This window comes from Photobacterium kagoshimensis (genome assembly GCF_050337045.1).
Classification (GTDB): domain Bacteria; phylum Pseudomonadota; class Gammaproteobacteria; order Enterobacterales; family Vibrionaceae; genus Photobacterium; species Photobacterium kagoshimensis.
In genome coordinates, this window is the sequence record NZ_JAKJSO010000015.1 from 115,344 (window position 1) to 346,029 (window position 230,686).

A 230,686-nucleotide genomic window follows, 5' to 3' on the forward strand; every position below is an offset into this window, starting at 1 on the left:
CCTGCTAATAACTTCGCGATAGCTTTCCGAACTGGTTCTGAGCGTATATCTGATGGTGGGCGACGATTGGTATGGCCATGTTCATTACATATAGCTTCAGCCAAAGATCTATCTTCAAATGTTAATGGATGATTGGGGTTTTGTCGAATCGATTTAATTTGTTGAATGTAGATATTGTCTTTATGATTGTGGCTAATAAATACTGTAGTCATATTATCTATCCTTATATAATTTGTTTAATTACATTATTGATCATTACAAAAATAACAATTATTTATTCGGACATATTTCACGAAGTGCGGAAATATCCACAGATATAATGCAATATGCTTTCTTTTTTCGCCGCTGTTTTTTGCAGGTGGATACATTGGTAAGTTGGCTCTTGCAGGCACAGACAGTGAATTAGCCAGACTCAAGAGGGCGATGTAAATTTGGTTGTCATGGTAACTGCATTTTAATGGTGCGTGATGAACTGCGCCTAGAGTCTGAGCTGGTGGGCTATTACGCAACCTTGTGGCCAGTGGTCGAACGCTTGATTGAATCTGGGACCTCCTTTCATGCATGCATGATGCGACTTGTGCTGGTTTATCGGTTGTTAGGCATCATGAGAAATATGCAAATTAGAATTTAAAGCTGTGTGGTTTCTCGCATGCGACTATTTTTTTAATTTCAATATTTCACTTTGGTTATAAAATCAGACTCCGATTAAGTTTAGGGGTAAGTAACATGGGGGACAAAAAGTGGAAGGTCGTTTTTGGTGCAGATGGTAGTGTTAGTGATGATGAGGTTTATAGCCAGAGAGTTACTATTTTCAATAGTAAAAGTGAGGTCATTGGCATATTTAAGGGAAGTAGCACTCCTAATCCATTTAAGCCGAGTAATACATCAATATCAGGTGAGGATGCATATCCGCATATTAGTAATGGTAAATATGCATTAAGCCATGGAACTCATAAAGGTAAACCAGCACTAGTAGTAAATAATAATGGTTTTGTACCAACGAAAAGTAAGAATCCAAACTTTCCAGATTATGGAAAGAGAGCAAATTTTATTCATGTACATTGGGGGTATAAGCCAACATGGAAAGGTTCAGCTGGGTGTCCAACAATTCACCCTGGTCAATGGAAAGAATTTTTATCCAATGTTCCAAGTGGTGTAGGCGAGCTTGTTATCCCCTAATTCTATTTATGAGTTTTAGTACAATTTCTGCGGATGTTAATCCAATAATAAGTGAATATGAACAGTTGTCTTTGGAGTATGATAAGCAATACTTGGCGGGTAACTCAGTAAAAGCTATGTCCATAGCATTAGAACAATTAAATATGGATCCAAGCGATTCAGTTGCATTTATGCGGCTAGCTTTATCTGTTAAAGAATCATGTGATCAAGTTCATCCATACTTTAACCAATTTGGTTCGAGTGATGAGTTTAAATCAGTAACATCTCTTGCGAAGCTAGTTATAAAGAAAGAGTGCAAAATATCTTTAAAGTAGATGTTTAATAAGATTATCAAAACGACCTATACGCTCGGGATTTAAATGTCGAGCGGTTTACGTGTTTCTAGTGGTTGACGCCTGTTTTCCATAATAACTAAGAGTGACGGCTCCGTTTCCCTTCCGCCCAGTAAAAAAGGCCGCGCAATTGCGAAGCCTTGTGCTTAATGATGAGCCATTTAATAAATGGCTGGAACAGAACTATTTAACTGACTTAACCGCTTCCATTAGGATCGTATTGAACTCATTTGGTTTCTCTAACATCGGGAAGTGGCCTAAGCCTTCAATGTAATAGATGCTGTAGTCTTTGATATGTTTCTTATTTTATTCCGAGTTGGTAGGCCATAAACGAGCATTCACGAGTACTACTGGCACATTAACACTCTCATACACTTGGCTCGCTTTACCACTCACATATTGGCCTAGGTAATGGCGACCATGGTGTATTCTTTTCGGTTGAAAGACGAGTTCCCATGCCCAGCTAAATCCATGGTGAGCACTTGGTACTGCGGTGAAAAGTAACCTAACTGGTTCTGCCAAAGCCGACTGTCTAAGATCCAGCCGTGAATGAAGATAAGCGCAGTTTCTCCGCCGCCACAGGTACTATAAGCGATCAGTTCACCATCGCTGGACGTCGCAACACCGTACTTAGGCGGAGTGTTGCTCGCTAAAACACCCACGCTGTTTAATGACATGAAAACCAAAAATGTCATCATCAAAATTAAACGTTTCATTGTTTCTCTCTATTTACTTTTGAGAGGTACAGGAAATATCCCTCTTAATCAATATAGTCACGATAAACTATGAAGCCTTAGACAGGTCAAGGTCAGCTTTGAGGAAATTTACCGTTCATTTTGTTGATATGGCGTTGAATTTAAAAATCGCGGTCAGAACAGCAGTATAAAGTGATTTGCACGAACCGTGGGGCGAGCGCTGTTACCTCTAATTACCGGCAGATGGGTGTAGTGGCATAGTTGATTTGGCCACTACAGGATGAACCCTTATTGGACCAAACATAGGGGACTCCACCAAGCAATGAAACAGGTATCGACCCTGAAAGCTACCTGCGAGGTTATAGAAGGTGGAAACGAGAAGCTAATGACATACTTCGATGACACAATGTTAGCGCATTTGTGTCCAGATGGGGTTCAGCGATAACCTTCTGACTCGTTCTTGCCCCGAAATCGCTTAGACCAAATACGCTATAAAATTTCGTAGCGTACGTTTTCCCTACCAAAACTAATCCGATTTAGAGGGGCATATAATCACCTCATATACTCGAACGCATTGTGAAATAATATGTGACGAAACTTTTGCGCTAGCTCTGCGCTGACTAAAACGCTGCTCATAATTAATATCAATCAAATTTAATCATTTTATTTCAGTACTTTAGATGGTAAGTTTTCGCCTTTATTTGGTTTTATAGGCTTATCTTGTGCGGTGTTTTTCTATTTTCCCTATAATTGCAGCGCTTGCTGGTAGTCCAAGTTTAGCTGCAGATCCATTATCAGAATTTAAAAATGAATTACAACAACCGAAGCTTAGCGCTGAGCAGCGACTTACGCTGGCTGAGTCTATCACCAAGCATACCGCTTGGAGTGCAGGGGCATTGGCGCAATTCTATTATACGGGGGAGGGACTAGAGTCGCCGAATAAAGATCGTGCGTTGGCAATGTTTGAATTGAGCGCACAATTAGGCGATGCGTATTCAGCTTACAGTGCATTTTTAGGTCATATCCAAGGTTGGTCAAGTCAATCAGACCCAAGCAAAGCGTCACCATATTTATGGCAAGCCGCAAAAGCCGATATTAGACAATCTCGAATGTATTTAGCGGAAGGTTATCGAACGGGTAACTATGGGTTGCCTCAAGATTTAAAAGCTGCGATGCAATGGGCTTATACGACTGAAGTGCCGCCGCAAATGCATTTGGATATGTGTCTTCAAGAGGATCCTTTATATCTAAGCCAGCATTGTGTTAATGAATGGGTTAAACCAGCTGCATTGCAAGGAGATGCGATAGCAAGTTACCGCATGGGATTACAGTTTCAGCATGGCATTAGTATGTTGACTCCAGATCTAAATGAGGCTAACACTTGGTTTGAAAAGGCGGGTAACTACGGACCTGCGTTATTCGCTCGCGGTGATCTTTTATTTGCTCAACAAGGAAACTCTTTTTTCACTAAAGACGATAGCGAGCAGATGAAATCATTGTTGTTCACTGCCGCTCAAGCGGGTGAGCTTGGCGCGTTTACAGAACTCGCGTATGTGATGATTGATGGTGGTGAATCTGACTCTGCGTTGATGTTACTAAGTCAAGCCGACATTGTTGGATCGTGTGATGCTGCATGTAAGTATCAATTATCAGTGCTGCTTGAAAACAGTGAGCCTGAAAACGCTGAAGCATATTTACAAAGTGCGATGAGTGAAGGTGATGCCAACGCTTTGCTTGAGACTGCACTTAAACAAGCCCCTGATTTACCTGAAACTCGCGCTAAAATTTACCAAGCAGCAATTAAAGGCAATGTAACTGCAATGCTATGGTTGATGGATAGAGCAAATGAGTCGGGCGATAAAGAGCAAGCGATTATTTGGCGTCAAGAAGCGGCAGCTTTTCAAGACAGATATAGTCAGTTTGAGTTGGCCTTGCACGCGCGTAAAGAGCATTGGTATGAAGCTTCTAGCTATTGGAGGAGCAGAAACGAGTTTTCTAATCGCTTTAAAGATGACGTTAATGTCTTAGCTGATAGTGGGCGTCCTGAAGTACGCGAGGATGCCATTCAATATACAAAACAATTTAGTGGTGATCTGAAAAAGCGTTATCAAGAGTTGAACGCTCAGCATGATGAGCCAAATTATTATTTAGAACATAACCGCTTACTTAATCAACTTAAGCGTGTTCGCTTTCGTGACTACTCATTATCACCATGGCGAATTGTCGCTGAAGCCCCGGATGTACCGCAAATAGAGGCTTATAACCGTACTGATAAAGTGCCAAGGAGATATAAAGATGGGCGTTTAGCCGTGGATGGAGCTTGGAATCCGCCAGAGAAACTCCCATTTAAATTATTGGCTAATAATCAAAGTGTGCAACAAAGCCATTGTGGATACTTATTTAATCGTGCGACAGGGGATCATCTTTTAATCCACCGCTTGAAAGGCGGATGTCGTCCTGAACCAAGTATTTTGGCTCGACTTGAGCAAGAAGGGGCGAAAAAGCTAGTTCATAATGACGCGGCTTCAGCTGCTTTATTTGATGATGGAAGTGTTGTCACTTGGGGCGGTGCTATGGCTGGTGGCAGTCCTATTCTTGCAGCATCTAATTTTGAAGATTCAGCCTATCAAAGCTTTGATGATGAAATCAAAGTTTACCGTCGTTTACAAGCGAATATTGTCGATATCGCGCCCGTGCAAAGCCATTTCCTCGCTTTAGATAGCTCAGGGAATATTTTGCTTTGGGGACCAATGGCTTATCATTTTGGTAGTGAAATTAAAGGTGAGTATCAAGCACTGGCAGCGAGCCCGGATAGTGACCGTTTTTGTGCGTTGAGTCGTAATGGTGATGTCGATTGCTGGGATTTAGGTGGCGGCGCTTCACCACGAGTTATTGCTCATAACAAGGCGCGTGTGATGAAAGTTGAAGGTACTTTTGACACTTTTGCAATGCTTGATGAAAATGGACAATTGACATTACAGTCTATCGTTATGAATCAAGGCATCAATGATTTATTACCGACGATTGATAAAAGTAAGCGCTGGAAAAAGTTAGAACAAGTAGTTGTTTACGGTAGGCTACGAACTCTTCTGATTGATAGGGATGATAAACTCTATTACATCAAGCCAAATCATCAAAAGTTAGAATTAAAATCGGTACATAATACTGGCGAAGAAACGCTATTTATTACTTCAAATGAAACAATGGCATATTTGAACTAGGCTGTTTGTTTTAATAGTAAAAGCCTCTTTATCTGCATAAGGTAAAGAGGCTTTTTTATTTCGCTATCTAGCTATGGCAACGACCTAACCTTATCTAAAAACAACGCATTGTTAACGCCCCAAGTTGTCTAAAAAGGTTCTGTGACGAAATTCTGCATTTAATCTTGCGATAAAATAAACGCCATTCATGATTGGCGTGTGATGAGTTTAATAAGTCAGACCTTACCGCTATTGCTGGGCAGAAGGTTTAAGATACTTTTTCTTACTTAAGAACACTGCATCGACTTCAGGTGTAGTGTGTTCATAAATAATCTTGGATCTGCAATATTATTGAGCATTGATTGAGTGGGTAAGCAATCATCATCGACGTAGTCGACATAATCCGCCGATGAATCAAAAATCAAAATATCCAACGCCAAACGATCCAATCCGTATAGGCCACGGTGGATCATATCCGCTGAAAACACCAATAAGTCGCCCGCTGCTAACGCAATTGGCTTACCGCCAGAGATGCTATCGCTGCTTACTTTGCCATTCACTTCTTGGCGAACATTGTACTCTTCTTCATTGTCCCATCGCTTGTGCGTACCGGGTATGATCTCCATGCCGAGCTCATCAAATAAGGGCACGCGAAGATGCAACACTTGTGTTTCGAGTATGACTTTCATCTGGTCTTCAATGTCATAGTCGTATTGACAGTCACGGTGCCAGAAGTCTTTTTGTTGCGGATTCACTGGGTTGAAGAACAGCTGCGTGTTCATAAATGCTGGATTTTCTGGAATCACCGCATCGACCACGTCCATGATTTTTGGGGAGCTGATGAAGTTAAAAAGTATCTTTCTATCATCGCTGGGCAAATATTCGCTTCCCGTAATTAAAGACGAGTTAAACGCTTCTTCCTGATAGAATTCTTCGTTGTCTGCTTTCCATAATTCATGGAATTTCAATACCACTTCTCTAAGCGATGCAATTTGAGCTTCATCGAAATAATTTCGGATAACAAAGTAACCATGTTCGTCGTAACTGTTACTTAATTGTTGGCTGTTTTCTAACACTGACTACCTTCACACTCTTTGTGCCGTTTACTGATTACGGCGTTCTTTGGTGCATGATGCCAGACTGGCGCCATTCAACCAAGTAACTAATGAGGGGATAGCTAGCGATGGTGAGAGTAGACCCTGTCGGTATTATTGATTTACAAAATAGGGTCAAAACAGCTAAAGAAAAGCACCGAGAAGCTATACAATACTCGCGTTGCGAGGTCGCAGCATGGGGTACTCATTCATAGAAAAACTCAAAGTAGTCACATATGTCTAAAGATTTTGATTTCACCATAGAATACACCCTCGACAAGCCCTTTTTTGCCGAGTGTTATGATCAAACTAGCCGTCCTGCTGAATTTCCCCAAGCCTATTTAAAAGGCATGCTTTTTCTGATTTTTGGGGTGGTTTTAGTTAAATTTGAGCTACTACCCACTGGCTACGTTGGTTGGTTCTTTATTGTTTTGAGTATTATTGAGGCGCTTAGTGTTTATTTTAAGAGAACCTGGTGGCTATGGCGACAAACATTCAGCATGAGCTTTGGCAGCAAAGTGGTATTTCACGTTGACGCTAACGGTGTGAATTATAAAAGCGGTAAAAACACCCGTAACATCGCTTGGAGTGACATCAATCAACTTCAACAAACTGATTTAGGTTTTATCCTTCATATGGGTAAACAGCGCCAATATGTTAGTAAGTCTTGCTTAAGTGATGAAGTGATCGCGTTCATGGTAGAGCAGCACGCAGTATCCAAAAAGAACTAACATCAATGCGCTATAGCAACCCTGCGTGATCTGCTTTAGAGTCTGAGGGGTATTGTTTGCGATTCATTTCTCTTCATTTCTGCCATTCGAGGTCACCATGTTTACTCAGCGTCCTATTAAACAAGCCAAGACGATAGATAACGTCTACGGCAGCGCTTATTATCACCTCGAAGCGAAAGATCGCACCATTGGTGAGTTACGAAAAAAGCTAGAGGCAAAAACCGATAATCAAGAATGGGTCGACACGGTGTTAAATGACTTGATAGACCGAGGTTATCTTAAATCGGATAAAAAGTTTGCGGTACATTTTGCTGAAATGGCGTTTAATTCAGAAAAGGGCCGTCAGTATATTTTAACCAAGCTGAAAGAGAAGGGGATTGAGAACTCGGCCGCGAATGAAGCGATTGATTACCTTGTGAACCGCGACAACATTTGTGAACTCACCTTATTGAACAACCGCCTTTCAGCTATGCGTTTGGAGGGGCTATCGAGTGATAAACTCTATTCGACACTGCTTAAACATGGTTTTCGATCTTCTGATGTACGTGAAGCTATTCAATCTCACCCTGTCGCATCAACACTGGCTTCTAAGCAGCAAATCAAAGCAGATAAAGCTGATATCGTGAAAGAGATCGAGCGGTTAGCCCGTAAGTTAAAAGGTAAGTCTGTTATTAAGCGTGAGCTACAGCAAAAGCTGATCGATGTGTCTCAGTTTGATGAACAAATTGAGAAACTAGAGATGGATGGTTCGATTGATTTCTATCAAAACTGCCAGCTGCGGTTAGAGAAAAAACGCTTTGATTTGACGAATTCAAAAGAGAAAAGCAAAGCCTACGCGTATTTGTATTCTCATGGCTTTAGCTCGGATGAAATCAAAGAAACACTAGCAAGCTAGTTTCCAAACAACGGTAAGCACTTTAGCTGATTTAATTAAGCTTGGTCACCACAACTCAAAGGGCTAACTGCGATAAGCTGTGGTGACCTGCGTTTTAGTCTTTTGACGCGTTATTTCTGGTTAGCTTTGGTTTATTTAGAATTTGGTTTATTTAGGAAGAGCCGCTTGCTCAGCACGTTGTTTTTCAAGTTGTGGACGACGATGAATCGCCCAGTAAGTTAGCCCCACAAAGAAGCCACCACCAATAATATTGCCGATAGTGACAGGGATCAGATTGTTTAACACCATATTCGCTACGTTAAGGTCGGCAAACTCCGCAGCCGTATGGCCAGTCTGAAGCCAAAACTCAGGTGACGCGAAAGACTGGATCACTATGCCCATAGGGATCATAAACATGTTGGCAATGCTGTGCTCAAAGCCGCAGGCAACAAACATGGCAACAGGCAGTATCATGACCATCACTTTGTCGGTTGCGCTATGGCACGAGAAGGTCATCCACACCGCTAAACACACCATCAAATTACACAAAATACCCAGCACGACCGCCTGAATAAAGGTGTGATGGATTTTGTGTTGCGCCACTTGCATCGCATGAATACCCCATTCACCGCTATTACCAAGGTGCTGTTTGGCAAGCCAAATCAAAGTCACAAAGAATAAAGCACCTAGCATGTTGCCAAAGTACACGGTGACCCAATTGCGGAATAACTGTCGATTGGTGATTCGATTACTAGCACGGGCAACGGTAGTTAACACGGTCGAGGTGAATAGCTCACCACCACAGATCACCACCAAAATTAAGCCAAGGCTAAACGCGATAGCCCCAACGAATTTAGCCATTCCCCATGCCATGTCGCCAGAACCTGTGGTGACTGTGATATAGAAAACAAACGCGATAGAGATAAACACGCCTGCGGTGATCGCGAGTACAAAAGATTGTAATGGGTTTTTGGTGGCTTTATAGATACCGACTTCTTCAGCCTTAATCGTCATGTCGGTGGGCATGAGGGCATCAAATGGGTTTTGTTCGTTACTCATTATTTTATTCTCCCCTGGTAGGGTTATTGTGTAAGCCTAAATATCACGTAAAAGGCACCGTGCAATATTGGCTTTAGCTGTTATTGGATATTGGATACACACACTAGGTATCAATAACCGTGCCAGATGAAAATATAGTGTTAAGTGATTGTTTTAAATGAAATGCAGATGTTGTTGCTAAGTAGGGGTTGACAGAAATGACGATGACACTTGGCTGTCAAAAGCAGGTGTCGACACAGCTTACTCTGTCAATCTCTGTCTATTCAATTAGCGATAAATCGCACAGAGCAGACAGAGTAAGCTAATAGTAAAGTGAAGAAAATCAGCGGTCAAAATTAGGCATTATTGAGCCAATCTAACCAAGCTTCCATGCCTTCACCCGTTGTCGCGGAAAGCTTGAGTACTTGAATGTATGGATTCACTTTGCGTGCATTTTCAATGCAGGCTTCAACATCAAAGGCGACGTAGGGCAGTAAGTCGATTTTGTTGATGATCATCAGCTGCGAAGCGGCAAACATATTCGGGTATTTAAGTGGTTTATCTTCCCCTTCGGTCACCGATAGAATCGCCACTTTGTACTTCTCGCCTAAATCAAAGCTGGCAGGGCAAACCAAGTTCCCCACGTTTTCAATAAACAAGAGGCCGTCATGTTCAAGGCCTAGCTGGTGGCAGGCATCGTGAACCATTTTAGCGTCTAAGTGGCAGCCTTTACCTGTATTGACTTGAATGGCATCTACACCCGTTTCACGAATACGATCAGCATCGTTGGTGGTTTGTTGATCGCCTTCAATCACAGCGCAGGCTCTATCGCTTTGTTGAATCCGCTTTAAGGTTTCAGTTAGCAGGGTCGTTTTGCCTGAACCTGGGCTTGAAACCAAATTCAGCACTAACTGATTAGCCTGGTCGAAGTGTTCGCGGTTATGGCTAGCAAGGTGATTATTTTTACTAAGCACATCCATTTCAATTTCAATCAATTTGCGCTGGCTAACCCCTGCGACATGGGTTTCGGCTTCACCTTTGCCGTAATGTAAATCGCCATGAGCGGATTGTTCTGGTGTCAGTTCATGCGCATGATCGTGATGCTCTTCATGCGAATGGGTTTCTGGATGGCTATGTGAATGGCCATGTGAGTGCTCGTGCGGATGAGCATGATCGTGGCTGTGCGTGTGTTGCTGTTGTGATTGATGGTGCGATTGGTGCTGTGATGATGGGTCAGGGTAATGATAATGATGGTGGTGAACATCGCCCTGATGATGATAGTGGTGATGTACAATAACAGGTTGTGGATTTTCTTGGTGAGCCGCTACGTGTGAGTGGCTATGTGGGTGCTCGTGGTGATGTCCGTGATGATGATCGTGGGGGTGGTCATGATGATGGTCAGCATTGACGTGTTCAATCTGGCTATCACCACATCCGCAAACATTGCACATATTATTCAACCTCTATTTCTTTAATTCGCATTTCATCGCCTTGCAGTACTTTTAGTTTGTAACCTTGGCAGATCGGGCAGCTTTCCCCACGTTGGGCGAGAGAAACGGCTTTATCGCAATCATAGCAATGGGCTTCACCCGCTTTCGGTACTATTTCGAGTGCCGCATCTTGAGCGATGGTTTCTTTTGCTGCGAGATCGAAGCAGAACTTAATGGTGTCCGGTTCGACGCATGACAATACCCCGATTTCTAACCATACCTTGGTGACTTTGTTAAAGCCTTGCTGAGTAGCTTGCTCTACGACGAGATCAACGGTGTCCATACTCAGAGACATTTCATGCATGGCGACTCCTAAACTTGCTAAAAATGATCGGCGGGGGAGTAAATATTCAAAGAGCGAAAATTAAATCATTAATTTTTAAAAAGTTTTGTGATGCGAATCAAATATAAACCAGTAGGCGTATCGGGAGGCTTTTTATTTGTATGATGAAGTGATGATCGTCATCGTCATTAGTGTCGATATTCGTTTTTATTCATCAGAAATAGCATGATTCAAACGAGCGAAATCTTGGGTTTTGAGTTTTAAGTCTATTAAATTCAGTGGTTTACTCTGTTTGCTTTGGCGATTGTTAATCTTGGTATGAAAGTTGTAATAGAGGGGGTTCGAACTGCAATTTAACTAAGGTTAGTTATGAATCGCTTTGTAATTGCAGATCCTCAGTTATGTATCGGGTGTGGGACATGCATGGCAGCATGCTCTACAGCCCACAAAGCGGAAGGTCTGCAAGCTCACCCAAGATTGACTGTAATGAGACATAAGCAGGCCACTGCGCCTGTGCTATGCCGTCATTGTGAAGATGCACCATGCGCGCAAGTATGTCCTGTCAATGCCATTACCCAAGAACAGGGTAGTGTTGTTGTGAATGAAAGCCTCTGTGTAGGCTGTACGCTTTGTGCCATTGCATGCCCATTTGGTGCCATTGCCATCGATGGAAGTCGCCCTGTTGATATGGCGAATTCCTACGACACCTATATTCCCTCCACCGTCCATTCCAGTAACCCTTCAACTTCTAGCCCGCAATGTTTTGGTAAAGACATTTTAGCGTGGGAGCCAGGTGTGAAGAGTATTGCTGTGAAGTGCGACTTATGTCAGTCCACCACGGGCTCGCCTGCCTGTATCGAGGTTTGCCCCACCAAGGCGCTGTTCTTGGTTGAAGAGCAAGGCATGGCAGACGCAAGTCAAAATAAGCGCAATGAGGCGGCTCTTGATGTTTCAACTATAGCTTTGGAGCGACAGGAATCATGATAGAACTCGACTTATTAATGCTTTCGATTTTGCTTTATCTCGCAGGTGCAGGGCTTTCGTTGATTTTTCATAACGATGAACGACGTGCCGCGCATGTTTCTGGCGTGCTATGTGCGTTAGGCGGTATTGCGGGCATTGCAGCGGCGATACCTGTGCTATTGAGCGGGGATGCCATCACACATCAACTTTATAGTCCTTTTACCTTTGCTGATTGCGTGATCCGCTTGGATGCACTGTCTGCTTTTATGGTGTTAGTGATATCGCTATTAGTGGTGGCGTGTGCCGTCTATTCACTGTCTTACATGCGTGAATACGAAGGGAAAGGTGTGTGGGCAATGGGCTTCTTTATGAATGTCTTTATTGCTTCCATGGTGGCCTTGGTTGTTTCTGACAATGCGTTTTACTTCATTGTCTTTTTCGAAATGATGTCGCTGGCTTCTTACTTCTTGGTGATTTCAGAACAAGATGAAAAAGCGGTGAAAGCTGGGCTGCAATATTTTTTGATAGCGCATGCTGGTTCTGTGTTGATCATGATCGCCTTCTTCATTTTGTATCGCCAATCAGGCAGCTTGAACTTCGCGGATTTCAAAACCGCTGACTTGTCACAATGGCAAGCGTCGGCGGTGTTCTTGCTGGCCTTCTTTGGCTTTGGTGCCAAAGCAGGGATGATCACCTTACACGGTTGGTTGCCACAAGCTCACCCCGCAGCGCCTTCTCATGCATCGGCATTAATGTCGGGTGTGATGGTCAAAATTGGTGTGTTCGGCATCATTAAAGTCGGTATCGATTTTCTTGGGGCTGATACAGCATGGTGGGGCTATGTGGTATTGGCCTTTGGCGGTGTGTCGTCGGTGTTAGGCGTTATGTATGCCTTGGCAGAGCACGATATCAAACGCTTGTTGGCTTACCACACGGTGGAAAATGTCGGCATTATTTTAATGGGCGTTGGCATTGGCATGATAGGTATTGCTAACGATCAACCTGTGCTGGCAACCCTAGGTTTACTTGGTGGCTTATACCACTTACTCAATCATGCGGTGTTTAAAGGGCTGCTGTTCTTAGGCGCGGGCTCAATGATTTACCGTGTTCACACCAAAGACATGGAAAAAATGGGTGGCCTTGCCAAGTTAATGCCGTATACCGCGTTAGCGTTTTTGATCGGGACTATGGCGATTTCAGCCTTACCGCCGCTTAACGGTTTTGTCAGTGAATGGTTCATTTACCAATCGCTACTGACGATGAGTAAAGAAGGCACCTTCGCGATGTCGATTGCAGGGCCTATTGCCGTAGTCATGCTTGCCATTACGGGTGCGCTTGCCTGCATGTGTTTCGTGAAAGTGTATGGCATTTGTTTTTGCGGTGCCGCACGAAGCGAACAAGCCACTAAAGCGACCGAAGTCCCTAAACCTATGGTGTTTGGCACCCTGTCGTTAGCCGTGCTTTGTATTGTACTGGGTGTAGGTTCGCCTTGGATCGCACCAACGATATCAAGTGTTGCAAGTAGTTTGGTCAATAGCGATGCCATTACGGTGACGCAAGGTGCGGCACTTATTCCAGATAACGGCGCACAAGCGATTCTATCAACACCTGTGATTGCCTTGACGTTACTTGGGTTGTTGCTGGTTCCTACGCTTATTCTTGCTATTTTCAAAGGACCGAAACTTACACGTCGACACAATAATGATCCTTGGGCGTGTGGTTATGGTTATGAAGATCGCATGACAGTGTCAGCAGGCGGTTTTACTCAGCCACTGCGTGCCATGTTTGTTCCGCTATACGCCATTCGAAACTGGTTAAATCCAGCGCCGCTGTTCGCTTTGATCCTTGAGAAGACCAAAGCAGGAGCGACATACATCGAACCTTTCTTTGATAACAGAGTGATATTGCCTGTTGCACGTTTTGTTCTGCGTGTCGGTAAGCGTCTGCAATGGCTGCAATACGGTGATTTTAGAACCTATTGCTTATACATGGTTATTGCATTGCTGGTGCTGTTATTCATCCCCGTAGATTTAGGAGTTAACTGATGCAAGGGCTTGAGATGCCAAGTCCTGAGCTGATTGCGTTAGCTATCGTTCAGGCATTAATCATGCTGGGGCTCGCCCCCCTTGTGACAGGCTTTTCGCGTGTTCTTCGCGCCAAAATGCACTCACGTCAGGGGCCGGGTGTGCTGCAAGACTACCGAGATATCTTTAAGTTGCTTCGTCGCCAAGAAGTAGCGCCAACACCGTCGGGGGTGATTTTCAAAATCATGCCATCGGTACTGATCATCACTATGTTGTTGATTGGTATGGCGCTGCCAACGGTGACTAATTACTCGCCATTTCCAATTGCAGGGGATGTGATCACCGACATCTATTTGTTTGCAATCTTCCGCTTCTTTTTTGCGTTAGCGGGGTTGGATTCAGGCAGCATGTTCTCAGGGATCGGTTCTAGCCGTGAACTGACACTGGGTGTGCTGGTAGAGCCGATTTTGATGCTGTCCATTTTTACGATGGCATTGGTAGTGGGCACGTCTGACCTTGGTTACATCAGTAATCATATGGCAACCGAGACATGGGTAGCCCCTGGCGCAACAGTATTAGCGGGGATTGCTTGTGCATTCGTGATCTTTATCGAAATGGGTAAGTTGCCGTTTGACTGTGCAGAAGCCGAGCAAGAGCTGCAAGAAGGGCCAATCACTGAGTATGCGGGTTCTGGTTTAGCCATGGTTAAGCTTGGTCTTGGCCTAAAACAATTGGTGGTTGCTCAGCTGTTCCTCGCGATTTTCATTCCGTTTGGTAAAGCCACGTCACTGACATTTCCTGCATTAGCCTCGGCAACGGGGATCTTAATGCTGAAATTGTTCGTTGTATTTTTGGTGGCAGGCGTGATTGAAAACAGCGTGGCACGAACTCGATTCTTGAAAACGCATCACCTGACTTGGGTGGGATTTGGTATCGCGGTATTAGCGTTCATCTTTTTCCTCACAGGCTTATAGGGAGCATAGAGAAAAGTTATGGATATTATTGCTCTATTAACGATTTTCGTTCCCTTTTTAGGGGCGGTCATCACAGTCTTAGTGCCTCGGCAGGCGGCGAAGTGGGTGTGTCAGCTATTCGCTGCACTTGCCTCGCTCGGTACGCTGATATTAGCCGCGGCCTTTTTTAACAGTGGCGAAACCAGCGTTACCTATCAACTGGTCATGTTTTCCCAAACGGAAATATTTGGCTTAACCATAGATAAAGTCAGCACCTTAATCGCAGTGGCGGTGGTAGTGCTGGGGCTGTTGGTTAGCATTTATTCGCTAGGCTACATGACCGAAGGTAACCGTGAACATCCCCATGAAGGTTTGCCACGTTACTACGCCTTTCTGCTGATATTCATTGGTGCGATGGCGGGGTTAGTGCTGTCGTCAACCATTCTGGGTCAGTTGCTGTTCTTTGAAATCACCGGGGCCTGTTCTTGGTCGTTGATTGGTTACTACCAAAAACCGACGTCGCTTAAAGCGGCACTTAAAGCTTTACTAGTGACTCACGTTGCTTCGATTGGCTTGTTTGTCGCGGCTGCGTTTGTGTTCAAAGAAACGGGGACTTTCTCGTTATCCGCTTTGGCTTCGCTATCGCCAGAAACCAAAACCATCGTGTTCTTAGGCATCTTGATGGCGGCATGGGGTAAATCAGCTCAGTTACCGCTGCATGTTTGGTTACCCGATGCGATGAATGCGCCAACGCCTGTCAGTGCTTATCTACATGCGGCTTCCATGGTGAAAGTGGGCGTGTATATCTTTGCGCGCGCGATTATGTCGGGGGGAGACATTCCTGAAGTGATCGGAGTGATAGGTGTGACAGGGGCGATGATCACCTTGATCTACGGTTTCATCATGTACTTACCACAAACCGATATGAAGCGTCTGCTGGCGTACTCTACGATCACGCAGTTGGCTTATATCTTCCTTGCGTTGTCGTTATCTGTCTTCGGTTCCGACCTCGCTTTCGAAGGTGGGGTGACGTACATCTTTAACCATGCTTTTGCGAAGAGCTTGTTCTTCTTGGTAGCTGGGGCGCTGAGTTACACCTGTGGTACGCGTATGTTGCCAGCACTGCGTGGCATCGTGAAGAAATCGCCACTATTAGCCGTGGGTTTCTGCGTTGCTGCCTTGGCCATCACGGGCGTACCGCCATTCAATGGTTTCTTCAGTAAATTCCCACTCTTTGCTGCGGGTTTCAACCTATCTAGCGAGCATAGCTGGTTAATGCCTGTGATGATTCTGGCCTTGGTTGAATCTGTCGCGAGCTTTGGTTGGATCTTGTACTGGTTTGGTAAAACTGTTGTTGGTGAGCCCTCTGAGGCTGTTGCCACTGCAAAACCTCTTCCTCGCTCCATGAGTGCCGTACTGATCATTCTGATCATTATGTCTTTCTGTTCGAGCTTTATTGCATCTAATTGGCTGAGTTAAGGAATGACGATGAATGGAGAAATTGTAATTAATAATCTAGCCGGGCTGTTGATCATTACCTCCTTGATGGTAATTGGCGTCAACAAGCCGCGGGTAGTGGCAATGCTGTATTCGCTACAGTCATTTGTTTTGGTGCTGACCTTTATTGCTATCGCCAATACCGTGGATGCGCCGCAGCTTTATCATTGGTCGATCACTGCCTTTATTACCAAGGTGATCGCACTGCCTGCGCTGCTGTATTACGCCTTTAGCAAAATGTATGACGCTGAAGCCAATAAGCCCGTTATCCACTTTGCGTGGTTGGTGATTATTGGTGGGGTGATCACTTTGCTGAGCTTCTTGGCGGTGGAATCTGTGCAGCTTCCTTTGGTTGCCCACCTGAAACCGGCATTAGCGGTATCGTTAGGGCACTTCTTCTTAGGCTTGCTGTGTATTGTCAGTCAGCGAAACATTCTTAAGCAGTTGTTTGGTTACTGCTTGATGGAAAACGGTTCGTCGCTGACCTTGGCATTGCTTGCTAATAAGGCCCCAGGGTTGGTGGAGATTGGCGTCACTATTGATGCGGTGTTTGCAGTGATCTTCATGATTATTTTGGTTAGGCAGATTTACACCAAGTTACATACCTTGGATGCCCAGCAGCTTACTACGTTAAAGGGGTAATATTCATGTCTTCAACACTTTTACTCCCGTTGCTTCTGGCTGTGCCGTTTGTGGCTGGGATTGTCTCTTTTCTCTCTTATTGGGGAGGCAAGGGGCTAAGACAACTCGCCATTGGGGCGCATGTTATTAGCATGCTGGCTGTGCTGGCGATTTCGTGGACCCTTGCAGCAGATGTGTTTACCGATGGTCCTATTTTTGCGGCTCATCAATGGCTGTACTTAGACAGTTTATCGGCGTTGTTTACTGCTTTACTGGCTTTAGTGGGGTTATTAACGGGCTTTTACTCGATTGGCTATATCGGCCATGAGTTTAAAGAAGGGGAATTATCGGCGAAAAAAGTCGCGCTTTACTACGGCTTATTCAACTTCTTCCTTGCCACTATGCTGGTGGCTGTCACCGCGAATAACGTGATCATGATGTGGGTGGCGATTGAAGCAACCACCATCAGTTCGGTGTTCTTAGTCGGTTTATACGGTCAACGTTCATCGCTGGAAGCGGCGTGGAAATACATCATCATCTGTAGTGTCGGGGTAGCATTCGGGCTGTTTGGCTCGATCATGGCGTACTCCAATGCAGCCGCTGTGTTTAGTGACCCATCGACGGCGATTTTCTGGACTGAAATTCATCAACACGCCAACTTGCTGGATCCGACCTTGGTCCATATCTCATTCATCTTCATTTTGATTGGGTTTGGGACGAAAACGGGTTTGTTTCCTATGCATGCATGGTTACCCGATGCACACTCCGAAGCCCCAAGCCCTGTCAGTGCCTTGCTGTCAGCGGGTCTACTTAACTGCGCGTTATTGGTTATCTTGCGTTACTACATAGTGACAGTGAAAGCGATTGGTCCGCAATTCCCACAAATGTTGTTGATGGTGTTTGGCTTTATGTCAGTGGCTGTCGCTGCGTTCTTCATCATTACCCAGCGCGATATTAAACGCTTATTGGCTTATTCGAGTGTCGAGAACATGGGGTTGATCACCTTGGCAATAGCGCTTGGTCCTTTAGGGATTTTAGCGGGGCTATTGCATGTGATTAACCACAGCTTGGGTAAAACCCTAATGTTCTGCGGTTCGGGCAATATCTTGTTGAAATACGGCACCCGTGACATGGACACAGTAAAAGGGGTACTTCGCGTTGCCCCTATTACTGGGGTGTTATTGGGTATGGGCGCATTGGCGTTGGGTGGTGTACCACCGTTTAACTTATTCATCAGTGAATTCATGGTGGTCACCGCAGGTATCGGTAGCAACTACACGATCATGACTGTGGTGCTCTTGTTCTTGCTAACCGTGGTGTTAGCTGGACTTGCGCGCATGGTGGCAGGTTGTGTACTGGGACCAAAACCTGAACAGGTTGAAAAAGGCGAGCTGGGCGTGATGACCTTGGCGCCAATGATAGTGCTGATTGTGATGATGCTGGTAATGGGAACCCATATACCTAAGCCTATTCTGCACGGTTTAGATCGCGCGGCCTTGGTGGTACTTGATAGCAAAGAAGAAACCATGATCGATGCTTTAAACCTACCTTGGCAAATGCAGCAATCTGTTTCTGTCGATACAACCCCATCTTCTGTTGCCCTACATAAAGAGAGATAAGCGAGTGGATACTTTAGAACTCAATACTAAACAAAATAACAATAAGCAGGGCTACGGCTATATTGCAGGGGTCCGTCAGTTCTTTCCTAGTGCCATTATTGACGAAGAATGGCAAACCCATAATCAGGTCACGATTACGGTAAAAGCGACTGCCTTGATTGATGTGATGAAATGGTTGTACTACGACCAAGGTGGTTGGCTGACGGTTTCATTCGGTAATGACGAACGCTCGCTTAACGGCCACTTTGCCGTTTACCACGCAATGTCGATGGAAGGCGAAGTCAAAAGCTGGGTAACAGTGAAGGTATTAGTTGATGCGGTGAGCCAAGAGTTTCCATCAATTACCCCTGTTATCCCTGCGGCGGTGTGGGGCGAACGTGAAGTGCGTGACATGTATGGTTTGCGTCCAGTCGGTCTGCCTGATGAGCGCCGCTTAGTTTTACCCGATGATTGGCCTGACGACCTTCACCCTTTGAGAAAAGATGCGATGGATTATCGTCAACGTCCGATGCCGACCACAGAAACAGAAACCTATAAGTTCGATAATCAACTAGGTGATGATAAAAACCGCATCGTACCTGTTGGCCCGTTACACATTACGTCTGATGAACCTGGGCATTTTCGGTTGTTTGTTGACGGCGAAGACATTGTCGATGCGGATTACCGCATGTTCTATGTTCACCGTGGCATGGAAAAGCTGGCCGAAACCCGTATGGGCTATAACGAAGTCGCATTCCTGACTGACCGCGTCTGCGGTATTTGTGGTTTCACCCACAGCGTGGGTTACAGCAATTCGGTTGAAAACGCCATGGATATCCCAGTACCCGCGCGGGCCAAGATGATCCGTACTGTGTTACTGGAAGTAGAACGCCTTCATAGCCACATGTTGAACATTGGGCTATCCAGCCACTTTGTCGGCTTTGATACGGGCTTTATGCAGTTCTTCCGAGTGCGTGAAAAAACCATGGAAATGGCAGAGCTCTTAACGGGCGCCCGCAAAACCTACGGCTTGAACCTGATTGGTGGCGTTCGTCGCGATATTTTGCAAACACACCGTGCTAAAGGGATTGCACTGGTTCGCCAGGTACGCCAAGAGTTTAAAGGTTTGGTCGATATGCTGCTTAGCACGCCAAACATTGAACAACGTATCGTAGGGGTTGGGATCTTATCTAAAGATATCGCCCGTGATTACAGCCCAGTAGGGCCATTGATCCGCGGTAGTGGTTTTAAGCGTGATGCACGTATTGTGCACCAGCAATCACTTGAAGCTTATGGTGATGTACCGTTCGAGCTGCAAGCCTTTGATGGTGGTGATGTGCAATCTAGGGTGATGGTGCGGATAAAAGAAGTATTCGATTCACTCAATATTATCGAATACGGCCTTGATACTTTACCGAGTGGGGCTCTGTTGACGGAAGGCTTCACTTACACCCCGAACAAGTTTGCTCTTGGTTTCACAGAAGCGCCACGTGGTGAAAACGTTCACTGGAGTATGACGGGGGATAACCAAAAACTGTTCCGCTGGCGTTGTCGTGCAGCAACGTATGCCAACTGGCCAACCTTGCGCTATATGTTACGCGGTAACACTGTATCTGATGCGCCACTTATCATAGGTAGCTTGGATCCATGTTATTCGTGTACCGACCGTGTGACGTTGGTGGATACCAAGAAACGCAAGTCGACCACAGTGTCTTACAAAGAAATCGAACGTTATGGCATTGAGCGGAAAAACTCGCCACTCAAGTAGGAGGCTAACAGATGTTTAAATTAATAAAAACCATCATTAAAGCCGGCGAAAGTACCACTAAGTATCCTTTTGCACCGCTTGAAGTGAGTGATGATTTTCGTGGTAAACCCGAATATAACCCAGACCAATGTATTGCTTGTGCGGCTTGTACACGCGCTTGTCCTGCGAATGCCTTGATCATGGAAACTGATGCCGAGCAAGGTACGCGCCGTTGGCAGTTATCCATTGCTCGCTGCATTTTTTGTGGTCGTTGTGAAGAAGTGTGCCCAACCCAAGCCATCAAGTTATCCAAAGAATTTGAGTTGGCTGTGAGTAATAAAAAAGATCTGTATCAAGAAGCAAACTTTTCTCTTACTCAATGTCGTGAGTGCGGTATCGGTTTTGCGCCGCGAAAAGCGGTTGAATATGCATTGGATTTATTAAAGCAGGGCGGTATGAGCGAAGAGCAGTTTGAAGTGCGTCGTCAGCAGCTTGAAACCTGTCCTGATTGTCGTCGTAAACAAAACATGCTGGACGGTGGCAATATTTTGCTTGGTAAAAATGTTCTCCATGCCAAGCAACTAAATAAGGAAGTGTCAGATGAAAGGAATTAAGAAAATTGTCGGCACTGCCCATACAGCGGCTCAGCCGCTTGAGCAAGATCCTCATGCCGCGAAATTAAAAAGTACCTTGCTGAATGATATTAAGCGCTCGGCGTATGTATATCGGGTTGACTGCGGAGGCTGTAACGCCTGCGAAATTGAAATCTTTGCTGCAACTACGCCTGTATTTGATACCGAGCGCTTTGGTATCAAGGTGGTCGCTTCACCGCGTCATGCCGATATTTTATTGTTTACGGGGGCTGTGACGCGCCCGATGCGTATGCCTGCACTGCGGGCTTATGAAGCGGCACCCGATCCCAAAATTGTGGTGTCTTACGGCGCGTGTGGCTGTGATGGCGGGATTTTCCATGACCTTTATGGTGTGTGGGGCGGGACGGACAAGATCATTCCCGTTGATGTTTATATTCCGGGCTGTCCTCCCACGCCTGCAGCAACCATCTATGGATTCGCAATGGCGCTTGGTTTGCTTGATCAAAAACTCAAAGCTGAAGTGCATTTTGAAGATCCAACAGAGCGGGTCACCTTGAAACACACGGGCATTCCGCTTGAGCTCAAAGTGCTGATTGAACGCGAAGCACGTCGTTTAGCGGGCTATCGTCATGGTCAGCAGATTGCTGATGAATTTATGACGTTATTAATCACCTGTACGCCTGATGATGTTGATCGCAAGGTCAATCAATTCATGGCTGAAAAAGACGATCCGCGTTTGCATGAAATTATCGAAAACTTGTACCGCGTATCGCTTGCACACATGAGCGGGCAATCAATCGGTGAATCAGCAAGCGATGAACCAGCAAGTGATGCCAGTACTAAACAGAATGCGAAACAGTCTGAATCGACTGAACTTGTAACGGATTAGAGGCCAGTATGTCAGAAGAAGTGAAAGAGGCCGAACAAGCGTTAAAAGCGGGCAATGTCATGTTTTATGCGCTGAGCCGTAAGTTTGTTGATGAGCAATACGATGTACCCGAAGAAGCCAAGCAAGTGCTGTACTACAGCCTTGCCATTGGTCACCACTTGGGGGTGGTTGATTGCCTAAAAACCGTCTTGCAATGCACCAGAGACGAATACAAAGCTTGGATAGGAAAGTTACCCCAAGACAGTGAAGCCTACCGAAAGATGGCGGGATTTTTCACCTTTGGCGAAATTACGATTTATCCCGATCACCTTCACATGTTAGCGGGCGCTTTTTCAAGTATTCCGGTCGAAGAGCAAGATGAAAAGCAACAAGCCTTAACAGCAGGATTGATTGAAGTTCTGACCGAGATTTACCACGAGCCCACAATGTATTTAATGGTGAGAAGTCGCTAATGAGCAAAAATATCGTATTAACCGTTGGCAACAGCATGATGGGTGATGACGGCGCTGGCACGCTATTAGCTGAAATGATGCAGGAAAATCCTGTGGCCGATTGGGTTGTGATTGATGGTGGCAGCGCCCCTGAAAACTATGTTCACCAGATCAGAGAATTGTCCCCCGCGCGTGTGTTGATCATCGATGCGGCTGAGATTGGCGAGAAAGCAGGGGAGATCAGGATTATCGAACCTGATCAGATAGCTGAAATGTTCATTATGTCGACCCATTGTTTGCCGCTCAATTTCTTGATTGAAGAGCTGGAAACCTTTGTACCTGAAGTCACCTTTGTTGGCATTCAGCCAGCCATAGTTGCGTTCTCGTTCCCCATGACAGACATGGTGCGTGATGCTGTGACAACCGTGTATCAGTCCTTACCGACCTGGCAAGGTAACGGTGGTTTTGCGGTGGTATAAATATCCGCTATTTGTGTTCGTCATTTCTGATGACGAAGTGTCGATGTCGACATCGACACTTTTCTACTTGAAGTATTTGGAGGCTGTTGTTATTCCAACCCTATTGATAAATCAATACGTTACGGTGTTTTAAAGTGTGAATTAAAAATTGGTACACCTTATGCATTATACGGATTGGTGTCATGGATATTTTCGACAGCTTATTGGAAGTAAGAAAAAGAAAGAGGATAGTGTCATGAACAGGTTTGTTTTCGCAGACCCCAATCGTTGTATAGGATGCCGTACCTGTGAAGTGGCATGCGTACTTTCTCATTCGGAAGAGAATTCTGTTACATCGATTGATCCTGCACGATTTCATCCGCGCTTAAAGTTGATTAAAAACGCGAAAGTAACGACACCCGTATTATGTCGTCAATGTGAAGACGCACCTTGCGCGCAAGTGTGTCCAAACAACGCCATCGTGTCGGAAGATAATCAAATCAAAGTTATTCAGTCACGTTGTATTGGCTGTAAAACTTGCGTGATTGCATGCCCTTACGGTGCGATGAACGTGGTTAGCGACATGGTAGATAACGGCGCAGAATCCGCTCTTTTCAAAATGAAAGTGCCAAAGGCGCAGGCCCTAAAATGTGATTTATGTAGTGGGAGCAGTACAGGTCCCGCGTGTGTTCAGGTATGCCCGACTAACGCCCTACAGTTAATCGAAGCTGAAGACATAGAAGAAATAACGAAGAAAAAACGCGAAGCCGCTGCAGAGTCAATTGCCGCAGTTGCTGCTTTGTAAATGTTATGACAAGTGAGAGTGTTATGGAAAAAACAATAGTTGTCTGTCCCTACTGTGGCACAGGCTGTAAGCTCAACTTATTGACAGAGAATGGCAAAGTAGTTGGAGCAGAAGCGGCAAACGGTCGTACCAACGAAGGTGAACTTTGCCTTAAAGGCTATTACGGTTGGGATTTCTTAAACGATACCAATTTGCTAACGCCACGCCTTAAAAATCCAATGATACGTCGTCATAAAGATGCAGATCTTGAGGCGGTGTCATGGGATGAAGCGATTTCTTTTGCCAGTGAAAAATTGTTGAGCATCAAGAAGGAATTTGGTCCAGACGCGATCATGACAACAGGTTCTGCCCGTGGGCCGGGTAATGAAGCAAACTATGTAATGCAAAAATTTGCCCGTGCAGTGATTGGGACTAACAACGTAGACCACTGCGCCCGGGTTTGACACGCTCCATCAGTCTCCGGTCTGGAGGCGACAGTAGGTAATGGCGCAATGAGCAACGCGATTACTGAAATTCAAGATACAAAATGCTTATTGGTGTTTGGCTACAACGCAGCAGATTCTCATCCTGTGGTGGCGAAACATATTCTTAAAGCCAAAGCTAACGGCGCGAAAGTGATTGTTTGTGACCCACGAATGGTTGAAACAGCACGTATTGCCGATCAGTGGTTACCACTGAAAAATGGTTCCAACATGGCCTTAGTGAATGCGTTTGCGAACGTATTGATTGAAGAAGGCTTATACAAGCGTGATTACGTTGAACAGTACACCGAAGGTTTTGAGGCATACCGTCAACAAGTCGCGAAATACACCCCAGAATATGTTGAATCTATTACTGGGCTAAAAGCACAAGACATTCGTCTAGCGATGCGCACTTACGCGAAATCGTCAGAATCTATGATCCTTTGGGGCATGGGTGTGACCCAATTTGGTCAAGCCGTTGATGTGGTTAAAGGTTTAGCCAGTCTTGCATTAATGACAGGTAACTTTGGTCGTCGTGGTGTGGGGGTTGGCCCTGTACGTGGTCAAAACAACGTACAAGGTACTTGTGATATCGGCATGCTACCTAACCGATTCCCAGGCTACCAAGATGTTGAAGACGAGAATATCCGTTCTAAATTCGAACATGCTTGGGGCGTTAAATTGCCAGCTAAACCGGGCTATCGTTTGACGGATTTGAACCACAAAGTGGCAGATGGTGAATGTAAAGCCTTCTACATTTTTGGTGAAGACCCAGCGCAAACCGAAGCAGATTTAGCGGCCTTACGTAAAACATTACGCGCAATGGACTTGGTGATTGTTCAAGATATCTTCATGACCCAAACCGCAGAAATGGCCGATGTTATCTTCCCTGCGACCAGTTGGGGTGAACATGAAGGTGTATACAGTAGTGCTGACCGTGGTTTCCAACGTTTCTACAAAGCAGTGAATCCACCAGAAAACGTCAAAGTTGACTGGGAGATCTTTAGCTTGATGTCTACGGCGATGGGCTACCCAATGTCGTACAGCAATACGCAAGAGATCTGGGATGAAATGCGTTCACTTTGCCCTACATTTGCAGGGGCAACGTACGAAAAAATGGCGGGCCTGAAGAGTGTTCAATGGCCTTGCCCAACGGAAGACCACCCGGGTACTTCGTTCTTGTTTGAAGGCAACGTCTTTAAAACGCCAAGTGGTAAAGGTCAGTTGTTTGCAACGGAATGGCGTTCACCACTAGAAACGCCGGATAGTGATTACCCATTTGTTCTATCGACTGTACGTGAAGTGGGCCACTATTCATGCCGCTCTATGACAGGTAACTGTAAAGCGCTGCAAACTTTAGCAGATGAACCTGGTTATGTTCAGCTTCACCCTGACGATGCCAAATCGCTAAACATTGCTGATCAACAACTGGTATGGGTGTCTTCTCGTCGAGGTAAAGTTATCAGTCGCGCGGCGGTAAACGAACGTGTTAATCGTGGTGTGGTTTACATGACTTACCAATGGTGGATTGGCGCTTGTAATGAGTTAACCATCGAGCATGTTGACCCAATTTCTAGCACCCCTGAATATAAATACTGTGCTGTTAACATTGAGAAAATTGTTGATCAAAGTTGGGCAGAAAATCATGTTCAGGTTGAATACAGTGCACTGAAATTGAAACTAAAAAATGCTGCGTTAGCGACAAATTAATGCAGCGATACCCAAGGGAGTATATTTAACACCATGACTCACTTGGGTAGAGCACGATAAATCAATGTGGCAATCGTGACGGTTGCCACATTGATACAAGTACGAGCAAGTGGCGTACTACTAAAGAGTTATCAAGTTGAGCTGTATCAATGTGCAACTGGATTGCTAGTGTAACCTCTTGATAATGTTGTTTGTATTGGATTATGGATAGTATGCAGAGGACAAAGAGTGCACCTTTAATCGAGAGTATCTCTGCCAAGTGGGATGATGATTTTCAAGAGTTAGCGCAAGTACTGTTAACCGCTACAGATATTCCGTCTTTTATACTGTGTTTGAATAGTATTGAATTCCATTTTGTGCCGATTAATAGAATTAACCTGATCCTTCATGAAAATGATGACGATCGTAGTTCGCTAGTTTATGTTTCACCTAAAGACAAAAGTGAACCCAAACTGGTTGAACTGAGTCATTGTCTACCAGAACATGACGATGGCAATAAAGAGATTGTAAATTACTTAAGCGATGGTGAATTTTTTAGTTCATACCCCAGCTTAGTAAAGAACGAGATATATAAGAATTTAAGAATGTACTGTCAGTTTCCGCTGACGACATTAACCAAGCATTATGGTGGGGTAGAGTTTCTCATTCATAATGAAATAACGTTTGACGATAATGCCTTGGAAAAATTAAAGCAATTATCATCGATTATTGCTTTTGCATTAGAAGCCGTTGTTGAAAGAGCTGCATTTTTTTCTATAGAGGAAGATAAATCTGGTAATCTTGACGGGAATAAAATATTAGTAGATATAACTAATGCTGTTATCAGTCAGGTTGAGATAAAAGATCTAACAAGGACACTGTTCAAACATTTAAAGAAGTACTTTAATGTTGAGTGTTTTAGTTTGATGTCATCTGAAAATACAACAGAGCGATTTTGTTGTTATGACGCGGATAAGGTCGAGTCAACTAATATTAAATGTATTGTACAGCATACCCAGTTTGAAGATACACCCGCTTCTTGTGTGCTAGAAACAATGCAGCCGTTTATTTTTAACAAAGACGATATACCAGATTTAAGTTTATCGTATAAAGAGTGCGGTAAGTTAATACCCCAAACCTTGCAATCGGCTTGTATTTTGCCATTGATTTTTCGCAATAAAGTGATGGGGGCGATGAAATTAGTTCATCGCGATAAAGACTATTTTCAAAGCTGTAACTTGGCACTGTTTCAACAAATTGCAGCGCGTTCGGCAATGGCTCTGGCTAACTTTCAAACGAGCCAAGAAGTGATGTCATTAGCCAGTGTTGGTGATGTTATTAAGTTGAACGATGAAGAGCCAAAGCACGAAGTGTTTAATGACATTATCAGTCAAAGTGGTATCATGAACGACGTGCTACAGAAAGTGCTTATGGTGGCAGACAGCGATTGTACTGTACTGATTCTAGGCGAGACAGGTACAGGTAAGGAGCTGATTGCTAAAGCTATTCACGATTTGAGCCACCGTAGTAACAAAGACATGGTGAAAATGAACTGTTCGGCCGTGCCATCGGGTTTGTTTGAAAGTGATTTGTTTGGCCACGAAAAAGGGGCATTCACTGGGGCTTTATCAAACCGAATTGGTCGATTTGAACGCGCAAACAAAGGCTCTTTATTTCTTGATGAAGTCGGTGATATGCCGATTGAACTTCAGCCTAAATTGTTGCGGGTATTGCAAGAAAAAGAAGTGGAAAGAATAGGGCGACACCAGTTAATCCCCGTCGATGTGAGGCTTATTGCCGCGACGAACTGTGATTTGCTGGAAATGGTACAGAATAAAGAATTTAGAAGTGATTTGTACTATCGGTTGAATGTATTTCCGATTGTATTACCACCGTTAAGAGAAAGGCGAGAAGACATTCCGCTGTTAGCCAAACATTTCACCCGTGTTATTGCTAAACAGATGAAGCGGAATATAACCAGTATTCCTGCAGAAACGGTGCGTTTGCTCTCCTTATTACCTTGGCCTGGAAATATAAGAGAGTTAAGGAATGTCATAGAACGCGCGGTCGTAATAACACGAGGTAATGTTTTAAATTTACCTGCCGAAGAACTCAAAGCGTTATTACCAAAAGGCGAGCGTGTTTCAGAATCACAAGACAATACTGTTGAAAATGACGTTTTTTTTGAAAATAGAGATGTATCTGAAAGGGAAGACTTATCGACAGTTAAAAACATAGAGCGTGAACATATTATTCAAGTTCTTAAAGAAACAAATGGAATTGTGGCTGGGCCTAAAGGGGCTGCTGTTCGGCTGGGACTTAAACGTACCACCTTATTATCAAGGATGCAGCGTTTAGGTATTTCATCAAAATCTTTTACTAATAATGGGTAATTAATTTCAGCAAAACCATGCTGGAGTTAATTACTACCTACAATATAGATAAGCCAGGATGGTTTATAATGCACGATGTAATCCAGTGTGAAGAGCATGCCTGCGTGTATGACTCTCACAAGGTCTCTCGATACCGTAAAAATGTTTTCGATAAAGATGAATTCGATAATTTAGCTGCTGAGTCAGCGGTTGCTCTGGTTTATAACGGTATTTCACATACTGTACTAATGTGCTCTGCTACCGAGTTAGAAAACTTGGCAATAGGTTTTTCTTTATCGGAAGGCATTATCCAACATTACCGTGATATTCATGATATTGACGTGGTTCATACCGCCAAAGGTATCGAGCTACATATTGAATTGTGCAACCGTTGTTTTGAACAGTTAAAACATGCCAGACGAACCATGGCGGGGCGTACGGGCTGTGGTATTTGTGGTACTGAACAGTTGGATCAAGTCGTACGTCCATTAGTGCCGCTTGGCAATCAACTCACCATGGATATCGCCAGCTTTGACTGCGCGCTGCAAGAACTTAAACAGCATCAAGCGTTGAATAGGATCACTGGGGCGACTCATGCTGCGGCGTATATTTCTTCACAAGGCGAGATCTTAGCAATCCAAGAAGACATAGGTCGCCATATTGCGCTTGATAAGCTGATTGGTCACATCATTAAAAACAAATTAACAGGTGGCGCTATTTTGGTCACCAGCCGTGCCAGTTTTGAAATGGTGCAAAAAGCGGTGGTGGCTGGGGTTGAAATCTTATTTGCGATTTCAGCTGCAACCATGATGGCCGTGGATCTCGCGCAGCAATCCAACTTGACCTTAGTAGGCTTTTGCCGACCGGGCCGTGCCGATGTCTATACCCATCCTGAGCGCGTGACTTGCCATCAATAGCATTTTGGCTAACGAGTTCTGTTTATATTTTTACCTGTATTTATGAGTGAGTACTAAAGATGAGAAAAACACACTTGGGCTGCATCTCAGCAGCGTTATTGATCGCGTCACCATTGGCATCAGCTCACGTTGGCGTTCATGGTTTACATAATTCTTTCATGGAAGGTTTTGTTCATCCCTTCTTTGGCCTTGATCACTTAGTGATGTTACTGGCCATGGGGTTTGTTGCTCGCCAAGCCAACAGTGTGAAAAAAGGGTTTGTGTTGATGGCATCTGTGCTTGGCTTTATGTTCGCAGGTGTATTGTTAGGTGAGTTGAGTGGTGCGATTACAGGGATGGAAACCTTGATTTTAGGTTCGGTGTTTGTAGTTGCAGCCACTATGTGGAAAATGCGTAACAAAGAAACAAGCGTCGCCAATACAGTCTTACTTAGCCTTTCGGTAACTTTAGTTCTGTTCCACGGTTGGGCGCACGGTGCTGAACTGGGTGGTGCGGTGTTAATGGAGTTTGCACCGGGCATGCTATTGGCATCAACCATTATTGTTTCTTTGGGTTATCAACTTGCGCGCTTTATTCCTTCTCGCTTCATGGCGCCAGTAGTTGCCGCAAGCGGCGCGTGTATCGCCTTACTTGGTTAAAGCCAGCTCAAGCAAAAGATAAAAGAGAGATAAACCAAGCGACAAACATAAGCCCTCGAATATTGAGGGCTTTTTAGTGTAATTATTAGATGTTATCCACTTTTTTCGATGCGGTGTGGGCGTGAACGACATAGTGCCATAATGATGCCAAAGGTGATCCCTTGGGTGATCATTGCTGTCCCGCCATAGCTAAAGAAGGGTAGCGGACTACCCATAACTGGAAGTAAGCCGCTGACCATACCTGTATTGATGAAGGTATAGAGAAAGAAGCTTAATGCCAATGAACCGCATAACAGACGATTGTAGAGTTGCTCTGATTGGCATGAGATCCATAAGATACGCAGCGTAATAAACAAGTACAGCGCCAGTAAAAATACACTGCCAATGAATCCCCATTCTTCGGCATATGTAGAGAAAATAAAGTCGGTTTGGCTCTCAGGAATAAAGCCTAAAGGGCCCTGATTCGCATTGGTCCATCCTTTACCTCTCATCCCTCCTGAGCCAATGGCAATAAGAGACTGGATGATTTGATAACCAGCCCCCCAAGGATCACTCTCAGGGTTTAGAAATTGTAAGACCCGTTTTTTCTGATAAACCTCCATGATGAAAAACCACATCAGAGGTATGAGCGTGGCAACGATAGCAACAATGCTGCCGATGATTTTCCAACTTATTCCCGCAAAATAGAGAACAAAGAACATATAGATAAGGGCAAATAGCGCACCATCCAGATCGGGTTGAATGAAGATCAACATGGTTGGAATAGCGGCCAGTAAAAGTGCGTAGAGGATTTTCCTTAAATCTAATGCTTGTCCACTAGTATGAATTAACCAAGCGATGACCATGGGGATAGCGATCTTGACCAACTCTGAAGGCTGAAACCGAATAAAGCCAAGTTTTAGCCAGCGTTGTGAGCCATTGGTGCTATCACCCACTAAAGCAACGGCGAGTAATAAAATGACAGTTAGCAAATATAAGTGTGGTGAAAACCGCAGGTATACCTGTGGCGGTACAGTTGCCATAACAAAGATGCAAAACAGGGCGATCATGCACCGGATAAGATGGTTAGTGATGACTGTTTCACTAAAGCCACTTGCGCTCCATACTGTCATGGAACTCAGTAGCATAAGCATTAACACTGCAAGTAAGAGCGGCAGATCAAGTTGGGGAATAGGATATTTTTTCACATACAATACTCAAATTGTATTCTGGTTTACTGTAAACCTAATACATGGAAAGAACGTTTTTTCGCGGGCGGTTATTTATCAGTCGAACAGTTAATTACTCATTACAGCTAATCAATAATCGGTCAGTAAGGGGCAACAAGTGCTGCCCCTCGTTATCGATTTACTACTTTGTCTTAAGCATCCTTCTGAATGGGCTTCAATCGGCAGATTGCTTGACGTGCACGCCAAGTAATGAAAGACAAAATAGCCAAACATAGCGTAATAACAGGTGCTGCCATTAGCGCCATGGTTGCTAGGCGGCTGATAGGTTCAGGCAGGGATGGCAAAAGGAAACCAATGCCACAGAGCAAGCCCACCCACATAGTGGCACTTAGCCATGAAAAGTAATGAAAGCGGGGCATTTCTTGTGCTCTCATGCCCATAGCCATAGGGAGTACACAGCGAACCCCTGGAATAAAGCGAGCAGAAAATAACGCAATGAGACCATGACGAGTCAGCAAGGTGTCAACGGTGCGCATGCTGGCGTCTGGAATTTTATCTAACCATGATTGCACTATTGGCAATCGGTTAAGCCATCGGCCTTGTGAGTAAGCGAGCCAACTACCGACAGATGCCGCGATGATCAATAAGGGAAAAGCGATAACAGGATTCAATACCCCAACGGCCGCCAAGGTACCTGTTAGTACGACGATACTGTCGCAAGGCAAAGGGGCGGCAGGTAAAAAACTACTTTCTAACCCAATAAAAAGCGTGACAAGAATATAAACTAAGATCGCACTGCCCGGAGCGAGCAGCACACTGAAGTCCTGGTGCCAAATTGCAACCAGTACTTCTTGGGTAGCTTCAAACATAGATGCTCCAATATACCAACAAAAATTAAGAATGTTATAAGGGGTATAGTGAAACGATCAGCGAGAATGAATGAAACGAAACTGCAGGTTACTGTCATGCCAGCCCGCAATACGGTGATTATAGAAGGAAAGATAGCCTCGCGGGATCCTGCGAACCGAACCCGAAAGCTGAATTAATGAGGCAATAGTCAGAATTGCTAAAGGCCACTGCAGAGGATCTTTACTCGGTGGCTGACTGGGTTGCGAAGAAAGTCGCAAGTTAGCACTGCGCAGTATTAACGTATCGTTAGATGCATCAGGAGCCTGATTTGGGCTTGTAATGGAATATGGGCTTTGAGAAAAACTGAGTTCAATAGCACGTTCAGCATGGCTAAATAGCAATACTGTCAGGAGCGTTATGAAAATGGGGAACTTCTCTAGTAGCTTATGCAATCTCAGAGCCTACGCAATCTAGTCGCCTATTAAAAAATCGTCCTATATGTACTCGCAACCAGTGCAAAAAGCAATATTTCTTATCGCTAATTGAATGGCTAATTAAAGCTGGAAAAAAAGAAGGGCTACCCAGTGGTAGCCCTTTGTTTACGGGGAACTTAGAGCGAGCTCATATTATTGAGCGGGTGTTGGCTCTGGTGTTGGATCTACTGGCTCAACAGGATCTACTGGGTCGATAGGGTCAACCGCAGGTTTACGCAGTTGTAGCTGCCAGTAACCTTGGAAACCACGCGCGTATTCAGTTTCATTCGTGAGTACGACTGTGTCGCCTAAGTGGTAGGCCGGCATATCATCTGCAGGGAACGGATAGATGAACTTATCACTTTCCCAAGTACCATCAGCACTATTAACGGCGGTACCATGACCAAAGATAGCGATTAACTCTCCTGGAACATTCGGGTTAGCAACCGTGAATTGTGTGCCATCAATCGCCTTATGAGTCGAGTATTCGCCTGACATCTGTTTACCCGATTTATCAAAGGTATGAGAAGCAATTTGCTCGACTGTTGAACCATCGACTTCCGCTGTGACTATTTCAGCCACTTCGAAGTGCCTTGTATCTTCACCTTCAATCGCGTTACGTCGACCTGCGGCAAAAGTGACATGCCCATCTGATTTAACGGATGCGACTCCGTAGTTATCATCGCGATATGGAATGTCATCGTGGTTGAATAGGTGCAGTTTTGGCAGCTCAGCAATGTTATCCCATAGGTAGTATCCTTGAGCATTCTTATTGTAAGCATCGCTCACCAAACAGCCAGCACCTGAGTTTTTCAGTTGATCACGAACAGCGAGACTGATTGCTTGCTTGATATTACAGTAGAAAGGACTATCACCCGGGTAGGTCAATTCCTGCTCGGTCACTTCTAATGTTGCAAGGTTGATTATAGTCAGCAAAGGTGATGTCAGATATTCGTCAGACGATGGTCTTTTTAATACCGCAATTTCATCAGCACTTGATGGAAGCTGCAAAATCTCACCATAGACTTTGTACTGCTCAGCCCATGTACTTGTTTCGAAATCAAAGAGGTTGACTGTGACTTCATTCGGGTAGCTTGAACTTAAGTGTAAGAAGTTACCTGCTTCTGTGAAATAGAAAGCATCACTGGATAGGTTAACTTTATTATCACGGAAGAAGCTCATATCAACTGGTGTTAGCTCGCCTGTCGCTAAATGGTAGCGATAGCCTTTATGCTCGCGTTTGACACCACTTAGATGATCATTGGCTGTGAGCAGGAAGGTGTAACCATATTGCGTTGCTTGCATTTGGTTACGTAGCATCTTGAAGTCTTCTGTTGGCAATGCAACTTCTTGAGGATCACTTTCACCTGCGGATGTTATTTCAGTAACGAAAAGCGGGCCATTTTTGCTGTCTTCAGCTTGCCAGAAACGATATAGCGTATTGTCATCTTTGATTGCTTGAATAAGCTCTTGATCTTCAGGGATATTGGCATTGCGTGCCATTTTATGCCACTGATAAACATCAGCGTTATCAGCAACATTAACGCTCAGCTCAACGGCCTGTGGGCTGCTGCCTACTGATACATCAACACCAAGTTCAGCAAAGATTTTTTGCAGTTCAACAGGTACTTTTTGTAGTTTTAACTTAGTATCACCAGCACGTACCGCACGCATTAGATCTTTGTCTTCATCGTTGTCAGCAATCTGGATACCAGATTCATCTCTGGCCGCTTCTCTAAAGCCGTTCCATTCGAAGTCCAAGCCACCTTGCTCTGCAACAAACTCATAAACCTTGCCGTTTGAACGTGTGAATTTGAAGTGATATGGATAGCTACCACCTTCAGCAAGCATCATGGTGCCACTGAGTGTTTCTAGGTCGAATGGCGGTTCAGAGCTGATTATTTTTGCCGCAATGACTTTAACATTTTCAGATAAAACTTTGTCTTTGTGATTTGCAGTGACAACAACATCGCCTTCAATAATGCCTGTTGCGACCCCATTTTCATCGATAGCTAAGATTTCAGGGTTACTACTGGTCCACGTGGTATCTTCTGAAATAACTGACACGCTGCCGTCATTGTATTCACCGTTTAGAGTCAGTTGAAGTGTTTCAGCTTTCGCGACACTGTTGTTTGGTAGGTTTAAACTGATTGTCATCAATTTAGCTACAACATCGAACTCTTGTGATGCAGTAAGTTCACCTAGTGTTGCTGTAACAGTAGCACTACCGATGCCCTTGCTCAGAAACTGACCATTACCTAGTGATTCAAGAATTTCAGGGTTACTCGATGTCCATTCAGCGTCAGCACTGAAATCCACAATATAGTTATTATGGTGAACACCTTGTGCAATAACAGTAAATTGGTCTTCTAAGTATTGCTCGCGATGATTAAATCCAAGCTGAAGTGAGGTTAACACTGCTTTATCGGCAGTAAATTTAACCGTCGCAGTTGCACCTTGGTAGGTAGAGGTTAGGGTAATATCACCCGTTTTTAAAACTTGAAGTTTATCACCATCTATTGAAACAGCATCGGCTGGAGTAGCAGACCAAGAGGCAAGTGATGTAACTTCTGTTGTTGTACTGTCGGTCCATAATGCTGAAACAACAGGCTGAAGCTGATCGCCAACAGTGACTCGGCTATTGATGCCTGTTAATACAATATTTTCAAGTGAGGCATCTTCAGAAACAATTATTTCGCTAACCGCTTCGACACCTAAGTGTTCAGCATAAACAATAATTTTACCAGCTTGTTTAATTCGCCATTTATGACCGTCAATTACAATCGCGCCAGCAGGGGCAACCGTGATATTTGATTTACGTGTAATATCAAGTGAAATACCATTAGATAAAATACCGTAAATTGATGGTGATACTAAGTCGCCAATACTTGCGCGTTGTGGTAAACCTGAAATAATAATGTTATTGAGTATTGGGGTAGTATCTGGAACTACAATATTGTCAAATTCAGTTTTCCAACTATAAATATCATCGAAACGGTGAGCTTCATTTTCTAGGAACCACTTATCGTTAAAAAGTGAGTCCCAAGCTGCTGTATAAGCACGGTTATTCAGTTTGAACCATTCTTTCCACGATACATTATCCATGACTGCACGTAGCCAAATAGTACTGTTTTTAAATCCAGCCATAGATGCAGAATAATCAATGATCGCTTTTAAACCGACGCCATAGCGCATGATTTGAGGTTCTAGCGCATTACGATCGAGTTTCTGGTAGTTAGCCCATTCACTGTCGGTGACAAAGTTGTTTTTGTCGACATCGGCAAGAACATACTCAACGGTTGAAAAGTTGCTGATTAATGTAGAATTACTTTGTTTTTTAAAGGCTTCTTCTAAGCTTTTACCATCGTACTGGTAAAGAATAATATCGTCACGAAGGGCACGATAAGTGATAGGTTGGTTTTTGATTTTTTCAAACAAACTATTATCAATACCTGCATTGATAATATACTTACCATCGGCATTCGTTTTACCTGACGCAAGTAACTGTGTGCCAGCATAAACTGAAACGGTGGCATCCGCGATAGGACCATCGTATACGTTACCCACGAAAGTTAATGATTTCTTATCAACTTTTGGATCTGGGTTTACATTTGAATTATCGTCGCCACCACCACACGCAGTGAGCATTACAATGAGTGGAACACTCATCCAACAGGGCTTGTACATTTATTCTCCTTAATAAAATACGATGCATAGTGAATGCACATATCAAAATATGCTGTGTGAAACTTTAAAATACGTTCAATAAAAAATGGATTAAGAATCTAATCTAATTCGGGGAGGGAAGATAAATATAGAAGTGATAAATTACAATACTGGGTGAATATAAGAATCACCGTATTTTCCTCTTGTTTATATTGTTATCTGTTACATTTCTATCAGTCTTTATAATGTAACCACTTATTCAATTCGGATTTTAATGGCTTAAAATTCATGCGCTTATATTGTCTATTTTGTTTTTAAATGATAATCACCAAGCATTACCTTTAATTAAAGTGAGAGGTGTTAATTACTTATGTTTGTGAAATAAATCCAAACTAGCTGTATTTAAATTCTAATTAAGTATATTTGAAACGTTTTTTGTTTTTTAAGTGCATTTCAATTTAATGACGAAATATATCGTCATTATTTCTTATATCGTGCGACTTACCTCACTATTGCAAAGCCAAAGCCAAAGCCAAAGCCAAAGCCAAAGCCAAAGCCAAAGCCAAAGCCAAAGCCAAAGCCAAAGCCAAAGCCGTAAAATTCCACATTTAAACCCACATAACTCAAGGAATCTTCGTATAAATAAGGTGTAGGTAAAAGAAAGTACAGGTGTTACATGTTTTTGTGCCAACAAACACTTGGCTGAAATCATTTCTTACAATATTAAGGCAGTTAACCTTGCTTTAACATTTTTGTGTGCGGGGTCTATAAAACAGCATCTTGCGGTGTTACTAAATGTAAATTTATGAAAAATAATGTGATTGGGTAGGCGTTGTGTATTTAGGTGGTATGAAAAGTGTGCAATTCATGGGAAAATGCTTCTGTCAAACGGGTGGCATGTTGAAAGGACGCTTTCTAATTTATTTGCACTAATGAGGTGTGTATGAAACTTGGTATTATTTTCCTTATTTCTATCGTCGCTGGTATTTTTTCTGGCGAGCACTATCACTCTTTTGTTGCTGGTTTCGCCGTTGCGGCTATTGCTGTCGGTAGTGGTTACTGGCTAGCGTTTCGAAGTTCAACACGTTATCCGCAACTCGCGTTACTTATGCTGCTGTTAGGCCTTGTAGCTAAAATGGTTGTGACTGTAGTAGGGGTGATGTGGAGTTTAGAAGCGAATTTGATTAATTCACCAATCGTATTCTCATTGTCTTATCTATTCTTCTCTATTGTTGTTACATACGGTTATTCGAAACTACGCGAATACCAAATGCAAAAACGCAGTGTGCAAGAGAAACAAAAACTGCAAACGCAACCAGCGTAATGCGGGTGTAATCTTCTTAAAAAAACGGGCTATCATGAGATAGCCCGTTTTTTATTACCACAGAAAAAGATTAGTGGTGAGAGAAGTTGTCACCTTTTGCTAAGCGATCGTACAAAATCACGTTAACCGCAGCGGCTAAGTTCATGCAGCCTTTAGTTGGTACGTAGATAGTTTCACGACAAAAGCTTGTGATCTCTTTTTTCAAGCTGCCATCTTCAGGGCCAAAGATGTAAAAAGCACGTTCAGGGTGCTTGTAGCTTGGCAATGGTTTTGCATCATCAGACAGTTCTACTGCGACAGGAACGCAGCCTAAAGGCAATACTGCTTTAAGATCTTCAACACCGATCAGTGGAATATCGCGGTGTACATTTTTGGTGTCTGTACAGAACTGTTTGGCAAGGTCATATCGTGTACCCGTATAAAAAACAGAATTCACGCCGTAACAGCCTGCGGCACGCATCACTGAACCAACATTTTCAGGGGTTTTAGGGTTAAAAAGCCCTACACAAGAGTAACCTTTGCTCATAACACTCATCTTCAAAATTAAATGAAGCCGAATTATACGGATTTTTGTGCTAAAAATCAGGAGATTTATATCTTCTTGAATCTGTTACCTAATAACGTCTCTTTTACCTCCTACCTTCTATAAATATCAAGGCGATAAGTTGTTGAATCGAAACTTATGGCCTATCGTATTATTATGATAATTATGCGTTTTTTAAGCTTTTGTTGTGCTTACGGGCATGATTGATGGGAGGTTTTTATGCAGAGGAAGTTATCGTTAACCGTCGGTATTGCGATGATGAGTGCGCAACTTGTTCATGCGGAAGTAGTAGAAACGACCCACTTAGTTGGTTTTGGTGAAGCAAAATATCCGAATGGCTTTACCCATTTCGATTATGTTAACCCTCAAGCGCCCAAGGGGGGGAATATCACATATTCACGCGTAGGCACCTTTGATAGCTTTAATCGTTTTGGTACGCGTGGTGTTTCTGCTGCAGGAGCTGAGGCGATTTATGACACCTTATTTCTGCCTTCAGAAGATGAAATAGAAAGCTATTATCCGCTGATTGCCAGCAAAGCTCGCTATGAGGATGATTTTTCATGGATGGAGATCGACCTGAACCCTAACGCTGTATTTCACGATGGCCACCCCATAACGGCGGAAGATGTTGCCTTTACCTTCATGAAGTTCACTGCCGAGGGGGTGCCGCAATATCGAATCTATTATAAAGATGTGAAATCGGTAGAGGCAAAATCAACGCATACAGTACGAATAGAAATGGCGAAGCCTAATCGAGAGATATTGCTTTCTTTAGTGCAGGGGATGGCTGTATTGCCTAAGCACTATTGGGAAGGGAAAGATTTGGGTGAACCGCTTAATGAACCTCCTTTGGGGAGCAGTATTTATAAAGTTTCTGACTATAAGGCTGGGCAAAGTGTTACCTACGCCAGAGTGAAAGACTATTGGGCGGCCGATTTACCTGTCAATATTGGTCGTCATAATTTCGATACCATTCGTTATGACTATTACCGTGATGAGACGGTAACGCTTGAAGCGTTTAAGGCGGGAGAATACGATTTTCGCCAAGAGAACGTCGCAAAGTTTTGGGCAACGCTTTATCAGGGTAAAAATTTTGATAATGGTTTAATAAAGAAAGAAGAAATCGCCCACGAAATCCCACAGTCTATGCAGGCTTTTGTTTTTAATACCGAGCGAAACATCTTTTCAGATGTTCGAGTTCGTGAAGCATTGAACTATGCCCTTGATTTTTCATGGATGAACAAGACGCTTTTTTATGATCAATACACACGTACCCGCAGCTATTTCCAAAATACAGCTTATGAAGCGCAGGGGCTTCCATCGGCAGCGGAAAAACAGCTGCTTGAACCCATTAAAGATCAGATACCCGCCCGTGTTTTTACTCAAGCATATCAACCGCCGGTCTCCGATGGTTCTGGGCGAATTCGCGCTAACTTAAGAAAAGCCCTTAAGCTATTGAAAGAGGCAGGGTGGGAGCTAAACAATAAGGTGATGACGCATGTTAAAACCGGTGAAAGCCTCGATTTTGAACTTCTAATTTATAGCCCAACTACAGAGCGTATCGCGATTCCTGTTCAGAAAAATTTGAAGTTGATTGGCGTGAACATGAAGATCCGCACCATCGATACCACTCAGTATGTGAAACGCCTTCGTGACCGAGATTTTGATATGGTTTCACATGGCTATGGGGCTAATCGTTACCCAAGCCGTAACTTGTTGATTGCATGGAACAGTCACTATATCGACAGTTCTTACAATACCGCGGGAGTCAAAGACCCTGCGGTTGATTATCTGACTCAAAAGATTGCAGAGAACCAAGATGATCCTAAATTACTGTTAGATTACGGCCGCGCCTTAGACCGTGTATTGCAGTGGAATTTCTATGTCATCCCGCAGTGGCACTTAAGCAAATTCCGTATCGCCACTTGGGATAAATTCGCGCGTCCTGCTATTCGCCCGAAATACACCCTAGGGGAAGATACCTGGTGGATTGATGCTAATAAAGTGAAAAAGTTACCGAAGAAACGCCAATAGGGCTGTATCTGTAATGGCTACAAAGTGGCTGCAGGACTACGCACTGAAGCAAAAATAATCATAAGGAGTGTTGGTCACCGATGTGAGCAACAAGATGATATGGCAGCATATATTCTTCGACGATTGTTATTAGTTATCCCAACGTTGTGGGCAATCATCACCATCAATTTCTTTGTTATTCAGATTGCCCCTGGTGGCCCCGTTGAGCAAGCGGTTGCACAATTGGAGGGACATTCATCTGGTATTATGGAGCGTTTTTCTGGTGGTGGTCAGGAAGTGTCGCTCGATGACAGTAACGGGGAGCAAGGAACGGGTTACCGAGGATCTCGAGGGTTAGACCCAGAAGTGATTGAAGCCATCAAAAAGCAATTTGGTTTTGATAAGCCAATGCACGAACGCTATTTTGATATGCTGAAAAACTACGCCACCTTTAACTTTGGCGATAGCTTGTTTAAAGGAGGCAATGTTATCGATCTTATTATCGATAGGTTACCTGTTTCTATTTCGCTGGGACTGTGGAGTACCATTATCATTTATATGGTCTCCATTCCTTTGGGGATCGCTAAAGCTATTCATCATGGTTCACGCTTTGATATTTGGAGTAGTGCTGTTGTTATTGTCGGCTATGCTATTCCTGGCTTTTTGTTTGCAATCTTGCTGATTATTTTCTTTGCTAGTGGCAATTATTTCAGCTGGTTTCCATTACGCGGCTTAGTGTCGCCAGACTGGGAGCAACTGACTTGGTATCAGCAAATTGGTGATTACTTCTGGCATTTGGCGTTGCCAACCTTGGCGATGGTGATAGGCGGTTTCGCCACATTGACCATGCTGACGAAAAATTCCTTCCTTGATGAAATTAATAAGCAGTATGTGGTGACAGCGCGAGCAAAAGGGCTGGACGAAAATAACATTCTCTATCGCCATGTGTTTCGTAACGCAATGCTGATCATTATCGCGGGTTTTCCAAGCGCCTTTATTAGTATGTTTTTTACTGGATCTATGTTGATAGAGGTGATGTTTTCGCTGGAAGGTATCGGTTTGCTTGGTTTTGAATCGACTATCCAGCGTGATTACCCTGTGGTTTTTAGCTCGCTTTATATCATGACTCTACTCGGGCTATTACTGAATATTCTTTCTGATATCACCTATACCTTGGTGGATCCCCGCATTGATTTCGAGGCGCGCTAATGGCAATGAATCCATTAACTCAGCAGCGCTGGCTGCGTTTTAAAGCTCATCGACGGGGGTATTTCTCGTTATGGCTTTTCTCGGTGTTATTCATTATGAGTTTATTTGCTGAGCTTATTGCGAACGACAAACCTTTGCTGATTAGTTTTGATTCACAATGGTATTTCCCCGTTGTTGAGCAATACGCAGAAACTGAGTTCGGCGGTGAGTTTGCCACAGAGGCGGATTATACCGATCCCTTTGTTGTCGATCTGATAGAGCAGCAAGGCTATATGGTCTGGCCGCTCATTCACTTTAGCTACGACACCATCAATTACAACTTAGCAGGACCCGCACCATCGCCACCTGATGCGGTCAATTGGCTTGGTACCGATGATAAAGGGCGAGATGTGCTTGCTCGTATTATTTATGGCTTTCGTATCTCGGTTTTGTTTGGTTTTGCATTAACGATCATCTCCACCATAGTCGGTGTTGTTGTTGGGGCATGTCAGGGTTATTACGGTGGCTGGTTAGATTTAATGGGGCAACGCTTTATTGAAGTATGGTCTGGTATGCCCACGCTGTTCTTACTGATTATTCTTTCCAGCTTTGTAGAACCAAATTTTTGGTGGTTACTCGGTATTATGGTGTTGTTTAGTTGGATGGGGCTGGTTGGCGTCGTGCGAGCGGAGTTTTTACGGTGTCGTAACTTCGATTATGTTCGTGCGGCACAAGCGCTGGGAGTGGGTGATAGCCGGATTATTTTACGGCACATGCTGCCAAATGCCATGGTGGCCTCACTGACCATGATGCCTTTTATATTAAGTGGCTCAGTAACCACCTTAACCTCGCTCGACTTTCTCGGTTTTGGTCTTCCAGCAGGTTCGCCTTCACTCGGCGAGCTACTTGCGCAAGGCAAGACCAACTTGCAAGCGCCTTGGCTAGGGCTTTCTGCTTTTGCGGTCTTGTCTGTCATGCTAAGCCTACTTGTATTTATCGGTGAGGCAGTACGTGATGCCTTCGACCCTCATCAGCAAGGATAATCGGTTATGTCAGAGCCATTACTTACAATAAACAACTTATCGGTCGGGTTTGCTAGAGGGCAAGACGTAAATCAAGTGACGCAAGATGTTAGCGTGAGTATTAAGCGTGGTGAAACCTTGGCGCTGGTGGGTGAGAGTGGGTCGGGAAAATCAGTAACCGCGAACGCTATTTTACGCTTATTACCTCAAGCAACAGCGCGCTACTTAAGCGGCACCATTGATTATGACGGCATAGATATGCTGAGCTGTAGCGAGCGTAAAATGCGAGGGTTACGGGGTAACCGAATAGGGATGATTTTCCAAGAACCTATGATGTCACTTAATCCCTTACATCGAATAGGTCGCCAGTTGTGCGAAACATTAGCCATTCATCGAGGTATACGCCCTAAGCAAGCTGAACAGCATGCCCTGATTTGGCTAAACAAGGTGGGTATTCGCAACCCTGAAAGGCGCTTAAATGCTTATCCTCACGAGTTATCAGGTGGCGAGCGTCAACGCGTAATGATAGCAATGGCATTGGTCAATGAGCCCGAATTACTGATTGCCGATGAACCCACTACGGCGTTAGATGTATCAGTACAAGCTCAAATCCTTGATTTACTAAAAAGTTTGCAGCAAGAGATGGGCATGGCAATGCTATTTATTACCCATGATTTGAGTATCGTTCGTAAAATTGCCGATAGGGTTGCAGTGATGCAGCTTGGCCGCTTGGTCGAGACAGATGATAAACAGGTAATATTCACCAGCCCAAGCCATCCTTATACGAAGAAGTTAATTGATTCTGATCCGAAAGGTTCACCCGTTCCCGTTGATATGCAGTCTGAGCCTTTATTCAAAGTTGACGATCTTCGGGTATGGTTTCCGATTAAAGGGGGGATTCTTAAACGAACCATTGCGCACATAAAAGCAGTTACAGATGTGAGCTTTATTTTACGAAAAGGGCACAGTGTTGGCTTAGTAGGGGAAAGTGGCAGCGGTAAATCAACAACAGGGATGGCGGTATTAAAGCTGCTTGAAAGTGAAGGTGTTATTCAATTTGATGGGCATGATATCTCCGCGCTAGATCGCAAGAAAATGTTGCCATTTCGTCATAAAATGCAGGTAGTATTCCAAGACCCTTTTTCTGCGTTAAATCCGCGAATGTCTGTTGCTCAAATTATCGGAGAGGGGCTAAAGGTTCATGCACAGCTGTCGCCTGATGAAGAAGATGCCGCGATCTGTAAAGTAATGGAAGAAGTTGAGCTTGATGTCTCGACTCGTCACCGCTTCCCCAATGAATTTTCTGGCGGTCAGCGCCAGCGGATTGCGATTGCGCGCGCATTAGTATTAAAGCCAGAGTTTATTTTATTGGATGAGCCGACATCATCCCTCGATAGAACAGTGCAGTCGCAAGTATTAGATTTACTTAAAGCGCTACAACAAAAGTATGGTTTGAGTTATTTATTCATTAGTCACGATTTAAATGTAGTGAAATCGCTGTGTCATTACACTCTGGTGCTACGTCAAGGTGAGGTGGTTGAGCACGGGGAAACGGCAGAACTATTTACCGATCCAAAGCACGAATATACTCAGCAGTTAGTCAGCTTATCTGCGGTGGATAAAATTGCATGATTATTCTTATTTTAGCTGTATCGTTTAAATGCTAAAGGTGATATACCTTAAGTATTCAAGGTTTTACAGGGATAGAGTTAAATGGATAAGATCAAAACGGTTGCGATTGTTGGTGGCACACATGGTAACGAGTATTCGGGTGTTTACCTGCAGCGTTATTGGAATAAGCAGCCAGAGGCTATTTCGCGCAGTTCGTTTTCAACGGAAACGGTATTTGCGAACGTGAAAGCCCATGAACAAAATAAACGTTATGTCGATTTTGATTTAAACCGCCAGTTTAGCCATGAAGATTTGAATAATTATGACTTGCGTGGCTATGAACAATGTCTTGCGAAGTCGCTGAATCAACAGCTTGGACCAAAAGGGAATGCAAGAACTGATTTTATAATCGATTTACACAACACCACCAGTAACATGGGTCCTTCGTTGATTTTATTACAGGCTGATTTATTTAATCGCCAGATGGGCGCTTATGTTAAGCAGCGAATGCCTGAAGCCGTCGTGGTCTTTGAAGATCATGCGACAGTTGAAGAACACTTCTTCTTAAGTTCAATTAGCCCACAAGGGGTGATTGTTGAAATAGGGCCGCAGCCTCAGTCCGTTATCCGTCAAGATGTGCTTGATTGGATGGCAAATATGACCAAGCATATCCTCGATTTTATTGAGCTGCATAACCAAGACGAATTGCCTGCGTTACCTGACACTTACGAAGCATTCAAATATACCGAAACCCTATCGCTACCGCTCGATGATGCGGGGGAACGTGCTGGTATGGTTCACCACTCGGTACAAGACGGTGACTTTAAACCATTAAAAGATGGCGACCCAATATTTACCTTATTTGATGGGACAGAAATTTTCTGGGAAGGGGATTACATTGCCTATCCGCATTTCATCAATGAAGCCGCTTACTATGATAATAATCTGGCTATGTCATTAGCTACAAAAATCATCGTAAATGTAGATTAGTATTCAGCAGTGACTTAGTTAATGCATATTCGCGAGCATTTCCGTGATTGACCTCGCATCTTAGGCGTAGTTACGTATATAATTGCCAGCTACGAATATTACTCGAATGCTGACACCATGAACCGTAAAAAGAAAGTGAACCAGATCCTTAAAAAAAGGATGAAACAAGCTAACTCTAAGCTTCATAAAAGCAACAAGCCTCGCTATATCTCAAAGGCTGACCGTGCAAAAATGGAGCAAGAAGAAGCTCTGGCTGCACAAAACGAAGCGCAAACTGACGCAGTTGTGACTGAAGAAGTAGATTCTGAGTCTAAAGCCGACGCAGAATAACTGTCAATTCGATATTTTAGTGTCACTTAACGAGCCGCTCGTTGAGTGACACTGATTTATTGAGCGTTTAAGTACGACAAGGAAATAACAAGCAACGCAGTGTGGTGGCATTTTTAATTTTTGTCAGGGAATACCTGATGGAATGAGATTAAAAATGCCAACATATCGATTCGCGATATAAATATAAAACGTGTTTTAGTGGGGAAGAAAATGATTTCAAAGTGGGCAATACGATTTAATCAGATGGCTGAACTGGTTGCCTCTTGGAGTAAAGACCCTTCTACGCAAGTAGGAGCGGTTATCACCAAGCACAACCGCATTGTATCTGTTGGCTTCAACGGTTACCCGCACGGTATTTCGGATAGTGCCGAGACAGACGATCGTGATATGAAGTACTTGAAAACGCTACATGCAGAAGAGAATGCCATTCTTTTTGCTAAGCGTGATCTGGATGATTGTGAAATTTGGGTAACCCACTTTCCTTGTCCGAACTGTGCCGCAAAGATTATTCAAACGGGCATTACTGCTGTTCATTGCCCTGAGCAAAGTGCAGACTTTTTATCTCGCTGGGGTGAAAAGATCAAAGTTAGCCAAGATATGTTTGAACAAGCGAATGTCAACGTGGACTGGTTACCAATCGATGAGCTGCAAGAAGCGCCTTAATCTTATTTAGGACGAACCAAGATTCAAATAAAAAGAGAGTCGCCTGAGCAACTCTCTTTTTTTTATGTTTTTAGTTTTCAACTATCAATCAAGCAGAATGATGATTGAGTTTATTAGCTGTAGTTGTGCTCTGTTCCCATCTGGAACACAGAGGTAACAGCAAGATCATTATTGAGTAAGGTGATGTTAGCTTTATACCCTTTAGCAACTTTGCCGTAGTGATCGTCGATACCTAATGCTTTCGCAGGGTAAAGGCTCGCCAGTCGCAGCGCTTCTTCTTTTGATACGCCAACATACTTGATAAGGTTATTCACACCTTCAATCATAGTGATAGCAGCACCTGCTATGGTACCGTCAGCGTAGTGACATTTTCCATCAGTAACATAGGCTTTTGTGCCAGCCATATCGTACTCAGTCATATCGGTACCTGCTGGGTTAACCGCATCTGTCACCATAAATAGCTTTTCGCCTAACTGCTGGTGAGCAATACGTACCGATGCGTACGAAGAGTGAATACCATCAACAATGATGCCAGCGTGTGGTTTTTGATCGAAGATATAGCCGACTGTTCCAGGTTCTCGCGAACCTAATGGCGTCATCGCATTATATAAATGCGTCGCCATGGTAAGGCCACTTTTCTCTGCACATTCGTCATAAGTAGAGTTGGTATGCCCCAATGATACTGTGATGCCTGCCGAAGTTAGAATATCGATAACTTGCTGTGAGGTATTTTCAGGCGCAAGTGTGATAACACTGATGTGCGCTGCGTTATCGGCGAGGTAATGTGCTGTAGCCTCATCAAGTTTACGAATACAGTCTTCTTGGTGAGCCCCTTTTTTAGCTTTACTAATAAACGGCCCTTCAAGATGTAAACCTAAGACACCTTCTGCTGCTGGGTTAGCAATGCCTGCAACCATATCCACAACGGCTTTCATTGGCGCTTCAGGGCTAGTAATAAAGGTTGGTAAGTACTGAGTCGTACCATGGCGTAGATTGGTTGCATTCATGGTATCAAGTGTCGCTTTGCGAATATCGGTATTAAGTAAAACGCCACCACAACCATTTATTTGAATATCAATGAATCCCGCAGTTGCTAGTGCGCCTTTACCATCAATCACAACATCGGGAAGCGTGGCTTGATCTAATGGCAATACATCAATGATTTCATCACCCTGAAGGATGATAGCTTGATTTGTAATGATGTTGTTTCCATCGAAAACATCGACACTGGTGATAGCACGTAGAGGCATGGCATATTCCTTATCGACCAATACAGTCAAACGAAAGGCTGATTGGTAACTCAATCTAAATTATAGAAGCTTTGGGATCTGCTCAGTGCTTATGAGTGAAAATGCACATTGAGAAAACCACTTAATTCACAATAAAAAATAAGATACTAGGAAGACAAGGGAAGGTCAATGCTTGAGCGTGATTTTGCTGTTAATCATACGTATAGGCAATTTGATCTTGGTTATAGGGTTATTATCTGAAAACAGGGGAGGAATGAATTTTAATTATGATTTTGGTAAATAGGCACCGTCTGGCAATAAGTATTAAGAGTGATTTTTACTCATTTAATGGTATGCTTTCACATCGTATCTTTATTTGTATTTGAATTTTTATGACCGAATATTTAGCCAATTCGATTGCAGCTTGCAGTGCTGGAGCAATATCAAACACTTTTATTGTAGTAATAATCTTATCTGCATTTTTTTCTGTTGTTTTATCTCTGATAGGTAAAGCTCGGATATTTACATCTAATACACCTAACTTACTTACATCATTGGGGATATTAGGGACATTTGCAGGCATCGTTGTTGGTCTTATGGCGTTTAACCCACATGATATTGATGGCAGTATCGGAGCGCTCCTTTCCGGGCTTAAAACTGCATTTTTAACCAGTCTTGTTGGTATGCTGTGTTCGATTGTTTATAAAGCATTTTCGCCTATATTTGAAAGGTATGATGAGGAAGTATCAGGGGAAGTAGGCCCGGAGCAAATCCTAGCAGTTATGACTCACCAACTAGATGCTTCCCGGGAGTTACTGAAAGCGATAAAAGGCAGTGAAGATGCCTCCCTGACCTCTCAAATTCGTAATATGCGCACAGATATTGCTGATGGAAACCGCGCAATTGCAAACCATTTTGAAAAACAGCAACAGCAGAGTGAACAGTTTCAGAACACATTGTGGCAGAAGATGGAAGAGTTCGGTCAGCTGCTTTCTAAGTCTGCAACAGAGCAGGTGATCAACGCGCTGAAAGACGTGATTAAAGACTTCAATAACAACCTTACGGAGCAGTTTGGTCAGAACTTCAAGCGTCTGGATGAGTCGGTGAAAAAACTGGTGGACTGGCAGGAAAACTACCGAACTCAGCTCGAAGATATGACGGAAAAATATCGTCTTGGTGTGGAAGCGATTGCTACCGCAAAAACATCCGTTTCAGAGATTGCTGAGAAGGCAGAAAGTATTCCTGAAAGTATGGAAAAGCTGCAACAGGTAATGGCTTTGGGCCACCGCCAGGTTACTGAACTTGAACAGCGTCTGGAAGCATTTAAAGAACTCCGCGATCAGGCGGTCAGTGCCATGCCGGAAATTAAAACTCAGCTTGATAAAGTTATGGGTGATATTAGCTTGTCAGTGAATGGAGCATCAGAGCATTACACCCAGATGCTTGCTGAATCCCAAAAGGTTATATCAGGCTTTACTGAAAATGCCGAAACCAGCATCAAAGCCATGAAAACAAGCCTTGAGGATGGTGCGACACAGATTTCATCTGAGCTTATAAAAAGTGCCAACGATATGGGCGGCAAACTGTCAGAGGCTTCTCAGTCGTTTGAGAGTAACGCAGGACTGGCTTCTTCCAATATGAGACAGATGAACAACGAACTAACTACCGCTGCAGAACAGATTCAGAGAGAACTCAAAGACGGTATGAGTGATCTGAATAACGTTATGCGTGCTACGGTAACAGGGATTAAGGAAGATTCAGCGGAAACCTCAAAAGTGCTCAGAGATGCGAATCACGAGTTAGTTAAAGATACACGTCATGTGCAAGCTGAAGTAAAAGAAGCCTTTGACCAAATGCGTCGTAACTTAGAGCAGAACTTGAGTGAAGTCTTTAGGTTGCAGACAGAGCAAACTAAAGCTTCTTTGGAAGGGTTGAGTGGGCAAATTGATAATGCGGTAAAAGCGACTGGTGATGCAGTAAACCAAAAAGTTGACATGTTGGACCAAGAGATGCAGCAGGAGATTGTTCGTACGGTTCAGCAAATGGGTAAAGCGCTTACTCAGGTAACTCAGCAATTTACTAGTGATTATCAGGTGTTGACCCAAGAGATGGGTAACGTTGTACGTTCTGGTCGGGTGATGTAATCAATGAAAAAGATTTTTGGTAGTTCATCATCTGCTGCCGGGCAGCAGAGCGGTGAACAATGGATGTCAGTTTCTGATCTGATGGCAGGGCTGATGATGGTGTTTATGTTTATCTCTATCTCCTTGATGCGCGACGCCATGCTAGAGCGCGATAAAATCAAAGAAGTAGCCGTAACATATCAGGAAAAACAGCAGGCTCTTTACCTGGCTTTGGTCGAGGAGTTCAATAAAGACCTCAAGTCATGGGGCGCAGAAATTGATAAGGAAACCCTGAGTTTTAACTTCACAGCGCCTGAAGTGCTGTTTGCTAACGGTGAAGCCAGACTAACGGAGAAGTTTAAGCATATTTTGGATGACTTCTTTCCCCGTTATCTTGGCGTGCTAAACGGTTTCAAAGACAGCATCGAATCCGTTCGTCTCGAAGGCCATACATCAAGCATGTGGAATGCCAACTCTACTGATAGCGAAGCCTATTTTAACAATATGGCATTGTCTCAAAATCGAACCCGTAGAGTGCTCCATTATGTGATGGCACAGAAAATGACTCGTACAAATTATTACGATTGGGTAAAAGCTCATGTGGCAGCGGTTGGTTACGCCTCTTCAAAACTGGTTTACAGAGAGAATGGAAAGGAAGATCAGCAACGTTCCCGACGTGTCTCGTTTCGTGTTGTGACTAACGCAGAAACCCAGATTCGAACCATTTTGGAGCGCTGATGAAGATCAATGTAGATTTTTCAGCGCTGTTTGGTGCGGTGATGAAAATGGGGGTAACAAGTTTTCGCGAGTTTGAGCCTACAGCGCTTTCTGATGAACGCGAACCCATTGACATTAAACTAGGTGATGGTATTGAAGTCTCACCGGATGAAATTGACTTTGACAATGGCTTCCTCAGCTACGAGGGCCGCCAGATCCTGCTGTATATCAAGGATCATGGTGGCCGTATTGGTGCGGCATTAGCAAACCCGGAGAAAAGTGGAAATAAGTATCACGTTGCGGACTGCACTAAGCTGAAGTCCATGCGAACCGAAGGGCGATTCGAGCGTTACGTCGTAACTAATCGTGCCGATGGCCGTTTTCCCATTGCAGGGAAAGATTACCAGTTGCAAGAGCTCATGGAAGGAGAAGCTGAGCTTAAAGTCTGCAAATTCTGCCTCAGTGAATTGAACTATAAAGGCTATGCTAGTGGGCGAAATCGTCAGGGTATTTTTGCTTCATTCAGCATGGCAGAGTTTTTTAAAACTTACAGTTCATTCTTCCGTAGTACACCGTCGAGGCATGCAGATACAGCGTCCTCAGATTACACCCCTGATTGGCTGAGTATAACTACCCGTTACCGTAAATCTAAAAATTACCAGTGTGAGCAATGCCATGTTGATCTAAGTAGTCAACCAGTACTATTACATACTCATCATATTAATGGTGTTAAGTCGGATAACAGTGAAGACAACTTAAAAGCCCTTTGCTTTGATTGTCACAGTAAGCAAAATTATCACGATCATTTAGTCCCTAAACATGATGAAAGAAAGAGAATCAATACTCTAAGAAGAAAACAAGGCATTCTCAATCGAGCTGTTACTTGGAGCGAAATCATCGCACTTGCCGATCCTGGTGTTGAAGGTGTGCTCCAGAGTTGTAAAACTTTCGGCCAGGATTTACCTATAGTTCATTGTGAATTGGAAGAAGGTTTTACATTAGAGTTAGCTTGGCCATCTCAAAAGTTTGGTATTGCTATTTCCGATAGTGACATAGAAAACGCAGTAAGAATAGGTTGGCGAGTGGTAAGACCGCAACAATTCTTGGAACAAGGTCGTGAAGGTTATTATTGCTAAAGATTGATTTTAAGCCAATGAGCTAATGAATAAGGTTTAATGTGATACAGTTGGTGCGGGTTGCCTAATAACTTGGTATCATATTAAATCTTTTTTGTTTCTGAGGTTGTGCAATTGACATACGACTTACATCAGCTGGTGGACAGGATTACCAGTATCAACCGCGCATGGAAAGTCGCTCAGCAAGACCCAAATACAGCAATTAATAGTGTTATTGCCAAGCGACTTCAATTTCAAAAGGCCAATTGGCAACTCGAGTTGTTGCGCAGTTTTCCCGATAAAGTTTGGCTAAAACCGGACTTAGATTGCGAGTCTAATGAACTCGTATATAGCGTCCGCTTTGGTGACAATATCGTCATCACATCCGATGGCGACGAAAAATGGAACGCAGAGCACTTACCCGCACGCTTAGCTAAAGAACTGCTTACCGAACAAGAGCTCCTTCACGCCATTCAACCCAAATTTTAGTCTCTAACATAAAGTAGAACCTTAAATGTCTTTTGTTGATATCCCTTTTTACGTATTGATAGCGTTGGTTTTTGGCCTTTCAATGTATTGGCTTAAGTTAAAGTCCTCCCAATACACTAATGAACTGATGAGTTTTTACCAAGCTTGTGAGCAACTCGCCAGTATGTTCGGCAGCAATATCGATGCGCTTCAACCTAAGTCCAAACAAATAGCGAATACGGTTTGTGTATTGGAATCAAAAAAAACAGGGCAGTTTCTTGTTCACAAGCATGGTCGGTTATTACTGAGTAAACCGATTGAACAAATGTTACCAGTACCGAGTTTGTCGGATTTAAAGGCTATACCAGCGATATTAACAACGCTTGGTATATTGGGAACATTCACCGGCATTAGTATAGGTCTTTATCAATTAGGCAGTGGCTGGGAAGATGCCTCCCAACTTGCAAATCAGGCAAAAGAACTTTTGGCTGGTATGAAAACCGCTTTCTTTACGTCTATCGCTGGTATGGGGACGAGTGGTGTCTTTATGGTTTGCTTTAGCATTGCTCAGGCAAAGCAGGCTGCTCGAAAGGCCGAATGTTTAGCGGTACTACAAAGCAAAGTACAGTTAAGCTCTTCGAACGAATTATTGCATGGTCTATTGGATCATGCCACTAGCAACCAATCTGAACAGCAAGATTTGTCTGAACTTGTTCATGCACTAAAAGTAAATGCAGACAAGCCTAGCGCATTGACGGCAACAGAGTTTCAAAGTATTTCTGAGGCATTATTTACTCGTTTAGAAGGCAAGGTCGCTCAAGTCGAGTTGTCTTTATCTCAGCAGATTTCACAGAACAAAGTTGATGAAGGTAAACTCGCATCGTTAATTGGTGAACAAATAAACGTGGTACTTAGAACTGAGGTAGCAGCTCCAATTACCTCAGAGCTTTCGACAATAGCAGGTGATGTTAATCAGTCAAATAATGCACTTGGCACAGTGGTCGAACTATTGGGCGAAATGCATGACAGTGAGAAAATACAACAGCAGACCTTAACAATTGAAGAGATAAAATCTGCTCTTCAAGATTCAGTAACAGCCCCTATCATTCATCAATCCAATCAGGCATACAGCGCTTTGAATAGTATTTCAGAGTCGACTAAGTCTAGTGAAGAAACGTTGGCGAAAGTACTTGCCGAAGTGGATATCAGCAATCAAACCAATACAGAAATTAACCAAAGCGTTCAAACTGTATCGGAAGGCATAGAGAAACTAGCAAAAGCAAGATCTAATGAGTTTATACACTTAATTGAAGTCATGGGTGAAAAGGTCGTTACGCCAATCACTCAAGAGCTGGCAGAAACCAATAAAGTGGTAGCAGGTTTTGCTGAGGTCAGCGACAAGTTAAACCAAAGTGTAGTCAAAACAGTTGTTGAAATGGCGAATGCGACTAAAGCTATTGAAAGCTTTGAACAAGAGACATTAACGAAGTTAAATCTATTTGCTGGTTCAATGGATAAGTCGCTAAATGAATTTGCAATTAATAGTACTCGAGCGCTGAACTCAATTACAGGTGAAGTGCAAAACATCGTTAAGCTAGGTAACGAGTCGATTAAAGAGCAAACGACAGCGTTTGCCACTATGGTCTCAGAATCACGTACCATTTTTGAAAAACAAGCAGAAGCAATGTCGACAGTCGGAAAAGAATCGGCTCTGTTAATGAGTACGGCCAAAACTGAGCTAGAAAATGGTTTAGGCGATATTGATCGCAAAGTTTCTAACATGTCCCAAACGGTACAAACAGAACTAAAAACGTTCAGAGATGAATATCAAGAGAACCTTTCTGATTATTTCGACAGACAGAATACCGCTTTAGATAATTCTCTGGAAAATCAGAAATCAGGCTTAACCGAAGTGGTGGATAAGTTTAAACACGTCTTTGCTGATGAATACAAGAAACGTAGTGAACTGATTACTGAATTGAATACTCAATACAAGCAACTAGTTGACTCAGCAGAAAGAATTCAAACCATGGCTAAAGCTATAGGTCTAGATAGAGCGACTTCTTTAAGTGAGTTACAGCTTGTCGAACAGACTCTTGGTCGTCAAGTTCATTCTCTAAACAAGTCCTTTAGCAAAGCAGCTGCCGAGTTTACTTTGGTTGCAGAAAAAATGCGTCCAGAAATGGACGATTACTTCCAGCGAGCAAACAAGTCTGTATCTGAATATTTTGCAAGCTTTGATGCAACGTCTTCTCGCATCTATAACCGCTTAGATCGTGCAGCTGAGCTTTTTATTACAGCAAAAGAAGAAGCGGACAAAGCCATTTCAGATGCAGCCAAAATATCAGATACAACGAAAGTTAAATCTGAGGTGAGCTAATGGACTCGACCACTAATGTCCAACCAGCTCAAGATGAGCTCGATCAAACAGGTACTTGGCTATCAATCAGTGACATGATGGCAGGGATATTGATGGTGTTCATCTTGCTACTCATAACAACCTTGGCACAGCTTCTTGATTATGAAGAACAGTCAAAGAATAACCGCGTTATCATCATCGAAGGTTTACAAGAAGGTCTTTATAAAGCGGACATTCATTCAGTCATTGATCCAGTAACTGGCAGCCTTTCATTAACGGAAAGTCTTGAGTTTGATGCCGGGAAATATCAGTTAAAACCTCAAGGGAAAAAATTCTTAGAAAAACTGATCCCGATATATAGCCAAGTTATTTTCCAGTCTCAGGAAATATCAGATGAAGTGCTTTATCTAGTCATTGAAGGTCATGCAGATAAGAATGAAGCACCAAAGCGTGGCTTATCTCTTAGTGTTCGCCGTGCAGAAGCAGTAATTAATCAGCTAGATACAATGATATTCCATTACAAAGGCCAGTTTATGCGTAAGGTTCTTCCTGCTGGCCGTGGCAATTTAGATGCAGATCCTGAATTAACCGCTAAGCAGAACCGAAAAGTAATTTTCAGATTTGAATTCCAAAGCCATGACTTAACGGAACTTATCAGAAAAGAAAAGCAGAGTAAGCCGTAATGAGTGAATCACGAGCGTGGTTCCCTGCGCCAGCATTGCCGGAAAAACTTGCGATAGCCAGTGTTGTACCGCCAATAGGAGGTATAGAGCAAAGTGGAGGGGATAGTTTTACATTTAGCGATAAATCCTTAGTTGAGCTTATAGAAAGGCTGCGTGAAAAAGGAGCGCTGCGAGATATCGAGTGGTTGATCATTTTTAGCCGTGATGAAGAATTTGCCCAGCTGAGTGTTGCTGAACGTTCAGGCGCTATCAAATTGATTTGGTCTTATATCCTAAAAGACAGCAAATTAGTGAATATGTTGCTCTCTAAAATGATGCAAGGGTTAGAGAGAGGCTATCAATCCGTTGCTGAGCCAATAACCTCCGCAATGCCATCGAATGTGTCAGTATTAAAGTTAAATATAGATAAACAGCGGTTCGCATGGGTAAGGGCTCTGAATCAGCAAGATTTGTTAACTTGTGCTCGAATAGGTCTGGCGAAGCACTGCACTATTCGAAATTATGTAGAGCAACTTGGTTATACCAAGGAGTCCAGCTACATCATCGATATCTATAAGTTAGCGGCGCAGGTGTTACCCAACGCTCCTTCGGTTAAAGACTTAAGCTGGTGGTTAAAATGTCAAGCGGAGCTTACGCATGAAGAAACCGTTGCTCAGTTAGAGGTGTTATTACCTAGAGTCAGTTATGTTGAAGCCGGAACTCGATTTGATTGCTGGTTGCAGAAGCGATGCTTACCCGAAGGAAAAGATACCTATTGGTATGCTCTGAGCTCGGAAGCACAACTGAAACTGAAAAGCTTTTATAACGTTATAGATTTTAAATCAGTTAAATACTTATTTGAAAAGTTAAGTGAAACCTCTGTAGATCCAAATCTGATAGAAACTCATGCGCGTAATCTACTAATGAGAACTAACTTTTGGGCTGACTACAGCGATGCCTTTAAAAGGGTACGCTTCTTATTAACTCATCGCTCTGAGCGCCTGCTAGAGCGTGAATGTAACCTTTCGCAATTTCGTGTAACGGTTATGCCTTACGACACTGTTAATGAACAAAGTGAAATCTGCATTTTCGATACGGGAAGTTATTTCTTAATTGAACGCTTCAGAGGAACTGATTTTGATTTGGGTATATTTGAGAAAACACCAGCATTGGAAGCGGTCCTATTTGGTCAGGAGTTACTTGATGGCCATGATATTGCGAGGTTAACGCCTAACTGGATTCATGACCACAAAGATTATTGGCAGAAGCGGCTAGTGAAGTTTTTGCAGCGTTTTGGCATCGTTCATAACAAAGGTATTCGGGCATGGTCATCACCTATACAGACAAAAGAGCAAGATCAAGTTAATACAATGCTAGAGCGACGCTATAGCCGAGTTTTAGATAAAAGTAAGTATTTTAAAATAGGTAGAAATTGCTAATGGGAACAATATTCCAAGACCCTATGACGCTGATTTTCAGCATCATTATTTTGATTATCGCAGTGCTTGCCGCAGTCAATCTTTTTAATGCAACAAGCAAACTGTTCAAGCAATTAACTTCGGTGAATGTGGCCTTAAAAAGTTTAACTCATCGTGCTGAATATGATGAAGATGGTGAACTAGTCGAGTTAGATTGGCAGCCAAACGCATCAACGATAGCTTATCAAAATTATGAGCAAATGAATGCGGCAATAGCAGCAACAGACTGTTTAAAAGCATCATGGGAAGAATATCAGCGTAGTATGCAATTCCCGGGTGTGGATTACACATTAAGCAAAGGGCAGGCACCGGCATTGCGTAATACGATGCAGGTCAAGTCGCTATTTAATAGCAGCAATATTGTCGAATCTAAATTGAACGTCCGCATGTATACATCAACCCCAAATATCCTCACAGGGCTTGGTTTGTTGTTTACATTCGTCGGCTTAATGATAGGGATCAGTGAAGCGGCGGTTGGCTTGAGCTCCAGTGATATAGATGCAGCAAAGCAATCTCTAAACCCACTCTTGAGCGGTGCAAGTATTGCTTTTACAACGTCAGTTGTTGGTTTGTTACTTTCCATGATTTTCTCTGTATTTGAAAAGGCACAGTTCTACAAGTTAGAAAAAGCGGTTAAGGAATTTAGCGATTTTTTAGCGACACACATCGACTTTGTTGATGCAGATAAACTTGCTGCAATGCAGTTACAAGCAACCCAGTTACAAACTCAAGCACTAGCTGATTTTCAGGTTGATCAGCAACGTATTACAGACGAAACGATAACACGTGTATCGAAAGAGTTCAGAGAGACACTCTTGGAGTCAGCGGGTTCCGAATTGAAAATGTTAGGTGAGCTCATTGGTAAAATGAATGATCGTTTAGAAGGGAACATCACTCGCTTTACTGATAGCCAAGAACGCATGCAGTCGGTTACTGAAAAATTAACGCATACAATTGAAGACTCATTCGGAAAAGTAACAAATCAATTGGTTGATACAGTTAATGGAATGGGTGAACGTGAAGATGAGCGTGTACAAGCGGTAATCGATAATTTCCGCCATGTAATGAAAGATATAGAACAATCGCACCTTGCTATTAGTGAGCAAGTTCAGCTTGCTTCACAACAAGCAACAACAGCCACATTCGAGCAAGTTGAGCGCATGACCGCAGAAGTTTTACCTGCAATGATCAACGATATTTCTTCGAGTATGACCTCTTCCGTAGAAGGCTTTGTAACCCGAATTCAAACTACAGAAGAAAGCATGAGCAGCCTACTCAGCCAGTTCCCAACGACAGTTGAAATGCTAAAGAAAATGACACAAGAAGTTGCAGGTAATATAGAAGTGATGGGGCGTTTACAATCGTTAAATAACGGCTCAATCGAACAGCTAAGTGACATGGTCGCTAAGCTCAATCGTTCTAGTGATAGCTTGGTTAATGCAAATGACAAAGCTTCTGAAACAGCACAAGTCTATTCAATTGTTTTAGATTCAGTAAATGAAGCAGCCAATAAGAACATTGAAAATACTCAATGCGTTAATAAAGCGATGGAATCGCTCAAGCAAACAATGGCTTCTCAAACAGAGCACAGTGCTGAAATGAAACGAAGCTTGCAGCATGTATTTGATGGACTACGTAGTGGCTTAGAAGATTATACCCAGCAATCAAATAATTACATGCAATCGTTGGATCAATATTCAGCAGAGATCACTTCAAACCTTGTGGAAGCAACAAAAGAGCTACGTACTACAGTACAAGACATTGCTGCTGTTAATATTAAAGAGGTTGCGTAGTGTTCTTGGTTAAATCGAAATCGGAAGAGTCAAATTATATGATGTCGGTTGCCGATATCATGTCTGGCTTAATGTTTATTTTCATTATTACCTTAGCTATTTTTGTTGTCGACTTTTTGGTTGCCTCGCGTGATCATGAAGAAAAGATGAGCCAGTTGACGCAAGTATTAGATAAGCTAGATGAAAATAACGTCATGCGCGGTCAAATGCTGACCGATATGCAGGCAGCAATGGCCAAAAAAAGTGTCGAAGTTGAAATTGATCAAGAGCATGGTGTATTGCGTTTAAATGAAAATGCAATTCGATTTGATACTGGTTCGGCTAGCCTGAATCGTACCCAAATGGAGAGGCTAGCAGTGGTTGCTGAGGTGCTAGCAAGCATTCTACCTTGTTATGGTCTTAACCAGCCTGAAAATGGGATGTGTCTCCCCGAGACTCAAGGGAAAATAGATTCGGTTTTCATTGAAGGGCATACAGATAATGTACCTATTGGTGGGCGGTTAGCCAAAATTTTCAGAGATAATTGGGAGCTCTCGGCACATCGTGCCATGTTTACCTATCGTGCAGTAACAGAACAGCAATCTATGTTGGCTGCAATGCTCAATAATAGTGCGCAGCCAGTAATAAGTGTTAGTGGGTACGGTGAAGGCCGCCCAGTACCTGGCCATGCTCATACTAAGCCAACTAACGATCCAACTAATCGTCGAATAGATTTTCGTTTCATCATGACGCCCCCTTCAGTAACAGAAACCCAAGCAGCGTTAGAAGGGAACTTATAATGATGAAAATGAATGATTGCGCAAGACCTACAGTGGTAGAAACTAGCCTGATGGCGACTTGGCGAGATAAAATTACCGCAGAGTTATTTTCACCGGCCAACTCACCTTCTGAAGAGGTGTTATTTACGTTAGAGGACTATCTTGACCGAAAAATTAGAATCGGTGAGCTAAATACATTATCGGTTTCTCGTACGCAACAGCAGTATTTACCTTGGGTACTTTTTCCGGATGAGCCTAAAAAAAGAAAAGGCTTACTCGCTAATTATGACGCATGGAATCAGATTTTTAAATTATTTAAGAATCGACCAGACGCTATTGCAGCCCAAACGTTAGTTGAGCAGCTACAAAAAAAATCAAAAGCTGTAACGTATGACCCTTTTAGCCAAATATTGGCTGATACAGAGAGTCTAGTTGCGCCAGTTGATAATCGTCGGTGGAAAAAATTAGATAAAGATATGCTCAGTTTTCAGAGTGAAATCGGAGCTAAGGGCGCATGGGCTCGAAATCTATTGATAAATAGGGCACATTCACTATTAAATTGTTTTAATGCTTTTATAGATAGCTCTAAAGAAAATGTAAACTCCAGCTTAGAACAAACGTCTGTTGATCTAAGAAATAAATTCTGGCGCAATTATTTCGTGAAAGGTCATGTTCAGCATGTATGGTTAGTCGCGTCATGCAACAACTTTACAGATGTTAGTTCCGATAATTTTATATTGCGAAAACAAGAAAATAAAACACAACCGTCTATGGTTTTTCGTATAGGAAACTATTTAATATTAGAACGTTCAAATTGTAATGGGATGGTCATTTATGATATGCCAAAAGATTATTCACAAATTGAAAGTCATATTCATTCAATGTTTACCGAAAAACCACAGAAACATAAGTTTAGCAGTGCTGGCTATTGGCAATATCGAATAGCTAGTTTATTAAAAACATCTGTCAATTATATGCCCCGTTGGAAAGATTACATTTAGAGCTAATGAATGAGTCACATTGGCAGTATAAGCTAAAATATTATCAATCAAATAAAAGGTTTTAGCTTATACTTAATAATAACTTGTTAATTATATAGCTCAATAGTATCTTCAATTTCAGATAATCGGCTAAAACTTTTATTGTTACAGGTTATTTTTTGTTTCTTATTTTCTATATCAATCTCTATGCTGATCTCTCGAGTATCTTCTCCTAGTTCAGCACTATTGTATTCTGTGAAAGTTAAACTTGACACTTTATTATGAGATTTTAAAAATAAAGTATTCTCATTAACTAATGATCTGTGGTAACTACCTTTTTCAAATGTTGAGTGTTCAAACTCACTTAGTGAAATGTTATCGTCGAAATTAAATTTTTCAAGTGTTAGTGCACTGTCTTCTAAGCATAGTAAAACTTCAACATCGGCAGGTATGCTGGACTGACAGTAAAAAACCTCAGTTTCACATTTAGCTGATGTGCCAAGTGATAAAGACATTAAAGCGGTAGTGATTAAAGTAAGAGTGATTTTACGATGCATGTTTTTTATAAGCCTCTGCAAGTTTTGTATCGTACTTATTTTTCTTATATTCAGAGCCATTATAGCCCTTGGCAAACTGCGCCCAGTTTTTTTCGGTTAGGTGTTTTTTCAATCCACAGCTTACTATGAACGCCAAGAAAGCATCGAGTTGTTTTTTCTCTGACTTATATATACAGATACAAAGTCTTCTACAGTGTTAAATATCGTTAATCTGGTTTGATATGTTACTTTATCTACGCGGTGAATTATATTTCCATGATACTTTATTTTACTGAATACAATGAGAAGGATCGAGCTAATTTAGTTTAAATGGCAATTTATGAATAGTTAATTATCTGAGATAATACTTTATTGGTTAAAGGGAAAGTATATCTAAAGCTAGTAAGATGCTTATTTGGGATATATAAGAAATAACAATGAAATGATGCTTAATAAAAAGGGTAGTGTAGTGAGTATTAACTGGGAACATCGTGCTGGCATTTTATGGGAATATTTGATTAAAAATGCTAAAGAAAGTAAGAAAATGACTTACGGAGAGGCGGCAAAAATCATCAAAACGAATCCGTTATCTGTACGTTATTGTCTAGATCATATCCTTCATTATTGTAAAAATAACCAATTGCCACCATTAACTGCCCTGGTGGTGAGTCAAGGGACAAAAGTGCCTGGTAGTGGATTTTTAGTTTGGGACATCGAGCAACTTGATGAGGCATATCGTCAGATTGTAAAGTTCGATTGGAAAGGGCATGGAAATCCGTTTTCTGAGTTAGGTGAAGAGTTAACGACAGATGATTTAGCGATCAAATTGCTCGAACAACCAGATAAAGCAGAACAGATATACCAGCAAGTTAAATCACGAGGAATGGCTCAGATCATTTTCCGTAAAGCTTTACTTGAAGCATACGAATGTAAGTGCGCTATTTGCGATCTTGGGTATGAAGAAGCATTGGAAGCCGCTCATATTATTCCTTGGTCGCGAGCTTTACCAGCGGAAAAAATAGCGCCAACTAATGGCGTATTACTTTGTTCCAATCACCATAAATTATTTGATGCTGGTTGGCTAACGATCGATGATGAATATCAAATTCATTACGCTGGTGAATTGGAGGTTCTAGATTTTTATTCTAAGTCTGATAAATCTGCCACGGTTGCTCATCATGGGCGTAAAATTCGTCTTCCACAAGACGCTAAATTGCATCCTCAATTTGAATAAATTAGCTGGTCGGTTAATGACATACTCAGAAGGCGATTTTTACTCTAATACAGAGAAATCGGCATAAACTACTCGCCGACTGTAGTTGGTTAAGATATGCCTTAATAGAACGCTATTTATCAGCATCTGGACAGTAATTACATATCTACAATATAATATTGGTGCAAGATTGCATCTTTTACTGATTCTGTATCATGTTGTCGAGTTTACTCCTAATAGCTGATATAAGAAAAGTAACTATCTATAAGCTCAAAAAGTCGTCACAAGCTACTGATAAGTTAGATTTAGGTCATGAATTTAAATTCTCGCGTCAGCTCAGTCATTCGTTTCAATTGATAAGGTAATTATGCAAAAGTCCAACTTCGAATTTTTGAAAGGAACCAATGATTTTCTCTACGCGATGGCGCGTTCAGCAGAAAAGAATTTTCCCGACGAGCCTAACACCACCATGCTTAAGCTTCGTCAGTATGCCGAGGCGACCTCAAAGCATCTTGTTAAAATATTAGATATTCAATACAGCGGCGGGCAGGTAGAGCTACTTAGAGAACTGGCGAAAGTCTCGTTTGTAGACGATAACATCATGCGCGTGTTTAACCGGCTACGCAAAATCGGTAACAAAGCGGCGCATGAATACCACAATGACTTCGATGATGCTGAAATGTGTTTACGTTTGGCTTTTCAGTTATCTATTTGGTATTACCGCTTTGTCACGAAAGATTATGACTTTGCGGTACCTAAGTTTGTTTTGCCAACCTCTCAAGATAGCATTTTTGAGCAAGAATTACTCGATCTGCAACAAGAGCTCATCGCAGTACGTGCTGGCAGTTCTACCACGCAAGAAGAGATGGAAACACAACAAGCGAAAATTATTGAGCTGAGTGGTTACATTTCTGTGCTACAAAGCCAGCAAACCGAAACCGAACAGCAATCTCAGGCGCGAATTGCGGCACTAGAAGCTAAACTGGCCGAAAAAGATGCTGAACTGGCTAAGAAAACCGAGTTTGAACGTAAGGCGTACAAAAAGCAGGTGACCAAAGAAGCTGCATCTCGCTCGCTGGATCTCAGTGAAGAAGAGAGCCGCTATCTTATCGACTGCCAACTGCGCAAAGCCGGTTGGGATGCCGACAGTAAGAACCTTACCTTTGCTAATGGCACACGCCCACAAGCGGGTAAGAACATTGCGATTGCTGAATGGCCAACGGGAAAAGATGAAACAGGAAAAGCAGGTTATGCTGACTACGTGCTGTTTGTTGGTTTAAAGCCAATGGGCGTTATCGAAGCCAAAAAAGCCAATAAAGATGTGTGCGGTAAACTGACCGAAGCTTATCGTTACAGCAAGTATTTTGACGTTAGCTTCTTACAACGTGAGTTACAGCAAGCAGCAAATGGTGAAGACGAGCAAGCGTTGGTAGCTGAAGAGTTTGGCACCTATTCCGTTAGTTGGTTTGATTCCAATGGCGTAGAAAAATACAAAGTCCCATTCTGCTTTTCTGCCAATGGCCGTGAGTACCGTGCATCTGCCAAAACCAAAAGTGGCATCTGGTATCGTGATGTTCGCCACCCAACTAACATGGCTAAAGCCTTGCCTGAATGGCACCGCCCAGAAGAGCTACAAGCAAAGTTTGAACAAAACCAACAAAAGCAAAATACCTGGTTTGAAGATAACTCAGACATGAGCGACTTAGGCTTGCGTTACTACCAAGAAGAAGCTGTCCAAGCGACAGAAAAAGCCATTGTTAACGGCCAGCAAGATATTCTATTGGCCATGGCAACTGGAACAGGTAAAACCCGTACCGCGATTGCGCTAATGTTCCGTCTTATTCAGTCAAAACGCTTTGAGCGTGTACTGTTCTTAGTCGACCGAACCTCATTAGGTAAACAAGCTCTCGACGCGTTTGAAGACACAGTGATCAAAGGGGACAGCTTTAACTCAATCTTTAATGTGAAAGGGCTAACCGATCGCTTCCCAGAAGACAGCACCAAGATCCACGTTGCCACGGTTCAATCGCTGGTTAAAAGGACCTTGTTTAACGATGAGGTGATGCCAGTAGGGCGTTACGACTGCATCATTATTGATGAAGCGCACCGCGGCTATATTCTGGATAAAGAACAAACCGAAGGCGAAGAGAAATTCCGCAACTTGCAAGATTTTGTCTCTTCTTATCGTCGTATTATTGATCACTTCGATGCAGTAAAAGTAGCACTAACCGCCACACCTGCTAAACATACTCACGAGATTTTTGGCTCACCAGTTTATCGCTATAGTTACCGAAAAGCGGTAATAGACGGTTACTTGAATGACCAAGAGCCGCCAACAAAAATTGTTACCAAGCTCAGCCAAGAGGGCGTTTACTTGTCTCAAGGCGCAGAAGTGATGCGCATGAGCAACCAAGGTGAACTCATCAACGATACCCTTGAAGATGAGCAAGGCTTTGAAGTGGCCGACTTTAACCGCGCTTTGATCGCTACAAACTTTAACAAGGTTGTTAGTGAGGAGTTGGTAAAGCACCTAGACCCAACAGGCCCACAAAAAACCTTGGTCTTTTGTGTTAACAATAGCCATGCTGATACTGTAGTTGAAGAGTTGCGCGAAGCGTTTAAGGTTAAGTACCCACAACTGGAACACGATGCCATCATTAAAATCACTGGCGATTCAGATAAAGACTCGAAGAAAGTGCAGTCGTTGATCACCCGTTTTGATAAAGAACGTTTACCCAACATAGTAGTAACGGTCGATCTGCTTACTACGGGTATCGACATCCCGAGTATTTGTAACCTCGTATTTATGCGAAAAGTGCGTAGCCGTATTCTTTATGAACAAATGAAAGGCCGCGCTACCCGTTTATGTCCCGAAGTGGGGAAAGGCTCATTTCGTATTTTCGATGCTGTTGACCTCTATTCTACATTGGAAGCGGTCGATACCATGCGCCCTGTCGTGGTTAGGCCAAAAGTCGAGTTGCAAACCTTAGTCAACGAAATTACAGACTCAGAAACCTATAAAATCAAAGAAGCAGATGGGCGCAGTTTTGCCGAACACAGCCATGAGCAGCTGGTGGCGAAAATGCAAAAAATTGCGAGCTTTTCCCACTTTAGCCGTGATAAGTCCCAAGATATCGACAGCCAGATCAAACGTTTAGACGAGCTGTGCGATCAAAACGCAGGCTGTAATTTTGCAACGCTTGCCAAAAAGCTCAAAGAAAAAGGGCCAAAATGGTCGGCTGAGATCTTCAATACACTGCCTAACCTAGTTGGCCGCCTAGAGCAGTTAAAAACCGAAGTAAACAACCTGCGAGATATGCCCATATTCACCGATATTCACGATGAAGTCGTTGAAGTAAGCAAAGTGTATGGCGAGCACGACAACCCAGAAGACTTCTTAGACGCCTTCGATAGGTTAGTGCAAAGCGCATCGAACCAGCAAGATGCTCTTAGCATCGTAGTTAATCGCCCAAGAGACTTAACGCGTAAAGGGCTTATTGAACTGCAAGAATGGTTTGATACGCAAAACTACAACGATGCCTCGCTACGTAGTGCATGGAAAGCCACCAAAAACCAAGACATAGCCGCTCGCTTAATAGGCCATATCCGCCGTGCTTCAATGGGTGATGCTTTAATGCCCTTTGAACAGCGTGTAGAGCTAGCATTAGATAAAATCAAAGCCAGTAACGACTGGAGTGAAGAGCAGCAAAATTGGCTAGATAGGATTGCCTCATCCATTAAGGATAAGGTAGTGCTAGATGACGACACTTTTAAAACCGGCAACTACAAACGCCGAGGTGGCAAACGCAAGCTTATGAAAGTCTTTAATGATGAATTAGACGGCATACTGACTCAATTCAATCAATTTATGTGGGATGAATCTGCGTAACTACGTACAATGCCCCACAATCAATTATAGGCCTGCCCTTTTTGGGGGCTTGGGGCGATCACGCTCAAGTTCCTTACTTTAAGGAACGACCCAAACGAAAGAGAATAAGCATGAATAATAACGACTTAGTCGGCAAACTGTGGAAACTTTGTGACAACTTGCGCGATGGCGGTGTGTCGTACCAAAACTACGTGAATGAGTTGGCGTCACTACTTTTCCTTAAAATGTGTGAAGAAACAGAACAAGAAGAAGAGTTATTGCCAGAAGGCTTTCGTTGGGCGGATCTAAAATCTAAAGTCGGTCAAGATCAGCACCAGTTCTACCGCAACATGCTAGTACAACTGGGTGTAGATGAGCATGCGATTGTGCGTGCGATATTCCAGAATGTAAACACCACTATTACTCAGCCAGCTCAGCTTACCGACCTTGTAGACAACATGGATAAGCTAGAGTGGTTTGACGGCGAAACGGGTAAAAGCCGTGACGATTTTGGCGACATGTACGAAGGCTTGTTACAAAAGAACGCCAACGAGACCAAGTCTGGCGCGGGTCAGTATTTTACGCCACGTTCACTTATAAGCACCATCGTTAAGCTGATGCAGCCACAGCCTCGTGAGATCATTCAAGATCCGGCTGCAGGTACTGCAGGTTTCTTAATTGAAGCGGATAAGTATATCAAAGCCCAAACAAGTGATTTAGAGTGGAAAATCGTAGACGGCGAAAAAGTCCGTATGGATGAAGACGACCAAGATTTTCAAATGCAAAAAGCTTTTGTTGGCCTAGAACTGGTTCCAGAAACACGCCGTTTGGCTTTGATGAACTGCCTACTACACGACATTGAAGGTGATGAAAACGAAGGTGCGATCCGTTTAGGCAACACTTTGGGAAGCGCAGGCGAAAACTTGCCGAAAGCCAATGTGATTTTAACTAACCCTCCGTTTGGTAGTGCATCGAGCAGCAACATTACTCGAACGTTCGTTCACCCAACGGGTAACAAACAGCTTTGTTTCATGCAGCATATCTACGATGCGCTAGAGCCGGGCGGCCGCGCGGCGGTGGTGATCCCAGATAACGTTTTGTTTGAAGGCGGCCGAGGCACAGACATCCGCCGTGACCTAATGGACAAATGTAACCTACACACCATCTTACGTTTACCAACAGGCATCTTCTACGCGCAGGGCGTAAAAACCAACGTGCTGTTCTTCCAAAAAGGCACACCAGATAACCCAACCCAAGACATTGGCTGCACCAAGGAAACATGGGTGTACGATATGCGTACCAATATGAAAACCTTTGGTAAGCGCACGCCTCTCACCGAAAAACACTTCGACAACTTTGTAACCGCATATGGCGATGATGCCAACGGCCAATCAGCACGCAGCGAAGGCGTATGGCAGCAACTGGGTGAAGTTGAGCACGAGTTAGAAAACACCACTGACAATGCGCGTTGGCGTAAGTTCAACCGTGAATACATTCGCAACCAAAAAGGCGATAGCCTAGATATCTCTTGGCTCAAAGATCTCGAAGCCACCAGTGCAGAAAATCTGCCAGAGCCGGAAGTGCTGGCCGGAGAAGCCATGGCAGAGCTGACCGAAGCCATGTCCGAAATCTACCAACTGATGCAGGCACTGGGTGCCAATGATGAAGCTGAGGCGCAGAAGCAGTTACTTGAACAAGCGTTTGGTTTAGAAGAAAAGCCGGAGGCAGAGTGATGTGTAAAAGGAAAACGAGAACTGTAGAGGGGTCATACAAACATGACTTATCTATTCCACATAGTTGGGAATTCGCCGAGCTAAAAAAAGTTATTGAAATAGTAGGAGGTAGTCAGCCACCTAAAAGCGAATTTTTGTCAGAGCCAGCAGAAGATAGTGTTCGCCTTATACAGATTAGAGACTATAAATCTGATAAGAATATCGTTTATATCCCGAAAGAAAAAGCCAAGCGCTTTGTTACCAAAGATGAAGTAATGATTGGTCGATATGGTCCCCCAATCTTTCAGATTTTACGAGGGCTAGAGGGGGCGTATAATGTTGCCTTAATGAAAGCGAAACCAAAAGGTGGCGTTTTTTTAAACGAATATCTCTACTGGTACTTGTCAAATCAGAACTTATATCATTATGTGGAGTCCGCATCAGATAGAACCGCGGGGCAGTCTGGAGTAAATAAAAAGCACTTAGAACTATATCCAGTAGGTATTCCTCCACTAGCCGAACAAACCCGCATCGTAGAAAAACTCGACGAAGTACTGGGGCAGGTGGATACCATCAAAGCCCGCCTGGATGGTATTCCCGCGATCCTAAAACGCTTCCGCCAATCGGTTCTCACTTCTGCGGTGTCGGGGAAGTTAACGGAAGAGTGGCGTTCCAAAAACATAACAGATGCACTTACTGATTTGGAACATCAATATCAACGTGAAAAGTTGTATCTAGAGCGAAAAGAAAAGAGTGAACTTACCAAGATCTATAAAGAGAAAGCTAAACTGCGCGTGGGTTTAGGTCATACTCTTGATGGAATAGAACCACCTAAAGGTTGGGTGGTAGTGCCATTTTTTGAAGCTTGTTTGCTAAACCGTGGTTTTGACCTACCAACGGCCAAGCGTATCGAAGGTGACCATCCAATTCTTTCTGCAGGTGGACTGATAGGCTTCCATAATGAGTTTAAGGTTGAAGGTCCTGTGATAACGGTTGGACGCTCTGGCTCAGTAGGGCAAGTTTTTATGACAGAGGATGATGCATGGCCTCTGAATACTGCTTTGTATGCAAAAGATATTGGCTTCAGTGTTCCTAGGTATATTTACTTGTGGCTAAAGTCAAGTGATTTAGGTCGTTTCGCTTCAAGTACGGCAGTTCCTACACTTAACCGAAACGAATTTATTCTAGAACCGACAATTCTACCATCCAAAGAGGAGCAAAAAGAAATCGTCCGTCTAGTCGACCAATACTTTACATTCGCTGACACCATTGAAGCGCAAGTGAAAAAAGCGCAGGCGAGGGTAGATAACCTAACCCAAAGTATCTTGGCTAAAGCCTTCCGCGGTGAGCTTGTTCCTCAAGATCCAAACGATGAGCCAGCCGATAAACTACTAGCGCGTATCGCCAAAGCGCGTGAAGAGGCAGAAGTGTTAGCCAAAGCGGTGAAGAAAGCCGAAGCCGCTAATAAAAGGGCGGCTAAAATAGCTGTAAACTCTTAATTTATAAAAATGAAAGCACGCGACAAAGCGTGCTTTTTTGTGGGAAAAAGATGACAGAACAACAGGTTTGGGACGACTTCATAGCACGTTGGCCGAGAGACAAGTTAGTAGAGCTGACACTAGAGCAATATGTATCAACCAACGATAACGATACGTTTACCTACTGGCTTGAGACAAGAACAAGCTCTTTGGGGTCTATCCGTGGTAATACGTCCGCTAAGTTTGGAATATATAAACGTGGTAGCGAAGCCAAAGAGCAAAGTGGTATACAGCACAATGAGGTGTATTCCTTTCGTACTCGTTATGGTGCTGATGAGCAAAGCGTTTTTAATTATGTTAAGCAAACCATTATTGCTATCGCTAATGCCGCTCATATTGGTGATTTAGAGTCTATAGAAAAGTTAGATTTCTCTTCACTGGTCAAATGGAAAATTGCTTTTCTATATCAAAATAGCCAATCACCTTCTCTTATCAATACCTTTTCGGAAAAAATGCTCAAGGTGTTGACGGGAGATAATGCTCAAGCATCTTACTCAACTATGTATCGCCAGCTGATTGAGCAAAAGGGTGAAATAGAGCTATTAGAATATGGTAAGCAGTGCTGGACGAAAGCAGAAGCGAAAATGAAGCAGAAAGAAAACCAACAGATCTTGGATAAGTTTCTACATATCCAGGCATTTTCTGCTGGGCTTGAGTCGTGGTCTGAAGAAATCGTGGATGCATTTTGTAACTTGATGACTGAGGCAAATAAACAAAAGCTTGATGTGTTCATCACTAATATGAGCAGTGGAGGTATGATTCGAATCGGCCGTAAAGAAAATAATGGCCAAAAGGCAACCTCTGTATTTGCTACTTTCGAACCGACTAACATAAAGATCAAATTTGAGCAGCGCTACCTGCATATGGAAAATTATTTTTGCGGTGAGCTAGATATTTCTTTAGTCCGAGGGATTGTTGAGTCAAAAGAAATGAGCGATTTCTCAAGTAAATATCCAATCACACGTAAACCGTATTGGCCGAATGCTTATTCCAACCTAGCAGACGATGAAACTATTGCTGAGGATCCTCTTGTGTCATATACAAATAACACTTCGCAAGACCAACCGCGTGCACCACTCAATCAGATTTTATATGGCCCACCGGGAACGGGTAAAACTTACCGCACAATGGAAGCTGCGGTAAGTGCGGCTTCACCTGAGTTTCGTTGGACTGAGCGCAGCGAGCTAAAAGCCGAGTATGAACGACTGGTTGCGGATAAACGCATCCGCTTTGTTACTTTCCATCAAAGCTATGGTTATGAAGCGTTTGTTGAAGGGCTTACCGCTGAAAGCGATGGCGAAGGGAACATTAGTTATGTAGTTAAGGATGGTGTCTTTAAGTCCATCAGTGATGCTGCATCAGCTAAACAAGTTTCTAAAAATAAGCTGATAAAAAATGACGCCCGCATTTGGCAGCTATCTATAGAAAGTAGTGGTTTTAGTGAGGTCAAAGAGCACTGTTTAACCTCTGATTTTGCGGCAATTGGTTGGGGGCATGTTGGTGATATGACCTCATCGCAACGCACGTTGGAGGATGATGAAGCCCTTGCAGCTGAAAGCAATCCGAATCAATCTACAATTCGGTCGTTTTGCAATCACATGTCTATAGGAGATATCGTATTTTGTGTCAGCGGGCAATGGACAATAGAAGCAATTGGTGTGGTTACTGGAGATTATAAGTATCAGTCACAAGGAGTAATGTACCGAACTGACTATAAGCATACTCGTCCAATAAAGTGGTTAGCGAAAGGGCTGGCGCTGAACGTCTATGATCTAAACTGCAATACACGTCTGCCAATTAAAACTTGTAGCGAGTTAACCAGATTTACACTGGCTGAACTATTGATTTTCTTGGATGAGAGCGGTATTAGATTAGACGGTGATGAACAAGAAAATGAAAACTGTGTGTTGGTAATTGATGAGATTAATCGTGGTAATATCTCAAAAATTTTTGGTGAGCTGATCACATTGATCGAGCCATCAAAGCGGAAAGGAGCGCAAGAGGCATTGGAGGTATCCCTTCCGTTTTCTGGCAAGCCCTTTTCTGTTCCAAATAACCTGCACATCATTGGCACCATGAACACCGCAGACCGTTCGCTGACAATGATGGATACCGCACTGCGCCGTCGCTTTGATTTTACAGAGATGATGCCAATCCCTGAGCTTTTGAGAGGGAAGGATGTTTGTGGCATTAATCTGAGCGAGCTGCTTGAGACAATGAACCAACGTATCACCGTTCTTCTGGACCGTGAGCATACTCTCGGCCATGCGTTCTTCTTTCCTGCTTACAATGCGGCAAAAGCGGGCGATCAGAAGAAAGCGTTTGAAGAGCTGCAATCAGCATTTAAGAATAAGATCATTCCACTGCTTCAGGAATACTTCTTTGAAGACTGGAACAAGATCCGTTTGGTTCTTGGTGATAATCAAAAAGATGAGTCACTGTGTTTTGTGGAAGAGACTCAGCAGAACTATTCAGCTCTGTTTGGCGGAAATCATGGCCTAGATATCTATGAAGACAGCGTAGCGCAGTTCTCACTGGCCAGTTTTGAGGGGAGTGACACGGTTTGGGATAAGCCTGAAGCTTATAGCACTATTTACAGTCCCGCGGGTAAGCTAAGTCAAACATCAGCACAGATAGACGCGGAACAGTAATGCGTAACTCCACCATTAACCTGTTCGAATACGACTGCATAAGCTGTGATGAGGCGGCAAAAACTCACGCGTGGGTGGTTCATATTCCCAAGGCTTGCTTTGAGTATCTTAAACGCCTGTGTTTAGGGGAAGGGGAAGAGCGCTTGCTGCTTTCCCTGCGCCGCTGTGATGGAATGGAAGTACTGCAGGTACAAAATTACGCAGGCGTCATTGTGACGCCTGACGGTACTCAAATTGAAGTTTTGCCCAAAGTCGGTAGGGCAGCGGATGATAGAGATCAAGGTATTGTGTGCGCAAGGAACTCGTTACTGACAATGCTCAGAGCTTTGCGTGGTTATCAGCATATTCAAACGAGTACCGCGTCTATTAAAAGCGAGAAAATGCCATTGTTAGAGGTGTTTATCAGCCAGTTTCTGGGCTCGGTAAACACGCTGGTTAAGCGAGGCCTGCGCAGTGACTATTTTTCCCGGCAAGATAATCTGACTTATGCGAAAGGCAAGCTGCTGGTGGCAAAGCAGATTAGGCATAATTTGGTCAACAAACACAAGTTCTTTTGTGAATACGATGAATTTGTAAAAGATAGGCCCGCCAACCGTTTAGTACATGCAGCGCTTGCCAAGGTGAGTAAATACACCCGAAGTGCGGCTAATCAGAAGTTATTAGCTGAACTGGAATTTGTATTTGCAGATATTCCCAAAAGCCGAGACTCAAAACGGGATTTCAATAAGCTCAAGCTTGATAGAGGGATGGAGCACTACAAAACGCCTTTGAAATGGTGTGAACTGATTTTATCTGGCTTATCACCACAGTCGATGTCTGGTAAACACAGTGCGGTTTCGCTGTTATTCCCGATGGAACGGCTATTTGAAGATTACGTGGCCCATGTCCTAACCAAACAGTTAGCCCAAACACATCGGCATTTGCAGGTCACGGCTCAGGCGAAGGGCAAGCATTTAGCGGTCTACCAAGGGAAGGGGCATTTTGCGCTTCGTCCAGATTTGCTGATCAAACACGGTGAGCAGAACCTCTGCGTGCTAGATACCAAATGGAAGATGCTGGATAGCGAGGTGTATAATCAAAACATCGCTCAAGGCGACGTGTATCAGATGTTCGCTTATGCCAAAAAGTATCTAAACAGTGGTGTCGGTAAAGACGTGATTTTGATATATCCACAACAAGCGAATTTCATGACACCATTAGAATCTTGTTTTGATTTAGATGACGGCCATCGTTTGTGGGTTGTCCCCTTTGTTATTGCTTCAAACAATGACAGTCGCCTGTTGCTTCCTGATGAGTGCAAGCCTTGGCTGCATGAATAGACTATATGCAATAGCCCTTATAATGAACAGCCCACTCGATTGGTGGGCTGGGTCCGCTAAAATAGGCGCTGTTGCCCTTTGCTAGTTTGGCTATGAGTATCTGTAAATTGGTAGCGATTGAACTCTTCTAAATACTCATCAAACTCGAAGTCATCTTCTTTGATAGCAGCCGTGAAGTCACTTATCCAATTACCGCAGGTGGTTTGATACGAGTGAGTATGATTTTCTCGTAACATTCCTTTTGGACTGCTAGCGAGATCAGTTAATACATTTAACGCAGCATAACCATTCTGTCCTAGCTCATCAAAATAGCACTCTGTTAAACGCTGCGTTTCTTTTTGAAAGGCCTGCCATACTTTCATTTTGCCTGTATCATCAGCCATTGGTTTCTTTTGCTTAAATACTTTGCAAGTGAGAGCCAGCATTTTGTCTTTGGGGACATAATATTTTTTGATTTGCTTCAGCTGGCCGATGAACTGCGTTTGTAGCTTGGCTATATCGTCAAAATTCTCGATAAATTTAGATCGTATCTCTGTAGCGCCGTGATTATGTGTAAAGCTGATCTCAACACTTTTGGAACCAAAAATAACGCCATTCATACAGATGTGGCGGCAAAAACCAATTTCGTAGCTGAGCTTTTTTGTTTTGTTATAGCTATTGGTTACGCGTAAAAATGGTGTCCAACTATCTTGGTTAAAACACTCAAAGTTAGAAGAGTCATGGACAAGATCGATGTGGCAATATGAACGTGTTTTAGGCATTACAATGTTAAACACTTTCATATCGCTGAATTGAATACCTGAAAACACCCGCTCAAAAATAGGCTTTGCTTGATCAACGGCTTCTTTGTTGGTGATCAGATTATAACCATTCGTAACTATGGTAAAAATTTTGCCGCTTTCAGTATCGATCACAGCTTTAAAATCGTTGATTTGTTGATATTTGTTTTTCTCACTCTCAATTTTTAGTCCGATTCCTCTAAATTCCACAGGGAAGTAAGCCGGCCGTATATCGACGGTTTTCAGTTTTTTGGTCATTGACGAAAAGCAATTTCTTTGGTGAATGAGTTACTAGTATATCCGTATGTGGTATTATGTCGAATCAATTATTTTGTTAGCCTGAAAATCAACAATAGACACAATTGGTCCATCCCTGTTACTTAATTAGTTTTTCTTAGGAGGGGAGGATTATCACTGTGTCAGCTGGTTTTGATAGGGCTACGAGCATTCTGATATCTACTGAATAATACGAGAGTAAATCAAAGCATGAGCTCACCTGTTGCGATAAAAAAAATATCTATTTCTAGTTGGTTAGAGCAGTTTTTGCAATCACGATCAGAGCGCCGCCAGCAAGCTGTTCCTCTCTATCAATACCACATTACTAATGAAGAGTACTGTTCGCTAAAACAGCTGCTGATCGATAGCTGTCAATTTGGCATTAATGCTGCGTTTACTCGTGAGTGGTGTGGGGTATTCACATTATATTGTTCTGAGTGGTTTCGTCGTGAATATAGTCGTGAATGGAGTTGGCAGCCAATTTTTGACAAGCTTTCATTTGAACTTACACCGCAACAAATTAGCGATGTGGTAAGCCGTGGCTTACAAAGCTATTGGGGCCGACCGTTATCAAAGTACAGCTCAGAAAGAAATGATTACTTAGGATCTGTATTTCGTGAAGGCGGTTTGCCTTCCAATTTGTTGTCTAGTGACACTAATAACTACCAAATAGCTTTTTATTCTATTTTCGAAAACTATCAGGATGCAAAAGAGCTTGGGAGTGGCGCAATAGCGCAGTTGATTAAGCACAAGATTCTTCGACTGCCTGAAACGTTGCAGGGGCAAGAATCAATCGATCTGATTGCCAGTATGGTCGATCAGCTTGATAAATTAGTTTATCAATTTGGTTTAGATAGCCAACCCAATCCCGCGCAATACCTAGATTCTCAATTCCCTCGTTGGCGAGAGACTTTCCCTTTGCCCCTGGAAGATTCTACAGGTTTGGCATTTTTGAGCCAATTGCTGACTTGTGCATCAGATGAAGTACGTAAGGTAGCCAAAGTTAGAAAACAGCTGAGCTGCAAACACTACTTATCTTTTTCTAATCAGGCTGTGTCTACACGTATATCGCTACCTCATCGCTGTCAATTTGAATTACCCAAGCAGCAATTGAGTAGTAGCCGCCTAGAGTTGGCCGTTTTTGAAGGTGAAAACCAAGTTGCGTCTTTAGGTACTGGCTATGCGCAATTTGAAGGGGAGCAAACGCACGTAAGAATGCGTAACCACAAGGTGTTAGTACGTCGCGAAAATCCAGATAGTGAACTGTATATTGTTGCTATGCAGGCTGGCCGTAAGTTGGCTGAAATTCGCCTAGCTGCAAGTGCGGTAGATGTTGGGGATACACCGCTAACCTTGGTAAGTGAAGGTGAACAATGGCGTGTAGTTGGGCAGGCGTCGATAAGTGTAAAACAGCAACGCGTGGGAGTGTTATTACCAACTTCAGCGAAAATCAATGTTATTAATGGTGATATATTTGAAACGAAATTATGTTTTTCCAATTTGGCATTAAAAGAGCTGGAAGGGCGTTGCGAAGTCATTTTAAACGGTGAAGAGCGGTATGTTATATCCACAGGCTCGGAAAGCTTTCTAGGTGCAAACCTAATTCTTGGTGGGGAGCAGCTTCTTTGGAAGTCTTCTCCTGCGTTGGTTTTTAAAGGCGTTCCTAAAGTATGTCGCGATCATGGTTGTGATATGAACAACTTAGCGGGTTTACAGACTTACCTAGGGAATACTGAGGCTAGTTTAATCAGCCAGTCTGAAGTAAATGGCAGGCAGCTTTTGAGTGTAAGAAACTCTGAAGGCTTGGTTTTGCTGAGAAAGCGAGTGGGTATTTTACCTAACGATTTTGATATCGTGATACAAAGTGGTAAGACGCCGAATGAAGGTGTTGTTAAGGTGATTACTGCTTCGCCTTGTGTTTGCCGCGTTATTTCTAAAAACGTAACAGTAGATGCAATTAATAAGGAGCCTGGTGCTACTGTAATTCAAATTTCTGCTATTTCGGCACCTCCTGCGACGGTTTCTCTTCAAGTTCGCGCAAGTGTGCTTTCAGAGCCGATTGATATTGAGGTTCCTTTTCCTTCCCGTGGTGCAATTGCTTATAACGCTAAAGGTAGGATACTCGCAAGTGAATTGACTATCGATAGCCTACTTGGCAGTCGACTGCATTTGTTTTCTCCACGCGGAATACCTGCGGAGTTTCAAATTGAAGCAATTGCCCCTCATCAGCGTGGTCGTTCATCTAAATTACCTTATTTTCGCTGGCACTACCGGGTCACGGATAAGCCAGTAGAAGTCAGCTTATATGGTTTGAAAGACGCATTGCTAGAGCTACTTTCACTCACTGAACAATTGGACGGTGAAGTTGAACTTGTTGTGACTGGCCCAGGAAAGTCGTTGCGCTTTTCTGTCAGCCATTATTCTACAACGCTTGAACATAACAGAGTGGATAATACGGTGTTTGTCCGTTCACAAGCCTTGTTGTCGTCTGAGAAAGTAAAACCTGTGCTTATGTCACTTTCTGCGCCAGAGCAAAAGCCAATGCCGCTGATAAGCAGAGAAAGTGAAGGGGTGGTAACGGGCGAATATGAGTTGCCATCATTTATTTCAGAACTTGGCCGTGGGCCATGGCTTATCGTGCCAGATAAGTTGTCTGACGTTGCGTTTCGTGCAAAATTCATTGCAGCTATAGAGGGGGATTGCAATGTCGATGAAGTTAATACTTTGCAAAAGGCATCTATGGTTTATCACCCGAGGTTCCAACCAGATGTGATCGCTGATGTACTCAAGCAAATGCGTGCAAGTTGGGCACACACAAGCTGGCAATACATGAAAGAAACTTATGGAAACTATTCACATTTACCTCTTTCAACCTTTGAAGTATGGCGTCATTTAGTTCGCGATAATCGCGCTTTGGCTGTTGCCGTTTTCAAGTTTGAGTGTGATGACAAATTTATCTCTCATCTTGAAAGTGAGTTACCTGTATTTTGGGAGTTTATCTCTATTGATGATTGGTTCCATGCTGCTAGTTTAATGAGAAAGGCGTTATCAGCCGCGGGTTTGCCGGATCAAGTGGTTGAGCAAGTGAGCGCTACGCAAATAGACAAATTAGCCCTCGCAATTCCGGCTTTGAGTGAAACTGTTGCTGGATATTTAAAATCGGGCATAAAACCACAGGCTTTCCCTGCACCAATGATGAGTGTTATGGCCCAAGGTTGGTACCAAGATTTACTACGTCAACACAGTGAAGACAATAGCTGGCCAACTGAGTACGGTAATGAAATTAAGCTCTGGTGTCTTAATTTAAAGCTGTCGCCAGTTGACCTAACTGTTAACGCAGGCTTTCAAACGGGTGTGGTTTATTTGCCGCTATTTACGGCTGCAATGGCTTCGAATCGTATTCCAAGTGATATATCTGACCTTATACCAACGGATGCAATCTTCCATTTTCGCAAATTAAGAGATTTTGACCGCGAATGGTTTGAGCCATTATATCGTTGTTTTATCGCCTATTTTGCCAATAATGCTTGAGTAAGGACTTTTCAATGACACGCTATTTTTCTGAATTAGTCGAGCAATCTATTTCTCGAGCGCAAGAATCAACACTGAGTGTGTTAGGGATAACTAACCCCGCCTTGCGTACACATCTTAGTCAGCAAATGTCAGCAAATTGCGGTGAAGGTGAAGCTTTTCTTGCTCCGCCTTTATTTGAACATACGTTTGGTTGGGAGTTTGCAGATCCCACGTTCGAAGAGCTAAAAGGTTCACTATTATCTGAGGCAGTAGTAAATGCTCTGGATGATGAGTCGAATGGTCGCTATCGGTTTGAAGCGCGATTCAATCCGTTTAAACACCAACTGGAAGCATGGAATACGCTATTAGCAGATGAAGCGCAATCTGCGATTGTTACTTCGGGGACGGGGTCAGGTAAGACGGAATGTTTTATGGTGCCTGTTCTGGAAGACCTTTATCGTGAGTATCGGCAAAAAAGATCACCGTTAGTAGGCGTAAGAGCTTTATTCCTTTATCCGCTAAATGCGTTGATTAATTCTCAGCAAGAACGTCTTGATGCCTGGACGCAGCATTTTGATGAGGGTATTCGTTACTGTTTGTACAATGGCAACACAGAGAATAGTGAGAAGAAAGTACGTAAAGCCCAGATGGAACGGCCAAATGAGGTAATGTCACGAGAGCTGATGCGTAAAGCGCCAGCTCCAATTTTAGTGACCAATGGCACCATGCTTGAGTATATGTTGGTTAGGCAGGTGGATGCACCAATCATTGAGCGGTCACGGCAAGAAAAGTCACTACGCTGGATTGTGTTAGATGAAGCGCATACTTATGTTGGCTCTCAGGCCGCTGAGTTATCACTTCAGCTTAGACGCGTTTTGCAAGCATTTGGCGTGGAAGCGAAGAATGTACGGTTTGTTGCTACATCGGCAACCATTGCTGGAGCTGATGCAAACGAGCAGCTCAAACATTATTTAGCCGATTTGGCGGGTGTATCAACAGATCAAGTTAAAGTGATTGATGGCCGTCGTGTGATCCCTGACGTGGATTTTATTGATGGCGATGAGTCTTCACTAGAACAGTTGGAACTGATTGAACCTAAGGGTGAAGCAGATAAAAAAGGTAAGAAGAAAGCTGATCCTGAAGTATCAGCGGCGCGTTTCCATGCTATCCAATCTTCAACACTTGCTCATGCTATACGTGATGTGGTTGTGAATAGTAAAAAACCGTTAACGCTTCTTGAAATAAATCATCAGGTCAGCGTTCAGTTAAATCAGCGTTTACTGCCTCAAAGTGAGATGCTGCGATGGTTAGATTTACTTACAGGTACTAAACCGAACGTCTCTAAGGAGGCGTTTCTTAAAGTTCGAGCTCACTTTTTCCAGCGAATGACTAACGGTTTGTGGAGTTGTATCGATAAAAATTGCGCTTGTAAGAAAAACACAATACTAGAGGGTGGGTGGCCATTTGGCTATGTCTATACTGTGCAACGGCAAAAGTGTGATTGCGGTGCCCCCATTCTTGAATTGAGCTTTTGTACTGAGTGTAATGAACCGCACCTGATGGGGCGAGACAAAAAAGGTATGCTAGCACAATGGAATGGTAGTGCCGGGGATGAGTTTTCTTTGCAACATGAGTCGTTTGATGACGACGAACCTGCGGTACAAGACTTAGATGCAAGTTCAAGTCTACCCGAGATATTTGCATCAAAGCTCGATAAAGAGAGCTTCTATGCACAAACTAAAATTGGTGAAGATTGCAGAATTGCGACGCTAGAAAACAATGGCTACGAGTTAACCCATGATATCACCAGTGAACAAGTGTGTTGTGATTGTGGTTTCTCTGGTTTTAATGGCAGCTCTCCATTTAGGCGGGCGATGCTTGGCGCGCCTTTCTATATCGCTAATGTTGTACCTACTCTATTGGAGTATTGTCCTGATATTAGTGAGTCAGATAGTGCGTTGGGACCGCTATCTTTACCTGCTAGAGGACGTAGGCTGATCACTTTTACTGATAGCCGCCAGGGTACGGCACGTTTATCAGTTCGGATGCAACAAGAGGCTGAGCGTTCAATGCTCCGTGGCGCGGTTGTTGAAGTTTTACGTGAGAGGCAATTTGCTCAACCTGAAAACATTAATCAGCCCGTTGAAGGGGTTGATGCAGCTGCTTTGCTGGAGCAAGCAAAGATTCTCCGTGGAATGGGGATGAATGGTCCTGCGGAAGAGTTAGAAGCCAAAGCAAAGGAGCTAGAGTCAGGCACTTCGTCGCCTAAACTGGCAACGCTTACGTGGCAAAGCATGGTGTCTGAGCTTGCCAGTAAAAGTGATTTTAAGGGAGCAATGCTTCAATACAATCAGTACATGTCGCCAGAAGTATTTAAAAGTACGGATGGTAGTCTCAAACTTGCAGATTTGTTGTTGTTCCGAGAGTTTGCTCGACGACCTAAAAGACAAAACAGCTCGGAAACACAAGGCTTGATAAGTATTGATTATCTTGGTCTGAAAAACATAAAGCGTAGCCCGAAACGTTGGGAAGAGTTTGGTTTAACGTTACAAGACTGGCTTGATTTTATTAGAGTGTCGTTAGACTTCTATGTGAGAGAAAATAGCTTTTTGCGCATTGAAGAAGATGGATGGCGTAAATGGGTAGGTAGCCGCTTTTCTTCTAAAGATCTGATCCCTCCCAGCTCGGAAGAAAATGATGAAATGCGCATCAAAAAGTGGCCACAGATTCGAGGGGTAGTTCTTAATCGTTTAGCGAAACTGCTAGTGCTTGGCTCCGGAGTGGATGTAGAAACCAATTATGGAAAAGACATTGTTAATGACTGGCTGAGGTTAGCTTGGTTAGACTTGACCGATAATGCAAAAATTCTAAAATCCGACAACAAAAAATTCGCGTTAAATCGTGAAAGTATTGTGTTTTCACTGTCAGAAAAAGCTTACGTCTGTCCAGTAACTAACAAGTTATTGTCATGCGCATTTAAAGGGTTTACCCCTTATTTACCTCGGAAAATTGATGATGTCGACGCCTATCGATGTGAAGAGGTCGCGCTTCCTCATATCTGGGAGTTTGAAGCCGATCAGTTAGATTATCAAAAAGCCTTGACTAAGATCCGCACGCAAGTAAAAGAAGACCATAAAGTAACGAGATTACGTGAAAGAAACCTGTGGACGGATATCAATGACAGAGCTGTCGAAGGTGGTTTGTATTACCGTACAGCTGAACACTCAGCACAGCAAAGTGCCGAACGGCTAAATGATTACGAAGATCTGTTTAAGAAAGGCAAGATCAACGTTCTTAATTGTTCTACCACAATGGAAATGGGTGTAGATATCGGCGGTATTACCGCTGTTGTTATGAACAATGTGCCACCACACCCTGCTAATTACTTACAGCGGGCTGGTCGTGCTGGTCGTAGCAAAGAATCTCGTGCGATTTCCTATACCTTGTGTAAGGGTAATCCGCATGATCAGCAGGTTTTTGCCAACCCCAAGTGGCCATTTGTGACGCAAATTCCAGCGCCATATGTCGCATTTAATTCGGATCGACTTGTCCAACGGCATGTAAATTCGTTGCTTCTATCCCTGTTTTTGAAGCACTCAATTGGCACGACCACGACTGAGAAAACGTCGCTAAATTTAGAGTGGTTCTACCTGCCACAAGGCGATTCAGTGTGTGACCATTTTCTTGCATGGTTAAGCTGTGATAGCCATGAGTGGGATAGTGATGTGTCGTCATTAGTTAGAGGGACGGTACTGGCGAATAGTCAACCGAACCTACTGCGTCAGCAAGCTTGTACCTCGATTGCTCAGCTTAAAGATAAATGGTTTAAGGAATATCACTATTTAGAGAGAGAGTTAAAAACGGCTGGTGTAGATACTCCCTATGCGTACAGACTTGGCATCGAGAAAATTCGCTTAGGTAAAGAGTATTTATTACGGGAGTTAGCATCTAAGGCGTTTTTACCGGGCTATGGTTTCCCAACAGATGTGGTGAACTTTGACAATAACAATGTTGAAGATTTTATGAGGGAAAAAGAACGTAAACGTACCAAAAAAGAAGAACGTGAAGATAACGTTTCTCGTTTCCGAGGCTTACCAAGCCGTAACTTGGCGGTCGCGATACGAGAATATGCACCAGGAGCAGAAATTGTACTCGATGGTCGCGTTTTCCGTTCCGGTGGTGTTGCCCTTCATTGGCATAACGTATCAGATACAGGAGCAACCGAAGCCCAGAAATTTGACTTAGCGTGGCGATGCGACTGCTGTGGTCAAACCGGCTATGAGACTGAAGTTTCCGCTGCCTCTTTAGATATGAACTGTACGAATCCTAACTGCGGCGCTCCAATCAAGAAGCGTCATATTAGGCAAGTGCTTCAGCCTACAGGTTTTGCTACCGATTTCTATTATTCACCAACTAATGATATTTCAATGCAGAAGTTTATACCGGTAGAGTCTGCTTGGGTTTCCGCTGGTAAAGCAAATCCGATTCCGTTGCCAAATAGTAATATGGGGTACATGCTATCCACAACGGAAGGGACGGTTTTCAATCATACTTCTGGTGCAAACGGTACGGGTTATGCGTTGTGTTTGTGCTGCGGTCGCGCTGAATCTTTGACCCGAAATGGTGATTATCCTAAGGAACTGAACCCAAATGATCCTCACAGGCCATTAAAAGCGGCGAAAAAAGACAAAACCGGTGAAGGGAAAGTCGCGTGTGATGGTTCGGGTACTTTGATGAAAGACATCCACCTTGGTTGCCATGCTAAGACTGATGTATTTGAACTTGTGCTTAAACACCCAATTAGCAATGAATATATTCCCGATAGTACGGATGGAAGAGTTATCGCGACGACGCTTTCTGTTGCATTACGATCAGCGTTGGCCGAAGCATTGGGGATATCAACTTCAGAATTAGGCTATGCAGTGCGACCAGCAATCGTAGAAAATGGTATCCCAGCAATGGCCATTCAAATTTACGATTCGATTTCTGGTGGTGCGGGCTTTGCTAGCTCGGCTAATCGCCACATACAAAGCTTGCTCACCAAAATGTGTACTAACCTTCAATGCGACAAATGTGATAGTGGTTGTAGTGAATGTTTACTGGAATCGGATACCCGCCATGATGTTGATCTCATAGATAGTGCTATTGCATCTACTTGGTTAGGCAAAGCGTTTTTAATGTTTAATCAGTTACCGAAAGAACTGGCGGCTTTTGTTGGTGGTGAGTATCAACCAACATCAATAGCGTTGACGTTACGTAATGAGATAAATCATGGCGCAAGCAGTATTATTCTTTGGCTAAGTGATAACGTAGCAGAATGGGATCTTACTCACCCGAACTTCAAACGTGCGATCATTACTTATCTGTCATCGGATAACTTGAATGTTACTTTAGTCGTGCCACAAAAAGATTTGGAACACGATGTTCAGGAAGAGCTTTGGTTGCTGCAGAAGATGGGCGTAATATTAGCTATAGGCCAGTGCAGTAAATCTCAGGTTGCGGTTCAAGTTATTAAAGCTGATAAGGTTGTTACAGTGGCTACATCTGAGAGCCTAAATATGTGCCCTGGTGTAAATTGGCATTGTGCAAACGGGATTGTTGTTTTGTCTCAAGTAGAGCCTAAACAGGTAACGTCATGTTTCGATATTACCTTTGACTATCAAAATAATAGTATTAATGATTCGATAGAGGTAGATCGCCAACTAAACGGGAAGCTAACCAACTTTGGTGATGCATTTTGGATGACGTTATTTAAACGAGATCAAGCTTTGTTGAAATTACTTAGCAATAATGAATTAATATCGATTAGCTACAGCGACCGTTATATTCAAAGCCCCTCATCATTACTTTTGATTGGCCAACTTATTAGCGCCCTTTGCAAAGTAAAAAAAGAGGTTTCTTCTATTACGATAGAGACGCTTTATCATGAAAAAGATCGTTCAGGGAGAATGCTTCATCATGATTGGCAGAATAAGGATGATTTTTCTAATGCTTACGAAGTGTGGCTTGAGCATAAAACATCGATTAAGCCAAAATTTGTGTGCCATAGTAAAAGAAGCGATATAGCACATAGGCGTTTAATAACGTTATTGTTTGCATCTGGTAGGGTTGTCCAGCTTAAGCTAGATCAAGGTGTTGGTTATTGGCTGCTTAGTGACCCGTACACTATATATTCAACTGTAAAATATGATTTTAACTCGGATCTACAGAACCAACTTGGTTTGTTGTCGAGTTTGGAGCGAGATTTATCAGTTAAAAATAGTGAAAGTTGGTCTACAGATATTACTTATCAGGAAAGGTAATACGTATATGCACTCATTGTTTTGAGTGCATATAAATAGCGAATGTAACTTGAGGTCGATTTATGAGGCTTGATTTAGATACTAGTGAGTTGCACTCATCAAATGGTGAATTATTAGCTGAGTTTGATGGCTATGTGCATAATAATTGGGATGCATTATCTTGGACAAAAAGTGAATTTGTTAGGTTTTGTGGCGTGTGCCAAAAAGAAGTGCTGAATATTACCAGTTTTAGTGAGCCCCAAATTAAAGCTTTATTGCAATTAAAGCCTGATGTTTGCATTTATTTTGATGAGAATAAGCTGTGTGAATCTATCGAAGTAGTTGGTGACTTTGAAGAAAACGTTGAGAAGTGTCATTCCTGCAATAATGACAATGCTCCCGTTATTGTCGCAGCTCGCGATCTTGAGGCGATGACGCGAGCGGAGCAAATGGGCTATAAGCTGGCAATTGTTGCTGTTGATATACTGACTGCACCGTCAAGGACTGTAAGGTTAAGTAAAAATATGTGTGGGGGATATGAAGTATCTTCTGTATTTGAAGAAAATAGTTCTGAAGTTGATACTATTACTCCTCATATTGATAGCGTTGCTGAATGTATGCTGGTTAAGTTGGCTGGGTCGTCATTATCTGAGGTTAATAAAACAACCAATAGTCAGCTTTTAATTAACAGTTACCATCCATTTTTAGCATATATCATCCCTCCTGAAATAAAGGATGGAACACGTGTTTATTTAACTGATATTATAGACAATATAGCGGATGAACGTTGGCCTGAAAATTATCAACCTCGTTTGAATTCAGGGTACGCAATGTATGTTGGAAATACTCTTCTTCTCGAAAATCCACATCCTATTGAATTAGACTGAATAAGTAAGGAATTATATTGGTAACTACTATGGCATTAAAAGCATCAACGGAAATGTTATTCTTTATTGGAGATATTCACGGCCAGAATGACAAATTGGATAGCCTTCTTATTGAAGCTGACTTTTTGTATGAAGATAGGGCGTTGAGTAGTTATGCTCACAGTCAAATTGTTTTTCTTGGTGATTTGATTGATAACAAGCTAGGGAATGGCGCTGAGCATATTGCCACGTTACAAAAGGTAAAGGCGTTAGTTGATGCTGGTGATGCATTCTGTGTAATGGGAAATCATGAGTTTAATGCGATTGGTTGGATGCTACAAAAAGCGAATGGTGAGTATTGTCGGAGCCACACTAAAGCTGGCAATGTAAAGCAGCATCAGTTGTTTTTAGATCAGGTTGTAGAAAATAGCGAAGAACATCACTATTGGGTTAATTGGTTTAAATCTTTACCTCTTCTACTTGATTTCGAAACGGTAAGGTGTATTCATGCTTGTTGGGATCAAGATTCCGTAGATAAACTAAAACCGTACCTGAATGCTGATAATTCATTGAAAGATGAATATTGGTATGATGCTTTTGATTCTTCACACGAGCTTTATCAGCTGTGTGAAACCTTATTAAAAGGCCCTGAAATTGAGCTACCTGAGGGCTATTCGTTTAATGATAAGAATGGTGTTGAACGTCGTCACCTCCGTGTGGGTTGGTGGAAATCTTATGCTGAAACTTATCAGCAAATCGGTATTGTTCAACCTAGCGAGCGCAAGCATATCCCTGACTTACCGTTGCCATCTGAGTTGCAAGGTAAAAACATTGAAGTTCCAGTAGTGGTTGGTCATTATACGTTACCACCCCCACCGAATACGTTACCAAAACCGCTAAGCGAAAGTGTTATATGTGTCGACTATAACGCAGCTAGCAAAGATGGTAAGTTAGTCGGTTATTTTATGTCGCTAGACGATGACGAAGATGAGCTTTCAACAAGGGTCTCAGAAGAAAATTTTGTGTTTTGCGATGCGCCTGATATTAGTAGTCATATAGATTTTGGCACTTTTGAAATAATGGCGTCCTATATTGATAGCTTGGCTCATTTGAATAATGAGCCTTCAGAAGTAACTGAAAAATTGGCTATTCATGTCCAGAATACCTTGCTTGTTGATTGGGATCCGTTATACGTGGGTAGTTGTGAGGAATTAGCCGATGAATATGATGCATATGTGAATGATGCAATTACATTAATTCAAGCAGAAAAGCCTAAAGAGTTAGCCGCATATTTATTTATTGCTGAAACGATCATTATTGGTAAAGATGCCAGTAACCATGTCCGTACCAAATGCCAGCGTATTGCCCATGAGCTAGTTTGTGAGTGGAAAAGCTTGAATAATGTAGTCGGTGGAAAGTGAGTCATTATCAAGCCCGAAAAGAACAAGCGCGCTTGTTACGTTTAACGTGTCAAGAAGAGAGCTTAGTTAATTATGGTACACATGATGCGAAAGAGGCGGTTAAGCTGTGTCTAGAGCGTGATTTTCCACGGAAAGAGGTGTATCACAAAGGGCATGATCTTATTGTATGTCACCCGATAAATGAGCTTCTGACGCTACGTGTGTATCATGATGGTGAGATAGCTGTTCCTGATCGTGGCACGTTTCCTAATTATCAGCAATGGCTAACTTGGTACAAAGGAAATAGCGGGAATCTGGCGAATAATGAGCGATAACTTTATTTTAAATTTATAGCCCTTTTACTAACAGGGCTATTTTATTACTCATAAATAAGATTAGCCGCGACTTATCGCTCTCCCACAGGGATCATAATGTGGACGTAAGGGGTATCTTTCCACATCACATAAGGGCCACCGTTATGTGGGTCAACGGGGAGCGAATCCAGTAAGCTTTGATCGGGGGTGATGATCATTAGGTGCGGGCCTTCTTTAACCCACTGGTTTTCTTCAGTTTCACCTTCTGCATAAGGGTCGATGTTACTTGCCCCTTGATCGCCTGCCAGCATATAAGAAATACCGATAGTCTTAGCTTGGAAAGGTTTTTTGTTTATCCATGCATCAGCCCATTCCATCCAAGCTTCGTCCATACACATAGGTGCTTTGCCTTCGAGCTGTGGAGGCGTTGGGAAGCAGGTGTAGCGACTATCACCTTTTTGCAGAACATTTTTTTCCCAGTCCAGCACTGTGACTTTCTCTTTCAACGTCGGTGGCGCGGCACTGAGTGCATCTTCTAGCATTTCTTTTGGACTACTATCAGCGGCGTAGAGATTACAAGATAGCCCTGCCAACAGCGTACTGGTAAGTAAGATATTTAGTTTTGTATTCATAATTCATCTTCGGATTTTATCCGCCTTGAAAAGAACGCACTTAATTATAGGTGACGCTGTCACTCCTGCATGGCGAAGCGCTAACTATCTCTAGAATTGCCGTTAACATGACTGCATGGAAGTAGAATAGTGCTTATTAAAGAGTGTGTTACCTCTTACATCTAGTTGCTTGGGAAATTAATTGATGCAACACGAATAGTTAAATGTACCTTCATTAACAAATGCATTATGGTGTCGCTGAATATTGTTGGAGATTGTAATGAAGCCGCAAACTGTCTTGGCCAGTGTCGCATTAGTGATCGCGCTGGGCTCCTTAGAAAAAAGTATTGTGACAACGCCTCTACCTATTATTGGTAAAGAGCTAGGTGCTGGCCAAGCACTGACTTGGGTGATTACTGCATACTTATTAGCAGCAACTGCTGTGCTGCCTGTTTATGGCAAATTAAGCGACATCTTTGGGCGTGTCCGCATGCTAAATATTGGTATTGTTCTTTTTGTTTTAGGTTCTATCGCTTGTGGTTTAGCACAAGATTTACCGAGCTTAATTGCGGGGCGCGTATTGCAAGGTGTTGGTGGCGGTGGCCTATTAGCGCTTGCTTTTACCGTGATTGCGGATTGTATTCCTGCAAGAGATGTGGGGAAATATCAAGGTTATATTTCTGCTGTCTATGCAGTATCAAGTATTGCTGGGCCATTACTTGGTGGTTTCTTTGCTGAGCATGCCGATTGGCGTTGGGTCTTTTGGATTAACTTGCCGTTAGGTGCATTGGCAATGTGGTTGGTGAACAGAAATTTATCCCACTTAAGTAAAGGTAGACGCTCTTCATTTGACTGGTTGGGTGCTGGCTTATTGATGTTGTTGTCTACTGTGTTGTTGCTAGTGGTATCGCCAGAATCAACTATCAGCAATTATATTCTTGTTCCTGTTTTACTTGTTGCGACTTTGCTTTTAGTCTTGGTTGAGCGCAAACAGACAGATCCTATTTTGCCAGCTCGTTTGGTTCACCTTGATGGTTATATGATGAGTGTTGGTTTGATGATGCTGTCGCAGTTGCTAATGTTTGCTGTACTGGTCTATTTACCCCTACAGATGCAGTGGCAAAAGCAGATGACAGCATCTGAAAGCGGTATGTTGATGATGATCTTCATGTTCAGCATCACAATAGGAGCGTTTAGTAGCGGAAAGCTGATTGCACGTAGGGGGAAATATAAACCGTTCGTTGTGGTCGGTTTTTTGCTGGCTGCGATTGCGTTATGGATTTTACACAGTGATCAGTATGTATCGCTTGCTCTTGGGCTCGCAGGTTTGGGGCTTGGCTTTACCATCCCATCGCTCAGTGTCGTGGTACAAAATGTGTTGCCACCGGCTGATCGTGGTATAGGGATGTCGATGTTCAGTTATGGGCGTGAACTTGGCGGAGCGATTGGCGTTGCATTTTGTTCAGCACTTTTTCATTTTCAGTTATCAAAATCGTCAACCAGTGCAGTGGTAAATATTGATGGCCATAGTCAAACGTCGCTCGCTGATTTTTCTTCTGCTCAACTAGCCGAAGGCTTTAACTTTATTTATGGTGGAATGGCGATTGTTGCTGTGATAGCGCTAGTGCTGACTTTACTTATGCTACGGCATCAGTCATTAGATAATTAACGGTTTAAGCTCAGTTTAAAATCATATCAAATAGATAGGCGTGCGTGGCACGCCTTTTTCGTACTGGTGTGTTGTGTCTTGTTAAGGCAGAATACTTGCTTTCAAAATGACAGTTTTATCATTGTAATATTGTATCTGTCTGTTTTTGCAGGAAAAGAGGTTTTCATGTCCTGGTCCGATTGGCCATTTATTGTGTCGAGCGTGTTTTCTCAGCTCGCGATTGGTGCATTTATTTCGTTAGGTTGTGTGATTTTAAGTGGCAAACTTTGTTTTGGGCAGAGTGACCGCGTTCATCGAACTATGCCTGCATTATGGTTAATGCTATTTATTTCCCTGATTTTGCGTGAAGGTAACCTGATGTTAATGCAGGAACATTCACCATACTCACTGACGAATGAAGTGCTGCTTGCGATTGTGTTCTTTGGCTTTGCGATTTGCTATTGGTTTGTAGAGAAGGGGTTGTTGGCTACGGATGGATTCCGTAAAATCTTACTCATTAATGTCATGGTGCTGGGCATTGCTTATCTGGTGAATGGCTTTGTTATTCGTTCGACACACTGGTTGGTGGTTTCTCACTTTATGGTTACTACTCTGGTCGGTGGTATGATGCTGGCGCATGCCGCTTTAGTGAGAGCAAAGCACAAGGTTGAAGCCATTGATCGTATTTTACCGTTAGGTGGAATGGCACTGGCGATTATCTGTTTTATAACGGGAGTTAGCCAGCTTGGTGATCTTGAAGCCTTAATTGAAACGCATAATCAAACTGGGCCTTTGATTGCTCAAATCATTAGTCTTGGTTTATTAGTGGCAGCGGTAGGGGTTTGGTTAATGCCTCTGATTACACGATCTAAGCCTGTGCAAGGTGTCATGACGTTCGCGCTATTATTGATTTTTGTATCGTCATTGTTTGCTGGTGTGGGTGTATAGCTGAACAGTATCGATATTAAAAATAAGTAAAATTACAGAGGCGGTGCTAAATAGCATCGCCTTTTTACGTTTTATTCTTGCTCGTTTATTCCCGCGTGCAACTTACTTGATGATGGAAAGTAGTTGTTTAAATTGCTCGCCCTCGGCAATGCGCTGTAACTCAAACAGCGCCATTTCAGTACTGGTCATTTTTATACCCGCGAGGGCCATTTTATCCAATGCGAGCTGTTTATTAGCTGGGTGGCGTGAAGAGACTGCATCGGTGACAATCTCTACATGATGACCCGCTTGGTGAAGGTCCATCGCTGTTTGATAAACACAAATATGTGCTTCGATACCAACCACTATAATGTTACTGCATTGGCTCGCTTCTAATGCAGCTTGAAATGCTTGGTTACCACAGGCGCTGAAGGTATTTTTGGCGATAGGGGACTGATCTGTTAGCAAGGCTTGTAGCTCGTGAATAGTTGCCCCCAGCTTATCTGGAATTTGTTCCACCCAAATAATTGGTAACTTCATTAGCTGTGCACCTTTCACCATTATCTGTAATTGGGTAAATAGTTCATCGCGTTGGTGCATGATTTGGGCAAGTTTGCCTTGAACATCAATGATCACAAGTGCAGTGTTATCAGCATCGAGCATAATTTGTCCTTAAATATAGCGTCCGTGTGGTTGTTAATTTAACTATCGTTTATAGATAAAGTGTAGCAGCTTCATTGGCTTAGCTTATATGTTTGTGTCAAAGTAATTTGAAGTTAACGGCTGAAAAAGACTAGGGCGGTGAGCAGGATTGTAAAGTGTAAAGATAGCACTTACTCAGCAGTTACTGTGTAAGTGCGTATCTGTTAGCTGTTGGCCATCATAATGATTAGAAATAGTGGAAAATCGGTGCTTGGTGCATCAAAAAATTCTGGTGTGAAATGTTCCATGAATAAGCGCCAGCTAAGGTGAAAACGAGGTAATCACCAATCGCAATTTCTTTTACGTCTTGTTGAGTAGCTAACACATCTTTGGGTGTACAAAGCTGCCCAACCAATGTCACTTTTTCGAGTATTACTTTCGGCAATAACGGTAAAGTGTCGTTATGATTGGCGACAATTGCGAATGGGTGATTATGCGATTGTGCCGCTGGGGTACGGAAATGGTGAGTACCGCCACGGCCAATAACAAAGTTTTCACCAAGATTCTTTTTAATATCGAGTACTTCCATTACATAGTACCCGCAAGCGGCACTAATAAAGCGACCACACTCAAATCTTAGCTGCCACTCTTTCATACCCTCCGTCGCAATCAAAAATTCTAATTTGTCACAAAATTCTGCCCAAGCAAAATGCGCATGCGGATCCAGGTAGTTAATACCCATTCCGCCGCCCAAATTGATAGCTAGCTTGCCAAGTTGATATTGAGACTGCCAGTGCTTAACAATGGAGAAATACTTTTGCATTAATGCAAGGTGTCGTTTCACACTTAATTGATGGGACATTAAGTGAAAGTGAAATCCTTTCAATTCAATGTGAGGGTAATCCTTCAAAACTTGTAATGTATTGGGTAATTCATTTTCGTCAAAACCAAAAGGAGTCGGTTTCCCCCCCATCGCGAGTTTACTCAGTGTTATCTCACCGATGTCGATGTTCATTCTTAGATAAATAGGGACAGGTGTTTCTAATTGACGAGCTATTTCACCAATGCGTTGTAGCTCGACTAAGCTTTCAACATGAATAGCATCAACCCCCATGCGTATGGCTTGTTTAAGCTCTGAAGGTAACTTCCCCGGCCCACCAAAGATTAACGGCCTATTGAGTTGCTGTTGATCTAAGTGGGCTAACTCCCCACCAGAAGCCGCTTCAAACCCATTAACGAAAGGCGCAAGTGTTGATAGGATCTTCGGCATTGGGTTGGCTTTAGCAGCATAGAATAGCTCAACATTGTTAGGAAGCACCTGAACCATAGTGCTTATATGCTGGCGTAGGTGATCTAAATCGTAAAGATAGGCACACAGTGGTTCTTCCTTATGGCTAATTGCAAGGTTTTTAATTTCATCAATAACATGAGTGGGTAGCGTTTGTTCATTTGTCATATGTTCTCCTTAGCAATCTTCTTGAGCATTTATCCATGGCACTGGGATCATGGTGTAATTTGATTCTTTATCTGCTTTTTTCATTAACCGAGTTGTGAAGTTATTTTTGCTTGGCATCGCGCCACCTTGGAGTAGTGCTTCTAACTCGGGTTGTTTGCCATTGATTGATTGCCATTGATGTATGGCCTGTCGTAGATGCTGCCAAAGCTGTTTTTCTAAGGTTTTTTCACCATTCGCAATGAAGAAAATGGCTTCACTGACATTATTAATAAAGGTGCAATAGCCAATGCGGTTCCAGCCCTGTTCTCGAGTGTAATAAACGGACTGTTTGGCTCGCTCGGATAGAGACTGTAATTGACTGTCAGGCCAGTGTTGCTGAAGAAGCTTGGTACCTTCTAAATCTCGAACCCAAACACAGCAAGGCATATTCTGGTCAAAACCAATTAAGGTGTTTTGTAAGTGAGGTTCGAATGCCACGCCGTGCTTGAAGAAGTAGTTGAACACGCCGGGTACTAAACAGTGGATATAACGCTCAAACCACAAGTTAGCTATCTGAGCGTAACTACATTGTGAGGATATCGCTTTCGAGCTGAGTTGTTTAGCTATTTGGCTTCTTCCGTTTTTATCATAAGAAAAGAGAGCACCAGCTAATGAAGGTTGGAGGTTGTCGACTTCACTCAAGGTGAAATTTTCGCGATAAAGAATGCCAAAAGATTCGCGTGCTTTAATAATATTCGATTCATCGTTGTCGTCGATGCGCGATAAGTTAATGGTGGTGGCGAAAGGTTCAGCCATAACTTTGAATACAGGGTTATGTAATTGTTCCATTTCACGCAGGGGCTTTAATATATTAGTCAGCTGTACTGCGCTATCAAGCTCATACCAAGCGTTTTTTCTGACGCAATTAGTCAATCGAACATTGATAGAGAACTTCACAAACCAATTGATATCAGGGTGATAAAGTGTTCGAACAGAGGATGTTGGATGGATTCCTTTTCCACCAGTGCCCAATGGTGTAATCAAGCCTTGGGCAATGGCTTTCTTGATCGCAGGGTTAGCTAGAATTGTATAGCTTTCCCATGGATGACATGGATATAGCACATGCTCATCACTGGCAGGATGCTCTGGTGTCAGTTTCTCTATGGCTTGCTGTGGGTGCAAACCATGACTGGTATCGCCAAGCGTATCAATAAGGTTTTTGGCAACGTTAAACCAGTACAGTGGAAATTCTGCACCCACTTCGGGTGAGCACGCAAGCAGGTCATCTATGGAAACACCTGCTCGACTTTTCGGTGTTGGATGATAAGCGTGACCCCAAAGTAAGGCTTGTTCACTCGCGATGAAGCTATTGTGATGGTTATTTTTTTCTTCGGTATGAACAAATTGTTCTGTTACTTGAAGGCTATTTGAGAGCTGCTCCATTAGCTCGGTATTAAATGGGATCGATAATGCTGATGACAGGTAGCTCAATAACCAGTTGAGCGTTTGCTCGGCTGTTAATTTGTGCCATGTTTCACCCTTCTTTTTTAACCAAGGACGATCAGTAAGGCTAATTTTGCCTATTTCACTGATGTAATTCACCGGGATAATCATCTTTGCTTTATGAATAGGGAAGTTAAGGTTAACAAGGCGTGAGCGATTACAATGACGCAGGGTCAGTGGCACGGTTGCATCCTTGCTTTCCCATTCTAAGTGATCGTTTGGGATCGCATACTCACGCAGGTAGCAATTGAGTATGCCCATCGTTGCTTGTAACTGCGTTTTCTCTTGGCTTGCGAGCGCATTAACGGTGCGCAAATTTGGTGTCGATAACATGTTGTTCCCATTCTTTAAACGTATAAGTGAGCATCAGAACAGCGAGAAAGCTGATTAATGATGAAATGATGAAAGGAACAGACAGATAACCAAACCCTGATACATAAGAAGCACATAAACCCGCGACAACACCTCCCCATTTTGACATTGCATCAAATCGAGAAAATACTCGCCCACAGTTAGCTTTGCAAAAGTGATGTGAGAGCGATTGATGTAAGCCGTGAAAACACAAAACAATCCCTATGCCAAACAACAGACGCGCGACAATAAGAGAACTCATATAGGGAAGTAAATGAGTCAGGTTACTTATTACCAACGTAGTAAAGCCAACGAGAAGAATACGGCGGCTGGTGGTCGACCACTTATGGATCACACTCGCCAGTAGTAGGTACACAAGATGAGGTAAAGCATATAAAAAACCAATCATGGTTGAACTATCAATACTTTGTAACTGAGCAAACGGCGCAAAGTAAGGAAAGGTAACGACCATGCAAAAAGCGAACATGAATTGCAGAATATAAAGTTGCACCATTATGTTCGAAGGTTTTATGATTTTGCTTAATTGACCATTATGTTGTGCATTTCCCGAATCGTTATTTAGGCTTTGATTATTACTGTCCTTTTGGTGATCAGAGAGTACTGGCTGGTCTTTAGGTAAATGTATCGTTATCGCAAAGGCAAACAAAGGCAGTATTGCTAGCCACAAATATGCATTAAGTGGGTTTAGGCTTGAAAGGGTAAATCCCAAGCTAATAGGCGCCACAATTAATGCTAATCGTGCTGACTGCTGCGTTTTATTTAATGTTTGGCCCAGCTTTTTACGATCAGATATCTGGCTGGAGAGGTAGCTGTTTGAAGCTGCCATCGTTCCGCCGAATGTTCCTTGTACAATTAGACCAATGACAAAAGTGGGTAAGTCGGTCGCAAGACCACACAGCACAAACCCAGCGGTTAAGCCGACTTGCGCTCTCAATAGTGATAATCGCTTACTATACTTATCGGCAAATAATCCCCAGAATCGTGATGCAGTTGCTGTGCACAGTGTCGGTAATATAAACAGTATTCCAATCCACTGAGCCTCTATATTTGTTCCTAATGCTGGTATTACCATAGGAAGAAATAACGGCATCCCAAGCGCTGAAAAGGCGGCGATAAAATGGCATAGCAGCACACTATAAATGAGTTTTGTCATTCGTATTTTAGTTTCCATTTTCGCGAAATTTTATATCGCGCGAGTTCTTATTTACGTCAATTTCCATTTACATAAGTTCTTAGCTTCAGTCGAGCTGAGTGAGTTGAGCTATATAATCTTGCTGTAACTCCTCACTGGTTAGCTTGAGGAAGTTGGGTGCTGATTTTCCATAAAACTTATTAATGTCCTCTGCGCCTGAGGCTTGTTTAGAGAGCAAGCTTCCTGAGCTGAGTAAGTATTTGGCGTAGAAGAAATCGTCTTCTAGAAGATGTTGACGTGCAAAGCCAGTATTGCAGCCTGCTGACTCAAGCTCATCCAGATTATTCTCTATCGAGCGACGTACAATGGTATAGAGTGTTGCTGATGTGGCTACACCTGCATGGGCCATAGCTTCAACGATAGCGGCGATATCAAGTTGAAGCGTGATTGTGGTGTACATTTGAGCAAGAGCTTGCTCGTCTTCAATTAAAATTCGTTGGTCGAGCAACTGTCCAAGCTTAACTGGCGCATGCTCTTCAAACGGTTTGAACTGTTTAGGCCAAATTCGAGCAGCGTCATTATCCTTCATTGCTAATGACATTTTCCCTTCACGAGAAATAGCAAGAATTGCATTTTGTTGGTTAGATTCAAGTGCAATACCGTATCTAAGCCACAGTGTTAAATGGGTTTGATTAAGTAAATTGACGTAATCAGTGAACCATTGAAGAATATCACCGTGGTAATACTGTTCAGCAAGGTGTTCTAAGAATAAACGTGAATCTGGCATTAAACCTGCCAGCGCAGCGACGGGGATAAGTGCTTTCTCGCTTGCGTGTTGTAGTGGATAACTTCGTACAATGTAGGCAAATGTTTTGTCTTCACCGACATGGCCACCATGCTGTTCATCGCAGTGGAAGTAAAGCCCGTGTAAGCGTTGATCAGTTTGTTCTAGGTGCGCTAATAACAGTTCAAACCAGTGGCCGTCATAGATAGTGGATGGTTTGATTAAGCGAATATTTTTGGTCCCCAAAGTACGCATCACCAAGGGGACTTTTATGTGAGTTTCTGGTGAGTTTTTAACAACGACAGTTCTCACTGATAACGTTGGAACAACGTCTAATACGGCGTTGGGTGCTTTGATTATGCCTTGTGGTAACGGATTAAGGGTACTGAAGGTTAGTGGGTGTGCAGGTATGAGTACATGGCTTAAGGCAAAATCTGCTGGCAACCCAACGGCTTCCATCGTTGGCCAACAATCAGGCTGATCTGATGTCAACGTGACAAGCGATTTTTCAACGGCAAGCCAGTTTAGGGCAAAGCTATTTGAGTATTCTGGCGCATACTTCACTAGATCTTGTGCGTTAAAGCCAAACTTGGCGCGTGCAGTTGGATAATAAGGATGATCTAAGTAAGAGGCGATTTGATCGGCGAGTAGAAGCTGTTCATCCCATGGTGTCAACTCACTAAAAGGGTGTGAGAGCTTCTTTTTTTGGCTGTGATACGCTTTATCGCAAAGTAACCCATGGCTTTCAGCGCATTGTAGCTCTTCTAAATAGGCCTCAAGAAGTGCTTGAGAACCTTCAGAAGCACATACCTTTAGCAGTTGAATCCATTGCTCATAACCACTTTGTTTGGTTATCTTGCCTTGATATTTTTGCAGCCACCCTTCATCAAAATAAAACCAGTGTTGCATATAGTAGCCGGCTTCAATCGGTAGGTAGAGTGTATGCTCCTCTATAGATAAAACGAGCCAATGTTGGTGATTTTTCAGTTGATCCCAATTGGCTGCAACATCGAGTGGTGTATGAAGAATGCTTGCTTGGGAAACAATGCTAAAAAGGTCTTCACGAAGACAAGTATCGATGAGACGTTTAGTGAGGTATTTATGATGGTTTTTCATGCGAGCACCTCTTGTTCTGATACTAGATCACAGGCGTTGATAGCTTGTTGCAGCGGTAGCTGAAGTGGCTTACCAGTAGGTGAGGCAACTGAGATCCGAGCTAAGTAATCTTTATTTGAATAGCTTATTGTTAACGTTTTTCCTGCTCGGCAGAGTACTTGGCACTGAGTGATAATGCCATCGAGTTGAGATTTATTGGATTTGGTGTTTCCGGTAATAATACCGCTATGTTCAGCAATAATATAATGCACTTCTGCAGAGCCTGATATTGCTAAGGGCTTATCAATTTTCCAACCTTGATGGAGTTGCAGGATGGTTTCAAACCAAGAGTATGGCGCTAAGTTATCAAGTAAAAACTCACGTCCATCACCTATACTTCGATAGTTAATTTCAACTAATACTGGACCTGTTTTAGTGAGAATAAATTCACTATGACAAACACCTAACCCGATACCAAACTCAGTCAATTGCTGTAAACAAGCATCTTGGTGTTTTTCACTAAGAGGACCGTTCCAACTTGCGGATGTTTCAATAAAGTATGGCGGTTTTGACAATTGAACATCGAAGCCACCAATAGGTATTATTGTCTGACCATCACTCAGTGTTTCTAATGTTATTAATGGGCCTTGAATATATTCTTCTAACAATATTGGCGTGTTAGATTGTTTTTGCCAAAATCGCTGACAATATTTATTTAATTCTTTTTCGTCATTACAAAGCTGAACATCCATGCTTGCGACGCCTTCACGTGGCTTAGCAACAAGTGGAAATAGTAGCGATACAGGTAAATTTTGGTCAGATTGGATTAACCAATTTTTAATATTAGGCAAATTTTTTTCATCAAGAGTTGTTCGTGTTAGCTGTTTGTTTTTAGCTTTGAGACATACTTCCCATGATTTTGCTGGCAGCTTAAAAAACTGAGCAGCAATAGCGGTTGAAGTCTGAAGGTGATCGCTATTACTAAATATAATGTTCGGAGAAAACCCATTTTTAATAATGGTATCGATAATGTCGAGCGGATTAAAAACATCACACTCGATAATTTGGTCTGGATGAAATGATTTATCGTTAATCGCGAGATTAAGGTGATCTAATTTATGATCTGTTATTAACACTGTATGCATATTTAGTGCTTTAGCTGCGGGAACAAAGCCGTGTGTTACGGCGTCATTTACCACATGGCTAATTATAATAGCTATAGATTTCATAAGCTTTCCTAACTTTAAACTGTCGTTGATACGTGCTCACCGCTTGTGCGATTACCCGTTGTTTTCATATGGTTATTGTTGTTATTTTGTATGCCTTGTGATGATCACGTTGTTGTTTATGACTCTGTTTCACAAGGCAGTAAAATATAGATCAAAAATTATATATTGCAAACACAAATGATATTTGTTTTCATTTGCATCCTAAATACAAACCAAATGGAATTTGCAAATGACCTTTTCTAAAGCTCACCCTTTATCTTTTGCGATATCAATCGCATGCTTTCCTGCCGTTGTATCTGCCGCAGGCTCATCCAATCCAGATGAGGTGGTTCAGGTTTATGGGCATGCCTATCAAGGCTATGCTGAACATGCTCCGCAATCTGGAACGAAAACGGATGTCGCATGGCTTGACGTTCCTCAGTCTGTGTCGGTAGTAACCAGCACTGAGATGGAAGACAGGGGAGCCGTTCGATTAGTGGATGCCTTGCATGGTGTGGCGGGTGTGAATAACACCTTGGGTGAAGGTAGTCGTGATCAGTTTGTAATACGTGGCTTTGATACACTGAATGATACATACCGTGATGGGCTTCGAGATGATGGTAATCTTCAGTCGTATCGTAGCTTAGCGAATATTGAACGCGTAGAGGTGGTTAAGGGGGCGGCTGGTGCGCTGTATGGACGAGGCTCTGCGGGCGGTTTGATTAATTTAGTAACCAAGCGTGCCAACGGAGAAAGCTTTACTCGAGTAAAGGCAGGTATTGGCAGTAATAATAAATATACTGGTCAGCTTGATAGCTCAATGGCGTTGTCTGATTCAATCAATGGTCGTGTGAACCTTGAATATCGCAAAGCGGATTCGTTCGTCGATCATGTTAATTCTGAAGATTATTTCATTGCACCAACGGTACGTATTTCGCCAGCAGATGGGCATACCTTAGATCTTGATATGGAATACGCGCATCAAGAGTTAGTGCCGTATCGTGGCGTACCTTCCAAAGATGGTAAGCCAGTGAATGTTCCGACGAACACATTTTATGGTGGCACCAATGATTTTCAAAAGTCGGATAGCTTACGTTTAGCGCTGAATTATGAATGGTTAATTAACAGCGACCTTCAATGGAATAACCGTGCATCTTGGAACAAGATTGAATTACAACAAAAAGGTACGAGACAGGGAACCGTTACGGGTGATCAAGTTTCTCAAACAGTCAATAATTTTGGTTACGACCCTCGTACAACAACCACACTGCAATCAGAGTTAGTGTGGGATACGGGTATGAATCAGCTGATGGTTGGTGCGGATTATAACCAAATTAATATCGACTTAACGCTCGCGAGTAATAAGACTATTCCATCAAAAGATATTTATGATCCGACTGTGGGACCTACACCAAATCCTGGTTTTGCTCCATTTAGAGATAACGTCACTAAAACGACAGGATTATATATTCAGGATGTTGTTACCTTTGGTGATCTTTCTCTGATTGGTAATGTTCGCTATGACAAAATGGAGCTAGAGCAACAAAAGGTTGGCAAAGAAAAAGAATATCTCAGTGACAATAAAGTGAGTTACCGAGCCGGTGCGGTATATCGTATCACCAATGACGTTTCTACTTATGCCACTTTAGCGCGTTCATGGCAGCTCCCGTATTCAGGTATTTATATTAATCCTAAATTAGCCGAGTTTTTCCATACTGATCTTCAAGAGTTAGGTGTGAAAGCTTATTTATTGGATGATGCATTAATGCTGAATGCGGCATTATTCCAAATTGATCAAGAACAGCCTAAAACAAATACTGACGGGGATGTCGTCGATAAGACAGAAGCGCGTCATAAAGGTATTGAATTAGAAATTAGAGGACAAATTACACAGAAATGGAATATCTCTACGGGATACAGCTTCTTAGATGCAAAAGATAAGAAAACGGGCAAGAAACCTAACGATGTGTCTGATCATTTATTTTCCCTGTGGAGTACTTACCAATTAACCGAAAACTGGCGTTTTGGTGGTGGTGCAAAATATGTTGGTGAACGTTTTTCTGGTAACGGTGAAGCGATTTCATTGGGCGACTACACGACGGTTGATTTAATGACTGCTTATACTTTGGACCAACATAAAATTCAGCTTAACGCTTCTAATATCTTTAATGAGAAATACATTCTAGGTGCAACGAATGGAAAATCAGGCCTTAACCAAATTGGTTACGGTGCGCCAGCTGAGTTCATGCTGACCTACGGTTATCAGTTCTAGTTATTTTTTAATTTGATTTAAAAATTAAATTTTAAGTGGGTAGGTAAAACTTCCCACTTAGTTAGATGTTGCCGAAAGGTAAGCCTTGTTGCTGCCTAAGGTATTGCCCATAAAATTAAGGACATAATAGATATGTTTATCAAGGAACAAACTCGTTGGGAGCCACTACGCTATTCCGTATTAGCGGCTTCTATTGTTTTTGCACTTAATGCACAGGCTGAAGATGGATCAATACAAGCAAACACTGATATTGAAACCATAGTGGTAACCTCGAGTGTTATTGGTACGTCGGATCAAGTGGATGTCAAAGAATATCCTGGTAGTCGTACGGTTATTAGTGCTGAACATATTAAGAAAACGGCATCGAATTCTATTGATGCTGCTTTGCAAAAAGTGCCTGGTATTAAAGTACAGGATGAAACGGGTACGGGTGTTTTACCGAATATTTCAGTTCGCGGTTTAAAGGCCAGCCGTAGTGGTCATGCGCAGTTCTTGATGGACGGCGTTCCATTAACATTAGCGCCTTATGGGCATACAGGGCAGTCAATTTTCCCTGCAACATTAGCAAGTTTAGACCGGATTGATATTGTTCGTGGTGGTGCCGCAGTGCAATATGGCCCGAATAATGTGGGTGGTGTGATTAACTTGGTTACCAAGCCGATTCCGACAGAGTGGCAAACAGAAATTAGCAACCGTTTGACCGTTTTCGAAGGAGGGAATACGCCACTTAACGACCTTTATTTACGTACGGGGGGCTGGCTTACCGACAACTTTGCCATTCAAGTAGAAGGCAATGTGCTGCGTGGTGAAAGCTTCCGCGAACACTCAGATACGGATGTGAAGGATTTCCAAGTTAAAACTGATTGGTTAATTAGCCAGACGCAAGAGTTACAAGCATTTGTTCAGCATTATGATGCCGATACGCAGATGCCCGGGGCGCTTTCGCCTAAGGATTATGAGCAAGATAGAAAACAGTCTAAGCGTCCATACGATGAGTACCAAGGTAAATCGACACGTGGAAGTCTGAGGTATTTACATGATCTCGATTTAGCGGATAGCGCTCAGTTTGAATTACTTACTTTTGGTCATAAATCAACCCGTAACTTCCAATGGGGGTTTAACGGTGCGGGCGGACATTGGGCTGATCCTAGCTTACCTTCAACAGATATTCGTACCTCACCGCGTGAGTTTAAGGTTTACGGTGTTGAGCCTAAAATATCAATGTACTTTGGTCGCCGTAGCTCAATTTCTCAAAATTGGATAATTGGTGCCCGATATGTCAGTGAAGACATTGATTATAAGTTGACGCAAACGCCTATCGCTGGAGGTGCAACAAAAGTACCGCGTGATTGGCACTTAGATACCAGTGCGTATGCAGCTTACGTAAGTAACGAAATTGGCTTTATGAATGACCGATTGAAAGTCACACCTGGCTTACGTTATGAATCCATAAATATGACGTTTAAAGACTTTGGTAAAGAAGAAACTCACGATAATAAAGTCACTGAGTTGCTACCAGGGTTAACGCTTGCTTATAACATAACAGATGCTTGGGTTGGTTACGCTAATACCCAAAAATCATTACGTGCACCGCAAATCGCCTATATTCGAGGAAAAGGCGAAGAGGGCAGTGAGCTGGCATGGAACTATGAGCTAGGAGCTCGATTCACTGAGGATCAAAATAGCTTCAATGTATCGCTGTACCGCATTGATTTTAAAGACCAACTTCAATGGCAGAGCGCGACTCAAACCTTTGATAATATAGGTAAGACACGTCATCAAGGTGTGGAAATCTCAGGTCGATACGCGCCAGATTTTGTCGCCGATTTAAGCTTTGGGTTGGGTTATAACTACCTAAATGCAACCCTTGAAGAAGGGGCAAACAAAGGAAATCAACTGCCTTATACGTCTAAGCATCAATTTATTTGGGATGCGACGTACGAGATTTATGGCTTTGCTTCAACCTTATCTGGTTTCCACTTCAGTGATGCTTATTCCGATAATGCTAATACCGATAAAGAAGATGCTACTGGCGCGAAAGGTAAGATACCTGCGTATACAGTGTGGAACTTTAATGTGGGTAAGGAACTATATAAATCAGGTTCTCATTCTTTAAACATGAACCTAGCCGTTAATAATTTGCTTAATGAGGAATATTACTTCCGTGGGATTGATACAAGTCCGGTTGGTCGTTATCCCGCACCTGAGCGCTCTTACAGCATAGACATTAATTACCAGTTCTAATACCAGTACAGATTGTAGAGCAACTGGTTATCAAAGTGTCATCTATACCAAACTAGTCAGCATTTTTGCTGACTAGTTTTATTTGTATTGATTCTCATTAGCGATCGCAATTAGAATCAAGCACCACAATATTCATAGGGAGTCGAATATGTCTTTTCGAGTAATGACGATATTCACGTTTTTTTTCTCGTTATTAGTATCAACGCCAAGTTTGGCTGAAACACGGAAAATTCAAGATGAACACGGCACGTTCGAAATTACGGGTACACCCCAAAGAATAGTGGTTCTGGAATATTCTTTTGTTGATGCATTAGCGGCAGTGGGTATTTCACCCGTCGGTATTGCTGATGACAAAAAAGCCGAGCGTATTATTCCTGCTGTCCGTAATGTTATTAAACCGTGGACATCAGTCGGCATGCGACCTCAGCCCAGTTTGGAAGTGATTTCAGCACTAAAGCCAGATTTGATCATTGCAGATGCGGAACGTCACACCGCAATATATGACGATTTGTCTCTTATTGCGCCAACCTTGTTGCTGAAAAGTCGTGGTGAAACCTACCGCGAAAATTTACAAGCGGCTGAGAAAATTGGTATCGCGGTTAATCAACACCAGAAGATGAAAGCGCGTATCGATACACATAATGCAAAAATACAGCGTTTTAAAGCACAGTTTGCAAGCAAAGATACCATTCAATTTGCCGTTATTACTGATAAGGGCATGTGGTTACATGGTCCTGCCTCTTATGCTGGTGGTGTGATTACGGCATTAGGCTTAAAAAGCCCTATGCCAGATCAAACAGAGAAAGCATATTTCCCGACTAGCTTTGAACAGCTTCTAAAAGTGAATCCTGATTGGCTATTACTTGGCGCCTATACAGAGCAAACTGTGGTTGATCGTTGGCAGAAAAATCCACTATTTAATATCCTCACGGTCGCTAAAAAACATCATGTTATCGATGTATCGCCTGAGCTTTGGTCATTGAATCGAGGGATGCTGGCAGCGGAAGGCATTGCTGAAAACCTTGCAACGGTTTTGGTTCAACAATAATGCAAACTAGAACGTCAGACTATATACAGCCACTCGCGATCAGTTGTAGTTTATTTATCATTATTATTTTTGGCTTCGCAGCTTCAATGCTCTCGTGGTCAAGTTTTTCGTTGAAATTACACGACCTTCAAGCGTATTTATTTGCATTTGATAATTCGAATATTGAGCAACAAATCTTAGCAAGCTTACGTGCGCCTCGCGCTTATGCTGCACTAATGATCGGGGCAAACTTGGCTGTTGCTGGGGCAATAATGCAAGGTTTAACCCGAAATGCATTAGCATCACCATCAGTGCTTGGGATTAACGCAGGTGCTGCATGTTTTATGGCGTTAGCGAGTATTCAAGTACCTATTTTAAGCCAACTTCCGAGTGTACTGGTTGCGGCGGTGGGCGGTGTCACCAGTGGTTTACTGGTCATGCTTTTAGGGGGATTCTTTTCTGAAAGGCCTCATCCGCTTAAGCTAGTATTAGCGGGTATTGCCATTAATGCATTGTTGATTGGTTTAACGCGCGCCGCGGTGATCTTAGCTGATGATATGGCGTATAGCGTTATGCACTGGCTAACGGGGTCGTTGTCAGGTGTAGATTGGGAGCAATGGCGTCAATTATGGCCGAGCAGTGTTGTTGGGTTGTGCTTGGCTTTCTATATTGCGCGAAGTTTGAATCTATTGTCGCTTGGCGATGATGTTGCAACAGGTTTAGGGCTGAATATTCGAACGACCCGAACGTTTGCTTGTGTATCTATTGTACTACTAACGGGTTCAAGCGTAGCCATTGCTGGCCCGATTGGATTTGTTGGCTTGTTGATCCCCCATATTGCTAAAAAGCTCGTGGGCAGTAACTTTTTAGTTCTTTTGCCAGTATCTGCATTGTGCGGGGCAACATTAGTTTGTTGGGCTGATGCTCTATCTCGTGGTATCGCTTTTCCATCAGAAACACCCGTTGGCGTTATAACGGCTTTGATCGGCACACCTTGTTTTATTATGCTGGCATTAAGGAATAAGTTGTCATGAGCCGACTTAAGTTATTTTCATTGCTGGCAATCTTGCTGGTATTGGCATCGTTAAGCCTTCTTATTGGGGCATCATCACTTAGCTCAAGTCAGGTTATCGCGACTTTATTTTCGGGCGGAGAATTTGATTTTATTGTTAACCAATACCGTTTTCCTCGTATGGTACTTGCCATTGGTGTTGGGGCGGGGCTTGGTCTATCTGGAGCCTTAGTTCAAGGTGTCATTCGTAACCCTCTTGCATCACCAGATCTTATGGGAATTAGTGCAGGGGCAGGGTTAGCCGCGACGACCTTGTTGGTGTTTTTTCCTGCGTCACCTGTTTATTTATTACCGCTAGCGGCTGTATTTGGCGGAATGTTGGCCGCTGCATTAATCATGGCTTTTGCCTATATATCTTCACCGACACCTGCACGTCTAGCCTTAATTGGCATTGCGGTAAGCGCGTTTTTATCAAGCTGCATTGATTTTTTACTGATAGTAAACCCCATTGAAATTAATACGGCCATGGTGTGGTTGACAGGGAGCTTATGGGGACGCAACTGGGAGCAAGTTCCTATTATCTGGTGTGCGCTGGCACTGCTATTACCTTGCGCTTTTTGGTTGGCATGGCGATTAGATGTAATGGGACTTGGAGAAGAAAGTGCAACGTCGTTAGGTATTAACCCTTCTCGTGTGCAAGCCCTTGCCCTAGTGGCGGCGGTAGCGTTAGCCAGTATCAGTGTTTCTGTAGCAGGAACCGTTAGTTTTGTGGGGTTACTTGGCCCGCATTTAGCGCGAATGTTGTTTGGTCATAACCATAAACTGTTATTACCTGGTGCGGCGATCGTTGGCGCTCTATTGGTGTTGGTCGCAGATATTCTAGCGCGAGGACTCCAACCTCCTGTTGAATTACCTGCGGGCGTTCTAACGTCACTTATTGGTGCTCCTTATTTTATTTACTTACTACAACGTCACCGAGGTTGGTAACCATGCTCTGTACAAAACAGCTTTCTGTCGCCTACGGTGATAACACTATTATCCGTGATTTATCGCTAACGATCCCCGAGGGGAAAATTACGGCTCTGATTGGGCCTAACGGGTGTGGTAAATCAACCTTGCTAAAAACACTAGCAAGAATTAACAAACCTGCATCTGGTGACGTTTATTTCGACAATCAGCCGCTACATCAATACCCAGATAAACAGCTGGCTCAGCGAATTTCACTCTTACCGCAAATGCTGGTGAGCCCAGAAGGTATTACGGTGCGTAAATTGGTTGAGTATGGGCGTTCGCCTTATGTCTCTCATTGGGGAAAGCTCAGTCATAAAGATAAAGACATTGTTGATAAGGTAATGGAAGAAACAGGAGTGTTAGCTATGGCTGACAAGCAAGTCGAATCGCTATCTGGAGGACAGCGTCAACGTGCTTGGATTGCGATGGTTATGGCGCAAGATGCAGATATAGTAATGATGGATGAGCCGACAACGTATTTAGATTTATCGCATCAAGTTGATCTAATGCATCTGATGCGAAGAATGAATGATAAAGGTAAAACGGTTGTCGTCGTGCTTCATGACCTGAATCAAGCATGTCGCTACTGTGATTATTTGGTTGTACTTAACGATGGGCAACTTGTCGTTCAGGGCGAACCTGAAACGGTATTTACAGCGTCATTATTAAAAGAAGTGTTTAGCTTTGATGCACATGTTGTTAAGGATCCTGTTGCGAACAGCCCGATGTGTATTGCTTTGTAGGTTATATTGTTGTGACGGGGCGACTTTAACGAAGAAAGCTCTTTTCATGTATGGGCGAATATCTTACTTATTGATTAAGTTTAACTTTATATTTGTATGACCATTGCTTTTTCTCGTGAGAATTTGAACAATGGCGTCCCAGATGAAAACTGTTTCGGTTTGGTAACAAAAGTTTTTCCAAATATTCATCATGGGTAGAGTACAACTCTGTGTTATATTCCGTTTTACATCACGTTTTTCTCGTAAGTAGCATCTCATTTTTGTCTTACAACGTGATAGACCTCTTTATTCTTTATTCACGGAGGGACGCTGAATCATTATGACTCAACATCGCGCAGCTAAAATTACAATTGCTCATATCAATGACACGCATTCACATTTTGAGCCTTCCGCAATTCAATTTAACTTACCTATGCCGACAGAGCAGGGTGAGAGTCTTCCTGTGTACGCCAGTTGTGGCGGCTTTTCTCGTGTGTCTTCAGCTGTACAGGATGTAAAAAAACAAGCCTATTTGCATGGGCGTGAATTCATGTTTGTTCATGCAGGTGACTGTTTCCAAGGTACGCTGTATTTCTCTTTATACAAAGGGATTGCTAACGCTAAATTATTGAATGCTATCGGTGTAGAAGCCATGGCGTTAGGCAATCATGAGCTAGATATGGGGAATCAGACTGTGGCTGATTTTCTCGATTACACCAATTTTCCATTACTAGCCGCTAATTGGGATCTGACACAAGAAGATCAGAGTAAAGCCAACCCATTACAGCCAAAACCTAACGTATTAACCTATAAGCCTGCGACAGATAAATCACCAGCCTATGGGCGTTATCTGGTTAAATCTGTTGATGACGAGAAGATTGCTATCTTTGGTTTGGCTATTGAAAACATGGAAGGTATAGCAAACCCTGATCCTGATACGCATTTTCTTAATGTTTTAAAAGTGGCAAAAGAAACGGTGAGTGTTATTCGTGCCAATGGTATTAATAAAATTGTTGTTTTAAGCCATTTAGGCTATGCCCGCGATCTTTTACTAGCAGAAGAGTTAGATGGTGTCGGCGCTATTATTGGTGGTCATACGCATACCATGCAGGGCGATTTCTCCAACCTTGGTTACGGTGTAACTGATAGTTATGCCCGTATGATTAATGGTACCTGTGTTGTCCAAGCAGGTTGTAATGCGTTGTCACTAGGTCAACTTGAATTAGATTTTAACGCTGATGGTAGTGTTGATCGAGCTGGTGGCCTTCATCAATTGTTACTGGGTCGCCAATTTACTTTAGATGCATCGCGTACAGAACATTTAGAAGAAGGCCAGCATCAAGCTGTGAAAGCATACCTTCAGGCACAACCCAATGTCCGCTTTTGTGTTAAAGACCCTGAGATTGAAAACTTGCTGAACAGTGATTACCGTCCTGCGGTACGTCAGTTGCAGACCCAACATATCACCAAAGTGCCAGAGCCACTGCGTCATACTCGTATTCCAGATGCTAAAGGGCCTAGCCAAATTGCTCCTTTGGTTGTTGATGCGTTTCGTTGGCAGGGACAACAGCATGGCTACGAAGTAGATTGTGCTATTCATAATGCAGGCGGCGTGCGCGCTTCTTTAAATCCTGGGCCATTAACTTCTGCTGATATTGCAGGGCGTTTATTACCTTTTGCTATTGGCTTGATGGTTTATAAAGTTAAAGGTAAATACCTGCGTCAAGCACTTGAAGGTGCAATAAACAATGCCATTGATAATGGTGTTGAAGGCACGGGCAGTGGTAGTTTTCCTTATGTATCGAATTTACGTTTTACTTATCGCTGTTGTGCCGAAAAAGGTGCACGTGTTGAATCGTTAGAAACCTTCAAAGAGGGTGAATGGCGATTGATTGAAGATGATGTTGTATATACATCGGTATCTTCTGGTTATACCGCGACAGGTAAAGAAGGATATGATGCATTACTTAACTATGACATGGAGCCTGTTGCATTGAACGTGACGATGGCTGAAGCGTTTGAGGCTTATGCTTATACACTTTCTGAGCTTAAAGCGCCTGATTCGATTCGCGTTAACTACATTCCTTGCCAATGTGCGGATGTTGCTTAGCTTTAGTATTGTCTTTGTTGGTTAACTCTTTAAAAACATCAACCTTGGTTGGTGTTTTTTTTACGCTTTACCAAAGTTCGCTCTCACCTCTCGAAAGCTCAAAAAGCTGTGTCAAATATGCTCAAGAAATGTTCACTGTTGACGATAAAAACAGAGAGGCTTTAGGTGTGAGATAACAGTAGAGTTCGTATGGGAGTTCGTATGCATAAAGATTGGATGGACGTTGCTATGGTCATTGGCTGGGTGTCGGCGTGGGGTTTTCTGATTTATTTATTGCCTTCAGCTGGCTTATAGACTGAGTCACTTGAATAGATGCGCTTTTACGACAGTATCTTATATTTGCGTTAAGTGGATAAAATAAAGCTGCACTATACCTGCACAGCTTTATTTAGGTCGCCATTAGCTAAGAATGAGCCGTTACGCGATTTCAGCTAAAGCGTCCTGCGTATTTGCTTCTTTTGCCAAACGATAAGCGGCTAAATCTTCAATGGTTAGCACTGGCATATCATGCGCTTCACCAAACGCAATCACTTCTGGTAGGCGTGCCATAGTGCCATCTGGGTTCGTAAGCTCACACAATACACCGTATGGCTTCAAACCTGAAAGACGCATCAAGTCGATGGTTGCTTCCGTATGACCACGACGACCCAAAACACCTTCCGCATTCGCTTTTAGTGGAAATACGTGGCCTGGGCGGCACAGATCAGATGGCTTAGCATCATCTGCAATAGCAGCTTTGATGGTTGTTACACGATCTGCTGCAGAAACACCTGTGGTTACACCGTGTGTTGCTTCAATGGTCACAGTAAAGCCAGTTTCATTGGCACTGGTGTTGTTTTCTACCATCATAGGTAATTCGAGCTGTTCAACGCGCTCATCGGTTAAACATAAGCAAACAATCCCCGAACATTCACGGATCATTAATGCCATTTGCGCTGGTGTTAAGGTTTCTGCTGCAAAAATGATGTCGCCTTCGTTCTCACGATCTTCATCATCAACAACAAGTACACCGCGACCTTGGCGGATAGCTTCTAAGCCAGCTTCAACACGTTGGAAAGCTGTTCCAAAAGGGGAAAGTAGAGACTGATTCATGGTAAATAACTCCAAATATAATATTGATACCAGAATCAGGGCGTAGAAAGGCAGCGTTTCAGGAAAACTGAAATAACTTAGACCACAAAAGACTCGAAACCTATATAAATAAGCAATTAGTACATAAGTAACTAAATATAAGCTGCTAGGTACGAGCAAATCGTGTGTATGTAAAGCATAAGGCTGCAATAGTTGCAGGCCTTCACTGATCCTCTTTCATCCGGACTATGACCGTCGGCTCTGGGTTTACACCAGATCTGCTGACCTTGCATACAGCGAATAAAAAATATTCGTCATATTCAAGCGCTCGCGGGCTGATAAAGGTGAAAATATGAGTAACAACCTTTATTTACCGCCGGTGGGGAATTTCACCCCGCCCTGAGAATTCATCAGCATCATAGAAAAATCGTTTCAATCAGGCAAGCGATTAACTAAAGAGTCTGTAATTTGTTTGAAGTTACGACGTTATTGATTGATTTCTAATCTAGAAGCGCGTTTATGTAGTCGTGGCGAGATATACCTAACAAAAAGTGGTAAGCAAAAGGTTGGAAATTGAATCGCTCCCATGATAGCTAGATACTCAGGGCCTAAATAACTACTTGCGACGGTAAATGTGAGCAAGACATTTCGATTAGCAGCAGTTATTGCTGCAACTAATCCTTGGTCAACACCTTGGCGGTAGTAGCAGAGAAAACCGACAATAAAAAAGAGTGCGCATAGAGCGATACCAATAACAAGGTATTGCATACCAAGCCAGAACGATAGATCGAACATTTCTCTAAATTCACCAACCAGACCAAAAGGGAAACTAAAGACCAGTAGAATGGTAAATTGAGCAAGCTTGGTATGAATTCGATGCAGGGTTTCGGTAGGTACTAAGTGGTGGCAGCAAGCTGAAATTAACATCGGGCCAGCGATAAAAATGACTAATCGTATGAAGTAGCTTTTCATATCTAGGCTAAAAGCCGCGTCTTGAAAAACCATTAAATTAAAATACAGTACGGCAGGCATGAGTAAAGTTGTAGCAATTGTCATGGCCATCGCTTCAAGCGCATCTAGACCTATTGAGCGTGCAATTGCTGGTGTCGCAAATAGTGAGCCAGTGGCAGTAACTGCTGATATTGCAAGTAATAATGCGCTGTGAGCACCCAGTAAGGCCGCGACTGAACAGCTGATGATTGATAAACCAATGGCATGGAAGATAGCGTAGCCCCAGATTTGTCGTTCAGCGAGCTTTTTTAGCAGTACATATTGCTGTATGCCAAGCAAGGTAAAGAGCATTAGGAAAAATAAAATAAAAGGGAGATAGGGGAACAGAGCCTTTGATGCCTCTGGCACTAAAAAGCCCAAAACTGCCGCAAGCATTAAAAGTAATGATGAATGTTTTGAAATGAATGACAACATAAAAAGATACTCGCGAAATTGTTACTCCATTGTTACTACAACAAAGGGGTAAAAACAAACTTATTCTAAGTTATTCATCGGGTAGCTAAAAGATGTGGTTTTATTCATTCTTTTTGTGGTTATATGCCTCCCTTTAAAAGTAATGATTACAATTGTTTAACAGATTAGTTTTTCTTATTCCAATGTAAAAATATTGTCATTTTTGGAATGGAAAATAAGCAGCTATGATTACCGCAGTTCAAAATTAAACCATAAGTAGAGGCAATCATGGCACAGGCACTTAACTTTGATACCATTGCTCCATCAAGCACTGAAACTAAGAAAGCCTATGCGTTAGATATCAAAGGATTGATTGCACACGCAGTAGACGTTCTTTTTGGTGGTTCTAAATCACCTAAACAATACAATGTATCGGATCTTCCAGTACACCTGCAAAAAGACATCGGTATCTATCGTTAATAGATAACACGATCTTTCTGATTTCTAAACGCCAGCTCATTAGCTGGCGTTTTTCATTTCTATTAGCTGCATTTATCTACCTCCCGTTATTTTACATTGTTCTTAATTGCTCAAAATGAACACAAGGCAATGCTTATCAAGGTTTTTTCCCTATATTTTAACCTTGGTTTAATTTTTCTTCTCTACTCTGTGGCATTATCAATACACATGCTTATTGGGAGATGAATGACGTGGGTTTCCTGTCAAAATTATTTGGTTTAAACAAAGAAGCAAAAACGCCTGTGGCTGTAGAGCCGATTGAACACAACGGGTATTTAATCTATCCCGAGCCGATCGCTGAGGGTGGGCAGTTCCGTATCGCAGGCCGAATCTGTAAAACCATCGACGGAGAAATTAAGACGCATACCTTTATTCGCTCTGACTTATTAGGTTCAAAGCAAGATGCCGAAACCTTTATGCTCGATAAAGCGAGAATGTTCATCGATCAAAATGGCGACCGTATGTTTAAGTAAAAAGGGTGTGATGCTCTTTTTGCTTGAACTAAGTACAAGTTCTACAACTATGACGATTTTTACGTGTTGAGGATAATGGAGTGCTTTTACTCGCTGAGGGCATTGCAAGATCATCAATTGTAAGAAAGTGGTTTATTAGTTAACCACTGCTTTAAACAGGCGCTTTTAATCTGAAGTGATGTCTTTTTAGTCTAATAACTGAATTATGATGCACTTATTAGTCATTTATGTAATTAGTTATAGCTAAATGCCCGTTTTATAACGTGGTTTGACCTCTGTCCTGATGTTAAAAGTGTTATTTAATTTCAATAGTCAGCGGCATTTGATGTAAATTATCGGCTATTGTTGGGTTTTTTTGTGTTTTTCTTACAAAGTACTTGATATTACGTTGTTGGTTGGATACAAAATCATTACATTAATGCCAATGTTCAGGGAATAATAATGCAGATTGGTGTGCCAAAAGAAATACTCGCGCACGAAACGCGAGTGGCTGCTACGCCTAAAACGGTTGAGCAGTTATTAAAAATGGGGTTCAGCGTTGCCATTGAAAGTAATGCTGGTGTCTTGGCTAGTTTTGACGATGCGGCTTTTGAAGCTGCGGGCGCTACTATCGTTTCTACCGAAGATGTATGGCAATCAGATCTTATTCTGAAAGTGAATGCACCACAGGTTAACGATGAAACTGGCGTTGATGAGTTTGAATTGATTAAAGAAGGTGCAAGCCTTGTTAGCTTTATTTGGCCTGCTCAAAATAAAGAGCTGCTAGAAAAACTATCAACGAAAAACATCAATATTATGGCGATGGACTCTGTGCCGCGTATTTCACGTGCACAAGCGCTTGATGCGTTGAGTTCTATGGCTAATATCGCAGGTTACCGTGCGGTTGTTGAAGCGGCTCATGAATTTGGTCGCTTCTTCACTGGTCAAATCACTGCTGCTGGTAAAGTTCCACCTGCTAAAGTATTGGTTGCTGGTGCGGGTGTTGCTGGCCTTGCGGCTATTGGTGCTGCGGGTAGCCTAGGTGCAATTGTTCGTTCTTTTGATGTGCGTCCTGAAGTTAAGGAACAAGTCGAAAGTATGGGTGCTGAATTCCTTGAAGTTGATTTCAAAGAAGACACCAGCACTGGTGACGGTTACGCAAAAGAAATGTCAGATGAATTCAACAAAGCGGCTGAGCGTTTATACGCAGAGCAAGCAAAAGATGTTGATATCATCATTACAACTGCGCTGATCCCTGGTCGCCCTGCGCCTAAATTGATCACCAAAGAAATGGTTGATTCAATGAAAGCGGGCAGTGTGATTGTCGATCTGGCGGCTGCTAATGGCGGTAACTGTGCGTACACTGAAGCTGACAAAGTCGTGACTACACCGAACGGTGTTAAAGTAATTGGTTATACCGATATGGTAGGTCGTCTACCGACGCAATCATCTCAACTATACGGTACTAACCTTGTTAACCTACTGAAACTCCTTTGCAAAGAGAAAGACGGTAACATTAACATCGATTTCGACGATGAAGTGTTACGTGGCCTAACTGTGATCAAAGAAGGTGAGATCACCTGGCCTGCGCCACCGATCAAAGTGTCTGCTGCGCCTCAAAAACCAGCACCAGAAGTTAAACCTAGAGTTAAGATCGAAAAAGAACCAACTTCACCTGTGAAGAAATACGGTTTTATGGCTGCCGGTTTAGCGGCATTTGGTTGGATTGCTAATTACGCACCAGCGGAATTCCTTGCTCACTTTACGGTATTCGTTTTGGCGTGTGTTGTCGGTTACTACGTGGTATGGAATGTAACGCATGCGTTGCATACACCATTAATGTCAGTAACTAACGCTATTTCAGGCATCATCATCATTGGTGCGGTATTGCAGATAGGTCAGGGGATTGGGATTGTTACCTTCCTGGCGTTTATTGCTGTCTTAATTGCAAGTATCAATATATTTGGTGGCTTTATGGTGACCAAACGCATGCTTGAAATGTTCCGTAAAGATAAATAAGGAGTAACACATGTCTGCAGGAATCGTACAAGCGGCATACCTTGTTGCTGCGGTACTATTTATCATGTCTCTTGCTGGGCTTTCCAAGCAAGAAACAGCACGCGCAGGTAACTACTACGGCATCGCGGGTATGGGGATTGCGCTTCTCGCAACAATCTTCGGCCCTGATGCGCAAGGTACTGGCTGGATCATCCTTGCGATGGTTATCGGTGGCGGTATCGGTATGCACCTTGCTAAGAAAGTTGAAATGACAGAAATGCCTGAACTAGTGGCAATTCTTCACAGCTTTGTTGGTTTAGCAGCAGTGCTAGTAGGTTTCAATACTTACATTGATCATGGTGAGCTAACAGGTGCACTACTGAATATTCACCTTGTGGAAGTTTTCCTTGGTGTGTTCATCGGTGCTGTAACCTTCACAGGTTCTATTGTTGCATTTGGTAAGCTACGCGGCATTATTGATTCTAAGTCTTTAATGCTACCTCACCGTCATAAGCTAAACCTTGCGGCCTTGGTTGTTTCTTTCCTTCTTATGCTTTACTTCGTAAACGTAGAAGGTTCGACTTTTGCGCTGGTTGTTGTAACGCTTATCGCATTTGCATTCGGTTACCACTTGGTTGCTTCAATCGGTGGTGCGGATATGCCAGTGGTTGTTTCTATGCTTAACTCATACTCAGGTTGGGCAGCAGCAGCAGCGGGCTTCATGCTAGCGAATGACTTGTTGATCGTAACAGGTGCATTGGTTGGTTCTTCTGGTGCAATTCTGTCTTACATCATGTGTAAAGCAATGAACCGTTCATTCATCAGTGTAATTGCTGGTGGCTTCGGTACTGATGTTCAAGTGTCTTCATCAGATGAAGAGCAAGGCGAACACCGTGAAGCATCAGCAGAAGAAGTTGCTGAAATGCTGAAAGATGCGAAATCAGTAGTTATTACTCCTGGATACGGTATGGCAGTCGCACAAGCGCAATACCCTGTGCATGAAATTACTGACAAACTGCGCTCTCAAGGTGTGAATGTTCGCTTTGGTATTCACCCTGTTGCGGGTCGTCTACCTGGCCACATGAACGTACTGTTAGCGGAAGCAAAAGTACCATACGACATCGTATTAGAGATGGATGAGATTAATGATGATCTGTCTGAAACCGATGTAGTTTTGGTTATTGGCGCGAACGACACAGTTAACCCTGCTGCAATGGAAGATCCAAACAGCCCAATCGCAGGTATGCCTGTACTGGAAGTTTGGAATGCGAAACACGTAATCGTGTTTAAGCGTTCGATGAATACAGGTTATGCGGGTGTTCAAAACCCATTGTTCTTTAAAGAGAACACGCAAATGCTATTTGGTGATGCGAAAGCAAGTGTTGATGAGATTTCAAAACATTTGTAATTGTTGATTCTAGATAAGTCGCGTATTTGAATATACGTTTTAAACGGCCATGACATGAAGATGTTGTGGCCGTTTTTTTAGATTTATAACAAGCCCGCCAGCTTAGCTTTCATATAAGTCGCAATCGTTTTGGCATCTTGAATGGTATTGTTGGCGATTAGTGATTCAAACTTTTCAATACTCATGGTAATGACTTCGATGATCTCATCATCGTCAAGTTCGCCCGTCGCTTTTTGTAATTCTTTAGCCAGAAAAATGTGCTGAACTTCATCACAGAATCCAGGAACAGGTAATAGTTGACCTAAACTAATCCAATTTTTTGCAGCTAACTGTGCTTCTTCTGCTAATTCGCGTTTAGCACAGGCTTCTATTTTCTCGCTATCTTCAAGCGTGCCTGCAGGAAACTCTATAATCCATTGCTTTATCGCAGGGCGGTATTGATTGACGAGTACTAAGTCACCACTTTCTGTCACGGGAATAATGATAACAGCACCTGGGTGTTTAACTGTCGTAAATTGAATTGTCTTACCATCGGGTAATATTTGACTTTCTTCTTCAACAGAAAAACACTTCCATTGGCAAAGTGTTGTTGTTTTCATCGTGCACCCCTTCATGAAAATGTAGCGAATTATATCAAGGCTATGTATGAATTAACCAGTAAGAATGATGGGCAGAAAGGGAAGGATTGACGCTTCATTATTATCCGCGTCAACCTTTTCATCAGTAGCAATGTATTGGTTGGAAGTTAAGAGATAAAGCCAATGAAATAAGGGATGATTAAGGCATTAGCCAGATCGATGAAGAACGCACAAACTAAAGGTACGATAATAAAAGCTTGGTGCGAGTTACCGTATTTTTGAGCGACCGCCGACATATTTGCCATTGCGGTTGGGGTCGATCCCAGTGATATACCACCAAAACCAGCGCAAACAACAGCGGCATCATAGGTTTTCCCCATTAATGGGAAGATAACAAAAATAGCGATACAAACGGCGACAATGAACTGTACGCCAAGAATAACAAATATCGGTCCCGCTAAATCAATGAGCGCCCATAGCTGCATGCTCATCAAAGACATGGCGAGGAATGCCCCTAGGGCGATATCTGCGATGAGTGCTACCGCAGGTTGGCGTGATGGCCAGCGCGTACCTGTTAGGCGAGGATAGGATGCGGGCACTAGATTTGAAATGAGAATACCGGCAAATAAGCAGGTAACAAATAACGGTAGCTCTAAGCCTGCTGATGCAACTGCTTTGTTTAGGATTGCGCCTAAGATAATACAAATGTGGATAGCTAACACAGCATCAAGAAAATCATAGGCGTTGATCCGAGGTTGCGGCTCGGACTGCTTCATACCTATATCCATTTCTTCGTCTTTAGCTGGGGTGAGGTTATGCTTATTAATCAAAAATTTTGCAATTGGCCCCCCCATAATACTGGCTAGGATCAAGCCGAATGTTGCGCTGGCAATACCAATTTCCATTGCGGTATCTAAATCAAACGCTTCGCCAATTTTAGGCGCCCAAGCGATAGCTGTGCCGTGTCCACCAATCAAAGATACCGTCCCACTCAGCAACCCAAATGCTGCAGGTTGGCCGAGTAAAGTCGCGATACCAATACCCGTGATGTTTTGAATTAACATGTAGCCGATAGTAATGGAGAGCAGAATGATGAGCGGCTTACCGCCTTTGAATAAATCAGCAAGGCTGGCATTAATACCGATAGTGGTGAAGAAATACACCAATAATAAGTCACGTGCTGCCAGTTCAAACTGTACATCGATATTGGTAGCGTAGTGTAAGATAGCAAAAGCAATTGAAATCAAAATGCCACCAGATACAGGTTCGGGAATACTGAACTCGCGTAGCCAGTAACTGGCCTGGGTTAATCGTCGTCCAATGAACAACACAATAATACCCAATGTGACAGCCAAAAATGATTCGATGTGGAGTACACCGTCGATATAGTTCATTTCACCTCCTGAAAGCTGATATCCAGTTTGCAAACAATATGTTAGTTGTTGCCTATCAAATTATCGTAGCGGGGTTATGTAACGACATCCAGTTCAGTGAAGTAATGTTTGTACAATAATTAAAAACTGACGGTAATGTCGCATTTAGGAGGGTGTTTTGTGGAAATTATCCTGAAGATAAATCTTATGCCAATCTAACTAAGTGACTGTTCGTTCTTGTTGGTTAAAATCCCCCGAACGCTTACTTACCAGATTGGTATTAGGCTATTGCTGTTTGCAGGTGGCGCTAGTCATTGTGATGCCATAAAGCGAGGTACGCATCATATCAATGCGTACCTCGGTAACTTTACTCGCTCACTGCAATTTGGTTTTTGCCCCAGCTTTTGGCGCGAAGTAGGGCGCTGTCTGCTTTTATATAGTCATAGCAGAACTCTTGGTATTCGACCTGTGTTAAGCCTATGCTGATGGTGACCTGTAACTTTTCACCTGAATCGAGTTCTAAAGACCAACTAGATAGTACCTCGTTTAACCGAGAGGCCAGCTCTTCTGCTTGCTTAATATCAGTTTCAGGGAGTAATAAGCAAAACTCTTCCCCTCCAATACGTGCGATATGATCACTTTGGCGGCAATGTTCTTGCAAGCATTTAGCTATCATCATCAAGACTTTATCACCTGCTTTTAAACCAAAGCGGTCATTAATTTCTTTTAGGTTGTCGATGTCGATCAGGGCCAGTGAAAAGTCACGTAAATAACGCTTACTTCGTGCCGCTTCACTCTGATAAATAGGTATTAGACCTTGGCGATTATGTAAACCTGTTAAGAAGTCAGTTGACGCGGTTTTTTTCACCAGTTCAATCGCTTCATTTCGGTGACGCGCCAGTAAGTATGAAAGGATCAGAACGATAGAGTAAGCACTTATATTCTGAAGTGCTTCAGGTATTTGAATATGTTTCTCGGCCATCGACTCGACACTTAGCACCATATAAAGAATGCCAAACAGAGAGCTATACCACCAAGCTGTTTTGGTGCTTAAGGAAAAAAAGCAAAGTAGCGGAATAGTCAGCCCGATAGTATGACAAATGTCATTTTTACCTTGGATTATAAAGCCAAGTGCACATGCTGTCGTGGTGAAAAATATAAGCACCCATACCAGTAAATAAGGGTTAATATTTTTTCGATTAACGCACATTAATACGTAGCAGAGTAACGCACCTGTTAGTGCTGATAAGGTGAAAGCACTATTCACATCAGACACAAAGTAGCTAAAAGCAATAATGGTGCAGATGATCCCTGAAGCGGGGAAAAGAACGGTGAGTTGCTTCTGTAGGGTCTGCTTACTTAATTCTATGTACGCAAAATTGGGGGATTTAAGCTGATTGCTCTTGATAGAAACTGACATATATCTCTAACTTCCATGTAACTACGTGAATGAAAATCTTCTCATCATGTGAAGAACGTCACTAGAATAAGCAGCAAATTGTGCGATGTCCAATAGTTATATGAAATAAGTGGACTAAATTGATTTGGCATAAGAATGGATTTTATCCACTATTGAGTCAATGCTAATTTATCAATTACGGCTTGTATGGTTACTACGTAAACCATTAATACTTTAGGGGTATTGGTTGGGGCAGGCTGCTCTACGAAATGACTCGTATTTTGACGTTACAATGCCACAGTATGAAACTTGCGACTCATGGTTATATTATCAGCTTAAAGTCACTTACATTTTTATAAGTATTCAGAAATAGCGTACAATAGTGACAGTATTTTTTTGTTTGAATCTAAAGAACAAACAGCGTAATCAAGGAGAACGCCATGCGCGTATTAGTTACTGGTGGTATGGGTTACATAGGTAGCCATACTTGCGTACAGATGATTGAAGCAGGGATGACCCCAATCATCTTAGATAACTTATACAACAGCAAATCATCAGTACTTGATCGTATTGAAGCATTGACTGATGTTCGCCCTGCTTTTTATCAAGGCGATATTCGAGATCGTGCTTTTCTTGATGCTGTTTTTAAAGAAAATGATGTTGAAGCCGTTATTCACTTCGCTGGCTTAAAAGCTGTTGGTGAGTCGGTTGAGAAACCACTTGAATACTACGATAACAATGTTCATGGCACGTTAGTGCTGGTTGAAGCGATGCGTGCTGCTGGTGTAAATAGCTTGATTTTCTCATCGTCAGCAACGGTATATGGCGATCCTGCGTCTGTGCCTATCACTGAAGATTTCCCTACTAGCGCGACGAACCCTTATGGCCGTAGTAAGTTAATGGTAGAAGAGTGTTTGACTGATATTCAGCATGCTTACCCTGAAATGAGCATTACCTTGCTACGTTACTTTAACCCAGTAGGTTCTCATAAGTCGGGCACCATGGGCGAAGATCCACAAGGTATTCCAAATAACTTGATGCCGTTTATTTCTCAAGTGGCGGTTGGTCGTCGTGAGTCTTTAGCGGTATTTGGTAATGATTACCCAACAGTTGATGGCACGGGTGTACGTGATTATATTCACGTTGTCGATTTAGCTGACGGTCACCTTGCAGCGTTAAACTACAAAGGTAAAGATGCGGGTTTGCATATCTACAACCTAGGCACGGGTAATGGTAGTAGCGTATTAGAAATGGTCGATGCTTTTGCCAATGCATCGGGTGTTGAAGTGAAATACCATATTGCTGACCGTCGTCCTGGTGATATTGCTGAGTGTTGGGCCGATCCTGCAAAAGCGAAAGCTGAATTGCACTGGGAAGCAAAACACACAGTAGAAGATATGACAGCCGATACATGGCGCTGGCAGTCAACCAATCCGAATGGTTACCCTGACGCATAAATAGGTAATCGCCATTGAGTTGGTGAAGATATTGATGAATAAAAAAAGCAGCCTCGGCTGCTTTTTTTGATCCTAACGGCGCAAGATACTTCTATTATTTGGCATCTTTTGCGTTAGCTTCAAGAAACGCCATGACTTCTTCGCGTTCTATCGGGTTTAAACCTGCCCGAGGGAACATACTTTTGGTAATGCCGTGCCATTGTGTTTTTGTATATTGTTTTGGGTCTTTGGCCGAGTGACACATAGTACAGCGCTGATAGAACAATTCTTCACCAATACTTTGCTTAGTATCCGCTCCTGTTGTGTGTTGATTTGCTAAGGTCGTCGCGACTGTATCAATACGGACGTCGGTATCAAGCGTCACAATTTTTGGTGGTTCAAATGCTAAGTTTGATGATTCAGGGTCACGGCAGCGTTGAATATAGGCTAAGCAAGTATTGGCACTGGTGGCCTGGCTCAAATCACTCGATGCCTGACTTGAGGTTAATACATTGATTGAACCACCGTTACAACGTCCCTGGCTATCGAACTGTAGCCATGCCCCTTCTTCTAAACTGATCACACCAGGCATGACTTTATCTGACACTTTGGCGCCTGCAATCACTCGTCCGCGTTTATTAAAGATCTCAACTAACTGGCCTGATCGAATACCGTGTCTTTGAGCATCCATATCGTTAATGAGAACATATTGACGACCTTGTACATTTTCATACTTACGAACATCCGAGTTCGCTAATTGTGAGTGTACGCGCATATAAGGGTGCGGGCTAACGACATGTACTTGATTTGGTTTTGCATTACCTAAATACTCGAACGGTTCTAAAAACGTTGGCATTGGAGGGCAATCTTCGACTTCAAAGTTAGCAATGTCTTGGCAATAAAGCTCGATTTTTCCTGAGGTGGTATGAAGCGGGAAGCCATCAGGATCTTGATAAAAATCGCCATGTCTTACCCAGTGATTTGCTTGTGGTGGGACAGGTAACATGGCTACGCCAGTCTGCCAGAACTCATCAAAGGGAAGTGTAGCGGACGAGGCTTTGTATGCACGCTTTAAAATGGCATCGAATGATAATCCGTCGGTAAATTTCTCTGCAACATTAAATATTTCAGCGAGTTTGCGGAATATTTCAAAGTCATCAAGGCTTTCCCCGTAAGGCTGAATTACTTGGCGCATAGCATAAATTTTATCGTTGCTGTAAGTGCCACCAGAGGAAAGATCATCTCGCTCTAAGGTGCTGGTTGCTGGCAGTACGATATCGGCATAACGCGATGAGGCACACCACCATGGGTCTTGGCAGACGAAAATTTCAACTTTATGGTTAAGCGCTGCGATTAACTCGTTAGTATCTTGTTGGTGCGATAATAAATTATTACCTGCGTTGTACACCATTTTGATGTCAGGGTAGCTATATTCAATACCGTCTCGGGTAAATTTTTTACCAGGGTTCATGAGCATTTCGGAAATGCGAGAAGCAGGGCAGGTGGCACTAACAGGGTTTTTTCCTTGCGATAACCCCATCGGAAGCGCTTTGCCTGATTGTGGCATACCGCCATTACCGTAGTGCCAACTAAAACCGACCCCTTCACCCGGTTTGCCAATTTTACCTAACATGGCTGCAAAGTTAATGATTGCCCAGTGGGTCATCTCACCGTGATTTGCTCGTTGTAATGACCAGCCCGCAGCAAACTGAGTCTTACTTGTCGCAAATCTTTCAGCCATTGCTTTTATGTTTTCTGCAGATACACCCGTGATATTCGCCGCCCACTCTGGTGACTTAATAACCCCATCATCTTTTCCCATGAGGTGATCGATGTATTTGTCAGCGCCCACTGTGTAGCGTTCGAGGTAAGCAGTATCGTGCAGGCCACTAACGTAAATGTGTTGTGCCATGGCTAAAAATAGCGCGGTATCTGTGTTTGGAACTATCTTTACCCACTCGGCATTGAGTTCGTCATCTGTGCGCGTGCGCTGTGGGTTAATAGAAATAAACTTTATGCCTTTGTCTGCAAACTGCTTCCAATGTGTATACATTTGGTGATCGGCAACGCGGAATTCAATACGGTTATTTTTCCAAGGGTCACAACCAATCAGGACAAATGTTTCGGTATGCTCCTCAATAACTGGCCATGCCGTTTGTGGCGAATAGACTTCCATATCACCAATGACGTGGGGCAGGATCACTTGTGACGCACCGCCAGAGTAATCGCCTGTTGTTGTACTTTGGCCACCGATCAAATTGAAGAAACGGCCTTGTAAAACTTGAGGTCGCATTAATCCTGCGTGTGACCAACCACCATAAGAGCTACTGAAAATCGCTTCATTGCCATGATTTGTGGCTGTAGTTTGAATGGCATCTGCAACAAGAGAAAGTGCGGTTTCCCAGCTAACGCGAACAAAAGGTTCTTTACCGCGCAAGTGTGGCTTATTGTCACCTTTAGGATCTGCGAGATAAGAGGCTCTTACCATAGGGTATTTAACGCGTGTCTTATCGTAAACGCGGCCTATCAAACCTTCAGTCAACATTTCAGTCGGCATTGCATCTATTTCTTTTCGTGGCTGAATGCCGACAAGCACTCCCGCTTTGACGATTGCGTTAAAAGGTCCCCAGTGGCTGGCATGTGGGATGACTTCGATATCTTCATCATCAAAGAATTTTGAGGCAGGGTAAACCATTAAGCCACCCCCTGCGGCAACGGCCGTAGCAATGGAGGTTTTTAAAAAGTTACGTCGAGAAATAGCCATCTTACATTCCGTATTATCAGGTGTTTATCAGTGCTTAATGAGTTGATAAACAAAGCAATGCCACATCATAAACCCTTAAAGGGGTATTTTAAATGTCTGTTTTTGTTGTGTGAGTTAGAAAATGGAAATGGTTACGGATTTTGTGTGTTTTAGTAGCTAATGGTGGCTTTTTTGACGGCGTTGGCAGCATGTTTGAATGATGAGTAAAATCTAAAAGAATGATTTCATTTTTGGTCGGCATCGTTGATGGCTGATAACTTATCAGAATGTATATTAAGTTTTATTTATCGAGATACACGTAAATAATCTGACGGAATAAGATCCGTTTCTATTTAATTTGAATTAAACATTTATTAGCATAATAAGATTTGTTACTTCTAAAGAATAGGGCATAAAAAAGTGCAACTTCAAGAGAAGTTGCACTTGGATAGGAATTGGTAGTTCTGTTTAATTAAAGGTGATTTAATCAACCTTAGTAGTAAACAATACCTTCACCTTGAGTAATTAACGTACCAGCTTCGTTACGTGTAATACGATCTAAATCGAATAGAGAACCGATAGCGGCATTACCACGACCTGAGTTTACAAATTGACATACCGCATCAATCTTAGGACCCATAGAACCCGCTGGGAAGTTAAACTCAGCTAGGCCAGCTGGCGTTGCTTGTTTCATTTCAGCTTGGTCTTCTTTACCGAAGTTACGGTAAACTGAGCCGTCAGTTAGAATGATAAATAGGTCAGCATTGATTTTTTCTGCTAGTAATTCAGCCGTTAAATCTTTATCGATAACACACTCTACGCCTGTACCAACACGGTTGTCATCGAAGCAAACTGGAACACCGCCGCCGCCACAAGCAATAACTAGGTTGCTTGCTTTAAGCAGTGTTTCAACTTGTTGAAGTTCAACGATATCTTTAGGTTTTGGTGATGGAACAACGCGGCGGAAGTAGTCACCATCTGCTTTAAACATCATGTCAGATGAAGCCATGATTTCTTTTGCGCGTTCTTCTGTGTAAACAGGGCCAACAAATTTAGTTGGATTAGCAAAAGCAGGATCTTCTTTGCTTACCTCTGTTTGCGTGACAAGTGTAGCAATAGCAAGGTCACGGTCAACGTTACGAAGCTCTTGTTGAAGCATGTAGCCAACCATGCCACAAGTTTGTGAACCTAATACATCCATTGGGTATGGTGTAGTTTCAGGTGAATACTCTTGGTACGCTGAGTTTTGTTCCATTAATAGGCCAACTTGTGGGCCGTTACCGTGAACAACAACAATTTCATGCTCTTTAGCAATTGCAGCAATGCTTGCGGCTGCTTTTTTAATATTCTCACGTTGGTTTTCAGCGGTGAGTGCTTGGCCACGAGCTAATAAGGCATTACCGCCTAAAGCTAATACTATACGCATATGATCATATCTCTCTGATTATTTAATTATTATATATTTTTGATTAAATTAACTCTGGAGGTAACCAGGTTATTTATATCGGGTCGTAGAATAATCATTAAGTGGCTGAAATGTTTACCGCCTTAATGTGGGGGTAGAATAAGAAAAAAAAGCACGGTGAAATGTGATAAAACTCTAACTATCATAGTACTAGCAAATGCCATTGAATAATCAAGAATGATAAGCAACGAGTAATTATCCACGTAATTGAGTAAATGTAATTAACAGTAAGCTCATTATATACTTTTGATTCGTCAGGAATGCATAAACTGCCATTTGAAAATTGAGCGAGTTTGTATGTTTTGTTTGGAAAGTGTCGGGTGGGTCACAATATTCACAGGCTGTGAATGGAAATTAAGCACTTAGCGCGTATCTGCTATGTTTATAAGTAGTAGGAATACGCAGCTTAACGCTTTGTAACGCACTCAGGCTTTACAGTGTGTTCAAATCGCGGAACAATAGGCGTGCATTGATATTAAATAACGTTTGTAAGGCACTATGACTGAGAAAAAATCAAATCCATTGCTAGAGATTGTGTTTAATGTTGTGATTCCATCAGGGATCCTCATGAAGCTCAGTGGTGACGAGTACCTTGGCTCTGTTGGGGCGCTAGTGATTGCTCTGGCTTTTCCGATAGCATTCGGCGGCTATGAGCTTGTACGTTTCCGTAAGTTCAATTTCATCTCCTTATTAGGCTTTGTGAGCGTATTATTAACGGGTGGCATTGGTTTACTCGAGCTAGACACGAAATGGCTGGCAGTAAAAGAGGCACTTATTCCAGGTTTGATTGGTGTAGGTGTATTTATCTCAACATTTACTAAGTTCCCTGTTGTGAAGAAGATGATTTTCAACGACACGGTACTGAACTTAACTGAAATCAACCAGCGCTTGATGCAAAATGGGCAGCAAGCTGATTTCGAACGTTGCTTAACAAATTCTAACTACTTGTTTGCTAGCACATTTGTATTTTCATCTATCATGAATTACGTATTAGCTACTTGGATAGTAACAAGTCCGGCGGGGACTACAGCTTTTAATGAAGAGCTTGGCCGCATGACACTGTTAAGCTACCCAATGATTGCCATACCATCGATGATCATGATGATGGGGATCTTCTATTTTGTGTGGCGCCAAATTCGCAGTATGACGCAAATGGAAGCTGCGCAGATATTTAAAGCGCAGTAATTGTTGTTGCTAAGCAAAAAGCGCCGAAGGGCGCTTTTTTTGTATTTTTATTTTGTGAAAGGCAGCTAAATATCTGGATTATTACGGATCCTGACATAGCGAGCAAAGCGTGGAATCCCGTTTTCTGTGAGGCCGTTATAACGATAGTTCACTGTCGTCCCGATCTTTGGTGGTGACTGGCGTTCTGTATCTTTAAAACCACTGCCAATTTTGAACTTGATATTGTCGGGAGTCATAACCCAAATTGCCCCCATCATGCCGCTATATTTTCCTTTACCTTCTTCATAGCCAATAACTTTAGCTTCAGCATCTTGGTAGCGTTTCAACTTTAAAAGTTGCTCGCTTCGGCCGAACTGGTACAAGTTATCTTTATGATGGATCATCAAACCTTCGCCTCCAGAATTTGATGTCGTATCCAATATTTTTTCTAATTCATTTAGATCGCCGACTTCAAATTGTTCGATCACTTGAAGGTGGGGGTGATTTAGCGCTGTGATGGATTCGTTTAGCATGGTGTAGCGTTGGGAAAATGTCATGTCTGGAGTGGGTGTGTCGTACACCATAAAGCTGACTCTGAGCCATGACTCTTCATTAGGCGTGGTATCGAGAACTGTTCTAGCGACATGCTGGAAACCGCCGCGACCAGCCCATAGCTCACCGTCTAGTGGAATGGTTGGGAATTGGTCTGTAAACCAATCAGGAGCATTGAGCTTGTTACCAGAGCGGGTGACGAAGCCTTTTCCATTCCAAAATGCGCGAATACCGTCTAATTTTTCGCTGATCAAGTACTCATTGATAGAGTCTTCTAACTGGTGCTTATTTTGTACACTTGTTAAGAGTAAATCTTTGGCTTGCATAATGGCAGGTGCGGGATCATGCGCCAATAAAGGAAAAGACAAGGTTAACGCGAGAGCAATAGGGGTTATTTTCATACCAGATCTCAAGCAGTAAAAGCCAATAGATGTTACCTATGCTAGTGGAAATTAGCGTAGATATTGGTTTTTATGCTCATAGTGGTATATGGGCTGCTTTTTTAATTTAGTCTCATATAAAAATGAGTATAAATTGGAGCAAAATAGAAGGAAATTGGTATTCATGCTGAGCTGCGTTAGAATCCCATGCCAATTGGGGATCATACAAAAAGAAAAGCTAACAGTAACAGTGTTAGAAAATACAGGTTGACTATGCAAGTAACAAAGCTAGGTATTCAAGCGTTTCTAAACAAGAAAAATATTGAGTTTACCTTTCGTAATTATTTTATTCATGTCATGAGCTTCATGGCGTTGGGGTTATTTTCATCACTTCTTATTGGGTCAATTTTAAATACGATTGGTATTAAGTTTGGCGTTCCCATTTTATCTGACACACTGTGGCCAATTGCAAAACAAATGACAGGCCCTGCAATTGGTGTTGCGATAGCGTACGCACTAAAAGCGCCACCATTAGTGCTTTTTTCGGCAACAACAGCAGGTGCTGCGGGTGCTGCAATGGGGGGGCCTGTTGGTGCTTATATTGCGGCAGTGGTGGCAACGGAGTGCGGTAAGCTAGTAGCAAATGAAACTAAAGTCGATATATTGGTCACACCTGCCGTAACTGTAACTGTTGGGGTGCTTGTTGGTAGCTGGGTAGGACCACATGTCGGCGAATTAATGGATGGTCTGGGCAATATCATCATATCTGCTACTCAGTTACAGCCGCTGCTAATGGGCGCTGTTGTCGCCGTATTAATGGGGATGGCATTAACTTTACCGATTAGTAGTGCGGCTATTGCGATCATGCTGAGTTTGAATGGCTTGGCTGCGGGTGCGGCGACTGTCGGGTGTTGTGCACAAATGGTGGGTTTTGCCGTAATGAGCTTTAGAGAAAACCGTTGGGCAGGGCTTGCGGCTCAAGGTATAGGAACATCTATGCTTCAAATGCCTAATATCATCCGCAACCCTAAAATTTGGTGGCCGCCTATTATTACGTCAGCAATTTTGGGCCCAGTAGCAACGCTAATCTTTACCATGGAAAATACACCATTAGGTGCAGGTATGGGGACATCGGGCTTTGTTGGTCAAATTCAAACCTACATTGCGATGGAAGGGACTGGCTTAGCGGATGGTGAGATTTATAAAGCAATCCTAATGATGCATATTGTCGCTCCTGCGGTTATTACACTCGTGATTGCAGAAATGATGCGCAAAATAGGCTGGATTAAGCCTGGCGACTTAACTTTAAATCTCTCTAGTAAATAATTCTGACCAAACTATTTAGCTGCTGTCATCGGATGGCAGCTAAGTGCCTCACTGATAGCCCACATTGATAAAATGCATCCGCTTGAACCTTATCAGCCACAAAAGATAAGTGTGAATCCATTCCATCCATGCTTAAACGTGTCTTGTTTCCTCTGGTTTTAAATACATCAATAAATGTAACGGCATTACTCGAAGGCGCAGCTAGCGTTGTTGCATAAATCGGGGCATTACCAAGGTCTTTATAAAGGCGATGGCTAACGGGGTAGTCTTGATTGGCATACCAATTATTTAATTTGGTTGCAGATTGGCGAAGAAAACCTTGAGTCTCTTCTGCAAAAGCATGACGGTGAAATACGGTTACCGATGCTTCTTCATTGGCTGATAGACTTAATAGCAGCACAATGTCTTGTTGGTTACGTTCTTCATTCACCGTTAAAAAACAGGTGTTACCTTGCTGGTGGTAACTCGAATTTTCAAGTAATGGTGTTGAGAATGCTGATACGGTTAAGAATAAAAGTGGAGTAACCATTACTTGCCTCCTTGAGCATTAATAATATCGCAGTGCGAAATGTGTCTTCATGACTTGAATGTAGTGAGCTTTAGCTGAGAAAGATGTCTTACAGACTGGATTACGTTAGCCTGAGATATCGTCTTAATAATTGGACAGGTAAAATTACGGAAAGTGCAGTGATAAAATTGATAATGTACTGACATATCACACAATCTAACTGATATGATTAGTCATAGAGCAGGCTGGAATGTGAAGAAGGTAACTATGCCCTCAGAAATGCAAAATGGAAGTACGACGTCATCATTGGTAATAGCGGCACTTGTTGGCTCTGTGGTTGGCTTTATTTTAGCAACCGCAGTTTGGCAACGTGAACAACGTCCAACAACGGAACAATATCAACGAGCGGTTGATAAAAATCAGCAGTTAGAAAGTAAACTCACAGAGCTTAAAGCGCGTTATAGTGAGCTTGAAACACAGTCCTCGCTCGATAAAGAGCAGTACAATACCAAGCTTGAAATGGCGAATGCAGAATTAGAGCAACAGAAAAAAGAATTTGATGCACAGCTTGTAACGCTGAAAAAACAACAAAAAAAAATGACGGTTACTCAGAAAAAGCTAGATACAAAAGTTGTTGCTTTAAAAACAACAGCAGAAAAGCAGAAAGTTGTTCTGGATAACTCAAAAGCGCTTTATCAGCAACAGTTGAAGCTACAAAAACAAGTCGATGATGCGAAGCTTGATGTGAAAAAGGCCCAAGCTGTTGCTAAAGAAGCAAAGAAAGCGTGTGACGAATTTAAAAGCGGAACAAGCTGGGACTGGGTATCAGAAGCGGATTGCACAAAATACGAAGCTAAATTGGACATTGTAGAAGGTGAACAAGCTAAGCTCAGCGCGTTAGAGGCAGAGTTAGATGTGCTAAACCGTAAGATCGAAATAGCGTTACCCAAATAGGTGTCACGTTTACGCGCGTATTGAATTTTTGATGAGAAAGGTGGGTTAATCCCGCCTTTTTTGTAACTGTATAACAAGGATTGCATGTGAAAGAGAATCTATTTGCCCAAATACCTAGCGCGTTACCCCACGAGGTTTTCGATGATTTAGTTAAAGCCCCTAACGTACGGATCGAGCGCATTGTGTCAAAAGGCCATACTACGCCAGATGGTGATTGGTATGATCAAGAACAGAATGAGTGGGTAATGGTCGTAAAAGGGCAGGCGAAGCTGCTTTTTAAGGAAGGTATGGTAGAAGTTAATTTACAGGAAGGTGATCACATTAATATAAAAGCCCATCAGCACCATCGTGTATCTTGGACTGATCCAACACAAGAAACGGTCTGGCTTGCTGTCTTTTATTAATCATCTAGTGCTGATAAATAAAAGGCTTACTCATTATCCATGACGATAATCGAGTAAGCCTCTGTTAGCGGTTAAATGTTCAATGTGCCAGTGGTCAGTAAAACAATAGCGGAACCCGCCATGAGGGTGAGAGTTATCGCGCCTAACCATTCCCCTTTACCATTTAGTAACGCTTGCTTACGCTCTTTACGTGTCCAAAATAGGACTAATAATCCTGGGAAGTAAAGCAGGGCAACCAGTAGCAAATAATCCAAACCCGCCGCATAAATTAGCCAAGTGCCATAAATGGTCGCAATTGCGCTGGCAAGTAGATCCCAACGCTGTGCGCTGCGGTTACCTTGGTAGCAATTGTTCTTTAAAGCCACTTGTAGGCCGTAAGCCGCCGAAAGACCATAAGGGATTAAGATTGATGATGTTGCGATATTAACCAAGGTTAGATACGTACTTTCACTAAATAACGTCATGATTAAGAAGGCTTGCACCCCGATTGTAGAGGCAGTTAACGCAGCAATTGGTGCGCCATGGCTATTTTCGCGAGCAAACCATTGAGGAAATAAACCTTGTTTGGCAGCGACCATGGGCGCTTCAGCCGTTACAACAGTCCAGCTGAGTAAAGCGCCACACACGGAGACAATAAGGCCAATATTGATCAGCCATGCACCCCATGGTCCGACAATGTGCTCCAATATTAATGCCATCGATGGGTTATTCAGTTCAGCAAGCTCTTGTTGCGTCATTACGCCAAAAGCAAACAGTGTCACCGCAACATATAAAACTAGCGCAACAAGCAGAGCAATAATGGTCGCTTGACCAATGGCTTTACGACTTTGTGCTCGGCCTGATAATACCACTGCACCTTCAATACCAATGAATACCCATAGCGTGATTGACATGGTATAGCGGACTTGGTCCACAACATTGCCTAAACCATTGTTATTTTGCGCCCAAATATCCATGCTGAATTTATCAACATTAGCGGCAAGTACAGCAAAGGCTAAAAAAGCACAAAGCGGGACTAATTTCGCAAAAGTAACCACAATATTAACTAATGCGGCTTCTTTTACGCCTCGTGTCACAAGGTAGTGCATTAACCAAATTAGCACTGTTGCACCCAGCATGGCTTGCCACGTATTTCCTGAGCCAAATAAAACATTACCCGGAGAATCAGTAAAGTAGCCAATTGCACTGAATACAACAACTGCGTAAGACGTATTTGCTAATAGCGTATTTAGCCAGAAGCCCCAAGCAGAATTAAAACCGAGAAAATCCCCAAAACCAGCTTGGGCATATGCAATGACACCGCCGTCTAGGTCGGGTTTTCGAATAGAAAGGCTGTAAAAAACGCGCACTAAACCTAGCATACCAATACCAGTAATAAGCCAGCCGATCATGACAGCACCAGGCCCAGCGCCTGCAGCCATGTTTTGCGGCAAACTGAAAATACCAGCACCGACCATAGTGCTCAAGACTAGTGCGGTGAGAGCGCCCAGTCCTAATTTATTATTCATTATGAGTTTTAGCTTTTTAATAGATGCTATTAAGCCTAGTAGTAAACATCAGAGTAACGTGTAGTTATTCATACTGGTGGTAAAGGTGAAGAAAGAAGATTGCACCAAGATGTCTATCTATTAACTATAGCGATAGAGTAAATTGGCAGTAACGATAGAGGATTGTCGTATAAACATCAATTTCAAGATGATGGTTTGCTGAATATATCTTCGCTTTTTATGGTTTTATTTTCGCTGGGGAGTGATTGAATCGATTTGGGTGCAGGGCAAAGGATACAAATGATGCCAATGAAGCGAAGCAAGCTCAGTGATAAAGCCCTGAGCATTGCTATTTACGGCTTTAAAAAGCAACGCGACGTGCTAGTGCTGAAGGGTACTGGCGCTGTTCTGCTAATGCCTCGGCAAAGCCTTCGACCTGCGTCAATGTGAGGTTCTGTGTAACAGGAAAATCAGCCTCAAGTGAACACGACTCCCTTTTGGCAATAAGTTCAAGCGATTGCAGCTTTTCGACAACAGCATCCGCAGCAGAAAGGGCCGAAGAGGCTTTCACTATTTCAGTTCTCGCATAATTAATGCCATCAAAACTAATATCAGCAGCGCGTAATGAAGCATCTTGCCCTGGTATTTGTTGTGCGCCAAATAGCGGTTTACCACCGACGGTTGCCGTTGAAAACGCAGGTACAAACTGTGACATGTGGTTAATTGCCCGTGAGCTTCTTAGTTCAACTTCTTCTTGTTGCCATGTTTGGGTGAGCTTTTTAATAAAAGGAGCTCCCAATTCTGGCTGTGCATTGGTTGACGTGGAATGTACTAACCCCTTGTTAAATAAGGTGATGTCTTCTGTCATCCCATGCAGTTGAAAGTAACCATCAGGGTAGGGGGTTAACTGCGCCATGCCATTTGGGGTGCCGCGTTCACCATGGAAAATGACCTCAGGCCATGTGCCTTGGCTATTTTCCCAGTGAGTGACATAAGCCGCTTTGAATTCCACCATACGCTCACGAGGCAACTGAGCAATATTATCTAATGTACCCGTCCGGTAACCGCAGGCATTGATCAGGTAATCAACTTGTTCAATGTCTGCAACCCAGTCTTTTAACTTGGTATTAAACCGCTGGTAGTGAATATCCCACTGTTGAGTAGAGGTATTCTGCTCTAGGTGATTCACTTTTGCGCCAGTCAACACGTGACAGGTAGGCAGTTTAGATAGTGCCAGTGACGCTGTAGCGGCGATACGAAATACACTCAATCCATACTCTTGGACTAATACCAGTGGGTACTTAAATTCATCAAGATTGAGGTTTTTTGCTACTGGGATCATCCAGTCGTCAAGCGTTGAAGGTACAGTTGGTAATGCTTTAGATGCCAGCATGGTTAAGGTCGCTTGATCATAAAGCTTGAAGTAATCGCATGGTTCACCGAGTACTTTATTTCTCACATCGTCTTTAACTAAGCATTGGTATCTCTGCTGAAGCAGCTTAAGCCGCGGTATGAGTGCATCGGGTTCGCCATCGTCACGTGTTGGTACCGCGATGACAGTAGGTCGAACATTGGCTGTGTGCGAAAAGACTCTGAGTGTATCGATTGATTGCTTCAACAAATCTAAGCATTGTTGGTCGGAGATTTCACGGTATAGATTACCACCCGCGTGTAAGTGACAAATTGGAGGACCATTAACAAGTGAAGTACCTTCTTCAAATAACACAACGTCGATACCAATTTCAGCGAGACGTAATGCGATAGTTGCCCCTGCAACGCCACCGCCAACAATGCCAACTTTTGTAGGTGCTTTGCTGTTATTTGTATTGTTCATAATCATTGGGTAATAACAATCAATCCGAAAAATCGAGAGGCTATTCTACTTAGCCAAAACAGGTATTGAAACAGTTAGAGTGTGAACGTTTGCCTTTTAGTTAAACAGTTGACGAAATAAGGTGCATTTTAAGCAGGTGTTAAGCGTCACAATACGCGCTTCGATGACCTTATTGTGCAGCTTATGACGAAGGTTAACGTGAATAAAGGGTAGCTTTGTATGAAAACGTAAGAAAAGTACCCACTTGAAGGGAATTTAGCGAGACCAAGTAACAATCTACTGATAGTATTGCCACACTAAAATAAGTTTAAAAAGCGCTCCATAAGCCAAATGCGTACCTATAGACAGATTTATAGCTAAGAATTGCATGACATCGAACCTACAATGATGGGTAATGTTTACATTTCATAAATCTGTAAGCCCTAACGAGGTTAAATCAGCGTCGTATTACACTGCATAATAGTGTACGTAGGTAACAAGAAGCGCACGGAGTGAGTATGACACCGTCAGTATTAATATGTGATGACTCCGCATTAGCCAGAAAGCAAATGGCGCGCGCTTTACCAAGTTCGTTGAATGCCGAAGTTACCTTTGCTGTGAATGGCCTTGATGCCCTAAAACAGCTGCAACAAAAACAATTTTCGTTGATGTTCCTTGATCTTACCATGCCAGAAATGGACGGGTATCAAACGCTGCAAGCGATCCAAGAACAAGGCATCGATATCAAAGTGATTGTGGTTTCTGGTGACATCCAGCCGCAAGCGCAATCTCGTGTGAAAGCACTAGGTGCTATCGACTTCTTAAAAAAACCTGTTGATAAAGCCCACATAAAAACATTAATGCAGGAGCTACTACCGCCACCTGCTGAATTTGATTTTGATGCACCCATCTCGCGTACCGCTATTCCAGCACTGCGTCGTCGTGATATTTATCTTGAAGTCGCCAACGTGGCTATTGGCCGTGCCGCTGATTCGTTAGCACGCCACTTCGATGTGTTTGTAAATTTACCACTACCAAACGTGAACGTGTTTGAAGTGAGCGAACTCCATATGACCATGCGTCATCTGGCTAGTAACAGCAATATGTCTGGAGTATGCCAAGGGTTTAGTGGGGAAGGGATTGCAGGTGAAGCGCTGGTTCTACTCAGTGACTCTAGTGTTAGCGAAGTCATGCAGTTGATGCAATATCCAGAAGATAGCGGGCAAGATTTTGAGTTAGAGCTTCTAATGGATGTCAGTAATATCCTAGTAGGCTCATTCTTGAAAGGGCTAGGGCAGCAGGCTGAAGTGAAGTTCTTCCAAAGCCACCCTGTACTGCTTGGTAAGCATCAGCCAGTCGATTCTTTTATCGATCAAACATCAGGAAACTGGCGACGAACGATGACGTTCGAAGTGAGTTACTGTATTGAAAACACAAATATCAAATGTGACATGTTGCTGATGTTTGTTGATGAATCACTGCCACTGCTTGATAACAAGCTGTCTTACTTATTGGACGAGGATTAAAGAATGCTGTCGCTACCCGCTGAATTCGAGCAGTTTCACTGGATGGTCGACATGGTTCAGCATGTTGATCTTGGCTTGGTTGTGCTTGATCGTGAATACACCATCCATGTTTGGAATGGCTTTATGGTCCACCATAGTGGCAAGCAATCGCACGAAGTGATTGGTAAAACCCTGTTTGAGGTTTTTCCAGAAATTCCAAAGGAATGGTTTATTGCTAAATCACGCCCAGTATTTAACCTAGGGTGCCGTAGCTTCTTGATCTGGCGCCAGCGCCCTTATTTATTTAAGTGCCGTAACGTCAGACCAATTACGCAGCAAGCTTCGTTTATGTATCAGAACGTGACGCTGAACCCAATGACCTCACCAAAAGGCACTGTAGACTACTTATTTCTTGCTGTTGAAGATGCAACAGCAGAAGCGATTGCTGAAGGTGCTACCGCTAACAATTAAGCATGTGCTGAGTGTTGAAAATACTGGTTATTAAATATGGCTTAGAAAATACTAATAGCCAGTATTTCCTCTTAATATATACAAAGTCCCTCTTTTTTATTCCTATCCGCTTTGATTGTTACTACTCGTGAGTAATTTTCCGCTATTGGTAGCACAGAAAGTGAAGTTGTTTTTTCTTGCCAATTCGTAAAATGGCTTCCTTTTGTGTCATGAATTTTCCAAAAATTTGATATATCTACAATTTTTGACTGTTAAATTTTGTATTTAATGAATACTCGAACTAAACACAAGATCGTAGTGGCTCAAAATAATAAGGATATTCAATATGTCTAAGTTCACCTATGTTTTACCGCTAGCTCTCTTGATTTCAGGAGCAGCACACGCAGTAAGCGACAACCCTTGGTATGCAGGTGCCCGTATTGGTGGTACGCATTACAATAATTTTGAAGGAATCATTAAAGGGGCTGATGATCAGCTAGATAAAGATGATTTCGGGGGCGGTGTTTTCGTTGGTTATAACTTTGTTCCTTGGTTTGCTTTAGAAGGGGGTTATACCCATCTTGGTAAACTAAAAAGTAAAGTTGACGGTGGTGGCTCTTTTGAAACACAAGGTATCGATCTTGTGGGTAAATTTACTTGGCAAGCGATGGATTCTTTTGATCTGTTCGCAAAAGCAGGTGGTTACGGCTACAAAGTAAAAGTCGATAGCGAGAAAAAAAATGGCTTTGCGCCTACAGCGGGTGTTGGTGCTGAATACTTCTTTACCGATAACTTATCCACTCGACTTGAGTATCAATACTACTTCAACCTTGGCGATAAAGATAAAACAGGCCGTATAGATGCTCAATTTTACGGTATTAGCTTAGTGTATGGTTGGGGCGCACCAGCTCCCGTAGCTGTTGTTGAGCCAGAGCCTGTCTTAGCTGAACCTGTCGTCGTAGAGCCTGTTGTCGTGCAAGTCGAGCCATTAACGCAATTGTTACCATTTGGGTTTGACAGTAATGCATTATCACAAGCTGATATTGATCGCTTGCAGCCTATTGCCCAACGTTTAGTGGACTACCCAGAAACTGAATTGTTTGTGATTGGTCATACTGATAGCCGTGGTGCTGAAGCGTACAACCAAAAACTATCGGAACAGCGTGCTGATGTTGTAGCCGGTTACCTAGCGGGCCACTTCAATATTGATGCAAATCGCATTAAAACTGAAGGACGTGGGGAAACGCAACCAATCGCAACAAATGATAATGAAGATGGTCGCGCTCAAAACCGCCGTGTAGAAGTTTACACACCTGGTTTTGAAGTTCAGCAGTAAGTTTATTGGTTCATCCTGATTAAAGCGCCGCAAGGCGCTTTTTTTGTTTCTGATATTTATCAGATCATGCTTGCTGGCTAAAATCATGTTAAGAGCTAGGCTAAGTGCGATTTTGCTCTCACTTTTATTCAATCTGCGCTGAAATTTTCAGCAGTTAAAATAATTGGCGCTTGCTGTGTTCTAGCGTCGTGCTAATGTGTCTAGAGGTATCTCCATAAAATTTATGGAAATTAGAAAATTAAAGGGTAGAGGAATAGATGATGGATATTAACTTTTCACCAAATGAAGCACGTGTGATTGGTTGTTTGCTCGAGAAGGAAGTCACTACCCCCGATCAGTACCCCTTAACCTTGAATGCTATCACTACAGCCTGCAACCAAAAAAGCAGCCGTGAACCCGTGATGGCGCTAACAGAAGCCGAAGTGCTTGATACCATTGAGTTACTAAAATCGCGTCACTTCATTCAGGAAGTCACAGGCTTTGGTAGCCGAGTTGCTAAATTTCAGCACCGTTTTTGTAATACAGAATTCAGTACGTTTCAGTTTAGCGAACAAGAGAAAGGGGCTGTGTGCGTTATGTTACTTCGCGGCGCTCAATCTGCTGGTGAAATTCGAACGCGTACAAATCGGTTATGTAAATTTGCCGATGTGAAAGAAGCCGAAGCGGTACTTGATCATTTAGCAGAACATCCGAAAGGGCCATTTGTGGTTAAATTACCGCGTGAAAATGGGAAACGTGATTGCCGCTATATGCATTTGTTTAGCGGAGAGGTGGATGTCGACAATTTTGTCGTTGCCGCCCCTGTAACGGCAAGCACAAAACCAACCGTTTCAGAAGAGCGTATTGTTGAACTGGAAGAGCAAGTTGCTTCATTAAAACAAGATGTTGCCGAGTTACGAGAGATGCTTGAAAGTCTAACAAGTTAACTTATTTACTGACGTGCACCATAGCTTTACAGTCAGACCTGTTACATTAAAAGCTCAGCAATTGGCTGAGCTTTTTGTTTTTTTACTTGCATATAGTCCATACAGCGACAGTAGAATCCCAATAGAGCAATGAAAGTGTCCAAATCGCTAATTCCCCCAATAGCAACTGAGCTCGATAGCCAAAACCCGCCGTTAGAGGTGGTGGCGAGTTCACTGGTAAAGCCCTGGTCGGTGTATTTAATTCGGATGCGTAACAATAGTTTGTATTGTGGCGTCACGGTTGATGTCTCACGGCGATTTGCGCAGCACCAAACGGGTAAGCAAGGGGCAAAAGCCTTAAAAGGTAAGGGCCCACTTTTGCTAGCCTGGTCGCAAGAGGTGGGTGATAAGCGCCTTGCTATGCAGTTAGAATATCGAATTAAACGGTTAACAAAAGCCAAAAAAGAAGCCTTAATTCAAGGGCAGTGGGATGTACTAACCTTAGTCACGAATGAATAAATAGTATGTGATCTGCTGGATATTTGCTCGATCCTTGCTGATAAAGTGCGTGCTTATCTATCTGAATAAGATGGAAATTGCTTAACCCTTCCATTCTGGCTACACTCCTGATATTAACTTCTCAGGTGTACTTTCTCATGGCGCTAAAAGCCACTATCTACAAGGCACAATTCAATGTTGCCGATCTTGACCGTCACGTATATTTAGACGTAAATCACACTATTGCTCAGCATCCTTCAGAAACAGAACAGCGTTTGATGTTACGTTTACTGACTTGGGGTCTGAAAGCATCGGAAGATCTTGTTTTTACCAAAGGTCTGAGTGATGTTGATGAGCCAGAGTTGTGGAATAAAAATTACAGTGACGAAATCGAACTTTGGGTAGATCTCGGTCTTCCAGATGAAAAGCGTATTAAAAAATCCTGTAATAAAGCCAAGCAAGTCTTGCTTGTTGTTTATGGTGATAATGCGACAGCGCAATGGTGGCAGCAGCATCAGCAAAAGCTAGCGGTATACAAAAATCTAGAGATCATGCAAATTGCAGATGAATCTTTAGCTGAAATGGAAGCTCTGCTAGAACGCTCGATGCAACTTCAGTTAACCATTGAAAGTGAGCAAGCATGGTTAAGTGCTGGCAAAGGTAGCTGTGCAATTACCCCTGTTTGGTTAAAACGCGCAAGCTAACAGCCTTACTTACATAATCTGTAATGTTCGAATAATATCGGCAACGTCATCTTAATTTCATTTTTAGTTTTCACATTAAGTGAGAATAGATGAATTTTTGGAAAGGGAAATCACATGGCAAAACAACTTCATGCACTCGCGCAAAAGGTATGGGATTACCATCAATTAGGCCATGCACTTACCAAAAGTGATTGTATTTTTGTGTTATGTAGCAATGATGTTCGAGTTGCTGAATATGCGGCGCAGCTGTATTTAGACGGTTATGCGCCCTTTATTATTTTCTCGGGTGGAGTCGGTGAGCTTACTCAAGGTATGTTTGAAGGATCGGAAGCTGAACATTTTGCTCAGATTGCGGCAGACCTTGGTGTACCAGAAGATAAAATTCTCGTTGAGCCTCAGTCGACAAACACTGGTGAGAACATTCAATTTACTCAAGCCTTACTTGAAAATGAAGGGCTAGATCCTCATCATTTCATTCTTGTGCAAAAGCCATTTATGGAGCGTCGTACCTATGCGACATTTATGCGCCAATGGCCGAACAAACAATGTATCTTAGCTTCGCCACAACTCTCTTTTGATGATTACCCAAACGATGTGATCAGTTACAGTGATCTGATCAACGTTATGCTTGGCGATCTACAACGTATCCGTGTTTATCCTGATCTAGACTACGCGATTGAACAACCTATCCCAGATGATGTTTGGCAGGCATTCGAATCTTTGGTTGATGTTGGTTTCTCAGAGCACCTCCTTTCTGCAAGTTAACCATTCTTAAAAAGCATCTTTACTAGCGAAATTATGTAATTAATGTAAAGCCTCAACATTTGTATGGAGGCTTTTATATAATGGCTAGCTATATCGAATTGTACGATGTATTATTTTTTTGAACTTCACGCAGACCTTTTGGTCAATAAACCTTATATACCCAAGCCATTACGAATATAACTATGAAAAAACGTTGGATTTCAGGCGCTATCGCAATTGCATTAGCGACTGGTGGATATTTTTATTTGCAAACACCGGCAGAAGATTCTTCTGCGACACAACCTACCTTGACTGTTGAGCAAGGTCATATTGAAAAGACAGCGATTGCAGTGGGTAAAATTGTTCCCGCACATTCGGTACAAATCAAATCTCAATTAGAAGGGATCGTCGAAGAGATCTATCACCAAACGGGTGAGCAAGTTGAGGCGGGTACAGCGCTGTTTAAGATTAGACCGAATCCAACGCCACAAAAGCTAACGCAAGCCGTAACCGACGTTATGACGAGCCAAGCAAGACTGGATTCAGCGCAGCAGAAATACGACAACTTAGCTGGTCTTGTTAAAAATAATGTCATCCCTAAAAATTATGGTGACTTTATTGGCGCTAAAGCCGAGGTGCGTCAGGCAGAAGCTGATTTACGTCAGAAAAAACAAAACCTCGATCTTATTCAAAGTGGTGAATCGACGGTTGGTAAGGCAAAGCTATCTTCAACCATTTATGCGCCTATTACTGGCACTGTCTTGAATGTATTAGTTGAAGTGGGAGAGCCTATTATTTCGACCGAGTCCAATCAAGCAGCGACGGTAATGATGTCGATGGCAAACATGGATAACATCATTTTTAAAGGCAGTGTGAGTGAACATGATGCCGCACAGTTATCACCGGGTATGGCGGCGAACCTAACGCTTGCGCCTTATCCTGAAGTAAGTGTTGAAGCGAATTTAAACAAAGTCGCGGTTCAATCTGAAAAGCTTAATGCTGTGAATGGTCAAGCGACCAACGGCAATTTTGATAATGGTTTCCAGATCGAAATAGATAAGATCTTATTCCCTGAATCATTGCGTGTGCGTTCTGGTTTTTCCGCAACGGCAAAGATCACCTTAAAGTCTGTTACGGATGTTCCTACAATTCCTGAGCGAGCATTGCAGTTTGAGGGTGAATCGCCGTCTGTACTTATCCCTGATGATAGTGAATTAGGTTTCCGTGTTCAGCCCGTTAAACTTGGTCTGTCAGATGGCATTAATGTTGAAGTTATTGAAGGTATTGCTGAAGGTGAAGCGATATTGGATGCCAGTATGATGGGAGCCCCGAATGCCTAATCGTAATGTGCGGACTTTGGCGGTAAAGTCGGTTCGCTTCAATCGGGTGATGGCAGGTGTCGCGTTAACTTGTTCTGTCATGGCTGCGACTGCGTTTAGCCCTACAGCTAGCGCCCTTACTTTATCTGAAGCTTGGATCGCGGCTAAAGCCAATGAGCCACAATATTTAAAATCACAAATTGATGTTCAAATTGGTGAAGCCGATGTCGATAGCTCTCGATCTGGATTACTGCCTGAGGTTGCTGCAAGCGCAGGGGCCAATTGGAGTGACTCGAATAGCGATGAAGTCACAGGGCAATACGGGATTCGTTTAGAACAAACGATATGGGATAGCACAAAGTGGCGAACATTAGATGCGAGTGAAGTGCGTTTAATGAGCAAAACATTACAAACTTCAGCGCAAAAGAATGCATTAGCAGAAAAGGTGATATCGGCTTACTTGAACGTTGCATCGTCACAGGCCGCTTTGAAACTCGCTGAGCAGAAATACAATGAAAGTACCAAATTATTAGCCTTGACTGAGCAGCGATTTAAAGCGGGTAAAATAATGGCGACGGATCTGGAGGATACGCGTGCCAGCCATGTTGATGATCAAGCTTCTATCTTAACGGCCAAAGCTCAACTACTCGATAATCAAGCAGCCTTGGCGAATTTGATTAATGTTATGCCTGATCAGGTTGATGAAGTAAATGCAGAACACCTGTTTGCGCCACCGCTTAAATATAACGGTGAGCAACATTGGTTAAAAATGGCAAAGGATAACAGCCCTGAATTACTGGTCGCTCTGCAAAACCTAAAAGCCGCACAAATTGATAAAGATACTGCGAAAGCAGGGTATTACCCGACCGTCAAAGGCAACGTTGGCTACCGCAATGAGAGTAAATCGAATAATAACGATTTGTATGCAGGTTTAAACCTTAGTGTTCCCATTGATTTAAATGGATCAACAAGTGCCAATGTAGAAAAAGCTTCTTTGCAGATTTTACAAGCGAAACAAGATGTACGCGCTGTTGAGATTCAGTTAAAACAAGATGTACAAATTCGCTATCGTAAACTCGCGCTTGATTGGCAGCGCGTTGAAATGGCGCAGCAGCAGGTCAATTCTAGACAGCAAGTGCTCTCGAGCAAACAATCTGTTTATGGCGCAGGCTTAATCGATTCTCTTGAAGTCATCCGTGCTCATAATCGTTTATTCGACAGCAAAAATGCGCTGCAAGTTTTACTTTATCAGTATTGGAAAAATCGAGCGGCCTTGCTAAAAGCGGTGGGCCAGTTAGACGATAATGCGATTTCTATGGTGAGTAAGGCCCTACATTCATGATGCTACTTCAGCAAATATACCAAACGCTGTTTGCACATAAGTTGCGGGCAGCCTTGGCCGTGATTGCAGTGAGTTGGGGGATCTTGGCTGTACTTGTTCTTGTGGCGCTGGGTGAGGGCTTTTATCAAGTGAACGTTAAATCGTTTGCAGTATTGATGAGTGATACCCAGCTTGCGATGAATGGTCAAACAACGCAACCGTGGCAAGGGCTTCCCGCAGGGCGTTCTATTACCTTTCGTGAGGAAACGGCTCGTAAATTGGTAGAACATAAGGAAGTAGATGCTGTCTCTGTCCTTTATTTTAAATGGGATGCGAGTGTTACAGACGTAACAGGAAGAACGATTCCAGGTTATGTGCGTGGCGCCGATCAGTATTACACCGAATTACGCAATGTGCGTTTACAACCTGGCTCGCGGGGCATTAACCCAAGCGACATGGCGAATCACTCCCGTGTCGCTGTTATTGGTTGGCAGTTGGCAAAGCAGGCTAATTTACAGGTCGGTGGTGAGCTGAAAATTAATGGCGTGCCTTTTACTGTTGTTGGCTTAACTCAGCAAGCAGAAGGCGGGAGCGCCTTTGGTCGCCGTGAAGATAATCAAGTGATCATCCCATCTAAAACCTATTTAGACTTATGGTATGCCAAGCCGTCACAACTTTGGGTAAAACCGCACCAGGGTGTATCTGGTGCTTTGTTACGTAAAAGCTTGCAACATTACTTCGCAAAAATTGAACATTTTAACCCTGCTGATCCGAATGCTATCTGGCTGCCAAACTTTGGCGAAGATGCGAAGTTTTTTGATGCATTATTACGTGGGATCCAAAGCTTCCTTGGCGCCAGTGGCGTAATGACATTAGCGGTTGGCGCGTTAGGTGTCGCGAATATCATGTTCTTATCGGTGACGGAGCGAACGCGTGAAATTGGCGTGCGTTTGGCAATTGGCGCTAGACAGCGTGATATTTTAAATCACTTTATTGCGGAAGGTTGTTTGCTGGTGGGATTAGGCTGTCTTGTTGGTGTGTTACTGGCTTATGGCGCAGTTGAAGGCCTGCTTGCCATTGGTTTACCCGGTTGGCTGGGTAAGCCTGAAATTACCACTTGGTCATTGTGGCTAACGGTAGGTGTCACCATTATTCTTGCTCTACTGGCTGCTTGGTTTCCTGCTCGTCGCGCCGCGCGATTAACGCCGGTTATCGCGTTAAGTGCAAGGGGGTAGCATGATTCCATTTCGACAGATATTCCAAGAAATGGCAGCAGAAAAACTGCGTCTTGGTTTGATGATCCTTGCGATTGCTTGGGCGACCATTTGTATTGCGTTAATGCTTTCGATTGGTGAAGGTCTGCGCCAAGGGTTAACGCGTCATGCAGAAAGTGGTAACGGTAAATTGATCCGTGTTATGGGCGGTATGGCGACCATGAATTATGGTCAGTTTAGCCAAGGAAAGATGCTAAAACTCTACCCTGAAGATATCGACCTTATTCGTGCTTTGCCTGCTGTTAAAGCCGCAGAACCCGTCGTGACATGGGACAAAGAGGTTATTTATAACAAGCAAGTGAGTTGGCAAGCACCAATGGCTGTCTCGGCGAATTACCAATCCATGATGGGTTTTTCGATTGCTGATGGTGGACGTTGGCTCAATCCTTTGGATTTGAAAGAGCAGCGTAAAGTCATCGTGTTGGGTGAGAGTGTTGCAGTTGAGCTTTTCTATCAAGGCGAGATCACCGACTGGGATAACTTACCTGAACTTGAAGAATCACCTGTTGGTAAGGCAGTTAAAATAGGGGAAGAGTCTTTTACCATAGTAGGCATTCTTAAACCGTCAGCGATGCGTGTTGGAGAAGGTGTACCCGCTAATTATGCGGTGTTTATTCCCTTTACCACTTGGCAACGTTTCAACACCAATGCCCCAGTTTCTGCGTTAGAGGTTTCTCCTGCACAGGGGAGTGATCGTGCGCTACTCGCGAAGACTATTCGCCAAGTGATTAGTCGTAAATATGGGGCGAGTCTGCAAGACACTGAAATTGTGCAATTGGAAGATATGCTAGAACGCCAGAAAACCATGAAGACGTTTTTAATCGGACTTCAAAGCTTCCTTGGCATTATTGGCTTAGTGACTTTGCTAGTGGCGGGCGTTGGTATTGCTAATGTGATGTATGCCTCTGTGAAGCGAGCGACCCGTGATATTGGTGTACGTATGGCCATTGGCGCAACGCCAACGGATATTACGCTGCATTATTTGGTGCAGGCGTTTCTAACCATGGGCCTTGGAGGCGTAATTGGTTTAGTGATTTCACAATCTGCGGTGGAGGCATTATCTGCAATCCCCATTGAAGGCAATTATTTGTATGAACAACTCGGCCGGCCTGTCCCTGAGCTTTCATTGGCTGTTGTTATGATCGTGATTGGCGCGTTAGCACTTGTTGGTTTATTGGCTGCATGGTTTCCAGCAAGGCAAGCTGCCAGTGTGACACCATTAGAAGCGCTGCAAGGCGAGTAGAGATTAATTTAGTTATGTCATTAGTAGAATTACAAGCTATCAGTAAGATATATCAAAGCGGTGCAGAAGTGGTTAAAGCGCTTGATGAAGTCAGTCTAACCATAAACCGAGGCGAGTTCCTTTCAATTCTAGGGCCTTCTGGTTCGGGTAAGTCGACCTTAATGAATATGTTAGGGTGTTTAGATAAAGCAAGTAGCGGCGAATATTTACTGGAAGGTGAGTCGATTGAAGGCTTAACCAGTAATCAATTAGCCGCTATCCGAAATCAAAAAATTGGCTTTGTATTTCAGAGCTTCAATTTATTGGAATATGCCAGTGCACTCGACAATGTTGCTTTGCCTCTAGTTTATGGTGGTGTGTCTTTACGTGAAAGGCGTAAACGTGCAGCGGTACTGCTTGAAAAAGTTGGCTTAGGTAATCGGATGGATCATAAACCTAACCAATTATCTGGTGGTCAAAAACAACGAGTTGCCATTGCGCGTGCGCTTGTTAATGAGCCTCAAATTATCTTAGCCGATGAGCCAACAGGAGCGCTCGATACCAAATCAGGCGCTGAAATTGAGTTGCTATTTAATCAGCTTCATCAAGAGGGGCGAACTATTATTGTCGTCACTCACGACTTAGAGCTAGCTCAACGAACTAAGCGAATTATCACTATTCGTGATGGTAAGCTAGTGAGTGATGAAGTACCTGTTAGTTAATTTGCTTGGTGATTCCCTTGCTACCGTATTACTCAGTAGCAAGGGGGCAACAAAGCTAGTTAGATTAATTCTGACTTAGTTAGAGATAAACGGTATTTTTTACTTCCTGATTCTTTTTCAATAATAAAGCACAAGCTTGAAAAAGAAGTAGGGAAAAGTACATGTATAAAGGGATAGGCTTAGTTATTGCGTTAGTTGGGGGATCGTTACTGACAACGGGTTTTGTAAGTGCATTATTAGATCTAAGCGCTTTTGTTGTACTGGTGTATATGGTGAACAATCATCCGCAATTTAATCAAGTAAAACAAACTAAGGCGCAGGACGCACGTTTTGCGTTTAATCTTAAAAAAAACGATAAAAATAAACTCGATATTACACCTTAGTGTTGCTAACTAACGCGCATATCATTGCAGAAACATGCTTTATTCATTTTGAAAAGTGATACTAACCCCTTAGTGAATGTTTCAAACATCATTGGTCTCGGTAAGGGGCGTACATAAAATCTTTAGCGCTTCACACAAACAAAAATAGCGTTACCCGCATTATTGCCTAATGGAATGATCTTGTCATAGTCATGCTCAAACACGTGAACATCGAAGTAAGGCGTTAGCAGAGCTTGTAATTCTTCAAAGCCAACAGCAACCATAGCGTGCTCATCTTGCCAAGATTGAGTGACTTGTTCTGTGGTCTTTTCAATGCTCAATTTAAGTGACTGTCTTTCACCGTCGCCGCTGTAATGCCAACCAGAACTGAAGACAAATTCGCTATCGTCGAATTGTGCAGAGTGACGCACAAATGATGCATTATTAATTTTGTTTTTTTCGACTGAATTAAAACAAAAAACACCCCCGTCAGCTAACGCTTTATGCGCACTTTCAATACAGCCTTTTAAGTTTTCAATGCCATCGCTGTAGTGAATGGAATATAAAAAGCAGGTAATTAAATCAACCGGCTGCTCGACCGTGAAATCGCACATATTGCCCAGAGTGAAACTTGCTTCAGGGCAACGAACTTGTGCCATATCTAACATAGGCTGATTGATATCAAGCCCACAGCTTTGATAGCCAGAATCGATAAAGTAACGCACATGTGGGCCCGTGCCACAGGCAAGATCAAGGTGTGTGTTTCCCTCATTACCAAATAATTGGTGGAGTCGACGAACATAATGACTCTGCGCTTCATAACCTATGTCTGCACACATTAAATCGTAGTAAGAAGATAAGTCGGTGTATAGAGCATTCGATGACGTAGTGACTGATTGCATTGTCGCAGTTCGCGCTTTTGATAGGTAATAGGGAGGCGCATACTAGGTAAAAAGCGCCCCTTTGCGAAGTGTATATTTTTTGTCGTGACGACAAGTGATTTCGATGGAGAGCGGCTAATGGTTAAAGCGAAGAGAAATGAACAAAGAAATTAACGTAATAACGCACTCAGTAACCAATGTAGTAAGGTGAACAGGTGTTGTGAAATAAGGCTTAATTGATAAAAAACGAGAGCAAGTGCTCTCGTTATTATTATGGATTTGTCTCGTTTTAAATAAGGCTGGCACTTAGCTCATTAGCAGGTAAGTCAGAGACGAACCGCCAATCGCAATCCAGAGTAAGATACCTAATACGAGTGGTTTAGCACCTGATGCTCGTAGTTTTTGCACCGTAATGCCTGAACCTATTAGGAACAAACATACCACAAGTAAGCGTTTTGATGCGCTAAAGATTAAACTATAGAGATCGCTTAGCTGAGGAAGGAAATGGGCAACAGCAATAGCGACACAATAAAAGACGATGAAATAAGGAACGGCAATTTTCTTACTGTCGCCTTTGAACATTAGCCCACTTAAAAAGGCAATAGGAATGATCCAAAGTGCGCGAGCCAGCTTTAAGGTTGTCGCTGTTTTTAATGCTTCATCCCCGTATGCCCCTGCCGCACCGACTACAGACGATGTATCGTGAATTGCGATAGCAGCCCAAGTACCAAATGCGTGCTGGCTCATTTCAAATAAATGGCCAATCGCAGGGAAGATAAAAAGCGCGACGGAGTTAAGTACAAACACAGTCGCAAGTGCTAACGAAATTTGTTCGTCTTTTGCATTAATCGCGGGCGCTACAGCAGCAATAGCACTACCACCACAAATTGCAGTGCCAGAGGCTATCAGGTGGCCAGTTTTAACATCCAGTTTGAACAAGCGGGTTAGTATAGTACCTAGAATTAAGGTACAGAATATGGAAGAAACAATAATCCCTAACCCCTGCTGGCTGGCTGCAATGGCTTCATTTAAGTTGATACCAAAGCCTAAGCCTACAATCGAGTAGGCTAAGAGCTTTTTAGTAAAACCTGCCAAATTAAGTTTCTCGGGAATTAAGCCAAGGCTTGCAAGCGTAAAGCCGAGAATAAGCGCAACAGGTGAACTAATAATAGGGAAAAAGCATACAAGGGCTATTAAATAAAAAGGAAGATCGGCTTTATGAAAAGCAAAAGGTTTTTTAGCAAATTGCATGAGTGAAGTTATGTGAGATGAGAATAGCGGTAAGTATACGGGAGAGGTTAAGTTTCATTGAGTTAAATAAATTGATGCTAGGGTTAAAAAAAACTTAACCTAACGATATTCCGTGTTATTGGCGTGATGCTACCTCCTTTAATAAGGGAGGAGGGGCCGTTCTTAGTTCTCGTGATCTATCGCTTAATTTGTGTTTTGTTCGACAAATGGGAAATCACGATTTTGACTCAAAAAACTAGCAATTAGTGTTTTTTTATTGCATTGTTTTTATAGGTTACAGAGAAAGTCGCTATTTTTCAGTGGGTTATTCTAAATCGGAATGTGGTGTTGTTTTGTCGGTATGACACCAATTGCAATCGCTTAAAAGGAATATTATGAATCAACAACAATTAGAACGCATTGCGTCATCTACGTTTAAAAAGTTGTTTGGTTTACGGGCGACATTTGTTCAAACCGAGCAGACATTTTATGGGTGTGTTGTCTTCCTTGCCGCAGGTAAACAAAAAGCGGTGATTAAGTTTTCAAAAGAAATAGGCCGATTGGCAAAAGAAATTAAAGGTGTTGAACGCTTAACTAAGATCCTTGATTGTCCCGTACCTGCTATTTACTTTTATGGGCGTGATGAAGGCTATGACTATTTAGTGTTGGAATGGTTAGATGGTCAATCTGCTCATGAATTACCCCCTGAGAAAAAAGCCATTGAAACGTTTGGCGAACATTACACAGATATCTTATTAGCTTTACATGAATGCAGCCACGAACAAGGCTTTGAACTCGACGAACAATCATTTTCTCCAACGTTAATCGAGGCCTTTGAACACTGGATGTTTCCTGTTTATCGTTATCTTATGAGTTCAGCGTCTCCATTTTCGAGCCAGCTTAAAGGTGATTTTGAAAAACTGTGGGATTCACGTCAGCAAGTTTTAGCTCCTATTAATCACGGATCGTCTTTAGTACATGATGATTGTCATATCGGTAATGTTTTGTTTGATCCGAAAACCTATAAAGTGACAGCGTTAATCGACCCTTGTGATGTCGGTTTTAAACATCGTGAGTTTGATGTTTTCCACTTATACGATGTACGCCCTGATCTTAATTTAGCTGATCGTTATATGAAGAAAGCGTCGCTTGCTGACGGCTATCAATTAAGGCGGTGGTTTTTAAGTTTATGGGATGATGCCAAGCATAGTCGGAATATCGGTTGGTATGATGATGCGTGGATAAGCCATAAATTTAAACGTTATGATCAAGAATGTGCTTAATCCGACATTCTGTTACATGTTGGTTGGTGTTGAACGCTCATCACGCATAGTATTGAATTAATACCAAAATAAAAATAGGTGTAGGTGAATGAAAAAAGTCGCGGTAGGTCTTTTTGCTCTTTTACTCGCAGGGTGTGCACAACAACAAGCGATACAAGAACCCGTTAAGCCTGTTCCTGAAACAGAGAAGCCGGCAGAAGTTAAACCCACAGATCCAGTTCAACCCGAGGTGGCACCTGAAATAAAACCCGAAGTTAAGCCAGAGGTGAAACCCACGCCTGAAATTAAGCCCAAACCCAAGCCTAAACCCGTTACCACCACAAAAGATGGAAAGTTGATTTTAGGCAGCCAAGAGATTGTTTGGTTAGGCGCAGCGAAAACACATGTGAAGGTAAAGGTCGACAGCAAGGTAAAAATGTCGACGATTGGCGTGTCTGATATTCAAGAGTTTGAGCGTGATGGCAAAGACTGGGTGAAAATTAAAGCGGGCAAAGAAGAGGTCGAGTTGCCTGTTGAACGCTGGGTGAAAAGTAACAAAGAGCGTTTACCCATTGTTAAAGTGCGTACTCGCTTAGCTGATTTGAATGAGCGAACAGAGTTTATGTTAGTAAAAGGCAACGGTGTTGTTCTTGGTGAGAATTTTATTCAAGATGTTGCAGTGATTGATGCAAATCGTAAATTTGTTCAACCTAAGTCGAAATAGTTTTGTTTTCAGTTTCCGCTAATTTGCGATGAACCATACAAAGAGCTCCTTGGAGCTCTTTTTGTTTTTTTAGTCTAAGCCAAGGTCCAAAGCTGAGGGCTAAAACACAGGGAAGCTTTATTTCATCAGTACGAACGGAATAGTAGTCACAGATTACACATTGTGTAAAAGCGCTTACTTGACAGGTTTGCTAATCTGCCGCTCATTCTAAACCGTGCTTATTAAAAATAATTATGAAGCTTTCTCAATTAAATGCTTTCCGTGCCGTTGTCGAATGTCAGACGGTGACCGCCGCTGCCGAACGACTGAATTTGAGTCAGCCAGCGGTAAGTCGAGTGCTGGCTGCTTTAGAAGACCGATTGGGTTTTAAGCTATTCACACGGCAACGAAACCGCTTGGTGTTAAGTGACGAAGGACAAGCCTTTTACCTTGAAGTAGCAAAAGTTTTTGAGGCTGTTTCTGGCTTAGATAACGCAGCTGATTCAATTCGGTCTCATCATTTTGGCACACTTAATATTGCTGCTATGCCCTTATTATCGAATGCCTTTCTCCCTCGCATCCTTGCCAGCTTTTTAAAACAATCGCAGCAGTTAAAAGTAGGCTTTAAAACCTACCGCTCTGAAGATGTCATGCGCAGAGTGCAAAGCCAAACAACAGATATTGGCTTTGCATTTATCGATGAGCCGTTAGCGGGAGTAAAAGCCCAGCGGGTTGAGTGTGAATGTGTGTGTTTATTGCCAAGTGACTCTCCGTTAGCCAAAAGAAGCAGTATTGATATTTATGACATTGCCGATCAGGTGGTGATCCGCCATGAGAAAGATATAACTCAGCGACGTATAGATGCTTTATTAAGACGCTATGGCTTGTCTACGATCGAGCATATTGAAGTCTCTCTTGCCAGTACGGCTGCAGCGCTTGTTCGTGAGGGGATAGGTATCGCAATAACAGATCCTTTTACGGCACATATGGCAAGTGAACATCCAGCGGTGGTAATGCGGCCACTTGTGTTTGGCTTACCGTTTGAATTCGATATTTTATACCCGGCTTTAAAACCTATTCATCGTCATGCGGAGCATTTTATTGAGCAGTTTCTCTTGCAAGCCGATGAGATGAATATTTATTTGAAAATAGGGCCGATGCGCGATCTGGATATTGTCGATAATGTGTAACGTCACATTCCGCTTGGGTTTGCTTGATAGCGAGAGGGTGTTTTTAATGTGTTATTTATCAAAATCTTATCGCTAGTTGGTGAAGTAGCTATTACTTTTTTGCATACCAGTAGTAAAGGGATGCATTGGCGAGAAGCACGCGAAACGCCTTAATCTGGTTTTAGGAAAAACAACCAGATTAAGGACACAAATCATGGCTAATAAAGTCTCTATTATCGGCTCTGGTAACGCAGGACTAACCGCGGCCTATCACTTTTCTCTTCAAGGCGCGAACGTCTGTTTATTTGGTGCGAAAGGCTTTGATCAGCCGTTGGCTGATATTGAAGCGCGTGGTGGTATAGAAGCGTTATCTTCATTTAACGATGTACCTCTTACCTATGCAGGTTTTCAACCAATAGATAAGGTTACGCGTGAGTTAGAGCAAGCCATTGCGTACTCAGATTTACTGATTTTACCTGTACCATCTTTCGCTCAAGAACCACTGTTTATTGAGATGTTACCGCACTTGCGTGATGGCCAAATCATCATGCTGATGCCAGGTAACTATGGCTCATTGGTACTTAATCGTATCAAACAAGAACAAGGTTATGGCGATCTTGATATTACGTTTGTAGACGCAATTTCTATTCCTTGGGCGACACGTATAGTTGGCCCTGCGGAGCTTGCTATTTTGGGTATGAAAGAGTTCTTACCTGTAGCCGCTTTCCCTGCGAGTAAAACGAAAGAGGCGATTGCGCGTTTACAACCTGTGATGCCATTGCCTTTGACGGCGCTTGATAACGTAATTAGTGCTGGTTTAGAGAATATTAACTTTGGCGGCCACCCATTGTTAACCACACTAAATATGGGACTGCTTGAAAACTTCGATGGGCAGTTTAATTACTACAAAGATTGTTGCTCTATTTCTACCGCAAAAGCAGCAGCTGTCATGGAGCAAGAACGCCAGGCAGTGGGCAAAGCGTTAGGCTTAACGCTGACGCCAGAACTTGAAGCAATGAACGCATTATACGCAATGGAGTGTGAGAACGTGTATGAGGTTAACCGTACCTCTGAAACGCATGGCAAGCTAAACAGCGCACCAAACTCTGCCGGTAACCGCTACATAACAGAAGACGCAGCTTTCTTGCTTGTACCTTGCTTTGAGTTTGGTCAGCTAGCTGGCGTAGCGACGACCATGGTGACGTCTTGTTTACACATTGATAATGCCTACAACGATACTAACTATTTTGAGCAAGGGCGGACCTTAGACAAAATGGGGCTATCGGGTATGTCAGTTCAAGAAATTATGGATTTCGTTGCATAAAAAGAAGGTGGATAACCACCCAAAGTGGGGTCGTTGACCCCACATAAATAAGGACATCATAATGAAAAAGCTAAAATTTCCTTCTGCCTACACAATTTTAATGATCCTAACTGTTTTGATGGCGGTACTGACGTGGATGATCCCTGCGGGCCAATATCAGATGGCGGAGAATGAAACACTCGGTCGTATGGTGCCACTGGTCGGGTCATACCAAACCGTTGAAGCGAATCCCCAAGGTGTGATTGATGTATTGATGGCGCCGATTCAAGGGTTTTATGATCCGACTAACTACGCGGCTCGCGCAGTCGATGTCGCTTTGTTTGTACTGGTTATTGGTGGCTTCCTTGCGGTTGTAACCCGTACTGGTGCGATTGATGCGGGTATCGCTGGCACAATGAAACGCCTGAATGGTAAAGAAAAGTGGATGATTCCGATCTTAATGGGATTATTTGCAATGGGCGGGACTGTGTATGGCATGGCTGAAGAAACAATCCCGTTTTATGCCTTACTTATCCCTGTCATGATTGCGGCGGGCTACGACAGTATCGTTGGTGTTGCCATCATCATGGTGGGTGCAGGTATTGGTTGTTTGGGATCAACCATTAATCCATTTGCGACCGTGATTGCATCGAACGCAGCTGAAATTAACTTCATGGAAGGTTTATGGCTACGCGTGGCAATTTTGGTGATTGGTTGGTTAGCCTGTGTGTTCTATGTCATGCGCTATGCCGAGAAAGTAAAGCGCGATCCTTCACAATCACTTGTTGCGCACCAAAAAGAAGACAACGAACGTCACTTCTTACACAGTAAAGAGCAAGAGGCGCCAGAACTGACGGGTACTCGCAAAGCTGTATTAGCCATTTTCGGTGCAACCTTCGCTGTCATGATGTGGGGCGTATCTGTAGCTGGCTGGTGGATGGCTGAGCTTTCAGCCCTCTTTATTGGTGCCAGTATTGTGGCAGGGTTAGTGGGTAAATTGTCTGAAACTGAATTGACCAACAGCTTTGTTGATGGTGCACGTGACTTGCTTGGTGTCGCGCTTATTATTGCGATTGCACGTGGTTTGGTTGTGGTGATGGACAACGGTAACATCACGCACACCATTTTGAACTACGCCGAAGGCTTACTGGGTGGTTTGCACCAAGTAGCATTTGTGAATGCGATTTACTGGGTAGAAGCGGTACTGTGTTTGGTTGTGCCATCATCATCTGGTTTAGCCGTACTTTCTATGCCTGTATTAGCACCACTTGCAGACTTTGCTGGTGTAGGGCGTGAGCTAGTTGTCACGGCTTTCCAGTCAGCTTCAGGTTTACCTAACTTAGTTACACCAACATCGGGCGTTGTCATGGGTGGTTTGGCAATTGGACGTGTCGCTTATTCGTCATGGCTTCGCTTCATTGGCCCGCTGTTGGTCTTTTTAACTGCGATGGTGATGGTATTACTGAGTATCGGTACTGTTCTGAGTTAAGTATGCACTAAAGCTGGATTAATACTCATCGTAGCTTTCGGAAAAGTGAAAACATAATAAATAAAAAAACAGCTATCATAACGGTAGCTGTTTTTTTATGTGAAACAATAAGGATAACAGCCTGATAATGCGATTCACTCCAATATGATAAGGGTTATCAGGCAGCGTTTTGCTGCGATTAATGGCTGTTTTTTACCAGCATGAAAACATGATTTTTATCACGTGTCTTTGTAAATTTATGCATTTCCGATTTGTTTGTTGACGCTTATCAATAAGCCTAAAGGGGTAGATGACAGAATTGACATAATTATAAATAATAATTAATGAGCGATGTGTCATGACCAACAAATTAAAAGAAATACTCATTCCAACACTTACGCGGAGGGGATTTATAAAGTCCTCATCTGTCGTTGGTGGTTTAGCCGCAGTTACTAGCGCAATTACTTTGCCATTTAAATCGAGCAGTGTTCAAGCAAGTGACAAAACACCAGTTGACGAAAAAGTCGTCTGGAGTGCGTGTACCGTAAACTGTGGTAGCCGTTGTCCTTTGCGTATGCATGTTGCTGATGGCGAGATCAAATGGGTCGATGCTGATAATACAGGCAGCGATGACTACGCAAATAAAGACGTTCAAGTGCGCGCCTGTTTACGTGGTCGCTCTATGCGTCGTCGTGTCTATAATCCAGATCGCCTTAAATACCCAATGAAGCGTGTGGGTAAGCGTGGTGAAGGTAAATTTAAGCGCATTTCGTGGGATGAAGCTTACAACGAAATTACCAATAGTATTAACAGCATTAAAAAAGAGTACGGTAACGAGGCTTTCTACCTGAACTATGGTACAGGTACGCTCGGTGGTACAGTCACTAAATCGTGGCCTCCAGGTGCAACGCTTATTGCTCGCTTAATGAACCTAACAGGTGGTTATCTAAATCATTATGGTGATTACTCGACGGCACAAATCGCCAAAGGCTTAAGCTACACTTACGGGGGCTGGGCGAATGGTAATTCTTTCTCTGACACTGAAAACAGCAAGCTGATTGTTCAATTTGGTAATAACCCTGCCGAAACGCGTATGTCTGGTGGTGGCTTGATTCATCATTTGATCGAAAGCAAAGCGAAATCGAATGCCAAAATGATCATGATAGACCCACGCTACAATGATACGGCAGCAGGGCGTGAAGATCAGTGGATCCCAATTAAGCCGGGTACCGATGCCGCATTCATTTCCGCCATGGCGCATGTGATGATCAAAGAAGATTTGGTCGATCAGCCGTTCTTGGATAAATACTGTGTTGGCTATGATGAAAAAACCTTACCAGCTTCTGCACCAGCAAACAGTGATTATAAATCTTACATTCTAGGCTTAGGTGAAGACGGTGTAGAAAAAACACCTGAATGGGCTGCACCGATTACCGGTATTCCTGCCGATATCATTATCAAAACTGCCCGCGAGATTGGTTCGACTAAACCTTGTGCTATCTATCAAGGCTGGGGCTTACAACGTACCCAAAATGGAGAAATTGCCTCTCGTGCTATCGCAATGTTAGCGTTATTGACAGGTAACTTAGGTATTCACGGTGGTGGCTCTGGTGCGCGTGAATCGGATTACAATATCCCATTTGTCCGTTTCCCAACCCTGAAAAACCCTATCGAAACCTCGATCTCTATGTTCCTTTGGACCGATGCGATTGTGCGTGGCCCAGAAATGACGGCAACCCGCGATGGTGTTCGCGGTAAACATAAGCTGGATGTGCCAATCAAGTTTATTTGGAACTATGCTGGTAACTGCTTGATCAATCAGCACTCAGACATCAACCGCACCCACGACATTCTTCAAGATGAAAAAGCGTGTGAAATGATTGTGGTGATTGATAACCACATGACCTCTTCTGCTAAATATGCCGATATTGTATTGCCAGACTTAACTACATCTGAGCAAGCTGACTTCTGCATGGATGGCAAAGCAGCCAACATGCCATATTTCATCTTTGCAGATAAAGCGATTGAACCTCAGTTTGAGTCGCGTGGTATCTACCAAATCTGTGCCGATTTAGCCGAGCGTTTAGGCGTGGGTGAAGCCTTTACAGAAGGCCGAGACCAAGAAGGTTGGTTACGTCACCTGTATGCCGAAACCTTAAAGCTGGATCCAACACTGCCCGATTTCGAAACCGTGCGTAAGCAAGGGATAGTGAAACGTAGCGATCCTAATGGTCACTACGTGGCTTACCAAGCCTTCCGTGCAGATCCCGTTAATAACCCACTAAATACGCCATCGGGCAAAGTGGAAATTTACTCGGAAGCTTTGGCAGAAATCGCAGCAGAGTGGGAATTACCTGAAGGTGATGTGATTCACCCATTGCCGATTTACGTGAGTACCTCTGAAGGTTGGGATTCACCAAAACGAGCAGAGTTCCCGTTGCAGTTAACCGGTTTCCACTATAAAGCGCGTTGTCACTCAACTTACGGCAATGTCGATATCTTGAAGCAAGCAGCACAGCAAGAAATGTGGATTAATCCGATGGATGCTGATCGTCGTGGGATTAAAAATGGCGACCGTATTCGTATTTTCAATGACCGTGGTGAAGTGCGTATTAACGCTAAAGTAACGCCTCGTATGATGCCTGGTGTGGTCGCGTTAGGTGAGGGTGCATGGTATGCGCCAGACGGTAAAAAGGTTGACCATAACGGTTCAATCAACGTTTTAACCTCGCAAAAACCAAGCCCACTGGCTAAAGGTAACCCTCAACATACCAATCTAGTTGAAGTTCAACTAGTGAAAAAGGCGTAAGGACTGAATCATGAAACAATATGGTTTTTATATCGACTCGAGCAAATGCACAGGTTGTAAAACTTGCCAGCTTTCCTGTAAAGACGTGAAAGACTTAGGTGTCGACAGAAGCTTTCGCCGTGTATATGAATATGCTGGCGGTAACTGGGTAGAAGAAAACGGCACATACCGCCAGGACGTTTTTGCTTACTATACCTCTATTGCTTGTAACCACTGTGATGAACCTGCGTGTGCCAAAGTGTGCCCATCGGGTGCGATGCACAAACGCAAAGAAGACGGATTCGTCATAGTTGATGAAGATGTTTGTATTGGCTGTAAACACTGTGCCAATGCCTGTCCTTACGGTGCGCCACAGTTTGATGCCGAGCAAGGTCACATGACTAAATGTGATGGTTGTTATGAACGTGTTGCGGAAGGTTTAGACCCTATTTGTGTGGGTTCATGCCCATTGCGTGCGCTTGAGTTTGGCCCAATTGCTGACTTGCGCAAAAAGTACGGAACCAATGCCGATGTTGCACCGCTTCCATCTTCATTAATTACCAAGCCTAATATCGTGATCAAACCGAACCGTCATGCGCGTCCAACAAATGACACCACAGGTCACCTAGCGAATCCTAAGGAGGTTTAAGATGAGTTATCATGAATTGTCTTTGGTGCTATTTACAGTGCTGGCACAGACGGCGGTTGGCGCGTATTTAATCATGAGTATTGCCAACTTGGTGACAAATTCACGTGTTGATGTGAAAAGCAGAATTACCCGTAATATGTTTTTTGTGTGGGTCGTAATGGGCTTAGGCTTTGTTGCTTCTTCGACACACCTTGGTAGCCCAATGCGCGCAATGAATGCATTAAACCAAGTAGGTACAAGCTGGCTGTCAAACGAGATCCTGACTGGCTCAATGTTCTTTGCTTTTGGTGGCCTTTACTGGTTATTAGAAGTATTAGATAAAGGCACAGAAGGTGTACGTAAAGGCTTGAAAATAGCCGGTATGGTGGCAGGTGTTGCCTTTATGTATTCAATGGTGAATGTGTATTTGATTGATACTGTTCCAACGTGGAATACGCCGTTCACAGGTTGGTCTTTCCTACTTACCATGGTTGTTGCGGGTGCTATTTTTGCGTCAACCTTGATGCACAGTGCGCAGTTTGATGATGCGAAATATACGCGTGGCATCCAAGGCTTGGTGGTAGTAGCGATTATTGCCATGATTGTAGTGACACTGTCACAAATGGTGGCGTTAGCTGATATCCAATCTTCTATTGTGGCAGCAAGTGATTTAGTACCCAATATGGCAATGCTGCAAGGTAGCCGAATTGTACTGCTTGTTGTAGGCGCTGCGATTGCACTGTTTGGGATTAACCGTATCAAAGGTAATATTGCCTTGCCTGTGGTTGGTCTAGCACTTGTGCTTGTGGCTGAATTACTTGGTCGTAATATCTTCTTTAACCTTCACATGACAGTGGGTATGTAATTGCTGCACTTTGTGTAGAGCATTAAACATGTAATACCGAGGGGGGAAGTACTTCCCCCTCACTTTTAAGTGAATTACCGAGTGATCTTATGCAGAATCTAAATAATGCATCAACTGAATTAAGCCTTGAAGATGTGAATGCAATGAGCAAAATTTTTGGCTCATTATTTTACTTCCCACTGACTCATGAGAATAACCACGCCATTATTGCGCTGATTAAAGCGAGTGATGATTTAGAGCACAATGGCTTTGCTAACTTTGTTTACGCCTTTGCATCTGAAACAAGCGAAGCACTTAACGATGACTTTTTCTTGTTGTTTGAAGGCGGAGAAACCATGGTTGCACCGCCGTGGGGATCGGTTTATTTAGATAAAGAACAAGTTGTTTTTGGTGATTCTACCGTTCGCTTTCGCCAGTTTTTAAGAGCAAACAATATTGAGTTAGACACAGGAATGCGTGAACCTGAAGATCAGTTTGGCTTAATGCTGTTTGCTGTAAGTCAATTGATTGAGCAGTCTCAAGATCAACAGCTTGTTGAGACTTTACTGACCGACCACCTTTTACCCTGGTGCTTGCGTTATCTTGAGCTGGTTGAAAAGCATGCTGCAGCCAGCACTTATCAACATTTAGCTGCTTTAGTTAAAGATTGGTGTTTGTCGATACAAGATGCATGGCAATTGAAGCCGCTATCATTAAAGGTTTATCGCTAAGATGGCAGAAAAGGACGAGCGTTATTACAAAGCCTATATGGAACATAAAACCATTAGTCGGCGTGGTTTGTTTCGTGCTTTCACATCAGGTACCCAAAAGGCATCGGCTGACGTTTCATCAGCCACTTCCTCATCTCGTTCGTTACCAAAGTCGGGTGAAGCAGTGCCCGCTGAACAAGATCTAGTCACCGAACTTGTCGCTGCAAGCCAGGTTGTTAGAGTGGTGGCGCGTCCACCGGGTGCCCTTGATGAAGTGCTTTTTCAGAAAATATGTACAGGGTGTTCAGAGTGTGAATCCGTCTGCCCAGAAAAAATAATTCATGTAGCAGACGATTTAGCGCAATTAGATGTTGATTATGGTTATTGCACTATGTGTGGCGAGTGTCAAAAAACTTGCCCGACAGGGGCTTTGCACGCTAAGAAGCCACACGATGAACAAAACGATACTGAACTTAGGCCTAACTTCAGCACTAACTGCCAAAACCGCTTATTTGGTGAGTGTGAGCTGTGTGCAGAGCAATGTCCACATCAAGCAATTTCTATTGCAACATTTAGCTTACCTAAATTGGAACAAGCAAAGTGTGACGGTTGTTCTCGCTGTAAACAAGCTTGTCCTTTTTCCGTGATCACCATGGATTTATAGCGTTCTCATTGATTATCAAACACTAGTCAACGCACAAATAGGCAAACAAAAAGCGACGCATCTTCATGGGTCGCTTTTTGTTTGAGTTAGTTTTTGATTAGGCTGTACAGGTAAACTCATCAAAAGTTAGCCCGCAAACACATTGCCTTCAGGGTATTTGAGTTTAGAGGGTTTGGGGCGCGCCAGCATGTATGCAAGCGTTAAAGGACCGATACGGCCTGTAATCATGACCACTACCATGATGAGCTTTCCTAGTTCAGATAACTCTGCCGTTAACCCCCCAGAGACACCAACAGTAGCAAATGCCGAGATGGTTTCAAACATGATAGAAACGAAGCTAGCTTTCTCTGTGATCATAAGAAGAAACATAGCACATGTCAGCATTAAGCCACTGACCACAATAATGGCTAAACATTTAGTGACGGTATTGGTGGTGATAGTGCGTTTGAACAAAGACACATGGTTACGCTGACGTAAAAAAGACCAGGTGGCAGCCATGGCAACAACAAAGGTGGATACCTTAATACCGCCGCCTGTAGAGGTCGATCCCGCACCAATTAGCATTAACAAGATCATGATTAATATGGTCGGGTGAGTGAGTTGTGATAAATCGACACTATTAAAGCCAGCGGTTCGCATGGTGGCAGACTGAAAGAAAGCCGCGAGCCATTGTTGGCCTGTACTTAGGTTAGCAATGGTTGCTGGATTGCTGCTTTCGAGTAGCCAAAACATCAGGGTACCAAATAGCAGCAGGCAAGGTGTTGCAATGAGCATAATCTTGCTATGAAGTTGCAGGTGCTGAAAACCACGGTGACTATTTCTATGTATATCTGAAATCACAGTAAAGCCCAGTCCGCCAAGGATAAATAGGCTAGCGATGGTCAGAAGTACTAAAGGCTCAGTGTTAAATTGACTTAAGCTGTCTGAAAATAGAGAGAAGCCTGCGTTATTAAAGGCAGATACCGAGTGAAATAATGCCGAGAATAAGCCCGTTTTCAAACCCATCTCAGGGATCCAACGATAGGCCAATACAAGCGTACCGATGAACTCAATAGTAACAGCGAAAATAACAATATGCTTGATGAGTTGGTGCAGGTTAACGACTTTGTTTTGTCCTAAAGCCTCTTGCGTTAATGATTGTTGCCTTAAGCTCATACGTAGCCCAAACATATAGAGCAACACGGCAGATAATGTCATTTGGCCAAGACCACCAATTTGCATTAGAACAAGTAATAAAATTTGGCCTGATAAGGTGAAATGACTGCCTGTATCAACCACACCTAACCCAGTAACACTAATAGCTGAGGTTGCTGTGAAGAGGGCATCAATAAAGCTCAGCCCACTGATTGAGAATATAGGCATGGTCATTAAGGCCGCAGCAGGTAATAAAATACACAAAAAACTAACCAAAATGATCTTAGGCTCAGACCAACGATCGCCGCGTTTGGGTGTTTTAAGTGGGACGTATAGCCCATGATTAGGTAAGCGCTTCATAAACGTTTAAGTTGTTTAATCAGTTGTTTTTCTGGGCCCGCAATAACCAAAATATCGCCAGTTTCTAGGCATGCAGTACTAGGTAAGTCTTTATAAATTTTAGGGCCTCGTTTCACGGCTAGTAACATCATGTCCTTACCTTGGCAGCAAGGATGCTGTTGAATTTCTTTACCTAAATGGCTATGCGATACAATCACTTCAGCGATGGCAAGCCCACTACCTAAATCCAGCACATCAAAAATACGGTTATCGAGCATATTACAAGCAATGCGGATCCCCATTTCGCGTTCAGGCATGATGACTTTATCTGCGCCTATTTTTTGCAAAATCTTCGCGTGATGTTTGTCTTTCGCTTTCACCCATACTGTTTTTACGCCAGCTTCTTTTAGCACCAAGGTGGTGAGGATACTGGCATTAACATCTTCGCCTATCGATACCATTGCCATGTCGTAATCTTGCAACTCTAATTCTGCGACAGTTTGTTCATCCGAGCAGTCAGCAACAACTGCTTGGGTAACAATATCAGCGACTTTTTTCACGCTCGCTTCGTTAATGTCGATGGCAAGCACTTGTGCACCATGGCTCGATAATTCTTCGCAAAGCGCCATACCAAAGCGGCCAAGACCGATCACTGCAAATTGCTTCTCTTCTGGGTTCATAATTTAGCATCAAATCAAAATCATAAAGAGAAAATATGTGCTTGAGAGGGAAATTTCAACTGTTAAACGATATTAATTTAAATGCGTATGGAGAGGAGAAGGTATGTACAGATATTTTTTTTGTACAAGAGTGATCCGTTTCCTAATCTTAGTTGTACAAATGGTAAATCTTGTATAACTAAAAGGATAAAAGCTCATGGGTATTCCAGTAGGTGTAAGCGCATGTGTGATTGGCCAGAAAGTTCGCTTTGATGGCGGACACAAACGAAATATTTTTGTTGAAGAGCAGCTTGTTGACTACTTCGACTTTCAGCCAATTTGTCCTGAGGTAGGGATTGGTTTACCTGTACCGCGTCCGACTATACGTTTAATGAAAACAGAAGACGGTGAAGAACGCTTGGTCGGTACCAAAGATGCCACTAAAGACTTTACCGATGAAATGTTGATTTTTAGCGATAAGAAAATTCCGAGCCTTAATCAGCTACGTGGTTATGTGGTATGTGCAAAATCACCAACCTGTGGCATGGAGCGGGTAAAACTGTATATGGAAAACGGCAACACGATTCCAGGTGGTACAGCGGGTGTATTTACCCGTAAATTAATGGAAGCCATGCCGTGGTTGCCGGTTGAAGAAGATGGCCGTCTACAAGATCCATACTTACGTGAAAATTTTGTATTTCGTGTGTTTACCTTAAACGATTTTTACAACTGTATGGGGAATGAGCCCACTCGTGCCAAGCTAGTCAAATTCCACTCACGGTATAAATTAGTCTTGATGGCACATAGCCCTGTCGCCTACAAATCACTTGGTCGAATGGTGGCTGAAATTGCAAACTGGGATTTGGATGAGTTCTATCACAGCTATCGTTTGCAATTCATGGAAGCCATTAAGAACCGTGCCAATCGTCGTAATAACACCAATGTATTAATGCACCTTCAAGGGTATTTCAAACGCAACCTCGATAAGCAGCAGAAAAAAGAATTAGCGGATCTGATCATGGATTACCGCATTGGTAACATGCCAATACTTGCTCCGTTGACCTTAATTAATCACCACTTACAGCTAAACCCTGATGCTTACTTGCGAACCCAAGTATTTCTAAACCCATACCCACAAGAGCTGAAACTTCGTTATGCGATGTAATACAAAAGCGGATACTCAACAACTGAATGACTGTCATCCCCAAAAGCATTTGTATGCTATCAGTGATGTGTCTGAAAAAACGGGTGTGAATTCGGTGACATTAAGGGCGTGGCAAAGGCGCTACGGCTTATTGAATCCAACGCGAACAGAAAAAGGCCACCGTTTATATTCACAAAGCGATATTGAGCGGATTCAATTGATTTTAAGTTGGCTTGATAAAGGGGTTTCTATCGGCAAAGTGAAACCGCTATTAGAGTACTCACCAGCAAATATGGTGAGTGCAGAAGCGCTCGATATTACTTCTGAGGTGATAGAAAGCATCGATGCCTTTAGTAAAGAATCGCTTGAAAAAACAGTACACCAACTCTTAAAAGAGTACCCATTGTCTGTACTGGAAAAGCAGTTTTTTTTACCCATACAGCAGCACTTAGATGGAATGGATACGCCACTTTCAGATGCTCAGCGGGCATTTTGGGTAAGCCTTTGTCGTAAGTGCTTTATTTCGACCGAAGCGCAAATTAAATCAAACGCTAAACAGCTTGTGGTTGTCATGAGCTTTGATAGCGAGTGCGGTTATCAATTACCGCTTGAATTATTACGAGCAAAGCAGCAAGGGCAACAAACTTTGTTGCTGGAAAACTACACAGGCAGTGTACTTGGAGTAGACAAAATGGTGACTCAGATAAAGGCATCGTCGCTTGTTATTGGCGGGGCAAATTCGTTATCGAGCAAGGTACTTAACGACCTTAAAGCTTGGTTAGCAAAGATGAGTATACCTATTCGGATAACGGGCATGATTACGCAAATTCACCCTGATTTATTGCAGTTTTGTTCAAATGAAACGCTATTCGAAAGAAAAGCGTCGAAGCAAGAGCCAGAGGTGAAACCATGAGTAAACTCGTCTGGTTGCGCAATGATCTCCGTGTTGTTGATAACACGGCATTACTAAAAGCATGCCAATATCGCCAAGCTTCAGAGCCAGTGATTGCCCTTTATATTGCAACACCTATGCAATGGCATGAGCACCATGAAGCGCCAATAAAAATTGATTTTATTCAGCGCCGCTTAGTTGAGCTGAAACAGTCTCTTGCAGCATTGAATATTCCGCTAATTGTAAAAGAAGTGGCTGACTTTGCTGCTGTGCCAGCTTGTATCTTAGCGCTTACTCAGCAGTATCAGGTGGATCATGTATTTTGCAATAAACAGTATTTGATCAACGAAAACCAGCGAGATTTACACCTTGGTGAGCAACTTGCGTCGCGAGCTATCAAGCTGAGTGTGTTTGATGATGATTGCATTATTGAACCAGGACGAGTGCTCAATAAACAAGGTGAACCATTTAAAGTCTTTACGCCTTTTCGCAAAAGCTGGATTCAAGTGTATCGGGAGCAAATTCGGTCAACGGGAAGGGCACTTGTTCAGCCAGCCCCAAGTATTTTAGGCGATCTTGATGAGCTTAATAAAGAAGATCCCGATTTAGAGTCAACGCATTCTATTACTCATCCTTCTTTTAGTTACCCCGTAACAACAAGCATTGACTGGGCTGTGGATGATGAAGCGATTCGCCAACGTTTACTGACATTTTGCTATGAGAAAGCCATGGACTATCACGCTAACCGTGATTATCCCGCCGTTGATGGTACGAGCTGTTTATCGCCTTATCTTGCAATAGGCGCGCTGTCTCTTCGTCAATGTTTTCATACGCTAATGACAGAATATCCTGAGTGTTTAGAAAACCCAGAGTCAGGAGCGTTTACCTGGTTTAACGAGTTAGTGTGGCGTGAGTTCTACCGCCATCTGATGGATGCGAATCCAAAATTGTGCCGAGAACAACCTTTCCATGCATGGACAAACTATGTGGTATGGAAAAATGATGAAACTCTGCTTCATGCTTGGCAGCAGGGTAAGACTGGTTTTCCAATTATTGATGCTGCAATGCGGCAGCTAAAAGCGACAGGTTGGATGCACAACCGTCTTCGTATGATAGTTGCGAGTTTTCTGACCAAAGATTTGTTAATTCATTGGCAAGCAGGCGAGCAGTGGTTTATGTCGCACCTGATTGACGGCGATATGGCTTCCAATAACGGCGGGTGGCAATGGGCGGCATCAACGGGTACAGATGCGCAACCTTACTTTCGTGTATTTAATCCAACCACACAAGGTCAACGTTTTGATCCAAAAGGTGAATTTGTTCGTAAGTGGATAAAGGAACTGAAAGATGTTCCAGATAAATTCATTCACAGCCCACACCTTTGGCTAGGTGCCCATACGCTGAGTTATCCCAAGCCAATAGTGGATCATAAACAAGCAAGATTGCTAGCAATTGAAACCTTTAAACGAGCCAATGAGCAAGGGAAGTTACAGGGTAGCGTTTAGAGAGGTGTTTGGTATAGAGCACCAAGATAGCTAGCCGTGCAGAGGATAAGACGATGACTCAAGGTTTTATAGATAGTTCTAACCAAGTATTAGCAAATTTTATTACGGTATACAGTCAGTTAGGAAAGGATAACTTAGTCGACTTAGAGGCTATTTATCATCCCGATATTGTATTTGAAGACCCAGCGCATCGTATTGAAGGCTGGGATGCGCTCCATGAGTATTTTGCCCAGCTATACAGCAACATCACGAGTTGTGATTTTCAGATCCACCATTCGCTAGTGGATGAAAAGCAGGCCTTTGTGCAGTGGACCATGACATTTTCGCACCCTGATATTGAGAAGGGAAAATCACGCACAGTGGAAGGTTGTTCTCGGTTAGAGCTTGATGGCAATAAGGTGGTCTTTCACCGAGATTACTTCGATTTAGGTGAAATGATTTATGAAGGCGTGCCGCTACTGGGCAAAGTAATTCGCCATATTAAAACGAGGTTAGGTCAATGAGTGTTAAACCCGTGGCTGATATTTTAATTACAGGTGCGAGTTCGGGTATCGGTTTGCAGCTCGCTTTAGATTATGCCAATCAAGGCCTACAGGTTATTGCGTGTGGGCAGAACCAAGAGCGTCTAGCGGCATTGTCAGTCCAGAGCAACAATATACAAACCTTGGCGTTTAATGTGACCGATTTGGCTGCGACTCAGATTGCATTCGATAGCTTAGCAGTCATCCCTAAGCTGATTATTTTAAACGCTGGCACCTGTGAATATATCGACAATGGACACGTAGATACTGCGTTATTTAAACGGGTGTTTGATGTCAATGTGTTTGGGCTCCTTCATTGCTTGGAAGCGATACAGGCACGCCTTGATAGCCAAAGTCAGTTGGTCTTTGTTGGTTCAACTGCAAGTTATATTCCTTTGCCGCGAGCAGAAGCTTACGGTGCATCAAAAGCAGCACTTAGTTATATCGCACAAACTTTGGCGCTAGATTTAGAACATAAAGGCATCAAAGTTACTTTGGTTAGTCCTGGTTTTGTTAAAACGCCACTCACTGATAAAAATGATTTCCCTATGCCAATGTTGGTAACGCCTGAAGTTGCGTCTTCTTATATTCGTCGAGGCATCCAAGGGGGTAACAAAGAAATTCATTTTCCGAAAAAATTCAGTTTTATCTTAAAAACAATTGCGTTGTTACCTATGGGGTTACAGCAGTCAGTCATTAAACGTATGACAGGGAAGACAGCATGAAAATAGCAATTATAGGTTCAGGGATTTCTGGGCTGACTTCAGCCTGGTATCTGCACCAAGATCACGACATCACGTTGTTCGAAGCGAATGATTACATTGGTGGACATACCGCCACTGTAGATGTGGCCGTTGATAGTGGTGAGTATGCGATTGATACGGGTTTTATTGTATTCAATGATAGCACGTATCCGAACTTTGAAAAGTTAATGGCAGAAGTGGGTATTGTGGGTCAGCCAACCGAAATGAGCTTCAGTGTCCGTAATGAAGACACTGGACTTGAGTATAACGGTCATACAATTTCAACCTTGTTTGCTCAAAAGCGCAATTTATTCCGGCCTTCTTTTTACCGTTTTTTGAACGAGATTTTACGCTTTAACAAACTGGCGAAAGCGGCAGCCAGCGACGGTGATGTGAGTGAGTCTCAAACACTAGGGGCTTTTTTAGCACAGCATGACTTTAGTGACTATTTTGCGGTTAATTATATTTTGCCGATGGGGGCGGCAATTTGGTCGTCAACCCTGTCGGACATGCGTGGTTTCCCCTTAGGTTTTTTCCTGCGTTTCTTTTTAAATCACGGCTTACTGGATGTCACCAATCGACCGCAGTGGGCTGTCATTCCCGGTGGTTCTCGTGAATACATTCGGAAAATGACGCCCGCCTTTGAACAATCTATTGCTTTAAACACCCCAGTTCAGCAAGTGACACGCCAAGCACATGGCGTGACAGTCATGAGTGCGCGCGGAAAGGAACAGTTTGATCAGGTTATTTTCGCTTGTCATAGCGATCAAGCCTTAGCCTTGCTGGGTGATAAAACCCAAGATGAAATCGACGTGTTGTCTGCCATGACTTATCAAGATAATGAGGTGGTACTGCATACCGACACCAATCTACTGCCTAAGTCGCGTGCTGCATGGGCAGCATGGAATTATCACCTGCCGAAAAGTGATGATGTTACCGTGTCACTATCTGAAGATCCCCAAGGCATAGACGAGCGAAGCCAGCGTTTAGCTGCATTAACGTACAACATGAACATACTGCAAGGGATTGAGTCACCTGAAACTTTCTGTGTGACACTCAACCAAACTGACCGTATTAATCCAGATAAAATCTTGCGTACTTTTACCTATGCGCACCCGGTATTTACAACTCAGTCCATTGCCGCGCAACAGCAACGTCCTCGTATTAATGGGCTAGCAAATACTTGGTTCTGCGGTGCGTATTGGTATAACGGTTTCCATGAAGATGGCGTACGCAGTGCACTGGATGTCGTTAATAATATTAACCTCGTCAATGAAAGCCTGATGAGTAAAAGTCATGTTAATGATGCGCAAGGAGTGTCCAGTTCGCATGCTGCAGCTTTTATCGCCTCAAATAATCACTCAGGTCAGTACTAATGGACAGCGTGATCAGAAAAACTACCGCAGAGGGTGAAACCTTAGCTTCGGACTTATCTCAATACGAGTCTGCGGTACAGTCGCGCAGCGGTATTTATGTGGGGACGGTACGCCACCGTCGCTTTACGCCTGTAGATCATAGCTTTGAGTACCCACTCTTTATGCCATTTATTGATTTAGATGAGGTAGAAGAATTAGCCAGAAAAGTGAAAGGTTTTGGCTTTTCCAAGTGGTATCCCGCACGATTTTTGGTCACAGATTATCTTGGAGGGCGAGCCAATAATACTGCTGAGTTGAAACTCGGCGCTCAAGACAAAATTGCGGAATTAACCGGTGAGCGATTAACAGGGAAAGTCTTCCTATTGTGCCAACTGAGATACTTTGGCATCTACTTTAGTCCTATTAATTTGTACTACTTGTTTAATGAACAAGGGGAATGGCAATACATGCTTGCTGAGGTGAGTAATACACCTTGGAATGAACGCCATTACTATGCAATCCCCGCTAAATCACGGTGGGGAAGTCGTTTATGGCAAGCACCTAAGGCCTTTCATGTGTCACCGTTTAACCCAATGGATCAGCAATATCATTGGCAAATTAAACAACCGAGCGATCAATTACGTGTTCACCTTGAAGTGCACGGTGAAGATCCTGCTTGTGATAGTTTAGCAACACCTGATACGAATATAAAAGTAGCAAAGGCCATCACCAAGATATTTGATGCCAGTATGATGATGAAACACGAGCCATTTACCTCTTCATCGTTGCGAAAACAAATGATGGTGACACCGATAATGACAGTCAAAGTCGTGATAGGGATTTACTGGCAAGCGCTCAAATTGTGGATTAAAGGGGTGAGGTTCCATGACCATCCTGAAAGTGCAGCATCAGAATTGAAAAAGTAAGGAATTACCCATGTTAAGAAGTGATATTAATCAACAATCAGCAAAAGTAACTCCGATGCAAAATGTTGCAAGGAAAGTCATTTTTAAAGTCTTAGCGCAGCTCAACAACGTGGGATTAACCGTTATAGAGCGTGAAGGTGAAACACATTTCTTCGGGGATAAACACGCCGAACTACAAGCCCAGTTGAGCGTCAATCACAGCGGCTTTTATAAACGTCTGCTATCTGGCGGCAGTATTGCCGCGGGTGAAGCCTATATTGACGCATGGTGGGATTCACCAGACATTACTAAAGTGGTGCAAGTGTTAGCGCGAAACTTGCCCACCTTAGACAAGCTAGAAGCCAAGACTGGCTGGATGACACGGATAGGCGAAGTGCTGACTCATAAGTTACGACGTAACAATAAAGACAATGCTCGCGATAATATTTCAGCCCATTATGATTTAGGCAATGCCTTGTATGAAACATTTCTCGACAAAGAAATGCTGTACTCAAGTGGGATTTATCATTCTGAGCAAGATTGCTTAGCCGAGGCGCAGTTCAATAAAATGGATCGTTTGTGCCAACAACTCAAACTGACCAAAGATGATCATTTATTAGAAATTGGTACGGGTTGGGGGGCATTAGCTATTCATGCCGCGAAACATTACGGTTGCCAAGTCACTACAACCACCATTTCTAAAGAGCAGCACTTATGGGCGAAAGCGCGAATTGAACAAGAAGGGTTAAGTGCTAAGGTGACCTTACTGCTTGATGACTACCGCGATTTAACCGGTGAATACGATAAAGTGGTGTCGGTTGAAATGGTCGAAGCTGTGGGAAAAGAATACCTCACTACCTATATAAAGAAATGCCAGTCATTACTGAAACCCAATGGATTATTGGCTATCCAGGCCATCACCATTGTTGATCAGCGTTATGAGAGCTATAGCCGTGGCGTTGATTTTATACAAAAACATATTTTCCCTGGGGGATTTTTACCGTCTGTTACTGTGTTGGCTGAGCAAATGACCAAGCACTCTGATTTTGTGATCCGAGATTTGAAAGACATAGGTTTGGACTATGCTCAAACTTTATCTGACTGGCATCAGGCGTTTAATCAGCAAACCTCGAGGTTGCACGATCTTGGCTATGATGAACGGTTTATTCGCATGTGGCGCTACTATTTTTGTTATTGCGAAGGTGGATTTTTAGAGCGCAGTATTAGCACCATTCAGCTAGTGGCGAGCCGTCCGCAATGGCGTAGTTAGCTGGAGTATTGCCAGCCGATCATTTAGTCGGTCATCAAGTAAGTGGTTAATGGAGAGCGGTATATGTCTTTGATCAAGAATACAGGTTCAGAAAAACCAAATAGTGATCGAAAAGACAAACTGCAATTTTTAATGGTCACCTGCGGATTCAATCTGTACTGGATATTGGCGGTATGGGGGCAGTATCGCTTTATTTATCTGCTAGTTCTCATACTTGTAGTGAGTTGGTGGTTCTTTTCTGTCAATTGGCGTTTTGTGGTATCCGCCAGCTTGATGGGGATCATCATGGACGCAACATTACATTACACCGGATTTTATGTCTTTCCTGATGGTGGTTTTCCATTGTGGCTCATTTTGATGTGGCTCGGCTTCACTTCTTTTATCTGGATCAGCAGAAAAGTAATCCAATCTTATTCCTCCAACGTACTTATAGTATTAGGAAGCGTTGGTGGTATGTTGAGCTACATTGGAGGAAACCGACTAGAAGCCGTTGAATGGCCGTTAGGCTGGGTGAATACCGCCTTGATGGTAGCTTTATGTTGGTTGGCTCTTTCTTACATTTTACTAACGCTTCTGAGTATGTTTTCAGCATCTCAGAGGTCATCATGAAATCATTAACAACAGCCTTTATTATTACCAGCCTTGCGCTAACAACGTTTTTATTTTCTGCAACAGCCTCTGCGAATGCGGGGAATACCACTCCGAAGTGGTTGACTTGGCAATCCGTGGGCTATGCAAAATTAACCTGGGGTCCTTGGGACATCTACCATTCTGAATTACGCACACCATCAGGTTCATACCGTGGCAATACAGCCAGTGGTGAGCAGAATATGGCCTTGGTGATTCGGTATCAGAGAGATATAGATAAAGATGATCTTCTTGAAGCGACCGATGAGCAGTGGAAACATTTAGGTTTCAGTGCCAGTCAACGTCAACAATGGTTATCAGAACTTGCCGTGTTGTGGCCTGATGTGAAAAAGGGTGATCGTCTTATTTTCGAGTTAAACGCACAAGGCGGTACTTTTTATTTCGATGCAAACGCTAAACATGCAACGAACAAGCAAGGCATTATTCAACTCGGTCAGTTATCTAGCCCAAAAGTCTCATCTGCTTTTATTAACATTTGGCTATCACCTAAAACCGCTTATCCAAAACTAAGACAGCAACTTATTGGCCAGTCATCATAATTGGATCTAGACCCATCTAATAATAAGATTGAAAAGGGAGCTATCATGTTATCGCGCTATTTTTCTCACTTTGCGTTTTTGCGCTGGTTAGTGACTTTAATTTTTGTTTTACATTTATCAGCCTGTTCTAACGCGATTGACGAATACCATGCCACAACACCGGCATTTGAGCTGTTTGAATACTTTGAAGGGGATGTTCTGGCTTGGGGCATGTTACAAGATCGCAGTGGGGTACAAACTCGCCGATTTGACGTTAAAATCCGTGGGGTGGTGGCAGGTAATATCCTAACGCTAACGGAAGACTTTGTGTTTGACGACGGTGAAAAGCAACAGCGTATCTGGACGATTACCAAAAACGCAGATGGCACCTACATAGGTGAAGCAGACGATGTGATAGGTGAAGCAATAGGTATAGTGGCAGGTAACGCCTTAAATTGGCAATACACCCTGCGTGTACCTGTGGATGATACCACTTACGATATTGCCTTTGATGATTGGATGTATCGACAAGATCAGGTGCGAATGTTCAATGTTGCAAACATGACTAAGTTTGGTTTTACAGTGGGTAAAGTCACCCTGTTTTTTGAAAAGCAATAATCTTAGAAGCCATAACCCTAGAAGTTAGAAGTTAGATCCGCAATAGTGCGGATCGTATGGTATTAGCTAACCAAGCCCTCGAGACATCGCCACGATACGCTTTAAGATCCAGCGAATCAGCAGTGGGATCTTTTCTTGCCCGTGTTCATCTGAGTAAGCAACCATTGCCAGCGCAACATCAGGTTTAGCATACCGCTTTAATGCCCGTCGAATGATCTTACGTGGTGGCATGGGCGCATCACTGGTAATGTTGGCTAGTTCTCTAAATAAAGGTTCATAACCATTATTGTAAAGGAAATGCTCAATATCCCTGTCGGGTAAAACCGTTAAGCGGTGTCGCTCAGCATCATTCCCTAACATACTCCTAACAGTATCGCCGTAGCGGCGTCCTGCCATGTCACCATCAGACACTAAATGCCATTCTATACCCATGCTACGGGCGACTTTTATTAGCGGTCGGAGGCCACTTTGGGCAAATTCAATAATATGAACGCCTTCCGCAGCAAAGTGGTAGCCACATAGCATCGCCAATTCATTAAACAGCCAGACTTCCGTTTCACCTTCCACCAGCAACCAAGCTCGCGCAAACATCGCGCTAGGGCGGTGCAAGCGAATATGAAAAGAAACGCGTCGCTCTTCGTCTTTTGACAAGGTCGTTGGGGTGAGCGAGTGAGGCTGCGTTTTATCAGGCTCGCGGATCAGTTTTTTAATACTGTGGATCGGCACAGTAGAAATAAGATCAGGGCTGTTGGTGGTTAAGATCTTTTGCATTGGCATACTGTCGATGAATGCCCATGCTTGATGCAAAATAGTTGGATGTAGTCGACCTTCTGGATCCTCCAATACCATAATAGGGCGAGAGATCCGTTTTAACTCTACAGGCCCACGCGCACGAATATAGGCATTAAGCAGCCCCATTAACACTAATCGACCTTGCTTGGTCATTTGTGGCTGGCTAAGTTGTTCTAATGGGTTGGTGTTGGTTTGTATGTAACTAGGAAAATGGGCGCGATTAAATTTATCGCTGCGATTATGTGGTGTAAAAGCAAAATAGTGGTCGACTAACGAGCGTAGAGCATTCACGCTGCTTTTGAGTTCCCCTGAGTTGACATGACCTGGGCTTGTCATCAAACGGCGACAAGTATTATCTAACCGACGTTCGATCCGATTGTTCTTAGCCAACAGCTCTGATTCAGCATTACTTACTGATGTATGGCCATTACCGTTTTGCCCATTTTGAACGGTTTGCTTGTCTGTTGAATGGCTGCTTTTAGGTTGTTCATGTAAGCGGCGTGCATCACGAATGCGTACGACAGGGTGTAGCACCATCAATTGCTTCACGAGCTTATCATTGTTGTCGCAAGCAATGTGCTGACCTTTGCTGTTTAAGAAAGATCGCGTTGTATTAACTTTGTCACCTTCAATTGTGCTCGATATCTCATAATAAAGGTGTTTGATGCCATCTTTTCTGACCCAAAGAGGGCCAAAGCTTCGGTAGCGGCGTGCTTTCGATTCAGATGGGTAGTCTTCATGCCAGTGAAGGACAATATGCAGTTGAGACATTTTTTCATGGCCAATGGCGTAATCGACATGAAAGTCAGAAAATTTGAAGGTATAAAAGTTGGCATCTGTAGGTAACGCAATACTCAGCGCATCAAGTAGCGAAGACTTACCCCATGCGTTTTCACCGATCAATACGGTTAACTCATCAAACGATAACGACATGCGTTTGATGCCACGGAACCCTGAAATCTCAATACGCTCTAAATGCATAACACCCCCTGATAAAATAAGATTACATCACTGCGACACGAAATATGGACGTGAATGTCACAAATAGAAAACTTAATGTAATCTCAATGGCTTAGATGAGAATGTATTGAGCCTTGATCGTGGTGTTGTTATTATCCCTCGCAATAACAAGATAAAAACTGATAACAGACTGGAGTGTCAGATGGCTAAAATTATTCACAGTATGATCCGAGTTAAAGATCTTGAACCTTCGCTAAGCTTTTACAAGCAAGCGTTAGATCTTGATATTGCGGAACAACTGGATTTCGATGGTTTCTCACTGGTTTATCTTCGTAACGAAGAAAATGACATGGAGCTAGAATTAACCTGGAATGAAGGCACCGAAGAGCCTTATACGCACGGCTCTGGCTATGGTCATATTGCGGTTGCTGTAGACGATCTTGAAACTGAGCATAAGAAGCTCACAGAGTTAGGTTACGAACCTGCGGAAATTAAAGAATTTTTCCGTGATGGTGAGCTACTCGCCAAGTTCTTCTTCGTACAAGACCCTGATGGCTACAAAATTGAATTTTTGTGGCGTCACGGTCGTTACCTGTAAAGCTAACACGTACTGAAATTTAATGATTAGCTCTATACCAAGGCGCTATGTTGCGCCTTGGTGTAGGAAATAATCAATAATTATTGATTAGATCGCATCACAGTTTGGTTTCGCCTGATTATACGCGGGCAGTGAAGCGATACCTTCTTTCAAATCATCAATACGGGTATCGTGCGAAGGGTGGGTTGATAACAATTCTGGCGGTTGGTTGCCACCTGAGGCTTTCGCCATGTTTTGCCACAGTGAAACGCTTTGGTTGGGATCGAAACCTGCTTCAGCCATTAACTGAAGGCCAATGATGTCAGATTCTGATTCTTGTGCGCGACCATAAGGCATTAAGATCCCGTACTGTACGCCTAAGCCAAGGCCTGCCATGGCTGCGCCACTGTATTGTGAGCCGCTAATGGCCGCACCAGTAATTTGCAAGCCTGCATCGGCCAGCTGAGAACGCGATAAACGCTCATTACTGTGCTGCGCTAATACATGGCCAATTTCGTGACCTATCACGGTTGCGAGTTGGTCTTGATTGGTTGCCACTTTAAGTAAGCCAGTATAAACACCAATTTTACCGCCTGGTAGGGCGAAGGCGTTGACCTGATCGCTATCAAAGACCACCACTTCCCATTTATCAAAACCTTGTAGTGGGCCTACCTTGGCTGTTATTGCATCTGTGACACACTGAACATATCGTTGTTTTTTTGCATCTGTGCTGATTTTTTCTTGTTGCTTGAGCTGCTCAAACGACTGAGCACCCATTTGAGACATGTCATTTTCAGAAAACAATAGCATTTGCTGCCTGCCCGTTGGAGAGCTAGAACAACCACTTAACAGTATACTGCTGGCAATTAAACCACCCAGTAATAAATGAGTATATTGACGCATAGCGAGACTCCATTCGCTCCTTGATAGTGTGTAGAGGCCGTTGTTCATACAATATGATCTTCACGGCCTCACATTTCATGCCATTTAATTACTTCTAAGTATGAAGCAAGAATGTATGAAATTGAAAGTTATTGAAAAAGCATTTTTATATAACTGCGAGAGCGATTAAGATTTGTCTCAAAATATAAGGAGCAACCATGGCGATTTGGCATAAAAAAATTGATATAGACGAACTCAATGCGAGTTCAAAAAACACCTTGGTTGAGCATTTAGGCATTCGTTATACCGAATTTGACGATGATAGCTTGTCTGCAACCATGCCTGTCGATGCCAGAACCCATCAGCCTTTTGGTATGTTGCATGGCGGTGCCTCTGTCGTGTTAGCTGAAACCTTGGGCTCAGTAGCCGCGAACATGTGTGTCGATGAAGGGCTCTACTGTGTAGGGTTAGATATCAATGCTAACCACATTCGTCCGATGCGCACAGGTACTGTAACAGGCACAACAACGCCACTTCATATTGGAATGACAACCCAAGTTTGGCAAATCGAATTGAAGGATGAACGCGGCCGTTTAATTTGCACCAGCCGTATCACCATGGCGGTCTTAGGTAAAAAAGCAGATTAGCCATTATAAAAACAATAAGTGATGAAACGAGTAAACAGGAACATAAATGGTTATTAATTTCGCAACAGGTAAGATCATTGCCAATCAACATGAACTGGTTGTACGTATTGATGGTGAAGCACGCGTTACTATGCAAGCGCAGGTTGATGAGGTGACATTAATTGGGCGTGGCGCCAATGTGGTCACAGCAACAGGGAGTGGCATCCAGTGGTCGGTGCGTTTAGATGATGAAAACCAGCTGCAAGCACTGGCAGATGCGATTGGAATTGCGGTAAAAAACACCTAATTCAGTCACAAATAATCTACGATTAGACAAAAAGTGTGAACCACGTAAAATACTCCGCACAAAAGTAAGGTTGAGAGTGTATTACGTGAGTTCTGTCACTATGAGAAACAAATTTGAGTTATTGGCACCAGGTGGTGATATTGAGTCAATCAAGGCGGCTATCATCGCTGGCGCAGATGCCATTTATTGTGGACTAGATAATTTTAATGCCCGCAATAGGGCAACCAATCTAACGTTTGATAACTTAAATGGCATCGTTCGATTAGCGCATGAATACGATTGTAAGATCTTCCTTACTTTAAATATCATTATTTTAGAGAGTGAAATCCCAGCATTGGTTCGTTTGATCAATAAGCTGGTAAATACCAAGATTGATGGCGTGATCGTACAAGATCTCGGTCTGTTTTATATTCTAAAGAAACACTTCCCGACGCTGGATGTTCACGCATCGACTCAGATCAATACCCACAACGAAGGCCAAATTGCCTTTCTAAGCAAGTTAACAGCTAGCCGTGTGAACTTATCGCGTGAGTTAAATATTCATGAGATTAAGCACCTTGCCTCGGTAGGTCGTGACCATAACATGCTGATGGAAGTGTTCGTACACGGTTCTTACTGTATTGGCTTCTCTGGTTTGTGTTATATCAGTTCAGTGAAAAATGGTAACTCAGGCAACCGTGGTCGCTGTAGTCAACCTTGTCGTGATCAGTATAAAACAACCAATGTCGGTAAAGATTATCCGCTAAACATGAAAGATAATTCGGCATTTTTAGACATGCAAGCATTGGCTGATGCAGGCGTGTATTCATTGAAAGTCGAAGGGCGTATTAAGAAATCTCACTATGTGTACACAGTAGTTGATCAATGGAATCAACAAATCCAACGCTATTGTGATAACCAAGCGCTACTGACTGATAAGTCTTCACTTTATACGGTGTTCAACCGTGATTTCTCGAATTCGTATTTACAAGGCGATATCAATAAAAATATGTTTATTGATAATCCGCGTGATAATTCAATTCAGCACTTTACTAAAATTTATAGCTGTAAAACCGATGAAAGCGTACAGCAGGTTCGCCAAAAGGTGTACGACGATAAAACGGTGATTATTGAAACGGTTGCTGAGAAAATTCAAAACCTGAATATTGATAAGTTACCACTGAACTTATATTTCTCAGGCAGTGCAGGACAACCACTGAGTGTGCATGTCACTGCAGGCGATGCTGAATACAGTTTAGAAACGGAAGGTGCATTGGCTGCGGCGAGTGAGAATGGTCGTAGTATCGATGAAGAACTGCTTGCATCATCGTTTAAAAGTATCAGTGATAATGATCACCAGCTAACAACTATCGACATCAGTAAGTTGGCTAATAACGTATTTATTGCGTTTAAAGAGCTTAATGTACTGCGTGATCGCATCAGTTTTTGGCTAAATGGTTCTAAGCCATTGATCGAGCCTGTAGACACACCGCGTTTACCGCGAGTGGCTGTAGTTGATGAGACGCCACAGCTAACCGTACTTATCTCGAATAAGAAAGATATCGAGCCTTGCCAGGCTGCGGGTGCACAAGTGTATTTTCAGTTACCTGACTCACTGCATACCGAAGTGAAGAAAATGGTGAGCTTATTTACTGAGCACCAAGATCTGGTTCCTTGGTTCCCTGCTATCTTGATTGGCGACCATTTTGAAGCCGCAAAAGCGTTACTTGAAACGGTGAAGCCTAAGCGTATCGTCACCAACAATACAGGTGTTGCTCATTTAGCGATTGAGCTGGGTATCGAATGGATTGCTGGTCCATACCTGAATCTATCTAACTCATTTAGCCTTGAGTGCTTGAAGCAAGAGTTTGGCTGTCGTGGTGCATTCATTTCGAATGAACTGAATAAGAAGCAAATTAAGCCAATTATTCGCCCAAGTGGTTTTGAACTTCACCACAGTATTTATCACCCAATCATGATCTTAATGAGCCGTCAGTGCCTGTTCCATCAAACGGTTGGTTGTAAGGTGAAAGCATTTGATTCGAAATGTCTAAAAGGCTGTAAGAAAACGGCATCGATCATCAATATGCGTGAGTCATCCTTTATCATTGATAAGCAAAAGGGCGATCATAATGCCATGTATAGTCAGTTTAACTTCATGAATACTGACATCATTACGGATATGCCAGACAAGTTTTCGCATTACTTTGTGGATTTACGTGATATCAAAACGGACACGCAAGTCTCGGTTGATAAAGCGACACTGATAGGTTTGTTCACACGTGCAATCAACAAAGACGAGACTGCAATTGCCGAATTGAGTGACGCTGTAACGCAAACCAGCAACGCACAATACCGAAAAGGCCTGTAATTAGCGTCATAGTCGCTAGCGCTGAACCAGGGATCTGCTCTGAGTCTTAGGTCTTGCTGTTAGTATCGCGACTGCATTAGTACATTCTGCCCCTCATCAACCTGAGGGGCAATATCCCCACTTCTTATTCTAACTTCTACCTTCTTGATATATGCTGCTAATAGCGTGTGATTAAGGAGTAAAAGATGACGCATCATAAAGAAGGCCATATACCTGTATTTGTTACTTCGCGGCTACGTGTCGACGAGTGTTGTGAAGATAACCTTTCATCTTATGTCGCCAATCACGATGACTTTCTTCATCAAATTACCCGCATCCTCTCACCTGAGGTGGTTAAATCACTTCCACCGTATTTTTCAGGTATTAACACTGAGCCATTAGCGCAACAGTGGTTTGAAAAAATGGTGGCTGACAGTCGGCTATTTGTTGTATCAGTCACTGAACAAGCGCAAGCTGTTCGTTCTCGGGTAATTGGTTTCATTTTTTTGCACCAAGCATCGGCGGATCATTGCGAATCAGCCAGCATGGCGCACATCGGTTATTTATTCGATGAAGCCGAATGGGGAAAGGGCTTTGCCAAAGAGTGCTTACAAGGTTTTATGGCTTGGTGTGAAACACAGCCTGCGATTTTAGGGCTGATTGGTGGGGTTGAAAAAGACAATCCAGCCTCAGCCCACGTGTTAGAGCGACTTGGCTTTATGACTCAAGAAAATCATTCACTTGATTTATCTGAGCAATCAGTGACTTTCTATCAGCATAGGTTCAATAATAACAGGTGATAATACTCATTCTGTCTTGCATTGCTAATTTGCCTTGTTCATTTAGCTGCAAAATACAAAGTAAGCTTTTTGCCTCTATCTGCTGAGCTCAACCATTTATTTGATTCTATCTTAGGCTATGTATGAAATCTGATCTGTATTCAAAGCATGCTGAAAAGTACGATGCTGCTGTTCAAAATAATATCTATAACGCGCATTTAGAGCGCCCATCGCTGCAAGCTATGCTGGGCGAACTAACAGACTGTAATATTCTTGATTTAGGCTGCGGTACTGGCATATATACCGAATACTTGTTCAAACAAGGTGCATCAACAGTGACGTGTATCGATTACTCGCAAGATATGATCAACTTGGTGACGAATAAGTTAAGTTCAACATTTGGCAGCCGTATCACAGCGTATGCCCATGATCTTACTAAGGGGCTACCGAATGAAGCTGCTAACAGTTTTGATGTCATTATTTGCCCGTTGGTACTGCATTATATTGAAGATCTGTCGTTTGTATTTGAAGAGATCCATCGTGTATTAAAAGTCGGCGGTTATATGGTGTTTTCAACGCATCATCCATTTGCTGATTTTGAATGCAGTTTATCGGGTAATTATTTTGACCGCGAACGCATCACTGAAACATGGAATACTGTAGGCGAGCCTGTTGAGGTAACTTTCTATCGCCGTTCTCTAACAGAAATGATGACAGCGATAACATCGAATGGTTTAGCTGTGACTGAGATGACGGAAGGCAAGGTTGATGAAAAAGCCAAAGTAATAGATGAAAAAACCTATGAGCATCTTTCGAAAAATCCGAATTTCATTTTTGTTAAGTGCCAGAAGTTTACAGAGACATTAGATTAATCACGAGATTAAGTTATCAGTGTAAAACGAGCGATTTAAAAAGGTTATGTCTGAGCAAATTGTTGTAGATCGTTTATATAAATAATGTGCTACGAACTACAACGCTTTGCTCTGATGTTTAAAGAATTGGCTAGTCAGCTAGTATCAAAACTATTCCTGAAACGTTAAAAGAGCATCATCAAATTGAGTTGATTGTACTTTTATGAGTATGCCGATACCAATAACAACCCCTATGATCAATTCCGAAGTCGAAATCGAACCAATGAAATGCAATAGCATAGATAAAAAAATGATACCGTTAACAAGTAGGTGATATGGCGCTAATGCTTTAAAATCATTCACTCTGCAATTAAGGGTTTTTATTCCTTCAGTATTTAGTTGTAAATCTGCACCGCAGATGGAGCAAGATAATTGATTGTTTTTACTTAATTTATTCATTTCTTTCAGTTTTACTTCACTATCACCAGTACATATTGGGCAGTTATAGTGTAGGGCTGGTTTCATTTTTTCCTCTTTTTTTAAATTGTATTAAATAACTTAGTTATTTAAGTTGAGTCATATTTGATATCTACAATGATCATACCATTACACTTTGAAGTTTTATTCAAATGATATGGTTTTAGTTTTATTTTGCGAGCAGGTTATATTTTTACACTTAACAGACTAACTTCATTCATAAAAAGAATTTTCTGTGCTTATTAAGACTAAGGTTTTAGGTGTTCTTGACTGCAGGCTCCTTTATTTATGTTTACATTTCATCAAGTTGCAATAAATTTCCAACTACCTCGAAGAATATGCAATGTCACGTCCAGTTAATAAGTAAATTTAGTATATTAGTTTAGAATATTTCAAGGAGTTAATATGTTAGAACTAATTAATGATACGCTGATTACTTATGCCTATATTGGCATCTTAGCTACCTTATATGTGGTTGTATTTTTTATTCTTACTGGGGTTACAGTATTCGAAGGTCAAGAAAAAGGATTTATGCCTTTTAGATATAAGGTGAGTTATGTTTTAGTCATGTGTGCAATCTTCCCATGCGTATATATTGCATTTTTTTATGAGATTGTTTCGTTAAGAAAGATTTATGAATTGAGAGCGGGAATAGCATAGTGTAAAACAACCAAGATGATGCGTTACACTCGCGCTAACAGCTCTGCTTGATAAAGATACAATACTGTACATAGATCCCAGACATAAAAAAAGCTGCACATTGATAGTGCAGCTTTCTTGATGAACGATGAACGCTTTATCTCGGTAAATTGGCTCGTTCTAAGTCTCGTGCTATGCACAACACTTCTTGTATTTTTTGCCGCTACCACAAGAACATGGATCGTTACGGTTAGGCGTTTTTTCAAACGTAGTCGTTGTTGGCTTGTTCAATAGGCCATTTAGTTCAACCAGATTTTCTTCTTTATCTGCTGATACTTCAATGTTTGCTACAAGCGCGTTATCAGCCAAAATCGCCATGATTTCTTCTTTTTTCTCATCGCTGTTTACGATCAAAGAAAGCGGCTGCTCCTCGGTACCTAATTTAGCACTACGCTTTGTATTGAATCCGTAGCTTTCGTGTTTAGGCTTTTTCTCGATACGGCCTTTATAGAAGAATTTAGACATTGCAGTCACCTGTAACAAAGTAAAGAAGCAGGGTTTATACAGCAAAATCGACGTTCTATAAAACCCTTTTAGCAATATTGGTTTATTTAAGTCATTATTAGGTGAAGAAAAGCAGATAGCAGTGAAAGAACAAATGGGTAGCAGATCGAGATTAACTGGCGATTACTTTTTTACCCATTTACCCGCGCTGTTTTGGTAGTAGTGGCCTGGACGTGTTTTATCTACTGCTTTTTTATAGGCGAGTCGACCCACTTCAGAGGGGCTAAGGCCATGTGAGATAGAGATACGTTTGTAACTGGCTTTACGTTGCTGGTTAACGGTCGCAACAAGTTTTTTGACTTCAGAAGAAGGGGATGAGGTAATAGGCGCAACAAAACCGCTATTGGTTTCACCTACGAGACCTTGATCTTTGGCATCCTGTAACTCGAGCGCAAAGGCCTGAGCGGATATCAAAAAGGCGAATAGAAAGATTAGGTATTTTTTCATGGCATTCTCCCTGCCGAATTAGAATACATCGTCATCGCTGAATAAGTCATCTATTTCCTTGTCGACTTTGATCCTAATCTCATGTTCAATTTTGACATTCAGGTTAACTTCTATCGGTTTGTCTGATGCTGCAACCTGTACGGTTGGTGTGCATCCCATCATTCCAAGCGTGGTACCGATAAAGAGTACGGCGAGGAGTGTGAGCGAGAATGAAAATTTAAGCTGTATGATATCCATTGGTTACGACCTTTAACTATACGTGCGCATAAATTAATCAAAGAGATCTACTCATTCAAACCAAGCTGCTTTAAAAAAAGACTTTCCAGTTGCGACGAGTTAATCGCGTTTATAGTTTTGATCAATGCTGGAATGTCATCTTGCACGTTCAGATTTAAATGTACTGGGCGTCCATTTTGAAAATCAGGATTAAAGCCCTTAAATCGTGAACTTGCATTTAATTGTCCATCTTTAGAATAGTCTAGATCAATCGCCAGTGAGTGGTAGTTATAATTTTTGAGAATCTTACCAACGACCAGTACGCTATTTTCACCCGCAGCCTCGACATTCTGATCGATAGTCGATCCTTCTAAATACCGCAAGATCCCACCAGGGTAGCGAGAGTGTAAGTGACCTGACTTAATAGAAGGTGCGCCATCTTCAATTGAAAGTGGGATCACACCATCAACAATACCTGTTAGCGCTATGTCTTCTTGTTCCAGTAATTGAATAAGTGCTGCAAGATCGAGACCATGAACTCGAATGTCTTGAGGCGGGACATTAACCAAACTTGTACTGGTCGCATTGTGCAGGCTGATCTTACCGCCTAGCACGTCTGCATGAGCGCGTTGTAGGTGGTAACGCTGCTGGTGGGTATCAAATTCAATGCTAGCGACAATATCTTCAAATAATGCACCAGCATGAAATAGCCCAGCATGGATACTGATAGGGTGACGAGACTTGATACCCGTCGGAGTGATGTCAGTGGTGATGGACGTATTAAGGTTACCAAATCTAAAGCCATGCACTTCACCATTAAGCTGGTGGCTAAATAGCCCCATTCGGCCATGTAACTCGTTACCTTGTAACGTAAATTGAGCATCGTAGCTAATACTGCCTTGGGTAAAATCGTAGTCGAGAGGAAATTGGGGGAAGTAGTATTTCTTCAATGTTTTCTTGCTGTTAAATATTATTTCGTTACGGTGTAATCTTATAGTGGTACGATCACGATAAGGCCGATGTGAAAGGGTGTATTTCACGAGCGTCGCTTTTTTCCAATTATCCAACTCGCCGTTAAAGCGCCAATTATCAGGGGTTAAAGCGAGTTGCCCTTTCGTTGAAAACTTAGGAAAACGTTGGTTGTTTTGCTTTAAGTGAGTCGCTAAGTCGTAGTGGGTAGAGATCGTATAGGGCTGACCCAAGGATAGATCGGTCCTGTGTAAAACTAACTCTGTTTTTGCTTCGTATTTTTGAACGGGCAATAAAGCCCGCTTGACTTGATGAGCTTGGTGAACAGGCTGACCGTCTTGATCTTGAATGGTTTGTTCGCCATAGAGGTTAGTGTTAACGGTGGCACGCGAGCTCTCGGGTAGCAATAGCCGAATATGAGCCATTTCATCTGTTTTACTTATGGTCAGACTATCAATTTGCAATGCAGTTTGCTGAGCATTTAGCAAATTGAGATGGTTGCCAAGCAGGCTCTCATCAAGCGTAATATTATCGACATTGAGAGCGAGCTTGCTCAGAATTAAACCGAAAGCCTGCGTAGACCATGAAAATTGGTAGTCGCTCTGTGCAACAATGCTTGCTAGCTTGATATCTTTGATTGGAAATACTTGGGCAATATTTGCATTAATAAATCCACTTAAGTGACATTGTAACTCGGGTCTCTGGCAAGTTAAGTCATCAATTAATAAAGATATTTTGTCCTTCCATTGTGTAGAAAACTCAATCTTTTCTGTGTCATCTTCTAGGCTGATTTTTAACGCTTGATTGCGGTAATGCGCTTTAAGATTGAGCTCACCATCTGTGTTTAGTGTAATGGTTTCAACCTTGGTTGATGAAGCTTGATTGCTAAGGTGCTTGCCAGGTAACGCAAATTGGTTGAGCTGCACATCCAGTGTGGAAGGTAGCTGGATGGCCAGTTTGTAATAAGCATCGATTAGCCGCCTATCAACAACTTGATTATATTTGGTGTTCGCCACTCTTGATGCAGTGACAGTGATTGGGGCATTTAGCTCTGCGCTGGGGAGATGAGTCAGCGCAAAACGACTCATTATATCCTTGGTGTTTTTAAAGTTGGCTTGGCAAACCAGCTGTTGCGGTAAAGGATCGATAAATTCTATTTCAGCCTTACAATCAAGCGTGTTGCCTTTTGGACCTTTAATTAGTCCGCTAAAGTTCGCTGCTTTATCATTCTTGTGTTTGAGCAATACTTTCAAATCATAGGGGTCTGGCCCAAGCACTTTGCCTTCAATTCTAAATCGTGCTTGCCTGTCTTCGCGCTTTTCTCGTTCCTGTGGTGTTTTGAGTACGACTTTGGCATCAACAATGAGTTCGCCATAAGTTAGGTGGTTTACTTTCAGCACATTGAGTGGAAGCGTTGCAAGGCTTGCGATGGTTTCACCCAGATGCAGGCCTTGATGGTCTGGATCACTGCGTCGAATGAAATTAGGCAAGACTTTAGGGTGACCGAGATGAATGTTCTCTGCTTGTAGCTTGATAGATTGCGCGGGTTGTTGGATATCCATCTCGAAATGTAGCTCAGTGAGCTGCTGTGGCACTTCTGGCGGCAACATATCCCATTGTGGGATCAACTTATTAATGCTGATAGAAAGCGGCGTAGCGCTATCCTGCCAAGATATCGAAAAGTTTCCTTTAGAAAGCTGAGTTGGGTAAATCAGCGTGTTTTGTTGCGCTTGTCCTTGTCCTTGTCCTTGTTCTTGATGTAGATGAGTGGGAACGGGTGTTGAACGAGTCATGCTATGACTGGGTTTATTTATGTTGTTTTTCTGCTTTTTATTTTCTGTCGCGAGCTTATTCAAAATGGCAGGAATAAACAGATTAAGTTGTCCGCTTTCTACAATACCTGAAATCGCCACATAAGGCTTAGTGGCTATCACTAAGTGTATGTCATTCAGTTCTTGGTGTTGAATGCGAGGCTGTGCCAAAGGGAGGTTTATTTGCACGCTGAGTGAATCTGAGCTTGCACTGAATACGTAGGGATTAGAAAGATCGGTAAAGTTAAGTGCAGTATTACGGAGTAAGAAGTACGGGAAATCGTAACCAATCTGCTTCAAATAGGCTTGTAGCTCGCTAGGTAAGAATACTTCCGTTGTTGTTGCTGAAATGCGCCATGAAGCTGAAGAGATCGCACTCTGATCATCAAAATATTTATCAATGCGTAATTGGTGTGCGTTGATCTTAGTGCCGCTGATATCAATTGATACATGATCGATATTGATCTGCGGGTATAAGCTAATGCCAGAAATGGCATTGATGACGATCCCTTTACTGGCAAGCCACATTGGGATCCCTACGGCAAGGATCAAAATGGCACAGCACAAAACAAATAGCAGCTTACGTATAAAGCGAAATCGCTTGATAGGCTTTAGTGGTGGATCGGCGATAGGTTTTACATCCTCGTTCACACGTATGCTCTTTATGCTAAAACACTTCTTAAAGCATATAGCTATTCTGCACTAACAGCATAATTATAAAGGTGTATTGATGGTGAGATTTCAGAGGATAATTAACAGATAAAGGTGAGTAAAGAAGCCTTGTAATTACATGGCGAATGTAGAAATACGGGTGCTTGTGTGGGAGAGAGTTGGGAGCATTGGCAAAAAAATTCTCACCACAAGCATTAGACAGGACAAGCGCGAGTGGTGAGAGATTCCATGTTGTAGATAGTGTTTCTTATTATTAGAATTCGAAAAATCGGCAAAGCCGTAAAAATAGTGTCAGTAGTGCAAGTTTATCTATTTGCTCAAGCGTTAACCTGCAAGAACAGGTTCACAAAGAATCATATCCATTGGGGCTGATTTGGTTGTTTGAGCATTAACATGTTGAAGGGCTGTTTGGATAACTTCTTCGGCATGTAGTGTGTCATGTTGGTCTAGGGCACTTAATGCATTAGTTAAAAGCTGCTCTATCGCATCAACATGATGCTTTGCACACTCGAGTTGTGAATACTGTAATTTTGAGTATTCGGCGAGTTCAGGGTTCGGTATCAGATAGGGATTCGAATGTGACTTATCTTGAAGATCGATAGTTTGCTTACACTGTTCGAGAACTTGAGTAAGATCATTCGTTAAATGTTCCATGAATATCCTTATTGTGAGTACCTATGATTAAAAGCACCTTATAATTTTCAAGGCACTTCACTTGTCAATTCATCCATGTGATTGATGTAATTACTCTATATTAGATTCATCATACAAAACTTAACATAGATCAAGTAATTGAATATTCTTTTATTTTGAATATTTAATCGGTTTTTGTGGGATATCAGTTTGCCAAAAGAAAGCGAAATCATGCGTTAATCACTCGGTTGCATTATAAGGCTTTGCAAATACGGCAATTGTTTTTTATTCGGTTTTTTGCTTAATTTCTCATGTTGGTTAAAAATATCTCGGGGAAATACAATTATTAATGACTAATTAGTCAGTTTTGCTGGGTGTCTTAAAATGTGCATCTATAGGGAAATGATGGGAAGAAAGGTATGATATTTGATTAAAGGTGTTGCTTTGCTAAACAGGGAGTTGCAGTGAATAAGTTGTTATCATTTGAGGCTTTATTGGTGTTAGATGCCATAGATCGGCGTGGAAGTTTTGCTGCTGCCTCTGACGAATTGGGTCGAGCGCCTTCTTCTTTAAGCTATCAAGTCCAAAAATTGGAGCAAGATTTAGACCTTGTTATCTTTGACCGTTCTGGCCACCGCGCTGCTTTTACAAAAGCGGGGAAGTTATTATTAGAGCGAGGCCGACTACTTTTACAGGCTGCTGATGAAATGGTTTCAGATGCCAGTGCGTTAGCCCATGGCTGGGAATTAGACATTACCATTGCTTATGATGGTGTTATTTCTTTTGTAGATATGTTGCCTTTGGTTGAGGGGTTAGCCAAACAAAGCAAAACACGATTGCGCTTTAAAGAAGAAATATTGGCTGGCTGTTGGGAAACTTTAGCGCAAGATAGAGCGGACTTAATTGTCGCGCCAGCACCTGCGGTTACGCCTCCTGAAGTGAAAATTGAACCGCTAGGTAAGCTAACAGGGTATTGGGTTGCACACCCTGACCATCCTATCCTGCAACATGATGATCCGCTAGACCCATCAGTACGCCTTCAATATCGTGTCATAGCAGTCGCAGATACTGCTCGCAATATGCCGCCTATATCTCACAATATCTTGGATGATCAGCCGTTACTCACTGTAAGTACAATGCACGATAAGCTGGTGGCATTAAAAGCAGGGGTGGGTATTGGTACGCTGTCATCGCATTATGCTGAACCGGCAATCGCATGTGGTGAATTGGTACGTATCAACCAGGAAACCGCCCATGTACTTGATATTGTGTTAGCGTGGAACCGTAATACTATGGGTAAAGCAAAAACCTGGTGTGTACAGCAATTAAAACAGCAATGGAAAGCCGCGCCCTAACTACGCACTTCTCACACTGGCGTGAGAAGCGCTATCACCATTACCCTAATTAGAAAGCAGTTTTACTCATTATTTAGTGTCAACTGCATTTCAACCACGCCATCTTCCATTTGAATATCGACATGAAAGCCGACTTTTTGTGCCAGCATGATCATTCCACGGTTAGATGGCATGGTCATTCCTGTCATACGTTGTAAGCCACGTTTGTGGCAGTAGTCGATTATTTTCTCCATTAAGATACGCCCTAAGCCAACGCCTTTTAAATCTGAGCGTACTAGAATGGCAAATTCGGCTTCTTCGTTATTGGGATCGGATAACGCGCGTGTCACACCTATGATCACTTCTTCATCATTACCGTCGCTATTTTTTTCAATGATTGTAGCGACAAAGGCCATTTCTCGGTCGTAATCAATTTGAGTGAAATTGGCCAGTGCTTCATGATTAAATTCACCAACATCAGAAAAGAAACGTCGATATAAATCATCCACTGATACCTTGGATATAAACGATGCGTGCTTTGGTTCATCTTCTGGCAAAATTGGACGCAGTAATATTGAACGAGCATCTTTGAGCTCGACGGTTTGTTCATGTTCTTTCGGATAAGGGCGAATAGCCAATCGCGCTTGTTTATCGCCTGTAAAGGGCTTGATTGTCATCGACGCATCGATCACTGTCATTTCATCGCCTGCTGCTAATAATGGATGAATATCAAGGGCGGCAATTTCCGGACAATCAATAATCAGCTGCGATATTTGTACCAATATCTTGCACAGAGCTGGAATGTCTAACCGCTCTGGCAGTCGACGCTGACGAATTTTTCCAGTCTTAATGGCGTTGATCACCATGTAACGTGCAAGTGCCATATTCAATGGTGGCAGGGCTACCGCAGCATCTTTATGAATATCCCATTGCGCGGCATCCTCACCCAATAAGATGACAGGGCCAAAAATAGCATCATGATGAACAGCAATACGCAGCTCTTGAGCGCCAGAACGATTCGCCATTTGTTGAACTAATAAACCATCAATTTGGGCACTTGGGTAGTTAAGCGCAACGCGATCTAAAATGGCTTGCGCACCATTAGCCACTTCAGCGGCGGTGCGTAAGTGAAGCATTACGCCATGTACTTCAGATTTATGTCGAATATCAGGCGAACGTAATTTAACGGCGACGGGGTAGCCAATTTGTTCTGCAATATGCGCCGCTTCGGCGGAGTCGCTTGCTATCCAAGTTGGTAGCGTATTAAAGCCGTAGCTCTCTAATAATGGCCTTACATCATGGGTTTCTAAGTGGTGTATGTTTTGTGAAAGTAGATCTTTTAGCATAGCATTTACCAGCTTAGGGCTGGCGTTTGTCTCGCCAAAAGAGACAGGGGTTTCGATCAGTTGTTTTTGGTTACGTCGGTATTCCACTAAATGCATGAATGCAGAGACTGCGCTTTCTGGTGTACGGTAGGCGGGATAACCCGCATCGGCAAAAATTTGTCGTGCACTAATGGCTTCGTTCTCACCCGCCCAGTTAGTCAAAATATTGAATTTTCGGGTACGTGGGTGTGATTGAAGTAAGTGAACAAGGCGGTTGGCGGCTTCGTTTCCATCAGCAATGGCAGACGGAGAGTGCATTAAAAGCAGAGCGTCGAAATCATCGGAATCAAGCAGAATTCTTACCGCTTTTTCATAGCGTGTAATATCGGCATCACCAATAATATCGATGGGGTTAGAGTGTGACCAGTAAGAAGGTAAAATATCAGAAAGCTGTTTGATTGTATCTTCGCTGAGTGTCGCAAGTTTACCACCACGGTCAGATAAGGCATCAACCGCCATAATCGCAGGGCCGCCACCATTGGTAAGTATGGCTAAGCGTTCACCGCGCAGCGGTACGGAATGTGCCAGCGTTTCGACAGCGGCAAACAATTCATGGGTGTTGTGGACACGGAGCATACCAGAACGACGAATGGCAGCGTCATAAATCGCATCAAGTCCTGCATCGCCACCAGTATGAATTTGTGCCGCTATGCTGCCTGCTTGCGTCCGACCACTTTTGACCACCAGTATACGGCGGTTTCGGGCTGCTGCTCGGGCTGCAGACATGAATCGTCGCGCATCTTTCACTGAATCGACATACAGTAAAATCGCTTCAGTTTTACTATCACGACATAAGGTATCAAGCAGCTCTGCAAAGTTAATATCACAAGCATCACCGAGCGATAAAAATGTAGAGAAGCCAATTTTTTTGTTTTTCGCCCAGTCTAATATGGTGGTACAGACAGCAGCCGACTGAGAGATAAAAGCGATATTTCCTTTGTTTGCTGGAATAGGAGAAAATGAGGCGTTAAGGTTTAGCCAAGGTAATATAATCCCCATGCTATTTGGCCCGACAACCCGCATACCGTAACGCTGTGCCATTGCAAACATACGCGATTGTTCAGATTCGATGACGTCTTTATTGTTGGTATTTTGATTTAGTGTGGCAGAGGGCGTTATGTTGTTCATTCCTGCGGCTAATACAATCGCCACCTTAACGCCTTTCTTTCCGAGTTCTTCAATAATGGCCACGTTACGGTGGGCGTTTGTGCAGATTATCGCGAGGTCGGGTGTTCGAGGTAGACTTTGGATAGTCGGGTAGGCTAATACACCTGCAACTGCATCATATTTTGGCGTGACAGGCATTATAGGGCCATGAAAGCAACCCGATAATAAGTTACGAATTACAACATTGCCCGCTCGTTGAGGGCTATCAGATGCGCCAATTACAGCAATGGATTTAGGTTTAAGTAACTTATCGAGTCCGTTCATCTTTCTCTCCACCATCATCTTATCTTACTGATTCTAGCGGATATAGCAGTGAGTTTCTGGCTGTTAGTGATGGGGTGTGATCAAACGCGGTATTGGTAACTTTAACAGCCAATGATCAGCTGAATAAACAGTACAAGCATCCTTGCTAGTACAGTAAGCGAGATGGCGCGTTATACTTGGTAACGGCTTTTATCACCGATATCGAAATGCAGTGGCATACGCCATTTTGCAACAGCCGCAACCGCTAATAAAATGGCACCAGCCATACTGAATAAGATGCTAATTTGTTGCTGGTCGAAGACTAAACAAAACCAGAAGCCAGCTAAAACTAAAGGTGTCGCCAGTAATACTTTTAGTTGAAAACAGAAATATTCTTTTACTGCCAATGCACTGAATGCAAAAAGCGCAGCCCCAAGTGCGAGTGGTTGCCATAACCCAGTCAGCAACCAAACAACGGCAAACATGCCGCTACCTTGAATTAACCAACGAAAACGTTTGTCGTAAATATGTACGGTAGATGAGGCAATTAACGCTGCAGCGACAAGCACAGTTGTAGCCGTTTGTGCTTCCCAAGCGATGATTGAAAGCGTCGCTGCTGCCACAGTTAATGCAGAACGATAAAGAAGTACGGTAATAATATCGATAATGTCTAATTGACTTTTGATATGTGGATCTGCCATTTAGCACTCCAAAGAAATGTTATTGAGAAAAATGAATATAACGAGGGAATTCTACTACTAATTCATGTGACAGAGGGCAGATAGTTATTGATCTTGCATAACGTTTTGCTTGATCGGTATGAGAAGTAGGGTCAGAATAATTGCAGAAATTTTCAGTGGTAGGATAACAATGAAAAAAATCGCCGTTTTAGCCGTAGCAACGGCACTTGTCGGGTGTGCGTCAAATACAGAGTCATTAGAGATTGTAAGTTCAACTTCTCAAGAAGTGTATTCAGCAGAACAAATTGCAGCAATGCAAACTGAAGAGACAGCGCAAAGCGTCGCAACAACGGAAGTTAGTCACGAGACACAAGTAGAACCTAAAACGGAAACTAAGCCGACATATCAATATGTAGAAGCGGCAAAAGATGGTTACACCATTCAAGTTTTAGCGTTGAGCCATAACCAAGGCTTTACGACTTACATGAATAAGCTTCCGTCTAATCAACCTGTTTGGACAAATAAGAAAGTGCTCGATGGCTTACCTTGGTACACCTTGCTATTTGGCCAATATGAAACGCGCGAGCAAGCGAAGCGTGCATTGAATGCATTACCAAAAGATATTAAAAATTACGGACCATTTATTCGTAAGATCGACGACATTAAAGCGTCATCGAATCCTAAGTTAACGAAGCTAAACTAAACAGTTTCATTTAACAATATCGCATTGTAAAAGAGAGCATCGTGCTCTCTTTTTGCTTTATAGCGCTAAAGAGAATAGACGATGTATAAGTGATCACCCGCTTAAATGAAGCTTTTTTAAGCAAATAGCGACAAAGGTTAATCATTTAGTGTGGTTTTTACATGTAACCCGATCGAGATGCTGCCATCAGCTGATGTTTTTGATTACTATTGGATGATAAATAGGGTTGGCGTCTCTCTACGTTGTATTCTTACGCCAAACCAGATGATGATTAATTTTGGTGAACACTGAGTTACCAACTGAAGTACCACAAGGGATGATAATGAAAGCTATCCACGTTTTACTACTGTGCGGCGGTGGTTCTGCTGAACACGAAGTATCAATTATTTCTGCTAACTACATTGAGCAAACGCTGAAGCAGATAGATGGAATTAACTACTCACGTGTAGAAATGAAAAGTGACGGTTGGTTTTTAGAAGATGGCACTTCATGTCAACTCAACTTAGATCGTACCTTGCAGTGTGGTGATAACAAGCAATCAATTGATTATGTTGTACCTTGTGTACATGGCTTCCCTGGTGAAACCGGTGATCTTCAGTCATTTCTAGATATGGCTAAATTGCCATACCTAGGTTGTGGTGCTGAAGCTAGCACAAATTGCTTCAACAAAATCACTACTAAGCTATGGTTTGATGCGCTAGACATTCCGAATACACCATACTTATTTCTAAGTGAGAACAATGCAGAAGCACACGACAATGCGAAAGTTGCGCTAGATAAGTGGGGCAAAGTGTTTGTTAAAGCGGCTTGTCAGGGCTCATCGGTTGGCTGTTACAGTGTCACTAATGAGGCTGAGTTAACCGATGCAGTAAACAATGCCTTTACGTTTTCAGACCAAGTGCTGATTGAAAAAACCATCAAACCGCGTGAGCTAGAAATTGCCGCGTTTGAATATGAAGGTGAACTGATCATCACTAAACCTGGTGAAGTTGCAGCACCTGAAGATGGCTTTTACTCGTACGATGAAAAATACGGTGCAGGCAGTCACTCGAAAACAACCGTGGAAGCTGATAACTTAACTGAACAACAAATCGAAGACATTCGTACCTATGCACGTAAAGCATTCGTACAAATGAAGCTAAAAGATTTATCTCGTATCGACTTTTTCTTAAGTGATGAAGGTGAAATTTTACTGAATGAAATCAACACATTCCCTGGTATGACTCCGATTTCAATGTTCCCTAAAATGTTAGAGCACAGTGGTAAAACCTTTATCGGCTTCCTTGAGCAAGCGGTAAAACGTGCCGTGAAATAAACAAAGCGGTAGTAAAACGCCAGTGAATGACTGGCGTTTTTATTGGTAACTGTAATAATTTCAATAGGTGCATAGAGGTAGCGCTATGCTAAATGATGATCAAAAACGATTGCGTTTTAAACAATTGCAAGCTCGAAATTACCGAGCAAGTTTACAATTGGAAGGCTTTGAACTCGGTTTACACGATAAAGAGCAAGCGGATGTCGAATCTTTAGGTGAAACCGAAAAAATCCAGCGTTTAAGAAAAGAGTATGCAAGATAAATATGGCGTCAGTCACGACCCTGATTGTTATCCTCATTCATCGGTGTTAATCAATAAACTTGATATCACAGACGATGAACAGCTTGCGTTAGCAGAACGTGACTTTACCCGTGTTCGCGCTGAACATTTTGAACCTGACTTTTCATCGCTAAACTTCGAATACCTACTTAAAATTCACTTCATATTATTTCAAGACCTGTATTCATGGGCTGGTCAGGCTCGGCATGTTGATATTACAAAAGGGGAGACGCGTTTTTGCCACTTTATGAATATCGATCGCGAAGCACAGCGTCTCTTCAAAGAACTTGATAAAGAAAATCAGCTGGTTGGATTATCACTTTCTGAATTTATCGAACGCATTGCGCACTACTACTGTGAACTCAATGTGGTACACCCGTTTAGGGAAGGCAATGGACGTGTACAACGGATATTTTTTGAAATTCTCGCTATAAATGCAGGTTACGAAATCTGTTGGGAAGGTATAACGCTAACGGACTGGGTCGATGCTAATATTGCTGGGTACTTTGGCGACCTCGCACCTTTAATCCTATTATTTCAGCAAATTACAGTGCCTATCAACTGTAATACGGGCTATAGTGAGCACTGGAATGATAGCCCTCGCGAGTAGTGGTTTTACACTGATTTAGTCATTATCCCAAGGTGTCTCTTTTTTAAATTTCTCCATTTCTTTATCTCTCTTGCTGTTTTGCCCTATGTATTGCGCTGGCATCGCCGGGCTTTTCCAGCGGCCGTATGACTGTATTTCATTGAGCGTTGCACCGTCATTTGCGAGATCCTGTGCGGCACCAACACGCGGGGATTGCCCTGAAAAAATCACTTTACTGGAGACGCCTAATTCATCGCCAGCTCGTCGAAACACGCGGTAAATAGAAGAGTGATCAAGCGGCTTATCGCCAATGTTGCCATGGCGATCAATTCGCCTAAAGACATAGCCCTCGGTAATTAACCCTTCTGTGAGCCAGCGATTGAGGGCTGTGGACGTAGGTTCGGTCAGGCGAAGTAATTTATTCTCAAGTTGAATTGAAATAAGGCCATCATCGTGGATTTGTACATCTTCAATGCAAATATCGCTAAGCTCACTACGTTTTAGTAACCCATCAAAAGCAACGGTCCAAATCGCAAGATCGCGGATATCTTTGATATTAGGGGATGATTCAAATGCGAGTAAAAGGCGAGAGATATGATCGGCATGCAAACCTTCAGCTTGTTTATTGTCATCTTGCTTTTCTTCATGATAACGCTGCATAAGCAAACGAATCTGAGTATGTGAGCATGGGTCAGTCAAGGCGAGGGTTCTATGTACCAAGCGAATCGTTATGATGTAACGCTTAAGGCTAGCCAGTTTTCTTGTAGTAGCCATGTTATCGATAAAGCGTTCGACGGTTTGTACCTTTGCTGGTAGTGGTGAAGCGTGGATACTTTGGCAATAACAAACAAAGGCATTCCAATCGGTATTAAAGGCTACCAAGGTTCGTTTTGCATAGCGTTTCCCCGTCATTGCTTGCCAGTAACCTATACCTGTGGCTTCTTTCGAAAATTGTTTAATCAATTCCTGTGTATTCATTGCTTCACCAACCCTAACGCACTATAACTTTATATAGTGTATGCTATTTGAACGTTTAATCCATACAAACATCTACAACTTCAAAAAAAATTTACTTAAGTGCTAATTTAAGCATCAGAATGCTGTACACAAATCAATGATAGTGCTTCAATTAGCTTTTATACACTGTTGTATAAAAGCATTTAGATGTTAAATAATGTTACGTAAAGTGTAGTCAGCGCTTATGGGTAAGCGTACTTTGTGATTAGTTAATCATGTGGAAGAGTTTCTATGAAAAAACGGCTGTTATACCGTGGTTATCATCTAGAAAATGCATCCGGCGATCTAGATGATTGGAAAGTAAATATCAACGGTAAAATACTCGCGGGCAAAGTGACATTAGTAAAAAAAAGCATTGATTGGTGGTGTGATATGAAAACAATCATGCCGCCTGCAAGTTTTGCTCAACAAGAGACATCACAACGAAATCCCTCGCAAAAAACAGAAGATTATAGAGGCTTTAAGTTGATGAATGACAGTGGTAAACCGAATGAATGGTACGTGTTATTACGCGGCCAGTTATTAAAAGGTTCGCCAGTCGCGATAAAAAAGCATCTTGATATGGTGTTAGCTAAATTAGCTGCTCAACAGAAAAAATAAAACGCCCAATAGGGTAATGCCGATCAGTTGAACGATCCTATGAGGCTGACATAATCCGGAATCAGTTACTGATTCCGGATTTTTTTATGCAACTTTCAGACGCTCTTGCTTCCGTTTCCCTTAACAGCCGAACTGACTTTCAAAGTCTTGCTGATGTTCTCGATCCAGCTCTAATCGAACAAGGGTTGAATCAAGCTGGAGTTGCAACTATTCGTAGACGAAAGCTACCGATGGAGTCCATGGTTTGGGCTGTAATCGGCATGGCTCTCTTTCGTAAATTTCCTATGCGTCAGCTACTTAATCAACTAGATATTCTCCTTCCTGATGGTAAACCTTATGTTGCTTCAAGTGCCGTAACTCAAGCGAGACACAAGCTTGGCAGTGATGCTATCAGATATACTTTTGACCTAACTCAGTCTCATTGGCACGCCCAAGTTAATCACCCAACATGGTGTGGGTTGACATTACTTGGAGTTGATGGAGTGGTATGGCGAACTCAAGATACAGAAGATAATACTCAAAGCTTTAGCCGCACCTCAAACCAGTCCGGGAAAGCTACATATCCGCAAGTTCGTATGGTGTGTCAGATGGAGCTGACAAGCCATCTTCTTACTGCTTCTTCATTTGATAGTGTTTCAGTTAGCGAAATGGTCTTGGCTGAAGATTTGATTGAGAAAACACCAGACCATAGCTTAACTTTGTTTGATAAGGGTTTTTACTCATTAGGACTATTATCCCGATGGAGAAATACAGGTACAGAACGACACTGGCTGTTGCCTTTAAAGAAAGGAACTCAATACCAAGTTATTCGCAAGTTGGGTCGACAAGATGCATTGATTGAGTTGACTCCTAGCCGACAAGCTCAGAAGAAGTTTCCAGATTTAGAAGAAACGGTTCAGGCTCGTTTAGTAACAAGAACAGTCAAAGGGAAAAAAGTCGAAATATTAACGTCTATGACTGACCCTTTACGCTTTCCATCATCAGATTTAGTTGATTTATATAGCCATAGGTGGGAAATCGAACTTGGCTACAGAGAGATGAAGCAATACATGTTAGACAATAAGTTCACGCTACGAAGCTTGCAGCCGGAACTAGTAAGACAGGAACTTTGGGGGATCCTTCTAGCGTATAACCTCCTGAGATATAAGATGGTATTGATGGCTAGTAGTTTAAAAGGAGTCTTCCCCAATCAACTCAGTTTTCATGGAGCGGCATTGCATATTGTTCATGAGTTAACACAGCTGCCATTTGTGACACCTGGGAACATACCGAAACAAGTAATGGTACTAGAAAAGATCGCGGAGCAGTTTATTTTACCTGCAAGAAGGGAACGAAGTTACCCTAGAGTACTGAAGTGCTCAAAAAATCGATATCCCGTTAGAAAAAACAATGCCGCTCACGTTAAGTGAACGGCATTACCCAATAGGGCGTTTTTTTCGAATGCTACTTAATCATCGTCGTCTGATTTTTCAACATCGACAAGATAGTTACCTTCCAACCAATTTCTGCCGATCAATAGCTTATAATCTAGTTTGCTACGGTCACGTAGGTTTACAGCTACAGTTTTATGCTCGCCGTTCCAACCTAAATCCATTTTCACGGCATAGCGCCTTTCAACGCCTTGTGCATTTCTAATTTTACTTACTTTTACTATTTTTCCTTTATAACGGGCTTCTTCGCCTTTCTCATTAAAGGTCGTAAACTCTACCGTTTCGCCGAGGTGATCACGCATGTCATCACTCTCGCTATCTTCCCCTGTTACTTTAATATCAACAGCATGGATAGATGTGGTTTTTGCACCAGTATCAATACGTGCTTTGTAGTCTAGGTCGAGTTCGTGAACAAGTATGGTCTCTACTTGACCAACAATAGACTTGCCATCTTGTATTTTCGCCGAAGCGATAGATGGCATTGCCGTGCATATCGCCGCAAATAAAATTGCAGGTATTGCCAATTTTTTCACAGAAACTCCTGATGATTAGTTATTGTTTTTAATAAATATAGCCAATTGATATTACTATTCTTAATCAATTGACCTGAATATGCCATTAACCAACTAAAGTTTGTCCATAATTTGACGTATGCAAGCTTCATTAGGTAAAAATTGAACAACTTCAAATCCTAACTCTCGTGCAACGGCCACATTTTGAGCGTTATCATCTATAAACAGACACTCTTTGGGATTCAATTGATAGCGTTGGCAGAGTAACTCGAAGATCTCTGGTTCGGGTTTAATCAAACGTTCATTCGCCGAAACGATGCCACCTTTAAACTCACTGATGAAAGGGTGGTTGTCATTAAGCGTTTCAAAAAAAGCGTTGCTCATATTCGTAAGGTAATAAAGTGGGTAGTTCAATGCTAACAAGTGCTCAACCAAGTTAGCAGAAACAGGGATAAGCGTGAGTTTGTTTTGAACATGCTCGAAAAAATCTTCCATCCTAGGCTCAGGAAACCCCACACGAGCTGAGAACTTAGGGATCACTTCTGCCATAAGCATCGTGCCACGATCTAGCGACAACCAATCCGCATGACCGAGTACATTGGTTAATAGCTGTTCTTGCTCGTATTCTGATGAAGTGAATTCCGCCACAATTTTGCTCGGATTCCAATCAAACAATACCGCACCAAAGTCAAAAACTACGTTCTGTATCATAAGGGTTTCCGATCAACGAGTATTTATTGATAATATGACCCAACAACGATTGTGCAAGTGAGATTAGTGAAGTTATTACTGAACTCACAAAACCCAGTAAATTCATGAGATTGTTACATAATGAGTGATAACAGCCGATTAGTGTTTTCGACAGAAACAGGCCGAATTAAAGAAGAAAAAGAAAAACCATCTCGCCCACAAGGTGACGGTATCGTCAGAATCCAGCGCCAAACCAAAGGCCGCAAAGGGAAGGGCGTATGCATTGTTACGGGTTTAGACATGGAAGATCCACAACTGAAGCTACTTGCCGCAGAACTTAAAAAAGTGTGTGGCTGTGGCGGCGCTGTGAAAGATGGCAACATCGAGATTCAAGGCGATAAGCGCGACGTGATAAAAGCTGCCTTAGAAAAAAAAGGCCACACAGTGAAATTAGCTGGCGGCTAATTTCTGCTGATAGCAACGAAAACATTAAAGCTCACACTATTCGTGAGCTTTATTGTTTGAACTCTAAAAGAGAGGCTAAGGCGAGTTACTCATTAACAGCTTTAGATTCTGATTTTAGCTTCTTTGTTGACGCCTTGTCTTTCGGCTCTAAGGTGATTACTTGTTCTTTTTCAGCAGGGTAAGTACTACCTAAGAAAGAACCACCACGCTCAATACTCAGATCATCGCAATAAATGGTACCCGTCACTTTACCTTTATCCAGAATTTCAATGGCATTCGCATAACATGTACCTTCAATAAGGCCATTTACTATAATCTTATCCGCGTAAATCTCACCGTTTAAACGACCAGAGTCACTTACAATCAAGGTCTTCTCTAAACGCAGCTTGCCTTCAATAATACCATCAACTTGAATATCACACGCTAGCTGGAGCTCGCCTGTAATGTTACAGCCTTTTGCGATGACAGTTGTAGTTGCATGCTGACTCGTTGTTCCACCTTGTTTATTAAAGATACCCATTTTATTTTTCTCTCTTTCTCGAAAATATGTTCAAAGTTATCCATGCCCCAATCAACAAATGGGCGAGGGTTCAATGGTCGGCCGACAAACCGAATCTCATAATGCAAATGTGGCCCAGACGATAAACCTGAGTTGCCGGAGTAACCAATCAAATCGCCCTTATCTACAAAATCACCGCCACGAACGGCAAACTTGCTAAGGTGCGAGTAAGACGAAGTAATACCAAAAGAATGCTGAAGCCTTATAAAATTGCCTGAACCTTTATTACTTGGTCTCACTGTCTCAACAACACCATCAGCAGGCGCATAGATAGGCGTCCCAATATTCACGGCAAAATCCAAACCGGCATGCAGTCGTACTTTTCCTGTGACAGGGTGTTTACGCTTACCATACTGCGATGACTGTCGAGCGTTTTTAACAGGAGCGCCATTCGGAAGGCTATCTAACACAGCCACTCTAACGGCAGAGTTGATTGCAGCTACATCAAGTCGAGACTCTATTGGTGCATGATCATCAACATCGACACCAAGTAAGTTTTCTAATTCACCCAAACGGTCTGATACTGAAGAAAGCTTAGATTCTCTTTCATCAAGATCATGCTCAAGGTCATCCTTGAGTTGGTTCAGAACGTCCAGCTCTTCATTCAATGTGTAGGATCGCTTTTCTAACTCTTCCTGTTTTACCTTGGCAAAATCAACTTCATTCATTAAATAGAAGATTGAACCAACAGTGAGTATTGATGCGGCAACGGTAGCAACCACAGCATAACGAACCCGTTTTTGTGCTTTCATCCCCAGGTGAAAATGCTTGGATCCGTTAATGGTGGATACCGAAATTATGATTCGTTCCTTCATTGAAATATATTTCTCTATAAATCTCCCTGTTAACAAGCGACCGTTAACACGTGCCACTTAAGAGCGGTTAACGAATACTTAAGAATGAATGCAACCGTAAGGCTAAAACTATGATGTGCTGTCCAATTTCATCATCTACGACAGAATAATCGCCAGCATTTGGTACGTTTAATCATCACTTGCCATGATGTCTATTTTGATACTCATCGCCATCATTCACTATTATTGGGCATTTGGTGGTAAGAGGCTCGTGCATTACGCAATGCCTACCATTCATGATAAACCCGCATTCAAACCAGGCTTCATAGCAACTATCATTGTAGCCATAGGGCTAAGTGGCTTAGCCTTAATTGTTTTTATTATGCTTCACGATAGTTTCGGCTTAATTAGCTCTCAGCAAGACTCATTTAGTCGCGCTACGTGGTTCTTTTCAGCTATCTTTTTTATGAGAGCCATCGTGGGCTTAAGTCTATAACAATAAGCGAAATTAAGATCACCACAAAAGAAAAGGCCTTTAATTAACACCTAAGTTGAAGTACCAAGCAAACTGAAAATTTACCGCATAATTACCTATTTTATGGTAAGTACGAATATTATATCGGTCGCAATTTTTTAATTACGATTAGATTTTTTATATAATATTGATAAGGTTGAGTTTGTTTTGGAGAAACAAATTAAACTCAGGGATCTATCTGTTTTTTTAGGATAACAAAACCTGATTACGGTGCAATGCAATAATTTCAGTTTCATTGCTCATAACTTAAGTGGCGTCATGCCTTAGGGAAGAAAAATGAAATTTTTTGTAGTATTGGGACTATTATTTACATTAGCAGTATCTTTGCAAATTGACGATAAAATAGAACCAGCCGTTTTTAGTTTTCTTGAAATTTCGGAATCAGCTAAAGATAATGAAGCTTATTTTTATTTAATGGGAATATTCTCTGATGAAGGGACTCCTCCTGAATTGCTTGGTAGGGGAATATACGCAAAATTCATCGAAAATAATGAATCCTATCATTATGAAAATGATATTTTATTCACTAATGGTTTACCATTGCCAGATGTGGGTAATATATGTGATCTTACGAAAGATCAATGCATTGGAAGTATTGTTGATAACAAGAAAAAACTTACTGATAATATAGATGAGCACGCTATTTTAATTTCTAGATATTCTCATTTTATGGCTTACCAAGAGTATAAAACAGTAACTCAACCAAGTGCTTACGAACCTGTGCCTCCATATAAATATTTGGTACAAGCAAACAGGTTGGTATTAATTAACGCAGTATTAGATGGCTCCATTGTTGGTGTGGATAATGTATTGACAAACATCAGCGTTGTGCGTAGGCGGTTGATTGATGCTGATACAATCATTGGAAAAATGATTTATCTTAAAATCCTTGAAGAGAATATTGATGTTTTAGCTTTTCTTAAAGAGCGTCTGAAAATCTCAAAGCCACTAAATGTTGTAAATCTCTCTAAAAAAGAGAGAAGTTTATATAGTCAGATCTCAAGAGAATTCAGGTTAGTATATGACGATTTTAAGTCATTGGTTAATAGGAAAGATATATTTTCTTCTCATGTGGAAACTCCATTATGGGTTTCTAGGATGATATATAAGCCTAATATGACTATAAATTCTCAGTTTTTGATATATAAAATACTTGCCGAGCGCTCAAGGTTAAATGTAAGTGAATTCACTAACGAGGAATATAATGTATTACAAAGTAAATCGTGGTTACGTAATCCTGTTGGTACTATTCTAGTCGACATCGCAGTTCCGAATTATGGTGAGTATAGCAAACGGATTTTCCATGTGGATGGGAAAATATCAGAGCTTAAAGCTCTCTAAATATAGAATTTAACACATATGAGCCTTCGGGCGTCAAGCGGCAAAGTGGCTCCTATCGACCGTATTAGCGGTCGACTAAATTTTTCAATCTATGCAGCAAAGCAATGTGCTTGCAGAGTTTGTTTTCTGTAGCTATTGGTAATAAGTACTGAACTTGAAGGGCAAGGCAAACTGACCATTTGCAGCAGTACCTTAAAGTAAGGTGTTAATTACCTATTTTATGGTAAATACGCAATACGGTTAAATACGACGAACTAAATGTACTGAGACATAACCAAGAAAGTAGAAGAGGCCAAATGTGAACATCAGCAAGCGGAGTTATCCAAGCACACCCGACATATTTAACATAACTTACATAATGCGCACTGAGGAGTGGTACTTTTTTAACATACCTGAATGCATTCTGAGTTAATGGCGAAACCTATGATTTCAATACGTAAAAATCCTTTGGAAACAATTATCTATATAACTTATTTGTGGTTTTATCAGTTTATTGCTGTGGTTATCTTGCCTGCGCTTGATAAGTTTGTGCTTTAGTTCGATATCTAGTTTTGTTAACGGTAATCGGTTTTAGCTATCACCACATGCTTTATCAATCGAAAAATAAAATCAAACTTAGATATTTTTTGCGAGGTACATCATGCTCCACAAATCGTTTGTCACTCTGTTTTGGCGTTGTTTCGATGATATTCACCAAGGCGCGGCATGGTTTCATGTTCAGCCCGTCACCGTAAAACGTTGGTTATCTGGCTGGATGGATGTGAATCCGATGGCTGAAAAACTGCTGTTGATTCGCGTTCGTGGCTATTTGCCCGATGATACTCGCTGGACGGGATTTCGGATTGATGAGGAACGCTGTGTGATCATCACGCCTGAAGGTCGAATGTTCAGCCCCAAAGAGCTAGATTCGATGGCGTTACGATTTGATGAGTATCATCAGTTAAAACGCATGTATGAACTGGACTATATACCCGTGCGTTCTAATGTGGTCACGCCGTTACCGTTTCGTGGTGGCCGCCGTATCAAACAGCCACAAAGTGACACGGTAACCAAAGAGAAAAAGAAGATGTATCGCGAGAAAGCCAAGAAGCGAATGTGACAACTTCCCTAGCCTTTAGATATGAAAAAGCCCGCAAGCTGCAGGCTTTAATAATTTAATTGGGAAACCGTTCTCTTATATAACAATCTCTTTCTTCTTCATTTAAGCAATGGGTTGCTGGATTTATTCTAATATAAAAATCTTTGTTCTCTTTCCTAAGCAGGTAACATGGGGCATTTGACTTTGAGCAACGCACCTCCATCACCAACTTTCCATCTATTGAAAATATTTCCCAATTAACTAATGCAGAATAAGCGCTTCCTATTTTATTCTTGAAAAGATCACAGAAATATAATTTAAACTTATCAACGCTATTTGAATGGTAATGCTCTATCTCATGGTCAAGCCCCAAAACCTTACCATCATCATCAATACCAATTAGCAATGTTCCTCCATTACTATTTAAGAATGCAACAATGTTTTTAAAGCACGCCTTCGATAAGGCTCTGTCTTTTTTATCATTTTTAACATCATAAATAAGTGAACTTTTAAACTCTATTTCACTATTTTCTCCAACCTTACAGAGGCTTTTAATTCTCTTATATGATTCAGAGTATTCACTTATATCAAGATTATCGATCTTTTGTAATGTCAAAACATTAGACATATCAGCTCTTGCCGATAAATCACAAGCCATTTTTGATGTTAGCTTTACATTATTTGACTCAATTTCATTGTATTGAAATACTTTAGCGATTTTTTTTAGTGCGTCAACAACCTTAATGTAATATGGTATCGCGTTCTTATCCGCTTTTAGTGTTGATGCAATCGAGATAAAACTTTTAAGTGAGGCTTTATCTTTGTCAATCCAAACCGCCTTGGCTAATTTACTCATGTGGTTTATTTTTTGTTGCAACTCATCGGGAAATACAACTCTCGGATCGCCTTCTATGTATTCTTTAGCCTCAATTAGTAACTGGTGTGTTTTGCTGTAATTATGTGATAGCCGAAACATAGCATCTTTGAACTGAGAATTTGATAAATCTTCAGTGATTTGCCAAATATAATATGTATATGGATGATTGCTAGAGGCTAAGAAACGCTCTTGTTCTTTTAGTTTGCTAAGTGCGATTTCATCATTGTTCAACATACTGCTTTCCTCACCAACTATATGACATTCAACAATGTATTAAAGTTTTCAAATTTAATCAATTGATTGAGTAAATTATAAGTACTTATTCTAACTTGGAAATCCGCTTATTATAGCTCTCTAACATCTTCTTTATCCAAGCAATATCCGTTTTCATCGCGATGCCAGTGCCAAAGGCCGAGCAGAACCCCGCGGCCTCAGCCACGAGTATGGTTTGATATGGCCCCATACCCATCACTCTCCTACTTTACCTGTCCAATAAGCTTGAAGCCTCTTGAGCTTGATTTACGGGTGTTGGCTATTACGGGCCCGTATTAATGCCTGGCGGCCTTTATACATGACCAAGTAAATCGGAACGGATAATACAACGACAATGATGCTGATCTCATGCTTTGAAAACGCGTCAGCCCAAGTGTCTATCTTACTTTTAGATACTATAAAACCAACACACAGGCTTAGTAGCCCCATTGTGAAAATCAGAGAAAGCAGTATATAGCTCGTAGAATCAATACCTTCTAGTGCAGATAGAATAAGTGTAGAAATACTCATGAGCAATAAGCCAATAGTGACTAGGTAGCTACGAGAAAATAAGGTCTGATCAAATTTTGAGAAGAGTTGTTTAGCCAAAAGCTCGCCTTCAGATTGTGGGCATTTAATGGCTTTCATTTTAACTTTTAGCATCTTTAGTGTTAGTGAAGTGTCGCACGGTACAAAAACGACATGCAAAGAATGGTTTGATAATTGATAGGATGGGCATTTCTACCTGGTGGCAGGTATGGCTGGGCAATGATTTAGGGCTAGATAAAAAAAGAGCCCAAATAGTTATCAGGCTCTTGTTAGGCAAAAAGTTAAAGCATCTTATTTGTAGAATGCTTCAACAGTACCTTTTAGCTTAATTAGAATAGGTTGACCGCGGCGATCCAACGCTTTAGGTGATGGGATTTTTACCCAACCTTCACTAATACAGTATTCTTCTACATCAAAACGCTCTTTGCCGTTAAGACGAATACCAATGTTGTGTTCAAAACACTCAGCCACGTGGTGTGGGCTACGAGGGTTACCTGATAGGTGATCAGGAAGTGTTGGTTGCGATTTAGCGTCGTTCATGTCCGTAACCTGTAATAAATAAAAAGCTCGCTATTGTAGTCAATATAGTTGTAACGCTCAATAGCCACAGCAATAAATTCCCCTAAAGCACGTAGGGCTTTAATTGGTTGATTTAACGACAATAATTTCACTACTCTACACAGATAGCCTTCCTGAACCCCAAGCCATAAACGTTGATAGATAGATCCTCATAACCCGCATATATTTCATGCTCTGAGCAGCAAGCTAATGAAGTTTGGTGTCAACTGGCTTAAATATGCTTATTTACAATTATGTAAAATAAATCACCCATCTCACAATTGAGACAATATAAAAGTAAATCTGAACCTCAACATTCGCAATTTCTTGCTCGCTACGCATAATCAATCAATAAATTTGTTTATAAACAACAAATTAATCACTTATTTCAATTTACGTCACTACGACGAAAGTCTAATGTCATTTAGTCAAAATATCATAGTCACTCGGTGGTATATGCGTTTTCTGTATGTTAATGTGTATAAAAGTTGTTAATAAGTATACGCGGAAGTTACTTTTACTATTTGTTGTTAGGGGAATTGATATGGATATCAAAAATGACGAATCACAAGCATTTGATGCAGATGTAATTCACCTGTATTTAAAAGAAATTTCTCACAAGCCTCTACTGACTAAAGAAGAAGAAGTTTTGTATAGCCGTAAATGCCTTACTGGGGATAAAGGGGCTAAACAAGTAATGATCGAGAGCAACCTTCGCCTTGTAGTAAGTATTGCAAAAAAATACCGTGGTAGCGGTATGCTTCTGAGCGATTTAATTGATGAAGGTAACATTGGATTGATCACCGCAGTTGATAAGTTCGATCCAGAGCGTGGCTTTAGATTCTCAACTTATGCTACATGGTGGATTAAGCAGACCATTGAGCGTGCCATCCATAATCAAGCACGTACTATCCGCTTACCTGTGCATGTATCAAAAGAAATTAATACTATTCTTCGCACGCACAAACAGCTAATGCGCAACACTAGCCACGAGCCTAGCCAAGAAGAAGTAGCAGAAAAGCTAGAAAGAAGCGTTGAAGATATATCTGGCGTACTGGCTTTCGATGCACCTGTTGTATCAATCGATCAGGCAATAACAGATGACTCAAACTCGCAAAGCATGTCGGCATTTATTTCTGATAACGGCTCAATGAACCCAGACACAGCGGCGAACGAACAAGACATAAATAAACTTGCTCTAGCAATGCTAGAAAGCCTCAACATGCGTGACCGTGAAATTTTGTGTCGTCGCTTCGGCCTACTTGGTTATGAAGCACAAACATTACAGCAAGTCGCGGATGAAGTTGGCTTAACGCGTGAACGTATTCGTCAGCTACAAGTCAGTTCGTTGAATAAGCTTAAAAATGCTTTGCAACGTGACAACTATAACTTAGAGCTGCTATTTGCTGAAAGTGCATAATTAAAATTTAGCTAAGCTGGTTATAAAAGCCTCTTGTGATTCAGTATTACAAGGGGTTTTTTATTTGTCTCACACTTGCGATAGCTAAGTCTGATAACATTGGCCGATAATTAAATTTTAGAATTATCAATAAATCATTATGCCAAAAATTATCAGTCAACTCCCCGTTCTTATGATGCTATTACTGTCAGGCTGTGCAAGTTACACGGTAACGGAATCAGAAGTACAGTCTTATCTTGATGACAATGCGAAGTTTGAAAGAACAGTTGGCATTAAAGGAATAGCGCACGCCAATGTCGCTTTTGATGATATTGCAGTTGGTATTGGCCGTGTTGCTGCAGACAGAATCAATCTTGATGCAAATGCCAAAGCAAATGTTGTTATTACCGGGCAAAAACCGCAAGCAATTGATTTAAACATGAGCTTTAGTGCGGTTCCTTATTACGATAAAGAAGAAGGGGCAATTTTTGTTAAGCACCTTGAACTGGAAGATATCCAAGTTTCTCCACCTGAAGTGAGTATGTTCCTGGCGAAGCCTTTAGTGTCCCCTATTGTTTCTTTAGTTGGTGAGCTTATTTCAACACGCCCTATTTATCGGCTCGATGAAAATGACTTTAAGCAATCCTTGATCAAGTCAGCAGAGCCTGAATTATTGATCAAAGGAAATAAAATCGTCATAGATTTCTAGTACGAATAGCGAGTAATACTGGTGTATCAACAAACAATTTAGATCCATCAGTATCACTTTTGCTTAGCAAGGCTGTTTTTATTTTTCTGAATGTTTCGCTTTCTCTAAGAAATTGGTGCCAGCCGCTTCGTCGATAATATGCACAGCCCTTTCTGCTTCAAATGATTTTTGCATCGCTTCGGCCGCATAGTCACGAATAGTCTGACTGGCGGTAGAGATATAAAAAGTGATGAAAACAGCGATCAAAACCACATTGATTGCATGCGCAAAGTAAAGTTTGCTCGTCATTTTCCTTTCGGATTCTTCAATCTCACTGCGAAGCAGTTCAACAACGTCATAATTCGTAAGGTTTTGTCGTGTTTTTCGAGGCTGCATCATATTTATAAATTCATTATTAGTTTTATCCAGATTAACACTTCTTTCTTACACCGCGCTTAACAAGCATAAGGTAATTAGCATGGTGTATGATAAATTTATTATCACTAGACTATAAGTTATAGTGCATTAGGGGTTAAAAAAAGGTGCGACTTGCACCTTTCATTTCATCGCGGCCTAGAGTTAATGAATAATCATCGTATAGCTACCCAATAACAAGGCAAGCAGCCAGACCGGTATGTTTTTATATTTAAGTAATGCATAACCAATTACCACAACAACAACGTCATGCCATGAAACAATGGCGCTAGAAATAACCGGTGACACAAAGGCACTTGCGAGCAATCCGACCACGCTCGCGTTAACAAGTGCAATTGAGGCTTTCAGTTTTGCGTGTGCAAAAATGGCTTCCCATGTTGGTAAGAAAGCAAACAAGAGTAATGCACCAGGCAAGAACACAGCAACCGTGGCAACAAGGCTACCCGTAACTGGTGATTCAGGAATAACAACTGCCCCTAAATAACTCGCCATGGTAAACATAGGGCCAGGAACAAGCTGCGCAGAAGCATAAGCAGCAAGAAAATCATCACTCTGAATCATCCCTTCTAGCATTGGCTGTAATAGTGGCAAAACAACATGACCACCGCCAAAAACAAAGCTACCAGCTTGATAAAAAATATTAAATAATCCCAGCTCGGCACTGAACGCGCTGATTATTGGAAGACTGAACAGCAACACAAAGAAGCTGGCGAGCAAGCCTTTGTGCGGGGCAATTTTTGGCAGTTCTGCCTTACTATTCGTCGACGTATCCCCCTTTCTATGGCTAATAACAAGCCCGACAACAGCCGCCAAAAGTATCGGCAGTATCTGCCCAAGTAAACCCGTAGAGAAGGTAACCCAAACACCAGTTAATGCTGCTGCAGCTATGGTTGCGGTTGATACTAAGTTCTTTTTAGCCATTCCCCATACTGCGTCAGCCACCACAATGACAGCAAGCAACTTTGCGGCTTGAATAAAGATATTCATGGCATCGGCATTAATAGAATCAGTACTGGCTACCGCAAGGAATGTGAGCAACGTAAAAGAAGGGAATGTGAAGCCAGCAAATGCACTTGCAGCGCCCATGTAGCCTGCACGTTTAAAGCCAATATACATACCTAATTGACTGCTCGCAGGGCCCGGTAGAAACTGGCACAATGCAACAGCTTGCGTGAAATCATTCTCTGTTAACCATTTCCTTTTCGTGACAAATTCACGTTGAAAAAAGCCGATATGAGCAGCGGGCCCACCAAAGCTAAACAAACCAAGAACAAAAAAGCGGATTAAAACTTCAAACATAACTCCTCCTGTAATGGGGGAATTTTACTTTTTTGCACTAGATTAATGAAAACGTTTAAATTGATAGTGTCAATTAATAAGATTAATTATTGGGTTGTCGATATAAGCGGCTCTTCCATGTTTTATGCACGTCGTAACTAACTATGCATAAGGTTAATTAAGTTACTTTAAAATCAGTGGTATAATACCTCTTCAGTGATAACGGTATTTCTTTATGCTAGAAAATCTACAACAGATGGTTATCTTGGCAACAGTCGGCCATGAACAAAACTTTACCCGCGCAGCAGAAAGGCTGGGGATCTCTAAATCTCAAGTCAGTAAACAAATTCGTTTTTTAGAAGAACGTTTAGGTTGCCAACTTGTGCAGCGAAGCACTCGTACTGTTGCGTTAACAGATATTGGTCTTCAATATGCCGAATATGGGCAGCAACTTGTTGATACAGTGAATGAAGCTGAAGCCATGGTTGCGGGTTATCGTAATGAAATTAAGGGTGTGCTACGTGTTGGTATTGCCCAATCATTTGGTAATGGCCACATTACGGCAGCACTGGCTGAGTTTCAAAAAGCGCATCCAGATCTTGAGCTTGAAGTCAGCCTTTTCGATCATCGTCCTAACTTACTCGAAGAAGGCTTTGACTGTTGGGTCGCAATTCACGAGCACCCGCCCGAGGGGATGGTGGCACGTAAATTATCTGAGTGTGAATTTGCTGTTGTGGCTTCCCCTGCCTATATCGAACAACATGGCGAACCCAAAACACCAAGCGATTTACGCCGACATAACTGTATCACTTATCAAAGCCGTGAACGCCAATACACCAATTGGGAATTTAGTCGTGATGGTGTGAACCAATCTGTACCTGCTCGTGGTAATTACCGTATCGACAATGCGCCCGCAGTGCTTGATGCCGCAACCGCTGGTTTAGGTATCGCCTACTTAGCAACCTATCTAATAACGGATGAGTTTGATACCAACAGGCTCGTGCGATTATTGCCAGAGTGGAAAGCAAATGTGAATTTGCCTATCTATGCTGTTTACCCTCGCCGTAAATACCTTGCACCAAAAGTGCGAAGCTTTATCGATTTTATGGCTGAGCGTATGTCTGTATTTCCTTACAGTAAGCCCAACCCTATCTTAAATTAAACACTTCCCCTCTGATGCGGTTATTTTGTTGAATAACCGCAAACAGACACTTGTACCAATCTCTCAATATTGAAGTTGTGATCCTGCCACTTTCCACTAAACCTTTAAGGGTAACCTTTTTTCGTTTTAGGCTAAGTGATGCGATACGTACAAGAGCTTCTATCCGTGATTTCTTACTGGCGAGCACTTGATTTCAAGGCTGCTTCTATTCGCTTAATCGCGGTATTATTGCTGATAGTGCTTTCAGCTTGTGCCAATCAAAAATCTAAAAGTAATGCTGTTAATGCCTCCTCAAACAACGGGGTGACAACGTCACGATCAAGCACGCCATCTCCTGATGCTAAGGTGCTCTTAACGACACTGCCTGAACATCGCGATGTCATATTGTTTGATGTGAACAGCTACGAGCTCACCACACAGGCACAGTTAATATTAGATCCCATCGCGATCAGATTAAAAAACTACCCTGATACTTACTTACTGATTGTTGGCCATAGTGATGATGACGGCAGTGATGAAGACAATATTGTTCTTTCTTACGAGAGAGCCTTTAGCGTTGCCATTTACGTTACGGCGGTGTTTGGAATTGAAGAAGAAAGATTGCAGATTATCGCAGCGGGAAAAGATGAACCCGTTGTTACAGGTAGCGCAGCTTTAGATAAGCAACAAAACCGTCGCGTCGAAGTGATATCGCCACAGGCTATCGTGCGAACATTAAGCCCTATCGATGGTAAAAAATAGCGTTCGGCTGATATAACGTTTATCGCTATTCAAATAAGTAAGTGTTCAGTTTCTTACGTAGGGAAAACGATCCGTTACTTTGTTGGATTGGTATTAGATTTCAGATACAAAAACGGGTGAATCACTTCACCCGTTTTTTTACTGACTATAAAATATCTATATAGCGTTACCCTTGCTGCTTCTCCGCTGGGTAGGCGTACATTTTCTTCAAAATTTCAGCAACACCCGTCGATTGCGACGCTAGCTTATCTTCAAACATTTGGCGTTCTTTCGCAGTAACAGATTCATGATCAATACCTGCTGCAAGGTAGTTTGCTGGGAACAGCTTATAATTCTGTGTAATTTGACGGTCGATCTCTACCGCTAGCTCTTCAGGTGTTTCAAAAGAAGAACCAATCACGTCGCCAAAGCTAACATGAATACGGCGCTTTTCACCCACGATACCTTTGATAATGCTATCGATATCTTCAAGCTCACCTTTTTCATAACTGCCTTTGGTGCGAATTTGATCCAGCTCTTGCGCTTTGGCAATATCACACGGATCATTTTCGTAAGAAATCGCAACAGGCACAATGTTCAACGACGCCATAAACTCAGAGAAGCTCTGTTTACGCTTACGCCCTTCCATATTGAACATTTTCAAGATAGCTGGCTCAGTTTTATCATTACCATCTTTCGCTCGGCCTTCTTTCTGAGCGATCCAGATTGAATGACCTGTTTCGATAGAATCAGCAATGTAGCTCGACAATAAGCCAAGTGCTTTCATCATCTCACGCGGTGCTTTGATCGATCGCTTAACAATGAAGCTCTTGTTCAAACGCATAAGCTCTGTCGCACATGGTTTCTTTAGCAGGTTATCGCCAATCGCGATGCGCACTGATTTGAAGCTTTGATTAAACAGGCACCAGTTAACAATCGCTGGGTCCATGGCAATATCGCGGTGATTAGAAACAAATAAGTAGGCTTGGTTTTTATCTAGCTTATCCAAACCACTGTGGGTAATTGCATCACACGATTGCTCTAGTGTCGCAGCCATGTATTTAGCCACATGATTCTGAACATCTTCGACTGTGTTGATGTTTGACCATTTATTCACAAGAAAGCGACGAATGATCGGGCGAAGTAACCAACCAAAAATGCCCGATAGCTGAGGAAAGCGGTAATTTAGAATAGCAGTGATGAACTCGTCGTCATTCACAAGACGCTCAATTGCGCCGTTAACTTCGCTGTCGTTGTAAGGGCGAATTTCTTTATAAATATCGTTAGTCGTATGCACAATTATGCTTCATCAATAATAAAAACTGGATTATTTTACGCAGAAAAAACTGCATTCATAGTGATGCAGCGTAATAAGGCGCATGGTTGGAGGTCTTACCAGAGCAATTGTTCTACTCTGTGCCTGATTAAGCATCAGATTACCGTAAAATCTTGGATAATGTCAGTGATGCTTTGCTTTTCCGTTACAAAAGTCACCAATTAATTCGTGTCTTCAACCAGATGTATTGACGACTAAGCTAAAAGCTATCACTATGTGCGGGCTTTTTTGCAAGAGAATACGTATGAAACAAGCTATTGAGTTTACCCACCAGCAGCACCCCTACTTATCTGTTGGCCCACGCCGTAAAAGCATGACTTCTTATATGGTTGCAGTTACGCAAGGTGCGGCACTTATCCGACTTGGTAAAAATGAACATCTAATACCGCAAGGACACGGTTTTTGGGTACCTTTCGACTGCTTACATGCATTAACTATTTTGCCTGGTAGCCAAATTAAACGTGTAGATATCTCTGCTCGCATTACCCACCCTGTGTGTACCGAAGCTGGCTTCTTTTCGCTATCTCCTCTTGTTTGCGTTTTACTTACTGAGCTTGAGAACACACCACAAGATCAACAACTGTGGGATGGTCCATACGGGCGTTTGCTTGCTGTACTGAAAGATCAACTTGTGAATATTAAGGTCGATAACAAATCGCTCTGTCCTGATCTGAGTAAGCATTACCAAGAATCTCTGAAAGTGGCGCTTAAAGGTGACAAGGTAACAGATCAACCTGCAGCAAAAGTGATTACTGAAAAGCTACACATTAACTTGGCTGAACTTGAAGTGACACTTCTGATGCGAGAAGCCCTAAGGCTTGCACGTTCAGGACGTAAGCCAGAGAAAATCGCAGAAGAACTTAGCGTTGAACTCAAATACCTTGAAACGCTCTCTTTACCTATTTTAGGTAAACCTCTCGCTGCTTTAAATGCGTAAGTACTTGTAGTTACTTGTTGATGAAATAAAAAAGCGATGTCGATGAACACTCGGTTCAATCGCATCGCTTTTTAACAAGTAGATAATACGGCAAGAGGAAAGGTTACTAAAACTGAATGCCGAGTTCTATTCACTTGGTTCTATGCTATTTAAGCGGAATTTCTAACTGTAAAAAAACATCACTCGACTGCTTTTCATGCCAACGGTAATCAAACCTAAAGCGTAATGAATCTGGGTCTTCGCCCCCTACGCCAAACGACATCAATAATCCGTATTGACGAATCAAGTCTTGAATATCTTTGATATTCTTAATGTCGACCTCTTCCTCTTTATATTCATCTGGCATCCAAAAACCAAGCCCATAAAAAGTAGAAGCTGCGCGGGCACTCATGACGGGGGAATCATCTTCAACTAAACCTGTCCAACCATCCCAAAACTCGCCGTTAAACTCATGATCTTCTTGCCAGTTAGGCGCATCATTATAGTTGAGCAAATTGGGATCGATAAGGTATTCAGGAATGGTAACTACACTACAACGGCGATCATGCAAGGCATTATCGTTGGAAATGACAGAAGCTGCGGAATAAGGGTTACAGGAGAGTGCAAAAGCATCAGCAGAGATGAATAAAACACCGCTGATACCCAGTAACGTTAATTTGATCTTACATACACTCAAAACAATGCCTTATAAATCACTCGGAACCTAATACCCGATACAACGATCAACCAAACTTAAATCGAGGGTCTTCTATTAACATAGTAGCTACTTTAGGTGTAGTTAGATGTGAAATAGAGCAACTCTCTGCAAGTTTATCACGAATTAATGTGCTTCTTATTTTTAGCGTCTCAGGACAAGCAAGCACTTGCCATGACGCGGTTATTGCATCTGCCTTATAAAACTTATGAAAACTCGCCAAATTATCGGGTCCGATAACAAAAGTTAGCTCTGCATCGGGAAACTGCTTTTGCAGTTCTGTTAATACTGCAAAAGTCGTAATGGCTTCGTCACCAACGGCCATTGCTTCTTCTATACGACACAGCTCAAGATTGGTTTGTTCACTGTCTTCAATAAATGCCGAGACAAGTTCACAACGTGCATCGTAATCGAGCATTACTTTTCCCCACGCGTGGGTGTAGCTAGGGAGCAGTAATACACGGTCAAAACGCGTTAGTCGCTTTAAAACAGACAGATGACCTAAACTAGGTGGATTAAATGCACTTCCAAATACGGCAATAGATTGTGACATGCGTTTAAGCCTCTTATTTATGCGTTTCTGTAAATAAATGCCAGAATAGCATTGATCATCAGTAAGAGTTATCGCATGATTTTGCTAAAGCTTTAACGCATTTATTCACTATTGTAGCCATTTAGGATTCAAGTGAACACAATTTGGGCAAAGCCCGAGGATTACGTAACGATGGAACAGCTAATTCGTGCAGAAATGCGCGTACTACCAGAAATTGACGTGGATTTTGAAATTCAACGCCGTGTCGCTTTTATTAAAAACACAATGAAACAATCAGGCTGTAAATCCATTGTGCTAGGGATAAGTGGTGGCGTAGATTCAACAACTTGTGGCCGCTTGGCACAACTGGCGGTTAATGAGCTAAATGCAGAATTAGACACTCAAGATCACCAATTTATCGCGGTACGTTTACCGTATGGCGAGCAACAAGATGAAGACGAAGCACAAAGCGCCTTGTCTTTCATCCAGCCTTCTCAATCTGTCAGTGTGAATATTAAAGATGGCGTAGATGGGTTGCACGCAAGTACTCTATTCGCCCTTGAGGGCACAGGCCTGACACCTAACGATTCAGCCAAAATTGATTTTGTTAAAGGCAACGTTAAAGCGCGTGCTCGTATGATTGCGCAATATGAAATTGCAGGGCTTGTTGGTGGCCTTGTATTAGGTACCGATCATTCGGCTGAAAATATCACAGGCTTTTATACCAAGTTTGGTGATGGTGCTTGCGACCTGGCCCCTCTGTTTGGTTTAAACAAACGTCAAGTTCGCTCACTGGCCGCTAAGTTAGGTGCACCAGAACAACTTGTCGCTAAAGTACCTACTGCTGATCTTGAAGAGTTAGCACCTCAAAAAGCCGACGAAGATGCGCTACAAGTTAGTTATGATGAAATTGATGACTTCTTAGAAGGCAAAGCGGTTGAAGCACACGTTTCTGAGCGCCTAGTAAGCATTTATAAAGCAACGCAACACAAACGTAAGCCTATCCCTACGATTTACGATTAATCGTCGCTGTAGACTTCTCACAGAGAACTTCATGCGTAAAAAAAGATCAGGTTTGGCCTGATCTTTTTTGTCTCTTCATGATTCTTTGTATCGTCGTTATATAATCAACAAGATAATTATTGCTCGGTCATAGGATCAATCAAATTATCAAGCTCCCACCAAATGGCTTCACATAACCCTTTGCGATACACCGCTTCTTTAAATGACGCATGCTCCAATTTATACATATCGTAATGGCGTTCGGAAGACGACTTACTTGCCCTTACATTTGCGAGCCGATCACAAGCTTTTACGATCAATGCTAAGCGTGCTGATTCTTCATCTGCGTTTAATGATGCGAGTCGTTGGTTAATCATGGCTTTACGTTTTGCACGATCTTCTAGTTTACCGTCGGTCATATAGCTCACGGCATCGGCAACCAAAAATCCAAAATCGGATGCGAGTTCATCGACGGTCGTTTCTGTATCTTCCATCACATCGTGTAGCTGCGCGATGATCATTGCATCTGTTCCAAAGGGTGTCGCTAAACGTGAAACCGCTTCTAAATGCACATAATAAGGAAGTTCACCATAATATTGTCCACTATGCTTGCTCCTTGCCAATGTCCGCGCTTTTAGATAACGATTATTCATTTCTTTTCACCTTCATACCAAATAGATGTCCGCTTTTCCCGTGGCGTATTTCATTACTGACTGCAATGGGATCTATGAATAAGAAACAGGTTTTAGCCTTAATTACAGTATTAGTATATTTGAACTTAATAGGGTTGCTGATTCTGGCTTTTTTGTATGAGATTCGACGCACAAACTGAATAAAAAAACGGCACCTCCATAACGAAGGTGCCGTCCTATCGAATCATTTGAACATCGCGACTTGGTATAACTGGGCTAAACACCTAACTACACCACTACCGCGTATTGTTTCTTCTGAGTCAGTTATTCTGAATCAGTTATTCTGAATCAAAGTCTTCTGCTAGTTCTTGCTCAGACTTTTGCTGCGCTTTTGCTCGTGCAGCAGACTCACGGATCTCATTGGCGATTGTTTGAATAGCTTCACCACTGCTCATGCCATTTGCCATTAACTCGTGAATACGTTCTGCGGCAATTTGTTGTTCTGCGTGAGTCAGTGTTGTTGAATTAAACATAGTAATAATGCGCCTGATATCTTGAAAGGAGCGACATTCTATAGCCAATTGGCGATGGTGTCACTCCTCACGTTTTTAACCCGGACGACCATCCAAGCGAGGTTTAGTTAAAATCGGGAAATAAACGATGGTAAAAATACCAAATGCCAGTGCCCACAATACCGCTGAAATAATATAGCCATTTAAGACCATGGCAGGTAACAACATGATGAATACAGTTCTAACAAGCACACAGCCAATCATGATAATAAATGCACCGACGATAAGGCGCCCTACTTTCAGGTTACGACCTGTATGCCCTAACGATACGCGTGCCATCATGGCTAGGATCATGCCACCCATTCCACCGACTGTCACAAAGTGCAACGCGCTGCTGTAGCCAACAGGGCCCCCCGCATAATGCACACCCAATAATAGCAAGCCGACAACCATTGCCGCATAAGCAAAGTGTAGTGACCACAATAGTGGCACTTTACAGGTGCTAAATGTACGCCAGCGGGCAAATCGAATCAGGTTAGTCAAACCCGTAATGATAAATAACGCAGGTAATGAATACTGGTTAATCGCTTCAGGAACAGGCAATAATACGTTTAGCAGCAATAACCAACTAGGGATCAAAGCTAACCATTCAATTTTTTCTGGACGCGTAATTTGCTCTGTATCTGTACCACGCCATGTGAAAAAAGGAATCACACGTCCGCCTACCACAAGTACAATCACGGAGATGACAGTCACCAAAGCCAACGTTAATTGGTGTTGATCAAATTGCGCGAAACCTAGAACGTTAAGGTGCATCGCTGCGTTAATAACAGTCAGCAAGATCAATAAGGGTGTAAAGAACAAGTTATTCCATTGGCGACGAACAATAATAGGCTTTGCCAAGAAGTAAGCGGCTAATGGGATCCAGCTAAGGTCGATGACCATCCAAATGATATGCGGCTGACCAAGTAGCAAACCAACACGAGCAGCGAGCCATAATACAAAAATAGCAGCCAGTTTTGCGCCTCTTACGCCGGGGTTCCCCGTCCAGTTTTGAACGGCTGTCAGCAAAAATCCGATAATAATGGCGCCAGTGAAGCCGATGAGCATTTCATGGCTATGCCACCACAAAGGATTGCTATACATGAGTTGGCTGTTGCCCAATAAACCAGCCCAGAATAAAGCCCACACCACCATAGCGATAACTGAAAAGGCACTGGCAGCTAGAAAGAAAGGACGGAATGCAAGGCGGAACAGTGGCATGATTTTCTGTTCTTTCTCGTTATCAAGGATTTGCATCATGGTGATTACTCAACTTTAAAGATGCATTAATAATACACCTTTAAAGTTATAAGTAAAATACATCTTTATGATTAAACACACTCTCACCTAAATTTTAGCGAAAGTGACTTTCTAAAGGTATAGGCGTAAGTATCGGTGTCGCTATAGATTTAATTATAGAAGGCATAACGGTAGAGATGAGGATTATAACTAGCAGCCGAGCTCTAACAGCCCGTATACATACCGTTATTCTTTGTTGTCTTCGGCTTCTGTTGTTGGCTGCGCATCAACAGGCCTTGTTATGCGTTGAATGTCTAAGATAGAGACATCCCCCTGCCATCGACTTTCAATCAAGCCTACACTTAGCCAATACCGCCCATCAGGTACATCAATTTCAGGCAATGTTGTGGGTAAGCGCCCATCAATTTCTTCAGTCCAGATCGGTGTCCAGCTTAAATCATTAAGGTCGTAAAGGTTAATCGACAATACAGGCGAAGGACAAGCTTGGTTAGGCAGTTGAGACTTTTCAATTCGCCAGTTCTTGCTGTCTTTCCAGCCGATTTTTTGCTTAATTGACGGCGAAGTCAGCAGCACCCATGAAGTCCAACTCTCTTTGGCTTCATTGGTTAATGTAATTTTGTATAAGCCGCCCGCTATGGGTAATTCCAACCGTTTAGTTTCAACGGAAAAATCACCGTTGTCTTCACTCACAGGAGAGCTTGAGATAAGCGCACTATCAGGCCAACGAGCAAAAGTTACATCCGTGATAGGCACGCGCGCCGCCCCTCTCACCGAGAGTTTCAGCATCACTTGGTTTAAATTCTGAATAACTTCACGACGAATCGATAAATTCGAGAGCCAGTTAGGGAGCACATTTTGCGTCAAGCTACGGCCACAGTCTTCTGTGATCGCAAGGTTTAATAAGTTATCAAGGTTAGTTCGCTGCTCCGCTACGGGGGCCTGTTGCCACGCTTGGATCATGGTCTCGAAACTTTCAGATGTATTTCCTTCCAGCAAACGCTGATGGGCAACAGTATATAAATCTTGCCCTAGAAACCATTGTGCAAAAACACTCGGTGTATAGAACACCGAGTGAAGCATAAATAAATACGCTGAAAGTCGCAGCAACTTCATTAAACCGCTGCTTTCATGCGGTAACCCACACCACGTAAGGTTTCAATTTCTATACCCGCAAGTTTCTGGCGCAATTGAAGGATATGGGTATCAACAGTACGCGTTGTTGGATAGTGGTTGTAACCCCATACTTGATCCAGCAGCTCATCACGGGTAAAAACGCGACCTGCATGTTTCGCTAAGAAAACCAGCAGCTCAAATTCGGTCCGTGTTAGCGTGATGTTTTCATCATTATGGGTAACCGCTCGGCTATCTAAATCAATAGCGATCTCGCCCACTTTGATAATGTTGGCAGCCGATACTGACTTATCACCATTACGCAAATGTACTCGAATACGTGCCAGTAGCTCTTCTTCGGCAAAAGGCTTGGTAAGATAATCTTTAGCCCCTGAATCAAGCCCCATGACTTTATCGGTTACCGACACCATAGCGGTAAGCAAAATAACAGGTACTTGCTTAATCGCTAACCAGCCATCAAGGTAAGTCAGTGAATCACCTTCAGGCAGTTGTCGATCTAGCACGACTAAATCGGCTTTATCCCATAAATCCGCAACTTTATTTGCACAATCGGCATATAAGCATTGGTAGCCTGCTTGTTTCAATCCTTCGAGCAAACCATCGGCAAGGTTGTGGTCATCTTCAACCAGTAGCAGAGTTTGATTCACACGGTATCTCCAAAATAAATGTGGTAGGTGGGCCAATCAATTTCATGCGGCCCCCCATTCTACGTATCATCGATTCAACAATTGTAAGACCAAGCCCTAAGCCTTTTTCGCTTACAAAGGGCTTGCGTAATCGGGACCAATCTTTAGCCCCCAACTGACCTTTATCTTCAACCGTAATGATCAGTTTTCCATCCTTGAACGATGACGTTAATGTAATTGGCGTTATGCCATATTTTTGTGCATTGGATAATAAGTTATCAATACACGTACCAAGCCAGTAAACGTTGAGTGATACTGCTCTATCTTCAGGCAATACCAAGTTAACGTCATACGGCTCAGCTAAGTATTCAATCCATTCGTTAAACGATTCAACAGGCGCAACACTCAATTGCTGCTGATTCGCCTGTAAGTAATCTTTACTGGCTTCCGCTAATTGGCGTAAACGGCGCGAGTCATCGGTTAACCTTCTGAACTCATCATAGAGTGATTCAGGCAAAGCATCAAAATGACGACGGAAGCCTTCAACCGTCATGGCTAAACTGGCAATCGGTGTACGCAATTCATGCGTCAGTATTTGCAACACCAACATGCGTTCTTGCATCGCTCTACGGCGGATACGTAAACGATATACCCCCCAACCCACCAGCAAGGCAATATTCGCCGCCGCTAAGCCGACTAATAAATAAAATGTAACTTGCGAGCGGTCTTCATCTTGCCAACATACGTTACCGGTTTTCGCTAAACAAAAGTCGGTATTATCTAAGCGCTTAAACAAAAGCTGATAACGCTCTAACACTACCGACCATGTTGGCTGACCATAAACATGATACTCGTTGCCATTACGGATCCATAACTCACCGTTAGACACAAACGCTTCAGCACCCGCAATAAATACCTCGACCTCTTCACTATTCATGCGCTGTAAGCGACCTAATTCCGTATTAGTTGGCGCTAACGGCTTTTCTTGAATATGAAGAAAGCGCGATAAACTCTCGGCCCTCTCAGGGTGATGCTGAATATATCGGTATGCATAACTACCACCACCAGGATGAATATAACCTGAACGAATGAACCAACCAGCAGGCAGTTTGGTGTTATTACATATTGCACGTGTATAGACCACGGGCTGCGTCACAAGAGGGCTTACAGGCCAAGGGCCTTTACAGCTTTGCGCACTAGCATAAAGCCGCGTCATTGATTTAAGAGGATATTTTGCCGTTTGCGGTAGTAAGTTCGAAGGCTTTAATAATGCATGCGGATATAAACTTTGTAGCTGGCGAAAATCATACGTTGCTAATGGCTCACTCAGTAATAAATCCGAGCGAACAGCATCTAAACGTTCAGGTAAACTTTGTACTGACGCCGTACAAGCCGCTGAAAAGAATAGTGAAAGTAGCAAAGCAGTTTTTTTCATTCGATTAGTTTAGCACTCTACACTGGATCAATGTCAGAAAAATGTCATCGATAACAACAAGTAAAACCTAATATTGGAAAAAAAAGCAGGCTTTGTTTAAGAATTAGGCAATTCAGCCACGTTCGCATCATGCTTACATTTAACCGCATCGAGGCTGGAGTTATAAATCGGTACAAAAAAACCAGCCTATTGGCTGGTTTTATTTGAATCTCAAGCATAGACGCTAGTTAACAACCATTGCCTGGCTATTAATCTTCAGCGTTTGGGTTAGCAGGCTTACGCTTCTTAGGCATAAACACGTTATCACCCACAGCCACGTTATCGTAAAAGCGCTTATCGACTTTCTTCTTCGCTTTAGGTGCTGTTGATTTCTTCGCTGCAACAGGTTTGTTTGTCGTTTTCTTCTTAACAAACTTCTTCTTAGGCGCAGGTTTAAGGCCTTTGAATTTACCTTCTAGACCTTCAATCGTGGTGAATGAAATGTCTTGCTGTAAGAATGACTCTACATTCTTAAAGCTACGCCAGTCTTTAGGGCCAATTAAAGAAATCGCATCACCCTTGTTACCCGCACGGCCAGTACGGCCTACACGGTGAACATATTCTTCAGCATGCTTAGGCATATCGAAGTTAATAACGTGAGAAACATTGTCGATATCAAGACCACGAGAAGCAACATCTGTCGTCACAAGAATCTTATGACATACACGCTCAAACTGGCTCATGATGCTGTTACGTTGCGTCTGGTTTAAGTTACCGCTTAGTGCGACAGCTTTCAGTTTACGCTCGTTCAGCTCTTTTGTTAGGCGCTCGGTATCATCACGTGTTGCCGTAAAGATGATAACTTGCTTGTAATCTTCCGTTTCTAGGATTTTATCCAGTAGTGCTTGTTTGTGATCTAGGTGATCACACAGCATGAAACGTTGAGTAATGTCTTTATGTTCTTCTGCAGAACTACCAATGGCGATTTGCTTAGGTGCGTTTAGCATGTCTGTTGCAATATCCAACACGTCGTTGTGATCTAACGTTGCAGAGAACATTAGTGTTTGACGACGACGGTGGTTAGCCGCGTTGTGAATACTACGAAGGTGCGCTTCAAAGCCAAGATCAAGCATACGGTCAGCTTCATCAAGAATCAGCATTTCTAGACCATCAAGATATGTGCTCTTATGCTCTAGGTGATCGGCAAGACGACCTGGCGTTGCAACCACAAACATAGGGTCTTTACGCAGCTCTTTAACTTGATCGTTAAAGTTTTCACCACCCACAATCAAAGCGCCATCATACGGCGTACCCGCATTTAGCGTACGAAGCTGTGCAAAGACCTGTTTTGCAAGTTCACGGGTTGGTGTTAGCACGACTACGCGTGGGTCACGACGTGTAAATGGCTTGCTACGGTACATACGCTGCATCGCTGGCAGTAAAAATGCCAGTGTTTTACCAGAGCCCGTTTTCGATGAGGCCAGCAAATCCTTGCCAAGCATGGCTACAGGAATTGCTTGTTGTTGAATTTCAGTCGCTTGATCAAACCCTAGGTCGTTGATTTTCTTTAACAGTCGCTGGTCTAATCCAAGATCTTTAAAATGCAAAATGATGCTCCGGTAAAAACGCGTACAGCGTTATAGATGTACAAATATATTAATAACTCACCCTTCGTGACCATGGTCACACTAGAGTGAAAAATGTTAGCAAAGGATTATAACACAAATATTTGGACGATTATCTAGTATAAAGTTGAGAAAAGTCAGTTAATTCCATACCTACATACAAAAGACTACTCGCTATACAACTCAAAACTATGAGAAGCCTGCTATTTATTCTGAAGCGTATTTTTGCCATAGTTAGCAATATCTTACAGGTATAGGGAAATATACTATGAAGTTTTTACCGCTAAGCCTTCCCCATTACTTAGCCGTAATCTTTAGCATTGTCTTTATTGCATTTGGTATTAACCCCGTTTTTCGGGAGGTTTGGATCGCCGAAGTCATTCCTGTCGTGCTCATATTTGCGTTTCTTGTGGCCAGTTACTCTAAGTTTCAGTTTAGCCATACCGCTTATATACTGATGTTCTGTTGGCTTATTGGCCATACTATTGGAGCCCACTACACTTTCGCCAATGTACCTTTCGACTGGTTTAATAATCTACTCGGCACTGAGCGTAATATGTTTGACCGCGTAGCCCATTTTACGGTTGGTTTATACGCTTTTCCAATTGCTGAATGGTTAGTGAGACGTGGGGAATGTAAACCCAAACTGGCCGCCTTTTTTGCTCTATTTGCGATTATGGCTATTGCCGCGGGATACGAAATCATTGAATGGTGGTATGCCATTATCGCCGGTGGTGAAGCAGGGATCGAATTCTTAGGATCGCAAGGTGATATCTGGGACGCCCAAAAAGACATGCTAGCAGATACTGTCGGCGCTGTGTTTAGCCTTATATTGTTCTTTAAGGTGAAACCTTTCACCGATCCTAGCGCCACTAAAGCATTATCATAAAGCACAATTTTAGTTGACCACTACAAATACCCCCTAATAAACAAAAAGAAGCCAGATACTTAAGCATCTGGCTTCTTTTTTTGTAATCCGTTATTTAGTCAAATTTGCATTGCACTTAAGTAAACTCAGCCGCAACAAAGCGATTCCGACCTTGTTCTTTCGCCTTATACAAAACCTTATCGACGATTTGATACATATTTTCTGGTGTTTCCAACCCCGTTGGCACCCAAGACACCATACCTTGACTTACTGTAATGATATTAGAGGTGGTCGATTTTGAATGTGGGATCTCTAGCCTTTTGATGCATTGCTTCAAACGTTCACACTCTCTTACTGCTTGTGTTTTATCACAGTTACTGATCAAGACCACAAACTCCTCACCACCATAACGGGCTGCCAACTCACCCGCTCGACTAAAAGTAGATTTGAGTTCACCCGCAACCAACTGCAAGCACCTATCACCTTCCAAGTGGCCGTAATAATCATTAAAGGGCTTGAAGTGATCGACATCGATCATGATGATCGTCAGCGAGAAATTGTTTCGGCCATGCATCGAAATGAACTCAGCCAACTTTTGATCTAAATGACGCCTGTTCGCTAACTTGGTTAAGCCATCTTCATTGACTTGCTGAGAGAGTCGTTCATTCGCTTGCTCTAATTGAACAGAGGCTTCTTTGAGCTTGTGTCTCATATGCGCAATACGTTGCATTGCTTTCAGTTTTGAAGCCAATACAATTTTATTAACGGGCTTAACGAGATAATCGTCCCCACCCATATCAATAGCTTTGGCAATCATTTCAGGCTCATCATGACCACTTAAAAATATGATTGGCACCCATTCTTCATGTTGTTGACGAAGCTGTTTGGCTACATCGACACCGCTCATATCCGGCATGCTGATATCGAGTAACACTAAGTCAGGGTCAAACAATGGGTATTTTTCTATGGCTTCATGGCCAGACCCCACAGCTTCAACAACATGACCAAGACGCTGTAATCGCATTGCAAGCTGCATCCGCTCTAAGTGAACATCATCAACTAATAAGACACGCATTGCTTCCATGAAAGCATCCTATTGATATAAATAGACTTGTATATTATTAATTTATAGCACATATACGCGACCTTCCCACGTTATGTGGTCAGTTAGGCCGTTTTATACACATCAGCGTGACCTATATTGCAATTTTGCACTCAGATAAGTGCGAGTCTTCGCCGCTTTCGCCATCATAAGCCGTGAATGCTCAATAAAATAAACATCTTATTGACTTTTATCGAAGGGGCTTTAGGATTCCCCTCCTTATTTATACTAAGCTGTAGGAACTCTCTATGTCTGAGATCGAGAAAAAAGACGAGCAAATCGTTGAAGAAACAAAACTATCATTAGATGACTGTTCACCTGAACTTCGTCAAGTAGCGGCGTTTGAAGAAGTTCCTGAAGAGCTAATTGAAATGCTTGTTAGCGTGTATAACGTTTCTGAGTCATCATCTCGTGAAGCGTGGAATACACTTCCAGGTAGTGCACAAAATGTTCTTGATAACTTCGAACAATTCCATGCGCTTGTTGCGTTAAGCCAAACTTATTCTGGTGTTGATTTCCTTGGTGAATTCCAAGACACAAAACTACCAGATGAAATGAGCGCTGAAGAGCAAGAAGATTACAAAGCAGTGCTATTAGACAAAGTGCTAACTAACTGTGTTAAGGATTTGACTAAGCAGCTTAAACAAGCTCGTCGTAATCCACCAATGAAGCGTGAATTCCAGGAAATTTTCAAAAAATAATCCTGTAATTTAAAGGGAAGGAAACTTCCCTTTATCTTCACTATCATGTACCGTCAAAGCTAACTTAGTAAAGTAATCATGAACATAGCTATTTAGCATTTGTTCATATCATCAATACCAAAGAACAATACCTTATAATAATGGCCGATTGTTTAATCGTTAGTACTGGTGATTATCTCGCATTATAGTTAACCAGAGCGATAACCAAGTATGTCTCAGGCTGAACAAATCAAATTTCCCACTGGTGTTTGCTTTATTCCTAGCCAAGGTATTATTAAATCGAACAATACCTCTCAAAAGCTCAATCATTCAGAACAGAACATCCTGAATTTTTTGGTTGAACATCACCACCACCCTGTTTCCAAAGACGCTTTACTCAAAGCTGGCTGGCCTAACCGCGATATTACAGAAGCCTCACTATTCCAAGTTATTCGAGCGCTACGCATTAAATTACAAGAAAGCTATAAAGGCGAAGTACTTGAAACGTTTCCTCGTGTTGGTTATCAACTGCGTTCATTCGAAATAGCACCAGTGACAGAAGCGGCAAGTCGCTCTCGTTTTAGCATCGCGAAGTTATCACGTAGCACACTTGTCTTGCTGGGTGTTATCTTTCCAATACTTGCAGGAAGTGCCTTTTATTGGTTGTCCGATCAAAACCATATTGATCCCAAAAGTATCATCCTAAAAACTGACCGTTTTGACCATAACGAATTTCTAGTGGCAGCCGAAGATGATGAAACAGCCAATGAGCTCTTTCATAAGTTGAAAACACTCTATAACAACTACAATGCGCTATACGCACCAAGCACTTTTAGCCATAGACGGATTTTCTTATTCAAAAATGAAAACATTTATTCTATTGCTTGGTGTCAGATGGATGAGAATAAGACGTGTATCGCGAATACTGATATATCGTACAATTTGCCTTTAAATAATTGGCCGATGTTTCAACATGATTTTCTAGCAAAAAAAAATATGGTTAGAGAGCAAGCACAAATCCAGACTGAGTTTTCAGGTGAACCACAAGCCGTTGTTTACCTAAATTATATGGATGATTCATCCATACGTTCTAAAGTTGTGCAGTACTTTGTATCAATCCAAGAAGCAAATAAACTCGCCTACTCTTCGATGTCTTTTATTTCTGAAAAAAGTACACCATTGCATCAAATTCTATCGATTAAGTCTGCTTTTTATAAGGCAGCACCAAACACTGACAATCAACACATTAACGTGAGCTTACGGATTAAACCTGATCTTTTTCACTGGGCTTACCAGCCCGATTCCAACATAGTTAATAAAAGATCTCTCGCGTTAATAGATGAAAAGCAATTTCAAAAAGCACTTCATGCATCACGCGAGCTCTATAATCACTCACTTTATCACCAAGATCATCTCACTTTAATGTTTAGCGAGCTAAATGGCTTTTACTGGTTACACAACCACCAGTATAAAAATGCGCTATTTCAGCCCACGATAGACTAAGAAGATACCGACTGAAATCAAGGTACCAGGAATGAGGATACTCCACATGATCCCCGTCCATACCAATCCCCAAAGCAGAGCTGCGGCAATAAGAAATACAGCCGTCGTTTTTAACGCATCTTTCCAGTGACCACTCATCACTATATCTGCAAGCCCAGTTACACTAAGCAAGATCATTAACCCTGGCCACCACCACTGGGTTAAATATAATACGCCAAAGCCAATAAGAAAGACTCCCGAGGATACGCCATCCCTACCCTGTGTTTTCATACCAAACATGTCGACTCCTCTTATAATTACCCATTGGCAATAGCCAATATTATGTTCACTCTAGCGCTTAGCGCCCCTTCTGAGCAATGAGCAATACCGAGTTAAGCTATGGTTATTACTACCTTTTGGTCAAGATGTGATCTGCGCATCTCATGTTATAATCACTTAATAATAAAAATATATTTAATCTCTAATTATTCAACAAAGCAGGCATGTGGGTTCATGATGTTCTCAGCAGTGAAAAATAAAAAACGCTTCATTGTTTTTCTAACAACAGTTTTATTCTCAGGGTGTGCGGTATATGCAGGCTTAAGTTACGACCAACTGTATGGTGAATCGATACCTCGCGATCGTATTGAGCACGCTTACTCCACCGTTGCAGAACATTACCTTAGTGAAGTAAAACCTATAATAGAGAACCGCTGCGTTGTTTGTCACGCCTGCTACGATGCACCGTGCCAGCTAAAAATGTCCTCTGCTGAAGGAATTGACCGTGGTGCACACAAAGAGAAGGTTTATGAAGGTACTCGCTTATTAGCCTCCAACCTCACCCGTATGTTTATCGATGCGCAATCAACCGAACAATGGCGAGAATTTGGTTTTAATCCTGTTCTTAATGAACGCGATCAATCACCAGAAGCTAACACCCAAGCTGGCGTCATGGCGCGAATGCTGCAATTAAAACAAAGCCATCCGCTTCCTGATCAAAAGGTGCTCGATCATGATAAGTGGGATTTCTCACTTGATCGCGATCAACAGTGCCCAACCATTGAAGAAATGGCCAAATACGAGCAAGACTATCCAAACTGGGGAATGCCGTATGGTTTACCGCAGCTTGCAGATAATGAAAACGATACCTTAATGGCTTGGCTTGAGTCCGGCGCACCTATGGCAAGCACACCTCCTGCACCGCAGGCAACCCGAGAAAAAGTGAAACAATGGGAACGCTTCTTAAACGGTGATTCACTGAAGCAACAGCTAACCAGCCGATATATTTTCGAGCACTTATTTGTTGCACATCTGTATTTTGATGATGAAGAGCAACCTGTTTTCTTCAACTTGGTCCGCTCTCGCACAGCACCGGGTAAACCTGTCGATCTGATTGCGACTCGCCGTCCTTTTGATGATCCCAACGTTGATCGCGTCTATTACCGCTTTGTACAAGTCCGCGAAACCATTGTTGATAAAACCCACATGCCATATGCACTGAACAAGGCTAAAATGGCGCGCCTCGAAGAATTGTTCTTAACACCGAGTTACACGGTAACAGAATTGCCAAGTTATGATCCGGTTTCTTCCGCCAACCCTATGGTAAGTTTCACTCAGCTTCCTGTAGAAGCGCGCTATAAATTCATGCTAGATAATGCTCAGAACACCATTATGGGCTTTATTAAAGGTCCTGTATGTCGTGGTCAACTAGCGCTCAATGTTATTAATGATCGTTTCTGGGTGTTTTTTGTTGATCCTGATATGGCAAACCTGCCCAGCGTGAATGCCTTTTATGAGCGTCAAGCACACAATCTGCGTATGCCTGCAGAGAAAGAAAGCAACACAGTACCTATCACCAGTTGGCTGAGATATGCAAAGCAGCAAGGTGATTTTCTCCGTGCTAAAAATGATTTCATGGAGGCAACCTTTAAAAATGGAGAACACCTTACCCCGCAAGTCATTTGGGATGGCAACGGTACCAACCAAAATGCCTCACTGACGGTGTTTCGCCACTTTGATAGTGCAACGGTAACAAAAGGGTTAATCGGCGAGCAGCCGAAAACAGCGTGGGTATTAGATTACTCACTACTTGAGCGCATACATTACTTACTTGTTGCTGGGTTCGATGTATATGGTAACTTCGGCCACCAGCTTGTGACTCGTATGTATATGGACTTTTTACGCATGGAGGGTGAATCAAACTTCCTCTCTTTACTACCAGAAAATATCCGCCATCAGGAGCTCGCTGATTGGTATCAGGGCGCGAATACAGATCTTAAGCTCTTCATTCAGGGCGATATTAACGAATTTGAGCAACCGTCAGGTATCACATATCTTACGGATACACCGAAGAAAGAATTACTTGATAAGCTAAAATCACACTTAGCCCAGGTACAACCAAGCCGCTATGACCTATCAGCAGCAGTATTAGGCCATCAAGGAATTGCTGCGCTAACGACAATCGGTCGACTACAAGGCGAGTATGTCAGCCTATTTCCTGAGCTTAGCTATATCATGGTTGAACCTAATAATACCCATACCGCACCACAGCTATTTACCTTAGTGCGAAACAGTGCCCACAAAAATATCTCTAGCCTATTTGATGAAGAATCAAACCGACTGCTTGAGCGTGACAACGTCACGCTGGTAAAGGGGATCCTAGGAAGCTACCCCGGTGCATTCTGGTATGTCAAAGAAGCGGAGCTACCAGCGTTGGCCGAAAAAGTCTTAGCCGTTAAAACAGAACAAAACTATGAAGCATTACTTGATCAATTTGGCGTTCGCCGTACCAGCCCTGAGTTCTGGTCATTTAGCGATAAGCTCAATCAAACGTATCAAAGTAATTACCCTATCGAAGCAGGTTTACTTGATTATAATCGGATCGAGAACCGTTAAATAGCATCATAACTAGATGCAAGCCTATAACGTTCAAGGTCAGCATGATGCTGGCCTTTCTTATATCGGGTATTTTTCAGCCTGGTTGATAGGTAATACCAATCTGGGTAAGTGTTAGATTGGTATAAGTTAAGTGAATTGTAAACAATTGAAAATATGACGCACAAACATGGCATTCACAAATAACCAATGACACAATACGCATATATTAACAACTCGTTAAATAGGCGTAACCATGAGCACTAAAACCACAATTTGGGATGGCTTCATTCGCGGCTATCACTGGCTGCAAGCCATCAGTATCGCTGGGCTTTGGTATACAGGGACTGAAGGTTTAATGGATTGGCACTTTTCTATTGCCTATGCGCTATTGGCTTTGCTTACCACGCGGTTAATTTGGGGCTTATTTGGCAGCGATACCGCTAAATTATCAAGCCTGTTCCATTCTCCGAGAGCGGTCATTCAGCATCTCGGTGAGCTGCATCAGTCAAACTCAGAACACACGGCTCACCCACATAAAAGCGATATCGGCCATAACCCAGCGGGGAGCTACATGGTACTCGGGTTCTTTGTACTCATTGCAACACAGCTCACTACGGGCTTATTTGCCAATGATGACATCGTATCTGAAGGCCCGCTTGCCATGTACATCAGTGGTGAGTTAAGCAGTCGATTAACAGAGCTTCATGCTTTGAACTTCGATTTCCTACTTGGTGCAATTGGTTTACACCTTGCCGCCATTTTGCTGTATCGCTTCAAAAGCATCGATCTTATTGGCCCTATGTTGCATGGTAAAAAGGAACTCGTTGATCAGACAGCACCTAAAATGCGCAATGGTGCAATTGGTTGGGGTGTTTTTGTGGCAGTTGCCACAGCTATTTACTTCCTGTGGGCCAAAGACGTTATCATTTACCTTTTCTAGCGCCAAACAGATACCATAACGCTGAAACGGTAGCATAGAGTATGCTAAAAACCGTCCTCACTCACCTTAATGCGGTTAACTAAATACAGGTATTCAATTTCCAAGCTACTCGCTTTGCTTTTCATATTGAAACAACCTGAATGCATCATTGGGTTCAGGTTGAAACTCACCCACTTTCACATAGCCCTGCTTCTCATAAAAATGGTGGTTACGATAAGACTTATACGGCGTAACTAACGACCATTTTTTTGTCGCTGGGTAGCATTGTTCAATTAAGGTGATTACCTGAGATCCGAGCTGCTTATCTTGAAAATTGTCGGTTATGTAGAGCAATTTTATTTCGGTTGTAGTATCACTGGTTGGCTCCGTTAATATCCCGCCCGCAAGCTCGTCGTTATAATAAATTTTATAGTAATGCCCAGTACTGATCTGGGTTAAATGCCAATCAATGCTATCAACACCCGGTGGAAAGCCACCATATTGTTCAAAACCAGGAGAGAACGCATCCATAGAAAGTGCTTTAAGCACTAAAGCATCTGCCACATTTGCACGCTCAAGTTTAGCAACCACAATTCACTACCATCTCTATTCAATATGAACCGCTATTTTGCACATTCTTAACAAGGTGAAAACGATCTTTCATTAAATATGCGTCATGTACATCAAAGATCCGAATTTAGAGGGCGAGGCACGTGCTGCATTAGTTTTCACCTCGCCTGTTTTTCAAAAGCAGCTTCTAAAGATGAAAAAGAAATTAAATCAGGCTTGTGGCGTTGGGCTTGTAAGTTTCGGGGTTATGTTGGCTGCCAAATAAGAACTAATTCAGCAAGAGTTCGAATGCAGTGCTAAGGTAGTGATACTTCGAGATAAATGACGAGTTAAACGATTCTATCATGCATGAAATTACAACAATGGCTGTCACTGTCTTCATGGGCTTTTTCGCCATGATGAATCCAATTGCCAACACTGCCGTCTTTGTTGGTATGACGGAAAATCAAACGATAGCACAACGGAAAAAAACGGCCATTAAAGCCTTACTGACTGCATTTTTCATCATCGCTGCTTTTAGTTTTTTGGGTAAAGGCATTTTCGAGCTATTTGGCATAACGCTGCCCGCACTACGCTTGTCTGGTGGTATCTTAGTCTTTTTGGTGGGTTACCACATGTTACAAGGTAGCCCCTCTAAACTGCATACGCATTCTCCATCAGACACGACAGAGACAGAGACAGAGACAGAGACAGATACGATGGATGAAGATGAAAAAGACATTGCCATTTCCCCCTTGGCTTTACCTATCCTTGCGGGCCCAGGCACTATTGCGACCGCGATGAACTACTCAGCATCTGGTGAGATGGTACATATCATCATCACAATCACCGCCTTTGCCTCTCTTTGCTTAATCACCTTCATTTGCTTTTTATATGGGCCTAAGCTAATCGATAAAATTGGCGAAAGTGGCATAAGTATCACGACACGGTTAATGGGCTTAATTTTAACGGTTATTGGCATGCAAATGCTTATCCAAGGTGTGCACGATGCTTATGTGCTACTTTTCCAGTAATAGCCCATCACATACGATGAGTATGACTTAATTTTCTACCTCTTTTTCGGAGTAGATTTATTTCAAACTCACCTTATAATGCTCAATTCAATTGCTTTCGGACTTTGGTTATGAGCAAAAAACCAGACAGAATGACGGCGATGCAGCAAATTATTGATGCTGTTAAGCAAGAATTTCCACTGTACCAAGAAGATACATTTGTATGCGGCCCAGACAACAGCTGCATTGGCTGCCCTAAGAAACTGATGGAGTTGGTCGATACCGACCTTACCTACTGGGAACACCAAATAAGCCGCGGTGTATCACCAACGTTCGATGAAATTTATCAATTCGGTAAAATGTGCAAAAACATTCGCCGTTCGCTAGTACGCAATAATCGAATTCCAGCCTAATCACATGCCAATTGACGCACTCTCGTTAATTGGCATTAGCCATATCTACGCGCCCTTTCT

General features: G+C 42.6%; 202 protein-coding genes, 2 pseudogenes and 1 riboswitch (1 of these 205 running past the window's edge). Of the genes and pseudogenes, 134 read left to right on the forward strand and 70 right to left on the reverse strand.

Features of this window, described 5'->3' with window-relative positions; all coding sequences use genetic code 11:
- Positions 1-212, reverse strand: partial view of a TIR domain-containing protein gene (locus L4C35_RS14000; protein WP_094959021.1) — the 5' portion only. Its footprint begins 211 nt before the window's first position; only the first 212 of its 423 coding nucleotides appear in the window; the start codon lies at positions 210-212; the stop codon falls past the left edge of the window.
- A 514-nt stretch (positions 213-726) separates the two neighbouring features.
- On the opposite strand from L4C35_RS14000, the gene L4C35_RS14005 reads away from it, so the two are divergent.
- Together L4C35_RS14005 and L4C35_RS14010 are read left to right on the forward strand one after the other, a co-directional pair.
- On the forward strand, positions 727-1,179 hold the full coding sequence (locus tag L4C35_RS14005; protein ID WP_094958919.1) for a hypothetical protein: 453 nt from the start codon (positions 727-729) through the stop codon (positions 1,177-1,179).
- 8 nt (positions 1,180-1,187) lie between these two features.
- Positions 1,188-1,493 carry a hypothetical protein gene (locus L4C35_RS14010; RefSeq protein ID WP_094958918.1) on the forward strand — a complete coding sequence of 102 codons (306 nt, stop codon included), beginning with the start codon at positions 1,188-1,190 and terminating at the stop codon, positions 1,491-1,493.
- A gap of 201 nt (positions 1,494-1,694) precedes the next feature.
- Here L4C35_RS14010 and L4C35_RS14015 read toward each other — a convergent pair.
- Positions 1,695-2,227: pseudogene (locus L4C35_RS14015) on the reverse strand (alpha/beta fold hydrolase).
- Positions 2,228-2,928: 701 nt separating this feature from the next.
- On the opposite strand from L4C35_RS14015, the gene L4C35_RS14020 reads away from it, so the two are divergent.
- Entirely contained in the window at positions 2,929-5,427 is a 2,499-nt protein-coding gene (locus tag L4C35_RS14020; RefSeq protein ID WP_428463460.1) for a tetratricopeptide repeat protein, read from the forward strand.
- Between the two features lie 266 nt (positions 5,428-5,693).
- On the opposite strand, the gene L4C35_RS14025 is transcribed toward L4C35_RS14020, so the two are convergent.
- Positions 5,694-6,482 (reverse strand): phytanoyl-CoA dioxygenase family protein, encoded by a 789-nt coding sequence (locus L4C35_RS14025; protein WP_428463461.1) that lies wholly within the window; start codon positions 6,480-6,482, stop codon positions 5,694-5,696.
- A gap of 254 nt (positions 6,483-6,736) precedes the next feature.
- Here L4C35_RS14025 and L4C35_RS14030 point away from each other — a divergent pair, with 254 nt between their 5' ends.
- Complete coding sequence (locus L4C35_RS14030; protein WP_428463462.1) at positions 6,737-7,231, forward strand: YcxB family protein; 495 nt, start codon at positions 6,737-6,739, stop codon at positions 7,229-7,231.
- Positions 7,232-7,328: 97 nt separating this feature from the next.
- Entirely contained in the window at positions 7,329-8,126 is a 798-nt protein-coding gene (locus tag L4C35_RS14035) for a RecX family transcriptional regulator (RefSeq protein WP_428463463.1), read from the forward strand.
- Positions 8,127-8,273: 147 nt separating this feature from the next.
- On the opposite strand, the gene focA is transcribed toward L4C35_RS14035, so the two are convergent.
- From focA to hypA, 3 genes are all read right to left on the reverse strand, one after another.
- Entirely contained in the window at positions 8,274-9,164 is an 891-nt protein-coding gene (gene focA / locus L4C35_RS14040) for a formate transporter FocA (RefSeq protein ID WP_428463464.1), read from the reverse strand.
- Between the two features lie 335 nt (positions 9,165-9,499).
- Positions 9,500-10,594: a hydrogenase nickel incorporation protein HypB gene (gene hypB, locus L4C35_RS14045; RefSeq protein ID WP_428463465.1), complete on the reverse strand. Its 1,095-nt coding sequence runs from the start codon at positions 10,592-10,594 to the stop codon at positions 9,500-9,502.
- Position 10,595: 1 nt separating this feature from the next.
- On the reverse strand, positions 10,596-10,937 hold the full coding sequence (hypA, locus tag L4C35_RS14050) for a hydrogenase maturation nickel metallochaperone HypA (protein WP_428463466.1): 342 nt from the start codon (positions 10,935-10,937) through the stop codon (positions 10,596-10,598).
- 348 nt (positions 10,938-11,285) lie between these two features.
- Between hypA and L4C35_RS14055 the strand changes: the two genes are divergently transcribed.
- The 16 genes from L4C35_RS14055 to L4C35_RS14130 all read left to right on the forward strand — a co-directional run bounded on the left by L4C35_RS14055 (position 11,286) and on the right by L4C35_RS14130 (position 29,572).
- Positions 11,286-11,900, forward strand: coding sequence for a 4Fe-4S dicluster domain-containing protein (locus L4C35_RS14055; protein WP_303559131.1), 615 nt, complete (start codon positions 11,286-11,288; stop codon positions 11,898-11,900).
- A complete protein-coding gene (gene hyfB / locus L4C35_RS14060; RefSeq protein ID WP_428463467.1) occupies positions 11,897-13,924 on the forward strand; it encodes a hydrogenase 4 subunit B in 2,028 nt (675 codons plus the stop codon). The genes L4C35_RS14055 and hyfB overlap by 4 nt, the downstream gene beginning before the upstream one ends.
- Positions 13,924-14,877, forward strand: a complete 954-nt coding sequence (locus tag L4C35_RS14065) for a respiratory chain complex I subunit 1 family protein (RefSeq protein ID WP_428463468.1) — start codon at positions 13,924-13,926, stop codon at positions 14,875-14,877. Before hyfB ends, L4C35_RS14065 begins: the two co-directional genes overlap by 1 nt.
- An 18-nt stretch (positions 14,878-14,895) precedes the next feature.
- On the forward strand, positions 14,896-16,335 hold the full coding sequence (locus L4C35_RS14070) for a hydrogenase 4 subunit D (protein ID WP_428463469.1): 1,440 nt from the start codon (positions 14,896-14,898) through the stop codon (positions 16,333-16,335).
- 9 nt (positions 16,336-16,344) lie between these two features.
- The gene (gene hyfE / locus L4C35_RS14075; RefSeq protein ID WP_048897783.1) at positions 16,345-16,995 is read left to right on the forward strand and encodes a hydrogenase 4 membrane subunit; all 651 of its coding nucleotides are present in this window, start codon (positions 16,345-16,347) and stop codon (positions 16,993-16,995) included.
- Positions 16,996-17,000: 5 nt separating this feature from the next.
- On the forward strand, positions 17,001-18,593 hold the full coding sequence (locus tag L4C35_RS14080; protein ID WP_428463470.1) for a hydrogenase 4 subunit F: 1,593 nt from the start codon (positions 17,001-17,003) through the stop codon (positions 18,591-18,593).
- 4 nt (positions 18,594-18,597) lie between these two features.
- Positions 18,598-20,340 carry a hydrogenase large subunit gene (locus tag L4C35_RS14085; RefSeq protein WP_428463471.1) on the forward strand — a complete coding sequence of 581 codons (1,743 nt, stop codon included), beginning with the start codon at positions 18,598-18,600 and terminating at the stop codon, positions 20,338-20,340.
- A gap of 11 nt (positions 20,341-20,351) precedes the next feature.
- Positions 20,352-20,933 carry a hydrogenase 4 subunit H gene (gene hyfH / locus L4C35_RS14090; RefSeq protein WP_428463472.1) on the forward strand — a complete coding sequence of 194 codons (582 nt, stop codon included), beginning with the start codon at positions 20,352-20,354 and terminating at the stop codon, positions 20,931-20,933.
- The gene (locus L4C35_RS14095; RefSeq protein WP_428463473.1) at positions 20,920-21,801 is read left to right on the forward strand and encodes an NADH-quinone oxidoreductase subunit B family protein; all 882 of its coding nucleotides are present in this window, start codon (positions 20,920-20,922) and stop codon (positions 21,799-21,801) included. Before hyfH ends, L4C35_RS14095 begins: the two co-directional genes overlap by 14 nt.
- 8 nt (positions 21,802-21,809) lie before the next feature.
- Positions 21,810-22,253 (forward strand): formate hydrogenlyase maturation HycH family protein, encoded by a 444-nt coding sequence (locus tag L4C35_RS14100; RefSeq protein ID WP_428463474.1) that lies wholly within the window; start codon positions 21,810-21,812, stop codon positions 22,251-22,253.
- The gene (hycI, locus tag L4C35_RS14105; protein ID WP_428463475.1) at positions 22,253-22,711 is read left to right on the forward strand and encodes a hydrogenase maturation peptidase HycI; all 459 of its coding nucleotides are present in this window, start codon (positions 22,253-22,255) and stop codon (positions 22,709-22,711) included. The genes L4C35_RS14100 and hycI overlap by 1 nt, the downstream gene beginning before the upstream one ends.
- Before the next feature lie 235 nt (positions 22,712-22,946).
- Positions 22,947-23,495: a 4Fe-4S dicluster domain-containing protein gene (locus tag L4C35_RS14110; RefSeq protein ID WP_428463476.1), complete on the forward strand. Its 549-nt coding sequence runs from the start codon at positions 22,947-22,949 to the stop codon at positions 23,493-23,495.
- 23 nt (positions 23,496-23,518) lie between these two features.
- Entirely contained in the window at positions 23,519-25,666 is a 2,148-nt protein-coding gene (fdhF, locus tag L4C35_RS14115) for a formate dehydrogenase subunit alpha (RefSeq protein ID WP_428463477.1), read from the forward strand.
- Between the two features lie 203 nt (positions 25,667-25,869).
- Positions 25,870-28,038 (forward strand): sigma 54-interacting transcriptional regulator, encoded by a 2,169-nt coding sequence (locus L4C35_RS14120; RefSeq protein ID WP_428463478.1) that lies wholly within the window; start codon positions 25,870-25,872, stop codon positions 28,036-28,038.
- A gap of 68 nt (positions 28,039-28,106) precedes the next feature.
- Positions 28,107-28,934 (forward strand): formate dehydrogenase accessory sulfurtransferase FdhD, encoded by an 828-nt coding sequence (gene fdhD, locus L4C35_RS14125; RefSeq protein WP_428463479.1) that lies wholly within the window; start codon positions 28,107-28,109, stop codon positions 28,932-28,934.
- A 59-nt stretch (positions 28,935-28,993) separates the two neighbouring features.
- On the forward strand, positions 28,994-29,572 hold the full coding sequence (locus L4C35_RS14130) for a HupE/UreJ family protein (RefSeq protein ID WP_428463480.1): 579 nt from the start codon (positions 28,994-28,996) through the stop codon (positions 29,570-29,572).
- Positions 29,573-29,664: 92 nt separating this feature from the next.
- Here L4C35_RS14130 and rodA read toward each other — a convergent pair whose 3' ends face one another.
- The 4 genes from rodA to L4C35_RS14150 form a co-directional block, all read right to left on the reverse strand.
- On the reverse strand, positions 29,665-30,759 hold the full coding sequence (rodA, locus tag L4C35_RS14135) for a rod shape-determining protein RodA (RefSeq protein WP_428463481.1): 1,095 nt from the start codon (positions 30,757-30,759) through the stop codon (positions 29,665-29,667).
- 173 nt (positions 30,760-30,932) lie between these two features.
- Entirely contained in the window at positions 30,933-31,610 is a 678-nt protein-coding gene (locus tag L4C35_RS14140; RefSeq protein WP_428463482.1) for a DedA family protein, read from the reverse strand.
- A 57-nt stretch (positions 31,611-31,667) separates the two neighbouring features.
- Positions 31,668-32,042, reverse strand: a complete 375-nt coding sequence (locus tag L4C35_RS14145) for a hypothetical protein (RefSeq protein ID WP_428463483.1) — start codon at positions 32,040-32,042, stop codon at positions 31,668-31,670.
- A 174-nt stretch (positions 32,043-32,216) separates the two neighbouring features.
- On the reverse strand, positions 32,217-35,750 hold the full coding sequence (locus L4C35_RS14150) for an Ig-like domain-containing protein (protein WP_428463484.1): 3,534 nt from the start codon (positions 35,748-35,750) through the stop codon (positions 32,217-32,219).
- Positions 35,751-36,672: 922 nt separating this feature from the next.
- Here L4C35_RS14150 and L4C35_RS14155 point away from each other — a divergent pair.
- Positions 36,673-37,053, forward strand: coding sequence for an NADH:ubiquinone oxidoreductase (locus tag L4C35_RS14155; RefSeq protein ID WP_428463485.1), 381 nt, complete (start codon positions 36,673-36,675; stop codon positions 37,051-37,053).
- Between the two features lie 70 nt (positions 37,054-37,123).
- Here L4C35_RS14155 and L4C35_RS14160 read toward each other — a convergent pair whose 3' ends face one another.
- Positions 37,124-37,579 carry an RNA methyltransferase gene (locus L4C35_RS14160; RefSeq protein WP_428463486.1) on the reverse strand — a complete coding sequence of 152 codons (456 nt, stop codon included), beginning with the start codon at positions 37,577-37,579 and terminating at the stop codon, positions 37,124-37,126.
- Between the two features lie 237 nt (positions 37,580-37,816).
- On the opposite strand from L4C35_RS14160, the gene L4C35_RS14165 reads away from it, so the two are divergent.
- The 7 genes from L4C35_RS14165 to L4C35_RS14195 all read left to right on the forward strand — a co-directional run bounded on the left by L4C35_RS14165 (position 37,817) and on the right by L4C35_RS14195 (position 45,414).
- Complete coding sequence (locus tag L4C35_RS14165; RefSeq protein ID WP_428463487.1) at positions 37,817-39,631, forward strand: extracellular solute-binding protein; 1,815 nt, start codon at positions 37,817-37,819, stop codon at positions 39,629-39,631.
- Between the two features lie 99 nt (positions 39,632-39,730).
- Positions 39,731-40,819 carry a microcin C ABC transporter permease YejB gene (locus L4C35_RS14170; RefSeq protein ID WP_428463488.1) on the forward strand — a complete coding sequence of 363 codons (1,089 nt, stop codon included), beginning with the start codon at positions 39,731-39,733 and terminating at the stop codon, positions 40,817-40,819.
- Positions 40,819-41,841: an ABC transporter permease gene (locus tag L4C35_RS14175; protein ID WP_428463489.1), complete on the forward strand. Its 1,023-nt coding sequence runs from the start codon at positions 40,819-40,821 to the stop codon at positions 41,839-41,841. Before L4C35_RS14170 ends, L4C35_RS14175 begins: the two co-directional genes overlap by 1 nt.
- Positions 41,842-41,847: 6 nt before the next feature.
- Positions 41,848-43,452: an ABC transporter ATP-binding protein gene (locus L4C35_RS14180; RefSeq protein WP_428463490.1), complete on the forward strand. Its 1,605-nt coding sequence runs from the start codon at positions 41,848-41,850 to the stop codon at positions 43,450-43,452.
- An 81-nt stretch (positions 43,453-43,533) separates the two neighbouring features.
- The gene (locus L4C35_RS14185; RefSeq protein WP_428463491.1) at positions 43,534-44,421 is read left to right on the forward strand and encodes an aspartoacylase; all 888 of its coding nucleotides are present in this window, start codon (positions 43,534-43,536) and stop codon (positions 44,419-44,421) included.
- 117 nt (positions 44,422-44,538) lie between these two features.
- The gene (locus L4C35_RS14190) at positions 44,539-44,751 is read left to right on the forward strand and encodes a DUF2986 domain-containing protein (RefSeq protein WP_428463492.1); all 213 of its coding nucleotides are present in this window, start codon (positions 44,539-44,541) and stop codon (positions 44,749-44,751) included.
- Between the two features lie 210 nt (positions 44,752-44,961).
- Positions 44,962-45,414, forward strand: coding sequence for a dCMP deaminase family protein (locus L4C35_RS14195; RefSeq protein WP_428463493.1), 453 nt, complete (start codon positions 44,962-44,964; stop codon positions 45,412-45,414).
- Positions 45,415-45,527: 113 nt separating this feature from the next.
- Here the strand turns inward: L4C35_RS14195 and nagA are convergent, their stop codons facing one another.
- Entirely contained in the window at positions 45,528-46,664 is a 1,137-nt protein-coding gene (gene nagA / locus L4C35_RS14200; RefSeq protein WP_428463494.1) for an N-acetylglucosamine-6-phosphate deacetylase, read from the reverse strand.
- Between the two features lie 371 nt (positions 46,665-47,035).
- On the opposite strand from nagA, the gene L4C35_RS14205 reads away from it, so the two are divergent.
- From L4C35_RS14205 to L4C35_RS14250, 10 genes are all read left to right on the forward strand, one after another.
- Positions 47,036-48,787 carry a hypothetical protein gene (locus L4C35_RS14205; protein ID WP_428463495.1) on the forward strand — a complete coding sequence of 584 codons (1,752 nt, stop codon included), beginning with the start codon at positions 47,036-47,038 and terminating at the stop codon, positions 48,785-48,787.
- A gap of 3 nt (positions 48,788-48,790) precedes the next feature.
- A complete protein-coding gene (locus L4C35_RS14210) occupies positions 48,791-49,504 on the forward strand; it encodes an OmpA/MotB family protein (protein ID WP_428463496.1) in 714 nt (237 codons plus the stop codon).
- Positions 49,504-50,619, forward strand: a complete 1,116-nt coding sequence (locus L4C35_RS14215; RefSeq protein ID WP_428463497.1) for an HNH endonuclease — start codon at positions 49,504-49,506, stop codon at positions 50,617-50,619. The genes L4C35_RS14210 and L4C35_RS14215 overlap by 1 nt, the downstream gene beginning before the upstream one ends.
- A gap of 114 nt (positions 50,620-50,733) precedes the next feature.
- Complete coding sequence (locus L4C35_RS14220) at positions 50,734-51,087, forward strand: hypothetical protein (protein ID WP_428463498.1); 354 nt, start codon at positions 50,734-50,736, stop codon at positions 51,085-51,087.
- Positions 51,088-51,112: 25 nt separating this feature from the next.
- Entirely contained in the window at positions 51,113-53,446 is a 2,334-nt protein-coding gene (locus L4C35_RS14225) for a MotA/TolQ/ExbB proton channel family protein (RefSeq protein WP_428463499.1), read from the forward strand.
- Positions 53,446-54,108 carry an OmpA family protein gene (locus L4C35_RS14230; RefSeq protein ID WP_428463500.1) on the forward strand — a complete coding sequence of 221 codons (663 nt, stop codon included), beginning with the start codon at positions 53,446-53,448 and terminating at the stop codon, positions 54,106-54,108. Before L4C35_RS14225 ends, L4C35_RS14230 begins: the two co-directional genes overlap by 1 nt.
- Positions 54,108-55,526, forward strand: coding sequence for a hypothetical protein (locus L4C35_RS14235; protein ID WP_428463501.1), 1,419 nt, complete (start codon positions 54,108-54,110; stop codon positions 55,524-55,526). The genes L4C35_RS14230 and L4C35_RS14235 overlap by 1 nt, the downstream gene beginning before the upstream one ends.
- Entirely contained in the window at positions 55,526-57,358 is a 1,833-nt protein-coding gene (locus tag L4C35_RS14240) for a hypothetical protein (protein WP_428463502.1), read from the forward strand. Before L4C35_RS14235 ends, L4C35_RS14240 begins: the two co-directional genes overlap by 1 nt.
- The gene (locus tag L4C35_RS14245) at positions 57,358-58,137 is read left to right on the forward strand and encodes an OmpA/MotB family protein (RefSeq protein ID WP_428463503.1); all 780 of its coding nucleotides are present in this window, start codon (positions 57,358-57,360) and stop codon (positions 58,135-58,137) included. Before L4C35_RS14240 ends, L4C35_RS14245 begins: the two co-directional genes overlap by 1 nt.
- A complete protein-coding gene (locus L4C35_RS14250) occupies positions 58,137-59,117 on the forward strand; it encodes a hypothetical protein (protein ID WP_428463504.1) in 981 nt (326 codons plus the stop codon). The genes L4C35_RS14245 and L4C35_RS14250 overlap by 1 nt, the downstream gene beginning before the upstream one ends.
- Before the next feature lie 86 nt (positions 59,118-59,203).
- Here L4C35_RS14250 and L4C35_RS14255 read toward each other — a convergent pair whose 3' ends face one another.
- On the reverse strand, positions 59,204-59,713 hold the full coding sequence (locus L4C35_RS14255; RefSeq protein WP_428463697.1) for a hypothetical protein: 510 nt from the start codon (positions 59,711-59,713) through the stop codon (positions 59,204-59,206).
- A complete protein-coding gene (locus tag L4C35_RS14260; protein ID WP_428463505.1) occupies positions 59,643-59,789 on the reverse strand; it encodes an N-acetylmuramidase domain-containing protein in 147 nt (48 codons plus the stop codon). The genes L4C35_RS14255 and L4C35_RS14260 overlap by 71 nt, the downstream gene beginning before the upstream one ends.
- A gap of 285 nt (positions 59,790-60,074) precedes the next feature.
- Between L4C35_RS14260 and L4C35_RS14265 the strand changes: the two genes are divergently transcribed.
- The 6 genes from L4C35_RS14265 (at position 60,075) to L4C35_RS14290 (ending at position 71,933) form a co-directional block, all read left to right on the forward strand.
- On the forward strand, positions 60,075-60,866 hold the full coding sequence (locus L4C35_RS14265; protein ID WP_428463506.1) for an HNH endonuclease: 792 nt from the start codon (positions 60,075-60,077) through the stop codon (positions 60,864-60,866).
- Positions 60,867-61,212: 346 nt separating this feature from the next.
- Entirely contained in the window at positions 61,213-64,734 is a 3,522-nt protein-coding gene (gene hsdR / locus L4C35_RS14270) for a type I restriction-modification system endonuclease (protein WP_428463507.1), read from the forward strand.
- A gap of 110 nt (positions 64,735-64,844) precedes the next feature.
- A complete protein-coding gene (locus L4C35_RS14275; RefSeq protein ID WP_428463508.1) occupies positions 64,845-66,446 on the forward strand; it encodes an N-6 DNA methylase in 1,602 nt (533 codons plus the stop codon).
- Complete coding sequence (locus tag L4C35_RS14280) at positions 66,446-67,924, forward strand: restriction endonuclease subunit S (protein WP_428463690.1); 1,479 nt, start codon at positions 66,446-66,448, stop codon at positions 67,922-67,924. The genes L4C35_RS14275 and L4C35_RS14280 overlap by 1 nt, the downstream gene beginning before the upstream one ends.
- Before the next feature lie 50 nt (positions 67,925-67,974).
- Complete coding sequence (locus tag L4C35_RS14285) at positions 67,975-70,614, forward strand: AAA family ATPase (RefSeq protein WP_428463509.1); 2,640 nt, start codon at positions 67,975-67,977, stop codon at positions 70,612-70,614.
- On the forward strand, positions 70,614-71,933 hold the full coding sequence (locus tag L4C35_RS14290; RefSeq protein WP_428463510.1) for an McrC family protein: 1,320 nt from the start codon (positions 70,614-70,616) through the stop codon (positions 71,931-71,933). The genes L4C35_RS14285 and L4C35_RS14290 overlap by 1 nt, the downstream gene beginning before the upstream one ends.
- 56 nt (positions 71,934-71,989) lie before the next feature.
- On the opposite strand, the gene L4C35_RS14295 is transcribed toward L4C35_RS14290, so the two are convergent.
- A complete protein-coding gene (locus tag L4C35_RS14295; RefSeq protein WP_428463511.1) occupies positions 71,990-72,970 on the reverse strand; it encodes a DUF932 domain-containing protein in 981 nt (326 codons plus the stop codon).
- Between the two features lie 228 nt (positions 72,971-73,198).
- On the opposite strand from L4C35_RS14295, the gene L4C35_RS14300 reads away from it, so the two are divergent.
- The 5 genes from L4C35_RS14300 to L4C35_RS14320 all read left to right on the forward strand — a co-directional run bounded on the left by L4C35_RS14300 (position 73,199) and on the right by L4C35_RS14320 (position 85,383).
- On the forward strand, positions 73,199-76,519 hold the full coding sequence (locus L4C35_RS14300) for an STY4851/ECs_5259 family protein (protein WP_428463512.1): 3,321 nt from the start codon (positions 73,199-73,201) through the stop codon (positions 76,517-76,519).
- A 14-nt stretch (positions 76,520-76,533) separates the two neighbouring features.
- Positions 76,534-82,803: a DEAD/DEAH box helicase gene (locus tag L4C35_RS14305; protein ID WP_428463513.1), complete on the forward strand. Its 6,270-nt coding sequence runs from the start codon at positions 76,534-76,536 to the stop codon at positions 82,801-82,803.
- Positions 82,804-82,865: 62 nt separating this feature from the next.
- Positions 82,866-83,669: a hypothetical protein gene (locus L4C35_RS14310; RefSeq protein WP_428463514.1), complete on the forward strand. Its 804-nt coding sequence runs from the start codon at positions 82,866-82,868 to the stop codon at positions 83,667-83,669.
- Positions 83,670-83,698: 29 nt separating this feature from the next.
- Positions 83,699-85,069 (forward strand): metallophosphoesterase, encoded by a 1,371-nt coding sequence (locus L4C35_RS14315; RefSeq protein ID WP_428463515.1) that lies wholly within the window; start codon positions 83,699-83,701, stop codon positions 85,067-85,069.
- On the forward strand, positions 85,066-85,383 hold the full coding sequence (locus L4C35_RS14320; RefSeq protein ID WP_428463516.1) for a hypothetical protein: 318 nt from the start codon (positions 85,066-85,068) through the stop codon (positions 85,381-85,383). Before L4C35_RS14315 ends, L4C35_RS14320 begins: the two co-directional genes overlap by 4 nt.
- Positions 85,384-85,454: 71 nt before the next feature.
- Here the strand turns inward: L4C35_RS14320 and L4C35_RS14325 are convergent, their stop codons facing one another.
- Positions 85,455-85,994: a hypothetical protein gene (locus tag L4C35_RS14325; RefSeq protein WP_428463517.1), complete on the reverse strand. Its 540-nt coding sequence runs from the start codon at positions 85,992-85,994 to the stop codon at positions 85,455-85,457.
- Between the two features lie 259 nt (positions 85,995-86,253).
- On the opposite strand from L4C35_RS14325, the gene L4C35_RS14330 reads away from it, so the two are divergent.
- Together L4C35_RS14330 and L4C35_RS14335 are read left to right on the forward strand one after the other, a co-directional pair.
- On the forward strand, positions 86,254-87,642 hold the full coding sequence (locus L4C35_RS14330) for an MDR family MFS transporter (RefSeq protein ID WP_428463518.1): 1,389 nt from the start codon (positions 86,254-86,256) through the stop codon (positions 87,640-87,642).
- Positions 87,643-87,807: 165 nt separating this feature from the next.
- Positions 87,808-88,569, forward strand: coding sequence for a DmsC/YnfH family molybdoenzyme membrane anchor subunit (locus L4C35_RS14335; protein WP_428463519.1), 762 nt, complete (start codon positions 87,808-87,810; stop codon positions 88,567-88,569).
- 102 nt (positions 88,570-88,671) lie between these two features.
- Here L4C35_RS14335 and L4C35_RS14340 read toward each other — a convergent pair whose 3' ends face one another.
- The 6 genes from L4C35_RS14340 to L4C35_RS14365 all read right to left on the reverse strand — a co-directional run bounded on the left by L4C35_RS14340 (position 88,672) and on the right by L4C35_RS14365 (position 96,740).
- Entirely contained in the window at positions 88,672-89,211 is a 540-nt protein-coding gene (locus L4C35_RS14340; RefSeq protein ID WP_428463520.1) for a hydrolase, read from the reverse strand.
- Between the two features lie 226 nt (positions 89,212-89,437).
- Positions 89,438-90,646, reverse strand: a complete 1,209-nt coding sequence (locus L4C35_RS14345) for a type III PLP-dependent enzyme (protein ID WP_428463521.1) — start codon at positions 90,644-90,646, stop codon at positions 89,438-89,440.
- A 9-nt stretch (positions 90,647-90,655) separates the two neighbouring features.
- The gene (locus L4C35_RS14350; RefSeq protein ID WP_428463522.1) at positions 90,656-92,461 is read right to left on the reverse strand and encodes an IucA/IucC family protein; all 1,806 of its coding nucleotides are present in this window, start codon (positions 92,459-92,461) and stop codon (positions 90,656-90,658) included.
- Positions 92,430-93,653: an MFS transporter gene (locus L4C35_RS14355; RefSeq protein ID WP_428463523.1), complete on the reverse strand. Its 1,224-nt coding sequence runs from the start codon at positions 93,651-93,653 to the stop codon at positions 92,430-92,432. Before L4C35_RS14355 ends, L4C35_RS14350 begins: the two co-directional genes overlap by 32 nt.
- A gap of 85 nt (positions 93,654-93,738) precedes the next feature.
- On the reverse strand, positions 93,739-95,532 hold the full coding sequence (locus L4C35_RS14360; protein WP_428463524.1) for an IucA/IucC family protein: 1,794 nt from the start codon (positions 95,530-95,532) through the stop codon (positions 93,739-93,741).
- Entirely contained in the window at positions 95,529-96,740 is a 1,212-nt protein-coding gene (locus L4C35_RS14365; protein ID WP_428463525.1) for an ATP-grasp domain-containing protein, read from the reverse strand. The genes L4C35_RS14360 and L4C35_RS14365 overlap by 4 nt, the downstream gene beginning before the upstream one ends.
- A gap of 229 nt (positions 96,741-96,969) precedes the next feature.
- Here L4C35_RS14365 and L4C35_RS14370 point away from each other — a divergent pair, with 229 nt between their 5' ends.
- The 7 genes from L4C35_RS14370 (at position 96,970) to L4C35_RS14400 (ending at position 107,117) form a co-directional block, all read left to right on the forward strand.
- Positions 96,970-98,991 carry a TonB-dependent receptor gene (locus L4C35_RS14370; RefSeq protein ID WP_428463526.1) on the forward strand — a complete coding sequence of 674 codons (2,022 nt, stop codon included), beginning with the start codon at positions 96,970-96,972 and terminating at the stop codon, positions 98,989-98,991.
- 132 nt (positions 98,992-99,123) lie between these two features.
- Positions 99,124-101,235: a TonB-dependent receptor family protein gene (locus L4C35_RS14375; RefSeq protein WP_428463527.1), complete on the forward strand. Its 2,112-nt coding sequence runs from the start codon at positions 99,124-99,126 to the stop codon at positions 101,233-101,235.
- A gap of 148 nt (positions 101,236-101,383) precedes the next feature.
- Positions 101,384-102,283: a Fe(3+) dicitrate ABC transporter substrate-binding protein gene (locus L4C35_RS14380; RefSeq protein ID WP_428463528.1), complete on the forward strand. Its 900-nt coding sequence runs from the start codon at positions 101,384-101,386 to the stop codon at positions 102,281-102,283.
- Complete coding sequence (locus L4C35_RS14385) at positions 102,283-103,296, forward strand: FecCD family ABC transporter permease (protein ID WP_428463529.1); 1,014 nt, start codon at positions 102,283-102,285, stop codon at positions 103,294-103,296. Before L4C35_RS14380 ends, L4C35_RS14385 begins: the two co-directional genes overlap by 1 nt.
- Positions 103,293-104,261, forward strand: a complete 969-nt coding sequence (locus tag L4C35_RS14390; protein ID WP_428463530.1) for a FecCD family ABC transporter permease — start codon at positions 103,293-103,295, stop codon at positions 104,259-104,261. The genes L4C35_RS14385 and L4C35_RS14390 overlap by 4 nt, the downstream gene beginning before the upstream one ends.
- Before the next feature lie 2 nt (positions 104,262-104,263).
- Positions 104,264-105,028 (forward strand): Fe(3+) dicitrate ABC transporter ATP-binding protein FecE, encoded by a 765-nt coding sequence (fecE, locus tag L4C35_RS14395; RefSeq protein WP_428463531.1) that lies wholly within the window; start codon positions 104,264-104,266, stop codon positions 105,026-105,028.
- A 319-nt stretch (positions 105,029-105,347) separates the two neighbouring features.
- Entirely contained in the window at positions 105,348-107,117 is a 1,770-nt protein-coding gene (locus L4C35_RS14400) for a bifunctional metallophosphatase/5'-nucleotidase (RefSeq protein ID WP_428463532.1), read from the forward strand.
- Between the two features lie 417 nt (positions 107,118-107,534).
- Here the strand turns inward: L4C35_RS14400 and ribB are convergent, their stop codons facing one another.
- Together ribB and L4C35_RS14410 are read right to left on the reverse strand one after the other, a co-directional pair.
- A complete protein-coding gene (gene ribB, locus L4C35_RS14405; RefSeq protein WP_428463533.1) occupies positions 107,535-108,209 on the reverse strand; it encodes a 3,4-dihydroxy-2-butanone-4-phosphate synthase in 675 nt (224 codons plus the stop codon).
- Positions 108,210-108,413: 204 nt separating this feature from the next.
- Positions 108,414-108,599: riboswitch (FMN riboswitch) on the reverse strand.
- Between the two features lie 75 nt (positions 108,600-108,674).
- Complete coding sequence (locus L4C35_RS14410; protein WP_428463534.1) at positions 108,675-109,613, reverse strand: hypothetical protein; 939 nt, start codon at positions 109,611-109,613, stop codon at positions 108,675-108,677.
- A 267-nt stretch (positions 109,614-109,880) separates the two neighbouring features.
- Here L4C35_RS14410 and L4C35_RS14415 point away from each other — a divergent pair, with 267 nt between their 5' ends.
- The 4 genes from L4C35_RS14415 (at position 109,881) to pntB (ending at position 113,969) form a co-directional block, all read left to right on the forward strand.
- A complete protein-coding gene (locus tag L4C35_RS14415; protein ID WP_428463535.1) occupies positions 109,881-110,072 on the forward strand; it encodes a hypothetical protein in 192 nt (63 codons plus the stop codon).
- A 230-nt stretch (positions 110,073-110,302) separates the two neighbouring features.
- Positions 110,303-110,584 carry an HlyU family transcriptional regulator gene (locus L4C35_RS14420; protein ID WP_428463536.1) on the forward strand — a complete coding sequence of 94 codons (282 nt, stop codon included), beginning with the start codon at positions 110,303-110,305 and terminating at the stop codon, positions 110,582-110,584.
- Positions 110,585-111,025: 441 nt separating this feature from the next.
- Positions 111,026-112,582 carry a Re/Si-specific NAD(P)(+) transhydrogenase subunit alpha gene (gene pntA / locus L4C35_RS14425; protein WP_428463537.1) on the forward strand — a complete coding sequence of 519 codons (1,557 nt, stop codon included), beginning with the start codon at positions 111,026-111,028 and terminating at the stop codon, positions 112,580-112,582.
- Between the two features lie 10 nt (positions 112,583-112,592).
- On the forward strand, positions 112,593-113,969 hold the full coding sequence (gene pntB / locus L4C35_RS14430; RefSeq protein WP_428463538.1) for a Re/Si-specific NAD(P)(+) transhydrogenase subunit beta: 1,377 nt from the start codon (positions 112,593-112,595) through the stop codon (positions 113,967-113,969).
- Between the two features lie 83 nt (positions 113,970-114,052).
- On the opposite strand, the gene L4C35_RS14435 is transcribed toward pntB, so the two are convergent.
- From L4C35_RS14435 to L4C35_RS14445, 3 genes are all read right to left on the reverse strand, one after another.
- The gene (locus L4C35_RS14435; protein ID WP_428463539.1) at positions 114,053-114,568 is read right to left on the reverse strand and encodes an NUDIX hydrolase; all 516 of its coding nucleotides are present in this window, start codon (positions 114,566-114,568) and stop codon (positions 114,053-114,055) included.
- Positions 114,569-114,714: 146 nt separating this feature from the next.
- A complete protein-coding gene (gltS, locus tag L4C35_RS14440) occupies positions 114,715-115,941 on the reverse strand; it encodes a sodium/glutamate symporter (protein ID WP_428463540.1) in 1,227 nt (408 codons plus the stop codon).
- A gap of 346 nt (positions 115,942-116,287) precedes the next feature.
- A complete protein-coding gene (locus L4C35_RS14445; RefSeq protein ID WP_428463541.1) occupies positions 116,288-117,340 on the reverse strand; it encodes a GGDEF domain-containing protein in 1,053 nt (350 codons plus the stop codon).
- A gap of 419 nt (positions 117,341-117,759) precedes the next feature.
- Here L4C35_RS14445 and galE point away from each other — a divergent pair, with 419 nt between their 5' ends.
- A complete protein-coding gene (gene galE, locus L4C35_RS14450; RefSeq protein WP_428463542.1) occupies positions 117,760-118,776 on the forward strand; it encodes a UDP-glucose 4-epimerase GalE in 1,017 nt (338 codons plus the stop codon).
- A 94-nt stretch (positions 118,777-118,870) separates the two neighbouring features.
- On the opposite strand, the gene L4C35_RS14455 is transcribed toward galE, so the two are convergent.
- Together L4C35_RS14455 and arcC are read right to left on the reverse strand one after the other, a co-directional pair.
- The gene (locus L4C35_RS14455; RefSeq protein WP_428463543.1) at positions 118,871-121,519 is read right to left on the reverse strand and encodes a molybdopterin-dependent oxidoreductase; all 2,649 of its coding nucleotides are present in this window, start codon (positions 121,517-121,519) and stop codon (positions 118,871-118,873) included.
- Positions 121,520-121,991: 472 nt separating this feature from the next.
- Positions 121,992-122,924 (reverse strand): carbamate kinase, encoded by a 933-nt coding sequence (gene arcC / locus L4C35_RS14460; RefSeq protein ID WP_428463544.1) that lies wholly within the window; start codon positions 122,922-122,924, stop codon positions 121,992-121,994.
- A 537-nt stretch (positions 122,925-123,461) separates the two neighbouring features.
- Between arcC and L4C35_RS14465 the strand changes: the two genes are divergently transcribed.
- Positions 123,462-124,148, forward strand: a complete 687-nt coding sequence (locus L4C35_RS14465; RefSeq protein WP_428463545.1) for a VC0807 family protein — start codon at positions 123,462-123,464, stop codon at positions 124,146-124,148.
- A 65-nt stretch (positions 124,149-124,213) separates the two neighbouring features.
- On the opposite strand, the gene L4C35_RS14470 is transcribed toward L4C35_RS14465, so the two are convergent.
- Positions 124,214-125,080, reverse strand: a complete 867-nt coding sequence (locus tag L4C35_RS14470) for a DNA ligase (protein ID WP_428463546.1) — start codon at positions 125,078-125,080, stop codon at positions 124,214-124,216.
- Positions 125,081-125,332: 252 nt separating this feature from the next.
- On the opposite strand from L4C35_RS14470, the gene L4C35_RS14475 reads away from it, so the two are divergent.
- Positions 125,333-126,385 carry a PTS sugar transporter subunit IIC gene (locus L4C35_RS14475; protein ID WP_428463547.1) on the forward strand — a complete coding sequence of 351 codons (1,053 nt, stop codon included), beginning with the start codon at positions 125,333-125,335 and terminating at the stop codon, positions 126,383-126,385.
- A gap of 25 nt (positions 126,386-126,410) precedes the next feature.
- On the opposite strand, the gene L4C35_RS14480 is transcribed toward L4C35_RS14475, so the two are convergent.
- Positions 126,411-126,914 carry a hypothetical protein gene (locus L4C35_RS14480; RefSeq protein ID WP_428463548.1) on the reverse strand — a complete coding sequence of 168 codons (504 nt, stop codon included), beginning with the start codon at positions 126,912-126,914 and terminating at the stop codon, positions 126,411-126,413.
- 246 nt (positions 126,915-127,160) lie between these two features.
- Between L4C35_RS14480 and L4C35_RS14485 the strand changes: the two genes are divergently transcribed.
- Both L4C35_RS14485 and L4C35_RS14490 read left to right on the forward strand, forming a co-directional pair.
- Entirely contained in the window at positions 127,161-127,847 is a 687-nt protein-coding gene (locus L4C35_RS14485) for an AAA family ATPase (RefSeq protein ID WP_428463549.1), read from the forward strand.
- Between the two features lie 80 nt (positions 127,848-127,927).
- Positions 127,928-128,251, forward strand: coding sequence for a cupin domain-containing protein (locus L4C35_RS14490; protein WP_428463550.1), 324 nt, complete (start codon positions 127,928-127,930; stop codon positions 128,249-128,251).
- A gap of 71 nt (positions 128,252-128,322) precedes the next feature.
- On the opposite strand, the gene L4C35_RS14495 is transcribed toward L4C35_RS14490, so the two are convergent.
- The gene (locus tag L4C35_RS14495) at positions 128,323-129,759 is read right to left on the reverse strand and encodes a basic amino acid/polyamine antiporter (protein ID WP_428463551.1); all 1,437 of its coding nucleotides are present in this window, start codon (positions 129,757-129,759) and stop codon (positions 128,323-128,325) included.
- 340 nt (positions 129,760-130,099) lie between these two features.
- Positions 130,100-131,578, reverse strand: coding sequence for an FAD-dependent oxidoreductase (locus L4C35_RS14500; RefSeq protein ID WP_428463552.1), 1,479 nt, complete (start codon positions 131,576-131,578; stop codon positions 130,100-130,102).
- Between the two features lie 491 nt (positions 131,579-132,069).
- Between L4C35_RS14500 and L4C35_RS14505 the strand changes: the two genes are divergently transcribed.
- The 13 genes from L4C35_RS14505 (at position 132,070) to L4C35_RS14565 (ending at position 143,934) form a co-directional block, all read left to right on the forward strand.
- Positions 132,070-133,077: a response regulator gene (locus L4C35_RS14505; RefSeq protein WP_428463553.1), complete on the forward strand. Its 1,008-nt coding sequence runs from the start codon at positions 132,070-132,072 to the stop codon at positions 133,075-133,077.
- Between the two features lie 3 nt (positions 133,078-133,080).
- Positions 133,081-133,527 carry a PAS domain-containing protein gene (locus L4C35_RS14510; RefSeq protein ID WP_428463554.1) on the forward strand — a complete coding sequence of 149 codons (447 nt, stop codon included), beginning with the start codon at positions 133,081-133,083 and terminating at the stop codon, positions 133,525-133,527.
- A gap of 325 nt (positions 133,528-133,852) precedes the next feature.
- Entirely contained in the window at positions 133,853-134,842 is a 990-nt protein-coding gene (locus tag L4C35_RS14515) for an OmpA family protein (protein ID WP_428463555.1), read from the forward strand.
- 260 nt (positions 134,843-135,102) lie between these two features.
- Positions 135,103-135,768: a YceH family protein gene (locus L4C35_RS14520; protein ID WP_428463556.1), complete on the forward strand. Its 666-nt coding sequence runs from the start codon at positions 135,103-135,105 to the stop codon at positions 135,766-135,768.
- Positions 135,769-135,969: 201 nt separating this feature from the next.
- Positions 135,970-136,266, forward strand: coding sequence for a GIY-YIG nuclease family protein (locus L4C35_RS14525; protein ID WP_428463691.1), 297 nt, complete (start codon positions 135,970-135,972; stop codon positions 136,264-136,266).
- Positions 136,267-136,403: 137 nt separating this feature from the next.
- Positions 136,404-136,949: a YaeQ family protein gene (locus L4C35_RS14530; RefSeq protein ID WP_428463557.1), complete on the forward strand. Its 546-nt coding sequence runs from the start codon at positions 136,404-136,406 to the stop codon at positions 136,947-136,949.
- 114 nt (positions 136,950-137,063) lie between these two features.
- Positions 137,064-137,714, forward strand: a complete 651-nt coding sequence (locus tag L4C35_RS14535; protein WP_428463558.1) for a YdcF family protein — start codon at positions 137,064-137,066, stop codon at positions 137,712-137,714.
- A 182-nt stretch (positions 137,715-137,896) separates the two neighbouring features.
- Positions 137,897-139,033 carry an efflux RND transporter periplasmic adaptor subunit gene (locus L4C35_RS14540; RefSeq protein WP_428463559.1) on the forward strand — a complete coding sequence of 379 codons (1,137 nt, stop codon included), beginning with the start codon at positions 137,897-137,899 and terminating at the stop codon, positions 139,031-139,033.
- Complete coding sequence (locus L4C35_RS14545; protein WP_428463560.1) at positions 139,026-140,354, forward strand: TolC family protein; 1,329 nt, start codon at positions 139,026-139,028, stop codon at positions 140,352-140,354. The genes L4C35_RS14540 and L4C35_RS14545 overlap by 8 nt, the downstream gene beginning before the upstream one ends.
- Positions 140,351-141,568 carry an ABC transporter permease gene (locus tag L4C35_RS14550; RefSeq protein ID WP_428463561.1) on the forward strand — a complete coding sequence of 406 codons (1,218 nt, stop codon included), beginning with the start codon at positions 140,351-140,353 and terminating at the stop codon, positions 141,566-141,568. Before L4C35_RS14545 ends, L4C35_RS14550 begins: the two co-directional genes overlap by 4 nt.
- A gap of 1 nt (position 141,569) precedes the next feature.
- Complete coding sequence (locus L4C35_RS14555) at positions 141,570-142,850, forward strand: ABC transporter permease (protein WP_428463562.1); 1,281 nt, start codon at positions 141,570-141,572, stop codon at positions 142,848-142,850.
- Between the two features lie 14 nt (positions 142,851-142,864).
- The gene (locus L4C35_RS14560) at positions 142,865-143,551 is read left to right on the forward strand and encodes an ABC transporter ATP-binding protein (protein ID WP_428463563.1); all 687 of its coding nucleotides are present in this window, start codon (positions 142,865-142,867) and stop codon (positions 143,549-143,551) included.
- A 161-nt stretch (positions 143,552-143,712) separates the two neighbouring features.
- Positions 143,713-143,934 (forward strand): hypothetical protein, encoded by a 222-nt coding sequence (locus L4C35_RS14565; protein WP_428463564.1) that lies wholly within the window; start codon positions 143,713-143,715, stop codon positions 143,932-143,934.
- Positions 143,935-144,056: 122 nt separating this feature from the next.
- Here the strand turns inward: L4C35_RS14565 and L4C35_RS14570 are convergent, their stop codons facing one another.
- Positions 144,057-144,815 (reverse strand): class I SAM-dependent DNA methyltransferase, encoded by a 759-nt coding sequence (locus L4C35_RS14570; protein WP_428463565.1) that lies wholly within the window; start codon positions 144,813-144,815, stop codon positions 144,057-144,059.
- A 285-nt stretch (positions 144,816-145,100) separates the two neighbouring features.
- Positions 145,101-146,045 (reverse strand): YeiH family protein, encoded by a 945-nt coding sequence (locus L4C35_RS14575; protein ID WP_428463566.1) that lies wholly within the window; start codon positions 146,043-146,045, stop codon positions 145,101-145,103.
- Positions 146,046-146,419: 374 nt separating this feature from the next.
- Between L4C35_RS14575 and L4C35_RS14580 the strand changes: the two genes are divergently transcribed.
- The 10 genes from L4C35_RS14580 (at position 146,420) to L4C35_RS14625 (ending at position 157,563) form a co-directional block, all read left to right on the forward strand.
- A complete protein-coding gene (locus L4C35_RS14580) occupies positions 146,420-147,307 on the forward strand; it encodes a phosphotransferase (protein ID WP_428463567.1) in 888 nt (295 codons plus the stop codon).
- A gap of 88 nt (positions 147,308-147,395) precedes the next feature.
- Complete coding sequence (locus tag L4C35_RS14585) at positions 147,396-148,010, forward strand: putative ATP-dependent zinc protease (protein WP_428463568.1); 615 nt, start codon at positions 147,396-147,398, stop codon at positions 148,008-148,010.
- A 233-nt stretch (positions 148,011-148,243) separates the two neighbouring features.
- Positions 148,244-149,179 (forward strand): LysR family transcriptional regulator, encoded by a 936-nt coding sequence (locus tag L4C35_RS14590; protein WP_428463569.1) that lies wholly within the window; start codon positions 148,244-148,246, stop codon positions 149,177-149,179.
- A 193-nt stretch (positions 149,180-149,372) separates the two neighbouring features.
- Positions 149,373-150,482 (forward strand): NAD/NADP octopine/nopaline dehydrogenase family protein, encoded by a 1,110-nt coding sequence (locus tag L4C35_RS14595; protein WP_428463570.1) that lies wholly within the window; start codon positions 149,373-149,375, stop codon positions 150,480-150,482.
- 61 nt (positions 150,483-150,543) lie between these two features.
- Positions 150,544-151,950, forward strand: coding sequence for a YfcC family protein (locus L4C35_RS14600; RefSeq protein ID WP_428463571.1), 1,407 nt, complete (start codon positions 150,544-150,546; stop codon positions 151,948-151,950).
- 337 nt (positions 151,951-152,287) lie between these two features.
- Positions 152,288-154,738: a DmsA/YnfE/YnfF family dimethyl sulfoxide reductase gene (locus tag L4C35_RS14605; protein WP_428463572.1), complete on the forward strand. Its 2,451-nt coding sequence runs from the start codon at positions 152,288-152,290 to the stop codon at positions 154,736-154,738.
- Positions 154,739-154,748: 10 nt separating this feature from the next.
- Positions 154,749-155,366 (forward strand): DMSO/selenate family reductase complex B subunit, encoded by a 618-nt coding sequence (locus L4C35_RS14610; protein ID WP_428463573.1) that lies wholly within the window; start codon positions 154,749-154,751, stop codon positions 155,364-155,366.
- 1 nt (position 155,367) lies between these two features.
- On the forward strand, positions 155,368-156,210 hold the full coding sequence (locus L4C35_RS14615; protein WP_428463574.1) for a DmsC/YnfH family molybdoenzyme membrane anchor subunit: 843 nt from the start codon (positions 155,368-155,370) through the stop codon (positions 156,208-156,210).
- Between the two features lie 89 nt (positions 156,211-156,299).
- Positions 156,300-156,920 carry a TorD/DmsD family molecular chaperone gene (locus L4C35_RS14620; protein WP_428463575.1) on the forward strand — a complete coding sequence of 207 codons (621 nt, stop codon included), beginning with the start codon at positions 156,300-156,302 and terminating at the stop codon, positions 156,918-156,920.
- Position 156,921: 1 nt separating this feature from the next.
- Positions 156,922-157,563: a ferredoxin-type protein NapF gene (locus tag L4C35_RS14625; protein WP_428463576.1), complete on the forward strand. Its 642-nt coding sequence runs from the start codon at positions 156,922-156,924 to the stop codon at positions 157,561-157,563.
- A gap of 126 nt (positions 157,564-157,689) precedes the next feature.
- Here L4C35_RS14625 and L4C35_RS14630 read toward each other — a convergent pair whose 3' ends face one another.
- A complete protein-coding gene (locus L4C35_RS14630; protein ID WP_428463577.1) occupies positions 157,690-159,057 on the reverse strand; it encodes a TrkH family potassium uptake protein in 1,368 nt (455 codons plus the stop codon).
- On the reverse strand, positions 159,054-159,716 hold the full coding sequence (locus tag L4C35_RS14635; RefSeq protein WP_428463578.1) for a potassium channel family protein: 663 nt from the start codon (positions 159,714-159,716) through the stop codon (positions 159,054-159,056). The genes L4C35_RS14630 and L4C35_RS14635 overlap by 4 nt, the downstream gene beginning before the upstream one ends.
- 196 nt (positions 159,717-159,912) lie before the next feature.
- Between L4C35_RS14635 and L4C35_RS14640 the strand changes: the two genes are divergently transcribed.
- The 11 genes from L4C35_RS14640 to L4C35_RS14690 all read left to right on the forward strand — a co-directional run bounded on the left by L4C35_RS14640 (position 159,913) and on the right by L4C35_RS14690 (position 169,814).
- Positions 159,913-160,860 carry a YbgA family protein gene (locus tag L4C35_RS14640; RefSeq protein WP_428463579.1) on the forward strand — a complete coding sequence of 316 codons (948 nt, stop codon included), beginning with the start codon at positions 159,913-159,915 and terminating at the stop codon, positions 160,858-160,860.
- Complete coding sequence (locus L4C35_RS14645; protein WP_428463580.1) at positions 160,850-161,752, forward strand: MerR family transcriptional regulator; 903 nt, start codon at positions 160,850-160,852, stop codon at positions 161,750-161,752. The genes L4C35_RS14640 and L4C35_RS14645 overlap by 11 nt, the downstream gene beginning before the upstream one ends.
- Positions 161,749-163,236, forward strand: coding sequence for a deoxyribodipyrimidine photo-lyase (gene phrB, locus L4C35_RS14650; protein WP_428463581.1), 1,488 nt, complete (start codon positions 161,749-161,751; stop codon positions 163,234-163,236). Before L4C35_RS14645 ends, phrB begins: the two co-directional genes overlap by 4 nt.
- A 53-nt stretch (positions 163,237-163,289) precedes the next feature.
- The gene (locus L4C35_RS14655; protein WP_428463582.1) at positions 163,290-163,739 is read left to right on the forward strand and encodes a nuclear transport factor 2 family protein; all 450 of its coding nucleotides are present in this window, start codon (positions 163,290-163,292) and stop codon (positions 163,737-163,739) included.
- A gap of 11 nt (positions 163,740-163,750) precedes the next feature.
- Entirely contained in the window at positions 163,751-164,482 is a 732-nt protein-coding gene (locus L4C35_RS14660) for an SDR family NAD(P)-dependent oxidoreductase (protein WP_428463692.1), read from the forward strand.
- The gene (locus L4C35_RS14665; protein ID WP_428463583.1) at positions 164,479-165,876 is read left to right on the forward strand and encodes an NAD(P)/FAD-dependent oxidoreductase; all 1,398 of its coding nucleotides are present in this window, start codon (positions 164,479-164,481) and stop codon (positions 165,874-165,876) included. Before L4C35_RS14660 ends, L4C35_RS14665 begins: the two co-directional genes overlap by 4 nt.
- Positions 165,876-166,781 (forward strand): DUF1365 domain-containing protein, encoded by a 906-nt coding sequence (locus L4C35_RS14670; protein WP_428463584.1) that lies wholly within the window; start codon positions 165,876-165,878, stop codon positions 166,779-166,781. Before L4C35_RS14665 ends, L4C35_RS14670 begins: the two co-directional genes overlap by 1 nt.
- Positions 166,782-166,791: 10 nt before the next feature.
- Complete coding sequence (locus tag L4C35_RS14675) at positions 166,792-168,030, forward strand: class I SAM-dependent methyltransferase (RefSeq protein WP_428463585.1); 1,239 nt, start codon at positions 166,792-166,794, stop codon at positions 168,028-168,030.
- Between the two features lie 63 nt (positions 168,031-168,093).
- Complete coding sequence (locus L4C35_RS14680) at positions 168,094-168,639, forward strand: DUF2878 domain-containing protein (RefSeq protein WP_428463586.1); 546 nt, start codon at positions 168,094-168,096, stop codon at positions 168,637-168,639.
- Complete coding sequence (locus L4C35_RS14685; RefSeq protein ID WP_428463587.1) at positions 168,636-169,217, forward strand: chalcone isomerase family protein; 582 nt, start codon at positions 168,636-168,638, stop codon at positions 169,215-169,217. The genes L4C35_RS14680 and L4C35_RS14685 overlap by 4 nt, the downstream gene beginning before the upstream one ends.
- A gap of 45 nt (positions 169,218-169,262) precedes the next feature.
- A complete protein-coding gene (locus L4C35_RS14690) occupies positions 169,263-169,814 on the forward strand; it encodes a DUF3833 domain-containing protein (RefSeq protein WP_428463588.1) in 552 nt (183 codons plus the stop codon).
- Positions 169,815-169,880: 66 nt separating this feature from the next.
- Here L4C35_RS14690 and L4C35_RS14695 read toward each other — a convergent pair whose 3' ends face one another.
- Positions 169,881-171,587, reverse strand: a complete 1,707-nt coding sequence (locus L4C35_RS14695) for an ATP-dependent endonuclease (protein WP_428463589.1) — start codon at positions 171,585-171,587, stop codon at positions 169,881-169,883.
- A 181-nt stretch (positions 171,588-171,768) separates the two neighbouring features.
- On the opposite strand from L4C35_RS14695, the gene L4C35_RS14700 reads away from it, so the two are divergent.
- The gene (locus L4C35_RS14700) at positions 171,769-172,164 is read left to right on the forward strand and encodes a VOC family protein (protein ID WP_428463590.1); all 396 of its coding nucleotides are present in this window, start codon (positions 171,769-171,771) and stop codon (positions 172,162-172,164) included.
- A gap of 87 nt (positions 172,165-172,251) precedes the next feature.
- Here L4C35_RS14700 and L4C35_RS14705 read toward each other — a convergent pair whose 3' ends face one another.
- Positions 172,252-173,046 (reverse strand): M48 family metallopeptidase, encoded by a 795-nt coding sequence (locus L4C35_RS14705; RefSeq protein WP_428463591.1) that lies wholly within the window; start codon positions 173,044-173,046, stop codon positions 172,252-172,254.
- A gap of 197 nt (positions 173,047-173,243) precedes the next feature.
- Between L4C35_RS14705 and L4C35_RS14710 the strand changes: the two genes are divergently transcribed.
- The 5 genes from L4C35_RS14710 to L4C35_RS14730 all read left to right on the forward strand — a co-directional run bounded on the left by L4C35_RS14710 (position 173,244) and on the right by L4C35_RS14730 (position 177,938).
- Positions 173,244-173,672, forward strand: a complete 429-nt coding sequence (locus L4C35_RS14710; protein WP_428463592.1) for a hotdog fold thioesterase — start codon at positions 173,244-173,246, stop codon at positions 173,670-173,672.
- Positions 173,673-173,718: 46 nt separating this feature from the next.
- On the forward strand, positions 173,719-173,958 hold the full coding sequence (locus tag L4C35_RS14715; protein WP_428463593.1) for a DUF3389 domain-containing protein: 240 nt from the start codon (positions 173,719-173,721) through the stop codon (positions 173,956-173,958).
- A 100-nt stretch (positions 173,959-174,058) separates the two neighbouring features.
- The gene (locus tag L4C35_RS14720; RefSeq protein WP_428463594.1) at positions 174,059-176,308 is read left to right on the forward strand and encodes a peptidase U32 family protein; all 2,250 of its coding nucleotides are present in this window, start codon (positions 174,059-174,061) and stop codon (positions 176,306-176,308) included.
- Between the two features lie 185 nt (positions 176,309-176,493).
- A complete protein-coding gene (locus L4C35_RS14725) occupies positions 176,494-177,087 on the forward strand; it encodes a GNAT family N-acetyltransferase (protein ID WP_428463595.1) in 594 nt (197 codons plus the stop codon).
- A gap of 122 nt (positions 177,088-177,209) precedes the next feature.
- Entirely contained in the window at positions 177,210-177,938 is a 729-nt protein-coding gene (locus L4C35_RS14730; protein ID WP_428463596.1) for a class I SAM-dependent methyltransferase, read from the forward strand.
- A 150-nt stretch (positions 177,939-178,088) separates the two neighbouring features.
- On the opposite strand, the gene L4C35_RS14735 is transcribed toward L4C35_RS14730, so the two are convergent.
- On the reverse strand, positions 178,089-178,442 hold the full coding sequence (locus L4C35_RS14735) for a hypothetical protein (RefSeq protein WP_428463597.1): 354 nt from the start codon (positions 178,440-178,442) through the stop codon (positions 178,089-178,091).
- A gap of 357 nt (positions 178,443-178,799) precedes the next feature.
- Here L4C35_RS14735 and L4C35_RS14740 point away from each other — a divergent pair, with 357 nt between their 5' ends.
- Complete coding sequence (locus tag L4C35_RS14740; RefSeq protein WP_428463598.1) at positions 178,800-179,054, forward strand: hypothetical protein; 255 nt, start codon at positions 178,800-178,802, stop codon at positions 179,052-179,054.
- 171 nt (positions 179,055-179,225) lie between these two features.
- Here the strand turns inward: L4C35_RS14740 and L4C35_RS14745 are convergent, their stop codons facing one another.
- From L4C35_RS14745 to L4C35_RS14765, 5 genes are all read right to left on the reverse strand, one after another.
- The gene (locus L4C35_RS14745) at positions 179,226-179,558 is read right to left on the reverse strand and encodes a PBPRA1643 family SWIM/SEC-C metal-binding motif protein (RefSeq protein WP_428463599.1); all 333 of its coding nucleotides are present in this window, start codon (positions 179,556-179,558) and stop codon (positions 179,226-179,228) included.
- A 162-nt stretch (positions 179,559-179,720) separates the two neighbouring features.
- Positions 179,721-180,044, reverse strand: coding sequence for a YdbL family probable chaperone protein (locus L4C35_RS14750; protein WP_428463600.1), 324 nt, complete (start codon positions 180,042-180,044; stop codon positions 179,721-179,723).
- Between the two features lie 18 nt (positions 180,045-180,062).
- Positions 180,063-180,281 carry a YnbE family lipoprotein gene (locus L4C35_RS14755; RefSeq protein WP_428463601.1) on the reverse strand — a complete coding sequence of 73 codons (219 nt, stop codon included), beginning with the start codon at positions 180,279-180,281 and terminating at the stop codon, positions 180,063-180,065.
- 47 nt (positions 180,282-180,328) lie between these two features.
- Positions 180,329-183,691 carry an intermembrane phospholipid transport YdbH family protein gene (locus L4C35_RS14760; RefSeq protein ID WP_428463602.1) on the reverse strand — a complete coding sequence of 1,121 codons (3,363 nt, stop codon included), beginning with the start codon at positions 183,689-183,691 and terminating at the stop codon, positions 180,329-180,331.
- A gap of 345 nt (positions 183,692-184,036) precedes the next feature.
- Entirely contained in the window at positions 184,037-184,366 is a 330-nt protein-coding gene (locus tag L4C35_RS14765; protein ID WP_428463603.1) for a hypothetical protein, read from the reverse strand.
- Between the two features lie 443 nt (positions 184,367-184,809).
- On the opposite strand from L4C35_RS14765, the gene L4C35_RS14770 reads away from it, so the two are divergent.
- Positions 184,810-185,700, forward strand: a complete 891-nt coding sequence (locus L4C35_RS14770; protein ID WP_428463604.1) for a LysR family transcriptional regulator — start codon at positions 184,810-184,812, stop codon at positions 185,698-185,700.
- A gap of 62 nt (positions 185,701-185,762) precedes the next feature.
- Here the strand turns inward: L4C35_RS14770 and L4C35_RS14775 are convergent, their stop codons facing one another.
- Complete coding sequence (locus tag L4C35_RS14775) at positions 185,763-188,495, reverse strand: bifunctional acetate--CoA ligase family protein/GNAT family N-acetyltransferase (RefSeq protein ID WP_428463605.1); 2,733 nt, start codon at positions 188,493-188,495, stop codon at positions 185,763-185,765.
- A gap of 170 nt (positions 188,496-188,665) precedes the next feature.
- A complete protein-coding gene (locus tag L4C35_RS14780) occupies positions 188,666-189,175 on the reverse strand; it encodes a DUF2301 domain-containing membrane protein (protein ID WP_428463606.1) in 510 nt (169 codons plus the stop codon).
- 169 nt (positions 189,176-189,344) lie between these two features.
- Between L4C35_RS14780 and L4C35_RS14785 the strand changes: the two genes are divergently transcribed.
- The 4 genes from L4C35_RS14785 (at position 189,345) to L4C35_RS14800 (ending at position 192,062) form a co-directional block, all read left to right on the forward strand.
- Entirely contained in the window at positions 189,345-189,857 is a 513-nt protein-coding gene (locus tag L4C35_RS14785) for an SPOR domain-containing protein (protein ID WP_428463607.1), read from the forward strand.
- A gap of 322 nt (positions 189,858-190,179) precedes the next feature.
- On the forward strand, positions 190,180-191,172 hold the full coding sequence (locus L4C35_RS14790; protein ID WP_428463608.1) for a D-alanine--D-alanine ligase: 993 nt from the start codon (positions 190,180-190,182) through the stop codon (positions 191,170-191,172).
- A gap of 85 nt (positions 191,173-191,257) precedes the next feature.
- Positions 191,258-191,434 (forward strand): YhfG family protein, encoded by a 177-nt coding sequence (locus tag L4C35_RS14795; protein WP_428463609.1) that lies wholly within the window; start codon positions 191,258-191,260, stop codon positions 191,432-191,434.
- Entirely contained in the window at positions 191,424-192,062 is a 639-nt protein-coding gene (locus L4C35_RS14800; protein WP_428463610.1) for a putative adenosine monophosphate-protein transferase Fic, read from the forward strand. Before L4C35_RS14795 ends, L4C35_RS14800 begins: the two co-directional genes overlap by 11 nt.
- A gap of 15 nt (positions 192,063-192,077) precedes the next feature.
- Here the strand turns inward: L4C35_RS14800 and L4C35_RS14805 are convergent, their stop codons facing one another.
- The gene (locus L4C35_RS14805) at positions 192,078-193,019 is read right to left on the reverse strand and encodes a tyrosine-type recombinase/integrase (RefSeq protein ID WP_428463611.1); all 942 of its coding nucleotides are present in this window, start codon (positions 193,017-193,019) and stop codon (positions 192,078-192,080) included.
- A 270-nt stretch (positions 193,020-193,289) separates the two neighbouring features.
- On the opposite strand from L4C35_RS14805, the gene L4C35_RS14810 reads away from it, so the two are divergent.
- Together L4C35_RS14810 and L4C35_RS14815 are read left to right on the forward strand one after the other, a co-directional pair.
- Positions 193,290-193,658 (forward strand): DUF3319 domain-containing protein, encoded by a 369-nt coding sequence (locus tag L4C35_RS14810; protein WP_428463612.1) that lies wholly within the window; start codon positions 193,290-193,292, stop codon positions 193,656-193,658.
- An 86-nt stretch (positions 193,659-193,744) separates the two neighbouring features.
- On the forward strand, positions 193,745-195,067 hold the full coding sequence (locus L4C35_RS14815; protein ID WP_428430296.1) for an IS4 family transposase: 1,323 nt from the start codon (positions 193,745-193,747) through the stop codon (positions 195,065-195,067).
- Between the two features lie 38 nt (positions 195,068-195,105).
- Here L4C35_RS14815 and L4C35_RS14820 read toward each other — a convergent pair whose 3' ends face one another.
- Both L4C35_RS14820 and L4C35_RS14825 read right to left on the reverse strand, forming a co-directional pair.
- The gene (locus tag L4C35_RS14820; protein WP_428463613.1) at positions 195,106-195,621 is read right to left on the reverse strand and encodes an ATP-dependent zinc protease family protein; all 516 of its coding nucleotides are present in this window, start codon (positions 195,619-195,621) and stop codon (positions 195,106-195,108) included.
- Between the two features lie 93 nt (positions 195,622-195,714).
- Positions 195,715-196,311 carry an HAD family hydrolase gene (locus L4C35_RS14825; RefSeq protein WP_428463614.1) on the reverse strand — a complete coding sequence of 199 codons (597 nt, stop codon included), beginning with the start codon at positions 196,309-196,311 and terminating at the stop codon, positions 195,715-195,717.
- A gap of 120 nt (positions 196,312-196,431) precedes the next feature.
- On the opposite strand from L4C35_RS14825, the gene yciH reads away from it, so the two are divergent.
- On the forward strand, positions 196,432-196,755 hold the full coding sequence (gene yciH / locus L4C35_RS14830) for a stress response translation initiation inhibitor YciH (RefSeq protein ID WP_303557942.1): 324 nt from the start codon (positions 196,432-196,434) through the stop codon (positions 196,753-196,755).
- 85 nt (positions 196,756-196,840) lie between these two features.
- Here the strand turns inward: yciH and L4C35_RS14835 are convergent, their stop codons facing one another.
- Both L4C35_RS14835 and L4C35_RS14840 read right to left on the reverse strand, forming a co-directional pair.
- Positions 196,841-197,275, reverse strand: coding sequence for a bactofilin family protein (locus L4C35_RS14835; protein ID WP_428463615.1), 435 nt, complete (start codon positions 197,273-197,275; stop codon positions 196,841-196,843).
- Entirely contained in the window at positions 197,179-198,129 is a 951-nt protein-coding gene (locus tag L4C35_RS14840) for a M23 family metallopeptidase (RefSeq protein WP_428463616.1), read from the reverse strand. Before L4C35_RS14840 ends, L4C35_RS14835 begins: the two co-directional genes overlap by 97 nt.
- Positions 198,130-198,316: 187 nt before the next feature.
- On the opposite strand from L4C35_RS14840, the gene L4C35_RS14845 reads away from it, so the two are divergent.
- The 3 genes from L4C35_RS14845 (at position 198,317) to L4C35_RS14855 (ending at position 201,083) form a co-directional block, all read left to right on the forward strand.
- Positions 198,317-198,604, forward strand: coding sequence for a DUF3995 domain-containing protein (locus L4C35_RS14845; protein WP_428463693.1), 288 nt, complete (start codon positions 198,317-198,319; stop codon positions 198,602-198,604).
- A gap of 315 nt (positions 198,605-198,919) precedes the next feature.
- Entirely contained in the window at positions 198,920-199,984 is a 1,065-nt protein-coding gene (locus tag L4C35_RS14850; protein ID WP_428463617.1) for a hypothetical protein, read from the forward strand.
- A gap of 640 nt (positions 199,985-200,624) precedes the next feature.
- Positions 200,625-201,083 carry a phage protein gene (locus tag L4C35_RS14855; protein ID WP_428463618.1) on the forward strand — a complete coding sequence of 153 codons (459 nt, stop codon included), beginning with the start codon at positions 200,625-200,627 and terminating at the stop codon, positions 201,081-201,083.
- A gap of 55 nt (positions 201,084-201,138) precedes the next feature.
- Here L4C35_RS14855 and L4C35_RS14860 read toward each other — a convergent pair whose 3' ends face one another.
- The 3 genes from L4C35_RS14860 to L4C35_RS14870 form a co-directional block, all read right to left on the reverse strand.
- A complete protein-coding gene (locus tag L4C35_RS14860; RefSeq protein WP_428463619.1) occupies positions 201,139-202,173 on the reverse strand; it encodes an AlbA family DNA-binding domain-containing protein in 1,035 nt (344 codons plus the stop codon).
- A 285-nt stretch (positions 202,174-202,458) separates the two neighbouring features.
- Positions 202,459-202,800, reverse strand: a complete 342-nt coding sequence (locus L4C35_RS14865; protein WP_428463620.1) for a hypothetical protein — start codon at positions 202,798-202,800, stop codon at positions 202,459-202,461.
- A gap of 231 nt (positions 202,801-203,031) precedes the next feature.
- Complete coding sequence (locus L4C35_RS14870; protein ID WP_048897891.1) at positions 203,032-203,280, reverse strand: DUF3297 family protein; 249 nt, start codon at positions 203,278-203,280, stop codon at positions 203,032-203,034.
- A 562-nt stretch (positions 203,281-203,842) separates the two neighbouring features.
- Between L4C35_RS14870 and rpoS the strand changes: the two genes are divergently transcribed.
- Positions 203,843-204,718 (forward strand): RNA polymerase sigma factor RpoS, encoded by an 876-nt coding sequence (rpoS, locus tag L4C35_RS14875; RefSeq protein ID WP_428463621.1) that lies wholly within the window; start codon positions 203,843-203,845, stop codon positions 204,716-204,718.
- A 139-nt stretch (positions 204,719-204,857) separates the two neighbouring features.
- Positions 204,858-205,406: a YceB family lipoprotein gene (locus tag L4C35_RS14880; protein ID WP_428463622.1), complete on the forward strand. Its 549-nt coding sequence runs from the start codon at positions 204,858-204,860 to the stop codon at positions 205,404-205,406.
- Positions 205,407-205,484: 78 nt separating this feature from the next.
- Here L4C35_RS14880 and L4C35_RS14885 read toward each other — a convergent pair whose 3' ends face one another.
- Both L4C35_RS14885 and chrA read right to left on the reverse strand, forming a co-directional pair.
- Entirely contained in the window at positions 205,485-205,784 is a 300-nt protein-coding gene (locus L4C35_RS14885; RefSeq protein ID WP_428463623.1) for a hypothetical protein, read from the reverse strand.
- A gap of 180 nt (positions 205,785-205,964) precedes the next feature.
- The gene (chrA, locus tag L4C35_RS14890) at positions 205,965-207,119 is read right to left on the reverse strand and encodes a chromate efflux transporter (protein WP_428463624.1); all 1,155 of its coding nucleotides are present in this window, start codon (positions 207,117-207,119) and stop codon (positions 205,965-205,967) included.
- A 214-nt stretch (positions 207,120-207,333) separates the two neighbouring features.
- On the opposite strand from chrA, the gene L4C35_RS14895 reads away from it, so the two are divergent.
- Positions 207,334-208,260 (forward strand): LysR family transcriptional regulator, encoded by a 927-nt coding sequence (locus L4C35_RS14895; RefSeq protein WP_428463625.1) that lies wholly within the window; start codon positions 207,334-207,336, stop codon positions 208,258-208,260.
- 138 nt (positions 208,261-208,398) lie between these two features.
- Entirely contained in the window at positions 208,399-209,001 is a 603-nt protein-coding gene (locus L4C35_RS14900) for an OmpA family protein (RefSeq protein ID WP_428463626.1), read from the forward strand.
- 166 nt (positions 209,002-209,167) lie between these two features.
- Here the strand turns inward: L4C35_RS14900 and L4C35_RS14905 are convergent, their stop codons facing one another.
- Positions 209,168-210,277: a 1-acyl-sn-glycerol-3-phosphate acyltransferase gene (locus L4C35_RS14905; protein WP_428463627.1), complete on the reverse strand. Its 1,110-nt coding sequence runs from the start codon at positions 210,275-210,277 to the stop codon at positions 209,168-209,170.
- A gap of 283 nt (positions 210,278-210,560) precedes the next feature.
- Here L4C35_RS14905 and L4C35_RS14910 point away from each other — a divergent pair, with 283 nt between their 5' ends.
- On the forward strand, positions 210,561-211,253 hold the full coding sequence (locus L4C35_RS14910; RefSeq protein ID WP_428463628.1) for a hypothetical protein: 693 nt from the start codon (positions 210,561-210,563) through the stop codon (positions 211,251-211,253).
- 145 nt (positions 211,254-211,398) lie between these two features.
- Here the strand turns inward: L4C35_RS14910 and L4C35_RS14915 are convergent, their stop codons facing one another.
- Positions 211,399-211,929 carry a hypothetical protein gene (locus tag L4C35_RS14915; protein WP_428463629.1) on the reverse strand — a complete coding sequence of 177 codons (531 nt, stop codon included), beginning with the start codon at positions 211,927-211,929 and terminating at the stop codon, positions 211,399-211,401.
- A gap of 46 nt (positions 211,930-211,975) precedes the next feature.
- The gene (locus L4C35_RS14920) at positions 211,976-212,500 is read right to left on the reverse strand and encodes a nicotinate-nicotinamide nucleotide adenylyltransferase (RefSeq protein ID WP_428463630.1); all 525 of its coding nucleotides are present in this window, start codon (positions 212,498-212,500) and stop codon (positions 211,976-211,978) included.
- Positions 212,501-212,671: 171 nt separating this feature from the next.
- Here L4C35_RS14920 and nadE point away from each other — a divergent pair, with 171 nt between their 5' ends.
- Complete coding sequence (nadE, locus tag L4C35_RS14925; RefSeq protein WP_428463631.1) at positions 212,672-213,502, forward strand: NAD(+) synthase; 831 nt, start codon at positions 212,672-212,674, stop codon at positions 213,500-213,502.
- Positions 213,503-213,618: 116 nt separating this feature from the next.
- On the opposite strand, the gene L4C35_RS14930 is transcribed toward nadE, so the two are convergent.
- From L4C35_RS14930 to L4C35_RS14960, 7 genes are all read right to left on the reverse strand, one after another.
- The gene (locus tag L4C35_RS14930) at positions 213,619-214,134 is read right to left on the reverse strand and encodes a phosphohydrolase (protein ID WP_428463632.1); all 516 of its coding nucleotides are present in this window, start codon (positions 214,132-214,134) and stop codon (positions 213,619-213,621) included.
- A gap of 317 nt (positions 214,135-214,451) precedes the next feature.
- Positions 214,452-214,646: a YoaH family protein gene (locus L4C35_RS14935; protein ID WP_048897903.1), complete on the reverse strand. Its 195-nt coding sequence runs from the start codon at positions 214,644-214,646 to the stop codon at positions 214,452-214,454.
- A 75-nt stretch (positions 214,647-214,721) separates the two neighbouring features.
- Positions 214,722-215,927: an NnrS family protein gene (locus tag L4C35_RS14940; RefSeq protein WP_428463633.1), complete on the reverse strand. Its 1,206-nt coding sequence runs from the start codon at positions 215,925-215,927 to the stop codon at positions 214,722-214,724.
- A gap of 225 nt (positions 215,928-216,152) precedes the next feature.
- Positions 216,153-217,040, reverse strand: a complete 888-nt coding sequence (locus tag L4C35_RS14945; RefSeq protein ID WP_428463634.1) for a DUF2861 family protein — start codon at positions 217,038-217,040, stop codon at positions 216,153-216,155.
- The gene (locus L4C35_RS14950; protein WP_428463635.1) at positions 217,040-217,705 is read right to left on the reverse strand and encodes a response regulator transcription factor; all 666 of its coding nucleotides are present in this window, start codon (positions 217,703-217,705) and stop codon (positions 217,040-217,042) included. Before L4C35_RS14950 ends, L4C35_RS14945 begins: the two co-directional genes overlap by 1 nt.
- Positions 217,680-219,119: a sensor histidine kinase VxrA gene (vxrA, locus tag L4C35_RS14955; RefSeq protein WP_428463636.1), complete on the reverse strand. Its 1,440-nt coding sequence runs from the start codon at positions 219,117-219,119 to the stop codon at positions 217,680-217,682. The genes L4C35_RS14950 and vxrA overlap by 26 nt, the downstream gene beginning before the upstream one ends.
- 248 nt (positions 219,120-219,367) lie before the next feature.
- Positions 219,368-220,705, reverse strand: a complete 1,338-nt coding sequence (locus tag L4C35_RS14960; protein ID WP_428463637.1) for a DEAD/DEAH box helicase — start codon at positions 220,703-220,705, stop codon at positions 219,368-219,370.
- Between the two features lie 286 nt (positions 220,706-220,991).
- Here L4C35_RS14960 and L4C35_RS14965 point away from each other — a divergent pair, with 286 nt between their 5' ends.
- Positions 220,992-221,612 (forward strand): DUF2238 domain-containing protein, encoded by a 621-nt coding sequence (locus L4C35_RS14965; protein WP_428463638.1) that lies wholly within the window; start codon positions 220,992-220,994, stop codon positions 221,610-221,612.
- 115 nt (positions 221,613-221,727) lie between these two features.
- On the opposite strand, the gene L4C35_RS14970 is transcribed toward L4C35_RS14965, so the two are convergent.
- Complete coding sequence (locus L4C35_RS14970) at positions 221,728-222,675, reverse strand: diguanylate cyclase domain-containing protein (RefSeq protein WP_428463639.1); 948 nt, start codon at positions 222,673-222,675, stop codon at positions 221,728-221,730.
- 266 nt (positions 222,676-222,941) lie between these two features.
- On the opposite strand from L4C35_RS14970, the gene L4C35_RS14975 reads away from it, so the two are divergent.
- Together L4C35_RS14975 and L4C35_RS14980 are read left to right on the forward strand one after the other, a co-directional pair.
- A complete protein-coding gene (locus tag L4C35_RS14975) occupies positions 222,942-223,394 on the forward strand; it encodes a DUF3069 domain-containing protein (RefSeq protein WP_428463640.1) in 453 nt (150 codons plus the stop codon).
- A gap of 210 nt (positions 223,395-223,604) precedes the next feature.
- Complete coding sequence (locus L4C35_RS14980; RefSeq protein ID WP_428463641.1) at positions 223,605-224,876, forward strand: winged helix-turn-helix domain-containing protein; 1,272 nt, start codon at positions 223,605-223,607, stop codon at positions 224,874-224,876.
- On the opposite strand, the gene L4C35_RS14985 is transcribed toward L4C35_RS14980, so the two are convergent.
- Positions 224,853-225,155 carry a hypothetical protein gene (locus L4C35_RS14985; RefSeq protein ID WP_428463642.1) on the reverse strand — a complete coding sequence of 101 codons (303 nt, stop codon included), beginning with the start codon at positions 225,153-225,155 and terminating at the stop codon, positions 224,853-224,855. The two genes, L4C35_RS14980 and L4C35_RS14985, sit on opposite strands and share 24 nt — an antisense overlap.
- A 216-nt stretch (positions 225,156-225,371) precedes the next feature.
- Between L4C35_RS14985 and L4C35_RS14990 the strand changes: the two genes are divergently transcribed.
- Both L4C35_RS14990 and L4C35_RS14995 read left to right on the forward strand, forming a co-directional pair.
- Entirely contained in the window at positions 225,372-227,750 is a 2,379-nt protein-coding gene (locus tag L4C35_RS14990) for a fatty acid cis/trans isomerase (RefSeq protein WP_428463694.1), read from the forward strand.
- A gap of 235 nt (positions 227,751-227,985) precedes the next feature.
- The gene (locus L4C35_RS14995; protein ID WP_428463643.1) at positions 227,986-228,672 is read left to right on the forward strand and encodes a cytochrome b/b6 domain-containing protein; all 687 of its coding nucleotides are present in this window, start codon (positions 227,986-227,988) and stop codon (positions 228,670-228,672) included.
- Positions 228,673-228,777: 105 nt separating this feature from the next.
- Here the strand turns inward: L4C35_RS14995 and L4C35_RS15000 are convergent, their stop codons facing one another.
- Complete coding sequence (locus tag L4C35_RS15000; protein WP_428463644.1) at positions 228,778-229,242, reverse strand: GNAT family N-acetyltransferase; 465 nt, start codon at positions 229,240-229,242, stop codon at positions 228,778-228,780.
- 127 nt (positions 229,243-229,369) lie between these two features.
- On the opposite strand from L4C35_RS15000, the pseudogene L4C35_RS15005 reads away from it, so the two are divergent.
- The 3 genes and pseudogenes from L4C35_RS15005 to L4C35_RS15015 all read left to right on the forward strand — a co-directional run.
- Positions 229,370-229,486 (forward strand): annotated as a pseudogene (locus L4C35_RS15005) (LysE family translocator); the annotation flags it as partial.
- 79 nt (positions 229,487-229,565) lie between these two features.
- Positions 229,566-230,234, forward strand: a complete 669-nt coding sequence (locus tag L4C35_RS15010; RefSeq protein WP_428463645.1) for a MarC family protein — start codon at positions 229,566-229,568, stop codon at positions 230,232-230,234.
- Positions 230,235-230,344: 110 nt separating this feature from the next.
- On the forward strand, positions 230,345-230,626 hold the full coding sequence (locus L4C35_RS15015) for a hypothetical protein (RefSeq protein ID WP_428463646.1): 282 nt from the start codon (positions 230,345-230,347) through the stop codon (positions 230,624-230,626).
- The last annotated feature ends 60 nt before the right edge of the window (positions 230,627-230,686 follow it).

Bases quoted from the DNA above. Each gene is read 5' to 3' on its own strand.
- L4C35_RS14005 (WP_094958919.1), top strand. From the start codon at position 727: ATGGGGGACAAAAAGTGGAAGGTCGTTTTTGGTGCAGATGGTAGTGTT.
- L4C35_RS14010 (WP_094958918.1), top strand. From the start codon at position 1,188: ATGAGTTTTAGTACAATTTCTGCGGATGTTAATCCAATAATAAGTGAA.
- L4C35_RS14030 (WP_428463462.1), top strand. From the start codon at position 6,737: ATGTCTAAAGATTTTGATTTCACCATAGAATACACCCTCGACAAGCCC.
- L4C35_RS14035 (WP_428463463.1), top strand. From the start codon at position 7,329: ATGTTTACTCAGCGTCCTATTAAACAAGCCAAGACGATAGATAACGTC.
- focA (WP_428463464.1), bottom strand. From the start codon at position 9,164: ATGAGTAACGAACAAAACCCATTTGATGCCCTCATGCCCACCGACATG.
- hypB (WP_428463465.1), bottom strand. From the start codon at position 10,594: ATGTGCAATGTTTGCGGATGTGGTGATAGCCAGATTGAACACGTCAAT.
- hypA (WP_428463466.1), bottom strand. From the start codon at position 10,937: ATGCATGAAATGTCTCTGAGTATGGACACCGTTGATCTCGTCGTAGAG.
- L4C35_RS14055 (WP_303559131.1), top strand. From the start codon at position 11,286: ATGAATCGCTTTGTAATTGCAGATCCTCAGTTATGTATCGGGTGTGGG.
- hyfB (WP_428463467.1), top strand. From the start codon at position 11,897: ATGATAGAACTCGACTTATTAATGCTTTCGATTTTGCTTTATCTCGCA.
- L4C35_RS14065 (WP_428463468.1), top strand. From the start codon at position 13,924: ATGCAAGGGCTTGAGATGCCAAGTCCTGAGCTGATTGCGTTAGCTATC.
- L4C35_RS14070 (WP_428463469.1), top strand. From the start codon at position 14,896: ATGGATATTATTGCTCTATTAACGATTTTCGTTCCCTTTTTAGGGGCG.
- hyfE (WP_048897783.1), top strand. From the start codon at position 16,345: ATGAATGGAGAAATTGTAATTAATAATCTAGCCGGGCTGTTGATCATT.
- L4C35_RS14080 (WP_428463470.1), top strand. From the start codon at position 17,001: ATGTCTTCAACACTTTTACTCCCGTTGCTTCTGGCTGTGCCGTTTGTG.
- hyfH (WP_428463472.1), top strand. From the start codon at position 20,352: ATGTTTAAATTAATAAAAACCATCATTAAAGCCGGCGAAAGTACCACT.
- L4C35_RS14095 (WP_428463473.1), top strand. From the start codon at position 20,920: ATGAAAGGAATTAAGAAAATTGTCGGCACTGCCCATACAGCGGCTCAG.
- L4C35_RS14100 (WP_428463474.1), top strand. From the start codon at position 21,810: ATGTCAGAAGAAGTGAAAGAGGCCGAACAAGCGTTAAAAGCGGGCAAT.
- hycI (WP_428463475.1), top strand. From the start codon at position 22,253: ATGAGCAAAAATATCGTATTAACCGTTGGCAACAGCATGATGGGTGAT.
- L4C35_RS14110 (WP_428463476.1), top strand. From the start codon at position 22,947: ATGAACAGGTTTGTTTTCGCAGACCCCAATCGTTGTATAGGATGCCGT.
- L4C35_RS14120 (WP_428463478.1), top strand. From the start codon at position 25,870: ATGGATAGTATGCAGAGGACAAAGAGTGCACCTTTAATCGAGAGTATC.
- fdhD (WP_428463479.1), top strand. From the start codon at position 28,107: ATGCACGATGTAATCCAGTGTGAAGAGCATGCCTGCGTGTATGACTCT.
- L4C35_RS14130 (WP_428463480.1), top strand. From the start codon at position 28,994: ATGAGAAAAACACACTTGGGCTGCATCTCAGCAGCGTTATTGATCGCG.
- L4C35_RS14140 (WP_428463482.1), bottom strand. From the start codon at position 31,610: ATGTTTGAAGCTACCCAAGAAGTACTGGTTGCAATTTGGCACCAGGAC.
- L4C35_RS14150 (WP_428463484.1), bottom strand. From the start codon at position 35,750: ATGTACAAGCCCTGTTGGATGAGTGTTCCACTCATTGTAATGCTCACT.
- L4C35_RS14155 (WP_428463485.1), top strand. From the start codon at position 36,673: ATGAAACTTGGTATTATTTTCCTTATTTCTATCGTCGCTGGTATTTTT.
- L4C35_RS14160 (WP_428463486.1), bottom strand. From the start codon at position 37,579: ATGAGCAAAGGTTACTCTTGTGTAGGGCTTTTTAACCCTAAAACCCCT.
- L4C35_RS14165 (WP_428463487.1), top strand. From the start codon at position 37,817: ATGCAGAGGAAGTTATCGTTAACCGTCGGTATTGCGATGATGAGTGCG.
- L4C35_RS14170 (WP_428463488.1), top strand. From the start codon at position 39,731: ATGGCAGCATATATTCTTCGACGATTGTTATTAGTTATCCCAACGTTG.
- L4C35_RS14175 (WP_428463489.1), top strand. From the start codon at position 40,819: ATGGCAATGAATCCATTAACTCAGCAGCGCTGGCTGCGTTTTAAAGCT.
- L4C35_RS14180 (WP_428463490.1), top strand. From the start codon at position 41,848: ATGTCAGAGCCATTACTTACAATAAACAACTTATCGGTCGGGTTTGCT.
- L4C35_RS14185 (WP_428463491.1), top strand. From the start codon at position 43,534: ATGGATAAGATCAAAACGGTTGCGATTGTTGGTGGCACACATGGTAAC.
- L4C35_RS14190 (WP_428463492.1), top strand. From the start codon at position 44,539: ATGAACCGTAAAAAGAAAGTGAACCAGATCCTTAAAAAAAGGATGAAA.
- L4C35_RS14195 (WP_428463493.1), top strand. From the start codon at position 44,962: ATGATTTCAAAGTGGGCAATACGATTTAATCAGATGGCTGAACTGGTT.
- nagA (WP_428463494.1), bottom strand. From the start codon at position 46,664: ATGCCTCTACGTGCTATCACCAGTGTCGATGTTTTCGATGGAAACAAC.
- L4C35_RS14205 (WP_428463495.1), top strand. From the start codon at position 47,036: ATGACCGAATATTTAGCCAATTCGATTGCAGCTTGCAGTGCTGGAGCA.
- L4C35_RS14210 (WP_428463496.1), top strand. From the start codon at position 48,791: ATGAAAAAGATTTTTGGTAGTTCATCATCTGCTGCCGGGCAGCAGAGC.
- L4C35_RS14215 (WP_428463497.1), top strand. From the start codon at position 49,504: ATGAAGATCAATGTAGATTTTTCAGCGCTGTTTGGTGCGGTGATGAAA.
- L4C35_RS14225 (WP_428463499.1), top strand. From the start codon at position 51,113: ATGTCTTTTGTTGATATCCCTTTTTACGTATTGATAGCGTTGGTTTTT.
- L4C35_RS14230 (WP_428463500.1), top strand. From the start codon at position 53,446: ATGGACTCGACCACTAATGTCCAACCAGCTCAAGATGAGCTCGATCAA.
- L4C35_RS14235 (WP_428463501.1), top strand. From the start codon at position 54,108: ATGAGTGAATCACGAGCGTGGTTCCCTGCGCCAGCATTGCCGGAAAAA.
- L4C35_RS14240 (WP_428463502.1), top strand. From the start codon at position 55,526: ATGGGAACAATATTCCAAGACCCTATGACGCTGATTTTCAGCATCATT.
- L4C35_RS14250 (WP_428463504.1), top strand. From the start codon at position 58,137: ATGATGAAAATGAATGATTGCGCAAGACCTACAGTGGTAGAAACTAGC.
- L4C35_RS14255 (WP_428463697.1), bottom strand. From the start codon at position 59,713: ATGGCTCTGAATATAAGAAAAATAAGTACGATACAAAACTTGCAGAGG.
- L4C35_RS14265 (WP_428463506.1), top strand. From the start codon at position 60,075: ATGATGCTTAATAAAAAGGGTAGTGTAGTGAGTATTAACTGGGAACAT.
- hsdR (WP_428463507.1), top strand. From the start codon at position 61,213: ATGCAAAAGTCCAACTTCGAATTTTTGAAAGGAACCAATGATTTTCTC.
- L4C35_RS14275 (WP_428463508.1), top strand. From the start codon at position 64,845: ATGAATAATAACGACTTAGTCGGCAAACTGTGGAAACTTTGTGACAAC.
- L4C35_RS14280 (WP_428463690.1), top strand. From the start codon at position 66,446: ATGTGTAAAAGGAAAACGAGAACTGTAGAGGGGTCATACAAACATGAC.
- L4C35_RS14285 (WP_428463509.1), top strand. From the start codon at position 67,975: ATGACAGAACAACAGGTTTGGGACGACTTCATAGCACGTTGGCCGAGA.
- L4C35_RS14290 (WP_428463510.1), top strand. From the start codon at position 70,614: ATGCGTAACTCCACCATTAACCTGTTCGAATACGACTGCATAAGCTGT.
- L4C35_RS14295 (WP_428463511.1), bottom strand. From the start codon at position 72,970: ATGACCAAAAAACTGAAAACCGTCGATATACGGCCGGCTTACTTCCCT.
- L4C35_RS14300 (WP_428463512.1), top strand. From the start codon at position 73,199: ATGAGCTCACCTGTTGCGATAAAAAAAATATCTATTTCTAGTTGGTTA.
- L4C35_RS14305 (WP_428463513.1), top strand. From the start codon at position 76,534: ATGACACGCTATTTTTCTGAATTAGTCGAGCAATCTATTTCTCGAGCG.
- L4C35_RS14310 (WP_428463514.1), top strand. From the start codon at position 82,866: ATGAGGCTTGATTTAGATACTAGTGAGTTGCACTCATCAAATGGTGAA.
- L4C35_RS14315 (WP_428463515.1), top strand. From the start codon at position 83,699: ATGGCATTAAAAGCATCAACGGAAATGTTATTCTTTATTGGAGATATT.
- L4C35_RS14325 (WP_428463517.1), bottom strand. From the start codon at position 85,994: ATGAATACAAAACTAAATATCTTACTTACCAGTACGCTGTTGGCAGGG.
- L4C35_RS14330 (WP_428463518.1), top strand. From the start codon at position 86,254: ATGAAGCCGCAAACTGTCTTGGCCAGTGTCGCATTAGTGATCGCGCTG.
- L4C35_RS14335 (WP_428463519.1), top strand. From the start codon at position 87,808: ATGTCCTGGTCCGATTGGCCATTTATTGTGTCGAGCGTGTTTTCTCAG.
- L4C35_RS14340 (WP_428463520.1), bottom strand. From the start codon at position 89,211: ATGCTCGATGCTGATAACACTGCACTTGTGATCATTGATGTTCAAGGC.
- L4C35_RS14345 (WP_428463521.1), bottom strand. From the start codon at position 90,646: ATGACAAATGAACAAACGCTACCCACTCATGTTATTGATGAAATTAAA.
- L4C35_RS14350 (WP_428463522.1), bottom strand. From the start codon at position 92,461: ATGTTATCGACACCAAATTTGCGCACCGTTAATGCGCTCGCAAGCCAA.
- L4C35_RS14355 (WP_428463523.1), bottom strand. From the start codon at position 93,653: ATGACAAAACTCATTTATAGTGTGCTGCTATGCCATTTTATCGCCGCC.
- L4C35_RS14360 (WP_428463524.1), bottom strand. From the start codon at position 95,532: ATGAAAAACCATCATAAATACCTCACTAAACGTCTCATCGATACTTGT.
- L4C35_RS14365 (WP_428463525.1), bottom strand. From the start codon at position 96,740: ATGAAATCTATAGCTATTATAATTAGCCATGTGGTAAATGACGCCGTA.
- L4C35_RS14370 (WP_428463526.1), top strand. From the start codon at position 96,970: ATGACCTTTTCTAAAGCTCACCCTTTATCTTTTGCGATATCAATCGCA.
- L4C35_RS14375 (WP_428463527.1), top strand. From the start codon at position 99,124: ATGTTTATCAAGGAACAAACTCGTTGGGAGCCACTACGCTATTCCGTA.
- L4C35_RS14380 (WP_428463528.1), top strand. From the start codon at position 101,384: ATGTCTTTTCGAGTAATGACGATATTCACGTTTTTTTTCTCGTTATTA.
- L4C35_RS14385 (WP_428463529.1), top strand. From the start codon at position 102,283: ATGCAAACTAGAACGTCAGACTATATACAGCCACTCGCGATCAGTTGT.
- L4C35_RS14390 (WP_428463530.1), top strand. From the start codon at position 103,293: ATGAGCCGACTTAAGTTATTTTCATTGCTGGCAATCTTGCTGGTATTG.
- fecE (WP_428463531.1), top strand. From the start codon at position 104,264: ATGCTCTGTACAAAACAGCTTTCTGTCGCCTACGGTGATAACACTATT.
- L4C35_RS14400 (WP_428463532.1), top strand. From the start codon at position 105,348: ATGACTCAACATCGCGCAGCTAAAATTACAATTGCTCATATCAATGAC.
- ribB (WP_428463533.1), bottom strand. From the start codon at position 108,209: ATGAATCAGTCTCTACTTTCCCCTTTTGGAACAGCTTTCCAACGTGTT.
- L4C35_RS14410 (WP_428463534.1), bottom strand. From the start codon at position 109,613: ATGTTGTCATTCATTTCAAAACATTCATCATTACTTTTAATGCTTGCG.
- L4C35_RS14415 (WP_428463535.1), top strand. From the start codon at position 109,881: ATGGCACAGGCACTTAACTTTGATACCATTGCTCCATCAAGCACTGAA.
- pntA (WP_428463537.1), top strand. From the start codon at position 111,026: ATGCAGATTGGTGTGCCAAAAGAAATACTCGCGCACGAAACGCGAGTG.
- pntB (WP_428463538.1), top strand. From the start codon at position 112,593: ATGTCTGCAGGAATCGTACAAGCGGCATACCTTGTTGCTGCGGTACTA.
- L4C35_RS14435 (WP_428463539.1), bottom strand. From the start codon at position 114,568: ATGAAAACAACAACACTTTGCCAATGGAAGTGTTTTTCTGTTGAAGAA.
- gltS (WP_428463540.1), bottom strand. From the start codon at position 115,941: ATGAACTATATCGACGGTGTACTCCACATCGAATCATTTTTGGCTGTC.
- L4C35_RS14445 (WP_428463541.1), bottom strand. From the start codon at position 117,340: ATGTCAGTTTCTATCAAGAGCAATCAGCTTAAATCCCCCAATTTTGCG.
- galE (WP_428463542.1), top strand. From the start codon at position 117,760: ATGCGCGTATTAGTTACTGGTGGTATGGGTTACATAGGTAGCCATACT.
- L4C35_RS14455 (WP_428463543.1), bottom strand. From the start codon at position 121,519: ATGGCTATTTCTCGACGTAACTTTTTAAAAACCTCCATTGCTACGGCC.
- arcC (WP_428463544.1), bottom strand. From the start codon at position 122,924: ATGCGTATAGTATTAGCTTTAGGCGGTAATGCCTTATTAGCTCGTGGC.
- L4C35_RS14465 (WP_428463545.1), top strand. From the start codon at position 123,462: ATGACTGAGAAAAAATCAAATCCATTGCTAGAGATTGTGTTTAATGTT.
- L4C35_RS14470 (WP_428463546.1), bottom strand. From the start codon at position 125,080: ATGAAAATAACCCCTATTGCTCTCGCGTTAACCTTGTCTTTTCCTTTA.
- L4C35_RS14475 (WP_428463547.1), top strand. From the start codon at position 125,333: ATGCAAGTAACAAAGCTAGGTATTCAAGCGTTTCTAAACAAGAAAAAT.
- L4C35_RS14480 (WP_428463548.1), bottom strand. From the start codon at position 126,914: ATGGTTACTCCACTTTTATTCTTAACCGTATCAGCATTCTCAACACCA.
- L4C35_RS14485 (WP_428463549.1), top strand. From the start codon at position 127,161: ATGCCCTCAGAAATGCAAAATGGAAGTACGACGTCATCATTGGTAATA.
- L4C35_RS14495 (WP_428463551.1), bottom strand. From the start codon at position 129,759: ATGAATAATAAATTAGGACTGGGCGCTCTCACCGCACTAGTCTTGAGC.
- L4C35_RS14500 (WP_428463552.1), bottom strand. From the start codon at position 131,578: ATGATTATGAACAATACAAATAACAGCAAAGCACCTACAAAAGTTGGC.
- L4C35_RS14505 (WP_428463553.1), top strand. From the start codon at position 132,070: ATGACACCGTCAGTATTAATATGTGATGACTCCGCATTAGCCAGAAAG.
- L4C35_RS14510 (WP_428463554.1), top strand. From the start codon at position 133,081: ATGCTGTCGCTACCCGCTGAATTCGAGCAGTTTCACTGGATGGTCGAC.
- L4C35_RS14515 (WP_428463555.1), top strand. From the start codon at position 133,853: ATGTCTAAGTTCACCTATGTTTTACCGCTAGCTCTCTTGATTTCAGGA.
- L4C35_RS14520 (WP_428463556.1), top strand. From the start codon at position 135,103: ATGGATATTAACTTTTCACCAAATGAAGCACGTGTGATTGGTTGTTTG.
- L4C35_RS14530 (WP_428463557.1), top strand. From the start codon at position 136,404: ATGGCGCTAAAAGCCACTATCTACAAGGCACAATTCAATGTTGCCGAT.
- L4C35_RS14535 (WP_428463558.1), top strand. From the start codon at position 137,064: ATGGCAAAACAACTTCATGCACTCGCGCAAAAGGTATGGGATTACCAT.
- L4C35_RS14540 (WP_428463559.1), top strand. From the start codon at position 137,897: ATGAAAAAACGTTGGATTTCAGGCGCTATCGCAATTGCATTAGCGACT.
- L4C35_RS14545 (WP_428463560.1), top strand. From the start codon at position 139,026: ATGCCTAATCGTAATGTGCGGACTTTGGCGGTAAAGTCGGTTCGCTTC.
- L4C35_RS14550 (WP_428463561.1), top strand. From the start codon at position 140,351: ATGATGCTACTTCAGCAAATATACCAAACGCTGTTTGCACATAAGTTG.
- L4C35_RS14555 (WP_428463562.1), top strand. From the start codon at position 141,570: ATGATTCCATTTCGACAGATATTCCAAGAAATGGCAGCAGAAAAACTG.
- L4C35_RS14560 (WP_428463563.1), top strand. From the start codon at position 142,865: ATGTCATTAGTAGAATTACAAGCTATCAGTAAGATATATCAAAGCGGT.
- L4C35_RS14565 (WP_428463564.1), top strand. From the start codon at position 143,713: ATGTATAAAGGGATAGGCTTAGTTATTGCGTTAGTTGGGGGATCGTTA.
- L4C35_RS14570 (WP_428463565.1), bottom strand. From the start codon at position 144,815: ATGCAATCAGTCACTACGTCATCGAATGCTCTATACACCGACTTATCT.
- L4C35_RS14575 (WP_428463566.1), bottom strand. From the start codon at position 146,045: ATGCAATTTGCTAAAAAACCTTTTGCTTTTCATAAAGCCGATCTTCCT.
- L4C35_RS14580 (WP_428463567.1), top strand. From the start codon at position 146,420: ATGAATCAACAACAATTAGAACGCATTGCGTCATCTACGTTTAAAAAG.
- L4C35_RS14585 (WP_428463568.1), top strand. From the start codon at position 147,396: ATGAAAAAAGTCGCGGTAGGTCTTTTTGCTCTTTTACTCGCAGGGTGT.
- L4C35_RS14590 (WP_428463569.1), top strand. From the start codon at position 148,244: ATGAAGCTTTCTCAATTAAATGCTTTCCGTGCCGTTGTCGAATGTCAG.
- L4C35_RS14595 (WP_428463570.1), top strand. From the start codon at position 149,373: ATGGCTAATAAAGTCTCTATTATCGGCTCTGGTAACGCAGGACTAACC.
- L4C35_RS14600 (WP_428463571.1), top strand. From the start codon at position 150,544: ATGAAAAAGCTAAAATTTCCTTCTGCCTACACAATTTTAATGATCCTA.
- L4C35_RS14605 (WP_428463572.1), top strand. From the start codon at position 152,288: ATGACCAACAAATTAAAAGAAATACTCATTCCAACACTTACGCGGAGG.
- L4C35_RS14610 (WP_428463573.1), top strand. From the start codon at position 154,749: ATGAAACAATATGGTTTTTATATCGACTCGAGCAAATGCACAGGTTGT.
- L4C35_RS14615 (WP_428463574.1), top strand. From the start codon at position 155,368: ATGAGTTATCATGAATTGTCTTTGGTGCTATTTACAGTGCTGGCACAG.
- L4C35_RS14620 (WP_428463575.1), top strand. From the start codon at position 156,300: ATGCAGAATCTAAATAATGCATCAACTGAATTAAGCCTTGAAGATGTG.
- L4C35_RS14625 (WP_428463576.1), top strand. From the start codon at position 156,922: ATGGCAGAAAAGGACGAGCGTTATTACAAAGCCTATATGGAACATAAA.
- L4C35_RS14630 (WP_428463577.1), bottom strand. From the start codon at position 159,057: ATGAAGCGCTTACCTAATCATGGGCTATACGTCCCACTTAAAACACCC.
- L4C35_RS14635 (WP_428463578.1), bottom strand. From the start codon at position 159,716: ATGAACCCAGAAGAGAAGCAATTTGCAGTGATCGGTCTTGGCCGCTTT.
- L4C35_RS14640 (WP_428463579.1), top strand. From the start codon at position 159,913: ATGGGTATTCCAGTAGGTGTAAGCGCATGTGTGATTGGCCAGAAAGTT.
- L4C35_RS14645 (WP_428463580.1), top strand. From the start codon at position 160,850: ATGCGATGTAATACAAAAGCGGATACTCAACAACTGAATGACTGTCAT.
- phrB (WP_428463581.1), top strand. From the start codon at position 161,749: ATGAGTAAACTCGTCTGGTTGCGCAATGATCTCCGTGTTGTTGATAAC.
- L4C35_RS14655 (WP_428463582.1), top strand. From the start codon at position 163,290: ATGACTCAAGGTTTTATAGATAGTTCTAACCAAGTATTAGCAAATTTT.
- L4C35_RS14665 (WP_428463583.1), top strand. From the start codon at position 164,479: ATGAAAATAGCAATTATAGGTTCAGGGATTTCTGGGCTGACTTCAGCC.
- L4C35_RS14670 (WP_428463584.1), top strand. From the start codon at position 165,876: ATGGACAGCGTGATCAGAAAAACTACCGCAGAGGGTGAAACCTTAGCT.
- L4C35_RS14675 (WP_428463585.1), top strand. From the start codon at position 166,792: ATGTTAAGAAGTGATATTAATCAACAATCAGCAAAAGTAACTCCGATG.
- L4C35_RS14680 (WP_428463586.1), top strand. From the start codon at position 168,094: ATGTCTTTGATCAAGAATACAGGTTCAGAAAAACCAAATAGTGATCGA.
- L4C35_RS14685 (WP_428463587.1), top strand. From the start codon at position 168,636: ATGAAATCATTAACAACAGCCTTTATTATTACCAGCCTTGCGCTAACA.
- L4C35_RS14690 (WP_428463588.1), top strand. From the start codon at position 169,263: ATGTTATCGCGCTATTTTTCTCACTTTGCGTTTTTGCGCTGGTTAGTG.
- L4C35_RS14695 (WP_428463589.1), bottom strand. From the start codon at position 171,587: ATGCATTTAGAGCGTATTGAGATTTCAGGGTTCCGTGGCATCAAACGC.
- L4C35_RS14700 (WP_428463590.1), top strand. From the start codon at position 171,769: ATGGCTAAAATTATTCACAGTATGATCCGAGTTAAAGATCTTGAACCT.
- L4C35_RS14705 (WP_428463591.1), bottom strand. From the start codon at position 173,046: ATGCGTCAATATACTCATTTATTACTGGGTGGTTTAATTGCCAGCAGT.
- L4C35_RS14710 (WP_428463592.1), top strand. From the start codon at position 173,244: ATGGCGATTTGGCATAAAAAAATTGATATAGACGAACTCAATGCGAGT.
- L4C35_RS14715 (WP_428463593.1), top strand. From the start codon at position 173,719: ATGGTTATTAATTTCGCAACAGGTAAGATCATTGCCAATCAACATGAA.
- L4C35_RS14720 (WP_428463594.1), top strand. From the start codon at position 174,059: ATGAGAAACAAATTTGAGTTATTGGCACCAGGTGGTGATATTGAGTCA.
- L4C35_RS14725 (WP_428463595.1), top strand. From the start codon at position 176,494: ATGACGCATCATAAAGAAGGCCATATACCTGTATTTGTTACTTCGCGG.
- L4C35_RS14730 (WP_428463596.1), top strand. From the start codon at position 177,210: ATGAAATCTGATCTGTATTCAAAGCATGCTGAAAAGTACGATGCTGCT.
- L4C35_RS14735 (WP_428463597.1), bottom strand. From the start codon at position 178,442: ATGAAACCAGCCCTACACTATAACTGCCCAATATGTACTGGTGATAGT.
- L4C35_RS14740 (WP_428463598.1), top strand. From the start codon at position 178,800: ATGTTAGAACTAATTAATGATACGCTGATTACTTATGCCTATATTGGC.
- L4C35_RS14745 (WP_428463599.1), bottom strand. From the start codon at position 179,558: ATGTCTAAATTCTTCTATAAAGGCCGTATCGAGAAAAAGCCTAAACAC.
- L4C35_RS14750 (WP_428463600.1), bottom strand. From the start codon at position 180,044: ATGAAAAAATACCTAATCTTTCTATTCGCCTTTTTGATATCCGCTCAG.
- L4C35_RS14755 (WP_428463601.1), bottom strand. From the start codon at position 180,281: ATGGATATCATACAGCTTAAATTTTCATTCTCGCTCACACTCCTCGCC.
- L4C35_RS14765 (WP_428463603.1), bottom strand. From the start codon at position 184,366: ATGGAACATTTAACGAATGATCTTACTCAAGTTCTCGAACAGTGTAAG.
- L4C35_RS14775 (WP_428463605.1), bottom strand. From the start codon at position 188,495: ATGAACGGACTCGATAAGTTACTTAAACCTAAATCCATTGCTGTAATT.
- L4C35_RS14780 (WP_428463606.1), bottom strand. From the start codon at position 189,175: ATGGCAGATCCACATATCAAAAGTCAATTAGACATTATCGATATTATT.
- L4C35_RS14785 (WP_428463607.1), top strand. From the start codon at position 189,345: ATGAAAAAAATCGCCGTTTTAGCCGTAGCAACGGCACTTGTCGGGTGT.
- L4C35_RS14790 (WP_428463608.1), top strand. From the start codon at position 190,180: ATGAAAGCTATCCACGTTTTACTACTGTGCGGCGGTGGTTCTGCTGAA.
- L4C35_RS14795 (WP_428463609.1), top strand. From the start codon at position 191,258: ATGCTAAATGATGATCAAAAACGATTGCGTTTTAAACAATTGCAAGCT.
- L4C35_RS14800 (WP_428463610.1), top strand. From the start codon at position 191,424: ATGCAAGATAAATATGGCGTCAGTCACGACCCTGATTGTTATCCTCAT.
- L4C35_RS14805 (WP_428463611.1), bottom strand. From the start codon at position 193,019: ATGAATACACAGGAATTGATTAAACAATTTTCGAAAGAAGCCACAGGT.
- L4C35_RS14810 (WP_428463612.1), top strand. From the start codon at position 193,290: ATGAAAAAACGGCTGTTATACCGTGGTTATCATCTAGAAAATGCATCC.
- L4C35_RS14815 (WP_428430296.1), top strand. From the start codon at position 193,745: ATGCAACTTTCAGACGCTCTTGCTTCCGTTTCCCTTAACAGCCGAACT.
- L4C35_RS14825 (WP_428463614.1), bottom strand. From the start codon at position 196,311: ATGATACAGAACGTAGTTTTTGACTTTGGTGCGGTATTGTTTGATTGG.
- yciH (WP_303557942.1), top strand. From the start codon at position 196,432: ATGAGTGATAACAGCCGATTAGTGTTTTCGACAGAAACAGGCCGAATT.
- L4C35_RS14835 (WP_428463615.1), bottom strand. From the start codon at position 197,275: ATGGGTATCTTTAATAAACAAGGTGGAACAACGAGTCAGCATGCAACT.
- L4C35_RS14840 (WP_428463616.1), bottom strand. From the start codon at position 198,129: ATGAAGGAACGAATCATAATTTCGGTATCCACCATTAACGGATCCAAG.
- L4C35_RS14845 (WP_428463693.1), top strand. From the start codon at position 198,317: ATGTCTATTTTGATACTCATCGCCATCATTCACTATTATTGGGCATTT.
- L4C35_RS14850 (WP_428463617.1), top strand. From the start codon at position 198,920: ATGAAATTTTTTGTAGTATTGGGACTATTATTTACATTAGCAGTATCT.
- L4C35_RS14855 (WP_428463618.1), top strand. From the start codon at position 200,625: ATGCTCCACAAATCGTTTGTCACTCTGTTTTGGCGTTGTTTCGATGAT.
- L4C35_RS14860 (WP_428463619.1), bottom strand. From the start codon at position 202,173: ATGTTGAACAATGATGAAATCGCACTTAGCAAACTAAAAGAACAAGAG.
- L4C35_RS14870 (WP_048897891.1), bottom strand. From the start codon at position 203,280: ATGAACGACGCTAAATCGCAACCAACACTTCCTGATCACCTATCAGGT.
- rpoS (WP_428463621.1), top strand. From the start codon at position 203,843: ATGGATATCAAAAATGACGAATCACAAGCATTTGATGCAGATGTAATT.
- L4C35_RS14880 (WP_428463622.1), top strand. From the start codon at position 204,858: ATGCCAAAAATTATCAGTCAACTCCCCGTTCTTATGATGCTATTACTG.
- L4C35_RS14885 (WP_428463623.1), bottom strand. From the start codon at position 205,784: ATGATGCAGCCTCGAAAAACACGACAAAACCTTACGAATTATGACGTT.
- chrA (WP_428463624.1), bottom strand. From the start codon at position 207,119: ATGTTTGAAGTTTTAATCCGCTTTTTTGTTCTTGGTTTGTTTAGCTTT.
- L4C35_RS14895 (WP_428463625.1), top strand. From the start codon at position 207,334: ATGCTAGAAAATCTACAACAGATGGTTATCTTGGCAACAGTCGGCCAT.
- L4C35_RS14900 (WP_428463626.1), top strand. From the start codon at position 208,399: ATGCGATACGTACAAGAGCTTCTATCCGTGATTTCTTACTGGCGAGCA.
- L4C35_RS14910 (WP_428463628.1), top strand. From the start codon at position 210,561: ATGAAACAAGCTATTGAGTTTACCCACCAGCAGCACCCCTACTTATCT.
- L4C35_RS14920 (WP_428463630.1), bottom strand. From the start codon at position 212,500: ATGTCACAATCTATTGCCGTATTTGGAAGTGCATTTAATCCACCTAGT.
- nadE (WP_428463631.1), top strand. From the start codon at position 212,672: ATGGAACAGCTAATTCGTGCAGAAATGCGCGTACTACCAGAAATTGAC.
- L4C35_RS14930 (WP_428463632.1), bottom strand. From the start codon at position 214,134: ATGAATAATCGTTATCTAAAAGCGCGGACATTGGCAAGGAGCAAGCAT.
- L4C35_RS14935 (WP_048897903.1), bottom strand. From the start codon at position 214,646: ATGTTTAATTCAACAACACTGACTCACGCAGAACAACAAATTGCCGCA.
- L4C35_RS14940 (WP_428463633.1), bottom strand. From the start codon at position 215,927: ATGATGCAAATCCTTGATAACGAGAAAGAACAGAAAATCATGCCACTG.
- L4C35_RS14945 (WP_428463634.1), bottom strand. From the start codon at position 217,040: ATGAAGTTGCTGCGACTTTCAGCGTATTTATTTATGCTTCACTCGGTG.
- vxrA (WP_428463636.1), bottom strand. From the start codon at position 219,119: ATGAAAAAAACTGCTTTGCTACTTTCACTATTCTTTTCAGCGGCTTGT.
- L4C35_RS14965 (WP_428463638.1), top strand. From the start codon at position 220,992: ATGAAGTTTTTACCGCTAAGCCTTCCCCATTACTTAGCCGTAATCTTT.
- L4C35_RS14970 (WP_428463639.1), bottom strand. From the start codon at position 222,675: ATGGAAGCAATGCGTGTCTTATTAGTTGATGATGTTCACTTAGAGCGG.
- L4C35_RS14975 (WP_428463640.1), top strand. From the start codon at position 222,942: ATGTCTGAGATCGAGAAAAAAGACGAGCAAATCGTTGAAGAAACAAAA.
- L4C35_RS14980 (WP_428463641.1), top strand. From the start codon at position 223,605: ATGTCTCAGGCTGAACAAATCAAATTTCCCACTGGTGTTTGCTTTATT.
- L4C35_RS14985 (WP_428463642.1), bottom strand. From the start codon at position 225,155: ATGTTTGGTATGAAAACACAGGGTAGGGATGGCGTATCCTCGGGAGTC.
- L4C35_RS14990 (WP_428463694.1), top strand. From the start codon at position 225,372: ATGTTCTCAGCAGTGAAAAATAAAAAACGCTTCATTGTTTTTCTAACA.
- L4C35_RS14995 (WP_428463643.1), top strand. From the start codon at position 227,986: ATGAGCACTAAAACCACAATTTGGGATGGCTTCATTCGCGGCTATCAC.
- L4C35_RS15010 (WP_428463645.1), top strand. From the start codon at position 229,566: ATGCATGAAATTACAACAATGGCTGTCACTGTCTTCATGGGCTTTTTC.
- L4C35_RS15015 (WP_428463646.1), top strand. From the start codon at position 230,345: ATGAGCAAAAAACCAGACAGAATGACGGCGATGCAGCAAATTATTGAT.